At 44.1% G+C, this 230,686-nt stretch carries 198 protein-coding genes (2 of these 198 cut by a window edge); 148 read left to right on the forward strand and 50 right to left on the reverse strand.

The window, feature by feature from the left end; translation table 11 throughout:
- Positions 1–784, reverse strand: partial view of a GAF domain-containing sensor histidine kinase gene (locus V6668_RS14475; RefSeq protein ID WP_338708768.1) — the 5' portion only. It extends 449 nt beyond the left edge of the window; the window shows 784 of its 1,233 coding nt (coding positions 1–784); its start codon is at positions 782–784; its stop codon lies beyond the left edge, outside the window.
- Between the two features lie 163 nt (positions 785–947).
- Here V6668_RS14475 and V6668_RS14480 point away from each other — a divergent pair, with 163 nt between their 5' ends.
- The 5 genes from V6668_RS14480 to V6668_RS14500 all read left to right on the forward strand — a co-directional run bounded on the left by V6668_RS14480 (position 948) and on the right by V6668_RS14500 (position 7,127).
- The gene (locus tag V6668_RS14480) at positions 948–1,256 is read left to right on the forward strand and encodes a hypothetical protein (RefSeq protein ID WP_036608134.1); all 309 of its coding nucleotides are present in this window, start codon (positions 948–950) and stop codon (positions 1,254–1,256) included.
- 191 nt (positions 1,257–1,447) lie between these two features.
- The gene (locus tag V6668_RS14485) at positions 1,448–2,014 is read left to right on the forward strand and encodes an alpha/beta fold hydrolase (protein ID WP_422395281.1); all 567 of its coding nucleotides are present in this window, start codon (positions 1,448–1,450) and stop codon (positions 2,012–2,014) included.
- A 192-nt stretch (positions 2,015–2,206) separates the two neighbouring features.
- Positions 2,207–3,205 (forward strand): AraC family transcriptional regulator, encoded by a 999-nt coding sequence (locus tag V6668_RS14490; RefSeq protein WP_338708770.1) that lies wholly within the window; start codon positions 2,207–2,209, stop codon positions 3,203–3,205.
- A gap of 130 nt (positions 3,206–3,335) precedes the next feature.
- The gene (locus V6668_RS14495; RefSeq protein WP_076317951.1) at positions 3,336–4,130 is read left to right on the forward strand and encodes an SDR family NAD(P)-dependent oxidoreductase; all 795 of its coding nucleotides are present in this window, start codon (positions 3,336–3,338) and stop codon (positions 4,128–4,130) included.
- Between the two features lie 186 nt (positions 4,131–4,316).
- Positions 4,317–7,127: a glycoside hydrolase family 2 TIM barrel-domain containing protein gene (locus V6668_RS14500; protein ID WP_338708771.1), complete on the forward strand. Its 2,811-nt coding sequence runs from the start codon at positions 4,317–4,319 to the stop codon at positions 7,125–7,127.
- A gap of 106 nt (positions 7,128–7,233) precedes the next feature.
- On the opposite strand, the gene V6668_RS14505 is transcribed toward V6668_RS14500, so the two are convergent.
- Both V6668_RS14505 and V6668_RS14510 read right to left on the reverse strand, forming a co-directional pair.
- Positions 7,234–8,604: a sugar phosphate nucleotidyltransferase gene (locus V6668_RS14505; RefSeq protein WP_076317949.1), complete on the reverse strand. Its 1,371-nt coding sequence runs from the start codon at positions 8,602–8,604 to the stop codon at positions 7,234–7,236.
- A gap of 17 nt (positions 8,605–8,621) precedes the next feature.
- Positions 8,622–9,431, reverse strand: a complete 810-nt coding sequence (locus tag V6668_RS14510) for a DUF6492 family protein (protein ID WP_047842887.1) — start codon at positions 9,429–9,431, stop codon at positions 8,622–8,624.
- A gap of 202 nt (positions 9,432–9,633) precedes the next feature.
- Between V6668_RS14510 and V6668_RS14515 the strand changes: the two genes are divergently transcribed.
- From V6668_RS14515 to V6668_RS14535, 5 genes are all read left to right on the forward strand, one after another.
- Positions 9,634–10,398: a YheC/YheD family protein gene (locus V6668_RS14515; RefSeq protein WP_047842888.1), complete on the forward strand. Its 765-nt coding sequence runs from the start codon at positions 9,634–9,636 to the stop codon at positions 10,396–10,398.
- Positions 10,399–10,595: 197 nt separating this feature from the next.
- Complete coding sequence (locus V6668_RS14520) at positions 10,596–11,336, forward strand: LytTR family DNA-binding domain-containing protein (RefSeq protein WP_338708772.1); 741 nt, start codon at positions 10,596–10,598, stop codon at positions 11,334–11,336.
- A gap of 1 nt (position 11,337) precedes the next feature.
- Positions 11,338–12,636, forward strand: a complete 1,299-nt coding sequence (locus V6668_RS14525) for a GHKL domain-containing protein (protein WP_338708773.1) — start codon at positions 11,338–11,340, stop codon at positions 12,634–12,636.
- A 110-nt stretch (positions 12,637–12,746) separates the two neighbouring features.
- Positions 12,747–14,798 (forward strand): serine hydrolase domain-containing protein, encoded by a 2,052-nt coding sequence (locus V6668_RS14530; RefSeq protein WP_338708774.1) that lies wholly within the window; start codon positions 12,747–12,749, stop codon positions 14,796–14,798.
- Positions 14,799–14,988: 190 nt separating this feature from the next.
- A complete protein-coding gene (locus V6668_RS14535) occupies positions 14,989–16,392 on the forward strand; it encodes a PQQ-binding-like beta-propeller repeat protein (RefSeq protein WP_338708775.1) in 1,404 nt (467 codons plus the stop codon).
- A gap of 83 nt (positions 16,393–16,475) precedes the next feature.
- Here V6668_RS14535 and V6668_RS14540 read toward each other — a convergent pair whose 3' ends face one another.
- On the reverse strand, positions 16,476–16,634 hold the full coding sequence (locus V6668_RS14540) for a hypothetical protein (protein WP_179086463.1): 159 nt from the start codon (positions 16,632–16,634) through the stop codon (positions 16,476–16,478).
- A gap of 183 nt (positions 16,635–16,817) precedes the next feature.
- Between V6668_RS14540 and V6668_RS14545 the strand changes: the two genes are divergently transcribed.
- The 4 genes from V6668_RS14545 (at position 16,818) to V6668_RS14560 (ending at position 20,558) form a co-directional block, all read left to right on the forward strand.
- Positions 16,818–17,471 carry a hypothetical protein gene (locus tag V6668_RS14545; protein ID WP_084650171.1) on the forward strand — a complete coding sequence of 218 codons (654 nt, stop codon included), beginning with the start codon at positions 16,818–16,820 and terminating at the stop codon, positions 17,469–17,471.
- Positions 17,472–17,639: 168 nt separating this feature from the next.
- Positions 17,640–18,620, forward strand: coding sequence for an SDR family NAD(P)-dependent oxidoreductase (locus V6668_RS14550; RefSeq protein ID WP_036670846.1), 981 nt, complete (start codon positions 17,640–17,642; stop codon positions 18,618–18,620).
- Between the two features lie 190 nt (positions 18,621–18,810).
- The gene (gene murB / locus V6668_RS14555; protein WP_370511408.1) at positions 18,811–19,719 is read left to right on the forward strand and encodes a UDP-N-acetylmuramate dehydrogenase; all 909 of its coding nucleotides are present in this window, start codon (positions 18,811–18,813) and stop codon (positions 19,717–19,719) included.
- A 224-nt stretch (positions 19,720–19,943) separates the two neighbouring features.
- Positions 19,944–20,558 carry a hypothetical protein gene (locus V6668_RS14560; RefSeq protein WP_338708776.1) on the forward strand — a complete coding sequence of 205 codons (615 nt, stop codon included), beginning with the start codon at positions 19,944–19,946 and terminating at the stop codon, positions 20,556–20,558.
- A gap of 93 nt (positions 20,559–20,651) precedes the next feature.
- Here the strand turns inward: V6668_RS14560 and V6668_RS14565 are convergent, their stop codons facing one another.
- On the reverse strand, positions 20,652–21,437 hold the full coding sequence (locus V6668_RS14565) for a DUF817 domain-containing protein (protein ID WP_100526184.1): 786 nt from the start codon (positions 21,435–21,437) through the stop codon (positions 20,652–20,654).
- A gap of 266 nt (positions 21,438–21,703) precedes the next feature.
- Here V6668_RS14565 and V6668_RS14570 point away from each other — a divergent pair, with 266 nt between their 5' ends.
- The 7 genes from V6668_RS14570 (at position 21,704) to V6668_RS14600 (ending at position 27,140) form a co-directional block, all read left to right on the forward strand.
- Positions 21,704–22,048 (forward strand): YojF family protein, encoded by a 345-nt coding sequence (locus V6668_RS14570; protein ID WP_017688572.1) that lies wholly within the window; start codon positions 21,704–21,706, stop codon positions 22,046–22,048.
- A gap of 23 nt (positions 22,049–22,071) precedes the next feature.
- Complete coding sequence (bshB2, locus tag V6668_RS14575) at positions 22,072–22,746, forward strand: bacillithiol biosynthesis deacetylase BshB2 (RefSeq protein ID WP_338708777.1); 675 nt, start codon at positions 22,072–22,074, stop codon at positions 22,744–22,746.
- A gap of 317 nt (positions 22,747–23,063) precedes the next feature.
- Positions 23,064–24,452: a right-handed parallel beta-helix repeat-containing protein gene (locus V6668_RS14580; RefSeq protein ID WP_338708778.1), complete on the forward strand. Its 1,389-nt coding sequence runs from the start codon at positions 23,064–23,066 to the stop codon at positions 24,450–24,452.
- On the forward strand, positions 24,449–25,030 hold the full coding sequence (locus V6668_RS14585) for a nitrous oxide reductase accessory protein NosL (RefSeq protein WP_051449728.1): 582 nt from the start codon (positions 24,449–24,451) through the stop codon (positions 25,028–25,030). The genes V6668_RS14580 and V6668_RS14585 overlap by 4 nt, the downstream gene beginning before the upstream one ends.
- 28 nt (positions 25,031–25,058) lie before the next feature.
- Complete coding sequence (locus V6668_RS14590; RefSeq protein WP_338708950.1) at positions 25,059–25,880, forward strand: ABC transporter permease; 822 nt, start codon at positions 25,059–25,061, stop codon at positions 25,878–25,880.
- Positions 25,873–26,586: an ABC transporter ATP-binding protein gene (locus tag V6668_RS14595; RefSeq protein ID WP_036670852.1), complete on the forward strand. Its 714-nt coding sequence runs from the start codon at positions 25,873–25,875 to the stop codon at positions 26,584–26,586. The genes V6668_RS14590 and V6668_RS14595 overlap by 8 nt, the downstream gene beginning before the upstream one ends.
- A gap of 2 nt (positions 26,587–26,588) precedes the next feature.
- Positions 26,589–27,140: a TlpA family protein disulfide reductase gene (locus V6668_RS14600; RefSeq protein WP_338708951.1), complete on the forward strand. Its 552-nt coding sequence runs from the start codon at positions 26,589–26,591 to the stop codon at positions 27,138–27,140.
- A 187-nt stretch (positions 27,141–27,327) separates the two neighbouring features.
- Here the strand turns inward: V6668_RS14600 and metE are convergent, their stop codons facing one another.
- Complete coding sequence (gene metE, locus V6668_RS14605) at positions 27,328–29,622, reverse strand: 5-methyltetrahydropteroyltriglutamate--homocysteine S-methyltransferase (protein ID WP_338708779.1); 2,295 nt, start codon at positions 29,620–29,622, stop codon at positions 27,328–27,330.
- Between the two features lie 200 nt (positions 29,623–29,822).
- Here metE and V6668_RS14610 point away from each other — a divergent pair, with 200 nt between their 5' ends.
- Positions 29,823–30,482: a hypothetical protein gene (locus V6668_RS14610; protein WP_338708780.1), complete on the forward strand. Its 660-nt coding sequence runs from the start codon at positions 29,823–29,825 to the stop codon at positions 30,480–30,482.
- Between the two features lie 116 nt (positions 30,483–30,598).
- Here V6668_RS14610 and V6668_RS14615 read toward each other — a convergent pair whose 3' ends face one another.
- Positions 30,599–31,264: an MBL fold metallo-hydrolase gene (locus V6668_RS14615; protein ID WP_338708781.1), complete on the reverse strand. Its 666-nt coding sequence runs from the start codon at positions 31,262–31,264 to the stop codon at positions 30,599–30,601.
- Between the two features lie 218 nt (positions 31,265–31,482).
- On the opposite strand from V6668_RS14615, the gene V6668_RS14620 reads away from it, so the two are divergent.
- Positions 31,483–31,953, forward strand: a complete 471-nt coding sequence (locus V6668_RS14620; protein WP_338708782.1) for a GNAT family N-acetyltransferase — start codon at positions 31,483–31,485, stop codon at positions 31,951–31,953.
- Positions 31,954–32,054: 101 nt separating this feature from the next.
- Here the strand turns inward: V6668_RS14620 and V6668_RS14625 are convergent, their stop codons facing one another.
- Positions 32,055–32,420, reverse strand: coding sequence for a winged helix-turn-helix transcriptional regulator (locus tag V6668_RS14625; protein ID WP_036608870.1), 366 nt, complete (start codon positions 32,418–32,420; stop codon positions 32,055–32,057).
- A 105-nt stretch (positions 32,421–32,525) separates the two neighbouring features.
- Between V6668_RS14625 and V6668_RS14630 the strand changes: the two genes are divergently transcribed.
- Both V6668_RS14630 and V6668_RS14635 read left to right on the forward strand, forming a co-directional pair.
- The gene (locus tag V6668_RS14630) at positions 32,526–33,383 is read left to right on the forward strand and encodes an arginase family protein (RefSeq protein ID WP_338708783.1); all 858 of its coding nucleotides are present in this window, start codon (positions 32,526–32,528) and stop codon (positions 33,381–33,383) included.
- Between the two features lie 144 nt (positions 33,384–33,527).
- Positions 33,528–34,706 (forward strand): MFS transporter, encoded by a 1,179-nt coding sequence (locus tag V6668_RS14635; RefSeq protein ID WP_338708784.1) that lies wholly within the window; start codon positions 33,528–33,530, stop codon positions 34,704–34,706.
- 87 nt (positions 34,707–34,793) lie between these two features.
- Here the strand turns inward: V6668_RS14635 and V6668_RS14640 are convergent, their stop codons facing one another.
- Positions 34,794–35,606, reverse strand: a complete 813-nt coding sequence (locus tag V6668_RS14640; RefSeq protein ID WP_036608062.1) for an undecaprenyl-diphosphate phosphatase — start codon at positions 35,604–35,606, stop codon at positions 34,794–34,796.
- Between the two features lie 241 nt (positions 35,607–35,847).
- Here V6668_RS14640 and V6668_RS14645 point away from each other — a divergent pair, with 241 nt between their 5' ends.
- The 5 genes from V6668_RS14645 (at position 35,848) to V6668_RS14665 (ending at position 39,771) form a co-directional block, all read left to right on the forward strand.
- Complete coding sequence (locus tag V6668_RS14645; protein ID WP_338708785.1) at positions 35,848–36,846, forward strand: ABC transporter substrate-binding protein; 999 nt, start codon at positions 35,848–35,850, stop codon at positions 36,844–36,846.
- 186 nt (positions 36,847–37,032) lie between these two features.
- Positions 37,033–37,458 (forward strand): MarR family winged helix-turn-helix transcriptional regulator, encoded by a 426-nt coding sequence (locus V6668_RS14650; protein WP_091016387.1) that lies wholly within the window; start codon positions 37,033–37,035, stop codon positions 37,456–37,458.
- A 137-nt stretch (positions 37,459–37,595) separates the two neighbouring features.
- On the forward strand, positions 37,596–38,240 hold the full coding sequence (locus V6668_RS14655) for an SDR family oxidoreductase (RefSeq protein WP_338708786.1): 645 nt from the start codon (positions 37,596–37,598) through the stop codon (positions 38,238–38,240).
- Positions 38,241–38,291: 51 nt separating this feature from the next.
- Entirely contained in the window at positions 38,292–38,636 is a 345-nt protein-coding gene (locus tag V6668_RS14660; protein ID WP_338708787.1) for a rhodanese-like domain-containing protein, read from the forward strand.
- 112 nt (positions 38,637–38,748) lie between these two features.
- Complete coding sequence (locus tag V6668_RS14665) at positions 38,749–39,771, forward strand: NADH:flavin oxidoreductase/NADH oxidase (protein WP_338708788.1); 1,023 nt, start codon at positions 38,749–38,751, stop codon at positions 39,769–39,771.
- Positions 39,772–39,894: 123 nt separating this feature from the next.
- On the opposite strand, the gene V6668_RS14670 is transcribed toward V6668_RS14665, so the two are convergent.
- The gene (locus V6668_RS14670) at positions 39,895–40,818 is read right to left on the reverse strand and encodes an AraC family transcriptional regulator (RefSeq protein ID WP_100526197.1); all 924 of its coding nucleotides are present in this window, start codon (positions 40,816–40,818) and stop codon (positions 39,895–39,897) included.
- 289 nt (positions 40,819–41,107) lie between these two features.
- Between V6668_RS14670 and V6668_RS14675 the strand changes: the two genes are divergently transcribed.
- Entirely contained in the window at positions 41,108–41,686 is a 579-nt protein-coding gene (locus V6668_RS14675; RefSeq protein ID WP_047842905.1) for a TetR/AcrR family transcriptional regulator, read from the forward strand.
- Positions 41,687–41,784: 98 nt separating this feature from the next.
- Here the strand turns inward: V6668_RS14675 and V6668_RS14680 are convergent, their stop codons facing one another.
- The gene (locus V6668_RS14680; protein WP_422395261.1) at positions 41,785–42,198 is read right to left on the reverse strand and encodes a MerR family transcriptional regulator; all 414 of its coding nucleotides are present in this window, start codon (positions 42,196–42,198) and stop codon (positions 41,785–41,787) included.
- A gap of 191 nt (positions 42,199–42,389) precedes the next feature.
- Here V6668_RS14680 and V6668_RS14685 point away from each other — a divergent pair, with 191 nt between their 5' ends.
- The 3 genes from V6668_RS14685 (at position 42,390) to V6668_RS14695 (ending at position 44,590) form a co-directional block, all read left to right on the forward strand.
- The gene (locus tag V6668_RS14685; RefSeq protein WP_047842906.1) at positions 42,390–43,430 is read left to right on the forward strand and encodes an NAD(P)-dependent alcohol dehydrogenase; all 1,041 of its coding nucleotides are present in this window, start codon (positions 42,390–42,392) and stop codon (positions 43,428–43,430) included.
- Positions 43,431–43,616: 186 nt separating this feature from the next.
- Entirely contained in the window at positions 43,617–44,090 is a 474-nt protein-coding gene (locus tag V6668_RS14690; protein WP_338708790.1) for an HIT family protein, read from the forward strand.
- Between the two features lie 128 nt (positions 44,091–44,218).
- Positions 44,219–44,590, forward strand: a complete 372-nt coding sequence (locus V6668_RS14695) for an iron chaperone (RefSeq protein ID WP_047842909.1) — start codon at positions 44,219–44,221, stop codon at positions 44,588–44,590.
- A gap of 75 nt (positions 44,591–44,665) precedes the next feature.
- Here V6668_RS14695 and V6668_RS14700 read toward each other — a convergent pair whose 3' ends face one another.
- The 3 genes from V6668_RS14700 to V6668_RS14710 all read right to left on the reverse strand — a co-directional run bounded on the left by V6668_RS14700 (position 44,666) and on the right by V6668_RS14710 (position 47,220).
- A complete protein-coding gene (locus V6668_RS14700) occupies positions 44,666–45,646 on the reverse strand; it encodes an aldo/keto reductase (protein WP_036608033.1) in 981 nt (326 codons plus the stop codon).
- Between the two features lie 231 nt (positions 45,647–45,877).
- Entirely contained in the window at positions 45,878–46,756 is an 879-nt protein-coding gene (locus V6668_RS14705; RefSeq protein ID WP_074095023.1) for an SDR family oxidoreductase, read from the reverse strand.
- A 146-nt stretch (positions 46,757–46,902) separates the two neighbouring features.
- A complete protein-coding gene (locus tag V6668_RS14710) occupies positions 46,903–47,220 on the reverse strand; it encodes a winged helix-turn-helix transcriptional regulator (RefSeq protein WP_017688544.1) in 318 nt (105 codons plus the stop codon).
- Between the two features lie 361 nt (positions 47,221–47,581).
- Here V6668_RS14710 and helD point away from each other — a divergent pair, with 361 nt between their 5' ends.
- Positions 47,582–49,996, forward strand: a complete 2,415-nt coding sequence (helD, locus tag V6668_RS14715; protein ID WP_338708791.1) for an RNA polymerase recycling motor HelD — start codon at positions 47,582–47,584, stop codon at positions 49,994–49,996.
- A gap of 226 nt (positions 49,997–50,222) precedes the next feature.
- Positions 50,223–50,927 (forward strand): SDR family oxidoreductase, encoded by a 705-nt coding sequence (locus V6668_RS14720; RefSeq protein ID WP_047842912.1) that lies wholly within the window; start codon positions 50,223–50,225, stop codon positions 50,925–50,927.
- 117 nt (positions 50,928–51,044) lie between these two features.
- On the opposite strand, the gene V6668_RS14725 is transcribed toward V6668_RS14720, so the two are convergent.
- The 3 genes from V6668_RS14725 to V6668_RS14735 all read right to left on the reverse strand — a co-directional run bounded on the left by V6668_RS14725 (position 51,045) and on the right by V6668_RS14735 (position 54,131).
- Positions 51,045–51,875: a carbohydrate ABC transporter permease gene (locus V6668_RS14725; protein ID WP_017688542.1), complete on the reverse strand. Its 831-nt coding sequence runs from the start codon at positions 51,873–51,875 to the stop codon at positions 51,045–51,047.
- Position 51,876: 1 nt separating this feature from the next.
- Entirely contained in the window at positions 51,877–52,749 is an 873-nt protein-coding gene (locus V6668_RS14730; RefSeq protein ID WP_062834362.1) for a carbohydrate ABC transporter permease, read from the reverse strand.
- Positions 52,750–52,817: 68 nt separating this feature from the next.
- Entirely contained in the window at positions 52,818–54,131 is a 1,314-nt protein-coding gene (locus V6668_RS14735) for an ABC transporter substrate-binding protein (RefSeq protein WP_338708792.1), read from the reverse strand.
- A 206-nt stretch (positions 54,132–54,337) separates the two neighbouring features.
- Here V6668_RS14735 and V6668_RS14740 point away from each other — a divergent pair, with 206 nt between their 5' ends.
- The 3 genes from V6668_RS14740 (at position 54,338) to V6668_RS14750 (ending at position 59,872) form a co-directional block, all read left to right on the forward strand.
- Entirely contained in the window at positions 54,338–56,101 is a 1,764-nt protein-coding gene (locus V6668_RS14740; protein ID WP_338708793.1) for a sensor histidine kinase, read from the forward strand.
- Between the two features lie 16 nt (positions 56,102–56,117).
- The gene (locus V6668_RS14745; RefSeq protein ID WP_338708794.1) at positions 56,118–57,644 is read left to right on the forward strand and encodes a response regulator; all 1,527 of its coding nucleotides are present in this window, start codon (positions 56,118–56,120) and stop codon (positions 57,642–57,644) included.
- A 242-nt stretch (positions 57,645–57,886) separates the two neighbouring features.
- Positions 57,887–59,872, forward strand: a complete 1,986-nt coding sequence (locus tag V6668_RS14750) for a methyl-accepting chemotaxis protein (protein WP_338708795.1) — start codon at positions 57,887–57,889, stop codon at positions 59,870–59,872.
- Between the two features lie 94 nt (positions 59,873–59,966).
- Here the strand turns inward: V6668_RS14750 and V6668_RS14755 are convergent, their stop codons facing one another.
- On the reverse strand, positions 59,967–60,839 hold the full coding sequence (locus V6668_RS14755; RefSeq protein WP_338708796.1) for an AraC family transcriptional regulator: 873 nt from the start codon (positions 60,837–60,839) through the stop codon (positions 59,967–59,969).
- A gap of 245 nt (positions 60,840–61,084) precedes the next feature.
- Between V6668_RS14755 and V6668_RS14760 the strand changes: the two genes are divergently transcribed.
- Both V6668_RS14760 and V6668_RS14765 read left to right on the forward strand, forming a co-directional pair.
- Complete coding sequence (locus V6668_RS14760; protein WP_076253016.1) at positions 61,085–62,284, forward strand: MFS transporter; 1,200 nt, start codon at positions 61,085–61,087, stop codon at positions 62,282–62,284.
- Between the two features lie 215 nt (positions 62,285–62,499).
- Positions 62,500–63,255 (forward strand): gamma-glutamyl-gamma-aminobutyrate hydrolase family protein, encoded by a 756-nt coding sequence (locus V6668_RS14765; RefSeq protein ID WP_338708797.1) that lies wholly within the window; start codon positions 62,500–62,502, stop codon positions 63,253–63,255.
- 109 nt (positions 63,256–63,364) lie between these two features.
- Here the strand turns inward: V6668_RS14765 and V6668_RS14770 are convergent, their stop codons facing one another.
- Together V6668_RS14770 and V6668_RS14775 are read right to left on the reverse strand one after the other, a co-directional pair.
- Entirely contained in the window at positions 63,365–65,689 is a 2,325-nt protein-coding gene (locus V6668_RS14770) for an MMPL family transporter (protein ID WP_338708798.1), read from the reverse strand.
- 19 nt (positions 65,690–65,708) lie between these two features.
- Complete coding sequence (locus tag V6668_RS14775; RefSeq protein WP_338708799.1) at positions 65,709–66,341, reverse strand: TetR/AcrR family transcriptional regulator; 633 nt, start codon at positions 66,339–66,341, stop codon at positions 65,709–65,711.
- A gap of 251 nt (positions 66,342–66,592) precedes the next feature.
- Between V6668_RS14775 and V6668_RS14780 the strand changes: the two genes are divergently transcribed.
- From V6668_RS14780 to nspC, 4 genes are all read left to right on the forward strand, one after another.
- Entirely contained in the window at positions 66,593–67,486 is an 894-nt protein-coding gene (locus V6668_RS14780; RefSeq protein WP_338708800.1) for a TetR/AcrR family transcriptional regulator, read from the forward strand.
- Between the two features lie 215 nt (positions 67,487–67,701).
- Complete coding sequence (locus V6668_RS14785; protein ID WP_338708801.1) at positions 67,702–68,961, forward strand: cytochrome P450; 1,260 nt, start codon at positions 67,702–67,704, stop codon at positions 68,959–68,961.
- Between the two features lie 940 nt (positions 68,962–69,901).
- Positions 69,902–71,140, forward strand: coding sequence for a saccharopine dehydrogenase family protein (locus tag V6668_RS14790; RefSeq protein ID WP_036616010.1), 1,239 nt, complete (start codon positions 69,902–69,904; stop codon positions 71,138–71,140).
- A gap of 1 nt (position 71,141) precedes the next feature.
- Positions 71,142–72,269, forward strand: a complete 1,128-nt coding sequence (nspC, locus tag V6668_RS14795) for a carboxynorspermidine decarboxylase (RefSeq protein ID WP_100526213.1) — start codon at positions 71,142–71,144, stop codon at positions 72,267–72,269.
- A gap of 185 nt (positions 72,270–72,454) precedes the next feature.
- On the opposite strand, the gene V6668_RS14800 is transcribed toward nspC, so the two are convergent.
- Positions 72,455–73,228 (reverse strand): SDR family NAD(P)-dependent oxidoreductase, encoded by a 774-nt coding sequence (locus tag V6668_RS14800; protein WP_338708802.1) that lies wholly within the window; start codon positions 73,226–73,228, stop codon positions 72,455–72,457.
- A 111-nt stretch (positions 73,229–73,339) separates the two neighbouring features.
- On the opposite strand from V6668_RS14800, the gene V6668_RS14805 reads away from it, so the two are divergent.
- From V6668_RS14805 to V6668_RS14835, 7 genes are all read left to right on the forward strand, one after another.
- Complete coding sequence (locus V6668_RS14805; RefSeq protein WP_338708803.1) at positions 73,340–73,696, forward strand: MerR family transcriptional regulator; 357 nt, start codon at positions 73,340–73,342, stop codon at positions 73,694–73,696.
- 90 nt (positions 73,697–73,786) lie between these two features.
- Positions 73,787–74,659 carry a YitT family protein gene (locus V6668_RS14810; protein WP_017688526.1) on the forward strand — a complete coding sequence of 291 codons (873 nt, stop codon included), beginning with the start codon at positions 73,787–73,789 and terminating at the stop codon, positions 74,657–74,659.
- A 251-nt stretch (positions 74,660–74,910) separates the two neighbouring features.
- Positions 74,911–75,252 carry a multidrug efflux SMR transporter gene (locus V6668_RS14815; protein ID WP_338708804.1) on the forward strand — a complete coding sequence of 114 codons (342 nt, stop codon included), beginning with the start codon at positions 74,911–74,913 and terminating at the stop codon, positions 75,250–75,252.
- A 2-nt stretch (positions 75,253–75,254) separates the two neighbouring features.
- On the forward strand, positions 75,255–75,569 hold the full coding sequence (locus tag V6668_RS14820) for a multidrug efflux SMR transporter (RefSeq protein ID WP_338708805.1): 315 nt from the start codon (positions 75,255–75,257) through the stop codon (positions 75,567–75,569).
- Between the two features lie 138 nt (positions 75,570–75,707).
- On the forward strand, positions 75,708–75,902 hold the full coding sequence (locus tag V6668_RS14825; protein WP_017688524.1) for a hypothetical protein: 195 nt from the start codon (positions 75,708–75,710) through the stop codon (positions 75,900–75,902).
- A 169-nt stretch (positions 75,903–76,071) separates the two neighbouring features.
- Complete coding sequence (locus V6668_RS14830; RefSeq protein ID WP_338708952.1) at positions 76,072–78,054, forward strand: AraC family transcriptional regulator; 1,983 nt, start codon at positions 76,072–76,074, stop codon at positions 78,052–78,054.
- 31 nt (positions 78,055–78,085) lie between these two features.
- The gene (locus tag V6668_RS14835; RefSeq protein WP_338708806.1) at positions 78,086–78,676 is read left to right on the forward strand and encodes a nitroreductase; all 591 of its coding nucleotides are present in this window, start codon (positions 78,086–78,088) and stop codon (positions 78,674–78,676) included.
- Between the two features lie 106 nt (positions 78,677–78,782).
- Here the strand turns inward: V6668_RS14835 and V6668_RS14840 are convergent, their stop codons facing one another.
- Positions 78,783–79,190 (reverse strand): MerR family transcriptional regulator, encoded by a 408-nt coding sequence (locus V6668_RS14840; protein WP_036615998.1) that lies wholly within the window; start codon positions 79,188–79,190, stop codon positions 78,783–78,785.
- Between the two features lie 148 nt (positions 79,191–79,338).
- Between V6668_RS14840 and V6668_RS14845 the strand changes: the two genes are divergently transcribed.
- From V6668_RS14845 to V6668_RS14855, 3 genes are all read left to right on the forward strand, one after another.
- Positions 79,339–80,193, forward strand: a complete 855-nt coding sequence (locus tag V6668_RS14845) for an aldo/keto reductase (RefSeq protein WP_036615995.1) — start codon at positions 79,339–79,341, stop codon at positions 80,191–80,193.
- A gap of 257 nt (positions 80,194–80,450) precedes the next feature.
- Positions 80,451–81,584, forward strand: coding sequence for a serine hydrolase domain-containing protein (locus V6668_RS14850; RefSeq protein ID WP_338708807.1), 1,134 nt, complete (start codon positions 80,451–80,453; stop codon positions 81,582–81,584).
- A gap of 295 nt (positions 81,585–81,879) precedes the next feature.
- Positions 81,880–83,022: a DUF4309 domain-containing protein gene (locus V6668_RS14855; RefSeq protein WP_338708808.1), complete on the forward strand. Its 1,143-nt coding sequence runs from the start codon at positions 81,880–81,882 to the stop codon at positions 83,020–83,022.
- Positions 83,023–83,120: 98 nt separating this feature from the next.
- On the opposite strand, the gene V6668_RS14860 is transcribed toward V6668_RS14855, so the two are convergent.
- On the reverse strand, positions 83,121–84,089 hold the full coding sequence (locus V6668_RS14860) for a DMT family transporter (RefSeq protein WP_338708809.1): 969 nt from the start codon (positions 84,087–84,089) through the stop codon (positions 83,121–83,123).
- A gap of 160 nt (positions 84,090–84,249) precedes the next feature.
- Complete coding sequence (locus V6668_RS14865; protein ID WP_422395262.1) at positions 84,250–84,729, reverse strand: TetR/AcrR family transcriptional regulator; 480 nt, start codon at positions 84,727–84,729, stop codon at positions 84,250–84,252.
- Positions 84,730–85,010: 281 nt separating this feature from the next.
- Between V6668_RS14865 and V6668_RS14870 the strand changes: the two genes are divergently transcribed.
- The 10 genes from V6668_RS14870 to glyA all read left to right on the forward strand — a co-directional run bounded on the left by V6668_RS14870 (position 85,011) and on the right by glyA (position 94,965).
- Positions 85,011–85,418 (forward strand): cupin domain-containing protein, encoded by a 408-nt coding sequence (locus V6668_RS14870; protein WP_076253026.1) that lies wholly within the window; start codon positions 85,011–85,013, stop codon positions 85,416–85,418.
- A 307-nt stretch (positions 85,419–85,725) separates the two neighbouring features.
- Positions 85,726–86,715: a LacI family DNA-binding transcriptional regulator gene (locus V6668_RS14875; RefSeq protein WP_338708811.1), complete on the forward strand. Its 990-nt coding sequence runs from the start codon at positions 85,726–85,728 to the stop codon at positions 86,713–86,715.
- Positions 86,708–87,586, forward strand: coding sequence for a ribokinase (gene rbsK / locus V6668_RS14880; protein WP_338708812.1), 879 nt, complete (start codon positions 86,708–86,710; stop codon positions 87,584–87,586). The genes V6668_RS14875 and rbsK overlap by 8 nt, the downstream gene beginning before the upstream one ends.
- On the forward strand, positions 87,586–87,987 hold the full coding sequence (rbsD, locus tag V6668_RS14885) for a D-ribose pyranase (protein ID WP_017688515.1): 402 nt from the start codon (positions 87,586–87,588) through the stop codon (positions 87,985–87,987). Before rbsK ends, rbsD begins: the two co-directional genes overlap by 1 nt.
- A gap of 14 nt (positions 87,988–88,001) precedes the next feature.
- Positions 88,002–89,483 (forward strand): sugar ABC transporter ATP-binding protein, encoded by a 1,482-nt coding sequence (locus tag V6668_RS14890; protein ID WP_338708813.1) that lies wholly within the window; start codon positions 88,002–88,004, stop codon positions 89,481–89,483.
- Positions 89,484–89,493: 10 nt separating this feature from the next.
- On the forward strand, positions 89,494–90,456 hold the full coding sequence (locus V6668_RS14895; protein WP_397387004.1) for an ABC transporter permease subunit: 963 nt from the start codon (positions 89,494–89,496) through the stop codon (positions 90,454–90,456).
- 14 nt (positions 90,457–90,470) lie between these two features.
- Positions 90,471–91,403, forward strand: coding sequence for a ribose ABC transporter substrate-binding protein RbsB (gene rbsB, locus V6668_RS14900; protein ID WP_338708814.1), 933 nt, complete (start codon positions 90,471–90,473; stop codon positions 91,401–91,403).
- A gap of 323 nt (positions 91,404–91,726) precedes the next feature.
- Positions 91,727–92,470 carry a YggS family pyridoxal phosphate-dependent enzyme gene (locus tag V6668_RS14905; protein ID WP_076212076.1) on the forward strand — a complete coding sequence of 248 codons (744 nt, stop codon included), beginning with the start codon at positions 91,727–91,729 and terminating at the stop codon, positions 92,468–92,470.
- Positions 92,471–92,489: 19 nt separating this feature from the next.
- A complete protein-coding gene (locus tag V6668_RS14910) occupies positions 92,490–93,695 on the forward strand; it encodes a benzoate/H(+) symporter BenE family transporter (RefSeq protein ID WP_315371799.1) in 1,206 nt (401 codons plus the stop codon).
- A gap of 25 nt (positions 93,696–93,720) precedes the next feature.
- Positions 93,721–94,965: a serine hydroxymethyltransferase gene (gene glyA, locus V6668_RS14915; RefSeq protein WP_338708815.1), complete on the forward strand. Its 1,245-nt coding sequence runs from the start codon at positions 93,721–93,723 to the stop codon at positions 94,963–94,965.
- Positions 94,966–95,061: 96 nt separating this feature from the next.
- Here glyA and V6668_RS14920 read toward each other — a convergent pair whose 3' ends face one another.
- Both V6668_RS14920 and V6668_RS14925 read right to left on the reverse strand, forming a co-directional pair.
- Positions 95,062–95,682 carry an SDR family oxidoreductase gene (locus V6668_RS14920; RefSeq protein ID WP_338708816.1) on the reverse strand — a complete coding sequence of 207 codons (621 nt, stop codon included), beginning with the start codon at positions 95,680–95,682 and terminating at the stop codon, positions 95,062–95,064.
- A 45-nt stretch (positions 95,683–95,727) separates the two neighbouring features.
- A complete protein-coding gene (locus V6668_RS14925; RefSeq protein WP_338708817.1) occupies positions 95,728–97,158 on the reverse strand; it encodes a PLP-dependent aminotransferase family protein in 1,431 nt (476 codons plus the stop codon).
- A gap of 285 nt (positions 97,159–97,443) precedes the next feature.
- Between V6668_RS14925 and V6668_RS14930 the strand changes: the two genes are divergently transcribed.
- From V6668_RS14930 to V6668_RS14945, 4 genes are all read left to right on the forward strand, one after another.
- Positions 97,444–99,549: a serine hydrolase domain-containing protein gene (locus V6668_RS14930; protein ID WP_338708818.1), complete on the forward strand. Its 2,106-nt coding sequence runs from the start codon at positions 97,444–97,446 to the stop codon at positions 99,547–99,549.
- A gap of 343 nt (positions 99,550–99,892) precedes the next feature.
- Positions 99,893–101,338, forward strand: a complete 1,446-nt coding sequence (locus tag V6668_RS14935) for an amino acid ABC transporter substrate-binding protein/permease (RefSeq protein ID WP_338708819.1) — start codon at positions 99,893–99,895, stop codon at positions 101,336–101,338.
- A complete protein-coding gene (locus V6668_RS14940; RefSeq protein WP_036615952.1) occupies positions 101,331–102,059 on the forward strand; it encodes an amino acid ABC transporter ATP-binding protein in 729 nt (242 codons plus the stop codon). Before V6668_RS14935 ends, V6668_RS14940 begins: the two co-directional genes overlap by 8 nt.
- Positions 102,060–102,180: 121 nt before the next feature.
- Entirely contained in the window at positions 102,181–102,537 is a 357-nt protein-coding gene (locus tag V6668_RS14945) for a hypothetical protein (RefSeq protein ID WP_338708820.1), read from the forward strand.
- A 58-nt stretch (positions 102,538–102,595) separates the two neighbouring features.
- On the opposite strand, the gene V6668_RS14950 is transcribed toward V6668_RS14945, so the two are convergent.
- From V6668_RS14950 to V6668_RS14965, 4 genes are all read right to left on the reverse strand, one after another.
- Positions 102,596–103,876, reverse strand: coding sequence for a glycoside hydrolase family 27 protein (locus V6668_RS14950; protein WP_338708821.1), 1,281 nt, complete (start codon positions 103,874–103,876; stop codon positions 102,596–102,598).
- A gap of 108 nt (positions 103,877–103,984) precedes the next feature.
- Positions 103,985–104,866 carry an AraC family transcriptional regulator gene (locus V6668_RS14955; protein ID WP_338708822.1) on the reverse strand — a complete coding sequence of 294 codons (882 nt, stop codon included), beginning with the start codon at positions 104,864–104,866 and terminating at the stop codon, positions 103,985–103,987.
- A gap of 34 nt (positions 104,867–104,900) precedes the next feature.
- On the reverse strand, positions 104,901–105,701 hold the full coding sequence (locus V6668_RS14960) for a GNAT family N-acetyltransferase (RefSeq protein WP_338708823.1): 801 nt from the start codon (positions 105,699–105,701) through the stop codon (positions 104,901–104,903).
- 125 nt (positions 105,702–105,826) lie between these two features.
- The gene (locus V6668_RS14965; protein ID WP_338708824.1) at positions 105,827–106,438 is read right to left on the reverse strand and encodes a TetR/AcrR family transcriptional regulator; all 612 of its coding nucleotides are present in this window, start codon (positions 106,436–106,438) and stop codon (positions 105,827–105,829) included.
- A 138-nt stretch (positions 106,439–106,576) separates the two neighbouring features.
- Between V6668_RS14965 and V6668_RS14970 the strand changes: the two genes are divergently transcribed.
- From V6668_RS14970 to V6668_RS14990, 5 genes are all read left to right on the forward strand, one after another.
- Positions 106,577–107,338, forward strand: coding sequence for an alpha/beta fold hydrolase (locus V6668_RS14970; protein WP_338708825.1), 762 nt, complete (start codon positions 106,577–106,579; stop codon positions 107,336–107,338).
- A gap of 220 nt (positions 107,339–107,558) precedes the next feature.
- Positions 107,559–108,032 carry an IS200/IS605 family transposase gene (tnpA, locus tag V6668_RS14975; RefSeq protein ID WP_338708826.1) on the forward strand — a complete coding sequence of 158 codons (474 nt, stop codon included), beginning with the start codon at positions 107,559–107,561 and terminating at the stop codon, positions 108,030–108,032.
- 329 nt (positions 108,033–108,361) lie between these two features.
- On the forward strand, positions 108,362–108,796 hold the full coding sequence (locus V6668_RS14980; protein WP_338708827.1) for a ribonuclease domain-containing protein: 435 nt from the start codon (positions 108,362–108,364) through the stop codon (positions 108,794–108,796).
- 14 nt (positions 108,797–108,810) lie between these two features.
- The gene (locus V6668_RS14985) at positions 108,811–109,086 is read left to right on the forward strand and encodes a barstar family protein (protein WP_036615935.1); all 276 of its coding nucleotides are present in this window, start codon (positions 108,811–108,813) and stop codon (positions 109,084–109,086) included.
- A gap of 275 nt (positions 109,087–109,361) precedes the next feature.
- Positions 109,362–111,056: an ABC transporter substrate-binding protein gene (locus V6668_RS14990; RefSeq protein WP_338708828.1), complete on the forward strand. Its 1,695-nt coding sequence runs from the start codon at positions 109,362–109,364 to the stop codon at positions 111,054–111,056.
- Between the two features lie 121 nt (positions 111,057–111,177).
- On the opposite strand, the gene V6668_RS14995 is transcribed toward V6668_RS14990, so the two are convergent.
- On the reverse strand, positions 111,178–112,047 hold the full coding sequence (locus V6668_RS14995) for an AraC family transcriptional regulator (protein WP_307412814.1): 870 nt from the start codon (positions 112,045–112,047) through the stop codon (positions 111,178–111,180).
- Between the two features lie 163 nt (positions 112,048–112,210).
- Between V6668_RS14995 and V6668_RS15000 the strand changes: the two genes are divergently transcribed.
- The 5 genes from V6668_RS15000 to V6668_RS15020 all read left to right on the forward strand — a co-directional run bounded on the left by V6668_RS15000 (position 112,211) and on the right by V6668_RS15020 (position 120,521).
- The gene (locus V6668_RS15000) at positions 112,211–113,728 is read left to right on the forward strand and encodes a glycoside hydrolase family 43 protein (RefSeq protein ID WP_338708829.1); all 1,518 of its coding nucleotides are present in this window, start codon (positions 112,211–112,213) and stop codon (positions 113,726–113,728) included.
- Positions 113,729–113,735: 7 nt separating this feature from the next.
- Positions 113,736–115,286 carry a glycoside hydrolase 43 family protein gene (locus V6668_RS15005; protein ID WP_338708830.1) on the forward strand — a complete coding sequence of 517 codons (1,551 nt, stop codon included), beginning with the start codon at positions 113,736–113,738 and terminating at the stop codon, positions 115,284–115,286.
- Between the two features lie 124 nt (positions 115,287–115,410).
- Positions 115,411–117,096, forward strand: a complete 1,686-nt coding sequence (locus V6668_RS15010; protein WP_338708831.1) for an extracellular solute-binding protein — start codon at positions 115,411–115,413, stop codon at positions 117,094–117,096.
- Positions 117,097–117,144: 48 nt separating this feature from the next.
- Positions 117,145–118,911: a sensor histidine kinase gene (locus tag V6668_RS15015; RefSeq protein ID WP_422395282.1), complete on the forward strand. Its 1,767-nt coding sequence runs from the start codon at positions 117,145–117,147 to the stop codon at positions 118,909–118,911.
- Entirely contained in the window at positions 118,896–120,521 is a 1,626-nt protein-coding gene (locus V6668_RS15020) for a response regulator (protein ID WP_127548518.1), read from the forward strand. Before V6668_RS15015 ends, V6668_RS15020 begins: the two co-directional genes overlap by 16 nt.
- Positions 120,522–120,645: 124 nt before the next feature.
- Here the strand turns inward: V6668_RS15020 and V6668_RS15025 are convergent, their stop codons facing one another.
- Complete coding sequence (locus V6668_RS15025) at positions 120,646–121,413, reverse strand: helix-turn-helix domain-containing protein (RefSeq protein WP_047842955.1); 768 nt, start codon at positions 121,411–121,413, stop codon at positions 120,646–120,648.
- A gap of 274 nt (positions 121,414–121,687) precedes the next feature.
- Here V6668_RS15025 and V6668_RS15030 point away from each other — a divergent pair, with 274 nt between their 5' ends.
- The 15 genes from V6668_RS15030 (at position 121,688) to V6668_RS15100 (ending at position 142,852) form a co-directional block, all read left to right on the forward strand.
- Positions 121,688–123,043 carry an extracellular solute-binding protein gene (locus V6668_RS15030; protein ID WP_076317898.1) on the forward strand — a complete coding sequence of 452 codons (1,356 nt, stop codon included), beginning with the start codon at positions 121,688–121,690 and terminating at the stop codon, positions 123,041–123,043.
- A 105-nt stretch (positions 123,044–123,148) separates the two neighbouring features.
- Positions 123,149–126,046 carry an extracellular solute-binding protein gene (locus V6668_RS15035; protein WP_338708833.1) on the forward strand — a complete coding sequence of 966 codons (2,898 nt, stop codon included), beginning with the start codon at positions 123,149–123,151 and terminating at the stop codon, positions 126,044–126,046.
- A 19-nt stretch (positions 126,047–126,065) separates the two neighbouring features.
- Positions 126,066–127,022, forward strand: a complete 957-nt coding sequence (locus V6668_RS15040) for a carbohydrate ABC transporter permease (protein ID WP_036615906.1) — start codon at positions 126,066–126,068, stop codon at positions 127,020–127,022.
- Between the two features lie 2 nt (positions 127,023–127,024).
- A complete protein-coding gene (locus tag V6668_RS15045; RefSeq protein ID WP_026081082.1) occupies positions 127,025–127,900 on the forward strand; it encodes a carbohydrate ABC transporter permease in 876 nt (291 codons plus the stop codon).
- A gap of 15 nt (positions 127,901–127,915) precedes the next feature.
- Positions 127,916–129,379: an NHL repeat-containing protein gene (locus V6668_RS15050; protein ID WP_036670947.1), complete on the forward strand. Its 1,464-nt coding sequence runs from the start codon at positions 127,916–127,918 to the stop codon at positions 129,377–129,379.
- The gene (locus tag V6668_RS15055; protein ID WP_036670948.1) at positions 129,363–129,998 is read left to right on the forward strand and encodes a YIP1 family protein; all 636 of its coding nucleotides are present in this window, start codon (positions 129,363–129,365) and stop codon (positions 129,996–129,998) included. Before V6668_RS15050 ends, V6668_RS15055 begins: the two co-directional genes overlap by 17 nt.
- Before the next feature lie 17 nt (positions 129,999–130,015).
- Positions 130,016–132,592 (forward strand): DUF5696 domain-containing protein, encoded by a 2,577-nt coding sequence (locus tag V6668_RS15060; protein WP_338708834.1) that lies wholly within the window; start codon positions 130,016–130,018, stop codon positions 132,590–132,592.
- Positions 132,593–132,645: 53 nt separating this feature from the next.
- Entirely contained in the window at positions 132,646–133,491 is an 846-nt protein-coding gene (locus V6668_RS15065) for a sugar ABC transporter permease (RefSeq protein ID WP_338708835.1), read from the forward strand.
- A gap of 17 nt (positions 133,492–133,508) precedes the next feature.
- Entirely contained in the window at positions 133,509–134,456 is a 948-nt protein-coding gene (locus V6668_RS15070; protein ID WP_338708836.1) for a carbohydrate ABC transporter permease, read from the forward strand.
- A gap of 58 nt (positions 134,457–134,514) precedes the next feature.
- Positions 134,515–134,679: a hypothetical protein gene (locus tag V6668_RS15075; RefSeq protein ID WP_338708837.1), complete on the forward strand. Its 165-nt coding sequence runs from the start codon at positions 134,515–134,517 to the stop codon at positions 134,677–134,679.
- 54 nt (positions 134,680–134,733) lie between these two features.
- Complete coding sequence (locus tag V6668_RS15080; protein WP_047842959.1) at positions 134,734–136,440, forward strand: RICIN domain-containing protein; 1,707 nt, start codon at positions 134,734–134,736, stop codon at positions 136,438–136,440.
- A gap of 294 nt (positions 136,441–136,734) precedes the next feature.
- On the forward strand, positions 136,735–139,086 hold the full coding sequence (locus V6668_RS15085; RefSeq protein WP_338708838.1) for a helix-turn-helix domain-containing protein: 2,352 nt from the start codon (positions 136,735–136,737) through the stop codon (positions 139,084–139,086).
- 275 nt (positions 139,087–139,361) lie between these two features.
- The gene (locus V6668_RS15090; protein WP_036671100.1) at positions 139,362–140,216 is read left to right on the forward strand and encodes an ABC transporter permease; all 855 of its coding nucleotides are present in this window, start codon (positions 139,362–139,364) and stop codon (positions 140,214–140,216) included.
- Positions 140,217–140,243: 27 nt separating this feature from the next.
- A complete protein-coding gene (locus V6668_RS15095) occupies positions 140,244–141,173 on the forward strand; it encodes a carbohydrate ABC transporter permease (RefSeq protein WP_036615892.1) in 930 nt (309 codons plus the stop codon).
- A gap of 20 nt (positions 141,174–141,193) precedes the next feature.
- The gene (locus V6668_RS15100) at positions 141,194–142,852 is read left to right on the forward strand and encodes an ABC transporter substrate-binding protein (protein ID WP_100526248.1); all 1,659 of its coding nucleotides are present in this window, start codon (positions 141,194–141,196) and stop codon (positions 142,850–142,852) included.
- 224 nt (positions 142,853–143,076) lie between these two features.
- On the opposite strand, the gene V6668_RS15105 is transcribed toward V6668_RS15100, so the two are convergent.
- Positions 143,077–144,219 carry a glycosyl hydrolase family 8 gene (locus V6668_RS15105; protein ID WP_338708839.1) on the reverse strand — a complete coding sequence of 381 codons (1,143 nt, stop codon included), beginning with the start codon at positions 144,217–144,219 and terminating at the stop codon, positions 143,077–143,079.
- 287 nt (positions 144,220–144,506) lie between these two features.
- Here V6668_RS15105 and V6668_RS15110 point away from each other — a divergent pair, with 287 nt between their 5' ends.
- The 13 genes from V6668_RS15110 to V6668_RS15170 all read left to right on the forward strand — a co-directional run bounded on the left by V6668_RS15110 (position 144,507) and on the right by V6668_RS15170 (position 159,117).
- On the forward strand, positions 144,507–145,790 hold the full coding sequence (locus V6668_RS15110) for an SGNH/GDSL hydrolase family protein (RefSeq protein ID WP_338708840.1): 1,284 nt from the start codon (positions 144,507–144,509) through the stop codon (positions 145,788–145,790).
- A 41-nt stretch (positions 145,791–145,831) separates the two neighbouring features.
- A complete protein-coding gene (locus tag V6668_RS15115) occupies positions 145,832–146,605 on the forward strand; it encodes an alpha/beta hydrolase (RefSeq protein ID WP_338708841.1) in 774 nt (257 codons plus the stop codon).
- 71 nt (positions 146,606–146,676) lie between these two features.
- Positions 146,677–147,312 (forward strand): glycoside hydrolase family 11 protein, encoded by a 636-nt coding sequence (locus tag V6668_RS15120; RefSeq protein WP_047842966.1) that lies wholly within the window; start codon positions 146,677–146,679, stop codon positions 147,310–147,312.
- 133 nt (positions 147,313–147,445) lie between these two features.
- Positions 147,446–148,285, forward strand: a complete 840-nt coding sequence (locus V6668_RS15125) for a formylglycine-generating enzyme family protein (RefSeq protein ID WP_338708842.1) — start codon at positions 147,446–147,448, stop codon at positions 148,283–148,285.
- Between the two features lie 350 nt (positions 148,286–148,635).
- Complete coding sequence (locus tag V6668_RS15130; protein WP_338708843.1) at positions 148,636–149,751, forward strand: response regulator transcription factor; 1,116 nt, start codon at positions 148,636–148,638, stop codon at positions 149,749–149,751.
- Positions 149,752–149,773: 22 nt separating this feature from the next.
- The gene (locus V6668_RS15135; RefSeq protein ID WP_338708844.1) at positions 149,774–151,537 is read left to right on the forward strand and encodes a sensor histidine kinase; all 1,764 of its coding nucleotides are present in this window, start codon (positions 149,774–149,776) and stop codon (positions 151,535–151,537) included.
- Between the two features lie 13 nt (positions 151,538–151,550).
- Positions 151,551–153,092, forward strand: a complete 1,542-nt coding sequence (locus V6668_RS15140) for a response regulator (protein ID WP_051447405.1) — start codon at positions 151,551–151,553, stop codon at positions 153,090–153,092.
- A 139-nt stretch (positions 153,093–153,231) separates the two neighbouring features.
- Positions 153,232–154,887, forward strand: a complete 1,656-nt coding sequence (locus tag V6668_RS15145; RefSeq protein WP_036671131.1) for an extracellular solute-binding protein — start codon at positions 153,232–153,234, stop codon at positions 154,885–154,887.
- A gap of 112 nt (positions 154,888–154,999) precedes the next feature.
- A complete protein-coding gene (locus V6668_RS15150) occupies positions 155,000–155,965 on the forward strand; it encodes an ABC transporter permease (RefSeq protein WP_036615861.1) in 966 nt (321 codons plus the stop codon).
- A 12-nt stretch (positions 155,966–155,977) separates the two neighbouring features.
- Positions 155,978–156,880 carry a carbohydrate ABC transporter permease gene (locus V6668_RS15155; protein ID WP_017688457.1) on the forward strand — a complete coding sequence of 301 codons (903 nt, stop codon included), beginning with the start codon at positions 155,978–155,980 and terminating at the stop codon, positions 156,878–156,880.
- A gap of 282 nt (positions 156,881–157,162) precedes the next feature.
- Complete coding sequence (locus V6668_RS15160) at positions 157,163–157,537, forward strand: response regulator transcription factor (RefSeq protein WP_036615858.1); 375 nt, start codon at positions 157,163–157,165, stop codon at positions 157,535–157,537.
- On the forward strand, positions 157,527–158,162 hold the full coding sequence (locus V6668_RS15165) for a chemotaxis protein CheC (protein ID WP_036615855.1): 636 nt from the start codon (positions 157,527–157,529) through the stop codon (positions 158,160–158,162). Before V6668_RS15160 ends, V6668_RS15165 begins: the two co-directional genes overlap by 11 nt.
- Positions 158,155–159,117 (forward strand): sensor domain-containing diguanylate cyclase, encoded by a 963-nt coding sequence (locus V6668_RS15170; RefSeq protein ID WP_036615852.1) that lies wholly within the window; start codon positions 158,155–158,157, stop codon positions 159,115–159,117. Before V6668_RS15165 ends, V6668_RS15170 begins: the two co-directional genes overlap by 8 nt.
- Before the next feature lie 739 nt (positions 159,118–159,856).
- Here the strand turns inward: V6668_RS15170 and V6668_RS15175 are convergent.
- Positions 159,857–160,084 carry a hypothetical protein gene (locus V6668_RS15175; RefSeq protein ID WP_338708845.1) on the reverse strand — a complete coding sequence of 76 codons (228 nt, stop codon included), beginning with the start codon at positions 160,082–160,084 and terminating at the stop codon, positions 159,857–159,859.
- A gap of 265 nt (positions 160,085–160,349) precedes the next feature.
- Between V6668_RS15175 and V6668_RS15180 the strand changes: the two genes are divergently transcribed.
- Positions 160,350–161,147, forward strand: a complete 798-nt coding sequence (locus tag V6668_RS15180; protein WP_036615847.1) for a hypothetical protein — start codon at positions 160,350–160,352, stop codon at positions 161,145–161,147.
- A gap of 72 nt (positions 161,148–161,219) precedes the next feature.
- On the opposite strand, the gene V6668_RS15185 is transcribed toward V6668_RS15180, so the two are convergent.
- Positions 161,220–161,564 carry a winged helix-turn-helix transcriptional regulator gene (locus tag V6668_RS15185; protein WP_074095086.1) on the reverse strand — a complete coding sequence of 115 codons (345 nt, stop codon included), beginning with the start codon at positions 161,562–161,564 and terminating at the stop codon, positions 161,220–161,222.
- Between the two features lie 266 nt (positions 161,565–161,830).
- On the opposite strand from V6668_RS15185, the gene V6668_RS15190 reads away from it, so the two are divergent.
- The 5 genes from V6668_RS15190 (at position 161,831) to V6668_RS15210 (ending at position 168,284) form a co-directional block, all read left to right on the forward strand.
- Positions 161,831–162,934 (forward strand): Gfo/Idh/MocA family oxidoreductase, encoded by a 1,104-nt coding sequence (locus V6668_RS15190; RefSeq protein ID WP_338708846.1) that lies wholly within the window; start codon positions 161,831–161,833, stop codon positions 162,932–162,934.
- Positions 162,935–163,048: 114 nt separating this feature from the next.
- Positions 163,049–164,395, forward strand: coding sequence for an NtaA/DmoA family FMN-dependent monooxygenase (locus V6668_RS15195; protein WP_338708847.1), 1,347 nt, complete (start codon positions 163,049–163,051; stop codon positions 164,393–164,395).
- A gap of 14 nt (positions 164,396–164,409) precedes the next feature.
- Positions 164,410–165,150, forward strand: coding sequence for an oxygen-insensitive NADPH nitroreductase (nfsA, locus tag V6668_RS15200; protein WP_338708848.1), 741 nt, complete (start codon positions 164,410–164,412; stop codon positions 165,148–165,150).
- A 138-nt stretch (positions 165,151–165,288) separates the two neighbouring features.
- Positions 165,289–165,714 (forward strand): MarR family winged helix-turn-helix transcriptional regulator, encoded by a 426-nt coding sequence (locus V6668_RS15205; RefSeq protein WP_036671145.1) that lies wholly within the window; start codon positions 165,289–165,291, stop codon positions 165,712–165,714.
- 251 nt (positions 165,715–165,965) lie between these two features.
- Entirely contained in the window at positions 165,966–168,284 is a 2,319-nt protein-coding gene (locus V6668_RS15210) for a glycoside hydrolase family 95 protein (protein WP_338708849.1), read from the forward strand.
- Between the two features lie 119 nt (positions 168,285–168,403).
- Here the strand turns inward: V6668_RS15210 and V6668_RS15215 are convergent, their stop codons facing one another.
- Positions 168,404–169,255: an AraC family transcriptional regulator gene (locus V6668_RS15215; protein WP_100526271.1), complete on the reverse strand. Its 852-nt coding sequence runs from the start codon at positions 169,253–169,255 to the stop codon at positions 168,404–168,406.
- 159 nt (positions 169,256–169,414) lie between these two features.
- Between V6668_RS15215 and V6668_RS15220 the strand changes: the two genes are divergently transcribed.
- The 8 genes from V6668_RS15220 to V6668_RS15255 all read left to right on the forward strand — a co-directional run bounded on the left by V6668_RS15220 (position 169,415) and on the right by V6668_RS15255 (position 182,720).
- Positions 169,415–171,397 carry a hypothetical protein gene (locus V6668_RS15220; protein ID WP_338708850.1) on the forward strand — a complete coding sequence of 661 codons (1,983 nt, stop codon included), beginning with the start codon at positions 169,415–169,417 and terminating at the stop codon, positions 171,395–171,397.
- 101 nt (positions 171,398–171,498) lie between these two features.
- The gene (locus V6668_RS15225; protein ID WP_338708851.1) at positions 171,499–173,085 is read left to right on the forward strand and encodes a response regulator; all 1,587 of its coding nucleotides are present in this window, start codon (positions 171,499–171,501) and stop codon (positions 173,083–173,085) included.
- Positions 173,067–174,806: a sensor histidine kinase gene (locus V6668_RS15230; RefSeq protein ID WP_036615824.1), complete on the forward strand. Its 1,740-nt coding sequence runs from the start codon at positions 173,067–173,069 to the stop codon at positions 174,804–174,806. Before V6668_RS15225 ends, V6668_RS15230 begins: the two co-directional genes overlap by 19 nt.
- A gap of 121 nt (positions 174,807–174,927) precedes the next feature.
- Positions 174,928–176,589: an ABC transporter substrate-binding protein gene (locus tag V6668_RS15235; RefSeq protein WP_036615821.1), complete on the forward strand. Its 1,662-nt coding sequence runs from the start codon at positions 174,928–174,930 to the stop codon at positions 176,587–176,589.
- A gap of 42 nt (positions 176,590–176,631) precedes the next feature.
- The gene (locus V6668_RS15240) at positions 176,632–178,308 is read left to right on the forward strand and encodes an ABC transporter substrate-binding protein (protein ID WP_338708852.1); all 1,677 of its coding nucleotides are present in this window, start codon (positions 176,632–176,634) and stop codon (positions 178,306–178,308) included.
- A 147-nt stretch (positions 178,309–178,455) separates the two neighbouring features.
- Positions 178,456–179,427, forward strand: a complete 972-nt coding sequence (locus tag V6668_RS15245; RefSeq protein ID WP_338708853.1) for an ABC transporter permease — start codon at positions 178,456–178,458, stop codon at positions 179,425–179,427.
- 15 nt (positions 179,428–179,442) lie between these two features.
- Positions 179,443–180,363, forward strand: a complete 921-nt coding sequence (locus V6668_RS15250) for a carbohydrate ABC transporter permease (protein ID WP_036615816.1) — start codon at positions 179,443–179,445, stop codon at positions 180,361–180,363.
- A 95-nt stretch (positions 180,364–180,458) separates the two neighbouring features.
- Positions 180,459–182,720, forward strand: a complete 2,262-nt coding sequence (locus V6668_RS15255) for a glycoside hydrolase family 3 N-terminal domain-containing protein (protein WP_338708854.1) — start codon at positions 180,459–180,461, stop codon at positions 182,718–182,720.
- A 92-nt stretch (positions 182,721–182,812) separates the two neighbouring features.
- Here the strand turns inward: V6668_RS15255 and V6668_RS15260 are convergent, their stop codons facing one another.
- Both V6668_RS15260 and V6668_RS15265 read right to left on the reverse strand, forming a co-directional pair.
- A complete protein-coding gene (locus tag V6668_RS15260; protein WP_338708855.1) occupies positions 182,813–183,457 on the reverse strand; it encodes a TetR/AcrR family transcriptional regulator in 645 nt (214 codons plus the stop codon).
- Positions 183,450–184,652 carry an MFS transporter gene (locus V6668_RS15265; RefSeq protein ID WP_101313780.1) on the reverse strand — a complete coding sequence of 401 codons (1,203 nt, stop codon included), beginning with the start codon at positions 184,650–184,652 and terminating at the stop codon, positions 183,450–183,452. The genes V6668_RS15260 and V6668_RS15265 overlap by 8 nt, the downstream gene beginning before the upstream one ends.
- 137 nt (positions 184,653–184,789) lie before the next feature.
- Here V6668_RS15265 and V6668_RS15270 point away from each other — a divergent pair, with 137 nt between their 5' ends.
- From V6668_RS15270 to V6668_RS15310, 9 genes are all read left to right on the forward strand, one after another.
- A complete protein-coding gene (locus tag V6668_RS15270; protein WP_127548556.1) occupies positions 184,790–185,209 on the forward strand; it encodes a DUF3237 domain-containing protein in 420 nt (139 codons plus the stop codon).
- A gap of 240 nt (positions 185,210–185,449) precedes the next feature.
- Positions 185,450–187,030: a histidine-type phosphatase gene (locus V6668_RS15275; RefSeq protein WP_338708856.1), complete on the forward strand. Its 1,581-nt coding sequence runs from the start codon at positions 185,450–185,452 to the stop codon at positions 187,028–187,030.
- 185 nt (positions 187,031–187,215) lie between these two features.
- Positions 187,216–187,707 (forward strand): RNA polymerase sigma factor, encoded by a 492-nt coding sequence (locus V6668_RS15280; RefSeq protein ID WP_036615805.1) that lies wholly within the window; start codon positions 187,216–187,218, stop codon positions 187,705–187,707.
- Entirely contained in the window at positions 187,707–188,681 is a 975-nt protein-coding gene (locus V6668_RS15285; RefSeq protein ID WP_338708857.1) for a hypothetical protein, read from the forward strand. Before V6668_RS15280 ends, V6668_RS15285 begins: the two co-directional genes overlap by 1 nt.
- Before the next feature lie 198 nt (positions 188,682–188,879).
- A complete protein-coding gene (locus V6668_RS15290; RefSeq protein WP_338708858.1) occupies positions 188,880–189,635 on the forward strand; it encodes a carboxymuconolactone decarboxylase family protein in 756 nt (251 codons plus the stop codon).
- Positions 189,636–189,763: 128 nt separating this feature from the next.
- Entirely contained in the window at positions 189,764–190,645 is an 882-nt protein-coding gene (locus V6668_RS15295; protein ID WP_338708859.1) for a LysR family transcriptional regulator, read from the forward strand.
- A gap of 178 nt (positions 190,646–190,823) precedes the next feature.
- Complete coding sequence (locus V6668_RS15300) at positions 190,824–192,713, forward strand: beta-glucoside-specific PTS transporter subunit IIABC (RefSeq protein ID WP_338708860.1); 1,890 nt, start codon at positions 190,824–190,826, stop codon at positions 192,711–192,713.
- Between the two features lie 28 nt (positions 192,714–192,741).
- On the forward strand, positions 192,742–194,166 hold the full coding sequence (locus V6668_RS15305; RefSeq protein WP_036671179.1) for a 6-phospho-beta-glucosidase: 1,425 nt from the start codon (positions 192,742–192,744) through the stop codon (positions 194,164–194,166).
- Positions 194,167–194,297: 131 nt separating this feature from the next.
- Positions 194,298–195,488 carry an MFS transporter gene (locus V6668_RS15310; RefSeq protein WP_338708861.1) on the forward strand — a complete coding sequence of 397 codons (1,191 nt, stop codon included), beginning with the start codon at positions 194,298–194,300 and terminating at the stop codon, positions 195,486–195,488.
- A gap of 59 nt (positions 195,489–195,547) precedes the next feature.
- Here the strand turns inward: V6668_RS15310 and V6668_RS15315 are convergent, their stop codons facing one another.
- Positions 195,548–196,114 (reverse strand): GNAT family N-acetyltransferase, encoded by a 567-nt coding sequence (locus tag V6668_RS15315; protein WP_338708862.1) that lies wholly within the window; start codon positions 196,112–196,114, stop codon positions 195,548–195,550.
- Between the two features lie 30 nt (positions 196,115–196,144).
- Positions 196,145–197,020, reverse strand: a complete 876-nt coding sequence (locus V6668_RS15320) for a LysR family transcriptional regulator (protein ID WP_100526306.1) — start codon at positions 197,018–197,020, stop codon at positions 196,145–196,147.
- Between the two features lie 109 nt (positions 197,021–197,129).
- Between V6668_RS15320 and V6668_RS15325 the strand changes: the two genes are divergently transcribed.
- The 6 genes from V6668_RS15325 (at position 197,130) to V6668_RS15350 (ending at position 205,645) form a co-directional block, all read left to right on the forward strand.
- Positions 197,130–198,521, forward strand: a complete 1,392-nt coding sequence (locus tag V6668_RS15325; protein WP_338708863.1) for an MFS transporter — start codon at positions 197,130–197,132, stop codon at positions 198,519–198,521.
- A 394-nt stretch (positions 198,522–198,915) separates the two neighbouring features.
- A complete protein-coding gene (locus tag V6668_RS15330) occupies positions 198,916–200,280 on the forward strand; it encodes a cytochrome ubiquinol oxidase subunit I (protein ID WP_036615789.1) in 1,365 nt (454 codons plus the stop codon).
- Positions 200,280–201,293: a cytochrome d ubiquinol oxidase subunit II gene (locus tag V6668_RS15335; RefSeq protein WP_179086461.1), complete on the forward strand. Its 1,014-nt coding sequence runs from the start codon at positions 200,280–200,282 to the stop codon at positions 201,291–201,293. Before V6668_RS15330 ends, V6668_RS15335 begins: the two co-directional genes overlap by 1 nt.
- Before the next feature lie 14 nt (positions 201,294–201,307).
- Complete coding sequence (cydD, locus tag V6668_RS15340; RefSeq protein WP_100526287.1) at positions 201,308–203,131, forward strand: thiol reductant ABC exporter subunit CydD; 1,824 nt, start codon at positions 201,308–201,310, stop codon at positions 203,129–203,131.
- Positions 203,128–204,855 carry a thiol reductant ABC exporter subunit CydC gene (cydC, locus tag V6668_RS15345; RefSeq protein WP_100526288.1) on the forward strand — a complete coding sequence of 576 codons (1,728 nt, stop codon included), beginning with the start codon at positions 203,128–203,130 and terminating at the stop codon, positions 204,853–204,855. Before cydD ends, cydC begins: the two co-directional genes overlap by 4 nt.
- A 166-nt stretch (positions 204,856–205,021) precedes the next feature.
- Positions 205,022–205,645: a hypothetical protein gene (locus V6668_RS15350; RefSeq protein ID WP_100526289.1), complete on the forward strand. Its 624-nt coding sequence runs from the start codon at positions 205,022–205,024 to the stop codon at positions 205,643–205,645.
- Positions 205,646–205,866: 221 nt separating this feature from the next.
- Here the strand turns inward: V6668_RS15350 and V6668_RS15355 are convergent, their stop codons facing one another.
- Positions 205,867–206,142, reverse strand: a complete 276-nt coding sequence (locus V6668_RS15355; RefSeq protein ID WP_100526290.1) for a hypothetical protein — start codon at positions 206,140–206,142, stop codon at positions 205,867–205,869.
- Between the two features lie 187 nt (positions 206,143–206,329).
- Here V6668_RS15355 and V6668_RS15360 point away from each other — a divergent pair, with 187 nt between their 5' ends.
- Positions 206,330–207,946, forward strand: coding sequence for a helix-turn-helix domain-containing protein (locus V6668_RS15360; protein WP_076253076.1), 1,617 nt, complete (start codon positions 206,330–206,332; stop codon positions 207,944–207,946).
- A gap of 28 nt (positions 207,947–207,974) precedes the next feature.
- Entirely contained in the window at positions 207,975–209,720 is a 1,746-nt protein-coding gene (locus tag V6668_RS15365) for a sensor histidine kinase (protein ID WP_338708864.1), read from the forward strand.
- Between the two features lie 105 nt (positions 209,721–209,825).
- Here V6668_RS15365 and V6668_RS15370 read toward each other — a convergent pair whose 3' ends face one another.
- The 4 genes from V6668_RS15370 to V6668_RS15385 form a co-directional block, all read right to left on the reverse strand.
- Complete coding sequence (locus V6668_RS15370) at positions 209,826–210,716, reverse strand: carbohydrate ABC transporter permease (RefSeq protein WP_036671192.1); 891 nt, start codon at positions 210,714–210,716, stop codon at positions 209,826–209,828.
- An 18-nt stretch (positions 210,717–210,734) separates the two neighbouring features.
- Positions 210,735–211,625 carry an ABC transporter permease gene (locus tag V6668_RS15375; protein WP_076253078.1) on the reverse strand — a complete coding sequence of 297 codons (891 nt, stop codon included), beginning with the start codon at positions 211,623–211,625 and terminating at the stop codon, positions 210,735–210,737.
- A 90-nt stretch (positions 211,626–211,715) separates the two neighbouring features.
- Positions 211,716–213,320: an extracellular solute-binding protein gene (locus V6668_RS15380; protein WP_076327571.1), complete on the reverse strand. Its 1,605-nt coding sequence runs from the start codon at positions 213,318–213,320 to the stop codon at positions 211,716–211,718.
- Between the two features lie 186 nt (positions 213,321–213,506).
- Positions 213,507–214,517: an alpha/beta fold hydrolase gene (locus V6668_RS15385; RefSeq protein WP_338708865.1), complete on the reverse strand. Its 1,011-nt coding sequence runs from the start codon at positions 214,515–214,517 to the stop codon at positions 213,507–213,509.
- A 124-nt stretch (positions 214,518–214,641) separates the two neighbouring features.
- Here V6668_RS15385 and V6668_RS15390 point away from each other — a divergent pair, with 124 nt between their 5' ends.
- Both V6668_RS15390 and V6668_RS15395 read left to right on the forward strand, forming a co-directional pair.
- On the forward strand, positions 214,642–215,526 hold the full coding sequence (locus V6668_RS15390) for a LysR family transcriptional regulator (RefSeq protein WP_338708866.1): 885 nt from the start codon (positions 214,642–214,644) through the stop codon (positions 215,524–215,526).
- Positions 215,527–215,568: 42 nt separating this feature from the next.
- A complete protein-coding gene (locus V6668_RS15395; RefSeq protein WP_338708867.1) occupies positions 215,569–216,102 on the forward strand; it encodes an NUDIX domain-containing protein in 534 nt (177 codons plus the stop codon).
- 162 nt (positions 216,103–216,264) lie between these two features.
- Here V6668_RS15395 and V6668_RS15400 read toward each other — a convergent pair whose 3' ends face one another.
- On the reverse strand, positions 216,265–216,612 hold the full coding sequence (locus V6668_RS15400) for a helix-turn-helix domain-containing protein (protein ID WP_338708868.1): 348 nt from the start codon (positions 216,610–216,612) through the stop codon (positions 216,265–216,267).
- A gap of 134 nt (positions 216,613–216,746) precedes the next feature.
- Between V6668_RS15400 and V6668_RS15405 the strand changes: the two genes are divergently transcribed.
- The gene (locus V6668_RS15405) at positions 216,747–217,661 is read left to right on the forward strand and encodes a DsbA family protein (RefSeq protein WP_338708869.1); all 915 of its coding nucleotides are present in this window, start codon (positions 216,747–216,749) and stop codon (positions 217,659–217,661) included.
- 116 nt (positions 217,662–217,777) lie between these two features.
- Entirely contained in the window at positions 217,778–218,359 is a 582-nt protein-coding gene (locus V6668_RS15410; protein WP_338708870.1) for a hypothetical protein, read from the forward strand.
- A gap of 606 nt (positions 218,360–218,965) precedes the next feature.
- Here the strand turns inward: V6668_RS15410 and V6668_RS15415 are convergent.
- On the reverse strand, positions 218,966–220,459 hold the full coding sequence (locus V6668_RS15415; RefSeq protein WP_338708953.1) for an alpha-N-arabinofuranosidase: 1,494 nt from the start codon (positions 220,457–220,459) through the stop codon (positions 218,966–218,968).
- A 223-nt stretch (positions 220,460–220,682) separates the two neighbouring features.
- Between V6668_RS15415 and V6668_RS15420 the strand changes: the two genes are divergently transcribed.
- Both V6668_RS15420 and V6668_RS15425 read left to right on the forward strand, forming a co-directional pair.
- A complete protein-coding gene (locus tag V6668_RS15420; RefSeq protein WP_100527840.1) occupies positions 220,683–221,600 on the forward strand; it encodes an ArsR/SmtB family transcription factor in 918 nt (305 codons plus the stop codon).
- A gap of 140 nt (positions 221,601–221,740) precedes the next feature.
- Complete coding sequence (locus V6668_RS15425) at positions 221,741–222,856, forward strand: phosphotransferase enzyme family protein (protein WP_338708871.1); 1,116 nt, start codon at positions 221,741–221,743, stop codon at positions 222,854–222,856.
- A 98-nt stretch (positions 222,857–222,954) separates the two neighbouring features.
- Here V6668_RS15425 and V6668_RS15430 read toward each other — a convergent pair whose 3' ends face one another.
- Positions 222,955–223,785, reverse strand: coding sequence for an AraC family transcriptional regulator (locus V6668_RS15430; protein WP_338708872.1), 831 nt, complete (start codon positions 223,783–223,785; stop codon positions 222,955–222,957).
- Positions 223,786–223,982: 197 nt separating this feature from the next.
- On the opposite strand from V6668_RS15430, the gene V6668_RS15435 reads away from it, so the two are divergent.
- Positions 223,983–225,389, forward strand: a complete 1,407-nt coding sequence (locus V6668_RS15435) for a glycoside hydrolase family 4 (protein WP_100527842.1) — start codon at positions 223,983–223,985, stop codon at positions 225,387–225,389.
- A gap of 87 nt (positions 225,390–225,476) precedes the next feature.
- Here the strand turns inward: V6668_RS15435 and V6668_RS15440 are convergent, their stop codons facing one another.
- Positions 225,477–226,364 carry a LysR family transcriptional regulator gene (locus V6668_RS15440; RefSeq protein WP_100527843.1) on the reverse strand — a complete coding sequence of 296 codons (888 nt, stop codon included), beginning with the start codon at positions 226,362–226,364 and terminating at the stop codon, positions 225,477–225,479.
- Positions 226,365–226,747: 383 nt separating this feature from the next.
- Between V6668_RS15440 and V6668_RS15445 the strand changes: the two genes are divergently transcribed.
- From V6668_RS15445 to V6668_RS15455, 3 genes are all read left to right on the forward strand, one after another.
- Positions 226,748–227,494, forward strand: a complete 747-nt coding sequence (locus V6668_RS15445; protein ID WP_100527844.1) for an acetoacetate decarboxylase — start codon at positions 226,748–226,750, stop codon at positions 227,492–227,494.
- Between the two features lie 14 nt (positions 227,495–227,508).
- Positions 227,509–228,543, forward strand: coding sequence for a 2-dehydropantoate 2-reductase (locus V6668_RS15450; protein WP_338708873.1), 1,035 nt, complete (start codon positions 227,509–227,511; stop codon positions 228,541–228,543).
- 224 nt (positions 228,544–228,767) lie between these two features.
- Entirely contained in the window at positions 228,768–229,385 is a 618-nt protein-coding gene (locus V6668_RS15455; RefSeq protein WP_338708874.1) for a hypothetical protein, read from the forward strand.
- Between the two features lie 42 nt (positions 229,386–229,427).
- On the opposite strand, the gene V6668_RS15460 is transcribed toward V6668_RS15455, so the two are convergent.
- Positions 229,428–230,686 carry the 3' portion of an AraC family transcriptional regulator gene (locus V6668_RS15460; protein ID WP_338706016.1) on the reverse strand. Its footprint extends 460 nt past the window's final position, so 1,259 of the gene's 1,719 nt are visible here — the last part of the coding sequence; its start codon lies off the right edge, out of view — the gene reads right to left on this strand; the stop codon is at positions 229,428–229,430.

The raw sequence follows: 230,686 nt of genomic DNA on the forward strand, positions 1-230,686 counted from the left end.
ATTGTAATACATGTTCAACTGTTTCAGTGACACTATAGGGCTTGATCTCCAGAGAGATCGCACCAGCTTCTGCTTTGGAGTAGTCCAGAATCTGATCCATCATCGACAGAAGGCTGGCGCCACTTGACTCAATGACATTAACATATAACGATTGATCCTCACTTAGCCTGGTCGATTGCAACAGATTGGCCATTGCAAGAACACCATTCATTGGCGTCCGGATTTCATGGCTGAGAACGGCCAGCAAATTTTTCTTTTCTTCAAGCACTTTTGCAGCGGTCTCTTCCGCCTGTTTTAATTGTTGCAGAGTTGTTTCCATCTCAAGAAGACTCGTGAAAAAGGAAGACAAGGAGAGAAGCAGATCCACGTCCTTTTGTTGATAGGAATAGAAATCCTGATCAAATGAGCAAAGGGAGCCGTAAATTTCTCCGTTCTCATTATGTATAGGCACACCGACAAATGAACACCCACCTACGAATTCGGTTGCGTCCATATGTCTGGTTAATGGATGTGTTAGATTATTATTGATTACTAACGGGCCTTGGGAATGTTCAGTCACAAGTGCACAGTATGACTCGGCGTTATCAACGACCAGCCCCTCACCCAGAATGAGTTTGTCACGATTATATACGTTCAGAACCTTGGTGGATAGATGATCCAACTGGGCAATACAAAACGTGTTTGCAGGAATTAACCTGCTTGCCGTGTCCATAACGTTTGCAGCCGAATCATATAATTTATGTGAGACAATGGATAGTACATCAATGAATTCTGTTTTTAACATATTGATTTGACTCCTCCTGATTGTAGAAATTCGTTGTGCACTGTATTCAGTATATATGAATTTGAAGAATCGATCATGTATGGTTTTGACAGTGGAAGACGGAAATGAGAAAATATAATGCTGTGTAACATGTATATATTAATAAAGTTTTGGAGGCAAATCAATGAATCAGCGTTTTCGAATTACCCGATCCATGCAAGATAGTAATGCCGAACAATCCATCTCGCTGGAAGAGTGCAAACTCTACTTCGAATCCCAACCCGATTTTACCTATTCACCGGTTCTTAACATTGTAGGAGCAGAGAGCACCATGACCATTGAGGGGGACTTTTTTATGTGGGACCTTGAGGGTGCACAGATTGCTTTTCGTTTGTACATGGGGGATCTGTATGTAGCTATTTCTAACGAAGCTATTGTACCCAAAATGATTGAGATTGCAACAGATCTACGTGCAGATATCGTTGAAGGATAAGAAGTAGAGAACTAGAGTTTAATAAAATGTAATGATGTTAGTTGTAGTATACTTTAAACATCCCTGTAAAAATGAGACTAAAGATTCATTTATATTCCATATGTTAGATTGTAATATATGGAATATAAAACATTTTACAGGAGGGTAATGAAGTGAAAAAGACCAAATTAATACTTGTTGTATTCCTGAGCATGATCCTTGCCTTATCCATAACTGGAATAGGATCGAGTTCAAAGGCTTCTGCAGCTACGGCACGTACACCCATTGTATTGGTACATGGATTGACCGGTTCAGATAGCAATTTTACAGCAATTGAGAGTTATTTGCGTAGCCAAGGGTGGACAAGAGACGAATTATTCGCGATTGACCTTCCTAGCAAACAAGGAAACCAGCTGTTGAACTCCGCAGCAATTAGTCGATTCGTAGATGATGTTCTACGCCAAACGGGTCATACAAAAGTCAATATTATAGCTCATAGCATGGGTGGAGCTAATAGTCTCTATTACATACTTAACCGTGGAGGCGCTTCCAAAGTGGATAAGTTAATTACCCTTGGCGGGGCTAATCGATTGACCACAACGACAGCTCCGAGTGGAATAAAGGTGACTTCGATCTATTCCACCAGTGACACGATTGTGTCCCCGGCACTTTCCCGTTTGAACGGGGCGAACAACGTTTCGGTTTCCCTCGTATCCCATATTGGTCTGCTGTTTAACTCACGAGTGAATGCCCTGATCAAAACTGCGTTGAATGAGTAGCTGAACATACAAAATGTGCATTCTTTCATAATATACTGAATGATTGACTTGAACACGACTGACCATTCATGGGCAGTCGTGTTTTCGTATTACCCGGAAATGGCTCACTGAGGTAAGATTCAAAAATAGGTGCATCCGTTCTATAATTAGAAATCAGAATAAAAATGAAACAAGTTAAAGGAGTCTGCATACATGCAACCTCAACCGAATGATCGGATTAAAGTTCATCCAGGCTTTTGGGCTGGATTACATCAATTAGGGATTGGTGCTGACGACATCGCTCGCACAGCACAACTATCTCTTGAGACAATAAATAAACCTGTAGTGACCCGATCTCAATACTTCGCAATCTGGCAGGCCTACTCTGATCTCAATGGGGACACCGCCGAGGGCATCATCAAACTTGCAACCGGATATGAAATATCGAAGTATCCTCCGCCTGTACTGGCGATGTACCATGCTCGTGATTATCGAGATGCGTTGAATCGCATGGTGCGTTACAAGCAAATGTGTCCTCCCGAGAGTTTGCAGATTACCGAAGCAGGGGAGGAATGGTTCATTGAACTCGAATGGTTACATAAGGAGCAACAAGGTCCGCCATTGCTGGTTGGTATTACGCTGGCATTTCTGATCGAACTTGGACGGAGGAGCACAGGACAACCTTTGACTGCCAAAAGGGTTGAGTTCTCCCAACCGATGGGTGACGTAGCCACCCTTGAGGCTTACTTCGGCTGCCGAGTTGATACGAATTCTAACCATAATCGGCTGACGCTGGAACGGAAAGATCTGAGTCTTCCATTTCTATCGTATAACGAGGAGTTACTGGAGATTCTGACCCCGGCACTGGATCGGTCGCTGGACGAACAAGAGAGCAATCGTTCCATTACTGAAGTGGTCAAATGGATTATGAAACGCAGCCTCACAGGAAAGCGCCCTGACATCCAGACGGTCGCCAAAGAGCTTCGCATGAGTGAACGTACCTTGCAGCGGCGACTGACGGAGGAGAACACAAACTTCAAGCAATTATTAACCGAGGCCAGACGTGAGCAGGCCCGAGAGTACCTTGCAGATCCTTCACTCGATATCAAAGAAGTGGCATTTCTGGTTGGATATGAAGATCAGAATTCATTCTATCGTGCTTTCAAGACCTGGGAAGGGGATACACCTTCAAATTGGCGTGTAAGGCAATAATTCTGGCGTAAAGTGCTAGTTACTAGGCCCCTCAGACTGCGTAATATTATATCTACCCGGTGTATGAAGCTGTTGGCAATTTTCAAGAAATAGCTGCCGGATAGTTGTAATCAAGAAGGAGAAATGCAGGATGGATATGGGACTAAAAGAGAAAACAGCCTTAGTTACAGGATCAACAAAAGGAATCGGTAAAGCGATTGCTATAGAACTCGCTCGAGAAGGTGTTCATGTTCTGATTAATGGACGTAATGATGAAGAGGTGGAACAAACCGTTCGTGAAATCAAGTCTACTTTTCCGGAGACCTCTCCGCAAAAGGCTACCGCTGATCTTGTGGATCTGGCGCAACGCGAAGCTTTATTCGAGAAATTTCCTGAAGTTGATATATTAATCAATAACATGGGTATATATGAAATCATGAGTTATGAAGACATAAATGATGAAGTGTGGGAGAAATATTTCCGTACTAATGTACTTGCTGCCAATGGCTTGTCTCAATTTTATTTACCTAAAATGGTGAAGAACAATGACGGACGTATTATTTTCATTGCAAGTGAAGAAGCCCTTATGCCTTCAGGCCAGATGCCTCAGTATTGCATGACCAAGTCAATGCTGCTGTCATTATCCAAAAGTTTGTCCAAACTGACAGCAGGGAGCGAGGTTACGATCAATACGATCCTGCCAGGTCCAACACTGTCCGAAAACGTACAAGAAATCATTGAGGGCATATACCCTGATGAGGCACTGACTTTTGAGGAAAAAGAGAAAGACTTTATGAAGAGTAATCTGCCACAGTCCGAATTACAGCGATTCATCAAGCCAAGTGAAATAGGCAGACTCGCTGCATTTGTATGCAGCCCATATGCTTCAGCCTTCAGAGGCTCTCCCATCCGGATGGACGGGGGCATGGTTCCCACCATATTTTAAAATTGTTCAGGATACAGGATATGTATCCATAAGATGTCGCCAGCATTGGCGGCTTTTTTATTTGTAAATGATCTATGCGAGGGCGTCAATCGAGTTTATAATACAGGTATGTTTTTCGAAAACGATTTCTGTTCATTGGAAGCGATTACTTTTATCGATTATATGAATCTAAAAGGGGACACTATCATGATAGAAGCAATAAATCTGGAAGGCATATGGAAACTCCAACTTGATGAACATAAGGTGGAACGTGGTCTGAATTTCTCAGACGTTATTACATTGCCAAATACTACATCTCATGCGGCCAAGGGCAAGAAAAACGAGAATGTGTTAATCGGTGCGCTGACGGATGAGTACTTATTCGAGGGTTATGCCTGGTTTTCACGAGAGATTGAAATTCCCGAACACTTGGCTGGCAAACGTTGTTTCTTGCATCTGGAACGAACAAGAGTTACCACAGTCTGGATTGATGGGGTGGAATGGGGAAAGCAAAACAGTCTGAACACACCTCACCGTTACGAGATTGAGGCAGGGTTAACCGCTGGGACTCATACAATTACGATTCGTGTGGACAATACCAATTATCCAACCAAAGGGGGTCACCTTACATCCGAAGACACACAGACGAATTGGAACGGCATCACCGGGAAATTGGAACTTCAATTTTTCGAGCGTGTTTTCCTGGATAATGTTCAGGTCTATCCCGATCTTGCGACTCGATCTTTCGAGATCAAGGCAGCACTTGTTGGTGACCTGCAAGAAGCACGAATCGTGGTTTCGGCTGTTGCAGTCAGTGCAGATCCGGTGTATACGACCGAGGAACAGATTTTCGCCCCGGATTCGCAGGAAATCCAGCTGACGTACAAGATTGGTGAAGATGCGATGTTATGGAGTGATGATGAACCTAACCTGTACCAACTTCATATTCATCTGCAAGATCAGGACGGCGAAGTGCTGGATTCCACCGAAGTATGGACGGGATTACGGGAATTCCGGGCTGCTGGAGACAAATTCACCATTAATGGTCGAAAAACGTTTCTTCGAGGCAAACATGACGGGCTGATCTTTCCGCTCACGGGATACGCGCCAACAGATGTGGATGAATGGGTTCGTATTCTCGCTATCTCCAAGTCCTACGGTATCAATCACTACCGTTTTCATACCTGTTGTCCTCCGGAGGCTGCTTTTATTGCAGCGGATCTGCTCGGCATCTACATGGAGCCTGAGCTTCCGTTCTGGGGAACGATTACGGATGAATCTTCGGATGGGCATAATCAAGCCGAGCAGGATTACTTGATTAGCGAAGGATTTGCGATGCTGCGTGCTTTTGGTAATCATCCTTCGTTTGTCATGATGTCGATGGGGAATGAACTATGGGGAAGCAAGGACAGATTGAATTCGATCCTGAAGGCATACAAAGCATATGATCATCGTCATCTATACACCGAAGGTTCGAATAACTTTCAGTTTGTGCCGGACATTCTGGAGGAAAGTGAATTCTTCTGCGGGGTTCGTTTCTCCAAAGAGCGCCTGTTCAGAGGTTCATATGCGATGTGTGATGCTCCGCTCGGTCACGTGCAGACCGACCTGCCAAATACATTGAAAGATTACGATTCAAACATTGTACCTGAGCAAGGCAGCGATGCTGACCCTTCTGGTCAGACTGGGGACAAAGAGATTCAGATTCAGTATGGGACAGGTTCCAAAACAGTGCAGGCCGAAGCTGGAAGTGACCAACTTGTCTCACACGTACCAATCATCTCGCATGAAATTGGACAGTACGCCACGTTTCCTAATTTCGAGGAGATCAACAAGTATACGGGTTCTCTCAAAGCCAAGAATTTCGAAGTGTTTCGGGAGCGTCTGAATGCCAAAGGACTGGGACATCTGGCGGAAGCATACTTCAGAGCCTCTGGTAAACTCGCGGTCGCATGTTACAAGGAAGAACTGGAAGCTGCTTTTCGTTCGCAGCAACTAGCCGGGTTCCAGCTGCTGGATCTCCAGGATTTCAGTGGTCAGGGAACAGCGCTGGTGGGTGTACTGGACGCATTCATGGATTCCAAAGGCATGATTACACCTGAGGAGTGGAGAACGTTTTGTTCCGACGCTGTGTTGTTGGCGAGATTCCCCAAATATAATTATCAAGCGGGTGAATTGTTCGAAGCACGCATTGAACTAAGTTACTTCCGCAGACAGGCATTGGACGGACGTCATCTGAAGTGGGAGCTACATGGTGAGGATTCCACCCTTACAGAAGGGAAAGCAGACCTGCCAGCGACCCATGGAGAACACTATGTGAATGTCGCGGATCTCAGCATTCGCATTCCTGAAGTCTCCAATATGACCAAAGTGGAACTTAGACTGTCTATTCCGGGTACGGATATCCGTAAGTCTTACTACCTGTGGATCTACCCGAGTCAGGAGGAAGTGGACCTGAGCGGTTTGAATCTATTTACCGAACTCTCGGAACAGGCGTTGGCGCTGCTTGAGCAGGGCGAGGATATTTTACTTTTCCCGAATCCCAATCAGCTTCAACACGCGATCCAAGGTTTCTATAGCACCGATTTCTGGTCTTACCCTATGTTCCGATCCATCTCGGAGAATATGAAAAGAGAAGTTCCTGTGGGCACAATGGGCTTGTTAATTCAACAGGATCATCCGGCCTTCGAACATTTTGTCTCAGAGGAGCACTCAACTTATCCGTGGTGGAGCATCGTGTCCGAGTCGTCATCGATCATCTTGGATGAGTTGGATAAAGACTTGAATCCGATCGTGCAGACCATTGATAATTTTGAGCGAAACCACAAGCTCGGCCTGTTGATGGAGTGTCGGGTCCGGAAGGGGAGAGTGCTGATGGGAGCGCTGAATCTGGAGCGTCTGATGACTACATTGGAGGGCAGACAGCTGTTATACAGCTTCCAGCATTATGTACAAAGTTCCGCTTACCAGCCAGTTGCACGTCTGGAAGTAGAGGAACTTCGCAAGTTGTTTAACTAAGATGTTGGGAGAAGAAGTGTCAGGTTTCCCTTAATTATGCCAATGAGCCCCTTCCGCGTATGGAAGGGGCTATAAGACATGCAGATTGAATCGGTTCATTCTCTCATTATGCGTTAAATGAACCTGCACTTTTTAGGATTACATTCCAATCTTCTTCAAAAAGTATGTTGTCTTTCTCCTCTGTTACTCCGATCCGGACCTCAAGGATCACCATCCTGGTTTCAGCCAGAATAGAAAAGAGACTCTCCTTGGTAATCACGAACTGATTGCCCATACTCACTTGCATGACCTTTCCGTTGACAAGCACTTGCCCACTGCCTGCAAGCACGGTCCATGCTCTACACCCAGTTCTATGCCAGTTCAACCCGATATGTTTGCCCGGTAGAACCGTTATGTTTAATGTGGTTACAGTTGTATTCTCATCGTCTAACGAACTCTCAATGACACGATAACTGCCCCAGGTTGCTTCACCATACATCGGTTTTAATGGCAAGTTACCCAATTGAGCTTTAATTTCATTTGAATTATTTTTGTTGGCAATGAGAATGCCATCCGGACTTGCGGCAGCGATAATACCTGGCACGCCAATGACTTGGATGGGGTAGGGAAGCTCGTTAATAATATAGGAATCGGAGGAAGAACCCGAGATTCCACCGTGTCCGATTACATGGGTATCTAACTGTGCGCACAGCGTATCCCAGCTTCCGATATCCTGCCATACTCCCTTATAAGGCAGGACTACGGCCCGCTGTGCCTTTTCTGCAACATGCTTGTCAAAACTGCGTTCAGGTAACGCTTCATACAGGGACGACAATTGATCATAATGAACCGGAAGCCCCATTTTTTTAATATGGGATATCATAAACGCGACGGTGAACGCGTACACACCGCAGTTCCATAGTGCCCCACGTTGTAGCAGCGTTTCAGCAATGGTGGCTTCAGGTTTTTCTATAAATTGTGTTATGGGCGCATAAGCATTACGTTCTTCCCCACCCGGCAGGATGTATCCATACTGTTCTGAAGCATGTGTAGGCCTTGTCCCAATTAAAGCGATTTCGGCTTGAGAATGTTTCAATATGTCCGGCAGTAATTGGAAGTTGCTGAAAAAATCTTCACCTGCGAACACATCAGCTGGCGCGATACAGATCACATCGTCATCTTTGGCCATTCGGAAGGATTGCAGATATAACGTCGCTAAGGCCGCCGCAGTAAAAGTGCCTCGTTTATAAGGTTCCCCAATGACTGGGATTTTGCCTTGAGTATGTCGTGCCGTAATATTAGCCTGATCTTGATGTGAAATAATGAGTGTTGAATCCGTTAGGGATGAACTGTCAAGCTGGCGGCATACTCTGCTGATCATGGATTCCCTACCTCCAGCGGGTGATGGAAGTATATCTATGAACAGCTTGGAGCGAAGCTCATTGGATAACGGCCAGAGCCTTTTGCCAGAGCCGCCGCACAGCATTACGATATGCATGGGCTTCCTCCTTAAGCTCAGGGAGCTTTACTATAGATTTTCCGTTTATGAAAGGAAAGAGAACGATATTTAAGAGCCAGATTGCGGATTTGTTGCTCTTTTAACGAAGAAGCGTTCACATTCAGACTTTTATTCTTGGAACTTCTAAGGACCATGCTGCCTGGGTTTTTCGTATACATAAAATTGGCATACGTTTCATACTCGGAGAAACCAAACTGCTTTTTCTTATTGATATTGGAGATGATGGCTTTGTACCATGGCAGTTTATGAACCGCTTCAATTTTCTGTTTTAAGGCAGCGAGTTTCGATTTGTCGAACAGCATATAATGGGTGACAAAAGAGCGGGGACGCGGAGCTTTCATGCCTAACAACTTGCGGTAGGTATTGAAATATTCCGGCTGGCTCCAGTCACGGCAGTAAAAGACTGTTTTGCCTTCTACAAGAAATGAATGAGGTTTAATCAGTACGGTATCTGCATCCATGACTAGAAAGTACTTTGCCTTCACAATGGAATCTCCGTTCATTTTGAGCAACTGCTGATATAACCAGCCTGACCGATTCCATCGGGAGGACTGGTAGTGTATGTCGTTTTTGGTTATAGGCAGAACGGATCGCTCATTAACAAAAATGCAGTTTTTAAGGGAACAAAGTTTTCTGATCTTGGTGCTGACCGGAGAAACAATATATATGCTTCCAATGGGATGTTTTACATAACGGCGAATGTTATCGATGACGAGGGGAAGGGTAGCCAAATCTTTCTCGATCGCTGGTATAAGAACATCAATCTTAGGCGCATTATTCAACCGGATTCCAGGCTGGACGGACATCTACTCATCTCCTTGCACAAATCGTGATGACTCATTATATGGTATGTGTGCAAAAGTGTTTTGGTCAGGGCATGTGCAAATATACATTTTTACGAATAGGGGCTTTTGTTGAGGGTTCCTTTATCGGTATTACATATAATGCTTGCAGGATCTTGATCAAACAGCAGGCTTTGATGCGGTTGCTGAAGGGAGAGTTTACGACATGGGAGTTGATAAGTTGCAGCCGTTAAGAAGCAAGTGGTTAAAAACAAAATTGATCATTAATAATGAATTAATTAAACCGTTTATCCCCGACACACAGAAATATAACAAAACGAATCTGAAATCCATGATCAGCAAATATGGGATGGTCTATGTCAAACCCGAGAGAGGTACTTTCGGGATGGGTGTTATTAAGGCCGAGATGGAAAGTCATCAACATTTTGTCTATCAGATCGAGCAAAAACGCCTGACGTTTGACAGCTTTGAATCGTTTTATAACAGTCTGACTCGTCTGGTGAATAAAAGAAGTTATCTGATTCAGAGAGGAATCCATCTGCTTAAGCACAATAACAGACGTTTTGACATTCGAGTCATGATACAGCTAAGCCCGACCAAACATTGGGAAGCTACCGGAATCATCGGGCGACTGGGTCATCCAAAGAAAATCGTAACCAATTATCATAGTGGTGGTACACCGATGGATATTCACAAGCTGCTAAAATCACATGCATCCACAAAACGCAGGAATGAACTGGTTCAAGAGATGAATGAGCTTAGCCTGCGCATAGCTCGTCATATGAAAAAAAAGTACCCGCATCTTAAGCAAATCGGTGTGGATATCGGCCTTGACCATAGTCTGAAACCCTGGATTATTGAAGTAAATGTCAAACCTGACCCATATATATTCAATCAATTAAAGGACAAGACGATGTATCGCAAGGTAATACGGTATTACCGTCATGCTGTGCCCAAAAAAACAAAATAACAGACTGGACTTTTCATAGGAATGCTGGAGAAGGTTACAAGCTCAAGAGTCGCCAATGTGGCGACTTTTTTTGTTGATCTGCGTTTTAGGGTCGGAATAATGCCTTTCATCCCCATTCGACTCCGAAACCTATGCTAAAATAGTATATTCGAGAGTGAAATTCAGAGTCGATGTCGATGAAAGGCGGATGTTCCCCCATGTTCAATATTGCAATCTGTGATGATGAGGAGCAGCAACGAGAACGTGTGAAATCCATGCTGGTCTCCTTATCTCTAAAAACCAATTTTGATTTTCAAATTAGCCTATTCACATCTGGTGAACAATTGCTCTCACACTACAGAGAGGTTGGGGATACATTCAATATTCTCATCTTGGATGTGGAGATGGGCGGAATGAACGGGATTCAGACCGCTAAAGAGATCAGGAACATGAAGTTTCTGGATGTACAGATTATGTTTCTGACCAGTTACCCGGAATATATGGTGGAGAGCTTTGATGTCATCACCTTTCAATATCTGATCAAGCCAATCCAGCCGCAAGTTTTCGAGGAAAAGATGATTAAGCTGTGTCGATATTTTCAGGCATTGGACAAAAAGTATGTACTAATCAAATCAGACTATGATGAACTGCTGCTGAAATATGATGATATTCTCTGGATTGAGGTCGTCAAAAGTTTAACGATCAAGAACAAGTTGAATTTTGTGACACAGGAAAATGTACATGAGACCAAAGGCATTTTATCCAGCTACGCTACAGGTTTGAAAGACCATGGTTTCTTGCAGATTCATCGCTCGATTATCATCAACCTGATGCATGTTCAGAAGTTTTCCGGTACCCAGGTCGTTATGTTGAATGGAACGGAACTGCCCATAGGTCGATCCAAGGTCAAAGAAATCAAGGATGCTTACACCAAATATATGATCATGAGGATTCAATGATATGGGTACCTATATGATCTTTTCCATCATTTTTGTGACCTTACTTATGGCATTTCAGGCGAATTTTTATTTTGATTCTGTGTTGGGCAAGTCCAGGCGTAAGCCGCGCAGAGCGATCTATTTCATGGTATTTGTCATGTTGGGTTATTTTTATTTGGTCTCTTCCTTCTCTGATATCGTTTCTACTGCTGTTGCTCTGCTGTTAATCTTCAGTCTGGCACAGTCCTATGAGGTGGAGTTCAAAATCAAGCTTGTTTTTACCATCCTGTATGCGGTTCTGATTACAATGGCAAATACGATAGCTGTATATATTCTCGGAGTTTTGGAATCCACAGAATTCATCTCATGGGAACAGTTCAACGGAGAAAACCACTGGATTCTCTCCAAAGTGATGCTGGTTGGTTGCAGTATCATGTTCATTGTTATTCAAATTGTGCGTCTAGTGGCCAAACGCAGAAGTTTTGCCGTGCATTATCGTTATTATTTGCTGTTTCTCATCGTACCCATTATTACGATCTATCAGATCAATGTGGCCTCCATATATAGTGAAAAAAACATATTCTACGTCTTTTCCGTACTAGGCTCTCTATTTCTCAACGTGTTCATTGTTTATGTATTCGATAATATGGTGGAAAAGGTACAGCTTGCGCATGAAAATACCCAGTTACAGCGTCAGATGGACTACCAGGATGCCAACTATGAGAAGACCGTTCACAGTTTCAAAAACATTAAATCCATCATCCATGATATCAATCAGCAATTTCTGTATATTGATGAATGTATCCAGCGTAACGAACTGGCAGCGGCAGGTGACCATATCAAGTCAACATTAAATACCATTGAAGGTGCGTACCAGCGGGTGAACTCCGGTAATCTGGTCATTGATGCACTCGTTACAAATACCTTGGCTATGGGGCAGGCAAACGGGATCAAAATCGACACCAAAGTCCAGCTCCACTCGCAACATATCCAGATCGATCGATATGATCTGTGTGTGGTGCTTGGTAACATGCTTGATAACGCAATTGAGGCCTCCAAGAAAGTTAGACAGGCCGAAGATCGATACATCCTCATTGCCATTCACTCCACATCATCTACACTGGTCATCCAGATTATGAATCATGTGGAGCAACCAATCGTTGACTTGAAAAGTGACAAGCCCAATCCGGAGTACCATGGGATCGGTCTAACCAATATATCGCGAATGTGCGAGAAATATGGTGGACATATGAGTATTGAGCATCAGCATCGGAAATTTAACAACATGGTCGTGCTTCCGTTCCACACCGACAACCCCTGAACCTGCCGTTCAGGGGTTGTTTTTTTCCATTCAGGGTCCGTTTTCGTTTGATCAGTCTCTTCCCGGATATGATGAATTCATTCATAAGAACATTTGAGGGAGGACATAGGATGAAGAAACTAATTAGTCTTTTATGTACAGCGGTGCTTGTAATTACACCGCTGGCAGATGTCAGAGCAGAGGCGAATAACAGCGGTACGATTGAGGCACGGGCGGAGCAGATCGCCAAGGAGATGGTGCAAAACTACGGTGTCACCAGTGTGCAATATGCGATCATGGATGAAGGGGAATATATTTTATCAGATAGTGTCGGATTGCACGAGAAGGCATCACAGAAGCCAATAGACAAGGATAGCATGTATGGCATAGGCTCGGTTAGCAAAATGGTTGTTACGGCAGCCGCCATGAAGCTGGTTGATTCCGGTAAAATAGATCTGGATGAGCCGCTTACTTCGTATATCAAGGACTTTAAAATGGCAGATGCGCGCTATACTCAAATCACACCGCGCATGTTGATGAATCATTCATCCGGTCTTTACGGTACACATTATGGAAACAGCATGTTGTTTGAAGATAATGACACCCGCAATCATGATGAGTTATTGCTCAAACTTCAGTCCGAAAAACTGAAATCCAAACCTGGTGCATACTCCGTCTACGCCAATGACGGTTTTCAATTGCTTGAAATCCTGGTTGAACGGGTGAGTGGATTAAGCTACAGCGAATATATCGCCAAGTTCATCAGCGAGCCGTTGAAGTTGGAATCAACGAAGACACCACTAGATTCCTTTGACAGAGCGCAATTATCCGAAACCTATTGGCCTACACTTGAGATGAAGATGCCTACCGAAAATGCAAACATTATCGGCACAGGCGGAGTGTACTCTACCGCAGAAGAATTGAGTCAATTCGGAGAGGTTTTAATGGGGAACAGACCGGATATTCTGTCCGAATCTGCTGTGAAGGCCATGCAATCTCATGAATATCGTAAGGGCATATGGGTATCTGATGAGCAAAATACGATCAATTATGGCTTGGGATGGGATTCGGTTGATCTTGCACCTTTCAGCGATTATGGGGTTACCGCGCTTGCCAAAGGCGGGGATACCATGTTGTACCATGCCGTGTTAATCACTATACCCGAACATGATATTTCAATGGCGGTTCTATCATCTGGCGGATCTTCCATCTACAATCAGATGTTTGCCAGCAAAGTGCTGCTGGAAGTTCTGGCGGATCAAGGCATCATTGACAAGGTTAAACCCGATCAGACCTTCTCGTCACCCGACAAAGTGAAGATGCCAACAGAATTAAGCGCGTACTCCGGTCTCTATGGTACGGTAGGAGAGACATTGGATATAACGATTAAGGATGGTGAGATGCAACTGCCAGCCTTGTTGGGTGGAATTATTCCAGAGCAGAAATATGTGTACACAGGCGACAAACATTTTACAAGTGCGGATGGCAGTGTGAAAGCTAGTTTTGTGAAGGAACGTAATGACAAGGTATATGTTAAAGTTCAGGGTATGATTACGTTACCCGGCATAGGCCAAACGGTAATGAACACGTATGATTATCAAAAACTGGATCATAATGCGCTTGACGCAGCAACGAAAGAGAAATGGACAGCTCGTGACGGCTCGAAATATTACGCGTTGGATGAAAAAATAACGTCGATCTTTTATCTGCTTCCATCGATGCTGATCAAGAACCTGTCTGTTGATGCCGGACATGGTTACGCCAATGGCACGCAAATCATGGATGCCAATCATGCAGAGAATATCGCCGAGATTCCTGTAATGAACGGAAGAGACGCGTTTGATCTGCAATTTTACACAAAGAATGGCGCCGAGATTTTGCTCCAGGATGGGCAGGAATACATTGCCGAGGAGGCGATTACTCCAATCTTTGGTGGAAAAAAAGGAGTTACGACTATTCCGGCAAACGGTCAAGCCCGGTGGTATGCGATCGACGCCCGATCGGGTAACAAATCCATCACGGTGGATTCTCCCAAGACCGGAGGTTATGCAGTGTATAATGATAAAGGGGAAATGGTTGACTTCTCTGTAGCAACCAATCAGGAATCGACGAAACTCCCGAAAAGTGGTTTTATCGTTTTTGGTGGGGACTCCGGTGATGTATTCCAGATTCAACTAAAGTAAAGTAGAAACTTCATTAATGAGTCACGTTCGCAACTTATCTCCGAAAAAATACAGTTATCAAGAAGTCGCCTAGTAGCGGCTTTTTTGATATTTTCTTTGAATAATTTAACAATCCGGTAACTATTTGGACCCATCACACGTTATGTTTATGTAGTTATATCTCAGGATTTTAATAACAGGAGGATTTACCATGGTCAATATACATAAACGTCAAATGAATAAGGAATGGAAAAGAAAAGCAGGAAAACCCATCATTGCAGGCATTACTGCCGGAATGTTGATGGTTCACGGCGTTATCGGCGTGTTGCCATCGCAGGCACATGCTGAAGCATCGGATGTATCCATCCGTAACTGGTATTCGTATCAACGAATCACTGTACCTGAACTGAAACCTTCTTGGACAGCGAAAGTAGATAACTATCTGAATATGAACGAGACTTATGTTGGAGTTAATGCGATCGCAGAAGAAGGAAAAGTATTCACGTTTGCTGGATCGAAGCTGATTGCACTTGATGCGACAACAGGTAAACGGTTGTGGACTTACGGCAAAGAACTGACTCCTTATATTACCTATCAAAGCGGGATTCTCTACGGACTGACCATTGATCACAAGCCATATGCCTTGAATGCGAAGACAGGCAAAGCAAAATGGCAGTCAGGTACATCCACCTGGATTGATACGTATAACCGTACGGAAGCTCTGATTCCAACGGTGGATACCCTCTACGTGATTAAGGGGAGTACAACGTTTGCACTGGATATCCAGTCAGGCAAACTGCGCTGGGAAGCAGATGAACCATTAGGTGAAGGTAATGGTACTGAGTATCTGAGAGAATCTAATGGTGTGGTGCTGAGAACCTTTTTTGTCCAAGGGGCACTTACATCCTTACAGCTTAATGCATATGACAAGAAAACGGGCAAGAAGCTATGGGGTCATTTTGGTCAGGGGGAAGCTATTCAGATCAAAGACGGTCTTGTATACTCAGCGGACTACTATTCTTCGATTTTGGAAAATGACGAGTCTTCACCAGAACGTAAATGGAAAGTGAATGTGTACAATCTGAAGACCGGTGTGTTAAAAGGAAGTCAGGAGTATAAGTGGACCATGCCGGGGGATCCACCGTATGTGAATGGGTATGGAGGGATATTTTCCAATAAAGACAAACTATACATTCTACAAGGGGATGCGATAGCGGAGTATCCGTTGACCTCAAGCAATCCGGGAACCGCACCACTTCGAACTTTTCACCGTCCTTACGGCGAAAATATGATATGGCTTGGCGTTACACAGGAAAGGTTGATCTTCAAAAACGGTTACACGGGAGAACTTACAGGCATCAAGCTGGCTAATGGTCAGGAGGTTCAGTGGCATGGTGATGCCCCCGTTTCTCAGATTGATGTTTACGGCAAAGGGATGTATCGAGCACAACGTAACGGCACACTGCTTGTCCTCAACATGATGTCGGGTCAGTCGGTCTTCCGCGTCTCCACCGGTGGAGATCTGCATAACACGACGTTAAAGACAAACGGAATGATCATCATCCAAACCGAAGGCAAACTTCTCGGCGTTAAGCTGCCAGCATCGCTGAAATAAGTGATTTACCTGCATATGCCGCTAAACGAAAATCATGTGAGAAGACCGGATCATGGCATAGCTGCCCATAATCCGGTCTTTTTTTATTTTTGCGCATAAAACACCGCAAAGTCCAAGTATTTGTACATGCAATCTGCCACGCGAAACCCCGCTTCCTCCAACCACACCAATTGATCCTCCAGCGTGGCATTGATATCCACCTTGCGTCTTTCTATTGAAGCCGAGATGGCTTCCTCAGACAAACCACTTTGATGAATCGCTTCTAACCAGCGCTGACGGTCATAGGTGTCCGTATCGGGGGTTCTTCCCTGACCCTAGGGAAATAGCGATTATGGATAAACTCATAGGTTGGACCTATGGATTCCGAGTCTCTGCCATGGGTAATAACATGTAAGCGCAGAATATAGACAGGGGGAATGAACCTGATGTTTCAACCACGTTTTATTATGATGAGTATCTCCTTAATCGTTATAGTTCTAACACTTGCAGCTTGCTCTGGTAGTAATGAACCTTTGCCTAGCCCTCAACCATCAATGCCAGTAGGTGAACCTGCTCCAGCACCTTCAACAGAAAATGAACAACCATCTGAAACAGAAGAAGCAAATGAAACGGAGCGTCCACTGACCGCAAGTTTTGAAATGTTGACCGCAGATGGCAATCAATCACTAGAGGCGACCTTGCAACAAGGAGAAGGATTTTCCTTGTACGTATTCGAGAAATTCACATTTGATGCTGCTCAAGGCCGTCTGTCACTGACTAGTAACGCTGACTATTATGTGGATATTGAACCACTGCCTTCGGATTATAATCTGGCAGAACTGGAGACAGCAGGTAAAGAAGAATTAGTAAAAGCCGGTAAGGTATCTGATTATAGTGGAGAACTGGTAGAACACCCGCTTGGTCATGCCAAGCTTTATCTTCAGGCCTCTGGTGAAGAAGGCATTAGCGATTATATGGTCTGGAAATCAGAAGAAGAGGAAGCATTTCTATTCCGTCTTCATAATCCAAAAGGAGAAGAGGCCTCTGATTTCGCCAGTCCGGTCCTTGTTTCGTTATCCACCGTTCAGGGTGATTCGTAACGTGGATGACTATAATCATTTCAACGAAAGTCGCCAACTGGCGGCTTTTTTACGTTTACAGATTGTACGGAGAAGTTGCAGGTGATGTATTCACTTCCATTTGACTTAGAGTACGCTCTAGGGTGTAGACTTTGAAGAAGTAGAAATATTACTAAGGAGATGAACAGAATGACACAGGAAAATAATACTAGAACTTTACAACATAAAATGGACTCTGGCTTCAACCATAATAGTACAGCGGAGGATGTATTGAGGGAACTGGACTTGTCAGGACAGCTTGCTATTGTAACGGGTGGATATTCCGGCCTGGGGTTGGAGACGACACGTGCGCTTGTGAAAGCGGGAGCCCGTGTAGTGGTGACTGCGCGTCGTCCAGCGGTTGCGAAGGAAGCACTTTCGGGTCTGGAAGGTGTTGAAATAGATGAATTGGACCTTGCTGATTTATCCAGCGTTCGTGCTTTTGCCGAGCGGTTTCTGGCGAGTGATCGGAACATTGACATGCTGATTCTTAATGCGGGCATCATGGCTTGCCCGGAGACGCGGGTTGGTCCTGGCTGGGAAGCTCAATTTGCAACCAATCATCTGGGCCACTTTGCCCTGACTAATCTGTTATGGCCTGCACTCGCAAGTCAGGGGGGAGCACGTGTTGTTTCCTTGGCATCAGCGGGACATCATTTCTCACCGATTCGTTGGGATGACATCCAATTTGAACATGGCTATGAGAAATTCCCTGCATATGGACAGTCCAAAACAGCAACAATTTTATTCAGCGTTGAGCTGGATCGTCGAGGTGCAGAGCACGGCGTACGGGCTTTCTCAGTTCATCCAGGCGGAATTATGACACCACTACAGCGTCATATGCCAAAAGAGGAAATGATTGCTCTGGGCTGGATTGATGAATCTGGACAAGTGGCCAACCCTGCGTTCAAAACACCTGAGCAGGGGGCAGCGACGCAAGTCTGGGCAGCAACTTCTCCTCAACTTGAGGGAAAAGGCGGTGTCTACTGTGAGGATTGTGACATCAGTGAAATGGCTCCAGAGGATGGAGGTTTCTATGGGGTCAAGAAGTATGCCATCGACCCTGAGCAAGCTATTCGTTTATGGGAGCTATCAGCCAAGCTGACTCAAACAGACATAGAACTCTCATAATCATAATCATGTAGTTGTGGCAACAGAGCAACAGCTCGCTTCCATGCAGGAACTCACGAAAAGTTCAAAATCTAAAGAGAATGTGATTAATTATAATGAAAACAACATAATTTCAAACAAAATCTCCTATTTAGCATATAATAAAGAAGGAGCATCTCATTTTCGCGATGGTGCAATCATTTCTTTATGAATTCAGGGAGAGAAAATCATGAATATTTTTGAGCATCAGATACCTTTGGAAAAAGTGAAATTCAATGAACCACTAAAAAATCACACGTTTATTAAAATAGGTGGCAACGCAGATATTCTCATCCATCCAACAACGATAGACGAAATCACTAAAATCGTGGAAATTGCCAACTTACATCAGTTACCTCTGACGGTCATTGGAAAAGGCTCAAACGTCATTATTAAAGACGGGGGCATCCGGGGAGTAACGATTTCTCTTAGCCACTTCGATCAAATTAAAGTGAATGAGGACAGCATGATTGCGCAAAGCGGCGTAGATATCATTGATGTATCCAGACTTGCTTTGGAGCATAGCTTGACCGGTTTGGAGTTTGCTTGTGGTATTCCCGGCAGCACGGGGGGCGCACTTTACATGAATGCGGGTGCTTATGGCGGTCAGATCGCCGATGTTGTTGAACGTGCGACTGTGATCACCAAAGACGGCGCAGTGTTGGAAATCCCGCGAGAAGAGATGAAGTTTGGTTATCGAAATAGTCTCTTCAAGATGGATCACTATATCATACTGGAGGCCGAATTCGGGCTCAAAAAAGGAAACAAGGAAGATATTGCAAGCAAAATGAAGGAATTAACGTTCCTGAGAGAATCCAAGCAGCCGCTTGAATTCCCCTCTTGTGGAAGTGTATTTAAACGACCCGAGGGACATTTTGCCGGTAAACTGATCCAGGATTGTAACTTGCAGGGCACTCGCATCGGAGGTGCTGAAATCTCCATGAAGCATGCAGGTTTTATCGTAAATGTGGATCACGCTACTGCCCAGGATTATATGGATCTGATCCAATTTATTCAGAAGAAAGTATATGATACGTTCCAAGTTGAATTGGAAACCGAAGTAATCTTTCTGGGAGAATAGGTTCGATGAATGACTTGAAAGGTCGCCAATGGCGGCCTTTTTTGATTGTCCGAATTATACTTAACAAGAACTCATATGCTAATTATGGTAATATAAGAGTGATTATATTTAATATTTCATCGTTATCATAAGGAGTGTACATGGAGATAATCAAGCGTAACAGGAGAATTCTGCTAATCACTGCAATGGTAATTTTACTATCGCCCCTGTCAATCTTGGCATATATGTATATGAATGAACGAGCTGGCGGGCTAGCCGATCAACGGATATCCAAAGTTTGGGGATTGAATGAACCTATACATATTCCTATAGCGAACAGTCCTCAAGGGGCCGTTCAAGAATTTAGAGGTGAATCTTATACCTCCCAATTCATTCATCAGGAGGCTGTGGACGGGGGCATGATTTTGTTTACGCACAAAAAGGGTCGGGAAAACAACAGTAATCTTCAGATGGAGTATACCCGCAAGAACATTTTCGGATGGAAATGGGTATGGGGTGGAGGATATTCCATTAATGAATCAGTTGAATCCAAGTTTGCGTTGAATTATATGAGCATACCGAAATTGGAAAAAATATCGGCCCCGTTTCCGATGTTATTTGGTGACATTATAGACTCCACTATCAAACGTGTAACTGTTGAAATCAAGCAAAATGGAAAGCCCGCCACTTTCGATGTGAAGCTGGTTGATGCAGGTGAGAACCAACAAATCTGGTACGCATTCCTGCCTTCATCAGCGAATCCTCCTTATACGATCAAAGCATACGATGAAAAGGAGAGCCTCTTAATCAACAAAGACATTGAAGAGGCAGATGGCTTTGGCTCATTATTTATTGAATAATCTCAAATAGAACTCCAGTAAAAAACAGCGGCATTCGAAGACTTTAGGTACGAGTCTAAGATTGTTGCTGTTTTACGGTTAGAGAATAAATAGTTACCTGGACTTTGAATCATCTGCGGTTCGATTGGCCTTCACATATTTGAGCTGCGCAACGATGATGACACTGATGATGACCAGCAGGAACCACGAACTAATTTTGCTAAAGCTAACCAGTTGCCAGGCATCATGCTGATCAGGATATTTCCAGGCATTGAAAAATGTAGCGACGTTCTCAGCAGTCCAAATGAAGAATCCGACAATGATAAAAGCAAGCGATAAGGGCATTCGATAGGTCGTTGCTCGTACCCGGTAAATAATCCAGGTTTTCCAGAAGACAATAAATACAAGCGCCGTCAGCCACCAGCGAAAATCGGGCATAAAATGATGAGTGAAAAAGTTAATATAGATGGCTGCTCCGAGCAGCATCGAAGGTGCAAAACCAGGCCATCCGGTCATGTCCATCCGCAGTCTTCGCCACACCTGACACATAAAACTGGCTACACTTGCATACATGAATCCACTATAAAGAGGGACACCCAGGATTTTGCTGTATGCTTGCTCAGGGTATGACCATGATCCCATCCATACTTTATAGATTTCTAGCACCAGGCCAATAATGTGAAATACACAGATGACCTTGATTTCATCCTTGGTTTCCAAGCCGCTTCGATACATCAGGTACTGCACAGCAAGCAATACGAGCAGAATGGCATCATATCGATGAAGGAAAGGAATAGGAATTACGCTGGACAGGGCCAGTGTTCCAAAGATCGCTACGGGAAATATGCAGCTCATGGCCTGATGATAGCCAAAATGAAGTAGTTGTATTAGAGATTTCAAGTCGAGTTAAACTCCTTTCCAAACATGTTGGAGCAAGATTCATTTAAAATTTAAGGTTCTTCATCACGGGCGTTTTTGCCTACACTTCATAATATAGATATGATCCATGAATAAAAAGAGAAAAAACCACGCAAATCTGTTCTTGTTTTCAAACTTGAATCATCATGAGAACGCTCTATAATAGGCGACAGGGTCACTCCATGTATATTCTCTTCTGGTTATGTTAAAATGAAGTTCGTACAATTACATTAGACAAGGAGGCCGCTATGCAACCAATTAAACCTCAAGATATTCAGCTCCGGATCAATAATCTTGCTGATCAGGACTTATACGTACATCTAGAACTTACGTCAGGTGCTTACGCACAACACATGGACAGTACAAAACATCCAGCATCGGCATTCATTACTAATGCGGCCATACGATATACGCAGGGGTCCATTTCAGGTACAGGTCCATACCGTGTTGGTCTGAAAACAACGCAGGGATGGCTTTACGCTGAAGGACTTACACATATTGATGAGCAGGAACAAGAAAGACTGATTCTCGCCGGTCACGACAGCCAGGGTAAACTAGTTGTGGCGTTACAATTAAGCCGAGAAATGTTCTGATGAAAGCGGAGGATTGAATAACCATGAATACTACACACAACGAGCATGAGCGCATCTTGGTGGTATATCCACATCCAGATGATGAAGCTTTCTCTGTATCGGGAACGTTAGCCAAATACATAGATGGCGGTGCCCATGTAACCTATGCTTGTCTAACACTTGGCGAGATGGGGCGCAATATGGGGATTCCTCCATTTGCCAACCGAGTGACGTTGCCTGCCATCCGTAAACAGGAACTCATTGAAGCTTCTGAAGCGATTGGTATTCAGGACCTGAGAATGCTGGGTTTCCACGATAAAATGCTGGAGTTCGAAGACCCACAGTTACTGGAAGATACCATCATGTCGCTACTTAAAGAGTTGAACCCTACGCTGGTCATTACGTTCTATCCGGGTTACAGTGTTCATCCCGATCATGATGCAACGGGAGCCGCTGTTATACGTACAATCACTAAACTTCCTGTGGATGAACGTCCGATTGTTCACTGCGTTGCGTTCGCTAATAATCAGGAACAGTACATTGGCAAACCGGATGTATTTGTTGACGTATCCGAATTTTTGGATCGAAAAATGGCGTCCATTCGTGCCCATCGTTCACAATTCCAGGCAGCAGAGCTTGTAGGGAATCGTGAGCTGAATAATGAAGAAATCAAGAAACGTTTTGGCAGAGAAACATTTTGGACCTATCCATTTGAATAATATATTACTTAGAAGTCGCCTATATGGCGGCTTTTTTTGATTTACATCACAATATCGACACAAAAATGTTGCGTCTATAGCCTAATTGAGCTATATGGAATAAATATCATTTTAAGTACACTATGATCAGGATTGTGATAACGCTTCATTTATTACGTTGCTTCAATGGATGAGGAACATGGAGAGTTGATTTTAAGTGGAATGGAGGGATGGTGTGTACAACCAACGTATATTTTGGACTAATGTAAGACCCGTTGAATACATTGCCACAGCAATAAGCAACTGTAACAAGAAGCCGGAATTGCGCGGTTTGAATCATGAGTAATCCTTGGGCAGGCTTGGGTGCATTCAACAGTTGTAAGAAGAGTCGGGTTACAGGTTTAATTTTTCTAATCGGAATGATGATGCTCCTGCTATCCCTTCCGCACGGTGCAGTCATGGCCTCTTCCGGACATCGTGAGCTCATTCCCCTTCAGCCTATGATTGACCGTTCTGCACCTGGAGAAGTCATTGAACTTGCATCAGGTCGTTATTCTGGACCCGTGACGATTGACAAAAACATCACCATTCAGGGTGATCCTACGGTCATAGTTGTTAATACGGAAGCCACCTCTACGATAATGATTCACTCGGATGGGGTGAAACTGAGCGGTTTTACAATTGAACATGATACGAATGAACAGACTGCAGCGATTCAGGTTGAAGGGAAAAACAGTGAAATCACAGATCTGCACATTGAGACCCAAGGGTATGGGATGATCATCCGGAATTCGAGTCAGGCAACGATTCAGCGGAACAACATTACGTGGGCCGGGTCTGATTCTGCTTCCAGTGGCCAGAAGGGCAATGGCATTGATCTGTACAACTCCCATGATAGCTTCATTGAAGCCAATGAGATCATCGGCATGAGGGATGGAATCTATCTGGAGAACAGTCGCAAGTCTACTGTGCAAAATAACAGGCTGTTACATACAAGGTACGGCATCCACTGTATGTACATTGACGGCTCTTCTGTCATGGACAATACCGGAGAGGAGAACATGACAGGTGCCATGATTATGGGCGTCAAGAATACGGTCATATCGGGCAATTCTTTTCGCAAACAGAGTACCAATGTTCACTCCCAAGGGATTTTGTTGTATGACGTGCATCAATCCTCAATTCACAACAATGTGGTGGAGGGTAATCGTGTCGGCATGAATATAGCAGAGTCATCGGGCAATGAGATCCATGGCAATGCGGTGCTTCGGAATTTTGTTGGCATACAGCTTGTTCTGGCAGAAGCTAATGAGTTTACACGCAACCAATTGGTGTCTAATGTCATTGAAGCTTCGGCACTGGATAGCCCGAATAATGTCCTGATGGAGAACTACTGGGACTCTTTTCAGGGGCTCGATCTGAATCGGGATGGGATCAGTGAAATCTCCTATGCAATTAATCCTTTTTATGAGCAACTGGTCAGTCGAAATTCAGCCTATCAGCTCTTTTTCCAATCACCGGGTATGGTCTTTCTGAGTGAGTTGTTTACAGAAGGCAGAGAACAATGGACTACCGACAAATCGCCACGAATGAGCATGGATACGGAATCTGATCTGCACATGTCAGTAGAAAGTGCTACAGATTCCAATGTGGTGTGGTTGTTCGGGTTAATTCTGTTGGGTATGGCAACTTTTATAATCATCTATATGGGGGTATTACGAAAATGAACAAAAGTTTGAACAGAAGATGGTCCATGGTTATGGTACTTATGTTTGGCATGGTGCTGTTAACCGCTTGCGGAACAAAATACGCGGCATTGCCGATCAATGAAGACGTGGATATCTGTGCGATCTGTAAAATGCAGGTGAAGGACGATGCATATGCAACACAGCTCACTACGAAAGACGGCCAAAATTACAAGTTCGATGACATCGGTTGCATGAACCAGTGGAAAACAGAAAATGGCACAGATAACATCGGCATGGACTATGTACGTGATTACAATGACAAGGAATGGATTGAATACAGCAAAGCCACGTATGTATACGACGCTTCATTGCGTACGCCTATGGCCTATGGAATTCTTAACTTTAAGGACAAGCCCTCGGCTGAAGCTTTCATTGCAGAGCAAGGTGTTGGAACCATTATGACCGCTGAGGATCTTGCCTCTCATGACTGGAAACAGAACACAGAGAATATGGACATGATGGGTGAACATGGGCATGATGAGCACGGACATGGTGAAGAAGGAGACGGTAATGAGATGCATCAGGAAGGTGAGATGAAAGAAGAGTCAGGCCACTAAGTATGACAATAGAAAATGGTGATCAATGATGTCAGATATGATACAGATTGCAAGACGAGAAGTGAAAATGGGATTTCGCAATCCTTGGGCGTATTCGTTTCTGATCCTTTTTTGTACCTTTAGCTTAAGCTTGTTACTTCTGAATTCGCAGAATCTGGTCGAAGGGTATTCGGGCACCACAGGTTCCATGTTGAATCTCATTCTCTACCTCTTACCATTAATGACACTGTTCCTCGGTTCCTTCTCACTAACATCCGAAAAGGAAGACGGTAGCTGGCAGCTGCTGTCCACGTATCCCATCGGCACGATGTCTTTTATTGTTGGGAAGTATCTTGGGCTGTCGATTGTTTTAATTACCATTGTTGCATTTGGATACGGCCTGATGGGGGTCATTAGCGGAGTAATCGGGAATCCACTGGATGCCGTGACATATCTTCTTTTTCTGGTATTTTCCTGTGGACTGGTGTTGTTATTCCTGACGTTGGCGCTATTTATCGGTTCGTTGTCGCGCAATCGGTGGCAGGCTTTAACCATATCCGTGACCGTATGGTTCTTCGCTGTCATTGGATGGCCGACGTTATTGCTCTCTGTGCTGGGACTGATGCCTTATCTATGGGTGAAACCTCTGCTGATTATGCTAACACTCATCAATCCGGCCGAGCTGGTGCGATTGTTTGTAGTCATCAAACTGGGAGGCGGCTCCATTCTTGGACCAGAATATTATCGATGGGTGGAGTGGGTGCAGCAACCAAGTGGCAGTTGGATCTTCATCGGGATATGCCTATTCTGGATTGCCTTCTCTGTCCTGGCGGTATATGCGATCTGGGAGAGGGGGCGTTCTCATGGATAAGGTGGGACTCGAAGTGATGGGATTGTGCAAATCCATTAAAAAGCAACCAATTGTTGAGGATATCTCCTTTCGCATTACTTCAGGCCAAGTGCTTGCCCTCTGTGGAGGGAATGGTGCAGGAAAGAGCACGGTGCTGCGTATGATCGCAGGAATTCTTCGGCCTACCTCCGGTGAGGTTGCGGTGAACAATGTGCGATGGTTGAAGGAGCGCAAGCGTTATTCAGAGCAGATTGGATATATGCCGGACGATTATCAATTTAATCAAGGACTGAGTGCGGAGGAAATGCTTCTGTTCTGGGCTTCTCTGAGGAAAGTTCCCAAGGAGAGAGTACAGGAAGTACTGACCATGGTAGGTTTGGAGGATCAAAAGAAAAACCGGGTTACGACCTTCTCCAAAGGCATGCGCCAACGTGTGTTATTCGCCCAGGCTGTGCTGTCGAAACCTCCACTGCTCATCATGGATGAGCCAACGAATGGATTGGACCCATTCTGGATGCAGGAATTAACTCAGCTGCTCAAGGGCATCAAACAGGAAGGCCACATGGTCGTGTTCTCGACCCATCAGCTGGAGATCGCAGACGACATTGCGGATCAGGTGATATTCATGAATCATGGACGTAATGTTGGAGAGGGCTCTACTCACGACTTTTGTGATCAATTCGGTTCGCTCCATGCAGCATTCCATCAAAGTCTTGGTTTAAAGTGAAGGTGAGTTTATTGCAGAAAAAAAGTTTTAAAAGCAGACGTACACTTACAATTTTGATTGGTGTGATCGCATTGTTAGTTGGTACATGGGCTATTTTCGAAAATGTATCGACACCCGAATCTCAGCGAGGTAACGCCATTGAAGCTGGTGCCGTGGCCCCTGAGTTCACAGCGGTTAATTCAGCAGGCGAACAGGTCAGCCTGTCCGATTATCGGGGCAAAGCCGTGATGATTAACTTTTGGGCTTCATGGTGCACACCTTGTGTAAGGGAGATGCCGATTGTTCACCAGATTGCTCAGGACTATCAGAATGACGTGGAAACCCTGTTTGTTAACGTGGGGGAATCGAAGGGCACGATTCGTGAGTTTATGGATAAGCAGGCGTTTGATTTCCCGGTGATCATTGATGTGACGGGCAACATATCAGGTATGTATCGTATAACGGGTTTGCCCGCAACAATGGTTATTGATAAGGATGGGGAGTTCCGTCACATACTGCTCGGTGAACTGACCGAAGATACACCATTGCAGCAATGGCTGAAAGATAGTATCTAGTTGTAAGCGTTGGATGGTGAGAAAAGGGGCAGGAACGCCAGAGATTGTCATGTTACAAGTGAAATGAATTTACGTTAAAAGTAACTACAAAATATAACTACAAAAAGTAACCATATAAAAAGCCGGACACCCATTTAACGAAGGGGTGTCCGGCTTTACTTTTGAAGTTATCCTGCTTCGCAGCCGATTACAATACAGCAGCTGAAGCGTGATTGTTACGAGCGATTCTGGTTGCGTCAACCATGTTACGCAGAGAAGCTACCGTTTCTTCCTGTCCACGGGTTTTTAATCCGCAGTCCGGGTTAATCCAGAACAGCTTCGGATCAAGAACACGCAGGGCACGTTCAATCATGCTGCTCATTTCATCCACACTTGGAACACGTGGACTATGGATATCATATACGCCAAGACCGATACCGAGCTCATACGTATTTTCTTCAAAACTATGAATCAGTTCACCGTGACTACGGGATGTCTCAATGGAGATAACATCTGCATCCATAGCTTCAATGGAATCAATCATGTCATGGAATTCGCAATAGCACATATGTGTATGGATTTGCGTCGTTTCGTGCACTGTGCATGTAGAGATACGGAACGCTTTGACCGCCCAAGCCAGGTAATCGGCTTGTTCATTTTCTTTCAGCGGAAGCCCTTCACGAACAGCCGGCTCGTCAACCTGGATCATGCCAATGCCTGCCTGTTCAAGTGCCTCGACTTCCTGTCTCAACGCATACGCCAATTGATAAGCAATCTGCTCACGAGCAATGTCTTCGCGTACGAATGACCAGTTCATGATGGTAATCGGGCCAGTCAGCATGCCTTTAACAGGGCGCTCTGTCTGCGATTGGGCATATTTCGTTTCTTCCACTGTCATTTCACCCGTAAATGCAACATCACCGAAGATAATAGGTGGCTTCACGCAACGGGAACCATATGATTGTACCCAGCCAAACTGTGTAAAGGCAAAACCTGCAAGTTTCTCGCCAAAGAATTCAACCATGTCGGTACGCTCAAACTCACCATGCACCAGTACGTCAATTCCGATCTCTTCCTGAATCTTAATCCAGATATCAATCTGCTCCCGGATGAAGGCAGCATACTGCTCGTTGTTCAATTCGCCTTTACGCCACAACTGACGTGCTTTTCTGACTTCAGCAGATTGTGGGAAACTACCAATCGTTGTTGTCGGGAAGAGTGGCAATTGCCATTTGGCCTGTTGGGCTTCATGACGCTCTGCAAAAGGACGGGAGCGCTCCGGCTGTTGAACACTGATGGAAGCAACGGCTTTCTGTACAGCGGTACGGTTCCGATCTTCGGATTGCTGAAGCGCCTGAAGTGGAAGCTCTGCTTCGTCTATTTTGGCGGTAATCTCTGCACTTGGTGAAGATAAGGCTGTAGTCAAAAGAACAATCTCATCCAGCTTTTCATCTGCAAATGCAAGTGCATTCTTCAGTTCAGATGTAAGTTTTGCCTCACGGTCTGTCGTTACCGGCACATGAAGCAGGCTGCAAGATGATTGCACGATGATACGTTCAGGTGTCACGAACTCAGTTAATTCATTCAGCAAATTCAGTTTTGTTTGAAGGGAAGCTTTCCAGATCCCACGTCCATCAATAATACCTGCTCCGAGCACTTTGTCTGCCGGGAAACCGGATGTCCGAATAGATTGTGTGTTACCAGAGAGTCCGTGTACAAAATCAAGTCCTACACCTTGAACTGGCAGTGCAACAATATCGTTGTAGTTTTCGACAGATTCAAAGTACGTTTGCAGCATGATATTCAGACCTGGAACGGCTGCTGCAAATGTTTTATATATTTTATTCAGACGCTGTACGTCTTCATCGCTTAATTTGGTTACCAGAATAGGTTCGTCGACCTGCACCCACTGAACGCCTTCGCTCGCAAGTTCTTGAAGCAATTGAGTGTAAAGTGGAAGCAAGCGGTCCAACCAAGCGTCTGTCTCGGATTTATCATAGCCTTTGGAGAGCTTCAGGAAGGTTAACGGTCCAACGATAACCGGCTTGCTTTCAATGCCGAGTTTTTCTTTTGCTTCACGATAAGCGAGAAGTGGTTTGTTCTCCGTCAGAGTTGGGGAAGCCCCGTCCAGTTCAGGTACAATGTAGTGATAGTTCGTGTTGAACCATTTGGTCATTTCACTTGCTGCGGCATCTTTCGTTCCTCGTGCAATGCCATAATATACGGACAATGGAACGGAACCACCATCATAAGCAAATCGTTTAGGGATAATGCCAAACATCACAGCTGTATCCAGGATATGATCATAATAGCTAAAGTCATTCACCGGAATGATGTCGATGCCTTTTGCTTGTTGCTTGCGCAAATGATCGATGCGGATCTCTTGCAAACGTGCGTGAAATTCTGTTTCCTCCAGCTTGCCTGCCCAGAACGCTTCCAACGCTTTCTTCCATTCCCGATCAGCACCAATACGCGGATATCCCAATACACTACTTTTTGTCATCGTTTAAAACCCCTCTGCTTTTATGTTACACAAAATTTATCACAGATCCGGAGTTATAATGTAATTCCATTAAATTATACCTAGTTATAGCCTGAGGCTATATCCAAAGGCGTGTTCAGCATGAAGTATAGAACTTGAAGAAGTCATTACGTTTGAAATAGACATCACTAATGTTACAATGGTGAACTATGTTCATACGAATGATTGAAAGGAAGGCGGTACGCATGAATCTGTATCATATCCAGTCGACTGTGCACGGAATCAACAGAGTAGCATCATTTCTGGAGGATAATTACATTGGAATCGCCTGGTCAGGTACAGGGGATCTGGAGCATACCCCTCCGGAGCTATGGAAGGAACAGTTGGTTCAACACTACCCCTTGGATGAAGCAGAATTGGCGAGCACACTCGCGACATTACATATGTTTGGTAACCTCATGCAGGATGGAGATTATATATTAATTAGCGATGATGAATGGACGTATGTTGGGGATATCGGGGATTATTATTACGACGATTCCGCTGGTTCTGAAGAGGACTTGATCTGTCACCGTCGCGGAGTTACATGGTTGGGTCGTATTCCTCTCGCGGAGCTGAATGACAAAGTGCAGGCACTGCAAAATGATTCAGCCATCCTTGCGAAGTTTGAGTATCCCATATCACAAGCACAGCTGGATCGAGGTCTTGCAGTCAGCATAACAGCCGAAGCAACGAACTCTCTCTCAACAGGGGTAGATGAAGCCACGATTCAAACAGCTCTCCAGGTGCTGAGAGAAGCGTTACACAGTGAAGAAGAAGAGCTGCGAATTCGTGCTGCTACAGCCATTTTGCAGTATGCCAAACAATTAATAAACCCATAACTATATAAATTGAACTAAACATTTACACAAAACGGAGAGGACAGAAAGAACCTGTAGAAGCGGAGCGTTCGCCTACAAGCTTTCTGCAAGAAGCTACATCGGTAGCATACTATTCGTTAGTTCATTTTATATAGCTCTGAGATCTGTTCATTTACATTCCTATGAGTTAGTCCTCCGTGATAACAAACCACAGATGTAATGTCGAGTTCGATATACTTTTTCAAAGAGATTCGAGCAGTCTCTGTATCCAGCGTAGTAGGTTCATGAATGCCTCCAAGCATGCCGTCTACACTGTACATTGAATCTCCGGCGATGAGCGTCTTGCTGTCCATCAAATATAGACTGATATGACCTGGCGTATGACCAGGTGTATGAATAACGCGAATTCCGCCGCAAAACGACAGTTCCTGACCATCAGTCACCGTTTCATTTACTTTGCCCATTGGAGGATGCTCAAGGTGACCATCTTTGAGAAGAGGGAGCTGTCCCTCAATATATGGCTTATCCAGCTCATGCGCATATATCTTAACTTGTGAGCCACACTCTTTCAAAATCTCGGGAAGACAGCCGATATGGTCCACATCCTGATGCGTCAAAATCACTGCCTTAAGTTGGTTGATCGGCACGCCTGCCTTTTCGAGTGCAATACGCAAATCGTCATATTGTCCAGGGAATCCGGTATCAATTAACACAACCATTTCTTCATCCCATATCAGAACAGGGTGAATTATATTCCCCTCAAAATCAAGCTGTAGCATCGCTATTCCCTTTGAAATTTCCATAATATCAGACCTCCAAGAATTTAAATTCATATACATCGTTGCTCTTTATATTTCTTATGTAAACGAATAAAGACGGCAATAAGATACGTTCGGGTATTTATAGGGTGTACTTATAGAAATATTCAATGAATGGGGGAATTGACGCTTGCTGTTGGGAATGATAATTTAGATATATCATTTAAACCAATAAGTCCAATAAGATAAAGGGGGTATGTGGGATGACATATATCGTGCATGCAGCAGCTGAAGATATTCGGAGCGAGGATTCGCTACTATTGATCAAGGAACTGAGTGAAGAACTCGGTTTGTTATATGGCGGTGATGGAACGGCGGGATTTCAACTGTCAGACGTTGAGGTGCCACGTGCGGCTTTTATCGTTGCCAGGATCGACGGGTATCCGGTCGGTTGCGGAGCACTTAGACCCCTTGATGATACATCTGTAGAGGTTAAACGCATGTATACACGCAGTGGTTACCGCCGTAAGGGAATTGCCCAGGCTATATTGGCCGAGGCAGAGCGTCTTGCGAACGAACTTGGTTATACGAATCTGAAACTGCAAACAGGTCCCTTGCAACCAGAAGCTGCAGCGCTGTATGAGCGTGTAGGGTATTATCGAATTCCTGTTTTCAGTGGAAATTGGGACAGAGTGTTGGCCTACCAGAAAGATCTGATACACGAAAAAGTATAATTCTACGAATATAAAAGTAAAAAGTCGCCGATTGGCGACTTTTTGCATTTTACATACTGCATTTACTCCAATTATCTCATCTGAAATATAGACAAAAGCGTTCAATCCGTTGCGCTATTATTGATCGAAGGTTCTTGATGTTGGACACCCCATTCGCATAGTCCTTCCAAAACGGGCAATAACGTTTCAGCTTTGGCTGTCAGACGGTACTCGACTTTAGGAGGGACTTGGGGATACTCTTTCCGTTCGACCATACCATCTGCTTCTAATTCTTTGAGTTGTGAACTCAGCGTTTTATACGTGATAGCGCCGATCTGTCTTTTTAGTTCATTGAAACGGACAGGTGGGTTTTCTGCCAGAAGATACAAAATCACCATTTTCCATTTACCACCAATAACAGACAACGTATATCCAAAAGGGGTATCTTGAATGTTTTTAACTTTACCGTGGTATTCAGCCATACTCATCATTTACACTATCCTTCCGGGTAGTACCTATCATAAAAGACCGTACTATTTATTTGTTTGGGCTCAGTTTATACTAACCTTACTTTGAAGTAAAGGAGATTTACGATGACTCAAAAAACAATACGTCTGCTTATGCCACAATGGCAAGGTGGAGATAATCCTAACTACTCTTTTGGAGCGGAGCTGCTTGCATGGCTTGCACCTGACAATGATCAACCTCTCATTCATGTTCCTGTTGAGGCTTATGATGGAACATCTCTGGTAAGCGAGAACGGGATAAAAGGCAGAACACATCTACTTCAGCAATTGCAGGCTGCCCAGCATATTATTCAAGCTCACCAGCCCGATCGCATTGTCATGTTTGGCGGTGACTGTTTGGTTGAACAAGCCCCGTTTGCTTATTTAAATGCACGATATGGCGGAGAACTGGGTTTGATATGGATTGATGCACATGGTGATCTGGTTAGATACGAGGGCTATGACAACGGTCATACTTTACCGCTCGGAAACCTTCTTGGGGAAGGCGATCCGGAGTTTGCCAAACATGTGAGTGTCCCCTTGAAGCCCGAACATGTCTTCATGGCCGGGTTGACAACCCCCACGGAACAGGAAACCGAACTGATTCAAAGATTGGGTATCCGAACGGCTGGAACTGAAGAATTAACCCATGGCATGGATTCGATTAAGAAGTGGATTAAAGAGACTGGTATCAAACATCTGGCAATTCATCTTGATCTGGATGTGCTTGATCCCAACATGTTCCGCTCATTGTTATTCGCCAAACCAGGGGAACCTTATGTGTTTTCATCAGCGGGAACCATGCAAATACCTCACTTGCTTCATCTGATCAAAGAACTGTCTGAAGAAACAGATGTAGTTGGATTAGGGATAACTGAGCATATGCCGTGGGATGCCATTAACTTGAAGAATTTGCTTGGAGAAATACCTATCCTGAACCAGTGATATAGGTAATAAGTCGCCAGAATATATCAGAATACTGATATAAGGAGTCAAAATATAGGAAGATTACAGATAGAAATATCAATATTATTATATGGGTGGTTCGACGAGAATCAGAAATTAAACAAACTGAGGAGAGACACCCAGATGGTCACGTTATTGTTAATCATTATTTATCTCGCATTTATAGGGCTGGGATTACCGGATGCTTTACTTGGCAGTGCCTGGTCCGTTATGAAAAACGATATACATGCGACAACAGAAATGGCTGGTTACATATCGCTAATCATTTCATTTAGTACAGTAGTGTCCAGTCTAACGGCCAGCCGATTGTTACACCGGTTCGGAACGGGTAAAGTCACAGTATTCAGTATCCTCTCAACAACGATCGCGCTGTTGGGATTCTCATTTTCTGAGAATTTTGTGTTTTTACTGATTCTGGCGATCCCTCTCGGCTTAGGTGCAGGTTCGGTGGATGCGGCACTAAGTAATTATGTAGCATTGCATTTCAAGGCCAAGCATATGAACTGGTTGCATTGTTTCTGGGGAATTGGCGCAGTGACAGGCCCACTCGTTATGGCATATTGGCTGAATCAAGCAAACAACTGGCGTGCAGGATACGTTACTGTAGCGTTGATTTTGCTTGGGATCGTGGTGGTCTTATTATCAACTTTGTCTCTATGGAAGATTTTTGAGAAGGGAAGAGTAGAGGGTTCAGGCGATGAGAAGAAACGCGTAAGCAACCGTGAGGCCATACGTATCCCCGGCGTGAAAATGTCGATGATTGCGATGCTCTGTTACAACGGTTCCGAAACTGCTGCCGGTCTGTGGATGGCTTCTTTCTTCATTGTTAGCAAAGGAGTTTCTCCAGGCACTGCCGCAGCACTATCCTCTCTATTTTTCATTGGCATTATCTTGGGACGTGTAATCTCAGGTTTTCTTTCGACTCATGTATCCAGCAAAAATCTCATCAGATATGGTGGAATCGTCGGATGCTTCGGATTAGTTATCCTGGTTATGCCGATTCCTTACTGGATTGCCGCAGGGGCTTTATTTATCGTGGGATTGGGCGGAGCACCGATCTATCCGAGTATTGTTCATGCGACACCGGAACGCTTCGGTGAGAAGGCATCTCCAAGTGTAATTGGACTTGAAATGGCCAGCGCCTATACAGGTTCAACACTCATCCCGTTAGGTATGGGACTTATAGCCAGCCAATGGGGAATGTCAATGGTACCCCTGATCCTGCTGATTCTGTTCAGTGTTATGTTCGCGGCTACAGAGCTGGTTAACAGAAGCAACAAGCCTACGCGCCTGACCGTCTAGCTCTTGCTATAGGTCATTAAGGTTCTGCCACTATACAACAAAGGAACAACCATCGCTGGTTGTTCCTTTTGGTGTGTGGACTATTTTTTATAAGAAGATCAGTAACAATGTTCCTGCAGCAAAACAGTAATACGAAAAGTATTTCAGATTGCCTTTGGCCATAATGCCCATAAACCATCTCATGGAGAAATACGTGACAAAGAGTGTCGTGATGAATGCGATCAGATAAGGGATAGCCAGTTGTGATCGATTCGGATCATTGGCAATGTCGGATACCCCCATGATAAGTCCGCCAATACTGATGGGAATGTACAGCATAAAGGAGAACTTCAAAGCTGTTTCCTGTTTCATGCCAACAGCGATGGACGCAATTACAGTTGCCCCTGAGCGGCTAATCCCCGGAATAAGAGCGACCGCCTGAGCCAGACCTACCAACAATGCATCTTTCGTAGACAGATCACCGTCTTGCTTGCGACCACGAAGATTACGAATAAGCCACAAGGCAACCCCGGTGATTAATAGCGCGATGGAAACGGTATATACGGATGAGAAGATTTCTTCAATCCGGTCCTTGAACAGGACTGCAACGACAGCAGCAGGGATCGTACCAATAATTATGTATAAGCAAAACATGAAGTCTGCTCGATATTCTTCTTTACGAGTACGCAGGTAACCTAATGCACCAATAATCAACTTTTTGATATCTTCCCGGAAAATAAAAATAATAGCGATAAGTGATGCTGTGTTTGTTAAAATCTCAAATGACAATCCATTCTGCTTGATGCCCATAAGTTTCTGGGCGATGATCAGATGACCGCTTGAGGAGACGGGGATTGGCTCCGTCGCACCTTGAACAATACCTAAAAACAAATACTTTAACCACAATATAATCTCTTCCATGTTTTCCTCCTTGATTACGTTTCATTGGCTTTTCAAAACTCTCTTTTTTAATAAAAAGTGAATGGTTTACTCTATTGATGATAGCTGTTTAACTTGGTGACTTGCAAGTTAGAGTTCATAGAGGGGGTGAAATAAACATAGCTTGTCAAATCCTGCAGAGCATGATATCGTTGATAACGATTATCAATATCAACGAAAAGGTGGGTTTATTTTGCGTAAACAGATAAAATCAATATGGATCATGATGGCACTTATCTTGCTGATTGTACTTAGTGCATGTGGTCAGTCTGCTACGACCAATAGTACAACCGGGGACAGTACGAATGCGGCTGCGGAGACAGAAACCAAGACGAACTCGGATTCAGCTTCTCCCGCTGAATCAACGGCAACTGCCGAAGAGGAACTTGTTACATATCAATCGGATGCAGGCGAAGTACAGGTACCGAAGAATCCTAAGCGCATTATTGATTTGACATCATTTTCGACAGGCTACTTTGTTGCTCTGGATGCACCGGTAGTCGGCGCTTTATCAGGAGCGATGGACAACAAATATATCAAGGATCAACTTGCAGCGGCGGGCACAAGTGATCTGGGTCAAGAGCCTACACCAGAGAAACTAATCAGTTTAAAACCTGACTTATTTATCGTGTACACTGGAACAGAGGGCATCGACAAGCTGGAGCAGATTGCGCCTGTTGTACAGATTGCATATGGTAAGCGAAATTTCAAGGATCTAATGCTTGAAATGGGTAAGCTCACCAATAGAGAAGACGCAGCGAAAGCTTGGAATGCTAAATGGGAAGCGAAGATCAACGAACTGAAGCCCAAGGTTCAGGAAGCTGTAGGAGATCGTACCGTTTCCATACTGAATCCATACGCCAAAGGATTATTTGTATTTGGTCATAACTATGGTCGAGGCGGTGAAATTATTTACGGGGAGTTTGATCTCAAGGCACCGGCCAAGGCCCAAGCTGAAGCGATTGACAGCGGAACTGGATGGGCTTCGATCTCCATGGAACTATTACCGGAGTATGCGGGGGATATCATCTTCACCAGCCCGTGGTCGGGAGACACAACCGATCCAAAGATCGTATATGATAATACATTGTGGAAAAAATTGCCTGCGGTGAAGGCGAATCATGTGTTCCAGCTTGATCCGACTTCAGACTCGTACAACGATCCGTTAACGTTGGAAGGTCAGCTACAATTTATTTCCGATAGCCTGCTTACCGCGAAGTAAGATTAGACTGCATAAATGGTAATACTGGAGCATTTCCAAATGTCGTTACAAGACGGGGAAATGCTCTTCTTATATGCTTAGGATGTTATACACGTCGATCTTGGATGGATTTTGACCAATGTAATTAAGCTTGATACAATAGGATAACAGCTGATGAACATTAAATATCAAGTGGGGTGATCTAGATTGCAGCAAAAGAGTGAACGTTTGAATGTTTGGTTGGCTTTCTCTAACATTCATACCCATCTGAACGAGAAGCTGGAACAAGCTCTGCTTCAACAATATGACTTATCTTTGAAGGAATTTTATGTGTTAAACTTCATATATAATGCGGAGGGTAAGGAATTACGCCTACAGCAACTTCAAGATCTGGTGGGGTTGAGCCAAAGTGCTACTTCCAGGCTCGTCGTTAGGATGGAAGCCAAAGACTGTGGGGCTCTGGAAAGACATGCATGTGAAGATGACCGGCGTGGCATTTACACTCGAATTACGGAGCTTGGAGAGAATAAATACAAGAAAGCACTTCAAACGTTTAATCAGGTCTTGCAAACTGAATTGGAACAGGATGGATTTGAGACTCGATTAGAGAACCTCACTAAAGAATTGTTCTAAGGCTAGGGTGAATATAGGGTAATGTAGTCATTTACCCTATAAGAAGACTTGACACTCATTAATATATCCGTTAAATTAAATGCATGCGCATGAATTTAATATGGATGCGGTGATTTTGTATAAAGGAGGTATTGAACATGAAGGTCTTCGTTGTAGGATCAAATGGACAGATTGGTCAACAGCTTATTCATCTTTTGAAGAATAGTGAAGAACACATCGTTCTTGCCATGGTACGAAAACAAGAACAGGTAGATTCATTTGCAGCACAGGGTGTGGAAACGGTGCTTGCCGACTTGGAAGGTACGGTTGACTCACTTGTAGCTGCTGTAACGGGTTGTGATGCCATTGTATTTGCAGCTGGTTCTGGCGGTACAACGGGATATGATAAAACACTCCTGATTGATCTGGATGGTGCCGGGAAAACCATTGAAGCGGCTCAAAAAGCGGGTATTGATCGATTTATCATGGTGAGTGCGATCCAAGCCAATAATCGTGAGAACTGGCATGATAACATCCTTCCATATTATGCAGCGAAACACTATGCTGATAGATTGTTAGAGATCAGTGGATTAACATATACCATTATACGTCCAGGGATTCTAATGAATGAACCTGGAACAGGTAAAGTTACTGCTGCTGAGAATATCACAACCGGTAACATTGCTCGTGAAGATGTAGCTCATGTGATTTTGGCCAGTTTGAGTGAGAAGAATACCTACAAGCGTTCATTTGATCTAATCGCTGGTGAGGATACAATATCTGAGGCATTGAGTGGGCTTTGATCCAAAACAAAATTTTCGACGATATCTGATGAGTTAAGAGAGGGCTATACAATGATTATGTTGATGCTTTTGACCTTCATATTAGGTATCTTCATCGTTGTACGTCAATTTTGGCCAGTGCGCAATCTTGAATATATAGATTATCAAGTATTTCTTAGACAAGAGCGTGATTTTCGGCAGTATAAAGTGATTGATATTCGAGATGCGACGGATTATATGGCTAATCCTACTCCGGATACGATTAACATCTCGTTGGGACGCCTTGCTTTCACATGGGAAAAATACCTTCTTCGAGAAGATAACGTAATTATAATGTCACCTGGTATGCTTCAATCCAAAAAGGCTGTTCGTATTTTGCGAAAGCATGGATTTGAATGTCTTTATGTGATGAGGTAAAAGATATATGTGAGTTCTAAATCATACGGAGTTATTAATTGTAGGCATTAATTCGATGCTTGCGCATGCATTTTTATTATTCATGATTCATGAAAAGGGGAGTTTTATTTTGATGACAGATTTGTTTAGTCCATATTCTTTTAAAAGCCTAGAGCTTAAAAACCGTGTCGTAATGGCTCCAATGTGCCAATATTCAGTTGAGCGAAAAGATGGTATTGCAACAGATTGGCATTATATGCACTACGTTAGTCGTGCCGTGGGAGGAACAGGTCTCATTATCATTGAAATGACAGATGTGGAGCCGGATGGCCGGATCTCAGATTATGATCTTGGACTATGGTCTGATGAACAGATCCCGGCTCTGAAGCGGATCGTCGATGCGTGTCACAGTTATGGTGCCAAGGTTGGTATCCAGATTGCTCATGCGGGCCGAAAAGCAGAAGATGCTGAAGTTCCAGTAGCTCCGTCCGCGATCGCCTTTGATGAGAATTCCAAGCAACCTAGAGCGCTCACAACGGATGAAGTTAAAGGAATGGTAGAAAAATTCCGGAGTGCTATAGCTCGTGCTGTAAAAGCGGGATTTGATGCAATTGAGATTCATGGTGCACATGGTTACTTGATTCATCAATTCCATTCTCCACTAACAAACAAGCGAGAAGACGAATATGGTCAAGATTTAACGCTATTCGGCCGGGAGATCATTCAGGCTGCAAAGGCAGAGATGCCCGAGGATATGCCCTTGATGATGCGTATTTCAGCCAAAGAATACGTCGAAGGTGGCTATGGCATTAACGAAAGTTCCGAGTTTGCCAAGGCATATAAAGAGGCAGGCGTTGACGTATTTGACATCTCATCTGGTGGAGAGGGACCTATTGGTGCATCGGGCAGACCAGGAACTCACGCAGCTTATCAAGTACCTCTCGCTAAAGCAATCAAAGAAGCTCTTGATGTGCCTGTGATTGCTGTTGGAAGGCTGGATGACCCGAAATTGGCAAATGCAGTCATCGGAAATGAAGAAGCTGATCTCGTTGCAGTCGGAAGAGGGCTGTTAAGAAATCCTTACTGGGCCTTGGAAGCTGCGTCTGCTTTGCGCAAGACAACGGACGTTCCAAAACAATATACAACTGGTTTTTAATGTAACGATTAAAGATCTTCATTAATCCTTGCATAAGAGAAGGACTCCGACTGTCAAAACAGAAGGAGTCCTTTTTGAGGTTAAACTAGACGAGGTAAAGGAACGATACTAGCCAGTAACCAGTCAAGAGATGGTACTGGTCTCATCGGTTTTACTTCGCAGGCGTTTAATATCTTCTCTGGGTGGGAATCCGAACATGCGAGAATATTCACGACTGAATTGGGAAGGGCTCTCATAACCTACCTGAAATGCTACATCTGCTGCATCGGTGGACTTGGATAATAACAAGCGGCGCGCTTCTTGCAGCCTCAATTGTTTTTGAAACTGAATCGGACTCATGGCAGTCACTTCTTTAAAGTGTCTGTGTAGCGAGGCAGTACTCATATTTGCCAAATCCGCCAATTCCTCAACCCGAAAATTCCGCTCAGAATGATTCATAATATATTCAATAACGTCTCTGATTCGATAGGTATGGCTGCCCTCCATGGTAGCTTGTTCCAGGGCATTCCCATGTGGGCCTTTCAGAACTTTATAGAGAATTTCCTTTTTGAACAAAGGAGCGAGCAGCGGGATATCTTCTGAATGATCCTCCAACAAACGGGCTAACCTGAAGACTGCATCCAGCAGAGACGGCTCAGCTTGGCTGACAAACATGGCACGTCTCGTTGTTTTCCGCGGTCTTGCTGGGAAATCGGAATGGTTCAATACCTCCAGAATCTCACTGGATGTGAATTCAAGTTTCAGGGCCAGATAGGGAGCCTCAGACGAGGCTTGAATTACTTGTCCACTAACCGGCAAGTCAACGGTTGCCACGATATAACTTCCTGGACCATACCGGAAACGATCCTGTCCCAGCAGGACCTCTTTCTCACCCTGAACGATAATGCAAAAGGATGGTTCATTCACTCTAAATATAGGTTCAGTAACAACCGATTCACGGATTAGAAATAATGAAGGGATTGCCGTAGGATGTACCCCATCCTTGTCAGAATAACGATCAATGAGTGTGGCTAATTCGTTTTGTTGTTCATGTATTTGATCAGACATGCAAAGTTCTCCTTTTTTCCTCACAACATAATAATCACATTCTATCTTATATTGACCGAAGGCGGTAGAAAACGGATAGGAATAGGCAAACATTTGATGTGAATGGATAAGACATTCTGATTGCTGGTTACATAATCACAAGTACACAGGTCATGATATACAACAAGTACAGAAGATATACACTTACGGTTCAGCTAATACATGATCAGATGAGAATGAGAAGGGTATCTGCATCTTTTATTTACTGATCGTTCCCGATGTGTTAGATTGATTTTGGGAGGGAAGTCGAATGGCTAGAAGTAAAGAGTTTGAAGTGAATGAAGTATTGGATAAAGCAATGAAGATCTTCTGGGAACAAGGTTACGAGAAAACGTCGATGAGTGACCTGGTTGAGCATATGGGAATTCATCGCAGAAGTATATATGATACATTTGACGACAAACATTCGCTGTTTTTGCAGGCAATGGATCGTTACAGAGGTAAGGTCAGCACCACATTACTTGCAGAAATCAAGGCATCCAAGACGGCAGTGGAAGCACTGCATAAAATCTTCGAAGTTATGATCAGTGAAGCAGAGGATACGCCATCGGGATGCTTGATCGTGAACTCCGCCGTAGAGCTTGGTACACGCGATCCGGACGTGGATACACGATCTCTTGATTCATTTAATGAAGCAGAGCAAATGTTTGAGCAAATCATTCAATGGGGGCAGCGGGAGGGAGAATTCTCTTCTGATCATGATGCGAAGGAAATGGCAGAGTACCTGCACAATATTTCTGTCGGCATCAGAGCCATGGCAAGAACCTCGACGGAAAAAGAAAAACTAAACCGTATTATCCATGTAACGATGAAACTTTTGGAAAAATGATGAGTAGAGACATACCCAAAAAAGTAGCTTGAAATCCGTTAGAGGACTTCAAGCTACTTTTTTGTGCGCTAATTTTAGAAAATAGAAAGTATGAACCATTAATTGGTGATGGCATTTTCCATCGGTTTAATTTTGTGAATCTCTTCGGTCCCAGCCTCCAAAGCTGTTTCGTAGTAGGAGCGTTTGTGCTCGATGACTTCCATGGTTCTTCTTAGTTCCTCCATTTGTGCTTCCACAATAGCTTTTCGCTCCGTAAACATGTCATATCTTTGCTTCAGCGAGGAGTCCCCCTCAGAGCACCATTCAATAAAGTCCTTAATGTCTTTAATAGGCATGCCGGTCATCTTCAGACATTGGATGATCTTTAAAAAGTCAATGTCGGAGTCTTTGAACAAACGTGTTCCACTCGTGGTACGTTCCACAAAAGGCATGAGTCCTTCCTTGTCGTAGTAACGCAATGTATATACCGTAAGGTCTAATTTTTTGGCAACTTCACCGATTGAATAGGTCATTTTCATAAAATTCCTTTCTACTGGGGGTAGACTTCGAGTTAACTCTAGGATGATCCGAGTGAATTCTACCATGTTGGATTACTGGATGTCAAAGTACGTTGGAGATAAAAAAATAAGATAAACATTTGACCTAGAGTTAACTAGAGGGAGTAAGATTATTTTGAACTTTAAATTACTAGGAGGTTATCCCATTGATTATAGCTAAAGCCAGAGCCGTTGACGGACCAGACCAACAATTCAGAAGTGCTGAAATTAAACGACGTGATCTGGATACTAATGATGTATTAATTGAGATTAAATATGCTGGTATCTGCCATTCTGACATCCATACTGCCCACGGTGAATGGGGCCCTGTGAATTATCCACTTGTTCCTGGACACGAGATTGCCGGGATTGTAACCGATGTAGGAACAGGGGTCTCCAAATATAAAGTCGGTGATCGAGTAGGAGTCGGATGTATGGTTGACTCTTGTGGCGAGTGTGATAACTGCCGCAAAGGTGAAGAGCAATACTGTCTCAAAGGAAATATTCCTACTTACGCTGGTGTAGACAAATACGGTGAGCCTACGCAAGGTGGATATTCAACTCACATTGTTGTCGTAGAGGATTTCATCGTGCGCATCCCTGATAACATTGCACTTGATGCTGCTGCACCTTTGCTGTGTGCCGGTATTACGACGTATTCACCACTTCATCACTGGGGAGCTGGCCCAGGTAAGAAGGTTGCCGTTGTAGGTATGGGTGGTCTAGGTCATATGGCTGTCAAAATTGCACATGCGATGGGTGCGGAAGTAACGGTTCTCTCCCAATCCTTGAGCAAAAAAGAAGATGGACTGCAATTTGGTGCAGATCACTACTTTGCCACCAGCGAGCCGGAAACATTCGAGAAACTTGCAGGCACATTTGATCTGATGATTAACACGGTAAGTGCGAATATTGACATTAACGCTTATTTCTCACTGCTCACACTGGATGGTACACTCGTGAACGTGGGTGCTCCTGCAGAGCCTTTAGCTGTTAACGTATTCTCACTCATCGGCCATCGCCGTTCATTCGCGGGTTCCATGATTGGTGGCATTCGTGAGACACAGGAAATGCTTGATTTCTGTGCAGAACATGATATTGCACCTAACATTGAGGTCATCTCCGCCGATCAGATTGACGAAGCATACAAACGTGTACTGGCTTCCGACGTGAAATATCGCTTTGTTATTGATATCAGCACCATGTAATTGTGAAGTGTGCAATAGTGATAGTTAAAGATAGTAGAAAGCAGCCGCCGCCAAGGTCAGCTGCTTTTTGCTTTTCAGTTTGTTAATTGCTGATCATTCTACAACCCGTGCTCTTTTCGCAACGAACAGAAGATACCTGCGTCTAATAACTAGTGAAGTAAACATGAAGGGAGTGGAATGAGAAAGATGACAGTATCATTTTCACATCAGCCGGAAGGGTACGAATGTCCATTTTGTCGTATTTGGGGTATCGAGCGACCTGATCAGGGAACAAAACAAAGGGATATCATCTATCAAAATAAAAAGGTAACGGCATTTATAGCGGGCAAATGGTGGCCAAACAATAAAGGACATGTTCTTATTGTTCCGAATCAACATTTCGAGAACATCTTTGAACTCCCTGCGGATTACGCTGTTGAAATTCACCGTGCGGCTCAGCTTACAGCATTTGCAATGAAAAGTACATATGAATGTGATGGGATTTCGACACGGCAACATAATGAACCTGCTGGCAATCAAGACGTGTGGCATTATCATCTCCATGTTTACCCTAGATACGTGAATGATCAACTTTATGTGACAAATGGTTCTCCGTCCGATCCAGATGAACGCGCTTTTTATGCTGATCAGTTGCGATCTTGGATAAAAGAAAACATTTAAAGTCTAGCAGGCTGCTCATTTTTTGTTGAGTTATCGGCAGATAAGGGTTTTTGAATTTGATATTCATGATAGAATAAGATTGAATTGGACAATATAAGTAGTAGATTTCTTGTTATAGGGGGAAACTAATGGAGACCTTTGCAGAATTTATAGCACGCATCGATAACCCGGAACACCAGGCACGAACGGAAGAAGTTTTGAACTGGGTCACTGAAAAATTCCCGAATTTAAAACAAAAAATAGCCTGGAATCAACCGATGTTTACCGACCATGAGACCTTTATTATTGGCTTTAGTGTATCCAAGCAACACTTGGCTGTTGCTCCCGAGAAGGCAGGAATTAATCGTTTTTCGGAAGAGATCACACAGGCGGGTTATGATCACACCAAAGAGTTGGTGCGGATGAAGTGGAAACAGGAGATTGATTTTTCGTTACTTGAGAGAATGATTGAGTTCAATATAGCGGATAAGGCAGAATGTTCAACATTCTGGCGTAAATAAATCGCGATATAAAAAGAAGACCCCCAACTTCCGGATGCGGAAAGAGGAGGTCTTCTGTACTTTAAGCTTAAGCGATTATTGAGCACCTACTACGGGGTGAGGTACATAAGGCTCTTCAAGGAATGAGACGTCTTCTGAGGTCAACTTAACGGAAAGAGCACCTACAGCATCTTCCAGATGCGATATTTTGGTGGCACCGATAATTGGAGCCGCTACAGTGTCTTTTTGCAGCAACCACGCAAGTGCAATGTGTGTACGAGGGACACCGTATTTTTCTGCAATGGATGCAACTCGTTCAACAACAAGCCGATCCGCATCACTTGTCGCATTGTACTTGGATTTCTGAATTTTGTCTGTCTCGGATCGCAGTGTTGATACGGACCAGTCACGGGTTAACCTGCCTGAAGCAAGAGGACTGTAGGGAGTCACACCAATCTTTTCTTCCTTGCATAAAGGCAACATTTCTCGTTCCTCTTCACGGTAGATGAGATTCAGGTGGTTTTGCATGGAGACAAACTTGGTCCAACCATTTTTCTCTGCTACATGTAATGCTTTTTGGAACTGCCATGCAAACATGGCCGAAGCGCCAATATATCTCACTTTACCGGACTTCACCACATCATGTAAGGCTTCCATGGTTTCTTCAATAGGCGTATTGTAGTCCCAACGATGGATGATATACAGATCCACATAATCGGTTTCCAATCGTTTCAGGCTTTTATCAATCTCACTCAGGATGGCTTTTCTGGAAAGACCAGAACCGTTGGGTCCTTGATGCATTTGTCCGTGTACTTTGGTAGCAATGACAACCTCATCCCGATTTGCATAATCTTTTAACGCCCGACCAAGATACTCCTCGCTTGTACCCAGAGAGTATACATTCGCTGTATCGAAGAAATTAATGCCTAGATCCAGCGCTTTCTTTATCACCGGGCGAGAATTTTCTTCATTCAGTACCCATTCATGAACCCATTTACTGGCATCCCCAAATCCCATACATCCTAGGCAAAATCGAGATACGTCCAAGCCTGTATTACCAAGTTTCGTATATTCCATGTCATGTTCAAATCCTTTCTAATGTTTATTATTGCCACCTGTAGGGTGATCTATATACACATTATTATGTCATAACGAAGGGAACAACCTGTACCACATTTCTATCAAAGTTTTGCCTAATCCTATCAGAATCTCTGAATTTGAATCAGTTGAGCCCATTAAAGTTCTCATATAAAAAGAACAAGCCACTCGTTTCTCCGTTGGAGATTCAAATGGCTTGTTCATAAAATATTATTTAATCATTGTTTGATGAATCCAATCGCTTATTTTGGTTAATTTAAGATTGGCTTTGATATTATCATCTAACTCTTCATACCGTGGAAGAAGATCTGTATGCCCATCAATCCATTGGTACAATCCTTTAAGACCTGCTGCTGTCTCACTTCCCAACAAAGGCTGAATCGCTGCTTCAAAATGATCAAAAGGAAGAGACATGAAGCTGATCTTTTCACCTAATACAGCACTGAATTGTTCCGCTAATTGTGTACCTGTCAGGGCTTCTAATCCGGGGGCTGGGATAATGCTTCCTGCCAATTCCGAATGAGTCAAGGCATAATAGTGGAATTGAGCTGCATCGTTTAAGCTAATCCAGGAGATCGGCTTGTCTGCTGGTACCGGGTAGGCCAAAACGCCATTGTTCAGTATTCCGGGAATCAGGAAGTTTTCCAAGTATACAATGGGTTCCACAATGATATATGGAAGACCACTTTGCTGCAATTCGTGGATAACTTCACGTTTCAATTCAATTCCTTTGGAATGGGTGATAGGGTCAGGAACATAGGTACCTGTGTTAACTACAATCAATTTAACGTTTGCCTGTATAGCAGCATCAATTGCATTTTTAGTATATTGTCTGATCTTATCCGGATTGAACTCCACCGGCAGGTTCAGGAAGACTTTACTTACACCTTCATGCGCCGTATGGAGCTGTTCCACATCTGATAGATCCCCGATGAAAGCTTCAATGTTTTGTTCCTTCAGTGTGTTGGCTGTTGCCTCATTTCGAGTAATCGTGCGAACTTCACAACCGTGTTGAACGAGTAATTGAGCGACAGCGCCGCCTTGGGAGCCCGATGCTCCATATACTAAAAATCGATCATTCTGTGTCATAGTGGTCAATAACTTCCTTTCAATATGTGATTGGAATGAATGAGTTAACACTCAGCATTGACCTCAGCATAACGGATTTAGAATAGGAGCGTAAGTACGCACATTAATGATATAAAGTATCCATTGGGATACTATGGGAAGGCGTTTTACATATGTTTCGATCCCCAATCGCCTAGCTGAAACAAGATCGAAGTCAGGCTTTGTCCTTTTTCTGTAAGGGAATATTCGACTTTAGGCGGAACTACAGGGTGGGTAACACGGTTTATTAAACCAGCTTCTTCAAGTTCTCGTAATTGCCTGGTTAACGTGCGATGCGTGATGGGGTCCAGCATTTTCTGTAATTCATTGAATCGAATTGTTGAATGGCGGATGAGCCGATTTATAATTAATAACTTCCATTTCCCACCAATCATATTGACTGCAAACTCAACAGGACACCGGTCCTCCACAGGTTCTATATTCATATTTATGTATACCTCCCAAAAGCATCAACTCATGTTTTGTTCATTTTATCGAATTTATAAAGGGGTGTATAGCTTACAGCGCATTCAGGATATGAACCGTGCCCAGGACACAAAAAAAGATGCCCCTAGTGTAGCTCGAGGGACACCTTATATAATATAAATTATTGTTCAACTCAGACAGAACGAAAAAAAGCATTGAACGTGAAAAAAGGCCATGATATAATCTATAGCGCAATTGACAGTTATATTGAATGTAAAGGATGAATCATTATTTCTCCTAATTTAATTTTACATCCGACATTCCGATTTGTCAATGCTCTTTTTTTGGCCCTAATAAATGGAAAAGGGAGTGGACTCATTCATGGATAAAACAGTGGAATGGAAGTTGGAAGAGGAAAGACTAGTGCAGGTGAGGAACAAGCTTCAGGCACGACTCGACGAGTTAGAACCGAAGGTTGCCGGACTGCATGAACAGGCTGCCGAAATTCGTAAACGGTTCTGGGAAGAAGTGACGATTAATACCGGTTCGTACACGGATTTTGAAGATGCATTCTATACCATTAATCAGCAGTCGAGAGTGTTGGCCGAGAGGGAGCGCGGGCACAAGCTGTTAACACAACAATGGAAAAATACAAAGAGACTGCTTCCAACGCCGTATTTTGGCCGTTTCGACTATAAGGAAAAAGGCATGACATTGACTGAACAGATCTACATCGGCGTATCATCCTTCATGGATGAAGATGGTTTGAACTTTCTAATCTATGACTGGCGTACGCCAATTGCAAGTCTGTACTATGATCACTCTCCCGGGCTAGCAAGTTATGACACACCTTCAGGACGAATCGAAGGAAAGATGGAGCTCAAGCGTCAATTCCAGATTCAACATGGGCAACTTCATAGCATGTTTGATTCAACTGAGACGATTGGTGACGAATTGTTGCAGCAAGTGCTCGCCAAGGGTGCAGACTCACAAATGAAGAGCATTGTAGCAACAATCCAGAAGGAACAAAACGCCATCATCCGTGATGACCGAAGCCGAATGCTTATCGTTCAGGGGGCAGCTGGCAGTGGTAAGACGTCGGCTGCGTTACAGCGAGTCGCTTACTTACTATATAAACACCGCCAGACCGTCAAAGCAGATCAGATTGTGCTTTTCTCGCCGAATCCGATGTTTACCAGTTATATCTCGACCGTACTCCCGGAACTTGGCGAAGAGAACATGCAGCAGACAACTTTTCAGGAATATCTGAATTATTGGCTGGATTCCTCCATCCGACCAGAGGATGCCTTTGATCAGATTGAATATGTGCTGACAGCTCAGAATGTTCCGGGATATGAAGCTCGTATGGAGGCGATCAAGTACAAAGCTTCCGAGACATTCCTGCAAGTGCTCCAAAACTACGGTAAGTGGTTAGGAAGAGAGGGGATGCGGTTTAACGGCATTCAATTTCGGGGACGTGAATTCATCAGTTCAGACCAAATCAAGACTCAATTCTACAGTTTGGATCAAAATCTTACCTTGTCCAACCGCATTCTTCTTTTGCAGGAATGGTTGCTGAGAGAACTTGTTTCGCTGGAACGTCTGGAACGGGAAGCAGACTGGGTTCAGGAGGAGTTGAATTATCTGGACACAGATGATTATATGGAAGCTTTCCGCATGTTGCACAAAGAAAAGCCTGTGTTTGATGTGGCGGAAAAATATGCAGCCCGTGAGAACGGAAATAACAAGGCAGTGCAAGATGAGGGTGCCTTTAACTTTGGAGTGCGGGAAGAGGAGTTGCTTCGTCAGAAATTGGTGAAAGACATGTTTAAACCTTTAAGAAAGAGTGTGCGGAAATTTCAGTTCGTGGATGTGAAAGGGATATACGAACAACTATTTGTAGATGAGACCGCTTATCGGGAACAAACGAATGGGGCAATCCCCCCACAGCACTGGCCTGAGATTTGTAAACAGACCAAGGCAATGATCCTTCAGAACAAGCTGTTCCATGAGGATGCTACTCCGTATTTATATGTAAAAGAGATGATCGAAGGCGTCCGGACGAACACAGAGATTCGTTATGTCTTTGTCGATGAAGGCCAGGATTATTCGGCGTTTCAATACGAATATCTCAAGAAACTGTTTCCTCGTTCCCGCATGACGGTGCTGGGGGATTTCGGGCAAGCGATCTTTATGCAGGCTACGGATTTGGCAGCATCCAACTCGCCACTGGTTCACCTATATGGAGAAGGCGAAACTACTTTGATACGGCTCGTACGCAGTTATCGTTCAACCAAAGAGATTGTTGAATTCACGAGACAGATGTTACCAGGGGGAGAAGAGATTAGACCGTTTGAAAGGGGAGATCAGAAGCCTCTTTTAACAGGATTGAAGGACGAAAAGATGCGTGGTGCGCAGATTCTCGCAGACATCGCCGCGCTTAAGGCGGAGGGGTTTGATTCCATCGCTGTGATTACAAAGACCGCGGCTGAAAGCCGTGACGCCTATGAAAGGTTGCAAAGTCAAGGCGGCGAAGGGTTGCAGCTCATAACAAAGGACACACAGATTTTCGAAAAAGGAATCATGGTTATTCCTGTGTATCTCGCCAAAGGCGTTGAGTTCGATGCTGTCCTGGTCTATGATGCTTCACCCGTTGCTTACAGCCAAGAATATGATCGCAAGCTTCTGTATACGGCCTGCACACGAGCGATGCACCGACTTCATCTATATACAGTGAGTGACTGGTCACCATTTGTGCAGGCGTTACCTGCGAATCTATATGACATAAGAACGTAATTCATAAGTAAAGTAAATCCATCTTAAATGAAGGACCATAGAAAGATGCTCGGAGCCTTATTTCAAAGGTTATCGGGCATCTTCTTTTACTAAAGACATGAATCATAAAAGTTATTCTTTACTGATCGTTCCCGATGTGATAGATTGATATTGGGAGTTATGAGAATGATCATTCCCATAACAGCTCGAAAATGAATACATTCTCAATGAGAGGGAGTAATAATAAATGAATATTTCCAAACAAGTTGCTATTGTAAGTGGGGCTAATCGAGGGTTGGGCAAGGAGCTTGCTCTTGAACTGCTGGCGAGGGGAACCAAAGTGTATGCTGGGGCACGAAACCCTGAATCCATTGATCTGCCCGGGGCTATTCCACTACAACTCGATATTACGGATCCACAATCTGTCATGGCTGCAGCTGAGATAGCTAGTGATGTAACCCTTCTAATCAATAATGCCGGTTCCGCTACGGGTGCTTCTCTGCTCACGGGTGAGCTGAACGATATTCACTTGGAATTCAATACACATGTATTCGGTACGCTTTCAATGATTCGTGCGTTTGCACCGGTAATAGAGAAGAATGGGGGAGGTTCGATACTGAATATCCTGTCTGCTCTATCTTGGCTCAGCCTTGGTAATTCAGGAGCATATTCAGCTGCAAAGTCCGCTCAGTGGGGAATTACGAATGCATTACGTCTCGAATTAGCCCCTAAGAACGTTAGCGTTGCCGGATTGCACGTGGCGTTCATGGATACGGATATGACGGCAGGTATCGATGCACCAAAAACGAGCCCAACGGATATTGCCAAAATTGCAATAGATTCCATTGAAGCGGATCTCTACGAAATTATTGCTGATGATACTAGTCGGAATGTACAACAGGGTCTTGCTGGTGGTGTTGCTGCCCTTTACCCGCAATTGTTTCAAAAATAGAGAGGTGTAGATACATTACTCGCTATAAATAAAACAACCCCCGCCAGATCTGGTGGGGGTTAAGTCTGTCATGAATTCTCTAATTCCATTCCTTCAAGAACGGTGAGAATATGAGGTTTAACCTTTAACTGCACCGGCAGTAAGGCCGCTGACAATATATTTTTGCCCGAATAGATACAGGATGAATACAGGCAGGGAAGTAAGCACGAGATTGGCGAAGATCAGGTTCCAGTCCCGGCTATATTTGCCGTAGAAATTGTAGATCGACAGTGGCATCGTCCATGTGGAACTGTCTGTCAGGAAGTACACCGGAATTGTAATGTCATTCCAGACGGACATGAACACCATGATGGCTACCGTTGCGTTAACGGGCAGAATGAGCGGTGTGACGATGCGGAAGAACACCCCGAACACACTTGCTCCTTCCAGAAATGCCACTTCGTCCAGCGCTCGTGGAATGGTTTTGATGAATCCACTATACAAGAATACACTGAAAGCTGTATTTAACGCGGCGTAGATCAGGATAACACTTGTGATGCTGCCGTAGAATCCCAATCCCTGTACAACCCGTATGGTCGTAATAATTGACATTGGCGCAATCAGTCCCATGAAGAAATACATGTAGATCGTGCCGGATAGTTTGGTTTCCCGACGTGCCAGAATGAATGCCGCTGCCGAAGAAGCGACGATATTAATGATGGAAGATACGCCAGTAATCAAAATGCTGTTGAAGAACGCTCGCGACAGACCACCTTCCTGGAAGACACGAACATAGTTCGAGAACTGCCATGTTTCCGGAAAACTCAGGGAGAAGCTAAGCACTTCGGCGCTGGTTTTGAAAGAACCAAAGATCAGAATGACAAGCGGCAACAGAACGATAAGAGAGGCCAGAATCAGGAAACCTTCCACGATATAGTTGCGGATGGCGAGTTTGCGTGTATAGCCCATGTTATTCCGTAACCTCCTTACGCCGCATGAAGATCAATAGCGGTATAGCGATAATGGTAACGACCACGAACAGAAGGGTGTTGACCGCGGTACCAAGTCCCCAGTTGCCTTCGCCGAAAGATCTCAGAATGATTGTACCTACCACCTGTGAAGCGTTACCCGGGCCACCACCGGTCATGACATATACTTCGGAGAATACTTTGAGTCCACCGATCAATGTCAGCATCAGGTTAATGTTAATCGCGGGCAGCAAGAGTGGAAGTGTGATTTTGAAAAAACTTCTCCACGAACTTGCGCCATCAATCTTGGCTGCCTCGTAATACTCTTGAGAAATGGACTGCAGGCCCGCCAGATAGATGGCCATCTGGAACCCGGCACTCTGCCAGATCGAGACGATGGCAATCGTCCAGATCACAATCGATGGGTTAGTAAGCCAAGCTTGGCTTAACGAATGTAATCCTACGGATTCCAACAAATTGTTGATTGTACCTTCGGTACGCAACATGGGAGTGAACAGAATGCTGATCACAAGGATGCTGAGAATAGAAGGGGAGTAGAAGATCGCGCGTAGCAGGTTCTTTGTTCTTAGTCGCATGTTAAGTCCTACGGCCAGCAATAGGCCGATGACATTTTTGCCAACGACGGTGACAATCGCAAATATTGCCGTGTTTTTCAGCGCCAGAATAAGCGTTTTGTCCGAGAAAATTTTCTCGAAATTATCCCACCCGATGAACTTCAGCTCCAGCCGATCCAGCCGCCAATCCGTGAATGAATAATAGAAAGCGGCGAGAGCAGGCACAACGAAAAAGATGGAGTAGATAATCAGTGCGGGAAATATCATGTAATACGAGTACAGATTTTTAGTCCTTTTCATGTCTCACACTCCGTTATAGCCAGGCAGCATAACGGTCGATCCTGTTATGCTGCCTTATATTTCACTCTTTAGAAACCTTCTACACCTTTATCCTGCATCAGCTGACTGAACTTCTCATCCCAGGATTTCAGTACTTCTTCCGGTGACAATCCGCCTGCAAATTGATCCTGCAATAATCGGTACAGTTCGCTGCGATCAACCAGCATGTATGCATCCGTTGTCAGCACGGTTTTCCTCGGCGTAATATAATTGTCTACAATATCCTGTTTGTAGGCTGGAAGTTCCGGTGTAGTAACGTCACTGAAATTGGATACGTATCCTTTGGAGTCGACGATCTGTTGCGCGACATCCTTGGAAGCGATATAGTCCAGGAACTGTTTGGCTTCATCCAGATGTTTGGATTTCTTCGGAATGAACAGTTGTCCGCCCAGTGGACTTGCACCCAGACTGGCATTATCCGACGATGGAATCGGGAATACGCCCAGTTCCATATTTGGATCTTGCTCGGCCACGCCTTCAATTAACCAATCGCCCATAAACATCATGGCCACTTCCTTGTTCAGGAATTTACCTACGGCCATGTCATAGCTGTCGCTAAGCACATCCGTGTTGGTGTAACCTTTGGTGTATATTTCATATTGTTGTTCCAGGAATGTTTTGAATTCCGGAATATCAGACCATTTTTTCTTGTTGCTGTTCAAGTCATCAAAAAACGTAGGTTCATTTTTGGCTACAAAATCGGCAAAAGCTGCAGCAGGCCAGATGTTGGCAGCCCAGGCATCTTTGTAAGGCATGAATACAGGCGTAATGCCACTTGCTTTGATTTTTTCACAGATTGCCAGGAATTCTTCGTAGTTGGTTGGAATCGACAATCCGAGTTCTTCAAAGATTTGTTTGTTATAAACGACCCCTTGCATCCCTGTATCTTGACTGACATGGAAGCTGTAGAGATGGCCACCAGAAGAGAGGACGTCTTTGTTCACAATTCTGCTCGCCCAAGGCTCGTTATCCAGAATCTCGAAGTTACGTTCAAGGTTCAGGTCTGTGACTGCGCTCGCCAGATTGTACTGAATAATGTCAGGCGTTTCATCTACAGCCAGTTTGGTTTGCAGTACAGTTGTCGTTTGTTCCGCTGGAATCAGCTGCAAATTAACGCGAATGTTCGTTTGTTTTTCGAATGCATCAAGAATGTCCTGCTGGATGAAGGCAGAGTCCTGAGAACTTTTAGAGATTGCCAGCTCCAATGTGACTTTGCCACTCTTGCTGTCCCCGCCAGCAGCTGTGCCGGAATCCGTACCTCCTGATCCACAAGCGGTTAACGAGACCGTTAATAAACTGGCCAGAATAATAGAAAACGCCTTTTTTCTTTTTATTGTTTTCAATGCAAATCCCCCTCTGAAACGTTTAGTGAATCCGTTTACAAGTCCGATTATAGATTCTTTTCTCTCCCCGGTACATGTCTGTGCTTGAACGTTGATGTGTAAAATCCTGAACTTGAAATCGCTATCATTTCATGAAATACCGTGATAGAGTAGACATGAATATAAGGGATTTCACATCATGTCAGAACAGGAGGGCATCTCTGAGAATGGCAAAGCTCATACATAAAGCAACTCAATTCAGTTTGCAGACAAAGGTGTTTTTTACATTTCTGGCTCTGCTTTTGTTTGTGTTGGGCTGTTTTATCGTGTATGTAAATGTGATCGTTGTCCGCCCGCTCAAACTGAAAACAGAGCAGGATACGCTCGTTACAGCTACGAAGGTAAGAGAGCAAGTTGATCTATACGTAGAACAACAGAACCAGATGTCGCAGCGAATATTATCCAGCAAAAATATATTTGTAGCCATGGACAAGAGCTCCTCAGCTCATAGTAACTATGAAAGACTGAAGCAAATTCGGATCATCAAAGACATCATGTTTCAGGCCATCGGGCCGAGCATGAATATCAAGGACATGTCCATCTACGACAATCACGGGGTTCTCCTGACATCATATCTGGGTTCGGGTAATCCTCCCGCAATCCTGAACACCATGATGGAGAGTAGTCAGGTCGGACGAGATTGGACGGAAAGTGGTTTTGTTCTGCTGCGTCAAGACGATACGATCTCATTTGTGCGCACGATCAATGATCAGAACGGCAAGGTGTACGGTTATCTTAGCATCCAGATGGAACAGGCCTATATACAGAACCTAACAGAGGGTATTACCGCTGGCGAAGTCTATATTCTGAATGAACAAGGCGAGCAGATGACAGGTTCGGAAGCGGGTGTGACATTTACCAATTGGACAAAGCCTGCATCAGACGAGGGACTGGATGTGGACAAAAACGACAATTATATCACGCATTCCACTTCACCCAGTACAGGCTGGATCACGTATATCATAACGCCCAAAAAATCTGTTCTAGGCTCGATCCATTCGGTTCAGACGATGTCCATTCTGCTGATTACAGCACTGATGCTGGTTTCATTTGTGTATATCTTCCTGTCGACACGTAACCTGCTGCTGCCTATCCGTAAGCTACGCGGTCAGATCTGGCGCATGAACTACAGCAATATGAATCTGAAAGTGGATGAAACGCCGAAGAATAACGATCTCTTATTACTTAACGAAGCCTTTCAGGATCTGATGGAGAGGCTGCAGCAATCCATTGACCGGGAAAAATCGGCGCTTCATGAAGAAGTAAAGGCGCGTAATTCGGCGCTGCAAGCCCAGATTGCACCTCATTTTATTCATAATGTCTTATACCTGATCAGTATTGCCGCCCAAGAGGGGAAGACCAAAGTTGTATCGGATATGTGCAAACATCTTTCAGACAGTCTGCGTTATATTGTCTCTTCACCATACGCGCATGTGACTTTGGCTGAGGAGCTTCAACATACGAGACATTATCTGTCCCTTGTACAACAAAAGTACGAAGAGGACCTGGAGTGGGACATCTGTGCAGACGAGCTGGCGAACGAAATCCGATTGCCACGGTTGGTCATTCAGCCGTTTGTGGAAAACTGCATTGAACATGCCTTTGCCAACACCGCGCCGCCTTGGCGTATCCAGATTACCGTGAAGCAATATAACGGATTATGGGCTTTGGAGATCAAAGATAACGGAGAGGGCTTTCCACCGGATAAGATCCAGGAGATTTTAGCCAATATTCAGGCATCGGGTTCCGGAATGAACCAGACTGCTGATCGTGGAACAGCCCTTGGTAACATGGGGATTATCAATAGTGTCAATCGACTCAAACTAATGTATAACAACCGGCTTTTTATTAATATATTTAACAATCATGCGGAAGAGCAACATGGAGCAACGATTCAAATCATCGGCTCACTGACGAGAGATTTTTACTAGCAAGGGGGTATAGGCGATGTATAACGTTATGATCGTTGAGGATAGCAAACCGATATTACGTAATATTAAAATGCTCTTGGAAACGCTGAGCTTCCCGATTCGTGTAACTGCTACGGCAACAAATGGAGAGGAAGCCTTGGCGGCGATAAAGCAGTCACCGATTGATCTGCTGTTGACCGATATACGAATGCCGAAAATGGACGGACTGTCCCTGATTGAGCAAGCCAAAATTGCCAACCCGGATCTGAAGGTCATCTTGATTAGCGGTTATAGCGATTTTGAATACACAAGAAAAGCATTGAACCTGCAAGTGTTTGACTATTTGTTAAAACCTGTCGAGCGAGAGGCGCTTGAAGAAGTCATGAGTCGGGTAATTGACCAACTTGATCAACAGATGTCCAAGGAACTGCTGGATTTGCAGGAAATCATTCATCCCCAGTGTGAGACTACGCCCAAACAAGGGGAGGAGTTTCCGCCTTTATTCAGCCAGATGATGATCATTATGAGCAAACAGCCTTTTACCGCAGGGCATGAACGATGGGTGCAGGTGGAACTTGAGGGTTTAGTGCAGGATTTTTTTGCATTCCATCCTTGTCGTGTTTACTCCAGTCAAACTTCATATCAATTTATCGCTTTTGTCAACAAGAGTGCACTTGAGGTGTACTCTTCCGTACATGAATGTCTTGAGTCGTTGCGACGGCATTTGGTTGCGCATGACATCGATGCGATCATTGGAGGACAACTTCTATTCACTGAGTCTGGTAATCTGCCTGAGCTCTATCACCGCATGTTGTCGATTTTGTCTGAGCAGCAACGGTTGAAACAAGGAATAGTGTTGGATACCGGGAATCCGGTGTCGATGGCCAGATCCGAGACAGGCTGTCTGGATCCGGTGCAGGAATCTGCTTTTGTACAGATGATACAGGCTCGGCAGAAAGAACGGTTTGCTCTTAAATTATCCGAATTACTGAATCGATGGGCAGAGGAAAATGTACATATGACCGAGGTGGAGCGGTTTATTGGATTGATTGTAGACACGTTTGCTCATCTGTACGAGGAACAGGGGTCGGGCATGAGATTGGGTCTGGAGCTTCGGTCAAGACAATTCGCCCAGGCACAGTCCTATGCCGATTTTTGCCGGGAACTGGCGGAATGGACGGGACAGTGCTTCGATATGCTGCAATCCCACGTTCGAAAAAGCAAGGCGATCCTGTTTGAACAGATTGACGATTACGTAAAACTAAATAAATACTCTCAATTATCTATCAACGACATTGCCATGAAGTTTCACGTTAGCCCGTCGTACGTCAGCAGAGTGATCAAAAATGCAACACAAATTACGTTTGTCCAGTATTACACCCGGCTTCGCATTCAGGAGGCCTGCAGACTGATGGAAAGTCAACCCGACATGAAGTTTAAGGAGGTTTCCGATTTACTTTCATTTAGCGACCAGCACTATTTCTCGAAGGTGTTCAAAGAGTATACGGGGCTAAGTCCTACGGATTATAAACAACAGATGTCTGGTATAAAGACCCAATCATAGTTAACAAACCCTTTTTATTTGTGCTATAATACTAACAAATACGGCTTGTTACTGAATTCATTCAGGCAATACCTATGTATATACATGCTCAAAGTTTCTTTGGGTGTGCATATATATGGGTTTTTTTGCGTTTACTGGCCGATTAGTTCTACCAAAAATGAATAAAGAGAGGAAGATTGAACTTGAAAAAGGAAAGTGAAAAAAGGTCATTTTATAAGAAAGGAGGAGCCGTTTTACGATTAATGAGTACTCGACTCATTGCAGCTTTCCTTGCGGTACTTATTATCCCCACTGCACTTATCGGATATTTCTCGTATCATAGTGCCAAAGATCAAGTACAACAAAAAATGACAGATCCCCTCAATACAATATTAACGATGACAGGACAGCATATTAACAATCTGGTGGGGGAAAAAGCAGCATTATTGAGTTATATCGACAGTATGTATGGTTCCGCTCCCAGTCAGGCGAACAACGAAGCGGTACAAGTAGGAATCGACCAATTAGCTGATACATATCCTGATATTCTTGCCATAACCGTAGGCAACGACCAAGGCAGTAATATATCTTCTCCAGCAATTGAGGATGCAACATATGATCCACGTAGCACAGATTGGTATTCTAATGGTGAAAGTAAGAATGGATCACTCTATTTTTCGAGTATTATGAAAGATCCGGTATCCGGGAAGATTTATGTAGAGATTTCAAAAGCTCTGTCAAATGAACAAGGTGTAGCAAGTATTAAACTTGATCTGGAGCCATTAGCAAAAGCGTTATCATATGTGGATGTCGGAGGTAATGGAAGTCTGATTGTAGTGGACTCCAATCGAACGATTGCAGCTTGGTCCGGTGCGATTGCAAAAGGTGGAGGAGGAGAGCTCGGCGGAGCACTCATCGAGGGAATTCCAGTCCATCCAAATACGGCTTCAAATTCCGATGAACCGATGGCATTTTCTCAATTTGTCAGAACGGATCTGGCGTATGATCTGGAGGTATATAACGGTGTTAATGCTTTGACGGGTTGGAATGTCATTGCTTTGATGGGCCATGAAGATTTTATCGCCGCAGCGAAACCCATTATGGTATCGAGTCTAACGGTCATTGTTATATCTGTATTGATTGCCGGTGTAATTATTTTCTTCATTCTGAGATCTTTTATTGTACCTATGCAAAAACTGCGAAAGGCAACCCGCAGCGTAAGCGAAGGGAATCTGTCTGAACGAGTGAATCTGAAAACCGAAAACGAATTTGGTATATTGGCAAATGATTTTGACCAAATGACCATCTCCCTTCAATCAGTGGTTGCTGAACTTCACCAGACGTCATCGTTGTTAAGTCACTCTTCCCAGATGATTCAGGAAAGTACAGAACAAACCACCCAATCGGTTCAACATGTGGCTGAAACCATGCAACAGACTGCGGAATCAGCTATCGTTGGAGCGGAGAATTCGGAACAAACCGCGAATGCCGTAGAAGAGATGGCGAGAGGCATCAGTTCAATTGCAGAATCTGCGAGCGCGATTGTGGATTCGGCTGAAGAGACGGAGCGCGCTGTTGCTAATGGTGGGAAAACGATAAACCAGGTCGGAGAACAAATGGGACATATTCTCGGAGCTGTTGAAGAAACCTCGGCATTGATTAATGAGCTGTCCAGTCTCTCCGCCGAAGCCAATCGAATGAATGAAGCGATTGCGGATATCTCTCGGCAAACCAATCTTCTATCACTGAATGCCTCTATTGAAGCATCAAGAGCAGGAGAACACGGCAAAGGTTTTGCTGTCGTTGCAGGCGAGGTACGAACGTTATCGATGCAATCCAAACAAAGTGCGGACGAGATTGGCGCTACCATTGGCAAAATGCTTGATTTGATTGCGAAATCCACGTCTCTTATGAATGATAAAGTTCGTAATCAAGTCGGTGAAGGTATGCGGATCAGCCAAGAAGCTTCAGCAACCATATCGAACATTGAACAGTATACAACACATATCGTGGATCAAATTCAGGATATTTCCGCTGTCTCAGAACAGTTGTCAGCCAGTACGGAAGAAGTGTCGGCTACCGTTGCCGCGATGAGTCATATCTCTAAAGTGTCGGCTGATAGTGCTCAGACAACTTCAGCAGCAGCCCAAGAACAAATGGCGGCAATGCAGGAGATATCGGCATCATCTGCACAGCTCTCCAAAACAGCTGAGAACATGCAAGAATTGGTTCGCCGCTTTAAGCTTTAGAGTAGAAGTAAGTAAATGTGTAAAGAAATATGTAAAGAGACATGTAAAGCACCAGGCGCTCCCCTAATGGAGCGCCTTTCTGCATGTAGTACGATTAGTAAGAATGTGACACCTCATCCCCGAACATATCCTTTTGATTCTTTTTTCGGAAATTTCGTGGTGATTCACCAACCGTTTTGGTAAATAAAATTGTAAAGTAATTGGGGTTATCGTAACCGACCAGTTTGGCAATTTCCCATATTTTTTTGTTGGTTGAGACTAATAATCGGGTGGCTTCACCCATTCTTCGTTGAATCAGGTAATGATAAGGAGAAGTGCCATAGTGATTTTTATACATATGAATTAAATAATAAAAATCGATATGAAATTGATCTGCCAATTCTTTGAGCTTAATGTTTTGCCGATAGTTGGTATCCAAATAGTCTTTAATGCTCTCAGCGAGGGTATTGCTCTCAACGCTCTCCCCACTAGGAAGCTGTTGACGGGACTGCCGGTCGATGATCAGAAGTATTGCTTTCAGGACATGCCCAGAGATCGACTCGTATCCATGTTCCCGGATTGAAAATTCATTGAAGAGAGTCTGCATTAACGAATGGAGCTCATCGGAATATCGGTTGGCTCGAATGATCGGATTGTTAGAGGGAGGGATGACCCAATCCTCAAGGGTCTGGGTGCCTTCTGCAAAACGAAAGCCGCAATAAAAGGTGGATAACGGGAATTCAGGATTGGACTTCTCCTCGTGAAGAGTACCCTTGTTATAAATGAGCATGTCCCCTTTTTGGGCCCAGTGTTTGGTACCGTCAATGGTGAACAATCCTTTGCCTTCAGTTACGTAGATAATCTCATGCAGATCGTCATGTTTATGCGTCGGAAAGCTCCAATGGGGATTGTCGGCCAGTTTTCCTACATAAATAATGGTGCAATCTCGATTTGGATGCCGTTGGCCGAATTCGTGGTGTGTATTCATCTATGTCTTCCCTTCAGAATCTGTAATGAAAGTCTGTGTTGAAATGACAACATATATAATGTTTTGCAATAAAACCACAACAACCTTGATTGTCGCCATGGTATATCTGACAGTACAATTTCACTATCCAAAATGTACTATATATCGAAAGTGAAGGGATGGGAAAGCAGAAAATACATGAATTAATGATCGTAGACAGAATTGAAGCGCTTGCAACAATAGAAAGGATTAGTGAGTATTGATTTATGACTAGAAATAGAGAGAACCTACTTATTTTAACGCTTACGCTTGTTAGCTTTGTACTGGGAACAACCGAGTATGTTATCGTGGGTGTGTTGAAGGAAATTGAAAGTTACATGAAAGTATCACTTGCTGCCGCGGGTATGCTTGTCTCCGGTTTTGCGATTGCATACGCAGTGGGTACACCATTTGCTGTGGCTTTCTTGGCCAAAATATCCAGAAGAAGTTCCATATTGATCGGATTTGCAATCGTGTTAGCATTAAATCTATTGACCGTGTTCTCAACAACGTTCTCTTCTCTGATGGCCATTCGCATCGTGTCGGCCGTTGCTTGTGGACTTACAATATCGCTTTCGATCTCGATCGTAAGCGACGCAGTGAACCGGGAGCGAAGAGGGGAAGCTATCGCCTGGATTTTGGGCGGATTTTCAATCGCTAATGTGCTAGGTGTTCCGCTCGGTACATTTATCGGACAACATCTAAGCTGGTCCATGACGTTTGTTGTTACAGCATGCATAGGGGTTGTGCCGCTGGTGTTCATGTTCCGTATTCTGCCACGCCAAACAACAACGATTGCAGGTTCGTTCAGTGATCAGATGTCTCTCTTTTTAAAACCACGGATATTGCTGGCCTGTCTGATCCCTGTACTCGGAAACAGCTGTATTTTCGTCGTTTTTACTTACATTACGCCACTCCTGAGTGAGACGATGGGTGTGCCAGTACAATGGATTAGTGCCATACTCCTGATCTATGGAGCCTGTAGCATCCTGAGTAACTGGATTGGTGCCAAAATAGCCAAGGGTGACTTCCTGCCCAAGCTCAAGCGACTTTTCGTCATCCAAGCCATCCTGTTCCTTGGCATGAGTTTTACCGTTTCTAATGTGTGGATGGGCTTGGCGTTTCTGTTCCTGATTGGATGTCTGTCATCCTCCATGAGCGCGGCATCCCAGTTATATTTGTTTGATGTGTCAGGATCGATCGCGCCGGGGTCCAAAGCATTTGCATCTACACTCCTGCCTGTGGCGGCCAATGTGGGTATAGCGCTAGGCTCTGGTGTCGGGGGAATTGCCGTTAATATGGGTGGTCTCCAGTGGGTGCCTCCAGTTGCTGTGATGCTTGCCTTGCTGGCTTTTGTCGTTACCCTGATATGCCAGCGTTCCATCCAAGTGAATTCAGACGAAGCAACCACTGTAAAAGCAGCTTAGATGAGATGCTGTCTAGACTAAACGCATGAATGCGTATATATGGTATATGAACTACAAACAAAGTCGCTGTTATACGGCTTTGTTTGTTTTTTTAGTTTTCCAGCATTCCGGATGTAACGGGTTCGTAGATGATAGAGGTAGGATAATGCAATAATTCAGTGAATTTATATATGAAGAGATCTGATAAAATGAATGAAAAGCTTGGAGGTAATGCCATGAAAAAGCCGATGATCGGTGTTCTGCCTTTGTATGATACAGACAAAAAAAGTTACTGGATGCTTCCAGATTATATGAACGCCATAGAAGGAGCAGGTGGGATTCCACTTATGCTACCTTTGACAACGGATATCGAGATCATAGCAACGCTGGCTAATCAGTTCGATGGGTTCCTGTTCACCGGGGGACATGATCTCAATCCTGAGCTGTATCATGAGCATGCAGAGGTTACCTGTGGAGAGTTGTGTATTGAACGCGATATGATGGAGTCGATATTATTACAAAAGGTAATTGAGCTTGATAAACCTACCTTTGGCATATGCCGTGGACTGCAGCTATTTAACGTTATGTTGGGTGGAACTTTATATCAAGACATTCCCACTAGCCTTCAACTTCATGGGAACAAGATCGTTAATCATAAGCAAAGTCCGCCGTATACGGATCTTGTACATGATGTACATATTGAGAAAAATAATATCCTATACGATATTTTGCAAACCGATACGATAAAAGTGAACAGCTACCACCATCAGGGAATCAAAATGTTATCGGATAAGTTAACTGCTGTGGCCGTCGCTGAAGATGGACTCGTTGAATCCGTGGTCATGCCAAACCGCTCGTTTGTTTTGGCTGTGCAGTGGCATCCAGAGTACAGCTATAAAGTAGATGACTACAGTCAGAAGTTATTTGCGGCGTTTGTTAATGCTGCTAAATCCCCACGCTATACTATCCATATTGAAGACATCACCGCATAAAATGTGAAAAAGAAAAAAAGACCTCCTGTTTATAAAAACAGAGGAGGTCTTTGTATTGGTGAATATAGTTGTAAAAGTAATCATGGTATCTACCGTTCTATTGGCAGGATTATTTTAATCCAGACTTCGTGTTGGCATGCTCTTCAGCATTCAGGGAAGCAATCAGCTTCTCGCCTTCAACATCCAGGTTTGGCAGAATGCGATCCAGCCATTTTGGAAGTGCCCAAGCTTTGTCTCCGAAAATAGCCATGATGGCAGGGACCAAGCCCATACGGATGATGAAAGCATCAATCAGAATGCCTACCGCCAAAGTGAAACCAATCTGTTTGATCATGACATCGTCAGTGAATATAAATCCTGCAAATACAGAGACCATAATCACTGCTGCGGCAACAACCACGCGACTTACCTGATTGTACCCATGAACGACGGATTCGGTCCCGCGATGACCATGCACATAGGATTCCCGCATGGAGCTCACAAGGAAGACTTGATAGTCCATCGCCAGGCCATACAGGATACCTGTTACGATGATCGGCATAAAGCTCAGCAGCGGGCCACCGGTATCGAAACCAAAGAGCGAATGCAACCAGCCCCATTGGAATACAGCAGTGGTGATCCCGAATGTAGCCAGGATACTAAGCAGGAAACCGATGGTGGCTTTAATTGGAACGATAATCGAACGGAATACGAGTAACAGGATGATCAGCGAGAGCAGGATGATGATGCCTACATAAATAGGGAACACCTGCGCCAGTTTGGCGGACATATCGATGTTAACAGCTGTGAGTCCAGTAACTCCGAGTTTCACATCATAGGTCTGTGCGATGCTGGAATCAGCCGCGCGTAGATCAGTGACCAGTGTTTTAGTGAGATTATCGTTAGGACCCGTTTTTGGAATGAGACTAAAGATAGCCAAATCTTCTGTCATCCCAAGTGGTGTGACTTGTGCAACGTTATTCTGACCTTGAAGTTCCATCACCAGACCGCCCAAGAGTTGCGGTGTAACTTTTGCGGAAGACTGATTAGGCTCTGCGACCAGAATAAGGGGTCCGTTGAATCCATCTCCGAAGCCTTCGGAGATGGCATCATAACTTTGTCTTGCAGTTGTATCCAGATTCGCTGAGGAAGCGCCGGGGATACCCATTTCCATTTTGGTGATCGGCGTCGCGGCAAAACCAAGAATGACGATGATGGCGATAATGGTAGCCCAACGATTTTTGATAACGAATTTCACCCATCTGTTCGCGACTCCGTGGTTAGTGGCTTTAGGATGTTTCGCGCTTTTCTCACGAGCTTTGGCGGAACAGATGCGTTCTCCTACCAATCCCAGTAAAGCCGGCAACAGGGTTAAAGCAACAAATACGTTGATGAGCACGGTGGCAGCTGCGACTAAAGCCATCGTAGACAAGAATGTAAGACCGATGACAAGCATACCGCACAGTGCAATAATGACGGTTAATCCGGCAAAAAATACTGCGCTACCCGATGTACCAATGGCTCTGGCCGTTGCTTCTTTTGCGCTCAAGCCTTGATCAATGATCATTCGACGCTGGCGATTAACAATGAAGAGCGCATAGTCGATTCCAACAGCCAATCCAACCATTAGAGCTAGAACGGAAGTGACACTAGGCATTTCGATGAATTTGGAGATGGAGAACGCACCACCAACTCCAATGGCAACTCCTAGGAGTGCAGTGATCAGAGGCAGACCTGCTGCAACAACGGAGCCAAGGGTGATCAGCAATACAATGACAGCAATGACCAGTCCAACAATCTCTGCCGAGCCGACTCCAATCGATACCGTTTTGAGCGTTTCGCCCGGCAACACCTTAATATTGGTTCCTTGCTCTACCGTCATAATGGACTGAATAACGGAATCAAATACATCCTGTGTTATGGCAGACTGTTCAATTGTAAATTGGAACTGGAACAGTGCAATGCTGCCGTCCGAAGAGATCAGCATTCCAGGTACAGGAACACCATCCACCATCAAAGGTCCATAGGGAGGAGGCGTGGTTGTTGCGGATTGCGCCATATCAGTAGCCTGAGCATTCTGAGCCATCTCCGCCTGAGCACCCGAATTACCCGCTTCAGCTGCATAGTCCGCAGGGTTAATGACTTTGTCTAATCCGTAAACTTCATTAACACCTTTCATCATGGCCGCCAAACGTTCAGGCGTATCCAAACGCTCGTTGTCTGGAGCTTTGAAGACAACACTTCCTTGACCGCCGGAGGCGGCAGGCAGTTCTTTTGCCAATTGATCCAGAACCTTCTGTGACTCTGTGCCTTCAATCTTCATTTCGGAACTGATGTGAATACCATTGATGCTGATCATGGAGATGACAATTCCCAGAATTAAAACCCAGCCAATGATGAAATAGGCAGGTTTGCTAAAAGCGGTTTTCCCCACTCTGTATAATAATGTAGACATTTCTCTATTTTACACTCCTCTATGATGAATGTGGATGGTTGGCATGTTCAAATCCTGCCCGTAAATGATTAAACGTGGTTTCCAAAAATTGATCGAATGTTAAAACACCGGGCTTGGTATCTTCAGTAATGACTTGTCCGGGCAGTAACACATTGAGTCTTCCATCAATTAATGGCAGTATTGTTCCATATAGTGCGTTGATCAAAAGATAAGTATAGATCTCGTCATACTTCCCGTTAGATAAGTCTAATAAGGTATCTTGTGCCTGCGTCTGCATCCGGTGCATGGCTCCAAGGTAATGCGGTTCAAGCACGGGATAGGTCTGGGATAGCGATAGTAGCTGATGAAGTCTTCCTATTAGTTCTGTTGTAAGCTGCATCTTGATCAGATTATACAGTACGTCAAGCAAGGAGACGTTGTCGGGCAATTCGGTAAGTAACTCTTCGAGTTCCGTTGTATTCTGGACAGATATTGCGCCTCTGGCTACTGCCTCTTCCTTACATGTGAAGTAGTTTGCAAATGTTCTGCGGGAACAACCCACCTGATGCACGATATCTTCAACCGTAAAGCCATCAAGCCCATGTTCAAGGGTAAGTTCAAATGCTGCACTAGCAAGTGCTTTTTCAGTTGCTTCTTTCTTCAAATGTCTCAAGTTTCGTTTGATCATTATTCTCCGCTTATGCGTTCACCTCCAACACCAATGACTATGGTTTAATTCTTTTAAGAAGAGCACACATACTGAATATGCACTTTGTGAGGTTTATCATAACAAACAAGTTGCTCATTGTGCAAATTTACTCATTGTGCAATTATTTTATATGACAGCTATACTGCGAATCAATGCTTCAACTCCTGAGGAATGAATGTTAAAATCAATAGAAAAACTTGGGGCGATAACGAGATATGAGTAGTCGTAAACAAAGTTTATTGGAAACAGCACTTGCACTATTTTTAGAGCATAGTTATGCAAATACAACAATTCAGATGATCCTGGATCAATCGGGTGTATCCAAAGGCACATTCTACAAATTCTTCAGTTCCAAAGAAGACTGTTTATATTCAATTATTGATCAGCGTATGCAAGAGGATGTTTTCATTCGTAAAGAGCTTGAACAAAATCACTATACATCGGATTATGACCTGCTCGTAGATCAGATTGCGATTCCTATGTCTGTACCTAATAAAGAGCGAGTATGGGAATTATATTGGACGGGTTTTTATTCCGGGGAGATCAACTCAGCCAAACTGGCTACAGTTCACCTAAAATGGCTGTCCACACGCTTGATTCAGGTTTACGGGAACGATATTAGCTTATATGCCAACGAAGGGGCCATATTGTGCTACGGCATATTACATCAGATTGCCAACACATCAAGAAGTCTAAATACGCCAAAACCGGTATGGAGCGAAGTGGTTCCCAAAGTATTAACGTACATTGAAGTGATCCTAAGAACAATGCATCAGAGAAATGAACATATTTTCGACTTTCAGTCTCTCTATTTCCTGAATGCCGATGAGCGTAACCATGATATGGGTCTGGACATCGATAATATATTGATCGAATTGGATGAGTTCAACAACCGTGTACAAAAATCCAAGGAATCTGCATCATTCAAGCAACTTTCGAAGGGGCTTTTAGCGCTATTACAAGATCAAGAGGATTTAAATATTCCTGTAATCGAAGTGGTGCTTCAAGCGTTTCACAAAGAGTACAAATCCAGTGCGTTTCAATCTGAAGCCAATAGACTGACTGAAGCCTGTTGGTGGTATTTGGAACTGGTGAAGCAACGTAATTAATATGGGGGTTGGCTCGTAGCCGACCTCTTTTTTTGCTTTTTTATGTCTGTGGTTATTATTAATGTACTATTAGTATATTAATTATTTGTTGTTATAACAGATGTTTTTACTGTTCAAACTATTAGATTTGAAATTAAATATACGAGTAGTATATAATCGGAATGAACATATATTTCCATAGATTTGAATAACTTCACTTCGAAAGGAAGATTTATATGAATAACTCGAATAACCAGACATCAGAAAAAGTAGAATTTAATTTGTTTAGCGAAGAAAATAGTAAAGATCCATTTGCCATGTTTGCACAGATGCGTGCCAAAGGTTCCGTTGTCCCTATTCCTAATCCAATGGGTGGAGCAGGGCAAACCTGGATTGTAACTCGGATGGACGTCGCCATGGAAGTGCTGAAAGATCACTCTCGATTTACGGTAGATATGAACTCTATTGATAGTGGCAATGATATTCGAAAGAATCTCTCAGGTGAGCTTGGTTCATCGGAACCCCAGACCTTTTTTACCGGAAAGTCGATGCTCTTTGTTGATGAACCGGATCACCGAAGACTGCGTAGCCTGGTTTCCAAAGCGTTCACGCCAAGATATATGGAAAGCCTGCGTCCACGCGTCCAGGAAATTGCCGATGAGTTGATTGACCAATTCGAAGGAATAGGAGAGATGGATCTTGTAAAAGACTATGCCTATCCTTTCCCAATCAACGTTATTTCCGAGATGTTGGGTATACCTCAGGAAGACCGACCTCAGATCCATGTATGGTCTGAAGCCATTGCCAAAGGTCTTGGTTTTGGTAAACAGGACCCTGCCGTAGCGCAGCACTTGCGATCATTCGCAGAGTACACCTCACAACTTGTGGCGAACAAACGAGTAGAACCTTCAGATGACCTCATCAGTCAATTGATTGCGATTGAGGAAGAGGGGGATCGACTGAATGAAGATGAATTAATATCCATGATCACGTTATTGATATTTGCCGGACATGAGACAACTTCCAATCTGATTGCAACTGGTTCTTATCTTCTTCTGACCCATCCCGAACAACTGGAACAACTGAAACAAGATCTGAACCTGGTTCCTTCTGCGGTGGAGGAGTTGTTACGATATAACGGACCCGCGACTTCCTCAGGTCCTCGTTATGCAACACAGGACACGGAGCTGGATGGACAATTGATTCAAAAGGGAGATGTTGTGATTCCCCTTCTGAAATCAGCGAATCGGGACGAGCAGCAGTTCACTGACCCCGAAGAGTTGGATATCGAACGCAAAATAAAACGGCATTTGGCCTTTGGACACGGCATTCATATGTGTCTTGGCGCTCCGCTTGCTCGTGTAGAAGGGGACGTGGCGTTTACTACGCTTTTACGTCGGCTACCGGATATTCAGCTCAGTATTCCTCAGGAAGAGATTCATTGGCACTCTGCTTTGTCATCACAGGGATTGGCAGCATTGCCCGTAAAATTTTAATAGATAAACTTAGTGTAACCCATTGGAGTATGACGAATTTTCGTCATACTCTTTATTTGTATAGATGATAGAATGGAATGAACAAGAAACATATTAATGGATTGAACACTGCTTAATGTAAAAGATAAAGTGGGATACATAATTTTTGTGGTGGAGGTAAACCTTATGAATAAAGATGAACAATTCATGCATAAAGCCATTGAGATTGCTCTGCAAGCTCGCAAAGAAGGAAACGAACAATTTGGCCCATGATCTATTAGCGGAAATTGCTGGCGGCAACATCATGATCTCGTGTGAAGAAGTATTCGACAAAAGTCCTCAAAAGCCTGAAGTAACAGGGAAATTACTTAACACAGAAGGCTTAAAAGTTTTCGAAGGATATCAATTTCATTCCAACGCGTAATCAGATCAAAAAATTAATTTTAAATTATTGCTTGATTTTTTTTTCGACGTCTGATAGTGTAAGACCTGTGATTTTGGGAAGTTAATTTATCAATATGAATTAGAGCTTTCCAGCAGATAATTTTGACCACTTCACCAGGAAGTTAAGGCCATACGGACAGCCGGGTCAAACGCCGATTGGCAACTTATGTTGCTTTATTGATTGAGTTCAAAGCTCAAATTTTATAAGTTGGTTACTTTACAACCAGTGCAATTGCACATCAACTTGTGAAACGGTCAATAAGAGTGGTAAAGGCGAATTATTTGCTATATAGACTCTGATCCAATATTGATATACATGAAGAAGCTTTCCGCCAAAGGAGTTCTTGTGAACTTTTTTGGTCATGGAGACTTCACGTCTTTTTTATGATGTATATCGATAAGCAAGTGTGATGATGCGCGATTGCGAGCATTTTTCACCTTGCTTTTTTTGTTGTCTTGTTGTCACCGTATTAAACCAATTTTTAAAAAAATACATATTGGGATAGGAGAATGTAAAATGGGAAAAGCACTAATCATCGGCGCCGGCGGCGTTGCTTCCGTGGCAGTACACAAATGCGTTCAAAACAGCGAAGTTTTTGAGGAAATCTGCATCGCGAGTCGTACAAAATCAAAATGTGATGAACTCAAAGCCAAGCTGGACGGCGGAAAAACAAAAATTACAACAGCACAAGTTGATGCTGACAATGTTGACGAACTGATCGCTCTGATCAACGAAGTTAAACCGGATATCGTTATGAACCTCGCTTTGCCGTATCAAGATCTGACAATCATGGATGCTTGTCTTGCAACTAAAACAAATTACATGGACACAGCTAACTATGAGCCACATGATACAGCGAAGTTTGAATACAGCTGGCAATGGGATTACAAAGAGCGTTTTGAACAAGCAGGCATCACTGCATTGCTCGGTAGTGGATTTGACCCAGGTGTGACTGGCGTATTCTCCGCTTATGCCCTGAAGCACTACTTTGACGAAATTGAGTACATCGACATTCTGGACTGCAATGGCGGCGACCATGGCTATCCGTTCGCAACCAACTTCAACCCTGAGATCAACATTCGCGAAGTATCTGCGAACGGAAAATATTGGGAAAATGGTGAATGGATCGAAACGAAGCCGATGGAAATCAAACGTGTCTACGACTTCAAAGAAGTGGGCGAGAAAGACATGTACCTGTTGTATCATGAGGAACTGGAATCTTTGGCAAAAAACATGCCAGGTCTGAAACGTATCCGTTTCTTCATGACATTTGGTCAAAGCTACCTGACTCACTTGAAAGCTCTTGAAAATGTAGGCATGACTTCAATCGAGCCTATTGAATATGAAGGTAAACAAATTATTCCACTGCAATTCCTGAAAGCAGTACTGCCTGATCCAGCATCCCTTGGACCACGTACTGTAGGTAAAACAAACATCGGTTGTATTTTCAAAGGTAAAAAAGACGGCAAAGACAAAACATATTATGTTTACAATATCTGTGATCACCAAGAGTGTTATAAAGAAGTGGGTTCCCAAGCGATCTCTTACACAACAGGCGTTCCAGCAATGATCGGTGCAGCAATGGTCATGACAGGCAAATGGAACAAACCAGGCGTATATAATGTAGAAGAGTTCAACCCGGATCCATTCATGGAAGAGTTGAACAAATGGGGCCTCCCATGGGTAGAAGACTTCAACCCGGTACTCGTTGATGAGCTGCCAGAAGAAGTTAAAGAATCGGAGCTTGTTCGCTAAAATGCGGTTCGAGCAATTACCGACACCATGTTTTGTTGTTGACGAGGCGCTTATTGAGAAAAACCTGAAAATCTTGAACGGTGTTATGCAGCGTACAGGTGCCAAAATCGTGCTGGCTCAAAAAGCATTCTCCATGACTGCGATGTATCCGCTGATTGGAGAATACCTGAGCGGTGCAACGGCAAGCGGTTTGTATGAAGCGCGTCTGGGCCATGAGGAAATGGGCAAAGAGAATCATGTCTTTGCTCCAGCATACCGCGCAGAAGAGATCGACGAGATTATCTCCATCTGCGACCACATTATTTTCAACTCATTTTCACAGCTTGCAAAATTCAAGGATAAGGCGCTTCAAGCTGGCCGTAAGGTCGGCTTGCGCGTCAACCCTGAATGCTCCACCCAAGAAGGACATGAGATCTACGATCCGTGTTCTCCGGGTTCGCGTTTTGGCGCGAAACTGGAGGATTTCGATGCAGACCTGTTGGAAGGTGTCTCTGGACTGCACTTCCACACACTCTGTCAGCAAAACTCCGACGATCTGGAGACTACGCTGAATGCTGTTGTCGAGAAGTTCGGACAATGGTTGCCACAAATGGAATGGATTAACTTCGGCGGTGGGCACCATATCACACGTGAAGATTATGATATTCCAAGACTGGAAGCATGCATCAAACGTATGCAGAACGATTATGGCCTGGAAGTATATCTGGAGCCGGGAGAAGCTGTTGCGCTGAACGCGGGTTATCTGGTGACCTCTGTGCTGGACTTCCATAAAAATGGTATGGACATCGCTATTCTGGATACTTCAGCTACGTGTCATATGCCGGATGTGCTGGAAATGCCATATCGCCCGCCGCTGATCGGTTCGGGAGAAGTGGGCGAGAAGGCTCATCTGTATCGCCTAGGTGGACAGACCTGTCTATCCGGTGACGTGATTGGGGATTATTCATTCGATCAGCCTTTGCAAGAAGGTGACCGTCTGGTATTCGAGGACATGGCGATTTACTCCATGGTGAAAACCAATACGTTTAATGGCATGCCGCTTCCAGCGATTGCAGTCAAAAGAAAAGACGGCGATTGCGAAGTTGTTCGCGAATTCGGATATCAGGATTTCAAAATGAGGCTGGCATAATTACTTCATTTTATAGTAAGTATTAATATAGAATTGAAAATAAATACAAAGAAGGGAACCTGGAGACAGGTTCCCTTTTTAACGTTAACTGAAGTTTAACGATTAGATTCAATGATGTTTATCAGTGGGGTTAGGTGAATGTTTACCGGTATTAAGCCGACTTAGCTTCGACTTCAGTTTTTGGGTTAATTTTGTGGTTTCGAGGATGCTCTCGCAGCGTATGGAAAGATCGGTTCTCTTAGTTCGAAGTCATACGTCAACCCATCCACAATGCCGACTACACTTTCACTGTCATACAACTCTAGCAAAAATCCAGCCATTTGTTCCGCCGTATGGAACTTGGGAACTCTGCCTTCATATTCAAACTCGTCTACATTAAAGGAATGTTTCGCAAACTCAGTCTCGGTTGCAGCCGGTGCGAGAACTTTGGCTTGCATCGCTGCGTTCTTACCTTTTAACTCTTGCGCAAGTCCTTCGGTAAAGGCACTTACATAGAACTTGGTTGCGCAGTAGGTTACTGCATCGGCTACAATCGTATATCCACCACCAGAGGAGATATTAATGATCTGTGTGCCATCAACATCTGCATAATCACGTACATACAGGGAAGAAAGAATCGTAAGAGCTTCTATATTTAGATGAAGCATCTGTTCAATCTTGGGCAGATGTTGTTCGCCCACGGAAGCAAAATTTCCGAATCCGGCGTTGTTAATCCACGTCTCAATGGAGTAAGACTGAAGACTCTCATAGAATTCATGCACATTAGCGGCAATCGACAGATCCACTGTACGAATGACAACATCCAGATCAGGATTGATTTCAGCTACTTTTGCTTTTAACTTGTCCAATTCATCGGTTCTGCGTGCTGCCAGAATCATATTTTTGCCACGAGCTGCAAAAGCTAAAGCCGCTTCATATCCAATGCCTGAACTGGCACCGGTAATCACTGTATATTTCATGGGAATTCCTCCTGGATCTGATTTCATTTTTTATTGTGATGTGACCACGAGTTGATTATACTGATTAGAGCTTACTCTAAGTCAAGCGGGAAAATGGAGGGGAGGTTAACCATGCATACCATTGGTGAAGTTGCAGAATTACTCCATATCAGTGCACATACGTTGCGTTATTATGAGAAGGAACAGATTGTAACTCCTCTCCGAGATGCCAGTGGAGACAGGCGGTACAACGAGTCACACCTGAAGTGGCTGCAATTTGTAATTAAATTAAAAGAGACTCAGATGCCCATTGCTACCATTAAGAAGTATGCGTCCTTGTTTCAGGAAGGGGAGCATACGGCGGCGGATCGTTTGAAGCTGCTGGAGGAGCATAAAGAGTCGATTCAAAAACAGATGCACATACTTAACACAGCAGATAAGATGCTTGAGCATAAAATTTCGTCGTATCGGGCGCTCATCGGACAATGAAGTAACACACACAAATGACGATCTATTGCCAAAACAGTGATTTTTATTATAGACTGTTTTTTATCGGTTGTTCATCAAGGGGGAAATGCAATGCATCAAAACAGAAAACAAAAGTCAAACAAGTTAAAGATCCTCTCCAAAGTATTATTGATTATCATTGGGGGATTTATAACGGCATATGGCCTGGAAGCCATATTGATCCCGAATAATGTCTCAGATGGTGGTGTCACAGGTCTGAGTATCGTAGGATCACAGCTGTTCGGATTACCACTGGGGATGCTCATCGGGATTATTAACATTCCATTTGTGTGGCTCGGGTACAAGCAAATCGGAAAAAGCTTTGCGTTATATTCGATCATCGGTATTGCTTCACTTGCAATCAGCACCAGTCTGATGCACCATATACCAACCATCATTGAAGGTGATACCTTGCTTGTTACGGTTGTCGGCGGGATTATCATCGGTTTTGGTATGGGACTTGCATTACGTAATGGCGGGGCATTGGATGGCATAGATATGTTGGCTGTACTCCTTTCGCGAAAAGTACCTTTTGGAACCAGTGATCTCATCCTGTTCCTCAACATGTTTGTATTTATTGTCGTTTCTACCGTGTTTGGTCTGCAAGGCGCGATCTTGTCAGGACTTGCGTATTTTATTGCTTCTAAAGTAATACATATTGTTGAAGAGGGCTTGAGCGGCTCCAAAACGTTTAAAATTATTACGAATCAACCTGAGATTATGGTTGAAACCATTCGGGACCGTTTAGGCCGTGGAGCAACGTATACCGAGGCTTACGGTGGCTACTCTAATGAGCAATTCAAGGAAATTACTTGTGTCATTAACCGGATGGAAGAGAGTAAAATTAAAGATATCATTCACGAAATTGACCCAACTGCTTTTGTAGTCGTATATGATGTTGCTGAAGTCAGAGGTGGTAATTTCAAAAAGAAAGATATTCACTGATTCCGAAAAACAAAATTAACTTATACGTAGTTGGTCAACCAGGAACTTCTGGTTGGCTTTTTTTGTATGTTCACAGCGTAACTTGGAGTTTTAACAGGCGGATTTTCTTATTAGTTTGATACGAATATTTAAATTTGCAATTAAAATAAAGATGGTTTATTATTATATCAAATGATACAAATTACTATCATTATTGAATGTGAATGTTGATTACAAAACAACAACATGAATGCAGAAGAGGAGAATGTTTTATGGCGTGGTTATTCCTTATTTTTGGAGGGATTTTAGAGGTAGGTTGGGCATTAGGTTTGTCATTCTCCGATGGTTTTTCGAAAATCGAGATCGTAATCCCCACGGTTATGTTAATGATTGGCAGCTTTTACTTCTTTGCAAAATCCACTAAAGTACTTCCTGTATCAACGGCTTATGCGGTGTTTACCGGACTTGGTTCATTTGGAACCGCAATTGTGGGAATGATTTTTTTGGGGGACTCCGTAAGTGCAATCAAAATCGTGCTGGTCATGATATTAATCAGTTGCATCATCGGTCTGAAATTTGTTTCCAATGAACCTAAACCAAAGGCAGGTGTATAGATATGAGTTGGTTTTTCTTGATCTTAGCTGGTTTATTTGAAGTTGGCGGTGTAATATTTCTGAAACTTTCAGATGGATTCACCAAATTGAAACATACATTGATGTTCGCTATGTTTCTGGCATTAAGTTTCATTTTTCTTTCCCTGTCTTTGAGAGAGATCCCAATCAGCATTGGTTATGGAATCTGGACAGGTATTGGGGCATCGGGCAGTGTACTATTAGGGATGTATGTATTCAAAGAGCCCAAAAATGCAAAGAAATTGGCTATCGTTAGTGGGATTATCGTCAGTATTGTAGGATTGAAACTAGTCTCTTAACTGGATAAATTAGCTGTACTAACAACGGAACGATATCCATCTCATCTATATTCATGCATAAGTACAGCTCTCTTATGGAAAACTTCTGTAGTACGAATTAAATTGCATGACTTCAAGTATGTATGGGAGGTTAGCATAGTGACAAAGCAGGACCCGCAAGAGCTTTTGAAGCAAAAACACGAGCTGGATGAGCAAAAAAGACAGTTCACTAATTTTTCGCGAAATATTTCAGGTCATGGTGAGGTTGAAGCTGGTCAAGAGTTCAGTGTTGACCGGGTACCAGATGATCAAAACCGTATGAAATCGGTTGAGAACAGACGCGGCGAAGTCTAAAACGTTACAACCTAAGCTGATCCTTTATTGGATCGGCTTATTCGTGCGTAGCATTTTATCGAATAGGAAGATATATGTTGTAGTTGAGAATGATTATCGATAGAATGGAGAAAAGTGAAAATATCAGCTGATTTTGCTGATGTTTTGCTAACTTAATGGGTTGTGGAAGGTGAAGGAAGAGATGCACGTAGAAGAGCATGTGAAGTTATGGAATCTGGCCTCAATTAAAATATGGGAAGTGCGTCACGTCGTCGTGCGCGCTGGCGAACCCATCCATGCCTATCGATTTCCAATTAGCGGTTTTATATATACAGTTCGCGGCAATGCAACGATTACGCTGGATGACACGATGTACGCGATCGATCAGATGCAAGTCTTACATGGAGGCAAGGGGGTATGGATGAATATCTCCCTGAACGAGGATTCATTCGAATTTTATTTGATGTTTTATCGGGCTAATTTGTCGTTATCCAATACTCGTGAGAATCAAGCTCTGCTCAGGCAACATGTCCCGTTTCACGTGCAATATGCTTTCGCCCCAAGCTATCCCATTGACTTATATGATAAAGTCCAAAGAATAGAGCAACATTGGGAACGGACGGATGCGTTCTCGAAATTTCAGGTAAAGACGTTATTTTATCAATTTATTAATGAATTAATGAGACAGTTAAGTGCACAAGGAATTGAGACTGCCAAGCCTGATCTGGTAGCTCAAGCCGTTCGTTATCTTCAAGAGAACTACATGTTGCCCGTTATGGTCGATCCGCTCGCAGAACTTCTGGACTGCAGTGCAGGGCATCTGTCGAGAACGTTCAAGAAAGAGACAGGCAGCAGTCTGATTACCTATTTAACTCGGATACGGATGTACAAAGCCAAGGAGCTGCTGTTGCACACAGATGCATCTCTTCAGAAGATTGCTGAGGCAATCGGCATTCCGGATGTGATCTATTTTAATCGTTTATTTAAAAAGTATGTTGGCCTTTCACCAGGTCGGTTCAAACAAAAATGTATCGCCTTGCCAACCGGTCAGAATAATGCTATCCAAGAATCAGAATTGTCCATTGTCAGTCCCATGCATCGCGGTTATGATCCTATTGATGATGATTATTATTATCAATACAACTCAAAAGGAGAATCACTTACATCTATGAGATCGAGAAAACCCGTTGCATTGCTTTTGATGCTCAGCCTTACATTATTAATATCAGCCTGTTCCCCTTCTCAGGGCAGTTCAGCAACAAGCAGTAATGGAACAAGCGGTAACAATGCTCCAACCACCGAAGTCGCGCAATCCACCGAATCAGCAGTACAGGAGCGTGTTGTTAAACATCCTTGGGGAGAAACTGTCATCAAAGGTGATCCTCAGCATATTATTTCGTTGTTCCCGGCTGCAACTGACTATTTGTTAGCACTCGGTATTGTACCCCAGGCAGCATCCAGTAATGAGGAGGGGAGTGATCAGTTTCCTACCTACCTGTCCGATCAACTACAAGGAAAAGAAAATCTGGGCTGGCAGGTTGATCCCAACTACGAAAGCATATTGGCGGCAGAGCCAGACCTGATTATCGGTCAGGATTTCATGAGTGATGCCTATGACAGCCTCAGCAAAATTGCCCCTACCTTGCTGGCAGAGAAGCTGCAGGACGAGCAAGGTATTATTCGTATGAAGACAAGCCTGTTACATATGGGAGATATGTTAGGGAAGACGGATCAGGCCAAACAGGTCATTGAAGAATACGAAAAGAAAGCTGCAGAAGCCCGTGAGAAAATCAAGCAATCCATCGGAGACGAGACCGTGATGTTCCTGCGTTTATCCGATAAAGAAGTGCGTTATTACAGTAAAAGAAACTATGAGGTTCTGTACGACGATCTAGGCCTGACACCTCCTGTATCCATACCTGACCCGACAGATTCAATGAAAGTAATCTCCATGGAGTCGTTACCATCGATTAATCCCGATCATATTTTCCTGTTGTCATCAGACGAGAATGAAACGACAGAATTGCAAAAAACAGCAGTGTGGAAAAGCCTGAATGCTGTTAAAAACAACAATGTCTACATCGTTGACTACGGCTTGTGGTTCCAAGGTCCGGGAGGACCCATTGGACAGAGCAAGATTATCGACGAAGCGGTAAATTTCCTTACCCAATAAATAAGGAAACTAGACAGGAGGATTAATGCATATGGAAACGTCCGTCGTAGAGAAGCTCATTCGTGAACGAAGAACCATTCGTCAGTTCAATGGCAAACCGCTGGCGAAAGAAACGATCATGCACTTGCTGGAAGCGGCCGTGTGGGCACCTGTTCATTCCCGTAAAGAGCCATGGCGCTTCATATTATTTGTAGAAGAAGGTCGGAAGCAATTTGCTGATGCGGTGCTACATACGTTTTCCAAAGATGAGCGGGAGCGCTGGACAGAGAAGTTGCAAAAGGACTATTGCGAATCTATCCAAGCCCATCTGCTGGTTGTGATTGAGGCTGATCCGAGACAACGGGTATGGGAAGATGCTGTGGGGGCTAGTGCTGCCCTTATTCAAAATATTCAACTCCTGGCATGGGAGCAGGATATCGGCGTAGTGTGGAAGACAAATGAATATAATTTTGACCCTGATTTCTACGCCAAGACAGGTGTAAAAGCAGGGGAGAGAATTGTTGGCACACTTCATCTGGGGTACTTTGATCAGGATAAGATTCCCAAGCCTCGTCCTCGTACTCCAGCAGAAGAGTTATTGACCTGTGTCTCGGTGGCAGGAGAAGACGCGCAACAGCATTAGTTGCCATTAGTAACGTACTATCAGATGTTCAAAAATTCATAGAATATTTCTCACCAAGCCGCTAAATTAGCGGCTTTTTTGGCGATCTTTGAATTTTGCGTAACAGTCAGGCTTTCATTTTGTTCCAATGTCCCGGATTGGTATCATCTGGGATGATTAAGTTAATAATATCCTGATAATGGTCTGCTTTATTGATCATATATTGGACTCGTTGTTGGGCTTCTTCCAACTGAGCAAACGCGGCTTCCTTCTGCCGTAAAATGATCTCATAGCGCTTTTGTATGGTTGAGTTCCCCTCAAGGCAGAGATCCACATAAGCTTTAATTTGTTCCACAGACATACCGCACTGTTTTAGATATTTTACACCCGTAAGCCAGTTTACGGATTCTTCGTCAAAAAGACGGTTATTGTTTTTGTCGCGTTGCAGATTTGGAACGAGCCCTTTATCTGTATAGAAACGAACCGTATGTTCGGAAAGGTCGAGCAGTTTGGCGACTTCTTTGACGTTATACATGACGAAACTCCTTATGTCTTCAAGTATGGAATGAAAAATGATAGAAAAAGATTGACTTCGAGTTACTCGAAGGTGATACCCTAAGTATAGTTTAAGGTTATTAGACTGTAAATCTCAAAAAATTATAACTAACAAGGAGTGTCACTCGATGGAATATGTTACGTTGAATAACGGAGTTCAGATGCCTATTTTGGGATATGGTGTGTACCAGATTGCTGATCAGGAAGAATGCGAGAAATGTGTGCTTGATGCAATCAGCGTTGGGTATCGTTCTATTGATACAGCACAAGCCTACCGTAACGAAGAAGCCGTGGGCCGCGCTATTCAAAAAAGCGGAGTACCTCGAGATGAATTTTTCATCACGACCAAGGTATGGATTTCAAATGCAGGGTATGAAAAAGCCAAAGCATCCATAGAGGAATCTCTGCGGAAACTCCAACTGGAATATCTGGACCTGGTCCTGATCCATCAACCGTTTAATGACTATTATGGAACATATCGAGCTATGGAAGAGTTATATAAAGCGGGGAAAATCAAAGCTATCGGAGTAAGCAATTTCTATCCGGACCGATATATCGATCTTGTTCAGTTCAGCGAAGTCGTACCGGCAATTAATCAAGTTGAAACCCATGTGTTCAATCAGCAGACAGAGGCACATGAGATCATGAAAAAATATAATACGCAGATTGAATCCTGGGGACCATTCGCGGAAGGCAAAAATGACTTATTCACGAATGCGACGTTGCATGAAGTAGGTCAAAAATACAACAAATCGACGGCCCAAGTCGCTCTGCGTTTCTTGATTCAAAGAGGAGTGGTTGTTATTCCGAAAACGGTCAACAAAAATAGAATGGAAGAGAACTTCAATGTATTTGATTTTGAATTGACCTTGGAGGATATGGAAAAGGTAGCAGCACTGGATACAGGAACAAGCTCCTTTTTCTCACATTATGATCCTCAAACCGTAGAATTCTTGACTGACTATGGCAAGAAAGGACTGTAATCCAACTTATTCAATATCGTGCTCATTGTAGACGAACTTATGAAATTACAACAAGCCAGACAGATCATCTGTCTGGCTTGTTGTATTACAGGAAGAGAATCTCAGTTAACCAGCTGTTCCTGTTACGATCATTGAAGCAATATAGATGGTAGTCAATCGTTGTAAAAGGTCGTATATTAATAATATGTCGATTGTGGGAGGGAACATGTACCACATCGCAAAATGATAAACGATTTTACATAGAAGGACGGGAAAAAATGGACTTTAAACCGCTTGCTTCATTTATTGACCGCATTACATCCTGGCGTGTACCGTGGGCAGAGGTGCTGGTGATGCATCGAAATGATACCGTTTTCCATTATCGTAATGGATACGCCAATCTGGAAGAGAAAACACCTATCGGTGATGGAGCGATCTTCAATCTATACTCCATGACCAAAATTATGACTTGCGTGGCAGGGCTGCAACTGGTGGAGAAAGGGGCAATGCTGTTAAGCGATCCCTTATCTGATTATCTGCCAGAGTACGCTGAGATGACGGTTAAGAAAACGATGCCGAACGGGGAGATCCGACTGGAAAAGGCGACAAGAGCCATTACAGTACGTGATTTGTTCACCATGACTGCCGGGTTCTCGTATGACGTTGGTTGTCCAAGCATTCAAGAAGCTGTAAAAAGCACCGATGGAACATTGCCAACACGTGACTTCGCGAGAGCGCTTGCGAAAGAACCGTTGCTGTTTGAACCAGGGACACACTGGAATTACAGCATGTGCCATGATGTGTTAGGAGCCTTGGTGGAAGTGGTAAGTGGCAAACGCTTTGGTACGTATCTGCGGGACGAAATCACAGGACCCCTTGGCATGAACGATACAGCGTTTAATCTGAACGATGAGCAGCAGACACGTCTGATTCCACAGTATGCTTACAATGATGAGCTTGAAAAGGCTGTACGTTTGGACGGCAATGGATTCCGTGTGGGTACGGAGCTGGAAAGCGGCGGTGCAGGGTTACTATCAACCGTTAGCGATTATGCACGTTTACTGAACGCGCTTACTGGGCATGGTACGAGTCCCGAAGGCGTGCGCATTCTGTCACAAGCTTCAGTGGAACTGATGCGAACGGACCACCTGAACGAGATGACTCGTGCTGATTATTCCTGGGATCATATGTATGGATACGGCTATGGACTGGGTGTTCGCACACATATCTCCAAAGCAGCAAGCGGCTCACTGAGTCCAATTGGCGAATTTGGATGGAGCGGCGCTGCTGGTTGTATGGCTATTATTGATCCGGATTCAGAGCTTACAGTTATGTATGCACAGCACCTGCTGAACAGTCAGGAGCCATACGTTCAACGACGCCTACGTAATGTGGTTTACTCCTGTCTATAAATCATATCGTATTCGAAGTTACTCGAAGAGCCGCTAAATAGCGGCTTTTTTATGTTATATGGATCGAAATCTATTAATTAGATTGTTATTTCTTTATTAGAAAGGGTATGTTATCATTCTTAGGAAAATAGTACTAGTAGGAGGATATGCTTATTGAACATGAACCTAAATTAATTACATAGTTTGATCAAGATTACACGCTAGCAAGTACCTGTTTGAATGTTGAGATTGTGAACGATTCATAATTAGAAAAGAGCTACTAGATTTTTATTTTTTACTCAAAGGAGAGTCAACAATGATACACCCTAAGCACCAATCAAAATGGGCTTCTCTGGCCCTACTAACTTTAATCGGCTATGTTCTGAGTGCATTGCTTCTGCTACCACCCAATGCCGCTGCCAAAGGAGAGCAAATCTCCGCCAAACAGCTCGAAAGTATGAGCCGGCTTTCATTTACGCTTCGTGATGCCAAACAAACGGCTTACACCGTTTATATTTTCGCTTATGATGAACAGAAGAGAACGCTGACCGAAGAAAATGGTTGGACCAACAATAAAAAAGGCGACAAGAGTTATTCAGGAACGTATCGTGCAGCCTTGCTGAAAAAAGGTGCAGCATACGGAACTGTTCAGGCAGCAAAACTGGATCTGAGTACGATTATTTTGCCTCAAACCTGGAACTTTGTTGTGAAGAGCAAAGAGGCCAGTACACCAGACATGCTGATGATCACCGATTGGGGAACTTCAAATATGAATGAAGTCAAAACGTATATAGTTCGTTCCGGTGAACTGCGTCGTGTAACGTATGTAGAGAACAATGGGAAAAAAATGGGAGACTCGTTCTACGCCATCAGGGATGGTGGGATACGTACTCTTTCAGGTGCTCGAGTACAATTTAAAAATTACAACAATATTCATTTTGTCTATGAATTCGATACATTTAAGTTGAATGTGAATAAATTGGAAATGCGGTTGGAAGATACGCGTAACCTTCTTTCAAGAGATTGGCCGAACTCGGGTGTTGGCGATCGCGCTTACCTGAAAAGCCTGAAGGAAGCCGCTTTAAAGGGTGTGTTGCCAGGCCGGACGGACATCAAGATTGGTATGACGCTTCAAGCAATGCAAAAAAAATTGGGGAAACCCAATTCTCGTTCAAACGGGGAATGGGGAGCGTACTATTATTATTCTAAATTCGGCATCGGGTTTGATTCATACATGCACGAGCTTAGCAAGAAATCACGTATTGCGGTTATCCAGCTTTACAATGAAAAGCAGTATCTCTCACCATGGAATGTGAAACGATGGATGGGAAAACCCACCTCGGAATATTATAATGAAGTTGTGGGTGGTTATGAGATGGAATATGAGCTGGGTAAGCACACTATAGTTTTTAATTATTTGGAAGAAGAAGACTTAATTGACTTTACGAATATATATTAAGGTATAACATAGCGAGAACTGAACGTATTCGTATGAACTTACAAAAAAAGCCGCTGATTAGCGGCTTTTTTTGTTATCCATGGAAGTGGACGCGTAGTCTATTTCATTGGAGTGTTATTAGAGCTCTGCACAGAACGTACACGATTGACTAAATAAATGCCGACTGACACGAACAGTAATGCGACCAGATTTTTCAGTTCTAGAATCGTTTCCCCCAGGAATAACGCTGATAATAAAGCTCCAAATACAGGGATTAGGAAGTTATAGACAGACACTCTTCCGACCTTGTTGTACTTGAGAAGCATATTCCATAGACAAAATGCGACAGATGACAGCAAAGCCAGGTAGATTAAGTTACTGGTGGATTCCAAGGTGAAATGGGTGACACGACCGCCGAGTGATAGACCTAACAGCGTAAGTACCAGTCCCCCGACGAATAAGCTGACACCTGTTATGATCAGAACATCGATGGTGGCGGTGAGACGTTTTGCGTAAAGGGCCGTAACAGAAAAAACAAGTGCTGCTATAATAACGAACCCTTCGCCTGTGAATGAAAAGGAAAAAGCAAGCAGATCCGTATGGAAGTTTACGATGATTACACCAACGAATCCGAGCAAGCAACCAACGATCTTATTTCTGCTTAATTTGTCGTTTTTATAGATGAAATGGGCTAGAACAACACTAAAAAAGGTTGTAGTTGCGTTCATAATGGAGCCTTTGACACCCGTCGTATTGGCTACGCCGACGTAGAAAAACATATATTGCAAACCCGTTTGCAATATACCTAGCATGATGAGGCTAGTCCACTGCGGCTTGGACAATTGGAGCTTGTCTTTTCTAACGATACGAGACAGGAGCAAGAGCAGCAAGCCCGCCAGTGTAAACCGGTATCCGGCAAATACATACTTGGAAGCAATATCTTCCGGCAGAATGTTAAACGCGATATATCCAAGTTTGATGGATGGGTACGCACTTCCCCATAACAAGCAACACAGGCTTGCCACGAGCATGACAAAAATGGGATCACTAAATTTACTCGGTTTCTCAAGGGTATTTCTCTCTATCACTTTCGATCTTCTCCTCACATTTCATGTACATATGTATGTATGAATCTATTAATATCCTCACTGACCATATCACATATCGCTAATGTTTGTAATGATAATTAATAAACTGCTCCTCGGCTGGTAAGATTATAAAGAAGGAACGGTTCATGAGGAGTCTATGTTATAGATTCCTTTCTAATAAAATCCCAACTTGTTCTGCGACAATATGAGGTTGCCGGGGTAATCCATTGGTGAAATAGGATTCCACGATACCCACGATTGCTGTACCAAAGAACGTGAGAATCACTTCTTTTGTTAGTCCTTTATTTTTCCCCTCCGTTACATTCACCTCATCCTCCAGTTCTTCAATGACGAGAGCAAGGAAGCGATTGCGGAAAAAAGGGGCTCCTTTACTCAGTAACATAGCCGAGAAAAATGAATAGTGAACTTCAAAATAGTCGAACCAAAGTACATTGCTTTCTATAAAATCCAGATCGGATGCTTCCTTGCACAATCTTCTTAGTTCATCGATATGTTCTTCAATTAATTTATCCAGCAAGTCAAATTTGTCCGAATAGTGATGGTATATCGTTCTGCGGCCGACATTTGCATTATCAGAGATATCTTGCATCGTAATGGTATCAAAAGGTTTCTCGTTCATGAGTTTGATAAAAGCGGATTTGATCGCTTCCTGAGACTTAAGTATTCTTCGATCTGTGATAGAAACGATAGTAATCACCATTCTTTCCAAAGAGTAATTGCACAAATGTTGTCTTCTTGCGCCATAAGGCACAGATCGAGTTCATTTGATCCTTGCAGAGGCAGTGCAATTACTTTATATTATACACGAATGTGCGATATCGCACGTATGTGTGTAATCATATTTAGGTCAACATAGGAGCAGGACGGATTAATCAATAAGATCACATTGGAGGAAATGAAATGGCTAAACATGAAGAAGTTAAAGATGGAGTGATATTCCCGGTAGGAGAAAAAAACGAAGCATTTTCCCAATATTTCATAGGGCAAAGTTATCTCCAATCCTTGGTTGCTGATCCCAAAGTGAATGTGGGTGTTGGGAATGTTACGTTTGAACCGGGATGCAGAAATAACTGGCATATCCATCGCGGTGGATTTCAGCTGTTGTTAGTGACTGGTGGGGAAGGTTGGTATCAGGAAGAAGGAAAACCTGCTCAATTCCTCAAAGCCGGCGATGTTATTGTGACTCATGATGGTGTGAAACACTGGCATGGGGCCGCTAAAGATAGTTGGTTTGAACACATTGCGATCACTGCAGGTACACCGGAATGGTTGGAACCTGTTACAGATGAAGTTTATGGGGAGTTATAAAATAAACGCTATGAATTGATTTATTCGAAAATGGTACTATCTAATTTGTTAATTAAAGGCTAATTAAGTTCAGGAGATTGCTGATTCTTATGTTGATCTGTTGCCATCACTCTCCGTTTTAATCGAGTGATGGCTCTTTACATCTATGAAGTATCAATCTCCTGGCAGGAAGAAACCATGATATAGATGAATTCTAGTGCACTTTATGTATACTTGGAGAAATTTCCAGAATGAAAACGCTTGTCAAATTAAAAATAATATGATAATTTAATGTCTGTAACCGGTTACACATAGAGGAGAGCAACTTATGACAACAATTAAAGACGTAGCTCAACTGGCTGGCGTATCTGTTGCCACCGTATCCAGAGTCATTAATGATAGAGGTTATGTTCATGCGGACACACGCAAGAAAGTGGAAAATGCTGTGAAGGCGCTTAACTTTTCACCAAATGAAGTGGCCCGCTCATTATATAAACGCAAGTCCAAACTGATTGGCCTGTTGTTGCCGGATATTACGAACCCTTATTTCCCGCAGTTAGCCCGCGGCGTAGAGGACCGGATGCAGGAGCAGGATTACAGACTGATATTTGGAAATAGTGATGAGGATGAACGGAAGGAGCAGGATTACATCCAGACGTTTATCCAGAACAACGTGGTTGGTGTGATCTCTTCAACGAACTACCCTCATTCTTCGATATATGAAAAACTGAAGATTCCCGTTGTGTTTCTGGACAGAACTTCACTGGATCGTCCATCCGTGTATGCGGACGGTAGGGAAGGTGGAAGACTAGCTGCAAGGGAGATTATCAAACGCGGCAGTCGCCGGATCACAGTTATGCAGGGACCGTCACAGATCAGACCCGCTCAGGATCGTTTTGAAGGGGCGATTGAAATCATCCGTGATGCTGAGTTAGACTACCGGGTAATCCAGACGACCTCATTTTCATTTAATGAGGCAAGTGTATGGGCTGAAGAATTATTCAGGAAGTATGCGGACACAGACGGGGTCATTGCCAGCAATGACATCGCAGCCATGGCAGTACTGCATGAGGCATCACGAATCGGAAGAAAGGTTCCTGATGACGTACAAGTGATTGGTTTCGATGATATTCCGATGAGCAGCCTGTTATCGCCGGCATTGTCCACCATCCGTCAGCCAGCATACGAGATGGGAAGAGAAGCGGCGGGATTACTTATCCAGCTTGTGGAACAAGCTGCAATAGAGAATAAAAACATACAGTTGCCCGTGAGTTTCATCGAACGGGGCACTACGAGAAAGGTGAGATCAGATGGCTAAAATATGTGTAATTGGAAGCAGTTCAATGGATCTGGTTGTTACTTCGTCAAGACGGCCGGGGGCGGGTGAAACCGTTCTTGGCGATAGCTTCAAAACGGTCCCTGGAGGTAAGGGAGCCAATCAGGCTGTTGCTGCTGCACGATTGGGTGCCGATGTTGCGATGATCGGCCGGGTAGGCGACGATGCTTTTGGCAAAGATATTTTAGAGAACTTTAGAGCAAATGCTGTAAATACGCAAAATGTGAAACCGGTTACACATTTAGAAAGTGGAACGGCTCATATCATTCTGTCAGAAGGTGATAATAGTATCGTAGTGGTTGAAGCAGCGAATCGGGAAGTCACTCCTGCATATGTCGATGAAGCAGCTGAAGTGATCCGCGATGCAGATATCGTATTAATTCAGCAGGAAATTCCGGAGGAAACGGTTGTGCATGTGAGTGCATTGTGTGCAGAATTCGGAACACCGCTACTGCTTAATCCCGCTCCGGCGAGAACATTGCCGCAAGAAGTGATCGACAATGCCGCATATATCACGCCGAACGAGCATGAAGCCGAGATTTTGTTTCAGGGCATGAGTCCGGCACAGGCATTACGTCAGTATCCAAACAAGTTGTTCATCACGGAGGGCAGTAAAGGTGTACGGTACTTTGATGGCACTGAGGAAATTCTAGTCCCAACTTATAAAGTTGAGGCTGTTGATACTACGGGGGCAGGGGATACGTTCAACGCCGCATTTGCAGTTGCTTTGGCTGAAGGAAAAGCGTTGCAAGAGAGTATACGCTTCGCCAATCGGGCTGCATCGTTGTCCGTCACCAAGTTCGGAGCGCAGGGCGGCATGCCGACGCGTGATGAAGTAGAGGAGAGCTTGTAATGAAAAGAAATGGCATGTTGAATAGTCACATTTCCAAGATTTTGTCTGATCTGGGCCATACGGACATGATTGCGATTGCGGATGCAGGTCTGCCGGTACCGGACGGGGTACTCAAAATTGATCTGGCCCTCAAACTGGGAACACCAAGTTTTCGCGAAGTGGTGGAAGCGATCGCTGAAGATATGGTCATTGAGAAAGTCATTGTGGCTGAAGAGATTTGCGAAGGCAATCCGGTAGCCATGCAATTCATCACAGAGAAATTCGGGGTAGAAGCAATCGATGCTTCCGTCAGCCACGAACAATTCAAAGCATTAACACGGCAGGTGAAAGCTGTTATCCGCACAGGTGAAGCCACACCCTATGCCAATTGCATTTTACAATCGGGAGTCCATTTCGGTTAAAAGGAGGTTGCGTAATGCACATTCAGATGCAAGACATTCATAAAGCGTTTGGAACGAATCAGGTGCTGAGCGGAGTGGATTTTGAACTAAAAGATGGTGAAGTTCATGCCCTGATGGGGGAGAATGGAGCCGGCAAATCCACACTGATGAATATCCTGATTGGTCTTCATCAGCGTGATCAGGGAACCATCAGCATAGACGGAGAAGAAAACTATTTTGCAAGTCCGAAGGAAGCCGAGAAACTGGGTATCACATTCATACATCAGGAACTGAATGTATGGCCTGAAATGACGGTGCTGGATAACCTCTTTATTGGTAAGGAAATGACATCATCATTCGGATTGCTCAACACAAGACAAATGAAAGCGCTTGCCAAAGAACAGTTCGCCAAGCTTTCCGTAGACATACCACTGGAACGTCCTGTGGGAGAGTGCTCTGTCGGGCAACAACAGATGATCGAGATTGCCAAAGCGCTAATGACAGATGCCAAAGTCATCATTATGGATGAGCCAACAGCAGCACTTACGGAGCGTGAGATCCAGAAGCTGTTTGGTGTAATCAGCTCGCTGAAGAAGGAAGGCGTATCCATCGTCTATATTTCTCACCGAATGGAGGAGATATTCACGATCTGTGACCGGATTACCATCATGCGTGACGGAAGAACGGTAGACACACAAGCTATTCCGCAGACAAGCTTTGATGAAGTGGTGCGGAAAATGGTAGGTCGTGAACTTACCGAGCGTTATCCTGTCCGGAATCCTTCTTATGGTGAAGTTGTCCTCGAAGTAAGGAATGCAAGTAGCAAAGGTCTATTCGAGAATATTAACTTCACCGTGAGAGCGGGGGAAATACTCGGTTTCTCAGGACTCATGGGTTCTGGACGAACAGAGATCATGAGAACCATCTTTGGTTTGGATACGTTGGATAGCGGTGAAATCTTCATCCGCGGCAAAAAAGCGAACATTCGTAAACCGGCAGATGCAGTGAAACATGGAATCGGGTTTATTACAGAAGACCGCAAAGATGAGGGGCTGGTGTTAGACTTTTCTATTCGAGAAAATATGGCGTTGACGAATCTGTTCAGTTTCTCAAACAAAGGTTTCATTTCAGCTTCGAAAGAACAAGACTTCGTAGATACATTGATCAAACGTCTACAGATCAAAACACAATCCTCCGAAACGGCAGCAAGGAATCTATCCGGGGGTAACCAGCAAAAGGTGGTTATCGCGAAATGGGTTGGTATCGGTCCAAGCGTACTTATCCTGGATGAACCTACCCGCGGAGTGGATGTTGGAGCGAAGCGCGAAATCTATGAATTGATGAATGAACTGACAGACCGCGGTGTTGCAATCATCATGGTATCGTCGGAGCTACCTGAAGTGCTTGGCATGAGCGACCGAATCGCAGTTGTGCATGAAGGACACATCAGTGGCGAGGTTGCAAGGGAAGTAGCAACACAAGAACACATTATGACATTGGCCACAGGGGGACAGTGATATGACAACAATGCAGGAAAACAAAACGGCTAAAAGCGGCTTCCGTTTCTCAAGTGTGATACAAAAATTAGGACCGCTGCTCGGTTTAATCATTCTTATTCTCATCGTATCGGTGTTGAATCCAAGTTTCTTGGAACCGCTTAATATCTTAAATTTATTGCGTCAAGTCTCGATTAATGCGCTGATTGCTTTCGGTATGACGTTTGTTATCCTGACGGGTGGAATCGATTTGTCGGTCGGCTCGATCCTGGCTTTATCCAGTGCTTTTGTGGCAAATATGATGTTGTCTGGTCTCGATCCGATCTTGTCCATCATTATTGGTGTAGCACTTGGTGGTGTCATGGGTATGGTGAACGGACTAATGATTACCAAAGGTAAAATGGCTCCGTTTATCGCTACATTGGCAACCATGACGATATTCAGAGGACTGACATTGGTGTACACCAATGGTAATCCAATTACAGGACTCGGGGATAACCTGTTGTTCCAACTGTTTGGCCGCGGTTACCTGCTGGGCATTCCGGTACCTGCAATCACGATGCTGATTACCTTCATGATTCTGTGGATTGTTTTGCATAAAACGGCTTTTGGTCGTAAAACGTACGCCATCGGCGGTAATGAGAAAGCTTCCATTATCTCGGGTATCAAAGTTAATCGCGTGAAAATTATGATCTACTCCCTGACAGGTATGCTCGCTGCTCTGGCAGGTGCAATTCTGACATCGCGTTTGAATTCAGCGCAACCAACGGCAGGTACATCCTACGAGCTGGATGCAATCGCAGCAGTTGTATTGGGTGGTACAAGTCTTGCTGGAGGACGCGGACGCATCGTTGGTACACTGATCGGTGTTCTGATTATCGGCGTGTTGAATAATGGATTGAACTTGCTTGAAGTAAACTCATTTTATCAAATGGTTGTAAAAGGTATCGTCATTGCCATTGCTGTCCTGCTGGACCGCAAGAAAACAGCATAAGGAGAGAAGCGAATATGAAAAAGTGGACTGTAACACTCATAAGTATGCTGATGATCATCGTTCTGGCCGGGTGCTCTCTGGAGCCACCGGAATGGGCGAAACCTAACCCAAACAAAAGTAACGGACAGAAGAAAATAGGTTTGTCGATATCTACACTAAACAATCCATTCTTTGTATCACTGAAGGACGGGGTAATGGCTGAAGCCAAAAAACAGGGAATACAGGTCATCGTGGTGGATGCGCAGAACGATTCGGCGAAACAAACCAATGATGTGGATGATCTCATTCAGCAAGGTGTTAGTGCACTTCTGATTAACCCCGCGGACTCTGCAGCGATCTCCACAGCGGTTCAATCCGCTAATAGTGTGGGCATTCCTGTGATCACGCTGGATCGCTCCGCAGATAAAGGCGAAGTGGCGGCACTAGTGGCATCTGATAACGTTAAAGGTGGACGCATGGCAGCTGATTATTTTGTGGAACAATTGGGTGAGGGAGCAAAAGTCATTGAACTTGAGGGTGTGCCTGGTGCTTCCGCAACAAGAGAACGGGGTAAAGGTTTCCATGAAGTGGCTGACAAGCAACTTGATGTGGTTTCCAAACAATCTGCTGATTTCGATCGCTCCAAAGGATTAAATGTCATGGAGAACTTGCTACAAGGTAATCCAGACGTACAAGCGGTATTTGCCCATAATGACGAGATGGCACTTGGTGCAATTGAAGCGATTCAAAGCTCAGGTAAAGACATTCCGGTCATCGGATTTGATGGTAATGATGATGCAATCAAATCCATTCAGGATGGGAAATTGACGGCAACAGTCGCTCAGCAGCCTATACTGATTGGCCAACTGGCGTTGCAAGCAGCTCTGGATGTGCTCAGTGGCAAGCAGGTGGAGTCATCGATTCCCGCTGAATTGAAGCTGGTAACGAAGGAAAATGTGAATGAGTAAATCATCATAAAACATGTATCTTCTTGGACATGAACATAGAACTAAACCAAGCCGCTAATTTAGCGGCTTTTTTCATTTTGGAAGAAGCGTGGGGGCATCACATCAATCAGATTATTGACTTTTAAAAGCATATTAAAGGAACCCCAATTGAATTAATGTCTACTTTGTCGTTTTGGACTGTTCCAAAATAGCATTTTTGGATATGTATATCCAATCCATGCGTTGCTATACTAGCATGACGTTCCACACAGTCTTCACAATACATAAGGAGGAGCTAATCTCATTGATTCAATCCTGTTCGGAATAGAAAGAAGGTGGCTGACATGAAACATCTAGTAGAAGAAAATCTTCAAGCTGTAAGACAGCAAATGGCATTGGCCTGCCAGGCTTCAGGTCGCAACATAGAGGACATCAAGTTGTTGCTCGCGACCAAAACGGTACCGCTAGAGAAATTACAAATAGCTATTCAAGCAGGTGAGGTCCTATTTGGAGAAAACAAAGCTCAAGAACTCCGAGACAAATTCCCACTCATGGAACAAAGCAAGCAGGTGGAATGGCATTTTATCGGACATCTGCAAACAAATAAAGTAAAGGACGTAGTTAAATATGTTACTCTCATCCATTCCGTAGATCGTCTAAAACTGGGTCAAGCGTTACATAACCAGCTTCTCAAAGAGAATAAGACCTTAGACATTCTTGTGCAAATTAATACGTCCTACGAAGAAAGTAAATTTGGTGCCTCTCCAGAAACAGCCGTTGAGCTTGTAGAACAGTTGTCTCAATTCGAGACATTAAACGTGAAAGGTCTAATGACCATTGGAAAACTGAATGCGACAAACGAAGAAACACGACATTGTTTTCGATTGTTAAACCAGATCCGTACACAGATTAAAGAGAAAAATATTCCACGCGTAGAAATGGATATTTTATCGATGGGTATGTCTGGTGACTTCCAAGTCGCCATTGAAGAAGGAGCTACAATGATACGTGTAGGGACAAGTGTATTTGGTCAACGCTATTTACCGGACGAGTATTACTGGAATGAAAACACACGCATCGATGATTAAGTGAGAGGTAGTGTTAAATATGAAGACAGCATCCCCTTCGTTACGCGGCCGTGATTTGATATCTCCGGTGATCGCCGCTTTAATATCCGTAATTGTTAATTACGGGGGTACGTTTATCCTTGTTTTTCAAGCTGCAAAAGTGGCTGGTTTAAGCCCGGAAATGACCGCTTCCTGGATTTGGTCCATCTCGATTGGGGTAGGCGTAACGGGAATTTGGCTCAGTTATCGATATAAGGAACCGATTATTACAGCCTGGTCTACACCGGGTGTGGCGTTTCTCGTTTCAGCATTAGCGGTAACCCCTTATCCAGAAGCTATTGGCGCTTACATGATTTCAGCAGTCGGATTTATTATTTTAGGTTTGTCAGGCATGTTTGAACGTTTCGTTCGACTTATTCCCCCAGGCATCGCTTCCGGATTGTTAGCCGGTATTTTACTACAGTTTGGTATTTCGGCCTTTGGAGGGGCGAAGGTAGATCCTTTGCTTGTGATTGTACTGTTTGCAGGCTATATCGTGCTAAGAAGGTTTACTTCCCGTTACGCCATTGTTGGCATATTGGCAATCGGTTTGATTTATTTGATATGCATGGGGAAAACAGACTTCAGTACAATCCAATTGGCTGTAGCATCGCCTGTATTTGTTGTTCCAGCGTTTTCGTTAAACGCCTTACTTGGCGTTGCCTTACCGCTGTTCATTATTACCTTGACGGGGCAGTATATGCCCGGAATGCTTGTTTTGCGTAATGATGGATTCAAGACAAGTGCCAATCCTATTTTAGCTGTAACAGGTTTGGGTTCGCTTCTTGCAGCCCCATTCGGATCACATGCTTTTAATGTGGCAGCTATTACAGCAGCGATTTGTACAGGAAAGGATGCACATGAGGATTCAACCAAACGTTATATTGCAGGTATTGTTTGTGGTGTTTTTTATATTTTTGTCGGCATTTTTGGCGTAACATTGGCTGCTCTGTTTTTGATTCTTCCTGCTACCTTTATTGCAACATTAGCGGGATTAGCCTTACTTGGAACGATCGGTGGCAGTCTTGCCAATGCATTAACGGACCCTAAGGGACGTGAAACTGCATTGATTACGTTTTTGGCGACAGCAGCGAATGTGACTTTGCTTGGTGTGGGTGGTGCATTTTGGGGACTGTTTGCAGGAATGATGGCACATCTACTGATGAATAGTAAATTTCCCAAAAAACAACTTGGAACGAATAAATAACCGTAATATGGAGAGGAAGATGTTCATGAAACATTTGGAGAAGCAAGATAAAGTAATAGGAATGGCTGTCCAGCAAGAGCTTGGAAGGCAGCGGGATAAGATAGAACTGATTGCATCAGAGAATTTTGTAAGTCAAGCTGTGATGGAAGCAACAGGTTCGGTATTGACCAATAAATATGCGGAGGGGTATCCGGGCAGAAGATATTATGGCGGGTGTGAGCATGTCGATACAGTCGAAGAGATAGCAAATAGCCGCCTTAAAGCACTTTTTGGCGCTGAACATGCGAATGTGCAGCCTCACTCCGGTTCTCAGGCCAACATGGCAGTATATTTTGCCTCGGTTGAGATTGGGGACACAATCCTTGGCATGAATCTATCCCAGGGTGGTCATCTAACACACGGAAGTACTGTTAATTTTTCAGGTAGGTTTTACAATTTTGTTCCATATGGTGTCGATGCACAGACGGGCCGCATTGACTTTGACGAAGTACGTAAACTTGCTTATAAGTATCGTCCAAGCATGATTGTTGCAGGTGGAAGTGCATACCCGCGGACCATTGAGTTTGAATTATTTGCCCAGATTGCCGCCGAAGTGGGAGCTCTTTTCTTTGTAGATATGGCGCATATAGCAGGAATTGTTGCGGCAGGTTTGCATCCTAACCCGGTACCACATGCCCATTTTGTTTCAACCACCACACACAAGACCTTACGAGGACCACGAGGGGGAGCCATTTTGTGCCGGGAGTCCTGGGCAAAGGCGATCGACAAAGCTGTATTCCCGGGGACTCAGGGCGGGCCATTCATGCACGTTATCGCGGGGAAAGCGGTGGCATTAGGCGAGGCATTGCAAACCGAGTTCACAACATATATTGAAGGTGTTCTGAATAACTCCAACGTATTGGCAGAAACTTTAATGAATGAAGGACTTACCCTTGTATCGGGAGGAACAGATAATCATATCGTGTTGGTTGACTTACGAACTATGGGCCTTACAGGCAAAGAAGCCGAAGCTTTACTGGATGAAGTAGGGATTACGGCGAATAAAAATGCAATTCCTCACGATACGGCAAGTCCTTTGGTTACAAGCGGTATTCGTTTTGGAACTCCGGCTATGACTTCAAGAGGGCTTGGAGCCAGGGAAATGAAAGAAATTGCTCAGCTGATAGGGCTTGCTTTTAAAAATCCAAAGAACTCGGATGTGAAAAATCAAATATTAGGTAGTGTCCGTGAAATCACTTCGCAATTTTCTCTATATGAAGGACTTAAATAGCTCAACAGCAGACACAAATAGAGCCTGTAATTGTTCCTAATGGATAACAATTGCAGGCTCGTAATGTGCTTGTTTATATTGAAACTTAATACAGCCCTAGTAGGCTATACCTACACGAGACTGTACATACTCATCAGACATTAATTGCTGATAAGCAAACTCCGCAGTATCGATTACAGATATAGAAGTTCCACCGTCAGGCAAATAGTCGCGCTCAACCCGGTACTTACCAAGAGATTCTCCATCAAATAAGTAGGTAGGACACACGATGGTCCATTCTAACTCTGAAGCCTTGAGAATGTTGTACATCTCCAGATGCTCTTCAGCTGCTCGCGTGGACTTACGTTTGGACTCAGGGGATTGAAAACGAAGCAAGCCAGAATCCGTTCGACTTTCCAATATTCCTGCGGTACCAATGGTAATGATTCTTTTGATACGCTCCTGAGCCATAGCCTCAACAATATGTCCCATGGATTGCGATAATGTAGTCGTTCCATCGGTACTTAAGGAACTAACAACGAGATCCACACCCTGTATGGCGTGATGAATATCCTCTTTGACTAGAGCGTTTCCTTGATGCAGAATGAAATTGTCATCGTTGATTTGTACCTTATCCGGGCTTCTAACCAGTGCAGTTACATGATGATTGGAACGTAGGGCATTGGAGACGAAATGACTTCCAACCCGTCCGGTGGCTCCTAACACTAAAATTTTCATTACAAAAAACATCCTTTCGAATCCGATTGGAGAGCATGTTCTCCATCATAATACAATCTTTGCAAGCCGATGTATGCCTTCCTCAATCTGCTCCTCATCCACTTTCGCAAAACCTAATATCCATCCTTTTCGATGACTCTCCAAGCAATATTTACTAAGCGGATACACTCGTACACCTTGATCAAGGGCAGCATTCGTCAGCACTTCTTCGTCAAATGACGTTTCAGATTCTAGAAGCATATGTAATCCCGTTTCCACACCACTTAATGTAAATCGCGAGCCTAGCCCAGAAGCAACAATGGCTTTGGTCATGACTTCGTGTCTGCGTCGATATATGTTCCGAACTCTTCTCATATGGCGCATAAAATGACCACGCTCAATAAAATGAGTTAGCGTTAATTGTTCCATAATCGGCAGATGACGATAGGTTAATTCATGAACTTGGGTAAGGCGATTGATGGCTATTTTGGGGCCGATGATAGCGGATAGTCGAATGCCAGGTGCAACCATTTTAGAAAAACTCATCATATAAAGCGTATTCTGAGGTTGCTGACTAAATATAGTTGGAAGTGGATCTCCACGGTACCTAAATTCGCTATCGTAGTCATCCTCAACAATCCAATATCGATGATGAGCTGCCAAGTGCATCAATTGTTGCCTGCGTGGCTCCGACATAATAACACCAACGGCGCATTGATGAGAAGGTGTGACAAATACGAGTTTCGTCTGTGGGTGAATATGATCTACACATAATCCATACTCATCAACCGGAACGGGATCGACTTGCATCCGGCGGTATTTCATCGCCATCCAAGCGGCAGGGAAGCCGGGATCTTCAACCGAAACTCTGTCTCCCTCACTTAAGAGAGCCTGGGCAATTAAATCAATGCTATGTTGTGCACCTGAGGTTAACAAGATTTGATCAACATCGATATGAATGCCTCGTTCAAGTGACAAATAACGTTGAATCTGCTCTCTTAACGCCAATAACCCTCTGGCATCACCATAAGCCCAAAGATCCAGATTGGGTTCAGTAGAAGCTTGTAAAAAAGATTGCCTCCAGGCTTTTGTGAAACTTTCATCCAGATAAGGCTCGTGGGGATTAAAATCAATTTCTATTTTGCGATTGTCTCTATTGCCAAACCAACTATGCAGATGACCAATCGATTCGTTTAGTGTAGGCAGATCGGGCGGAATAGGCCCTTGCATCGTGACGCCTTCTGATGAACGAGGTGCATATGTCCAATCACTAACTCTTGTCCCGGCTCGTCGGGAGGTTATCGTATACCCTCGACTGAATAATTCCTCGTACACAATCTGTATGGTTGAGCGTGAAACACCAATTAATTGAGCAAGTTCGCGTGAGGGGAGTAGCAATTCGCCTGGTTGCCATTTCCCGGTTGTGATATTATGAATCGCTTGATCCAAAAGTTGCTGCCAGATCGGGCGTTGGTCATTCCGATTAACTTTTAGCATTGCTTCAACTCCATTACTCATGCTGAATTATGGATTGCATTTATTCATGTATTTAGCCATGTTATTGGCACTCCATTGATTGATATACCATTATAGCAAAAGTTTAATTTGCAAACAAAACAAAGCTGGACTAAAGCGATTTTTACCGTGTGTTCAACTTATTTCGGTCGGTCCTGCTTGGTTCATACTCGATTCATATTCAAGCCACAGACAGTTCATCATCTTCGGTTACACTACGGGAGTACGAACACAGAGATTCCCAATCCATAGACTAGACAGGAGAAGATGAGATTGACACGAAAGAAACGAACGTCTATCGCCGCCATAACTTTGGTGTTTGCAATGATGTCCCCAATGTCGGCCATGGCCACACCCGCTACCAGTAACGGTAGTAGTTCTACGTATGATCTAACTAAAAAGGCAGTAAGTGCAAAGGCCAAGGTACTCACTGAATCATACGCTACGACAAGTGTGCAGTACGCACTGATGGATGAGGGTGAGATTGTGATCTCCGGTCAGGCAGGCAAAAGCGACCTGAAAAACAACATCCCGCTTTCTTCAGATACCATGTATGGTATTGGTTCAACCAGCAAAATGATGCTCACAACCGCCGTAATGAAGCTAGTGGACCAGGGCAAGATCAATCTTGATGAGCCTGTCGTGAAGTATATTCCGGACTTTAAAATGAAAGACAAGCGTTACCAACAGATTACACCACGCATGTTACTGAATCATTCATCCGGACTTCTAGGAACGTCAAGTAACAGTGCAATACTGTTTGGAGATAATGATACCTATGCACATGATACGTTACTGGAACAATTGGCGACGCAACATCTGAAGGCCGATCCTGGCGCATACTCGGTGTATAGTAATGACGGTTTTACATTAGCTGAAATTCTGGTTGAGCGGGTCAGCGGCAAGGACTTCACAACTTTCATGCACCGGTACATAACTGAACCCCTTGGTATGGAGCATACCAAAACACCGCAGGATATTGTGGACTTCAGCCAGATGGCAGCAACATATGCCCCTTCGGATGAGGAGCAACTCCCATTAGAGACTACAAATATGATTGCCTCGGGAGGCATCTATTCCACCGCTGAAGATCTGATTCAGTTCTCGAAAATCTTTACAGGTGAGGTTGAAGGTGTTCTTTCGGAGGAATCCGTAGAGGCCATGGAGCAAGAAGAATACAAGAGAGGCATGTGGCCGGAAGAAGGCGATTCTTCTATTGGTTACGGCCTGGGCTGGGACAGCGTGAACCTGTTTCCTTTTAATGATTACGGCATCCAGGCAGTAAGCAAAGGTGGCAATACAATAACCTATCATTCCTCATTGATTGTACTTCCGGAGTATAATATGGCTGCTGCCGTAACCTCTTCGGGTGGTCATAGTTCAACGGATCAATTGCTGGCAACTGAGCTGTTGCTTAGTGCGCTTGAGGAGAAGAATATCATTCCAGAGCGTAAGCCGGAGAAGTCACATGATACACCGATGAAAACAACCATGCCGAAGGAACTTACACAGCACACAGGCATGTACGCGGGTGGGGCAAACATGTTAATGAAGCTGGACGTAAAAGATGATGGGCAATTAACGCTATCTAATCTGTCGTCTCCTAACAGTTCTGATCAGACCTATACGTACACCGCTGATGGATCATTTGTTAATGATGCGGCTACGGAAAAGCTGAAGTTCGTTCAGGAAGTCAACGGGAACACATATTTGTGGTCTCACTCGTATCAGTCTGTTCCTGGGCTTGGGCAAGTTGCTTCCTCTGAATATAAGGCAGAAAAGCTTGAAACCAATGAATTGTCGGAAGAAGTAAAGGCCGCATGGCAGAAACGGGAAGGCAAAGCCTACGTGTTGGTCAATGAAAAATACACATCAACACTGTACAACGCAGCGATGCCGATGATTCCCATTCATACTTTTAATGAGCTGCCGGGTTATGTCTACACGAATAAAATCGTTGGAGCTAACCAAGCTGTGAACCAATTGCAAATTCCTGGATTGGCGGGCCGTGACACGATGGAGTTTAATTTCTATGAGGAAAATGGCGTGGAATATGTTACAGCTGGAGGCAACGTTTATGCTGCTCAAGACGTCATCAAACCGATCTATGCAGGAAAACAATCGAAGACAACGATTCAGGCGAATGGTCATGCCACATGGTATTCGATTCCAGCATCAGCTGCAGGTAAAGAAATGAAGGTCAAGATGTCTGCAAACAGCGCATTTGCTGTATATAACCAAGCTGGCATAGGCATTAATCATACAGTGGTCAGTGGACAAAACGAAATTGTGTTGCCTGAGAACGGAACTATTGTATTCGCGGGTGAAGCTGGTTCGAAGTTCGAGATTGTATTGACAACCAGAGCAAATTAATAGATTATAAAAAACTGTACAATAAAAAGTCGCGGAAATCGCGGCTTTTTTGAGTTTTAAATTTTAAATAATACGTTTTAAAGTAAATGTAACTTTTTTCAGATTCACAATGTAATATTGGGTTTCGCGAAGCTTACTTAAAGGGTAAGTATTAAAAGGACTTTTACTGGTTGGAAAAAAATGATGGAGGAAAATGTTGCAAGTGGAAAGGCAAAGCATTGATTGTTAATATACAGTAAATAATAACAATCAAATGGGCAGAAGATCGACAATAAGCATAACCGTAATACCGATTCCAAAGAAAATAATGATTATTCGGACATTACCGAGACGGGGAGGACACATGAAAACAACGAAGATCTCATTTTTTATACTTTCACTGATGCTGCTCCTGGTGAGCGGTCTATCAGGATGGGTAGGGAACGCTGCCGCAGCGTCCGATTCCGGTAAAACCTATGTTATCGGAACTGATGTCACATTTGCTCCATTCGAATATGAAGATGAGAATGGTGATTTTGTTGGTATCGACATGGATTTGCTGGATGCCATCGCCAAAGATCAAAATTTCAAGTATCAAATCAAATCCCTGGGATTTAACGCAGCTGTACAGGCACTTGAGGCGAATCAAGTCGATGGTGTGATCGCAGGGATGAGTATTACGGATGAGCGAAAAGCGAAATTTGATTTTTCAGAGCCATATTATGATTCAGGCGTTGTTATGGGGATTAGTTCCAATAATGATACCATTAAAAGTTACGAAGATCTTCGTGGTAAAAAGGTCGCTGTAAAAACGGGAACAGAAGGGTACAGCTTTGCTGAGTCCATCGCCTCAAAATATGGCTTTACCGTTGTCCCATTCGATGAATCATATCAAATGTATGATGATGTAAAGACCGGTAACTCGGTGGCCTGTTTTGAAGATGAACCCGTTCTAAGATATGGGGTAAAGCAGAATAATGGTTTGAAAATCGTTACCGCCAAAGAAGACGGAGCTTCCTACGGATTTGCGGTAAGTAAGGGTAAAAATCAGGAACTTCTGGAGATGTTTAATGCTGGTCTTGTGAATATCAAAGCAAACGGTGAGTACAAGCGCATTATCGAAGAATATGTTGGAGAGAATTCCCAAGTCGCAAATCTGGGGCGTTGGGAGTTAATACAGAAATCTCTTCCTGCACTTTTTAAAGGTCTGGGAAAAACACTTTTATACACGATTGTATCCCTGTTATTTGCGTTTATCATCGGTCTGATTTTCGGATTCATGAAGGTGGGACAGAACAAATTCCTTCGTGGTGTTGCCACTGTATTTGTAGATATCTTCCGCGGTATTCCGCTGATTGTCCTGGCATTCTTTATCTATTTCGGGATTCCACAGGCGATGGGCTTCACGATGCCATTGTTCCTGGCGGCTATTCTGACACTTAGTCTGAATGCAGGGGCGTACGTAACCGAGATTATCCGAGGCGGGATTCAATCGATTGATCGTGGTCAGATGGAGGCAGCTCGTTCATTGGGACTTCCTTATCGCAAAGCGATGATAAAGATTGTCATTCCGCAGGCAGTGCGGGTTATGATTCCTTCCTTCATTAACCAGATGGTTATCACGTTGAAGGATACGTCAATCTTGTCCGTTATTGGTCTCGTAGAGTTGACACAATCGGGTAAAATCGTTATTGCAAGAACGTTCTCCTCTTTTGACATATGGTTAACGGTTGCGGTTATGTACCTGATTGTCATTATCACATTGACCAAAATTGCTGATTATCTGGAGGTGAAGGTTCGTCGTGGCTAAAATAAAAGTTGAAGGTTTGAAAAAAAGTTTCGGCTCGAATCAGGTCCTCAAGGGAATTGATGTGGCGGTCAACGAAGGAGAAGTTGTCTGTGTCATCGGGCCTTCCGGTTCGGGAAAAAGTACCTTCTTGCGCTGCATTAACCAATTAGATGTGATTACGGCAGGCCGGGTTATCGTGGATGATCAGGACCTGAATGACCCTAAAACCAACCTGAACAAAGCTCGCGAAAATATTGGCATGGTATTTCAACATTTTAACTTGTTCCCTCATTTTAGTGTGCTTAAAAACATCATGTTTGCGCCCAGAGAACTCGGGATATTAAATGCACAGCAGGCTCGTGATACAGCACTCAAATTACTTGAGCGTGTGGGTCTGTCTGATAAAGCAGAGAGTTTCCCAACACAACTGTCAGGTGGACAAAAACAACGTGTAGCTATCGCTCGTGCGCTTGCTATGAATCCGGATGTTATGTTATTTGATGAACCGACGTCGGCGCTTGACCCTGAGATGGTAGGAGAAGTCCTCGGTGTTATGAAGGACCTCGCGAGCGAAGGCATGACGATGATGATTGTTACCCATGAGATGGGTTTTGCCCGTGAAGTAGCTGATCGTGTGATCTTCATGGACGGTGGTTATATTGTCGAGCAGGGCACTCCTGAAGAGATATTTGGAAATCCGAAGAATGAACGGACGATCAGCTTTTTGGAAAAGGTACTCTAGCACTGAATCGAGAATGAATACATTGAAAGTCGCTATTTTAGCGGCTTTTTTTGTTATATTTATGAGGTGATTTAATAGAAAGACCGAACAAACTAAGCCAAGAAAGTGAGGTCTATACTCTATGGAAAACGTGTCACAAGAAGATCAACTGCAATCCATTAAAGCCTTTCAATCAACCATCCGCAAATCGGAAAATGCCTTAGTGAATATGACTGAGAAAAGGAATAACACAACATTGTTACAGAAACGTCTCCAAGCTTTATACATCGGCCTAGCACTGTTGGAAAAGGTATGGAATCAGAAATCTCATCCCTACACGGAGGAAGATATCGCAGAAGCTCGTCTTGTCTTGATGGGATTGTTCCCATCTCTAGAGGGCATGTATGCCAATTCCAAAGAAGGTAGCCCACAAAAGACTCTTCTAGAAAGAAGGATTAAAGCATTTCATCTGGCCGTTCAAGCCATGGATACATACTGATGAAATGAGAGAGAGGTCTGTCTAATGAACGACAGACCTCTCTTTTTCTTTTGCAAGCTTAGGAAAACCGATAGAGACGCACACCGTGCGCAGGTACAGTAGTAACTAAGGAATTCTCCGTAAATTCGGCTGCTTCTCGGCTCCACAATTCGGTACCTTCGGTAATGCTGGACAGTCCCACCTCATCAATGGACAGATCCACAGGTAGAGCATTCTCACCGATGTTGAACACAGCGACGTAAGAGGAACCATCCGTATGCTGGGCAGTCCACACAATAAGATCTTCTTTACGTAAGGCTTCTCTGGCTCCGTAACTCTCGCGATGCATTCGCAGAACCTCACGATTAGTTAGCAGGGATAGTGTCCAGTCATCGTTATCTCGCAGTTCACCACCAAAGATGAGCGGGGAACGGAAGATGCTCCACAGTGACATCATCGTCAACTGCTCGTCAGGTGTGAACCGAGTCCAGCGATCTGCTCCACCACCGTCTACAGAACGGATACCGATATGACCCAAAGGCAACATATCACAGTCTGGCCAGCAGTCTGCTTTGGGAACGCCTTGCCACGTCCGGCAGCGGTCGAACATATCCAATAACAGTGGCCAGAGGTCCCAGAAGTCGTCCGTGACACGCCACATGTTGGCATGATCAGCCAAGAATTCTGAGTATTCCACCGGAGCAGGGCCAGGAGAGAGACTTAGTACCATGGGCCGACCGGATCGCTCAATCGCTTTGGATATCATTTCGATCTCAGGTTGATGGGTGTCATAGAGCCTTGAAGCAGCGATATCGTCAACCTTCACCAAGTCAACGCCCCATTGTGCATACAGTTCAAAAAGCGAATCGTAGTAGGCTTGTGCGCCTTCTTTTGAGCTATCAACACCATACATATCCGTATTCCAGGGACAGATGGAGTTCGGATGAGCAATATCGCGCGCAGTGGCGGTTGTTCCCAGGATCGGAGTCCCAGCATGTGCAGCTTGACGTGGGATACCGCGCATGATGTGAATGCCAAATTGCAGCCCCAGACTATGAACGTAGTCGGCTAATGGCTTGAATCCCTGTCCACCTGCAGCGGAGGGAAACCGATTCTCGGCAGGCATAAGCCGCGAATATTCATCCATGATGAGTGGAACGAACGGACGATATTGCGAAGAATTGGCCAAAGGCTCGTACCATTGAATGTCGACCGTAATATAGCTCCAGCCGAAGTCTTTAAGATGTTCTGCCATGTACTCGGCGTTGCCACGAATTTCGTCTTCCGTAACGGCTGCGCCGTAACAATCCCAGCTGTTCCAGCCAAGCGGTGGAGTTGATGCTGCAAGTGTATGATTCATGGGAATGCTCCTTTATGGATTAATTATTGCTCTCGCTCACTTCATCATAATAAAGGATTTTATTAATATCTACAGTAATGTTGAGTCTCGAATAGCAAAATATTGCGGTTAGTCGAAGAACAATTTACGGTACACAAGGCTTTCTCCGCCACTACGAAATTCACCTGGCGTAACGCCTGTTATGCTGCGAAAGGCTTTGATAAAATAACTTCCGCTGGAATACCCGACTTGCTCGGCGATGACTTCAATGCTAAGAGAAGTTCCGCGCAGCAGTTCCATTGCTTTCTCGGTACGTACACGGGTTAGATAAACACCTGGCGTCAAGCCCGTACTGGAGGAAAAGCGACGTATAAAGTGATATTTGGAAAGGGAAACATGCTCCGCTAGGTGATCGATACTGATCATCTTGGAGTAGTTGTTTTCTATGTATTCAACGGCTATTTGAATGTTTTCAGACCAATTCTCCCTGTTGTGCAATGTTGTTTTCTGTAATCGAGTCAATTCTGTCATGAACTGATATACGCTGGATGATGCGATCAGAGGATCAGTGATTCTGCCTGCCGCCGCATCAGTCACGATCATCCGCAACAGTCGGATGGGTGTACAATCAGCGGGAAGATAGGGAACTTCTCCCGCTTCACGAAGAAATTTTCTCCAATGGGGCAGAATAAGAGTGGGCCTGAACAGCAGGAACAGAAACTCCCAAGGTTCTTTTGATGCTGAATGGTAGTAATAGCGATGTGGCCCTGGAATTTCTGCCAAAAAAGCTTGTCCTGCGGTAACATGATGAATGCGATTATTCGACTCAAATACACCTTCACCCGAGACTGTATATTGGAATAACAGAAGAGGCCCGTCCGAACGTTCGAGTCCATCCCAATGATAAGAAGGATCGGTTATTGAATCACATCCAGCCGCATACAGTACACACAGTTGGAGCTCCTTGTCTTCCGCGAATCGAAACCCATAGGTTCCTCTAGGGATATTCATGTAAGCTCTCCTTGTTGCCCTGAATTTTGCACATTTATGCATTATACCAATACATTGGTTGCTCCTCGATCTTATCAAAACAAAGCTTGTTTGCCATATGTAATGATTCAATATTATCGGCGTGACAGCACCAGTTCGGTACTAATCCTTTGTTTATACACTCTTGAATGAACCGAACGCCGACAGCTGTAGCCAATCCCTGCATCTTATGTTCCTCAAGTGTGATGATATCGATCTCCGCATAACCACCACCTACATATGGGGAAGAGCAGACGCTAACAATTTCACTATCTCGAGTAATAAAATGCGCAATACCATTAGCAATAAAGTGCGGTACAGAGTCCCATACAATTGAATAGTAGGAGTAAAAATCCTTAATGTACTTCGTTGCAATGGATGGATTTAATTCTACGAGTTTAAAGTGTTTACCTAAAGTGAGAGTATCTCCTTGGTATCTCTCGGTAAACTTCATCTTATTGAACGAAAAATATGTGCGTTTGATTTTCTTTGCGTTCGGTAATTCATAGTTATCAAGTAAATCGATCCAATCTTCCGAAAATAGTGCCAGTGCATAAAAATCTATTATATGATTCTTTTTGTTTATTAAAAATCGAATGACGTCATCATTAAATTTTGGATTGCTAGCCGTCCCCAGTAGACAGTAAAAACCACCACAGCTTGTGATCAGGGCTGAGGTTATGTTGTGCTTGTTGTTTACGTATACAGTTCCTTGTTGTTTTTGCTCAAGTACGGAATACACAAATACAGCTTTATTCTTGATCTCTATGAGAAGAGGAAGTATCAAGTGAACCTCTTGCCATGTTAGAATTTCCAAAACTACACCTTCCTTTGCGCTTATCATGCTTATATAAGGTAGAATTTCTCGTCTCGAGCAGAATGGATAAAGCGATTGACCAATTAAAGATGTAAACTAACTACTAATACATAATCAGTTCAGTTTTACTGCGCTCCGCGAATGAAAATATTTACTAGCTTCTGGCCCAATGAAAGATTGGAACCATATTTATGCAGGTTATCTTCCCGGTTACCCATTAACATCAATGTCGAGAAAGTCTCTGCGAGGAAAAATGGATCGTCCGTTCGCAGTCTGTTTTCATCCATTGCCCGTTGGAAATGGGAGGCTAACACTTCATGAATCTGATGCTCCGCGTTGCGTATATCCTGAATTTGAGCTGGTTCAAGAAAAGGCTCAGCTTCTCTGAGCATGGTTTCAATCTCCGCATGTGGATTTCCCAGTCTGGCCTCTGCCAGACGCACAAGCCCCGACTCCAGATTCTCGGCTTGATCAAGGATATGCGAGGTTAACCGGCTCACATTCTGTAACATCGTTGTAAAGGCAATCTTAAAAAGCTCGGGTTTGCTGGTGAAATGATAATAAATGGTTGGTTTTGACACGCTACATGTTTTGCCAATTTGCTGAAGCGTGACTGTTTCGTAGCCATACTCCATGAATAACTGTGAAGCGGTTTGAATAATGGTTTGCTGAATTGAGATATCATCGTTGCCATGTTTGGGTCTTCCAGGCAATCGTTTAGGTGATTTTTCTGTCATTAGACTTCCCTCCATGAATATTTTATGACAAATAACGATAGTAAGCAAAATCATCTTGTAATTATACTTACCGGTAAGTATAATTATGAAGAGTTAAATAAGACATATCATTATCCTCATACTAAGGTGGTTTTAAGGTTGAAAACAGCACAACGTACTAACAAATGGAAAAAAATAATCATGTGGACCATCTTGTCCATCGTTATCATCGTGGCCGGCGTTTACGTATATCTCAATTCGGTTACGTATAGTCCTTCTGAGCGAGCTGAAACGGCGATGACAAGTGATGCTCAGGTTAATGTCGCCAAGCTTAAGGACGGTTACCGATTTGAACCCGTGGGTACAGAGATAACCAAACCGAATATTATTTTTTATCCAGGTGGTCTGGTTGAACCTGAAAGTTATTCTCCACTTGCCAGAGAAATGGCAGAACAGGGTCACCGCGTATATATCGCGAACATGCCAATAAACTTGGCGATTTTCGGTCAAAACAAGGCTGATTCCTTTATCGAGGAACATCCTGACGAAGCGTTTGTTATTGGTGGCCATTCGTTGGGAGGGTCATTTGCAGCACGGTATGCTGCGGAGCACAAGGAGAAGTTGGAAGGCGTCTTTTTCTTGGCTTCTTATGCAGACGAAGGGGGTAGTTTGAAGAATACGGACTTGTCTATCTTACAGATTACAGGCTCGGACGACGGAGTACTTAACTGGGAAGAATGGGAGAACTCCAAAACAAATCTTCCGGAAAAAACGACATATGTGAGTATTGAGGGTGGAAATCACGGTCAATTTGGCTCATACGGCATGCAAAAAGGGGACAATCAGCCTGCTATTGCGGAAGAACAGCAGTTGGAAGAGGTTGTAGCAGCATTAGGGAACTGGATAGATAAATTAAAATAATATAATATAATAAATTAATGTGTTGAACGGTAATGATCCGTGGTACGATTAAAGTCGCTATTTTAGCGGCTTTTTTTGTTATGGCTTTAGCCAGTTGAGTGCGTGTAACGCGCGAAACAAAAAACCACCCGCTATGCGGGTGGAGGAATCGAGGGTTTGACCACTAAGACCATTCCGATAAAATTGAGATGTTCAGGCTCAAAGAAAGGAATGGTCTTAGATGGCAAACAAGAGCTATAGCCTAGCTCACACAAAGTGGATGTGCAAATACCACATTGTATTCACCCCGAAGTATAGACGGAAAGAAATCTATAATCAAGTGAGAAAAGACTTAATCGAAATTTTTAGACGTCTATGTAAGTACAAGGGAGTAGAAATTATAGAAGGTCATATGATGCCCGATCATGTTCATATGTTGGTAGCGATTCCACCGAAAATAGCTGTCTCCACGTTCATGGGATATCTAAAGGGAAAAAGTTCGCTAATGATATTCGAGAAGCATGCCCAGCTCAAGTATAAATACGGCAATCGAAAGTTTTGGGCAGAAGGGTACTATGTGAGTACAGTGGGTCTAAATGAAGCAACGGTAAGAAAATATATTCATGAACAAGAAGCACATGATCAAGCGTTAGATAAGCTGAGTGTAAAAGAATACGAAGATCCATTCAGCAGTAATCGGAGCAAAAAGAAGTAAAACCAGTTTAACTGGTGAGTGAAAGTGACAAACAACACTGAGCCTGAACAGCCCTGCTGTCAGGCTAGCGTCTTTAGGCGCAGTTTGGCAACAGGGGGTTATACCCCAAGAGCAAACCACCCGTTGGACGGGTGGTCCTGATTGTTGAAGGATACGAGTATGCCTCAATGGAGCAGGGTTAACTGCTTTTATGGATTGAATTTCAACTCCATAATAGGCTTATAGAATTGCTTTAATTACCACAAATCGTTAACATTAGAAGCATTGTCATCGAATTAGCACCAAAACGGGAGACAGCAAGAGCAAGAACATCAAAAGGAGAAAAGATTATGTTTTTCAGAAAATTTGCTTACATGTTAGTGATCATCCTCGCTGCATTATTGTTCTCGGGTTGTACATCAGAGTCTGTACTTGATCTTGGATCACCTCAAGTTTCGGAGGATATGGGATTTGATGAGGTTGCCGACTATATCTCGGAGCACAATGAACTCCCACCAAATTACATTACCAAGAAAGAGGCCAGAGAACTGGGCTGGGAACCAAGTGAAGGTAACCTGCGAGAAGTTGCTCCAGGCAAAAGCATTGGCGGCGACGTGTTCGGAAACCGGGAAGGACTACTTCCCAAGAAAAAAGGCCGCATATGGTACGAAGCCGATATAAATTACTCAGGAGGACGGCGCGGAAGCGACCGAATTCTATACTCGAATGACGGTCTAATCTACCAGACGACAGATCATTACAAGTCATTTGAACAGTTAAAATAAACGGAGGAAATGATATGAGCATCATTCAGATTAACGGAAACGACTTTCACAGCAAGGAAGAGCTTCATCAAATTTTGCAGAACCAGCTTGAGTTAGACGAGAGCTATGGAGGCAATTTGGACGCTCTATGGGATGTCTTGACTGGGGCTGTAAGCATGCCGATTACTTTTCAATGGATTGGGTTCGAGAAAAGTAAAGAAATTCTTGGAGATTACGCTGATCAAGTCATGGAATTGTTGCGGGAAGTTGAAGCAGAAATCCAAGGATTTACGTTGGAGTTATATTATTGAAAAGCTGGTTTGGCTTTATGAGGCGATGGGCAACCATCGCTTTTTTGGTCTTCACATTTTTACTGAGACTTATGTCTAGATCATGCTATTTTCATGGCTTAATAATCAAGGTTGGGGTGATTAGACTTCCTTATACTTTAAACATGGAATAGGGTAGGCAGGGTTGTAGTCGTTTACTAACGGTTGAATATGTAAGCGTGTACTATTTCAAAGTGAACCATCGTAATGTCTGGATTGGTTATTACGACTAACATCATTTAGGGGGCAGAAAAATAATGAGAGCCGTATCAAAAGTGCTAGGAGCATGTCTCGTAACAAGTGTTGTGTTAGTTTCCGCCGGTTGCGGAAATGCTGGAGAGAATTCCGAATCAAATACGAGTGACACCAACAGCCCGATCACATTTACCTTCTTCGGCGCAGATGCAAGTCCCAACTGGAACAAAATGCAGGATGCGGTAGGGAAGAAAATTACGGAAGAAACCGGTGTAAGCATTGATGCTGAATTCGATATTTCGAGCGGAGGCGGAAACGACCGTATTTCTTTGATGGCTGCAAGCGGTGATTATCCGGATTTGATTTTCCCCAAAGGGAACTTGACCAGACTCGTTGATGCCGGGGCAATGATTGATCTGACGGATCTGATCGAAGAACACGCCCCCAACTTGAAAAAGATCTACGGTGAGCACTTCAATCGGTTGAAATACAGCAATGACGATCCTTCAATCTATTGGATTCCAACGAATGGTGCGATCGATCAGGTCAGCTTTGATGCGACGAATGGTACCGCCATTCAACATCGTGTAGTCAAGGAACTTGGGTATCCTGAGATCAAAACCTTAAACGATTTCGAAAAAGTGCTACGTGAATATTACGAGAAACATCCGACCACAGATGATGGCCAACCCACAATTCCGCTGACGCTTAGTGCAGATGGATGGCGGCGAATGATCACTGTTACTGATCCCGCTGTCATGTCTACTGGAGGACCTGGAGATGGTGAATATTTCATCAATCCGGACACCTACGAAGCCGTTCTGCATTACAAACGTCCCGAGGAGAAGGAATATTTCCGGTGGTTGAACAAGATGTACAATGAAGGCTTGCTGGACAAGGACAGTTTTGTTCAGAAGGATGACCAGTATAAGTCCAAAATCGCCAGTGGTCGCGTGTTATCCTTGCTTGATCCAAGCTGGGGATTCAGTGATGCGGAAAATGCTTTGAAAAGTGCAGGAAAAGACGATATGACCTACGGTTTCTATCCGGTCACGCTAGATGACAGTTTTCAGCGGAAAGACTTCCAAAATATCGGCTTTGATGGTTATGGCATTGGCATAACAGTCGATTGTGAAGATCCTGTCCGTGCCATCAAATTTTTGGATTGGATGTCTTCTGAAGAAGGCCAAGTATTGAGAAACTGGGGCGTTGAAGGTGAGCAATATAACGTGGAAGACGGTGTTCGCACCATTCCAGCCGATGTACAGGAACGTAAAAACAAAGACAATAACACATTCACCAAAGAAACTGGAGTAGGCTTGTATTACATTTTTGGTGCTCACTACGGGGATGGCGTCAAAGATTCAACGGATAACTACTATACAACGAATTATCCTGAACAGATACAGCAAAGTTATTCTGATGAGGAAAAAGAAGCTTTGAAAGGTTATGGCATCACTACATGGAAGGACTTGTTCCCTTCCGAAGAGGAGTTTCCGGTGAAAGAGTGGGGCGCTGCTTATAATATGCCGATTCCTTCGGATAGCGGGGATTATAACGTTGTGTACCAGAAAACGCAGGATATTATTCAGAAACGGATCGCCGAAGCGATTACATCCTCTCCAAGTGCCTTTGAAGGCATATATGACAATATGATTACCGAACTTGATAATGCAGGTGCAGTAGCCATGGAACAGCAGTATACGGAGTGGATTAAAGATCGCGTTCGATTGTGGACGGGTAAAGAGATCAATTAACTTGCGGATATAATCAAAGTAATGCACTGTTTGCAGATCCGAAGTATATCAAGAACTAAAAGAACATCGAGCCATGCAGGATGGCTTGATGTTTTTTAGTTTACATTAAATGAGCTCATCATTATCTTGGCAGTGATTCCATTGCATCACGTCTTTGTTTGATATATCTACCGGGGGAGATGCCGACCATTTTGGTAAAACTGCGAATGAAATTGGCATAGTCACTAAAGCCCGATTGAAAGCATGCATCCGTAATACTCATTCCTTCTGACAGGTGGAATTTGGCCCGTTCAATACGACGACCCAAAATGTAGGAACGGATGGTCAATCCAGTATGCTTTTTGAACTGGCGGCTGATATAAGTACTGTTCATGTAGAACACTTCGGCAAGTTTGCGAAGTGTTATGTCTTGATTCAGATGTGTTTCAATATAATCCATGGTTTCACGAACCAGTTCAGGCATAATGTCATTGGGAACAAAGGAATTGTTATGAAACCAGACGTTAATCATGACCAACAATTGGGCTACGGCTGCATTTATTTTGATATCGGTGCCATAAGCATCGGAAGCAAGCAATCCTTCCAGTTCGTTTGTACATTGCAGCATCTGCTTCAAGTTATCGTCGTCTAGATGTACGATGTTGCCTGTTCCTTTGGGGCGATGGTCAAAACATGACGATAGATTGGTTGATGGTGTGGAAAGCTGAAATAGATATGTTTTTTTGAGATTGATTGTAATTCGTTCATACTCAGATTCATCCAGAATAAAGGCTCGGTGCATCTCCTCGGGTGACATCACAAGCAGATCACCAGGCTGTACATGGTAACATCGATTATCTACATAAAAGTGAACGTTTCCACGAAGAAACAGGTAGATTTCGTATGCATTATGGCGATGATAGATCGTTTCCAGCTTATACTTCGTTACGCTGTGCAGATATAAGAGCTCAGGCTGGATGGGATCATAAAAACACTCAGAGGATCCACTCATGAAGTACCTCCCGTCATTTCACGCAATAAATAGAGCGGTTAACGCAATGAAATTGTACTCAGCTTACCTTAAAATGTAATCATCCTATCATGATACCTTTTGTATTGCAAACGCTTTCTCGTAAAAAGACACAACTAAAAACGATTATAGGGGGATTCTTTTGATGAATCATCATTCTACACCACAAGCTGGTGAGCAAAAGCAAGACCAAGCTGCCAATCTGGAGCGTATTCCAGGGGAGATTGGAAAGCTTCGTCCCAACGGTAACCCTTTGGTGGCCCACAAATTTGGAGCCGATCCCTATGCTTTAGTATTTAACAATCGAGTCTACTTATATATGACTAGTGATAAGCTGGAATATGATAAGGACGGTCTTCCTCAGAAAAACAGCTACAGTTCAATCAACCGGATTACGGTCATTTCATCGGATGACTTAATCAACTGGACCGATCATGGAGAGATCAGAGTTGCTGGTCCTCAAGGCGCAGCAACATGGGCTTCGCAATCCTGGGCCCCGGCAGCTGCTCATCGAATCTTGGATGGCAAGGACTGTTTCTTTCTTTATTTCGCCAACAATGCCAGTGGAATAGGTGTACTGTCTGCACCAACACCTGTAGGTCCGTGGATAGACCCTATAGGAAAAGCACTTATTACAAGAGAGACTCCGGGAGTGGAGGAAGTAACCTGGCTATTCGATCCGGCTGTCATTGTAGATGATGATCATCAGGCCTACATCTATTTCGGTGGTGGTATTCCACAGGGGAAAGCAGAAAGACCGGATACCGCAAGAGTGATGCGATTGGGAGACGATATGATCAGCGTTGTTGGCAAAGCGAAGGTTATTCAGGCGCCTTATATGTTTGAAGATTCAGGGATACATAAATATAATAATAGTTACTACTTTACGTATTGTTCCAATTTTATTGAGGGTGATCGGCCAGATGACAGCCCACCACCTGGTGAGATTGCATATATGACCAGTGTTCAGCCAATGGGGCCATGGACATATCAGGGTACGCTACTCCAGAATCCAGGACACTTTTTTGATATTGGCGGCAACAATCACCATGCTATATTTCAACTATCGGATCAATGGTACATTGCCTATCATGCCCAGACATTATGCCAAGCCATGGATATTCCCGAAGGTTACCGTTCAACGCATCTGAATCGAGTCGAACATGATGAGGCCACGGGTAAGATCAAGAAGGTACATGCCGATTATCAGGGCGTAGATCAAATCAAATGCTTCGATCCTTATGGGCGGGTAAGCGGTTCAACGATTGGATGGAGTAGCGGAGTATCAACAGAGCAATATCTTGACTCTGGTGAGATGTCTGCATCAGATTCGAATATGATTTCCGCTAAACTGCAAAATGACAGCTGGATAGCTATATCGAAGGTGGACTTTGAAAGTGAAGGACCCACAACCTTCACAGCCACGATTGCGAATCAAGGAACCGAAGGTACGTTAGAACTTCGACTTGATCGTACAGACGGACTGTTAATTGGAGAAATCATTGTTCCACCTGCAACCGAATCTCTTCAATGGATGGAACTAACAACTAATGTTACGGGTGCGAAAGGTGTGCAAGACTTGTATATTAAGCTTAAAAGTTCAACAGACAGCCCAACCATCCTTTTAAGAGAATGGAAGTTTAATAGACAAAATGAGGTGTAATTAAAGCATGTATCCGAATCCGATTATTTGGGCCGATTACCCGGATCTTGATGTTATTCGTGTAGATGACACATATTATATGGTCAGTACAACCATGCATATGATGCCGGGATGTGTCATCCTGCGTTCATATGATCTGATCCATTGGGAAGTAGCCACATATGTATACGACACATTGGACGATACACCTGCACAACGGCTGGTGGATGGTCATCACGTTTATAGTAAAGGCATGTGGGCTGCATCACTCCGCTATCATCAAGGAATGTTCTATGTGATCTTTGTTGCGAATGATACCCGTAAGACATACTTGTATACGTCGACCTCCATCTCGGGAGTATGGAAGAAACAGATCGTGGAAGGGTTCTACCATGATTGCTCCTTATTTTTTGACGATGATGAACGAGCATATCTCGTGTACGGTAATACCGAGATCTATCTGACCGAATTAAGCTCTGATCTGTCCGGGCCCAGACCTGGTGGAGTGCATCGCTTGATTGTAAAAGACGAGCAGCCTCATCACCTTGGTTATGAAGGAGCACATTTTTACAAGATCAATGGTAAATATATTGTGTTCCTGATTCATATCACGAAAGCTTCCGGACGTAGAACACAGGCGTTTTATATGGCAGACTCTCTGGAAGATGTCTTCACTGGTGGAGAAGTATTTAATGACGATATGGATTATTTCAATTCAGGTGTTGCTCAGGGCGGTATCGTGGATACGCCGGATGGAGACTGGTATGCAATGCTGTTTCAGGATCATGGGGCTGTTGGCCGGGTTCCTGTTTTGGTTCCGCTACACTTTGATCAAGGTATACCGGTCTTTGCAAGCAAAGCGCCGAAGCAGATTGATATCCCGAGCACGAGACCAGAGCACCGTTATAACCCGTTAGTGGGTAGCGACAGTTTCAATTATGAACCCGAGGAAGATGGAAGCATCCGCCTCCGTGATTTTTGGCAATGGAATCATACACCTAATCATGAACTTTGGTCCGTGACAGAGAAATCGGGGGTGTATCGTGTTCGAACGGGACAGATCAGCCCAAATCTGACGTTTGCGGTCAACACACTAACCCAGCGTTCAATGGGGCCCGCTTGCGAAGCAATAGTTACGCTTGACGGCAGTCGGCTGAATGATGGGGATTATGCCGGGTTGTGCTTTCTGATCGGTTCGTACGGTATGATCGCTCTTACGAAGCAGGATAGCAAGTTTTACTTGGTCATGCATGCCAGAGATAGTGAGGATTCCACCATATTTGGCAATCTGATCGACCAGAAGCCAGCCACTGAACATGAACGTATCCCGGTATCAGATCCAGTAGTTAAACTAAAAGCATTCGGAAATTTTGAGAACAATCTGGATGAGTGCTCGTTTGCCTATTTCGATGGGGGTGAATGGAAAGATATAGGGATTGTCCACAAAATGATATATAAACTGGATCATTTTATGGGTTGTCGAACGGGGTTGTTTGTATATTCAACTGAAATAGCTGGAGGAACAGCTGACTTTTCGAATTTTGAATATCGTATGATTAATCCTGATGAGAAACAATAAAGATACGAAAAGCCGCCCAATGGCGGCTTTTCGTATTCAATGAGTACAAGTTGTTGTACAATGATATGGATTAAAGTTGACAGAGAGAAGAGAGTTGTTCAAACCGAACTGGGGGCATGTCGTCATGTATAAGAGATGTCTGGACATAACAAGATGGACCTTCATTCTGTTCCTTGCTGTATCCATACCAGCAGGTCATACCGAAGGTAATACCAAACAACATCATCCGCAGAAAGATGGGCAGCAGATTCAACTTCCCGCTACGTTTGAGAGGTATTCTCCTCCCATCGTGGTCTCTTTTGTCAGGGAAACGGGAGATGACCTTGAGCGCATGATTAGTCAGTTACCTGGTGAGACGATACTGGATAATCGCTGGACTCGTTTGTACGAGAAAGAGCTAGGTATTCAAATTCACTATGACTGGACTGCTAAGGGAGATGTATACAATCAGAAGTTGGGTGTATCCCTTGCTGCAGGACGTTTTCCAGACGTGGTGAAAGTTAATCCATATCAACTTAGACAACTGAGCAACGCTGGAATGATCGAAGATTTAACGCATGTGTACCAAGAGTATGCTTCCCCACTTACAAAGAGTATATTGGAGGCGGAGGGAAGAGGCGCATTTGATGCGGCAACCATTGATGGCAAACTCATGGCTATTCCCGAATCATCTTCCTCCATTGAGACAGCGCAGTACCTGTGGATTAGAACCGATTGGTTGGAGCAACTGGGGCTACGGCCGCCTGAAACGATGGAAGAGCTTCTCCAGGTTTCGAAAGCGTTTACAGAGGAGGACCCCGACGGGAACGGAGAGCATGATACGTACGGACTTGCGCTAACGAACCATCTATGGGATCCAGTTATGGGAGCTGCAGGGTTCATGTCCGGCTACGGTGCCTACCCTAATATATGGGTTAAAGATGCAGAAGGAAACCTCACTTATGGAGGTATACAGCCTGAAGTTCGGGAGGCTCTGAAAGTACTGCAAACGTTGTATCGTGAAGGCCAACTTGATCCGGATTTTGGTTATAAAAGTGGAAACAAGGCGTTTCGTCTAGTTCAAGATGGAAAAATAGGGATGCTTTACGGCGAACAGTGGACATCCTTTATGCTTCAGAGCACCCGTGATAAAGATACAGATATAGATGTAGAATGGCAGGCATATCCCATTGTTGCCAAGTCGGACCGGAGCCTGTTCGTACCGCTACGTTCCAACACTGGGCAATACTTTGCTGTAAAAAAGGGATTCTCTAATCCGGAAGTTGTTGTAAAGCTCATGAATCTGCATCTGGACATCAACTGGGGGGATCAGGCACAGTATGAAACATACTACAATGACGACTCCCGAGCTGTGTGGATGCTTTCACCGGTAACTCCTTTTCCCGGTAATAAAAATATAGATGCATACAAACAAATTCGTGATGCCAGAAGTACAGGAGACTTCTCGGCTCTGCAGAATGAAGCTCTCGCCATTCACAAACGCATTGTGGCCTATGAATTGGAAGATGTAGAGAGCGGCTGGGGTTGGAAACAAACCTATGGGCCTTCGGGTGCTTTTAGCATTGCAGATTCTTACGAGAAGAACGGCCAACTTCTCTATGATCAATTCACGGGCGGAATTACGGATACAATGGTTGATCGACAAATTATTCTTCGGGATCTTCAGCTTGAAGCCTATATGAACATTATTCTAGGCAGGTCGATAGATGAGTTTGATCAATTCGTTGAGAACTGGCGCAAGCTGGGGGGAGATCAGATCACATCGGAGGTTAACGCGTGGTTTCGCGCCAGCAAGCCAAAGGAGCGCTAATGTTCACTTTATTCTTACAAGGAACCCACTCAGCCTTTGGCATTGGAGGTGAATGTATTGATCAAGATCCCTGCTAAATCATGGTTTAACAGTATATTTGCGCGATTAATAATCACTTATCTGGTATTTGTACTCCCCCTTATTCTTCTTGGCGTGTATCTGTATCATTGGAGTTATGACAATGCAAGTCAGGAAATATCGTTGTCAACGGAAAGACGGTTGAACCAATATGTGGTGGAATTGAACAGAGAGATAGAATGGATGGAATTACAGCAGTTTGATATCGTTGAGGATCGAAAACTCAATCGTCTGGCCATTCTCTGGGACATGATGGATCAGGTTGAGCGGCGTGATACATTAAATTACCTGACTGAACGACTCGCTTCATTCAAGAACAGCACTGCTTATATCAAAAACGTTCATGTACATATCCCTTCTGTTGGCAAGAGTATATCCGCGATCCAAGGCATCGATGATTTCGATAAAAGTTCTTACCTATATTTCAGTTCAGGCATGCAAGGAAAAGGTACACGTTTCACGGTGAAAGAGGACGCCTTGAACTTAAGTGCTGTCAGATTGACAGGCACGAGAGGAGAACCCCCGCTTTTTGTCATTCAAGTGGAGCTGGATACATACCATTTTCAGAATGAACTCACACGGCTTAATTTGTACCCGGAGAGTTCAACTTTTCTGATTGAGGACAAAACGGGGCATGCCATCACAGATAAACATCAAGCTAATGTTATTCTCGCGAATTACCGTGAGCACAGTGTAAAGGGTACACTTGATGGCTTTCGGATGAAGGTGGGGGACACCATGTACCATGTTAGTCAGTTGCATATGGACTCCCTGGGCTTATCCGTAGCTACATATCTCCCCGAGGCAATTGTTACCAAGCCACTTAGCAAGTTCTATCATTGGGCTTGGCTGTTTGCAATTACATCATTTGTTGCCATCACGGCGTATCTCTATTCAAGTTACAAGTTGATTCATATCCCGTTGCTGTTGTTGGTGAAAAGATTCAAAAAAATGGAGGGAGGCATGCTTGATGTCCCCATTGCGCATAACCGAAAGGATGAATTTGGCTTCCTCTACACCCGTTTCAATCTAATGATTGAAAATCTTCAATCCCTTATCGATCGAGATTTTAAGAAAACACTGATGATGCAGCGGGCCGAGTTGAAACAGCTCCAATCGCAGATTAATCCTCATTTTCTGTACAATAGCTTCTTTATTCTGAATTCACTGGCAAGGACAGGAGAAACCGAACGTATTGAGCAATTCACGAACATGCTTGGAGAGTATTTCAGGTTCATTACCCGGAATGAAACAGATCATGTGAAGTTGAAAGTGGAAGTTGAGCATTCACGAATCTATACAGAGATTCAACAATTACGATTCTCCAGACGAATCAAAGTTGATTTTGGGCCACTACCTGCTGAGATGGAACATATTAAAGTTCCCAGACTCATTATTCAACCTATTATTGAGAATGCCTACGAACACAGCCTTGAAAAGAATACGGACTCCGGTCTTCTAATTATTGGGTTTAATATGGAAGGTTCATATGCCGAGATCACCGTAGAGGATAATGGTAATGAGTTGGAAGAGCAACACATTCAAACTCTTCAACAACGCTTGCATAAGGACGGAGGTACAGACGAAATGACTGCGTTAATAAATATTCATCGACGTCTGGTCCTGACGTATGGAGAAGGAAGTGGGCTTTTTCTATCCAGAAGTGAACTACAAGGGTTAAAAGTCACAATTCGAATCCAGTGGAAAGAGGGGGAAAACGAATGTATCGACTTTTGATTGTAGATGACGAGGAGATTATTACGGATAGTCTCTATGAAACGTTCGCCAGACATATACCCGAACAGCTTGATGTATGTAAGGCCTACTCTGCAACAGAAGCATTGTCCTGGATGCAACGTTCGAGAATTGACATTGTTCTAACGGACATCCGTATGCCGGGTATGAGTGGGTTGGAACTGACAGAGCGGATTCAAGCCAGTTGGCCGAATTGTCGCGTCATTTTTCTGACAGGACATAGCGATTTTGATTATGCATATCAAGCTTTTCAGATGGCTAATGTGCGTTATTTGCTCAAAACGGAAGGTTATGACAAGGTGATGTCTGTTGTAGAAGATGTGATGGAAGAGATCCGGCAAAGTCACAGCATGGTTGAGTTGTTGGAACATTCTCATAAAGTTAATTCGCAGCTTGCACTGATACAGCAAAAAGAGTATTTACGGAAGTTACTTCAAGACTGTACAGCGGTTATAGATTCTACTATGCATATGCAGGACGAATTATCCAAACGAGATATAAGATTACAGATCAACTCGCCTGTTTATCTAATACTGGGTCGGTTCAATAATCTGCCAGAAAAAGGTTCGGACCTCACACAAGTTCAAGAATCTGTGCGCATTATCGGCTCTTCTCTGATGAATGAACGTACAGTGTGCGCAAGTGTAACGGACCATTATGGGGATACGATCTGGCTGCTTCAGCCGAAGCAGGAGGAAGAGATGACAAATGATAAACTTGTGCGATTTCTAGAAGGTACACTGGAACTGGTACAGGAAGCATGCATGGTCTCACTCGGCGTATCCATTGCTTTTTCATTAAGTAGTCGCAGTTGCAATTGGTCCGAGTTAACCAAACAATATGAACGTCTGAGATTACTCCAGTGGATGAAAATTGGGGATGGTGTATCCATGGTACTCACGGACCATCGTAATGATCTCTCATCTGATGTACCCAAAGAATCCATGCGGATCTCAAACCGGATCGAGATTATGTCAGGATATTTGGAAACGGGACGAATTCAGCCATTTTACGATATATTTGAGGAGCTTGCAGGAGAACTGATGCAACAGGATATTACGATGGAACGTGCCATGGAGACATACTACAATCTGGCCTTATTATTGCATTCAACGATCAATCGTTGGGGTCTTCAACAGAAGATCCCGGATCAAAGAAGCTTGCTGCACTTAGGGGAGTATACCTGCATGAAGGATGCAGTACAATTTCTATATCGTGCTGCTGATGAATTAGTCCGCTACAAAAGATCAAATGAACAGGAACGCGCTAACGTTGTCATTCATTCCTTATGCAGTTACGTCAAGGAGAACCTGGAGAAAGATCTCTCTCTGGTGAGACTGGCAGAACTCCATCATTTTAATCCATCCTATCTGTCGCGATTCTTTAAGCAGGAAATGGGAATAAACGTGTCAGAGTTCATTGACGACTGCCGAATACGGAAAGCCAAAGAATTGCTTCAGAACACAAATCTTATGGTGCGTGAGGTCGCACTTCAAGTGGGGTACGAGGCTGCCCATTCATTTACCCGACTTTTTAAGAAAATAACGGGAATGACTCCCCAAGAATACCGGGAATCCCTTTTGGTACGTTAACGGTGAATACTCTGGAATTGACCAAACCCAAACAACCACAAAAAAACGCAGGAAGTAGAATACATCCTGCGTTTTTTTGTGGTTATTATCTAATTGATAAACAAACCGATTCGGCGATTTACCTTTAGGCCGTGTGGATTTTTTGTCTTCTATAAGCATTGGGACTCGATCCGGCATACGCTTTGAACTTTTTATAGAACCAATCAATATCCTTATAACCTACCTCAATAGCAATCTCATATATTCGCAGATTCGTGGAAGACAACAACTGCTGTGCCTTTTCCATACGTTGCTGGAGCATATAATCATTGAAAGACATCTTCTCTTCCAGCTTAAACTTCTGTCCAAGGTACGCACAGTTAAAATGAAGCATGTCAGAGATCTTCTTCAGCGTGATTTCATCACTCAGATGATCCCGTACATAGGCCTTAACGATACGAATAACATGACTGGAGTGCATGGGTTTACCGTTCATTTGAACGGGTGTTTTGAAGAACGACGACGTTTTGTGTGCCGGGTCGGTTTCAAGGTGGGATCTAAGTCCATGCAGACTGTTAAGTAAAGAAGAAGGACTAACAGGATACGGGAGATAATCATTTACCTGATACGTCAGGGCTTTGCGTACGAACCTGAAGTGATCTCTTCCACCCATCAGGAGGATAGGTATCTGACTTTTTTTTCGAATGTCGTTGCATAACCAGAGCCCCGCGGTATCAAACCTCTCTGTATGTACCATAACAAGGGAAAAGTCTCGTTCTGACAATGCGGTCAAAGCCTCGGCCGATGAGAACACACAATTTGCGATAGTATATTGAGCTTTGCTCCGTAGCAACATCTGTTGCAACTCTCCGCACAAACGACGGCTGAAATCCACAAGTAAAATATCATACATGAAGCAATACCTCACCTTCTGCTGAATTGTAATGCGCTAGATTAACTGAAATTTGACTTAATTTCATTATGGTAATAAAAGAAAGCGCATACAATGTGCATATTTTTGTAGACAGTGCATTTCTTTACCAATTAAAACCTATAATGCACTTTGCTCGTGCAAAATTACGCAAATCTATATTCAGCCCGGGTAAACATCTGTATTTCGGCAGGTTGTTTGCGCTTTCATTTGAACGATACACTGTGATAGCAAACGACAATCAGGGGGGAAGACGATGAGAAAACACAAGTTCATGCTACTGAGCCTGGTATTTGCGGTCTTGTTGGTGATTGCTGCATGCAGTTCTGCACCTACCGCTCAACCCGAGCCGGAAAAGACAACACCACAGGAGGAACAAAAACCCGCGGAAACCGAGCCAAAGAATGAAAATTCCACGCCAGAAATGGACTTTGACATGGGCGGCAGAACCATCAAGGTTGTTGCTTGGTGGGACATGGAAATACAGGGGAACAACCCGGACAATATTCAACGCCTTGAGAATCTCGAAGCGCTGAAGAAAAAACACAACTTTAATATTGAATATGTTTCCATCGATTTTGGTGAATATCAGGAAAAAGTAGTTGCTTCCCTGATGGCCGGTGAACCGCTTGGCGATCTGGTGAGACTGGGCAAAAACTATGCCATTCCGGCATTGACCAAACAGGATCTGTTATGGCCGGTGGATGATTATATTAAAAACGACAAGGTATTTAATCAGAAAACAACCAAAGAATACATGCAGTATGAAGGCAAAGGTTACGGCTTTACCGAGGACCAGTCCTCGTTTATCAACGGAATTTTCTATAATCGCACACTCATGCAAGAGCTCGGCTTGAAGCCACTTCAGGAGTATGTGGATGCCGATGAATGGAACTGGGATACGTTCATCAGTGTTGCCAAGCAAGCGAACAAGGATAGAAACAATGATGGCAAGCTGGACACTTGGGGACTCGCTCAAACGGGCTTGCTGGAACCGATTCTGTATTCCAACGAGGCTTCTCTGACCAAAGAGGATAAGCAGAACCTGGAAGATCCAAAAACAAAAGAAGCGTTGAACTTCCTGTCCAAACTGGCTACCGAGAAGGTCGGCAGAGCTTCTGAGGGCGGCGATTGGACAGAGCCATCCACGTTCTTCCGTCAAGGCAACACCTTGATGTATTCAGGTGCCATGTACGAAGTCGAAGGTATTATGACGGATATGCAGGACTACGATATTGGTTTTGTACCGTTTCCAAAAGGTCCAAGTGCAACAGCATATCACTCCGGTGAGTCACGTTACCAAGCTATAACGATTCCAAAAGCGGTAGAGAATCCGGAACAACTGATGTACATCTGGGAGAAAATTAATGAGATCGAATCGATCTATGAGTATCCGGGACAATCCACACTGGAGACACATCTGACCGATGAAGCAGATATCAACAACGCCAGAGAGGTTGCGGAAGGTATGTTGGTTCTCGACCATAACACATTCCCGTCCTTGCCGTTCTGGGATTTTGACGGGGAACTCAAAGAAGGGGTATCCGTATCTACGCTGATCGAGAAATACAAGGCTCCTTTCCAGGCTGCGATTGATGAGGTTTACAAATAAGTATCACGTTACACGGGCAGAACGCACCAGTGAAGGTGCGGTCTGTCCGGGTTAGTCAATCGTTCAGTTCTCTCAACGCTTACAGGAAAGGGGATACATTCAAACATGCGGTCACGTAAGAAAAAGGGACTAATCCTGGTGCTTGTCCTGGCCTTGGTGCTCTCCATATGGACACTATATCCATCGCGGGATCGTAATCCGGGAACGGTACATGCGCTTGAGGACTTTGAGGCGGTATCGGGAACCGAGGATTCATTCAGTTATGAGCATTATCTGACTGCTCATGACAATACGGCCAAACCGGATGAAATTGTACGCATCGAAGGCGAATCTTATGTTCAGGCAGAGGATGGGGAATTTGAGGTTGTGCAAGGGTACGCCGGATTAGACGGAAATGCCGTAATTACGCCGGAAACTGGAACCATTCGCTGGGATGTTCCCGTTCAAGTGAGCGGTTTGTACAACATTCGCATTCACTATTATCCCGTAGAAGGCAAAAGCTCCGGGATCGAACGCAGGCTTGAGCTTAATGGTAAGGTCCCGTTCAGAGGGGCCGATATTCTTCTGTTTGACAGGGTATGGGGGAATCGCGAGGACAACGTCCGGCAGGACGATCGTGGCAACGAGCTTAGACCAAGACAAGTGGAACAGCCCGAATGGCAGCTGACTTCCTTCAAGGACAGCGCAGGGTACTTTGAGGAACCGTTTCAGTTTTATTTTGAAAAAGGCAGTCAGAAGTTATCGCTCACTTCATTAAGAGAAAGCATGGCGATCGATTATATTGAGCTATATCAAGAAAGCGAAGTTCCTTCCTATGCAGAGCTGGAGCAAACCTATGCCTCACTCGGCTTGAAACAATCGGCTCCTGTCATGCTGAAAGTTCAGGGGGAGGAAGCTGTTAGCAAATCATCTCCTACACTGGCACCAATCTCGGACCGATCAAGTCCTTCACTCGAGCCTTATAATGTATCGAAAATTCGGATGAACGCCATCGGGGGCATTAACTGGAAACTGCCGGGCGAATGGATTGAATGGGAAATTGACGTGCCTGAAGACGGACTGTATCAACTGGCGCTTAAGGTGAAACAGGATCAATTGCGTGGCATCTATGCCACCCGCAGTCTGACGATTAACGGCGAAGTTCCGTTTAAGGAAATGAAACGCATTCGATTTAACTACAGCCCGGCCTGGCAAACTCAGGTGTTGGGTTCGGGAGAGGATCAGCCATATCAGTTTCATCTTGAAAAAGGGAAACACCGAATCCGAATGACGGTTACACTTGGCGACATCGCTCCGCTGCTGCGGACCGTGGAATCCAGCGTGCTGGAACTGAATGAGATGTATCGCAAAATATTAATGATTACCTCCAACAGTCCAGACCCACTGCGGGATTACCAACTGGAACGGCGTATTCCGGAGATGACGGACGTGTTTGAACGACAAGCTGACACCTTGCGCTCTGTTGCAGATTACCTGGAAAAGGCCACGGGTGAGCAAAGTGACAAAGTGGCCGTACTTCACGCCATGGTATTGCAGCTTGAAGATATGGCGGCCAGACCAGAGACGGTTCCCAAACGGCTGGATACGTTCAAAATTAACGTAGGTGGTCTCGGCACATGGATTCTATCGGTACGTGAACAGCCGATTACGTTGGATTACCTTGTCGTATCTCCGCCGGGTGAATCGTTGCCAAAAGCGGAAGCGAGCACCGTCCAGCAGGTGAAGCACGAACTGGGCGCATATGTTGCCTCGTATACCGAAGATTACGACAGTATTGGTAACGTAGAACAAAAGAAGGATGCCATCACCGTATGGATCACGACTGGACGAGATCAGGCCCAAGTACTGAAAGGCATGATCGACGATTCGTTTACCCCGGATACGGATGTGTCCGTGCAGTTACGTCTCGTTCCGCCTAATATTTTGCTGCCCGCAACACTCTCGGGGGAAGGACCGGATGTAGCTATGCAGATGGGCGAAGACATTCCGGTGAACTATGCGATGAGGAATGCAACAGCGGATCTGAGTCAGTTCCCCGATTTCGAGGAAATTTCGGGCAGGTTCCGTGAAAGCGGATTGACGCCTTACCGATACAACGACGGGGTATATGCCCTTCCGGAGCAACAGCATTTTCCAATGCTCTTTTACCGCAAAGATATTCTGAATGAACTGGGCCTCGAACCGCCAAAAACGTGGCAAGACGTATATAACGCCATCGCCGTGCTGCAGAAGCATAACATGGAGTTTTATCTGCCGATTGAGGATACGCTGAACAATGCCAACCTGGTTCCGAATTCAACCTTTGCGATGTTGTTATATCAGAATGACGGAACGTTCTACACCGAAGACCAGAAGAAAAGTGCACTGGATTCAGAGATTTCAATGGACGCGTTCAAACGTTGGACGCAATTTTATACCAATTACAAGTTTCCGCTCAAAGCCGATTTTCCGAACCGCTTCCGTACCGGGGAAATGCCGATCGGAATTGCTGATTACACCACGTATAACATGCTGACAGTTATGGCTCCGGAAATCCGCAATCTCTGGGACTTTACGATTGTTCCGGGTACACAGCTTCCGGATGGGTCCATACGGCATGAAGTGGCCAGCGCTACGAGCGCGGTGATGATGCTCGAAAATGCTGACAACAAGGAAGCGGCGTGGAAGTTCATGAAGTGGTGGACTGCTGAGCAGACCCAGATTGAATACGGGAGAGAAATGGAAGGTCTTATGGGAGCGGCTGCCCGTTACCCGACGGCCAATATCGAAGCCTTGAAGCAATTGCCTTGGCCTGTGAAGGATTATCAAAATCTCGAGAAACAATGGGAATGGGTACAGGGAATCCCGCAGCTTCCTGGAGGTTATTTCACGGGACGACATCTGGACAACGCCTTCCGTAAGGTGGTCAATGCAAATGAAAATCCGCGTGAAGCCTTATCGGATTATGTCTTGTACATTGATGATGAAATAGAGTTGAAACGCAAAGAATTTAATCTGAAATAGAGGAAAGGGAGGGTAACGGTTGCAAGCTAAAACTACCAAGACAGCCGCCGCTCCTGCCGTCCATACCCGCCAGGTCGGCTGGTGGTCCCTATTGAAGCGGGATCTGTATCTCAGCAGGCATTATTACGTATTGATGGCACCGTTTATGCTGATTTTTTTCATGTTTACTGTCATTCCGGTCGGCATTTCACTCGGGCTCAGCTTTTTTCACTTCAATATGCTGGAGCTGCCGCGATTTGTCGGCTGGCAGAACTATTCCCGGCTTTTCCTGAACGATGACGTATTTCTGATCGCGCTCAAAAACACGCTGCTTTTTGCCGTAATTACAGGCCCTCTCAGTTATATAGCCTGCTTTTTGTTTGCGTGGATCATCAATGAGCTGTCTCCTAAAATTCGGGCGGTCATGACGCTGGTTTTCTATGCCCCATCCATATCGGGCAACGTCTTTTTCATCTGGCTGATCATCTTCTCGGGTGACAGCTACGGGTATATGAACGGATTCCTGATGCGCCTTGGCGTCGTACTGGAACCGATCCAATGGCTTGCAGACGAGAAGTATGTACTGGCAATCGTCATTATTGTACAGCTGTGGCTGAGCCTGGGAACCAGCTTCCTGGCCTTTATTGCAGGACTGCAAACCATTGATCGTTCTCTGGTTGAAGCAGGAACCGTAGACGGGATCAAAAATCGCTGGCAGGAGCTCTGGTACATCACCTTGCCTTCGATGAGACCGCAGCTGATGTTTGGTGCGGTAATGCAGATTACCGCTTCCTTCGCCGTAGCTGAGATCTCCATCGCACTGGCAGGTTTCCCGAGCGTAAACTATGCGGCACACACAGTTGTCACACATCTGATGGACTTCGGAACCATTCGTTTCGAGATGGGCTATGCCTCGGCCATCGCAACGGTTCTGTTTGCCCTGATGCTGGGTACAAACGTTTTCACGCAAAAAATGCTTAGAAAGATAGGTGAATGACGATGACCAGCAAAGTACGTGCCGTGTTTGGCATGCCAAAAAGGCTTAATCGGTCATTTACCGTCAGCCTGATGTTATTTGCATTGCTGGGCGTGTTCGGCTCCTTTATGGTGCTTCCGCTCATCTATGCTGTCAACAATGCATTCAAGCCGCTGGATGAGCTGTTTATTTTCCCGCCGCGCTTCTGGGTGAACAATCCGACAACGGAGAATTTTGCCGATCTGATCAATCTCATGGGCAATTCGTGGGTGCCGTTATCCCGCTATATTGCCAACACTTTGCTCATTACGATACTTGGCACAGCGGGGCATATCCTGCTTGCATCTGCAGCAGCTTATCCGCTGGCGAAATATCGTTTTCCGGGTTCCAAAGTGTTGTTCACCATTGTCATTCTGTCCCTGATGTTCTCGCCGCATGTTACGGCGATTCCGAACTACATGGTCATGTCCTGGCTTGGCTGGATTAACACTCATGCGTCCATTATTGTGCCATCACTTGCGTTCTCACTGGGACTTTTCCTGATGAAACAGTTCATGGAGCAGATTCCCGATGCTTTGCTGGAGGCAGCCAAAATCGACGGAGCCAATGAATACCGGATATTCTGGAGCATCGTGATGCCCAATGTGAAGCCGGCATGGCTCACGCTCATGATCCTGCAGTTTCCAGCGTTATGGGGAACGGATGGCGGGAGTTTCATTTACAGTGAAAATCTCAAAACGCTGCATTATGCGCTCAGTCAGATTGTGCAGGGAGGGATTGCAAGAGCTGGTGTAGGTGCGGCTGTTGCTTTGCTGCTGATGATCGTACCGATCACTCTGTTTATCATCTCTCAGAGCAGTGTTATGCAGACGATGGCCACTTCGGGCATGAAAGAGTAGAAAGGAGGCAGCGAGGTGCGGAGAAGCACATGGAAAAAACGTAAATCGATCATCATGGGCATGATCTGCCTCCTGTTGTTCGTTCAAGAGGCGCCCTACGTGAATGCAGACGGTAAAACGGATGCGTATCATTATTCCTTCTGGGGTGACGCAGTTCCTTCACCGGCGGCATATGAGGCAACAACCATTATCACCGGCAAGAAGCTGAACACAACTCCTATGAAAGAGCCAAGTGACATGCATGTTACCGCCAATCAGCACGTCTTTGTGCTCGATTCGGGCAATGGCCGCATCATTGAGATGGATCGCAACTTCAAGCTGGTACGGACGATTGATTCATTTGAGCAGGAAGGCAAGGAAGATCATTTTAAAAATCCACAGGGATTGTACGTCACGGAAAAAGGCCATCTGCTGGTCGCTGATTCGGATAATCACCGGGTGGTGCATCTGGATGAACAGGGGAAGCTGGTCAAGATCGTGTCTGAACCAAAATCGGATCTGTTAAAAGCAGACTTCCAGTTTAAACCGATGCGGATTGTTATGGACAAAGGGGAGCGTATCTACGTCATGGCCGAAGGCGTATTTGATGGATTCATGGAGTTCAGCGCCGATGGTACGTTCTCTTCCTTCATTGGAGCGAACAGAGTTCAGGTGGACCCGGTGGAGTATCTGTGGAAACGGTTTGCAACACGGGAGCAGCGGAGCCAGATGGTGATGTTCACTCCAACGGAATTTACCAATCTGGATATGGATGAAGAGGGCTTCATCTACGCCACTAGCGGGGATCGCGGCAAAGATCCGGTCAAGAAGCTGAATGCCCAGGGTACAGACATTTTGCGCAGAGAAGGCTATCAGACTCCGCAGGGTGATTTGCTGTATACCCAAGAAGCAGGGCCATCCCGCCTGATTGATGTGGATGTGGGTGACAGTGACATGTATTCCGTACTGGATTCCAGCAAGGGCCGAATCTTTACCTACAATGGAGACGGATATCTGCTCCATATTTATGGGGGCATCGGGAACCGGCTGGGCCAATTTAATACACCTGTTGCCCTGGAACGCGCGGGAGACCGGATGTTAGTTCTGGATAAAGCGTTGGGTGAAATCACCGTCTTTCAAACAACTGAATACGGACGTACACTCCACGAAGCGGTGCGCAGCTACTATAACGGTGATGAAGATCAATCTTCGGTGCTGTTTGCCCAAGCTGCTGAGATGAACGCTAACTTGGAATATGCGTATGCGGGAATTGGCAAAGCATTGCTTCGTCAGAAGGAATACGCCGAGTCTGCGAAATATTTCAAGCGCAGCATGGAGCCCAAAGGATATTCCAAAGCTTTTCTTTTGTACCGCAAAGAGCTGATGCGTGAGCATTTTTCATGGATGATGTCCGGTATATTCCTGGCTGTCGCTGCGATTGTCACCGTCATCATCGTTCGCAGGCAGAAAAGGAGGACTACGAATGCAGGCATCAAGTAAGCAACTATACCAGTACCCGCTGCATCTGATTTTTCATCCGTTTGACGGATACTGGGAATTGAAGTATGAACGGAACCAGAGAAACTCACTGCTGATTGCTTTCATGATCCTGGTGCTTCTGGTCATCACCAAAATTTTGCATGCCCAGTACAGCGGTTTTCTCATTAATCTCAGTAATCCAAAGTACCTGAACAGTCTGCTCGAAATGTTATATGTCATTATACCGGTACTGTTTTGGTGTGTGGCTAACTGGTCGTTAACCACATTGATGGACGGGGAAGGCAAGTTCTCCGAGATTTTCATGTCAACGTGTTTTGCACTGGTACCGTTGTTACTCATTCATTTTCCATGGATCTGGCTGAGTCTTGTGATCTCTGCGCAGGAAACTGCCTTTTATTATTTCTCCAATGCACTCGCCGTTGCATGGACTGTATATCTGTTATTTGTGGGGAATATGACGGTTCATCAGTACACACCAGCCAAAACGGTGCTCACGATGCTGCTGACACTTGTAGCGATGGCGTTTATGGCATTTCTGTGCCTGTTATTCTTCAGTCTTGTACAGCAGATTGTATCGTTTGTCGTAACCATCTATCAGGAATTAGTGCTTCGGGGCTAAGGGAGGAGGAATTTGTTATGAATTATACCGTAGCCAAAAAAATAACAGGAATGCTGCTCGCGGGCAGTCTGCTTCTGGGCGGTTGTCAATTCTCGCCAACACCGCTCGCTCACGAGACAGTGACTGCCGCAGATTCGACGGACTTTCCCTCCCTGCCTCCCGGAGAGAAACTGAAATCATCGTTCAGCGATGTCCGCCTTCCCGGCATGGTAGGCATTGCGCAGAATGCTGTGCTGCAATTGTTCATTAACGAAGAGACTGCCGAGATTGCAGTGATTCACACGCAGAGCGGCCAGATCTGGCGCAGCAATCCTGCAGATCGTGAGCAGGATGGGGTTGCAGCCGGGATAAATAAAGACCTATTGTCATCACAAACGAAGCTCAGCTTCTTCAACAGCCTCGGACAGAGCAGCACCGTGAATTCCTTCACGGATAGTGTTGCACACAAGCAGATAAGCTACGAGGTGCTGCCAAGCGGCGTGCGGGTCCACTACCAGTTTGGAAGCACTGAGCGATCCATAGAAGACTTGCCGATGAAGATCAGCAAGGAGCGATTTGAACAAAGGCTGCTTGCACAGCTAGACAAGGCCGGGCAACGGGCCTTGAAGGTCGGCTATGCGGAAGACAAGGATGAAGGCGCTTACGTCCGGATTGATAAGGCGATGCAAGGATTGCAATTGTCCCGGGCCTTGAAGGCTTTTGACACAGCCGGTTACACATCGGAGGATCTGGCTCAGGATCATGCCGAGTTTGGCATTGAAGAGGAACGAAGTGGACCACGGCTGTTTATGCTGACGATGGAATACGAGCTGGATGGAGAGGATCTGCTTGTACGTGTTCCGTCCTCAGGCATTCATTTTCCGGAGGAATATCCGATCAACAGCATATCTGTAATGGATTATTTCGGGGCTGGGGGTTCAGAAGAAGAGGGATCCATACTGGTGCCGGACGGTTCGGGAGCGCTGATCCATTTTAACAATGGCAAGCTGCAGTATCCTGCCTATCAACAAGATATATACGGACCGGATATGACCATGAAACTACGGGAAGCAAGTTCGAATGAAGCCAGAGCCAGGTTGCCGGTATTTGGACTGATTCGGAAAGAGGGAGCTTTCCTGGGCATTATTGAACAAGGGGATGCCGTTGCAGTTGTGAATGCCGATATCAGCGGCAAACTGAACAGTTACAACAACGTATATCCCAGCTTCTATGTGGTGAACAAGAGCGATGTGACGCTTCAGGCAAGTGATATGGTTCGTACACTTCCGAAATTCCAGAAGAAACCGACCGCGTCCGACTTCGTCGTTCGATATGCTTTTGTGGGGGCGGATAAGGCCTCGTACTCAGGGCTTGCATCTCTCTATCGGGATTATCTGATGCAAAGCGGCGGGCTTCCCGAGCTGAATGCCAGCAAGGAGCAGAGTAACGTTCCCTTTTATCTGCAACTGTTCGGCGGCATGACAACAAGGCAGCATATGCTGGGCATACCGTATGATTCAACGGAGGCTTTGACCACGTTTGATGAAGCCAAAAACATTCTCTCCGCCTTGACGGAGAAGAAGGTATCCAATATTCAAGTACGCTATGCGGGATGGCTTAACGGTGGACTTCATCATCGACTGCCGGATTCCATCCAAGTAGATGGCGCGGTAGGCGGGAAAAAGGGATTGCGGGATTTCAGCGCATACACACAAGAAGCGGGCATCGGCTTCTATCCCGATATCGCTCTGCTGAATGTGCAATCCAAAAAAGGGTTTAAACCGTCCAAGGAAGCTTCACGCACATTAACTCAGGAACCGGCGGTCTTGTATCCGATGAACCAGGCCATCCAGCGGCGGGACCGGGATCGTTCACCATCCTATGTGCTTTCGCCCAACATGCTGGAGGACGTGACGGCAGACATGTTAGATGAGCTGAGGTCCCTTCAAAAGGATGGACTCTCACTAAGCCTGAATGATCTGGCAGCTCAGTTAAACAGCGATATGAATCCGAAAAAGCTGGTGGACCGAACACAAGCGCTTGGCTCCGTGAAGAAGGTACTTGAACAGATCGGGCAGCAGGCTGGCTCGCTTGTTGCTGAAGGCGGGAATGCTTATGCCCTGCCGTATGTAACTGGTCTGACAGATGCGCCGATGACCAGCAGTCGTTTCAAGCTGGAGGATGAAGAGATTCCGTTCTATCAGCTCGTTGTACACGGCAGCATCGGTTATACTGGGACCCCATACAATCTCTCCACATATACCAATGCAAGGCAATATGTGCTGAAGCTGATTGAATATGGAGCCAGTCCTTACTTTGCATGGTTCAATGCGCCAAACCATGTTGTGAAAGAAACGGATTATGATGATCTCTACGCGGCGAATTATGAACAATGGATCGATCTGGCTGCCGAGATCTACAACGAGGTGAACCAGGTGAACCAGCCGTTTGCCGGACGTTCCATGATGTCCCATGAATCCCTGGAGGAGGGCGTCTTCCGGACAACATATGAAGGTGGCGGGTTCGTAATCGTCAATTATAACGACTTCCCTGTAAAAGTTGACAACGATACAGTGGAAGCCCAAAGCTATGTGACTGGTGGTGAGCAGCTCTGAAGACGCTCCTGAAATGGAAATGGGGAAGTCGTACGTATGCTCAGCAGAAAGCCATGTGGGGCGTAATCTACGTGCTTCCCTGGCTCATTGGTTTTGTGTTGTTTTTCTTCATTCCGCTGTTAGCCTCTCTGCGATACAGCATGAGTACAATTCAGGCTAACGCGGAAGGCATAGCGATTCAGTTCAACGGTGTTGCCAATTACATTCAGGCGATGACCGTCAATACAAGCTTTAATCGTGCGTTAATTGAGGCGATCACAGACGTGCTCATCAACGTACCGCTTATCGTTATATTCAGTCTGTTCCTTGCCGTCATCCTGAATCAGAAGTTCAGGGGCCGGGCTGTAGCGCGGTCGATCTTTTTCCTGCCCGTTATTCTGGCATCGGGAGTGATTATGACACTGGAGAGCACCAGCCTGATTGAAGCGGTTAATCAGAGTAGCACAGGTGGAAGCTCACTCGGGACATTTGAACTCGAAAATCTGATGGTTAACGCCGGAGTGAGCGATTGGATCGTTACGTATCTGAGCAGCGCCGTAGATCGGATCTATCAGATCGTCAGTCAATCCGGTGTACAGATTTTGATCTTTTTGGCAGGGATCCAGACGATTTCCCCTCAACTGTATGAGGCTTCGAAGATGGAAGGGGCAACGGGTTATGAAGCCTTTTGGAAAATTACGTTCCCAATGGTCAGCCCGCTTATTTTTGTCAATGCGATCTATACAATCATTGACTCGTTTGCCAATAACGCCATGACGGAACTGATTCGGGATACCGGCTTCGTCAAATTTGACTTTGGATTAAGTTCTGCCATGGCATGGGTCTACTTTCTGGCCATTGCCATCATTCTGGTTATCGTAAACATCATTTTCTCGAAGCGAGTCTTCTATCAAGATTAGAAAGGAGGGTGTCCCACGTGACAACATCACGATTATTATCGCTGGAGCATTGGAAAGGCTGGCTGTGGGCCATGATCCGATTCGTTCTGATTACCGGGCTTTCCTTCGTTATCCTGTTTCCCATATTTCAGAAGGTTTCCACATCCATCAAAGCTAAAGGTGATCTGTATTCGGCAGTGGTGGTGTGGATTCCACAGAACTTCTCCATCGACAATTTCAAAGAGGCGATACGCGTAATGGATTACTGGGCAACGCTGTTTAATACGTTTGCCCTGTCTGCAACGACTACACTGCTGACTACAGCATCCTGTGCACTTGCAGGATACGGATTCGCCAGACTGAAATTCAAGGGAAGCAACTGGCTGTTTGCTGGTGTAATTCTGACGATTCTTGTACCGCCAACGACCATTCTCATTCCGGTATACCTGAATCTGAAAAGCTTTGATCTCATGGGGCTTATGACGCTTATAGCCGGCAAACCTGTTAATTTGCTTAATACCTATTGGCCGTTTATTCTGACGGCGATTACGGCCAATTCACTTAAGGCCGGCTTGTACATCTTTATCTTCCGGCAATTCTTCAGAGGTATTCCGAAGGAAGTGGAGGAGGCGGCCTATGTGGACGGCGCGGGCATCGGACGAACATTTTCAAGAATCATGCTGCCCAATGCCATTCCGTCCATGGTAACAGTCATGCTGTTTTCCTTCGTATGGCAGTGGAACGACAGCTTTTATACGACGACTTATCTGACTTCAAGTAAAGTCATGTCGACTCAGTTATCGTCCCTTCCGTATAATCTGGCCCAGCAGGTTACTGACGGTGCAGCTTCCCAGGCCGATCCGTTCTATTTGAGCATGATCCAAGATACAGGAATTCTTCTTGCCATTCTGCCTTTGATCATCATCTATTTGTTTGTGCAACGATATTTCGTAGAGAGTGTAGAGCGTACGGGAATCGTCGGTTAAGTTAAGTTCTTCTGTACGTTTGGAGTGGGATCAGACTGGAAGAGGGAGGAGGAACTTCATGCAACATTCCATCTGTGAAAAGGGGGCATGTAACGATCTCATGAACGTCTGCTCACAGCAGAACCGCGATCCTTCCCTGCGCAGGATCCCCCTGCTGGTGTGGAACGGGCTGCGGGAGCGGGCGCCGACCCTGAGCGATCTGTTTGATTCAGAGATACTCTGACGGAGCATACCTCGCATTATTGCAAGGCAATATATCAGATCAGGAGGAATTAAAGTGAAGAAGTTCATGACATCTTGTAAACTTGTACTCATTCTGGCTTTATTGATCACAATTGCTCCATGGGGAGGCAGCCGTGCCGAAGCATGGGTGGGCATGCCGATGGGCAAGCTGCACGTAAACGGCAAAAACCTGGTGAACAGCAACAACCAGCCTGTGCTACTGAACGGTTGGCATCAACCCTCAGGTGCCTACTGGACATATCAGGACAGCAATTATTATCTCAATCTGCACGGCAATAACCGTCATGCAGCTACACTGGCTTATCTGAAAGACATTACCGATACTTTTGCTGACACCAGCGCGAAGTACGGAAGCAATCATGGCTGGAATATGAATCAGGTGCGTCTGTTCATCGATCGTCAGGACATGGGAGATGTGGCTGCTGGTACATATAACTTTGCCGGTGTGCAGACCGTTACGCAAAATGTAATTATTCCGTACATTCAATATGCCAAAACAAAAGGTGTCTATGTTGTCCTGGGACTGGACTTCACACTGAAGGATGATCAGGCAACAACACCTGCCAACCTGCAAAAATTCAACGAAATCTGGGGTTATCTCGCTTCACGCCCGGAGATCAAAAGTGCAGACAACGTTCACTTCGAACTGATCAACGAACCGGTGAAATCCTATGCCAATGGACATTGGGGTGGATACAACGGGGAAAATGACTTTGTGGATCACTGGAATGACTTGCGTAATTTCCAAAATTCCATGATTTCAACAATTCGTAGCAAAGGTGCGGACAACGTCATCTGGGCGGCAGGTCTGGGATACAACCAATTTTACAGCTTGACGGCAAGCCATCCATTGACTGATCCGCTCAATAACTATGGATATGCGGTTCACTGGTACCCTGGTTATGGCGCATATGACAACTTCTCTATCCTGCAAGACCAGTGGAATACCAACGTGAAGGCAGCTGCTGACAAATATCCGATTAATATTACCGAGGTAACCTGGTTCAAAAACAAACCTGGCGATTCGGCCTATTGGAACTTGTTTAATGGTAGCAATGAAGGTTTTGGCACCAATACCAAAACGATTTTCAACGCATCAGGTAATGTCAGCATTGCAGCTCATATGAACGGATTCATTCTAAGTGAAGGACCACGAAGCTCCTTTGCCGACCCAACGGCTGGACTGAAATGGGATGGAGATGCTTCACGGAGTGCCATGGGACGATTCCTGTTCAACTGGTACCATGAACGTGCTCAGACTTACCCGGGCAGTGGACAAGGCGGCGGACCGACAACGGGTCTTGTATCCGGTGCAACTTATAAAATCGTAGCCCGGCATTCCAACAAAGTTGTTGATGTTCCTGGTGGTCAAAATGAAAATAATCTTCAGCTCCAGCAGTGGAGTGATCTGGGCGGTAACCCTCAGAAGTGGGTTCTGACCTCGATCGGCAGCGGCAACTATACACTGACAAGTGTGAACTCACCGGACAAAGTCATCGATATTCGCAACGGTACCCTCACCAATGGGGAAGCGGTTCAACTCATGAGCAATCTGAACACAACCGCTCAGCATTTTAAGGTCAACGATCTTGGTAACGGGTACTGGAGTATCATCAACGTGAACAGCAATAAAGCGATTGAAGTGGCAAACGCTTCCACTTCGGATGGAGCCTTGCTGCAGCAGAACACCTACACAGGTGCTACAAACCAACAATGGAAATTTGTTGCCGTTAGCAATTAATAAGCACAACATTAAACAAAAACCTCCTCAAGTCATTCCATGTCTTGGGGAGGTTTTTTGCGTTTATTTTTGATACTTTGTGATGGATGTCATGCGAAGGTAAAATACAACTATATTTGTGCGCTAACCCGCAGACCAACAATTATTTTCATGCAAGCATTGTACGCTACAGTATGTAAATGTACCATAAGGAAGAAGTTGTACCTTCACCAGGAAGAAATGCCCGGTGTATCATTGAACAGCTACCTTAACACAGAGAAATGTAAGCGCTCGATAAAAAAAGGGAGGGTACATATGCAGCTCCTATGGTCCAAATTTTCACCCGTGTTCCGCCGATTCCTCATTTCGTATCTTGTCATTCTGATGATTCCTCAAATTGCGGGATATGCCTCTTACCGAGCTTCTATTGAAGCGGCCCGTTCCAGTTCCATTGAAAACAGCTTGAAGTCGCTGAGTCTCGGGAAAGAGATCATTGAGCGTAACCTTCTTCAAGTTGAAGCCTTTACCAGGCAGCTTGCCGTCAATCCCGATTTGCAAAATTTAATTGCTGGCCCAAAGCCGCATGATCTCTACAATGTCTACGGTATGAACCGTATGCAGCGGAGCCTCTCCATGTACAGCAGTACCAATGATTACTTGTCCCATTTCTTCATTCACATTCCGAACTACAATGCCATCATCACACCAAGAACTGTGTATTATCGTCCAGAGCATTATTATGCTGCCAATCAGCTGGACGGTATGTCGTTTGAACAATGGCATGACCAAATTCTCAAACAACCACACTTTAATGAAATCATACCGCTTCGAAACTATAAACGTGAAATACTCGGCACTGTGCTTGCAGACGTTCCCGCCATTACGTTTCTGCAATCTCTGCCTTTGAACAGCTTCAACAAACCGCAAGCGACGATTGGTGTCATGATTGATCAGGATCAGATGGCCAGCCTTACTCAAAATATTGTGGATCAATATGGCGGCTGGACTCTCGTCACTGATGCGGAAGGACAGATCATTTTCTCCCATGGCATTGAACAAGCCGAAGCCGAGCAAATGGCACAGAGTCGCCAGAGAGAAGATAACGCTGCGGAAACGGAGCTGAACGTGCAGAATGTACAGCCTGGAAGTGATGGTCGGCTGCTGATATCGATGCAGTCCAGTCAAAATGGATGGAATTACATGGCAGGGATTCCGGAGAAAGCACTCATGACAAAAGCGGACCAAATCAAACAAGTCACGCTGGTCTTTACTTTGGCAACCATTGCCTTGGGACTGTTATTCGGGCTGGTTCTGGCCTATCGGAATAGTGCACCCGTATACAGATTGTTGGCCTCTTTTCGGGAACAAATCACCGATTCCCCAGGCAGACGGGGCAATGAATATGATTTTTTGGCAAGCCATATTAACAATCTCATTGCTAATAATGACTCACTTAAAAACGCCATGAATGAGCAGATTCCGTTATTGAGAGACGGTTTTATCAAACGTTTGTTAACGGGAGAAGTCTATACCTCACTTGAGTTGGAGGTTATCTCATCCCAGGCGCACATTTCTCTTCATAGCAGCAAGGGCTTGGCAGGCTTAGTGAAGGTAAACGGATATGCCAATCCGGACAGTGAAGAAACGATCCATGAACTGGGTGTCGCAAGGCTGCTCATCAAACAGGTACTTACAGAGTGGAATGCGCAGCTGCTGATCACGGATTGGGGAACAGACCAGATCGCTTTTGCCTGTCCATTGGATGAGAACCAACTGAATGAAACTATAGGGAGATGTGAAAAAGAGCTGAACACCTTGATGGAAGTGATCTACCGGGAGCATCGGATATCCACAACAATTGGCACAGGTGGAGCTTACGAGGTCTGGAATGATGCAGGGCGTTCCTTTGACGAAGCCAAACAAGCTCTGGATTATGCCATTCATATGGGAACAGATCATCTGGTGAGATTTGAAGATACGATGAAGGAAAATGAAATGTTCTACTATCCGATTGAGTCTGAACAGCGCCTGCTGAACACAATCAAAGTCGGGGAGCCTGAAGAGGCGGTACGTATTCTGGAGCAATTGTTTCTTCGTAATTTAGAGGAGCGGGAACTGTCCTACGAGATGACACAGCAGTTCATCATGGAGCTGAAGGGGACTTTTCTGAAGCTGGACGAACCAAAATTCAAGTTGGATGCCTCCCTGCTGGAGGAATATAAAACCCGGGTGACATCCATTCAGATGACAGAAACGATTACTTCGCTGCGTGCAAAGTTCAAACGGTTAACGGAAGACATCTGCGGTGATTTCCAGAGAAGAAGAGCAGGAGCACATGCGGATACTGTAAGCGAAATGATTTGTTTTATCCAACAACATTATGGGGATGCAAACTTGACGATCTATCGGATTGCCGAGCACATGAGCAAGTCCGAGAAGTTTATATCCCAACTGTTCAAAGAACATACGGGAGAGAATCTTTCCGATTATGTAGAACGGGTACGCATTGATGCTGCCTCGAACTTGTTGCACTCCACTGGTCAGACCATTGACGAGATTGCGGAGGCCACCGGGTATAACAGTGCACATTCATTCCGCCGAGCTTTCAAGCGGGTACGCGGCATTTCTCCGAGTGTATTTCGGAAAATGGACGTTCATAGCGGTTAATGTAGGCTGTTTCTCGGGAACTATATTCGCTTTTTGTACTTTCTCAGCGTAACTGTACCTTTACGCATCCCCAGCGCAATCTTATGATTACTCAAAAAGTAAGCGCTACCAAGTTGGGCTGAAGTTCAGCACAATTTGGAGCCAAGAATGGGGGGATGATTCTGAGAACCACAATGACCAGTGAATCAAAGTCCGTGAAGAAACCAAGTAAAGCGTTTGCCTTGAAGCAAGCATTATCCAGAAGCTGGAGGCGACATTGGCAGCTATATCTGCTGATCCTGCCACCGATTGCTTACTTTATTATTTTCAAGTATGTACCCATGGTGAATGCGGTCCTGGCATTTAAAGATTACAACGTCATCAAGGGGATCTGGGGCAGTCCATGGGCCGGAACCAAATATTTCGAATTACTTTTTAAAAATCCGGCGTTTGTCATGCTGATCAAGAACACACTCTACATTTCGTTTTACAGCCTGATCGTTGGTTTCCCGATTCCTATATTACTGGCGCTCGCGCTGAACGAAATCAAAAACATACGATTCAAAAAAACAGTACAAATGGTGACATATGCTCCATATTTCATCTCTACTGTTGTTATGGTCTCCATCATTATGCTCTTTCTGTCTCCTAGGCTGGGTATTGTCAACACGATTGCAGGTGCCCTTGGTTTCGAAGCGGTGAATTTTCTCGGTGAGCCCGGACTGTTTCGATCCATCTACGTATTCTCCGATGTGTGGCAGGGAATGGGGTACTCGGCTGTGATCTATCTGGCTGCTCTGGCAGGTGTTGATCCATCCCTGTATGAAGCCGCCAAAGTGGACGGAGCCAACCGAATACAGAAAATCATTAATGTTGATCTGCCTGGACTACTTCCGGCAGCCGTCATCATTCTGATCTTGAGTGTAGGTAATATCATGGCTGTTGGGTTCGAAAAAATATATTTGCTGCAAAATCCGCTCAACCTGTCTGCTTCGGAGATCATCTCCACGTATGTCTATAAAATAGGATTGCTGAATGCCAATTACAGCTTCGCTACTGCGGTTGGCCTGTTCAACTCGGTGATTAACCTGATTCTGTTATTAATCGTAAACGCGGTCGCCAAGCGACTGTCCAATACAAGCTTATGGTAACGGGAGCGAAAGGAGGAGAATCAACCCATGCCTAACACACAGACAAATGCAGGTCGTTCGCGGATCAAGAGCAGCAGCACGATTCGTGAATCCTGGGGAGACCGCGTATTTATAACGGTTGTTTACTTCATGTTGACAGTGGTGCTGATTGCCGTGCTGTATCCCTTGATATATATTGTGAGTTCTTCGCTCAGCAGCCCTGCTGCCGTCTCCTCGGGAAAAGTCTGGTTGTGGCCCATTGACCTGACGTTTGACGGTTACAAGTCTGTATTGCGGAATGATCAAGTCCTTACCGGTTATGCCAATTCCCTTTTTTATACAGCCTGCGGCACCTTCATCAGCGTGGCACTGACCATTATGATTGCTTATCCATTATCCAAAAAAACGTTTGTTGGTCGCAGCTCGTTAATGATGTTTATTACCTTCACCATGTTGTTCTCAGGCGGTTTGATCCCTACCTATCTGGTGGTCAAAACCATGGGACTGATTGATACCCGTTGGGCGTTGCTGATTCCCAATGCCGTCTGGGTATGGCAAGTCATCATTGCCCGTACCTTTTTTCAGAATTCGATACCGGAAGAATTGTCCGAAGCAGCAGACATCGATGGCTGCAGTGACATCCGGTTTATCTTCAGTATTATCCTGCCACTCGCCAAACCGATTATCGCCGTGTTGTCACTTATGTACGCTGTCGGTCAGTGGAATGCATACTTTGACGCCCTCATCTATCTGAAATCACAGTCGCTCTATCCGCTACAGCTGATATTACGCAGCATTCTTATTCTGAACAGCAGTACGGGGAGCATGGATGCATCGGAAATGATCAAACAGCAGCAGATGGCTGAACTCATGAAGTACTCGTTAATTGTGATGGCCAGCTTGCCGGTGCTAATCATCTATCCTTTTGTTCAACGGTATTTCGTGCAAGGTATGCTGATTGGCTCAGTTAAAGGATAAGTTCATTTTTTCTATTATTCATGAAGGAGAGGATTATATTGAAAAAAGCGGGATTCATCATTCTTGCCTGTATGCTGTTTACCTCGTTGGTACTTGCCGGATGTTCAAGCTCTGATAAGGGGAACGGGGAAGGCAGCGATCCGTCAGGCAAGACGGCCATTAATGTGTTTGCTCACCAGGGTTCGGATACCAACCTGTCCACTAACAAATTCACGAAGAAAATGGAAGAGAAGTTTGATATTCAGTTCAACTGGACTACGGTTCCATTCGACGGTGCAGCGGAGAAAAGACAGATTTCACTGGCTTCCGGTGATTATCCGGACTTGTATCTGCTCATCCCTTGGGTAGATCGTTTCTCCCAGACAGACTTGTTGAAGTTTGGTCAGCAGGGGGTTATTTTGCCGCTGAATGATCTGATTGAGGAGCATGCTCCCAATATTAAAAAAGTACTTGAGAGCAATGACTATTATCGGGCCATGAACACTGCTCCTGACGGAAATATCTATGGTCTGACGGGTCTGAATGAATGTTTTCACTGTTCATACCCCAACAAGATGTGGGTCAACACCAAATGGATGGAACAACTAGGCCTGACCGAACCCACGACGACAGAAGAATTTAAGGAAATGCTTCGGGCATTTAAAACGAAAGACCCGAACGGGAACGGTAAAGCCGACGAAGTACCGCTAAGCGGTTCGACTGAAAATTTCGGTGTGCACATTATTCCGTACTTGATGAACGGTTTTATCTATGACGACGATCGGAATTATCTCATTGTCAATCAGGGGAAAGTGGAGACCGTAGTGAACAAACCGGAGTGGAAAGAAGGGCTTGCCTATATTAAATCCCTGTACGATGAAGGGTTGATTGATCCAGGGGCATTTACCCAAAACGTCGGGGCCTTCAAAAAAATTGGAGATAACGCTGATGCACAGCTTCTCGGTGCGGGAGCAGCGATGCATCCATCATTATTCGTAACCACTGCCGAAGGTTCTCCTTACGGGAATGATTACAATCCCATCCCTCCATTGAAGGGACCCCATGCTGCTTATGCTACGTACAACTATCCGATTGATCCCGGAGCGTCTTTTGTACTGACAAACAAAGCCAGTGAGGAAACACAGATCGCGGCCATAAAGCTGCTGGATTATCTCTATACCCAGGAAGGAACCATGGCATCATATCTGGGAGAAGAGGGCGTAAGCTGGCGCAAACCACAAGAAGGAGAAGTGGCGCTCAATGATCAGATTGAGCCGTTATACAAAGCCATTCCGCTTCCTTCTGGAGAAGAACCTCGTAATGACAGTTGGGCTGCATTGAGTCAGTACAATCATTATCAGGCATACCGGGACTCCGAAGTACAGGGGACAGACATCTATGCCAATGATGGTGGTGAGCGACGTCTCTATGAGGCGACATTGTTAATGGAGGGCAAGGAACCAAAAGAGATTTTCCCTCATTGGGCATTGTGGGTAGATCCGTCCCAAGCTGATGAAGCCAGCATGATGCAGACCAATCTCAAGGATTACATCGATCAGAACGCCCTGCAATTTATTACTGGCGCCAAAAGTCTGGATAAGGATTGGGATGAATATGTGAAAGGCCTGGAGGGACTGAACATTAATCGATATCTGGAGATTATGCAGTCTTCCTATGATACTTCTTCCGTTTCCAAATAATTAAAGTATCTGAATCATACAGAGCGGGAAAAGTTACTGCCTGTATTTGCACAACCAAACGCGTTCCCGGTTCGCAGTCAACATATGCGAGCCGGGAACGTTTTTTATTGATATAGATTAAATCGTAATATCATTGCATCCTTCTTAAAATTCAGTGATTGGACCTGTGCTGCAAGCCAAACGTTCACAGGGCAGGTTCAACAGCTCGTGCACATTCCCTTAGTTTAGTACATGCGATATCTTCCGCTTAGAGCGAGCATGCTGAAAAAATACAGGCAATTGTCGTAATAACGTCGCTCTCCCTGACGCAAAGGTGTGTTCCAGAACTTGCGAACGAATGTGTCAGCATGTGGACCTTCCGCAGCCAGTGAAGCCATGGCATTGGTAGCCAGCAAACCTACAGGATGCAGTGAAGGTTCGTCGAAAGGTTCACCTTCTATTGTATAACGACGATAATCGGACATTTCAATATCACTGAAGAAGGATTGAATCCGATTGGATTGTTCGATCTGCCAGTGATCCCTGCGGAACCATTCCCAGTCCAGCGCTATATTTGCAGCAACACGGTAGGCATCACTGTAAAAATGTCTGAAATCACCATGCGGCTGTATTGGAGCCGGAGAGCCGTCATAGTTCGCATATTCAGGTGATAATCCGGTTACGGGATGGCAGGCTGTATGAAGGTAAGCACGACTAGCGGCCGCCGCTTCTTTCCAGAAGCGCTGATCTTCTTCATCCGCATATTTCGCGAATAGCTCATAAAAATGAGGCAGATGGTAGGATGGGTCGCTAAACGGTGTTTCTGGTATGAATTTGATCAGTTTTGTTTCCGGGTCCCACATGGGATCGCCTTCGCCGTCTTCGCCTTGATGTATACATGCACGAAGGATTTTGCGGGCTTGTGCCTTGTAATCATAAGGTTCAGCCCCATCGCCCCAGCGGTTGGATGCAAAAAAAAGCGCCATGGCAAAAAACTCCTCACCATCAGGAGCAGGACCTTGTGAGAGTCGGGTTCCGTCAGGCTTGCAATGCCAGGCAAAATAATCTTTATAACGTCCCGCTTTATGTTGCATAAACGTGTGTGAGAAATTCCAGAGTCGATCAAATTCCTCCTTTTTGTCCATCTGAACAGCCATCATCATGCCATAGGACATGCCTTCGGAGCGAACATCGAGATTACCGGTGTCCAGCAAATAACCCTTATCCTCACCCATAGGGTAATATATTCGAGTATTGTCATCGCCATAAAACAGCTCGTTCCATGTTTCTTCCAATCTGTTCGTGATCTCATTCTCATCGTAGCCTAGCTTCAAGAACAGATTTGTATATGTACCCGTATCCCACGCGCCTTGACCCGTGATATTCATGAGTATCCTCCTTCATCAATGCGGTTTTTCAAAATTATAACATGGAAATAGTATACAAATTAAAGCGTTTACATGAAAAATTATAGGTGTTCTGATCTGCTTGTCATTGTACTCAAATTAAAATGATATATTGGTTAAAATCCTATACTTTGTCAGGTTGTTGTAAAATTATGTAAGGGATACACTTTGGGAGAAGGATCACATCTGATCTAATAATACAAGCTGTGATTCTTTAAAAGTTATTTGAGGATGGTCAGAATCTAACCGGAAGGATGTGATGATGATTTATGCTCCAGGATTCAGGAGATGCAGGTGAAAACACGGAATTCACTGCACCGCGCGATCCAGTTGGAGTGACAGCGTCGGCAGTCAAGCCCGCAATTGATTTTGAGTCACCTAGATATCGCGACATGATTGGCCGATCTCTTCTGAACAAAGGAAATAATGTCAGATTAAAACGAGCCATTGAGAAGGCAAAAAACGGCGAACCTGTCGTTATCGCTTATATTGGAGGCTCCATTACCCATGGTGCTGGTGCAGTACCTATTCATCTCCAAAGTTACGCTTATCGGTCTTATGAGTCGTTCAAGTTTATGTTTGCGCTTTCAAAAGATAGTCCGATTCATCTGATTAAAGCAGGTGTGGGTGGAACTCCTTCAGAACTGGGGATTGTACGTTATGATCGTGATGTGCTGAGGGGAGGTGCCGTTCAGCCGGATATTGTCATAATCGAATTCGCAGTCAATGACGCAGATGATGAAACCCAAGGTAAATCTTACGAGAGTCTGGTACTCAAAGCACTTACTGCCGATAACAAGCCAGCGGTCATCTTGTTATTCAGTGTATTCGAAAATGACTGGAATCTACAGGATCGTCTCGCTCCGGTAGGCTGGCATTATGATCTGCCAATGGTAAGTGTGAAAGATGCTGTCGTAGAACAGTTCAACAAGACAAAAGGTGAAGGCAACGTTATTTCCAAAAAGCAATTTTTCCATGATATATATCATCCAACTAACATAGGGCATCGAATTATGGCCGATTGTTTGGAATATTTGTTCGACGTGACGAATCGTTCTGAGTGGGATGAGAAAGATCATCATATTGAAAAAGCTCCGCTAATTGGAAATGAATTTGTTAATGTGAAGCTGTTGGATCGGAAAAACGGCAATCACATTGCCCGAATCGATGCAGGCTCTTTTTGTAAAACAGACACGGATCTGCAGATGGCTGAGATGGATGCTCATGACTATGGTACACCTCAGTTCCCCAACAACTGGATGCGTACAGGAGAGGGAAAAGAGGATCAGAGTAGCTTTCGGATAAGTTTGCAGTGCAAACGCCTCATTCTGATCTTCAAGGATTCTGGTAACGATGAATTCGGAACTGCACATATCAAGGTAGATGGGGTATTTGTCCAAAAAGTCGATCCGCGTCAAGTGAACTGGACCCATTGCCATGCCACACTTCTGCTTAACGAAGAGCATGTGGGGGAGCACTCCATCGAGATCGAAATGGCGGAAGGCCATGAACATAAATGCTTCACTATTCTGGGTTTTGGCTATGTGGATTAACTGAAGACTGATAGTCACTCATATGTTCGGAGGAAAAGAGAATGGAATTGATCTCACCAGCAGTAACGGGATATGACCAGTATCGGGAGAATATACCACGTGGAGTCATGGAGACGGTAGAGTATCCTTCCACCACGGTTGGCAATTCCCGTAAAGCGATGGTGTACACCCCACCAGAATTTTCTTCGACAACGATGTATCCTGTACTTTTTCTTTTGCATGGTATTGGTGGAGACGAAACCGAATGGCATACTCATGGTTCTCCGCAAATTATTCTCGATAATCTGTACAGCGATAATTTGCTTGAACCGATGGTTATTGTTTTCCCTAACGGTCGCGCTATGTCGAATGACCGAGCCGAAGGAGACCTGTTTGAACCTGAGAAAATCAAAGCATTTAAACGGTTCGAATCCGATCTGCTCAACGATATGATACCTTACATGGAGTCGAACTACCCTTTGCATAAAAGCCGGGATAAAAGGGCGATTGCTGGTTTATCCATGGGTGGAGGTCAATCCTTAAATATCGGATTAAGTAATCTAGACCATTTTGCATGGATCGGTGCTTTCTCCGCAGCCCCAAATACCAGAAGTCCGGAGCTGCTTGTCCCTGATCTTTCGAAAGCGCCTTCATTACTCTCGCTGTTATGGATCTCTTGCGGTGAACAGGACAATCTTATAGAGATTAGTCTTGGGGTTCACCAATATTTGACGCAACACGGAGTACCTCATATTTGGCATGAGGAAAGTGGAGGACATGATTGGCCCGTGTGGAAGAACGATCTGTATTTGTTTTCGCAACGTCTTTTCAAGTGAATTTGCTGAAGAACATTCATATCGGATTGTAGCATCAACCAAATCTATTAAAATATCAGGAGGTATAATCTATGTTTAAATTTAGCAAAAAATTGTTAACCGTTGTTCTCGCATCTGCCATGAGTTTTGGTGTCTTCGCAGCCACATCGAGCGCAGCAACAGATTATTGGCAAAATTGGACAGATGGTGGAGGAACGGTCAACGCCGTGAATGGATCGGGCGGGAATTACAGCGTGAATTGGCAAAATACCGGGAACTTTGTTGTCGGGAAAGGGTGGACATACGGTACGCCTAATCGAGTGGTCAATTATAATGCCGGCGTATTCTCTCCTTCAGGTAACGGCTATCTCACCTTCTATGGTTGGACTAGAAACGCTCTAATTGAATATTACGTGGTGGATAGCTGGGGAACGTATCGTCCTACCGGAACGTATAAGGGCTCGATGACTAGTGATGGCGGCACATATGACATCTATACAACGATGAGATACAATGCACCTTCCATTGATGGTACTCAGACTTTCCCTCAGTATTGGAGTGTTAGACAGACCAAGAAACCAATCGGAGTCAATTCTACCATCACGTTCAGTAATCATGTGAATGCATGGGCGAGCAAAGGGATGTACTTAGGCAACAGCTGGTCCTATCAGGTGATGGCAACGGAAGGTTATCAAAGTAGCGGAAGCGCAAACGTGACGGTTTGGTAAAAATGATGTGATGCAGTTCAACTTCTGCACCTGCATTTGAAATTCAATTTTCCGGTAGCGTTGAGTAACGTTATTCTCCAGACTAACGGACCTCGACGTTGCCGGATTTAAGCTAGTAAAGGAGAATAATTGAATGAAGAAGCTGGTATGGTTAACTTTAATCGCTATAGTTGTTAGTCTAAGTGCTTGTTCAGCAAGTAATACGAAATTAAGCGATGACTTGGTATTCGTCGAAGGAGGAGCCTTCAAGAGCAGTAAGCCGAGTCAGATCGATAGGAATGAAACGCTGGATTCCTTCTATATTGGCAAATACGAAGTAACTCAAAAAGAATGGATGGAGGTTATGGGGGAAAACCCTTCTGGCTTCAAGGGAGATGACCTGCCTGTTGAAATGGTCAGCTGGTATGACGCAGTGCAATACTGTAATCAAAAAAGTATAAAAGAAAACCTGAAACCTTATTACAATATAGATAAAGACAACCAGGACACGAATAATCACAATGAAAATGACACTATAAAATGGAATGTAACGATCAACGAGGACGCCAACGGTTACCGTTTACCCACAGAGGCAGAATGGGAATACGCTGCAAGCGGAGGTCAAAAGAGCTTAAATTACACATACAGCGGAAGTAACAATCCTGATGAAGTTGCTTGGTACTGGGTAAATGCCGGCGAGAACATTCTGACGGGTGACTGGAGCTGGCCCGCTATTGAGAGCAATCGTAATCAAACCAAAAAAGTCGGAACTCAGAAGGCGAATGAGTTAGGAATCTATGATATGTCTGGGAATGTGAGAGAATGGTGCTGGGACTGGTACAGCGATTCGGAGAGTCCAAATCAAACTTGGCGAGTTGTGAAAGGCGGAGGCTGGATCGGCGGTGTCAATAACAATGAAATATCATTTCGAGGCAAATTTGATGCAAATGGTTTTGGTCCCGATCAAGGATTCCGTATTGTACGTGGAGAATGAAAAATCTTTCTACTGACAATAGATTACTTCTGAGCTAAACCTATACTTTGTCGGGTGAAAACCTATAGTTTAACAGGTTGTTGTACAAAAATGTAAGCGTTACACTTGAATTGTTAACCCGGCGCTTCGCTACAATCGGAGCGTTCTTATAGTACGGTCCGATGGAACCATGTTCTATGTTATTGATAAATGACGATGAGACTGGTAGAAATTTTGTTCTCCAAAGTTGTGCGAGCAGACAACAATCCTGCTGTTGTTCTGCTGTTTAGCGTTTTCAGAACAACTGGAATCTACCTATTGATATAGATAAAATACATGCAGCTGATCAAGGACAAAAGTGAGGTGAGCTAATGTACAAGGTCATTGTCGCGGATGATGAGCCGTTTATGCTAGAAGGATGGAGAACAATGATTGACTGGCGAGCTTGTGGATATGAACTCTGCGGAACGGCAACAGATGGGGAGGAAGCACTTGCTTTATTCAACTCGGTTGAACCGGATCTTGTCGTCACGGATATTCAAATGCCTGTTATGGATGGTCTTGGTTTGATTCACACCTTGCGAGAAGATCTCGCCTATACCTCTAAAATTGTTATCGTTACAGGATACTCCGATTTTAATTACGCGAAGCAAGCCATACGGTATCAGGTCGATCAGTACGTGCTTAAACCTCTTGTTGCCGAGGAGATTCATCAAATCCTTATGGACATGATTGAACCTCTGGACAAACGCAGAAATGAGCAAAAACAGCAAAATGGAGTCATGGTTACAGATGAAGCCTATGAGAATCATCTTAATGAATATCTAATAAGCGAAGAATATGATTTAGAGCAAATGATGAACATCTCCAAAGAGATCTTGGCGTTGATTGAAGCAGAAAATACGTATTCTATCGATATTGCAGTGAGTGCACTGTTAGAGAAAAGTGAGAAAGCAGAGGTTTCGTTGGAATGGATACATCATGTCATCCGATATATCCATGGGGAGTTGCTACGTAAATATGGAAAAAGAGAGGGTTGCAGAGAAATACTATGTGAAAAAGATTGGCATGAGGCTGCGAGTTGGTCTTCCGGCACATTGCAAGACCTGTGTGTTCGACTGTCCAAGCAACTTTCCCAGTCTGAATTGAACCAAAAGACGGGTACGGGAGGGCTTGTTGCAGAAGCAGTGAATGAATTGAAGCAACACTATCGAAGTAAAATTAAATTACAAGATGTAGCTAATCGTATTCACGTGAATTCTGCCTACCTGGGTCAACAGTTCAAGCGGGAGATGGGGGTCAGTTTCAGTGACTATGTGCACCAGCTTCGTGTTGAGGAGGCCCGTAAACTCCTGCGACGTACCAATATGAAGATCACTGACATTGCATTCAGGCTAGGATATCATGATGCTGAATATTTCACCCAAAAATTCAGAGCGCATACAGGGGAGCTTCCGTCAGTCTATAAAAACAAAAACCAAGGGTGATTATATGCGTCATAAATTCTGGATGTTCAGTAAGGTTAATGATATTCCTCTCCGATCCAAATTTCTGCTTATTTATGTACTTAGTATTCTCCTTCCTGTAATAACGATTAATATCTTCTTTTATGAACGAACCTCTGCGGATATCAAGATTAGAGAACAGGAAAATCTGCGTAAATCCATCGACAGGGCTGCGGGGGAACTGCTAGGCATGATTGATGAGAGCGTTGCCCTGAGCCGAATTATTGCAGCAGACGATTCGCTCTATGAGGCACTGGATCGGACCTATCACTCCCCCGTGGATTATTACAACGTCTACCATGCATTCCTGCGAGATAAATTAACACGGTACATGTCAGCGAATATTCTGGAGGTGCGTATCTATACGGATAACGATACCATTCAGACGGGTAGTCATTATATCGTGATGAAAGACAAGAATGTACTCCCTGGATTGAAACAGCTGAAATCCACCAGTGGAGGCATTCTTGTCGTTGATTATATTGAGCCATCCGGATTTAACGCGGGAAGAAGAATCAGTGTGATTGGCAAAATGGATACCTATACTTCCTATGCTAATTACAACAAGTATTCCAAGATTGATCTGGAACTTAGCCGGGTGTACAGCATTTTAAATCGTGAATCAGACAGTCTTCAGCTGCGACTGGTGGACAGCAACAATCGAACTGTCGTTTCAAGTGGGGAGTTCAGCGAAACCGACTTATCCCCCCTTGATAATGAATCAATGCTCAAGGAATCTGGAGATTCTGCTTACACGCTCGAAAAATCGTTGGGGAATCTAGCCTACCTAAAGGGTTGGAAATTGATTGGAGTTGCCGAAACGCGTCACCTTGACCACCTTTTGCAAGAAGCCTTTAAATCAATTCTGGGGTTGCTCGCATTAAGTATCGTGGTCCCCTCTGTATTGATCTACATTATTTTGCGTTCCTACCACTATCGGATTCGCAAGTTATCCAGACATATGGAGAAGGTTCGTAACGAACGATTCGATCTGATTGAAATTCACGAAGGCCGCGACGAAATTGGCGGGCTTATTCGTACATTTAACATCATGATTGGTAAAATTCATACGCTGATTAATGACGTATATAAACTGGAAATCCGCCAAAAAGATCTGGAGCTGGATCAAGTGAGGACTGAATTGTCCATGCTCCAGAGTCAGATGAATCCCCATTTTTTATTTAACACATTGAATGCCTTGCTAGTCGTTAGTACAAAGAATGGATATACGGAAGTAATTGAGATTATTAAAAGTCTGTCCAAGCTGATGAGACAGTTGCTCAGTCATTCTGACAATCTGATTCCTTTGCAAGAAGAGCTGCAATTTACGAATCTTTATCTCCAGATTGAGAAGTTTCGCTTTGGAGAGCTGTTTGATTACACCTTCGAGGTTGATCCTGATGCTGCTTCGTTGCTCATTCCCAGAATGAGTATTCAACCGCTCGTCGAAAATGCCTGCAAACACGGCTTGCAGGCGCGAAAAAATGGAAGACAGATCAAGATAACGGCGAGTCGAAACGCTTCTGAACTGGTTATTCAGGTGATCGATAATGGAATCGGTATGGATGCAGGGAGATTAACCGAGCTCCTGCGAGATATTCGTTCTGAAAGACCCAGGAACGGCGAGCATGTAGGACTCCGCAATGTCTACCGCAGGTTGGAACTCTTTTATGAAGGAAATGCGATATTTGATCTAAGCAGTGTACCTGGAAAGGAAACCATTGCAGGGTACCGTATACCGATCTCCAAGCTGGAACAGAGGAAATAGGAGGTAAACTCTCATGTATAAAGTATTGTTAGTCGATGATGAACCTTATGCCATTGAAGGGTTACAGCTTCTGATCAATTGGGAAAAGTATGGTTTCGAAATCAGAGGCGTGTGCGCCAACGGTGAGGAAGCCATTCGGATGATGGAACAAGATCGACCTGATCTCGTGGTGACAGACATTCGTATGCCTGTGATGAATGGGCTGGAACTTGTAGAAGAAGCACGACGATTGGAACATGAGTCTGTGCTGTTTGTCATCACGAGTGGATACAGTGACTTTAATTATGCCAGACAAGCTATTCGATTAGGTGTCTCCAACTATCTAACCAAACCGGTTGACAGTACAGAAGCAGAGGATATGTTGGTCCGTCTCCGTATGCAATTGCAGGAGCGTGAAACCCAGGAGCGTATAAGGGAACATGCAAACGAGCAAAGGATCAAAGCGTTTTTGTCCGCACTGATTAAGGATAAGCAAAATATATCGGAGGAGGAGATGTCAGAGATACGTCCTCGTTTAAACAAGTCCCATTGGGCATACCTGCGGATAGCCTTTCAGGGAGATATTCAGGAAGTCTGTTCAGTAGTCGAACAAACGGCTGAAGAAACAACTTGCTGTTATGTGATAGACAGAACAAGAGACTCATTGGGGCTTGTATGGGGGGAGGAAACGAATAATAGAAATGAGACGTTTGAAGCAATTAAAGCTTTTACCCAGCGTTTGATGAATAATATGCAACATAACGGCTGCGGAGATATTCATATCGCGGTTGGATTAACGGTCAACAAACTGGAGCATTTATCTGAATCCTTCCGCTCCGCTCAGGAAGTTGGGCGTTATTTGTTTTTTAATCAAGAGCGTCTTTTGTTTGCCGAAGATATTCAGCTGGAGAATTGGCAGTTTGATCCGGAAACGCTGTCAGAGGTGGACCATATTTGCGATTTGCTTGAAAACGGTTCTGTGGAGGAACTCTCGTCTGCGATTCGGAGTGCTTTTGAACTGTTTGTACAGATGAAGGCTGCGCCAGAGATTGTACATATTTTCTCTACCCATATTATATTCCGCGGATTGTCCCTGTGCAGAGAATTAGGAGGAGAACCTAATGCTCTAATGAACGAATTGGCGAGCGGAATTCTGGAGAAGGGCCATCGAAATATAGAAGAGGTTGCTAACAATCTGGAACATTTCTGTTTACAATGCAAGTCAGCACTGGCAATTTTCCGGGAGAGGCAAATGGGTGGCATCCAGGCGACGGTTGCTGAATATGTGCAGATGCATTACAGGGAGACATTTACGATCCAGGAGCTCGCAGAACGATTCTACGTGAATCCTGTCCATTTAGGGCAATCCTTTTTGCGAAAGTATGGTAAGGGTGTAATCGAGGTAGTACATGATCTAAGAATGGAAGAAGCGAAGCGTCTGCTCCAGCAGACGAATCAAACATCCAGTGCGATTGCGGAGCAAGTAGGGTACCGCAGTTACCAGCATTTTCTCAGACACTTCGAAAAACGAACAGCCATGAAACCAGTAGAATACAGGCAAAAGTATGCGAATTGATCCATGAAAAAGAAGAACCCCTCCTGAATAAGACCTACAATTACAGGGGGGTAGACCTTAAATGTATATATTTTGTAACCGCATACATTTCTTCATACTAAAAACAGTAAGACATACCACTTCCAAGGAGGGCAAGTACATGGGGGGACTTAAGAAAAAGAAGCTTTGGGGTTCCGTATCACTCGTTCTGGCTTTGAGTTTGGCACTGGCAGGATGCAGCGGTGACAATGAGAAAGCGACTACAAAGGATGGGAAAGAGGTACTGAACATCTCGGCCTTTATCGGAACGCCAAATCAGGCGCCAGCTAAAGATAACCGAATCTACAAGAAGATTCAGGATGAACTCGGCGTTAATCTTGAGATGGAGTTTCTAGTAGGTGATCTTCAACAGAAGTTGGGCGTTATGATTGCCGGGGGTGATTTCCCGGATCTGATCACAGCAGACACCAAGTTGGTCTCAGCGGGTGCGGTTATTCCGCTCGAAGATCTCATTGAAGAGCATGCACCTAATCTGAAGAAACATTTCGGTAAAGACTGGAACCGGATGAAAGATTCCAGTGACGGACATATTTACTGGTTGCCTAACTATGGAGTGTATACAGGAGAGTTCATTAGTAACTATTATTCTGGTCCTGCATTCTGGATCCAAAAGTCCATACTGAAGGATGCCGGGTACCCAACTCCTAAAACGTTGGATGATTTCACAAAGTTGGTCCGTGATTATGCAGCCAAGAATCCAACTATTGATGGTCAACCAACGATTGGTTTCACTACATTGGCTTCAGACTGGCGGACGTTCCCTTTGCTTAACCCACCTGAACATCTTACGGGTCACCCCAACGACGGGGGCGTAGTCGTAGATGATAGTGGAGTCGCAACCGTTTTTGCCGACAAAGATATCTCCAAACGGTATTATAAGGAACTAAACAATCTGTACAACGAGGGATTGCTGGATAAAGAAGCCTTTGTTCAGAACTACGATCAATATCTGGCCAAAATTTCTTCGGGACGTGTGCTTAGTATGTTCGACCAGCACTGGAATTTCCAAGCCGGCGAAGACCCACTCGTAGCACAGGGGAAAATTGGCCAGACATACGTAGGCTTCCCGCTTGTCTATGATACAAGTATCACAGATCATTATCTGGATCGTCCGGTCATTAACTTGAACAATGGTTTTGGTATCAGTAAAGATGCCGAAGACCCTGTCGCACTCATCAAATTCCTCGATAAGCTTATGGACGAGAAGTACCAGAAGCTCTTGTCATGGGGTGAAGAGGGTGTAGACTATCAAGTGAATGAAGAGGGAAGATTCTATCGTACACCAGAGCAACGGACAGAGCAGGATGATCCAGCATGGAGATTGGTTAACAAAGCTGAAGGTTTCTACGCTGCTGCACCGAAGCTTGAAGGAACATTTGAAGATGGCAATGCAATTGGAGCGATCAACCAACCTGAGGAATTCTATGACAACCTCAAACCGGAAGATAAAGAACTTCTGGATGCATACGGCTTCAAAACGTGGAGTGACTTCTTCTCTCCTGCACCAGAAAATCCAGTGTACTATCCAGCATGGCAGGTCGATCTGAAAGAAGGCTCTGATGCTGCGGTAGCGAACAAACAAATGACAGACACTTCATTGAAATTCTTGCCTAAAGCAATCATGTCAAAACCGAATGAGTTCGATAACATTTGGACTGAATATGTAGACGCTTACAAGAAGATCGATGTTAAATCCTATGAAGATCGAATTAATGATCAACTGAAATGGAGAATCGAGAACTGGTCTGTTAAATAAAAAAATGCGGCAATGATTCTCTCGGAAGGTATCAACCAAAGGATTACTCAGGCGAGTGCCTTCCGGGGACATCATCCTTAAAGTCGCTGCAAGCCAATAGGAGGAGTGAAAGATGGCGAACACGCCTGGAGCCATACCAGAGCAAACCACCAGTACAGTCGTTCCCAAAGCACCACTGTTAAAACGATTGCGCGGACAAAGACAACTCATGTTCATGTCATTGCCCATCGTTGCGTACATTCTCGTATTCTCGTATTATCCCATTTGGGGCTGGGTTATGGCCTTTCAGAATTACAGTCCTGCGAAGAGTTTCACGCAGCAGGAATGGGTCGGGCTCAAACACTTTAAGTTTTTGTTAACAGACGATGCATTTCTTAACGTGCTTCGTAATACCATTGCGATGAGCGTCATCAATATGGTGCTCGGATTTGCGACAGCAATTATATTTGCCATTTTACTTAATGAGATCAAACATAAGTTATATAAACGAACCATTCAAACAATATCGTATTTACCTCACTTTCTCTCATGGATTATTGTGACAGGTATCGTAGCAAGTTCACTATCTGTAGATGGTGGGATTGTGAATGTGGTACTCATGAAGCTGCATATCATTCAAGAACCTATCATGTGGCTTAGCGTTCCGGAATACTTCTGGGGCATTGTAGGCGCATCCCATGTATGGAAAGAAGTTGGCTGGAATGCCATTATTTATTTGGCGGCCATCACGTCTATCGATCCTTCCCTCTATGAAGCGGCAGAGATTGATGGTGCGAACCGATATAAGAAAATGCTGTATGTGACCTTACCCGGAATCAAATCCATTGTTATCATTTTGCTGATCATGAATATGGGCTGGATTTTGGAAGCTGGATTCGAGGTTCAGTATCTGTTAGGTAATGGTGTGGTTGTCGACTGGTCACAGACGATAGATATATTTGTCCTGAAATACGGACTACAGATCGGGAATTATTCTTTGGCTACTGCGGCAGGTATCTTCAAAACAGTAGTTAGTATCACGCTGATCTTTGCGGCGAATTCAATTTCCAAACGGCTCGGGGAAGACCGATTAATATAAGGGGGACTAGAGATGGGAATCAATAAATCTCGGCTTGAACCGATTGTCTTCCATACGTTAAATGGTATACTGATGATCGCAATCGCGATTGTTACCCTGTATCCGTTTGTGAATACACTCGCCGTATCTTTCAATGCCGGTAATGACACCATCCGGGGTGGGATTTATCTGTGGCCTCGGGTATGGACAGATCAAAACTACAGAGCAGTATTTGCAGGAGGGACCATCTTCAGCGCCTTTGGTATATCTGTGGCGAGAACGGTTTTGGGAACAGTTTTAAGTCTATTCTTAACCTCCATGCTGGCTTACACACTAAGCCGAAAAGATTATATATTACGAAAGCCCATTACCATTACAGTTGTTCTTACGATGTATTTTAGTGCAGGTCTTATTCCAACTTACTTCCTAATGAAAGATTTGCATTTGTTAAACAACTTCCTGGTGTACATTATTCCTGGGCTGATCAGTGCATTTAATATGATTGTTATTCGAACCTATATCCAGACACTACCCGAGGGATTGATCGAATCCGCCAAAATTGATGGTGCTGGAGATTTCAGAACATTCATTTCCATTATTCTACCGCTGTGCCAACCGGTTCTCGCTACTGTTGCACTGTTCATTGCAGTCGGTCAATGGAATTCTTGGTTTGATACGTTTCTGTATGCATCTTCCAAACAAAACCTGAGCACGCTGCAATATGAGTTGATGAAACTATTATCATCTTCTATGAATTCCAACAGCAGTGCAGCCGTTGCCAATGGTGCAGATCTTGGTGCTGCGCGTAACATGGTCACACCTGTATCTATTCGGGCAGCGATTACGATTGTTGCCGCATTACCCATCTTAGTTGTATATCCATTTTTGCAGAAGTATTTCGTTCATGGCTTGCAGCTTGGAGGGGTAAAAGAGTAAACTTAATGCAGTTCCAGATAACCGATCAAAAACGGTCACTAGGTGACCGTTTTTTTATGTTTTTTAAACGGCGGACCTTAGTATGTCAATTGCACACGAATCGAACTTATTCAATAATGTTGTTGACAATTAAATTAAAGTTACTATAATTTATATTTACTTGATTCACCAGTCAGTCTCTTTTCAGGGTGCCACTGCGCGCGAAAGCCCTATATCAAGAACTGTCCACAGCGCCTGACCATCCCGAGCTCTTACCATTTTATCAAGGAGACTGAAGAGAAAATGAAAGTATTAATCGTGGAAGACTCCATTTTCGTACAGAAATTACTTACAAAGCTGATTGTTGATCATATTCCAGAATGCGAGATTCAGATTGCTAACAATGGAGAGCAAGGATACAACCTATTCAAGGAATTTCAACCTGATTTTATAACCACCGACCTGCTGATGCCTGGTTTGAACGGACAAGAAATGCTTCGAATGATTCGAGAAACGGATAGCAATGTCAAAATTATTATCTTATCTGCAGATATTCAGAAGACAACTAGGGATGAAGTTGAAATGTTAGGCATTTCTGGTTTTTTGAATAAACCGTTAACCGCAGAGAAGGCAACTACCATGATTCAACTGATTCAGGCGGCCTATCATGCTGAATGATTTACAGAAGGATTTGCTTACTGAACTAGTGAACGTTTACGTGGGACAAGCGGCTAACATGTTGTCAGAGATTGTAGACAAGCGTATCGTTTTGAATATTCCGGAAGTGGAACTAATCTCCATATCCGATGTTGATCCTGGAGATCGAAGATACAATATTTTCTTTAGTGAAGGTCACCTGTTTAGGTCATCTTTACAGTTTGGATACGAATTTCAGGGAAAAGCATTTCTGATGTTTCCTGTTGAGCAGGCTAAAGTATTGGCAAACATCTGTCTTGGAGAACTGGGTGAGAGCGTTATATCGAACGATCCGAACCTGATGGACACGGATTTGGACGTTTTGAAGGAAGTTAGCAATGTCCTGCTTAACGCCATTATTGGAGAATTCGGTAACTTCCTGGAGATCAAACTGGAATACGTCCTGCCTGATATTGAACTGATCTATGTCACCAATTCCGATCAACAAATATTGCTTCAGAATGAAGTTTATGTCCTGGTTTTACATACCTCGTTTTTACTTGCCGATACGGATGTGACAGGTATCATTGTCATAGCACTGAGTATGAACTCCATATCGAGCCTGCTGGCCAAAATGGACGCTTTGTTGGAGGCGGGCAATGGATAATCTTATTTCACAAGCTTTGAACAAAGCCCATATGGGAATAATGATCGTGGACAGGCATTTAAAAATTGTTGTGTGGAATGCCTGGTTGGAGCGCTTTACTGGCAAGAATGTAGAAGAGGTAGTAGGCTTGAATCTGCTTGAGATCTGCCCACGGTTTAAGTCGAACATGTATTTAAATATTTTGCAAAATGCGCTGTATCATGGACAGAGCAGATTTTGCTCAAGCGCTTTACATAAGGCGTTCATTCTTCCTAATGAAGGAGAGGATGAACAATTATTCAGACAAAATATGCATGTTGAACCGCTCTATCATGAAGATCGGAGTTACGCCCTTATTCAGATTACTGACATGACTAACACCAATACCAGGGTATATAAACTTAAAAATCTGATCAAAGAACTGGAGACGGAGTACGCCAAAATCAAAATCTCCGAGAAAATCAGCAAGCATTTGTCTTTGCATGATCCACTTACCGGTCTGCCTAATCGTCTTGCTTATAATGACCGTCTTGCCTGGGCCATCAGTAATGCCAAAAGAAACCATAACAAACTAGCCGTCATGTTTGTGGATGCTGATGGGTTTAAACAAGTGAATGATACATATGGACACCATGTTGGCGATCAAGTGTTGCTGGAAATGGCAAAGCGATTAAGTGAAACAATTCCAAGTGCGGACACTGTAGCTCGGCTTGGCGGGGACGAATTCATCATTTTAAGCCATCTGAAAGATGATCACGATGCTGAAGTCATCGCCAAAAGATTGGAAGCTGCATTCAGTACCCATTTCAAAATTGCCGGAAACTATATCAACCTTTCGATGAGTATTGGTATCAGCCTATTTCCCAAGCATGGACAGGAGCCTTCCGAACTTCTGAGACATGCGGATGGAGCTATGTACAAGATTAAAAAGAATGGCAAGAATGGTTACGGAATTTATGAACCTGAAAATGCTTAAGAAATCTAAAAATGTCTTTTAATAAAGTTGCTATAATAGCAACTTTATTTGTCTATACAATTAACATAAGAAAAAATACATTTTTTCTATGAATAATATTTTTTTACATATGAAGATGAGAGAGTAGTTATTGAGTAATGTAGTAATCATTCAGCCAGTAATACTTATAAAGGAGTGTGCATATTGAATGTAATAGATGGGTCGATAATCGTACTTTTGCTGTTCAGTTTCTAATTCTATTACTGTACGGAATGCCGATTATCTTAATCATAGTGGGGTATTTCATATTTAAAGGGTACAAGAAGCGCAGGGGTGTGAAGACGAACGATAAGTCGGTGGCTCCTGATGGTCAGCAAGCTACTATTAAACCATAGATTAATGTTGATACCACGATATTGAGCGGGACCAGAGTAAGGCCCGATTGAGAGCCGCTATATTAGCGGCTTTTTTGGATTTTAAATAAGAAGAAGTCTGAAAGAGGCGATAGTCAGAACAGTACCAAAAGCAAGGAGAAAAACGCCTCTAAACTTGATGCCCATCATATCGTATTCATGAAGTTCATCCTTCGTACGATTAAAAGGCCATGAATTAGGTCGTCTCAGTGCTCTAACCCCAAAGAATAAACCAATCATTCCAAGCAACAGAAAGAAAAAGAAGAAAAACATATCATCCCCCCTTTAACAAAGATAAGTAATATGGAAACCTATTGATTTGCCTATGCTGGCTGAGAATACATACTTTATGAAGGGTTACGTGGTTTGAACATTTTGTAGAAGATCAAACTGTATACATACGCCATAACCATAGGTTTAAAATACGAAGCGTAAGACCAGATGATGTACCATCTATTAAAATACCACACTTTTCCGTAATCTTTGGCGATCCACTCTACAATAGTCAATATGAGAGCTGATACAACTGCTACTAACCATGGATGTGCTCGATGCCTGTTAATATAATATATCATAAGACATCCAGCCATAAGGAAGAGACCCACATCGAATGGCAGAGCTGAAAAGGAGCGATTCGTGAATTACGGAGCAAGGTGTCAAAAATATGTCTTTGATGTTAAGGCAAGAAAACTAGCGAATCTATTTCAAAAAAACTGGAACAGTGCTATGATATAAAAGGAAAATAAATCTAATTATTACAATAAATTTAATATATTTACAGAGAGGGATTAAAGATTGAAACTATAATCCAAATATTTTTTATTATGAGGAGGAGAAACTATGAATAAGAGAAAAACGAAGAAAGTTAGTACGGTAATGATTTGTATTCTATCGTTATTTTTGGCATCTTCAACAGTCCTGGCTAATACTGCATCTTCACCGTATAGTACACCCAAAATTAAGGGACACACGTACACTTTCACATCTGAAGTATGGACTCGAAATTTCACTACAGGTACGACTGCTGAAGCCGTTGCATCAGTGAAGGCTTCAGCAAGTGTTCCAAATGGATATATGGGAGCTATGGCTAGATTGTACACATCTGGCGGAAGCTTAACAGCTTCAAGTTCCATGACATATAATACGTCGAAAACCTCTAGTTTTTTTGTCTACTCTCCAAGAATAACGACTAAAACGACGTATTATGCTCAGAACGTTGGTGAATTCTATAATGGGAATGGATACACTCGTTATACTGGATACAAATCGCCAAACTTAAAGTTATCGAACGTAAATTCATCAAATGTTTTATTTGAAAACAACACTGAAACATCGGAAACGATTCACGAATTATTGCTTCAAACTAAATATGATGTCAATTCACAGGGCGATACCTATGGCTCAGCATTATCTGAACCAATCATTGGGGTTGAACCCGATTTGATTGCTGCAATTGGCACCAATGGAATCGAGGGTTATCTAAAAGCTGAAGATCTTACACCTAAAATCACTACCATCGAAGAAGCCTTGGCACAAACACAAGTGAATGGTACTGTTCGAACGATTCATTTGTATGATGTAGAAGGAGACAATATTATTGGAGAATTTGATGTAGTTACTGATTATAAAGTAGAATAGAAATTTTTCAGAGTAAAAGAGCCGCTAAATTGCGGCTTTTTTGGGTTAAGCTATCCATTTCAATTAAGTTGCTTAGCCGTATTCTTTTCCAAAGTCCTCCATCTTTTCAAGGATCGGTAGTAACTTCATTCCCTTGTCTGTTAACGAATACTCAACTCGCGGAGGAACTTCCGGATATACATCACGTTGAATAACACCATCATTCTCCAACTCTTTAAGCTGCTTTGTGAGGGAGCCTTGAGACAAATCTCCAAGGAATTTTTTGATATCCGTATATCGACGTGTTTCGTCTTTCAGGTACCATAAGATAAAATATTTCCAACGCCCAGAAAGGACATTCTGAGTAAAAGCTATGGCGTACATGTCACTTTTTCCATCTATAAACTCTTGTTCAAATCCTTCGTTGCAAACTCTCATTCATATCACTCCTGATCCAAAGGTACAAAAAGATGTACTATGTTCATTTAAATTGCCCTCTTTGCTAATAAAACAAATACACCTATGATGGTGTCAACACCAAAACAATTTCAGTTTACCTAAAGTGTGAAAGAATAATTAATGTTATCTCGATTGAATAGTTAGCAAGCTAAATAAATATATCATACAAATGAGTGACTGATAAGGGCTGGAGACAAACCGATATTCGATCATACTGTAAATTTTAACAAGGGAGATGTTTAACAATGAGTAAAAAAATTCGTACAGGTATCATAGGGGCATCCATTAATAACGGGTGGGCGAGTGGAACACATATTCCAGCTATTCAGCATTTGGATGAGTTCGAGCTTACAGCGGTTGGGACAAGTAATATGGTGAGTGCAAAGGCAAGCGCAGAAGCTTTCAATGCAGATCACGGCTTTGATAATATGGAGGAGTTGGCTCAGCATCCTGATGTGGATATGGTCGTTGTCAGTATTAATGTCAAGGAACATTATAACGCCGTTAAAGCCGTCGTGCCTGCTGGCAAACCAATCTATTGTGAATGGCCACTGGGGTCGAATACAGAGGAAGCGCTTGAAATGCAGGAATGGATAACGTCCGCACAACTGCCAAATGCGATTGGATTACAGGCTAGACAAGCCCCGGCCGTTCAATATGTAAAAGATATATTGGCAGAAGGTTATGTCGGTAAAGTGTTGTCTGCCAACCTGAAGATCTCCATTGATGGCATGGGTGGCGTTGGTGATAAGTCGAGTGCGTACTTGTTTGATCGGAAAGTTGGAGGGAACTTGCTGACCATTGTAGGTGGACATAATCTGGATGCCTTCACTTTCATGCTTGGGGACTTTACAGAATTGTCTGCCACCACAGCTCAACAGTTTCCAGAAGTTGAATTGGTAGATATTCAGAAAGTCATCAAGAAAACAACGGATGATCAGATCATGATTACAGGAAGATTGACTAATGATGCAGCAGCCAGCGTTCATATTCAAGGTGGAGTTAAACATCAGACAGGACTCACACTTGAAATTTTCGGAGACAATGGCACGATTGTGCTGAGCGCCCCGGCATCCATTCAATTCGGATCACACCAATTACGCGGTGCAGGATCTACGGACAACGAGCTTTGTGAACTACCCATTCCCGATGCCTATTACTCGGCTCCACATTCTTTATATAACGACTCCGGAATTGTTCTGAACATGGCTCAGGCTTATCGTAAGTTTGCCAAAGATATTCAAGAAGGTACTACCTTAGCACCTAATTTCGCGGATGCGGTGAAACTACATCAGTTACTGGATGCCGTCGAGAAATCAGCCCAGACCGGTGAACGTCAATATCTATAACCCTCACTCAACGGAACAAAATCCGATCCATCCAGATACTTAGCATGCTAAATATATTCACGCTATAGTAAGGGCACAAATATCTGTGCCTGTCCAGAACGAAGGAGAAACGTTATGAAAAAAAGAAGTGAAATGCAACTGGCTTTACAGATGGTTTCGGGTTATGGAGCCGAATTTAGCGCATGGAGAATGCCTGGCACGGATCCTGCAGCTTACACCAATATGGATAGTTATGTAGAACGGGCTAAATTAGCTGAACAAGGAAAATTTCAAATGATTTTCATCGCTGACACTCCAGGCTTATCCAATAATTTAGGCCCACAGACACCTATGTTTCCTATGGACCCCATGTTGGCACTGATGGCAGTAGCAAGAGAGACACAACACATCGGGCTTGTGGCTACCCTCTCTACAACATTTAATTATCCCTACAACATTGCACGTCAGTTCAAAGCACTGGATGTTATCAGTCATGGACGTGTGGGATGGAATGCAGTTACCACATCCGATCCCCTAGCGGCTGCTAATTTCGATGCCAGGGTTGAAAATCGCCAAGAGCGCTATGACAAGGCACATGAAAGCATACAAATTGTTCAGGCCTTGTGGGGGAGTTGGGAACCAGACGCTTGGACGTTAGATGTAGAAGGAGGGGAATTTGCTGATATGGACAAAATCCAGCCTATTAACCTTCAGGGTCAATATTATGCATCTCGTGGTCCTTTGCCCATTCCGCCCTCTGAGCAAGGGCAGCCAGTGATTTTCCAGGCAGGGGGAGGAGGTGAAGGATTAGAATTAGCTGGGAAATATGCTTCGGGAGTGTACGCCAATCCTTATGATATTACGTCTGCCCGTGAACACAGACAAGCCATAAGGCAAAGTGCTGCCCGTTTTGGTCGAAACCCCGATGATATCAAAATGTTTGCTGGTTTTATGTTTTCTCTGGCTTCAACGGAGGAAGAAGCTCTGGATCGTCGGAAACAGCTTATGAGCTTTAATCCCCAGGAAATCCCTAGCAGGGTAAGTTACCTCGGCTCCATGGTTGGTTTACCCTTATCGGTAAACTCCGTAGATATAGATCAACCTTTAGCGCCAGACTTGTTGAAAAATGCATATGCCAACCCCATGGACCCACGTTCTCCGAGAGCCTTAAAGTTATTAAAAAAAGGACTCTCTGTAAGGGATGTTCTCGCTCACGGGGTCATCAACTATCATCCGGTTGTTGCAGGCACCCCGACACAGGTTGCTGACTTCTTGGAAGAATGGTTTTTGGCTGAAGCATGTGACGGATTCTCAGTCGTGCCCGATGTATCTTTTGATGGCGTTGCAGATTTTGTGAATCAGGTAGTACCTATCTTGCAGGAACGCGGTTTGTTTCATAAGGAATATGAAGGAAAAACACTACGCGAGAATATGGGCGTTCCTTACGAATACGGATTGCAGGAACATGGGATCAACGAATAAAGGAGAGGTTTTTAATGAATAACACACTCGAATTGCTTCATAACCATACATCGTTTCGTTCTTACACATCTCAACCCCTAACTGAGGAACAAATAGATGCAATATTTCAGGCAGCAAATCAAACTTCATCGTTCAGTCTTCTGCAGGCGGTATCCATTATACGCATCACAGATCCAGTACTTCGAAAAAAACTCAGACATCTGTGTGTCGATCAACCCTATATTGAAGAAGCGGCCGAATTCTGGATCTTCTGTGCAGATTTTAACCGAAATCATGAAATCGCTCCGGATGTGGATATTGAATATATTGAATTTCTGTTGATTGGTTCTTTCGATGCTGGCCTGATGGCACAAAATGCGTTAACCGCGGCTGAATCGCTGGGACTTGGCGGAGTGTTCATTGGTGCGGTCAGAGCTAATATTAGCGAACTATCTGACGTATTGAATTTACCTAAATATGTTATCCCTCTGGTGGGGTTATGTATCGGTAATCCAGCTGGAGATAAGCCGGAACTGAAACCTCGACTCCCTCAATCCATGGTATTGCTTGATAATCAATACCAACCAATGGATCAAGAGAAATTAGCAATCTATGATGAGACCATGCTGAAGTATTATGAAAATCGTCCGACGAGAGCCCCTTTCACCGTAAAAAAAGTAAAAGGATGGAGTGACCATATCCAGGATCACCTCGAGAGAAGTATTCAACCGCAAATGATGGCCTATTTGAACAAGCAAGGTTTTGCCAAAAAATAAGGACTAAACCAATCTTTCGGGTGAAACTTGGATAGGAAAAGGCCCTTAAAGACGACACTAAGGTGAATTGACACCTGTATATCTCCATGATACATTTAGTCTGCTAAATATAATTCGAATGTTAGGGAGGGATCGTTCATGACAGATACAGTAGATTGTGAAATTCGACAGTCTTTAGATCGAATTTCCTCCCAAATGCGTCGAAATTATAGTGAATCTCTTCGGGAACTTAATCTCTATGTAGGACAAGATAATCTGTTGTATCGGCTGTGGTTGGGTGATGGGGTAACCCAGATGCAACTAAGTGAACATATGAAATGCGAACCACCAACGGTTACAAACATGGTCAAATCACTGGAGCAGAACGGATTTATATATCGCAAGCGTGATGTACAGGATGCAAGGATCATGCGTATCTTTCTAACCGATAAGGGCAAAGAATTAGAAAAACCAGTTGAGCATAAATGGAGAGAGCAGCAAGAGAAACTACTTCAATCCATTTCTTCGGAAGATCGGCTGATATTGAGGCAATTCATGCAACAAATGGAGCGAAATATCTTATAACTTATGCCAAGATTCACGTAAGCTAAATAAATGAACGAAACAGAGCCGCTATTATAGCGGCTTTTTTTATTGCCAATAGATATGCTTACTTGTCCAGAACAAAGAATTTGTACTGGGATAAGATTGTGATAATTCAAGTTAATTTTGTTCATTTAGTTGCTTAAGAGATTACAGTACACTGAAAGAACATACAAACGGAACACACTAAACATGAAAAATGTGAGGAATTATAATTCGTTGGAGGTTTTAACGTGAAGACCAAAAATATCTGGTTTAATCAACCTGCTGGAACATGGGAAGAGGCATTACCTATCGGAAATGGAACTCTTGGAGGCATGATTTTTGGAAAAACACAGATCGAGAGAATTCAGCTTAATGAAGATAGTCTGTGGTATGGTGGTCCGATGCAGCGGAATAATCCTCAAGCACTTGAATCTTTATCTCAGATCAGAAGCCTGATTTTTGACGGTAAGATTAGGGAAGCAGAAGAACTCGCAGCAGATACTCTGGTAGGTGTTCCTGACGGGCAAAGGCATTATGAGCCATTAGGGGACTTCTATATCGCTATGGATCACAGTGAACATGAATTAAATGGATATCAAAGACATCTCGATCTGGAACAAGGCAAGGTAAACGTGCATTATACCGCAGATCAATCCATTTACAGCCGTGATTATTTTGCTAGCTACCCAGATCAAGTGCTCGTTGTTCATCTCAAATCTAGCGTGCCTGGAAAGTTATCTTTCTCCACTGTTTTTGGCAGGGGAGCTGTTCTGGAATCAACATCCTATTCAGATATTCTTAAGCATCCTGTTGGTTTCCAATCCTATCTGGACCGGATCGAGAAGCGTGGAACGAATAACTTGATCATTCGGGGAAGAAGTGGGGGAGAAGAAGGAATCCGATTTTGTTGTGCGATTCGCCTTATATCTGAAGGGGGGCAGGTTCATTATTCAAGCGGTCAGCTTTCTCTGAAGAATGGTAATTCAGCGACTATTCTAATCACGGCTTGCACGGATTTCCGAGTACCCAAGGAACAACTCGAAGTGGAGTGCCTCCGAAGAATTGAGGCCGCTTCAACAAAACCATATAGCGAACTGCTCGCCAATCATGTCTCGGACTATCAATCCTTATTCGAAAAGATGGATATACATCTCGAAGATGAAAATAAAGATGTGATATGTTCCGAACTTCCAATCGATCAGCGCCTTGAACGGCTTAGAGCTGGTAAGCATGATCCGGAACTGATGAGTCTATACTTTCAATTTGGGCGCTATCTGCTTATCTCAAGTAGTCGTCCAGGTTCTTTACCGGCAAATCTTCAAGGGATATGGAATAAAGACATGCTTCCTGTATGGGATAGCAAATATACGATTAATATTAATACACAGATGAACTACTGGCCTGCAGAAAGCTGCAATCTGTCTGAATGTCACGTTCCATTATTTGATTTTATAGATCGACTGCAAGTCCGGGGAAAGGAAACCGCTAGAACCATGTATGGATGCAAAGGGTTCGTTGCTCATCACAATTCGGATATCTGGGCAGACGCTGCTCCGCAGGATGTATGCATGACATCGACCTTTTGGACTATGGGAGGAGCATGGCTTTCATTACATCTATGGGACCACTACGAATACAATAAGGATGTTCAATTTCTCAAAAAAGTTTACGCCACGATGAAAGATGCGGCTATGTTTATTCTGGATTATCTAATAGAGGATCCTACCGGCAATTGGGTGATATGTCCTTCGTCCTCACCGGAAAATCGCTATATATTAGATAATGGAGAGTCGGGGGCTTTATGTTTTGGTGCTTCAATGGACAATCAGATTATTAGAGAAATCTTCACGCGTTGCATTGAAAGTACCCGAATATTGCAAGAGGATCAGGAATTTGGAGAATTACTCCGTGGTGCTTTAACCAAAATACCGGAGACCTCCATTGGCAAACATGGCCAGATCCAAGAGTGGAGTAACGATTATGATGAATTGGAACCTGGTCACAGACATATTTCCCATTTATTCGCTTTGCATCCTGGAACGCAAATTACGTTGCAATCAACACCTGACCTGGCCAAGGCAGCTCGTGTAACACTCGACAGAAGACTGGAACACGGTGGTGGACACACAGGATGGAGCCGGGCGTGGATTCTCAACATGTGGGCACGATTAGAGGAGTCGGAACTTGCACACGATAACATCGTGGAACTTCTACGTTCCTCCACGTTACCCAATCTGTTTTGTGACCATCCTCCATTTCAAATTGATGGGAACTTTGGAGGTACTGCAGGGATAGCAGAGATGCTTCTTCAGAGTCATAACGAAGTAATCAGATTGTTACCTGCTTTGCCATCAGCTTGGCCAAAAGGATATATTCGTGGTATTCGGGCTCGTGGCGGATTTGAAATAGATCTGGAATGGAATAATGGTCGTCTATTCAATACCAGAATTCGCTCTATTGCAGAATCAAGAGTAACCGTATCCTATCTGGACCAAAAGATAGAATTAACCTTTCCTGGCCCCAATTCAATAATTGAACTAAGAGGATACGACTGGAATAACAAATAAGAACTTACTGATTACCTGAGCGAATGCCGGCTGACAAAACTGCCGGTCTTCGCTCTTTTTTTTGGCTGAGATAATATAAGATATAGGCAAGAGTTGGCGTGTTTTGCTTAATGCAATGTTTAAAGAAGACTTCCATATTTAACAAATTTACCAGGTGAAGTGCCTACCTGCTTGGTGAAGCTGCGAATAAAATTGGCATAATCTCCAAAACCGGATTGATAACAGGCCTCTGTAATACTTAAACCTTCGATTAAATAAGATTTCGACAGCTCTATACGGCGACTAAGAATGTATGCTCGAATCGTGAGTCCGGTATGCTTTTTGAATTGCCGACTAATATAGCTGCTATTCGTGAACATAGCCTCTGACAATTGTTCGAGCGTCAGTTGCCTCGTCAGATTACATTCAATGTAATCCATCGTGTTTCGAACTAGTTCAGGCATAATATCCGTTGCAACAAAATCCGTATTTTGAAAAGTTAGATTTGTTAGAAGGAGTAACTGTGTAATCAAAATATTCCCCAGAATATCCGCTCCATAGTCACTTGATGAGAGATACTGTTCAAGCTCGTCAGCTAATTGTAGCACTCGTTGAAGTTCGTCCTCTTCAAGATGTACGATGTTACCCTTACCCTTGGGACGGTAGTCGAAACATGCGGATAAGTTGGTGCTTGAAGTAGACAAGCGGTTCAGATATGACTTTTTCAGATTTATGGTAATTCTCTCATATTCGTTTTTGTCCAAGGCAAAGGAACGGTGCATCTCCTCCGGGTTAAGAACGAGCAGATCTCCACGTTGCAAATGGTAACAACGGTTCTCAATATAGAAATTCACATTGCCACGAAGAAACAAGTAGAGTTCATATGCATTATGTCGATGATAAAACGTTCCCATATTATACGTGGTGGTGCGATGAAGGTACAACAGCTCATTCTGGATTGGATCAAACAGGTATTCTGAAGTCTCATTCATATCAGATATATGACCTCCTTGTCGTTTCGCGCAATAAATATAGCAGTTTGTGCAATGAAATTGCAGACGTGAACCTATAAAATGTAACCATCCTAGCATGATGGATACATAATTGCAAGCGTTTCCACTCAGGTGTGTACAACGCGATTGGAGGAAAAGATGGATCTGATTTTCACGGCTAGAAGTAAAGTGCAGGACACCGTAGAATACACGGCACTGGACAAGCATGCTCTCAAAGCTAGCGTAAAAGTAACAAGCGGGAACGGCAGTGCAGAAGACCCATGGCAAGCCGACATTCAGATTTACAACGAGGGCCAGAATGCCTGGGTAGGGGTTATTCATGTGGAAATGCCGTTGGACAAACAGAATCCGAGGTTTTTTTTACCTGCATTTATGTATGGCCGCAACCGGGGCGAAGCACCTCAGAATGTTCCAAATGAGTTCCCCAGGCTAAGGGAGGGCAGTCCTTCTCGTCCTTCATCACCCTGGTGGATGGTAAGAAGTGATCGTCTGTCTCATCCAGCTGCACTTATCTATGATGAAGGTCGGATTGTTGGTCTAAGCGCAAGTCCCTACTGGATCAATACAGGAAACCAGAAGCAGCAATGGTATCCAGGAATGGAAGGAAACTTTGTGCAATATGGGGGATTCACATGTTCTATTAAAAAGGGTACGGTCGGATATACGTTGGGATATGAGAATGCTCCGTTGTTATTTATCAAATCCAGACTTGTCCATGAGCGAGCTGCCCTTGGAGAAAACTGTTTTGAACTTGCGGCAGGTGAATCGATTGGGCTCACACTTGAACTATATAACTACGAGTCTGAATCAGAACTGGGCATCAATCCAGCACTGGAAACAATCTATAAGAGGTATCACGAAAAACCAGGAGAAGGAAGTGACACTCAGACAACGGTAACGGATTTGTCCAATGCCATCTATGAGTATGCCTGGCTTCCGGAGGATCGTCATTACTCTACATTTGTATATGAAGATGCTGCTGAAACCGGTGGCTACCGATACAACAAAATTATCTCAATCAGTTGGACAAATGGTATGACCATCGCTGCACCAATGCTTATGGCCGCACTGCGCCTGAATAATGAGCCCATGCGACAGCAGGCGTTATCCTGCATTACCAATATTATCGAGAATGCCATGAATCCCGAATCCGGACTTCCGTATGACGCCTATCAGGATGGGATATGGAGTGTTAAAGGCTGGTGGTTCGACGGCATGCGTACCCCAGGACATTCCTCTTACCTTGTAGCTCAAGCGATGTTCTACATTCTGAAAAGTTACGATTATGAGAAGCGCATTCGAAATGTGAGTCATGATGATTGGCTTGCTTACGTCAAGCAAGTACTTGATCGTCTGGAGTGCACGAAAAATACGGATGGAGAATATCCCACCATTTTGTCAGAGCGGACCGGAGCAGGTCTTGAATATGATGCCTTTAGTGGGGTCTGGTGTCTTGCTGCCAAGGCATATTACTGTTGGTTAACCCATGATGAATCTTCTCTGGATGAGCTCAGACGCAGTGAAGCCCACTATTACAACACCTATGTGCAACACATGGAATGTTACGGCGCTCCACTGGATGCGGACAAGGCAGTGGATTCGGAAGGCATTCTGGCTTACATCAAAGCTGTTCGGTTTCTGCACGTGTTGACCGGTGACGAGCTGTATCTAGATCACATGAGAGATGCGATCAGTTATGAATTCAGCTTCAAATTTTGTTACAACTCACCTATTAAGATTCCTCCACTCAGTACATTAGGCTGGTCCAGTTCTGGGGGAAGTGTTACTTCAGTAGCTAATCCGCATATTCACCCCATGTCCAGCAATCTAGTGGATGAGCTGTTGTATTATGTTGGACAGCGGGAAGAGAATTATGTTCGTCAACGTATGATGGACACCATCGGGTGGGGTTGTCAGACCTATAATCGTTATGATCAAGAATTCGGCTATGGCAAAAAAGGATGGATGTCTGAACGCTTCTGTCATTCGGAAGGACTGGTCACTGAAAAATATGCGGATGGTACACCAGCCAGCACCTGGTTTTGCCTGATGCCATGGGCCAGTGGATCGATCATTGAAGGCCTCGTTGGCGACTATTGGGATTATGCACGACATGAATGAATGTATTATGCAATAACTACAACAGTCACCATATTAGATTCCGCCGATAGGGAGACACGCTACCGGCGGTTTATTTTCGTTGGAGGAAAGGGGACACACGGATGTTAAAAGTATTACTGGTAGATGACGAGATGTATATACGAAAGGGGCTGTATGAACTCATAAATTGGATGGATCTTAATATGGAGATTATCGGAGAGGCAGAGAACGGTGTAGAAGCATTAAATCTGATTGAATGCCTGCAACCAGACGTGATTATAACAGATATCCGTATGCCAATCCTGGATGGACTGGAACTGATACGTGCCGTAGAGAAAATGCCACATCTCGAACCTGTGTTCATTATCATCAGTGGTTATCATGACTTCAAATATGCACAGCAGGCAATCAGGTACGGTGTTCATGACTATATCCTGAAGCCTATTGATGATGAAGAACTGACGGCGACGTTGCAGAAGTCAGCTAATCTGATTTGCAATAAAAGAAAACATATTCTTTTGACTGAGGGACAGGCCAGTAACATCATGCTGGAGGATGTGATCAAAGGCCATGTACAGAAGGAGGATGAACATCGATATGCCGAGATGCTTGGGATCAATCGTAACTCTAGTCTGCTCATGACTTTGATTGAACTTCAGACCGGATTAGATGCAATTAAAATTACGATTGAACAGCTACGTGAAGCAGTACATTCTCTGGAGAGTAATTTATGCAAAATGTTCATCAGTGAGCAACAACGCGGCATGTTTGCTTTATTACTGTTGTGGCCTGATCATCATCAAGGAGGCTCGGCGTTACAGGATAACCTGCATAATATTCATATAACACTGAGCAAAAGGTTCAACCTGGATATCGGTCTTTACGCAGGAACACTCGTCAAAGAAATTGGTGATGTCACACAATCCCTTATGGCGGCTGAAGAAGCAGCCAAGCATAAATATGCTGAAACTGGTGGTGTCGTACGTTATACGGAGATCAAGGACAAACCACTGTTTGTTTTCAATGTATACCAGGACGAGGTGGATCAATTAATTCTGAGCCTGGAAGAGGGGAATAGGTCAGCGTATCACAAGATTGTAGAAGAGAAATTTAAATTGTTTCATATGAATCGATTTTCTTCTCAGGCTGTATCGGGTTCTCTTTTGCGTTATATAACGGGTATTCTCGCTGTGGTCCATGAAATGGGTGGTAATGATGAAGGGTTGCAGCAGCTGAAGGAGCTCGCACAACAAAGTCATGAAGGTTGGAATTTACGACTATTGAAGAATGCATTTCTCATCGCGTTGGAGGAAGCCGAGGATTATGTCTCTCATTTACGAATGGAGCGATCCAAAGGAGATATCAGCAAGATCAAACGATATATTGATGCAAATTATACCGAGAACATCAATCTCAAAAGCATTGCTGCGCTCTTCTACATGAATCCCGTTTATCTAGGGCGATTATTCCGCAAAAGTTACAATCAATACTTCAATGACTATCTGCTGAACCTGCGGATTCAAGAGGCGAAGAAGTTACTGCGCCAAACGGATCTGAGAATGTACGAGGTCGCTGCACGCGTAGGATTTCAGAATGCGGATTATTTTGTAACCCAGTTTGAGAAATTAGTTAAGTTATCACCTACAGAGTATCGCAATCTCCTTATGGCAAATGAGCAGCGAGGTGCACAATGCCAAGATGGAACCTGAATTACATGAAGCTTCGAGATAAGCTACTGCTTATGTATGTCTTATCTGTGTTTATTCCCATCGTTGTTACCAATGTGGTGTTCTACAATGTCACATCCGCCAATATTCGTAGTCAGAAAACTCGTGATGCTGGCATGGCCTTGAACAATCTGAAGAACGACCTGCGGGTAACCATTGATCAGGGCGTCGGTCTCTCTTATTCGTTATATACTGACCCTGTATTCAACGACACCATCTCCCGTTCATTTCAAAGTCATTTTGAGTACATTGACGCTTATAATTCCTATCTAAAAGGGCAATTCTCCGGGCAAATGAATCAGGGGATTCGCTGGTATCAAGTGTATACCGATAATTCTACCATTTTATCTTCCGGTTATATTGATCGTTTAACTGACGATGTCCGCAACTCGGACTGGTACGTTCAATTTCAGGCATACTCCGCCCCTTATCCGGCATTGATCTCATCGGATCAGATGTTAAGTCTGGTTCAAAGGCTCGACAATCTGGACACTGGGGGGAGAGAGCAGTTACTTAAAATTGACCTGAATATGGATATGATCAAGCAGTATTTTCACAACAGCGGATTTGATGGAAAAGTGTATCTTCTTGATCCGGGGGGACACATCCAATTTTCAAATGATCCTACAGCAGAAGAAGCTCAGATAGGGAAACGTTACAGCGAGATCCAGTTTCCAAACAAAATGATTCCCTTTGAGATTACGTATACAGGTATTAACTATCTGGAAGGGTGGTCCCTGCATGGAGTGATGGATGAAGAAATTGTGTTGAAGGAGGTGCGGAAGTCCCGTTCCTTCGTCGTATGGCTGGCTTGCATTAATTTTGTCCTGCCTTCTATTATCATCGCGGCGATGTCCAGATCCATCCATGTCAGGCTGGTGCGTATTCTAAAACATATGAAAAAAGTAAAAACACAGAATTTCCAGACGATTCCGCCTGAAGATGCAAGAGATGAAATAGGTCAACTCACGATGGAATTTAATCGAATGACCGAGACGATCCATAACCTGATTCATGAGGTATATCTCGCCGACATCCAAAAGAAAGACCTGGAGTTGAAGCAGCAGGAAGCACAACTTCATGCGCTCCATAGTCAGATCAACCCACATTTTTTGTTTAATACGCTGGAGTCGGTACGTATGCGGAGCCTCATCAAAGGTGAGAAAGAGACTGCCAAAATCGTGCATAACATGGCCAAGATGTTCCGCAAGTCGATTAGTTGGAATCAGAATGATGTGACAGTGAAGGAAGAATTGGAACTCATCGAGAGTTTTTTGCAAATTCAGAAATACCGCTTTGGAGAAAAACTCCAATATACCATTGAGGCAGATCCTGCGGTACTGATGTACCGAATCCCCAAGATGGTTATCCTTCCCTTTGTTGAGAATGCAAGTATTCATGGAATTGAGTCATCTCCGGGTGTAGGCATCATTCAACTCTTTGTTTCAATGGAAAATGAACAGCTCCATATCAGACTAACGGATAACGGTATAGGGATGTCACAAGCAAAATTAGAAGAGTTGTTAAGTTACCTGGATCAAAACACCGATATGGGAGAGCATGTTGGCATGAAAAATGCGTATAGTCGCTTAAAACTTTGTTATAAAAATCACTTTACATTCGACATCCAGACATGGGAAGGAGAAGGTACGCGTATCCAAATTAAGCTTCCACTTGATCCATCAGCCATGCCAGGCGACTAAATACGAGGGATATACTTTTCAAAGTAGGAGGTACACTTTCATGGGTAACTTTGAAAGCGCTATCTTGATATATTGAGAAGGCTTAAAGACACAAACAATACTTTAAGGGGGCATTTGCTACATGTTTAGAAAAAAAAACATTATAACAGGTCTGGCCATTTTACTGGCTGTAACCCTGGCAGGTTGTAATAAAGCCAGCCCGGAAGCCTCCTATCCTGACAGTAATGACAACACCCCGGTCACCTTTAAATATTTCACGTTTGGCGGTGGCAAGAAGGACATTCTGGCAAGCAGCACGACCATTGGCAAGAAGCTACAGGAGCAAACAGGCGTTGACTGGAAGATGGAATATCTGGTGGGCGACGGTGCAACCAAGGCAGGTGTAATGATTGCGAGTGGGGATTACCCCGACATCATCGACTCCAGTGGTGAAATGGCCAAATTGATGGATGCAGGATCTTTTATCCCGCTGGATGAACTGATCGATCAATATGGGCCTAACATCAAGCGGGTATACGGGTCTTATATGGACAAATTCAGACAGGAGGATGGAAAGATATACTTCTTGCCATACACTGCCAACATCGGTTATGTGTCAGAGCCTAATTTTCAGACCGGCTTTTATATTCAGCGTGCTGTGTTAAAAGAGTTTAACTATCCCAAGATCAAAACGCTGGACGAATATTTTGACTTGATTGAGCAATACAAGCAAAAGCATCCGCAGATCGATGGAAAAGAAACCATCGGCTTCGCCACACTTGCTGGTGAATCGGGCAGCTTTTTCACCCTGCTAAATCCGGCTATGCATCTGGCAGGTTATCCAAACGATGGCAGTGTGATGGTGGATATGCAGAGTCATGAAGCCAAACTGGTAGCCGGATCTGATTATCAGAAACAATGGATTCAGAAGCTGAGCGAGGTTAACGCACAGGGGATGTTTGATCCAGAATCCTTCACAATGAACCAGGATCAGTATCTCGCCAAGTTGACGTCCGGTCGGGTGCTGGGATATTTCAGTTACTCCTGGCAAGTTGGAGACGCAACGAACAACCTCAAGAAGGCTGGTATTGACGATAAACGATACGTATCTCTACCGATCGTATTTGATGACAGTGTCAAAGACCAGTATGTGGACCCGCCAGGTTTTGTGAACAACTACGGTGTCGGAATTACCGTAAATGCCAAAGATCCTGTGCGAATTATTAAATATTTTGATAATTTGCTCAAGGAAGAAAACCAGATTCTGGTTCAATGGGGTGTTGAGAACGAGACGTATAGTGTGAATGATGAGGGTCGCTTTTACTTTGAAAATGATGACCAACGCAAGGCACATGAAGATCCGGAATTAAGTCGTAAATTCGGCTTTGACTATTTTAATTACAGCTGGCCTCGTTACGGCAATAACTCCGTGCTGGAGGATGGCAACGCCTATGGACCGGGCAACCAACCAGAAGTGGCTACCTTTAGTTACACGGACGGTGACAAGCTGTTGTTAGAGAAATATGGTGTGGAGACATTCACAGAACTATTCAGCACACCGGATGAGCGTCCTTGGTCTCCTGCTTGGTCTATTGCACTGGAGCAGGGCTCTCCTGAACAGATTTTTATCACCAAGGCAGAAGACCTCCAGAAGAAATATTTACCCAAAATGATTATGGATTCGCCTTCCACTTTCGAGAACACATGGAATGAATATATGAGTCAATTGAATCAACTCGACAAGAAAACATACGAAGCTACGATAACACAGGCAGTTAAGGATCGTGTAGCTGGCAAATGGTGAGTGTAATCCACGAGAGAAAACACGGAACGGGGGAATATTCACATGTTAAAACCAAAATTTAGAACAGCGGGTTTAGCTGTATTACTAACAGCTTTGCTGGCTGGGTGCAGTCAAAACAGTTCGTCATCAGCGCCTTCAGCCACAGGTGATGATGAGAACAGTCCAGTCACGTTCTCGTATTACATGTTCTCTCCAGGCAAGAAGGATGTTCTGGCAAGCGAAACTACCATCGGTAAAGCGTTGCAAGAGCAGACGGGTGTGGACTGGAAGATGGAATATCTGGTAGGTGATAGTGCTACAAAAGCCGGTGTCATGATTGCCAGTGGAGACTATCCTGATGTCATTAGCTCCAGTGGTGAGATGTCCAAGTTACTGGATGCAGGTGCCTATATTCCGCTGGATGATCTAATTGAGGAATACGGTCCTAATATCAAAAGGGTGTATGGACCATATTTCGATAAAATGAAAAATGCCGAAGATGGAAAAATCTATGCCCTGCCTTATACGGCTAATCAGGGTGAGTATTCAGGTAGCCCAAATGTGGGCGGAGGAGCTTTCTGGATTCAACGATCTGTGCTCAAAGAGTTTGATTATCCCAAGATCACTACACTGGATGAATATTTTGATCTAATTCAGGATTATAAGGAAAAACATCCAACTGTCGACGGTGCAGACACAATCGGATTTGTGTCACTTGCGGGTGTGGCTAATAACTTCTTCACACTGCAAAATCCAGCGATGCATCTTGCCGGTTATCCGAACGATGGCAGTGTCATGGTCGACATGACTACCCATGAGGCAAAAGTTGTCGCCGGAACAGATGCCCAGAAAAAATGGATTCAGAAGTTGAATGAAATCAATGCTCAAGGCATGCTTGATCCGGAATCCTTTACGATGAACAAAGACCAGTATTTGGCCAAGCTGACTTCGGGTCGTGTGTTAGGATACTTCAATTATGGCTGGCAGATTGGGGATGCATCGAAAAACTTGCTCTCTGCAGGCATTGATGAGAAGCGCTACGCTCCACTTCCGATTGTGTTTGATGAAGGAATCAAGGATCAGTATGTGGATCCTCCCGGCTTTGTCAACAACTATGCAACAGGTATCTCGGTGAATGCCAAAGACCCTGTTCGTATCATCAAATATTTCGATAATTTGCTGAAGGAAGAGAATCAGGTTCTGGTGCAATGGGGAATCAAGGATGAGACGTACAGTGTGGATGAAAAGGGCAGATTCTATTATGTAAATGAAGATCAACGCAAGGCTCATGATGATCTGGAGCTCAGCCGTAAATTCGGGTTCACCTACTTTGGGACAGACTGGCCGAAATATGGCGGTGAATCTACACTAACCGATGGTAACGCTTATAGCCCTGGCAACCAGCCGGAAGTGGCCGCTGCATCTTACACCGAGGGAGATAAGAAATTCCTTGAAGCCTACGGTATCCAAACCTTTAGTGAATTGTTTAACAAACCGGAAGAGCGGCCTTGGTTCCCGGCATGGTCCATCGCATTGGAGCAAGGATCACCTGAACAGATCTTCACGACCAAATCGGATGATTTGCAACGTAAATACTTGCCGGAAATGATCTTGGGAGCACCATCGAATTTTGATAAATTGTGGGATGCCTACATGGCTGAACTGAACAAATTGGATAAAGCTGGTTATGAAGCGACCATTACCAAAGTTGTGAAGGATCGTGTTGCAGGAGAATGGTAATACGAACACTTTAAGTGCGTGTTCAATAAGACCGGTTTTCAACAACCTCTTTAAAACAAACTGTTACATGCGCAGGAGAAGACGAAAGAGCATAAACTCCGGCTTCTCCTCGCATGAATAACAGCACAGGAAAGGAGCAGGTTCACCGTGGAGAAACCTAATGTCTCCCTTAACTCGACGCCTCCGGCCTCGAGTCCGAAGGGAACCAGAGCACACTCGTTCTTTAAGCGACTTGTGCAACAACGAACGCTTGCCTGGATGTGTATTCCTTTTGTCATCTGGGCTTTTATCTTCAAGTACCTGCCGTTATGGGGATGGACCATGGCTTTTCAGAATTTCAAACCGGCAAGGTCCTTCTCGGATCAGCAATGGGTAGGTTGGCAACATTTTAGTACGTTATTTGAAGACAATACCTTCTACCGGGTGCTGCGAAATACACTCGTTATGAGTTCCATTAAACTGGTGTTGGGATTTGTGACAGCAATTACGCTGGCTCTCTTGTTGAATGAGCTGAAAAATGTCATATTTAAACGTTTTGTGCAAACCGTCAGTTATCTGCCTCACTTTATCTCGTGGGTTGTTGCTTCCAGCATTGTATTAACAGTCCTGTCACCAGACGGAATTATCAATCTGCTGCTGATGAAGCTTCACCTGATTGACAGTCCGGTACTATGGATGGGGAAAGGAGAATACTTCTGGGGTATTCTGGGGGCAACTGAGGTCTGGAAAGATGTCGGTTGGAACACCATTATCTATCTGGCAGCAATTACGGCAATTGATCCGGCGCAATATGAGGCTGCCGAGATTGATGGAGCCAGTCGCTTCAAACGGATGTTATATATCACCCTGCCTGGCTTGAAACCGGTTATTGTGATCTTGTTGATCATGAACATGGGAAGTATTCTTGAATCCGGATTCGAACCGCAATATCTGCTGGGTAACGGGATGAATATGGACTATTCGGAGAATCTGGACATCTTTGTACTCAAATATGGATTAGGGATGGGGAACTTTTCCTTAGGTACAGCAGCTGGCATATTCAAAACGGTGGTCAGCTTCATCTTCCTTTTCTCAGCGAACTATATAGCGAAAAAAATGGGAGAGAGCAGACTATTCTAAAAGGAGGCCTATGCCATGCGTAAAGGAAACACATCCCGCTTGCGGAATAGCAGCACCGGGGATCGAGCGTTTGACACTTTTAACATCATCTTCATGGTATGTTTGATGATTGTGACGATTTATCCCTTTGTTAATATGATTGCCGTATCCTTCAATAATGCAAACGATGCCATTCGGGGTGGAATATATCTATGGCCTCGTGTATGGACACTGGACAACTACAAATACATTTTTGGCGAATCCGATATTTATCACGCAACTCTGATCTCGGCGCTGCGTACGATCATTGGAACCGTGGTGTCCGTCTTCTGTACAGCCATGCTCGCGTATACGGTTAGTCGTCAGGAATTTGTGCTTCGCAAGTTTGTTACGATGTTTTTTGTATTCACCATGTATTTCAGCGGGGGGTTGATCCCCGGTTATCTGCTGATTCGAGACCTTGGATTGATCGGTTCCTTCTGGGTATATATCATTCCGGGTGTAATCGGTGTCTTCAATATGATCGTCATCCGTTCATTTATTGAGGGTCTTCCTGAAGGCATTCTGGAGTCAGCCCGTATTGACGGGGCAGGGGAGTTCACGACATTTATCCGCGTTGTCCTGCCGCTAACGATTCCCGCAATGGCAACCGTATCACTCTTTGTAGCTGTGGGACAATGGAATTCCTGGTTCGATGTATTCCTGTACAACTCTTCCAATAAAGAATTAAGCACATTGCAATACGAATTGATGAAGATTCTGCAAACTTCGACGACCTCAGCGACTTCATCAGCAAGTGATGCTTATCAGTCTGCCGAAAGCAATGCAACGGCGGTCACACCAACCTCGATTCGAGCGACCATGACCATTATTGCAAGTGTTCCTATTCTGATGGTGTATCCGTTCTTACAGAAATACTTTGTACAGGGCATGACGATTGGCGGTGTAAAGGGTTAGTCATGACCTGAATAATTTCATAGAAGTATGAAAACGCAACAAACTATACCGTAGTAACGTCTATTCATCCATAGAATACAACAGGAGTGAAACAAATGCATGTAAAATGGATGACGATTATTGGTGCCGTTGTTGGCTCTATGCTTATAGGGGTGGGAACGGCAGCTGCGGAAGAAACGTTTGTTGATCTAAAGTATTCAAAGTGGGCAGAGGATGGCATCACGTATATGGCGAAACGGGGAACAGTAGCCGGATACGGCAATGGGATCTTCAAGCCAGAGGCACTTGTGACAAGGGCACAAGCTGTCACTTTTATGGTGCGCGAGCTCTATTCAGATCAGCTTCAAAGAGCAGTGGAAGGCACAACTTATTCCGATGTTCCAACTACACATCCTTTCCATCGAGAAATCATGATAGCTGCTAAAAATGGACTTGCAAGTGGTTTTCCTAACGGAACTTTCCATCCGGACGCACCACTTAGCCGCGCAGAGACTGCGGCCTTCCTTACACGGGCATATGCACTCGTGGAAGGTAAGAACGCCGCAAAATGGACAGACACGGACAGGCATTGGGCAGCAGCACCCATTCTTATTATGAGTTCAAACGGCTTGGTCGGCGGTTATTCAGATGCCACCTTCCGTCCGAATCAAGCTGTCACGCGTGCTGAATATGCCGTATTTATGGCGAGAGTAATTCGCTTCGAACGTGAAGCGGCCATTCGGACACAAGATTGGGACAAACTGATATCCTATATGACGGTAAGCGAGCAAGTTGGTCAGATGCTTATGCCCGACATTAGGCAATGGAATGGTAAAGCGACAACGACCGTTAATGAGGGGCTGAAACGCACGATCCATGATCAGGACTTGGGCGGACTTATTCTTTTTGACAAAAATATTGTAGACGTGACGCAGCTTACAACGTTCACACATGATATACAAAGAGAAGCAGGTGATATTCCTCTATTTCTTAGCATCGACCAAGAAGGAGGCGTTATTAAGCGAATACCAGGCGGTACGAACCTGCCAGGTCAAATGGCGCTTGGCGCAACTGGAGATGCAACACTAGCCGAAGCAGCTGGTCAGCTGACAGGGGAGGAGCTGAAGGCACTGGGACTGCAGATTAATTTTGCGCCAGTGCTGGACATCAACAGCAATCCAGATAACCCCATCATTGGTATACGGTCGTTTGGCTCGGATGCGGATTTGGTGACACGGCTTGGTCTGGCAACAATAAAAGGGCTACAGCAATCAGGGGTGATGGCGGCAGTTAAGCATTTTCCGGGACATGGAGATACAACGGTAGATTCCCATCTTGGTATGCCTGTGCTTGCCCATAACCGAGAACGGCTTGATGCGGTCGAATTAAAACCGTTTCGGGCTGCGATTGAAAATGGGGTAGAGATGATTATGACCGCGCATATTGCTTTCCCTGCCATAGACAACGAACATGTCACTTCGCTCAAGGACGGTGAACGTGTGCCGATTCCTGCCACCTTATCGAAAAAGGTACTGACAGGACTTCTTCGCGGAGAGCTTGGATATGAAGGTCTCATTGTGTCCGATGCCTTTACCATGAATGCAATTGCAGAGCATTTTGGGGAGAATCAATCGGTGGAACGCGCCGTTTCCGCAGGTGTTGATATCATCCTTATGCCAAAAGATTCAGCAGCGGCCCATCAAACGCTGGTGAACGCGGTGAACAAAGGAACGATTAAGGATGAAACCATACATGCATCTGTGAAACGAATCTTGAAGATGAAAGCGAAATATGGTTTGTTTGAAGACAGTCAAACTCTTGCCCAAAAGCTAACTAAGCTTAAAGGTATCATCGGATCGAAGGCACACCGAGCAGTGGAGCAGACAATCGCAGAGCGAGCGGTCACTGTACTCAGCAGTCGCGAAGGTGTGCTTCCTGATCCAATTAAACAAGGCGACCGGGTTGTTATTGTTGCAGCCGAGCAGGAACAGGCGAAACAGCTTGAAAAACAACTGTTGCAAGCCGCTAATAACCTGTCGTTAAAGACTGAAATATCACTTGTTGGTCAAGGCAAAATGAATGAAACGCTCCAGGCAATTGGCAAGGCGAATTATGTCATTCTTGCTTCTTACCAATTCCGTAACGTGGCCAGCCAGTTCGGTTGGAGTGAGTATCAAACCTTGATTAATGCGATGAACAAGAGTAGTCAGCGATACACGCTGATTTCACTCGGTAACCCATACGAGATGATCTATTTGCAGAACGTGCGCTCGGGGATTGCTGTATATGGGAAGCAGGAACCCAATACGTCTGCCGGGATCAAAGTATTGCTTGGTCAACTGAAAGCTGTAGGACAGTTGCCCGTACTAACGGATTAACGCTTAATTAATGAAGCAAAAAAACGGATTCCAGCATACGGAATCCGTTTTTTATTTCAAACTTTTGTTTTATCGATCCATCTACCAAACCATCACTCGGGTATTTCCTCGCTACAAACAAAATGAAGCAGCATCTTCACAAATTGCTCCGTCATCCGCATATCCAATGAATTATCATGAGCAGCACGAATAGTTACCATGCGCTGGAGCATGCCCATCATCGTTGTGAAGATAAACTGAGCCAGATCTAACGGAGGGGATGGATTCTTAATACTCCCGTCAACAACGCCTTGGGATAAAGCGCCCATCAGGAAATGTTTTTCTTTCCCGTTCTGGTTGAACTTATCATACTCTTCTCTTAATTCAGGACTAAAATCATACATCTCATAGTTGATATCAAATAATTGAATAAACCGGATGTAGTCTGGATGATCCTGGGCATAAACAACCCATGCATTCAACATGACCTTGAGTTGTTCTCGTCCATTCAAGTCCTTCGTTGATGCACAGCTAACCTCATCCGTTAAATGTTCGATCAGTTGCATCTGAATGGCTAAAAGAAGCTCATCCATAGACTGAAAATGTTTATAAAAGGTCACTCTACTAAGTTCAGCTTTTGTACATACATCCTTAATCTTCACCTGGAGCAATCCATATTTCAAAAAAAGCTCCTTACCTGCTGCAATCAAATCATCACGATGTTTATTTCCCAATTGTTGATGCCAGTTTTCATTCACTTGTATACAATTGTCCTTTCTTCGAACGAAATGCGTTCAAGGTCAGTCCGAGAGAAGCGAGTAGCATAATTGCACCAAAAATATACGGGAAGTTTATGTTTTTGTCAAACAATAGCCCTGCGATCAGCGGGCCAATCACCGTTCCGAGACTGGAAAATGTAGTATTCAAACCCGATGCATAACCTTGCCGATCTCCTGCATTTTTGGATATTAACGTGCTGACCGAAGGCCGCAAAAACGAATTAAAGGCAAAGAATAAGGCAGAAGCGAACAGCAGAAAAACTAGGTTGACCTTAATTAACATTAACAATAAAGCTATGGGTGTGACTATTAAGGAGAGACGGATCAACTTAACTTCACCGATTCTCTGTACGAACCAATCTAAAAGCCAGATCTGCACAACGATACCGATAATCGCGCCCAAAGTAATAATGATGGAGATTGTTGCAGCGTCGAATCCGTATTTTTGCTCTGCAAAAAGCGCGAATACTGTCTCATAACTCATGAGACCAAAGGTCATGACAAGCAACACAATCAAGTATTTGAAATAGGGGACTTTAAAAGAACTCCAGATTTTCTTGCCCAAGTGATCTCCTTTTTGAAGACGGATGGAGACCGTTCTTTTCTCCGGGGGAAGTGTCTCAGGCAATAGCAACGTCATTAGGGCCGCAATCAGTCCCAGCCCCGCTGCGAAGAAATAGGGCATGCGAATGCCCATCTCGGCGATGAGACCGCCCAGACCAGGTCCCAGAACCATCCCCAAGTTCATAGCTGCGCCGAAATAGCCCATACCTTTTGCACGTGTCTCTGGCGTTGTAATATCGGCGACATATGCGAGGTTGGCAGGAACCATTAAACCGAGACTTATTCCACCGATAAACCGTGCGACATAGAGGAACGGCAATGACGTCGACAGCGCAAATATGATATCTGAAATGACAGACAGAAACATACCTGCGATGATCAACTTTTTGCGTCCAAATCGATCAGACAGTTGTCCCCCGAGAGGGGAAAAGAAGAATTGAGCGGCACCGAAGGCTGCAACTAAAAATCCTGCTACTGTGCCTCCCGCATGAAAAAGCTTCAAATACTCCGGCAATATGGGGATAAGCATCCCTTGCCCCAATAAAGCGATAAACAGATTTAACATCAGAATGAACAGTGGAAAGCGAACTGATTTTGGTAATGTACTCATGTACGTCATTAACCCCTTCATTTACAACTTGTTAACCTTTACATTATGTAAACCATTTTAAATGATTTAAAGGAAATATGTAAATCTTTTTTTTAGTGAGTAGAGTTATAATTGAATTCATATGGAGGTGGGAACACGTGAAATTAGAGGAATTGTTTACGGTACATGTGAACATCGAAGAATCATTTGATTTGCAGAATAGCGAAGATGATTCGGTTGTCATGATTACTTTTACAGGCAGCGTAACCGGAAAGTACTTTGAGGGAATTGTGTTGGGTGGAGGAGTAGATACGCAGATCATCGGGAAGAATGGTGGTCCGCATACGCTATCGGCAAGATACATGCTCCAAGGAACCGACAACGCAGGCCATTCCTGCAAAATTTATATCGAAAATAACGGAAATATTGATAAAACGCTGAAAACTGCTTTATTTCGTACTTCCCCCAAAATGATTACAGACAGCAAAGCCTTATCCTTCTTGAACCGTGAGGCACTTATTGGAGAAGGTCATCCGACGGAGTCAGGGATAGATATAAAAATATATAGGGCGCTATGATAGTGCGAGACATGTGATAACTATTTTGTTCATGTGTCTCGGAGCAAGATAGCCGGTTATGCAGATCGAGAGTCGCTAAGGAGCGGCTCCTTTTGTCGTATGAGACTTTACGTCAATATTTATATGTACTCTTTTACAATTAATTAACATAGGATGGATACGGCGCAGACACTTCTCACCTATAGTATGATGAGCGAAAATAAACCAATATCAGGCGGAATAAGGAGAAAACTATTCATTATGATGATCAAAAAAATCGGGATTTCAGTAGCATCACTCGCCATCTTAACGTCCGTAAGTGTGTTTGACGTCTATGGTGCAGGCTCCAAACGCATGATCGAAGTTTCTGAACAATCGGCTAATGTGGTTGTGAACGGACAAAGGGTGGAAGGCGAATCATTTCTCTACAATGGGGTCACTTATGTACCTGCAAGAGCGATTGGTGAAGCCTTGGGGCAAGAGGTAGACTGGGATAACAACACCCAATCGGTGTTTGTTGGACAAAAAATGGATGATCAGCAGGGATACCGCGGTACCAAAACGCCATATCCTTTTAAGGAAACAAGTTACACAAAAGCTCCTATTGGATATGAACCCATATTTATTAACTACATAGGGAGACATGGTTCCAGACATCTATCCAGTTCCAAGTACGACAAGACGTTATTTGAACTGCTCGACATCGCTGAAAAGGACGGGCAGATCACTAATCTGGGCAAAGAGCTGAAGAAGGAAATTGGCAATCTGATGAAGGTTGAAAAAGATCATTATGGATTGTTATCCACTACGGGTGGGGAAGAATTGAAAGGAATAGGGGCCAGAGTTGGGCAGAATTTCAAAGAACTTTTTACATCGGATAAAAAAGTGATTGCACAAGCAACCTTCAAAGATCGAACGCCGCAGAGCAGAGATCAGTTTATTGACGGGTTAAAGGAAAGCTTGGGAGATAACAAGGTAGACATTCTGGCTTCAGCTTTTGAAGAAGGGAAAGACCCCTATCTACGGCCCTACGACCTAGCGACAAAGTATAATGAGTACGTAGAAGATGGAGACTGGGTTAAGTTATACGAGGATTATGTCACACAGAGCACTGGAACGCGTTATGCAAAAGAGGTCCTTCTGCAATTTTTCTCTGAAGACTTTTATCAACGGCTGAACGCTGGAGAGTTTGAACTGAAAGATGAGAAGGGAAAAGTGAAGCTCAGCAACCCAACCGAGGCTGCTTCTAATCTATATGAACTCTACATCATTTCTTCGAATATTAAAGGAGAAGGTGACTTCGAATTCGGGCGGTATTTCACGGCTAATCAGTTAAAATGGTACGAGAGCATTGACAATATCAATGATTTCTATGAAAAAGGTCCATCTTTAACCTCAACGGATCTGCCGCAAAATATCATTGCACCTCTGGTCAAAGAGTTGATCGTGTCTACCGACCAGTCCATTCAGCAGAAAGACACGGCTGGTATATTTCGTTTTGCTCACGCAGAAACCATCATTCCACTATCTTCATTCCTAGATATCGCCGGAGCTAATGTGAGTATCGACAAACCGCAGGACGTGACCCAAAACTGGAATGGCTCGGTTATCTCACCAATGGGAGCAAATATTCAATGGATTCTTTATTCCAATGGTAAGGATGTTCTCGTGAAAATGCTTAGAAATGAAGAAGAGATCGCGTTCCCGATTGAAACAAAGACCTATCCGTACTATAAATGGGAAGATGTAAAAGCATATTACCAAAACAAACTGCAGAAGGTAGGCGTAAGCTTGGACAGCAGTTTGGAAGACAACATTGAGCTTTTACAGAAGAAATTCTAATCGGTGAAACGATATGCATTTTATATGAAAATAAAGACGAAGATGAAGAAAGCAACTCCTCTCCATGGGGCTGCTTTCTTTTTTTGCATTTTGAATGAAATGGACCAGTAAAAAAATCCTAAAACAAAATGTGACCAAATGCCGTCCGTAAGAGTGTTAGAGGTATAAAGGAGGGCATACCAACCATGCAGCGATCAGTGCCCCAGCTGGGCGATCATGTGATGAAAGTCTATGAGACATACGCGGATACGCTGTTCCGGATTGCCATGGTGCACCTCGGCAGACGAGAAGACGCGGAGGAAGCCACTCAGGATACCTTCATCAAACTAATAGAAAAAGCCCCTACGTTCAACGATGCGGAGCATCAAAAAGCATGGTTGATTCGGGTCATCACCAATCATTGCAAATCCTTATTAGGCAGAGGCTGGCGCAAACGGGAGGTCAAGCTGGAGGGAGTCGATCCTCTTACAACAGACAACCCTGAAGATCACGCGCTGATCGAACTTGTGCTGTCACTGCCCGTCAAGTATAGATCGGTGGTTCATCTGTATTATTACGAAGATTATCCGATCCGAGAAATCAGCGAGATCCTGGAGATTAGCGAATCAGCAGTGAAAATGAGATTGAAACGAGGAAGACAGCTGTTAAAACTGGAGCTGGAAGGAGAGGAACTGTAATGAACGAAGAACAATTCAAACAAAACTATAAGAAAGCGGTGGATCATATGAAAACAAACGAACAAATGAAAAAACGGGTAGAGCAATCCTTAAACACGCAACATCAGGGACCAAAACGTCAACGTAAACCATTATACATTGCAGCAAGTGTTGTTATCGCTGCTAGCATTGGATTGGCTGCGCCAAGTGTATGGCAACAATTCAATGGACCAGCCACACCAACACAACAGGTGGCAGCGGTGACTCCAGGCGCGTCGTTTGACCCGATCGTGATTCCGAAGATGGAGTTGCCGAGTTCACAGGGCAAAGGCGCGATGGCTGATATGATGCAACTGGTTGTATATGGAGGAAGCGTATATACACAGTCCCCAACATTGCTTGAAGGTGCAAATGCACTCAGCCTGCGGGGGGATAAACTGGGTACCACCACTGGCGGCATTGATGAGCTGAGCGGCCAGGATAAATATACGGAGCTTGCTTCCAACATTGGCGAAGCGGACATCTATGCGGTCAATGGCTACGACAAGGATTTCCGCATCATGTCTTACACCGAGATCGATGGTCAGGTGTATGCTCAGTTATTCGACAAGAACAACGGGATCACCATTGGTACTGGTGCCGACCTGATCGGCAAGCTTCATCTCGAAGGCAACATCGCCTCGGCGCAATGGGAGACGTTTAATAGCTGGAACAATGGATTGCAGCAGCTTCAACCGTTAGCAGCGGATGAAGCACTGGACAGCTTTATCTCATCGCTAAATGCTGCCAAACCGATCGCAACGAGCCCGGAGTTGGAAGAGAACCTCTACGGGAAGGAAGATCGCAAGATCATCTATCTCACGCTGGAAGACAAAACGCAGGTCCCACTGGTTCTGTTTGGTGAAGAAGCTCTGGTTCGTTATGGTAATGTTCCGGCATTCCTGGAAGTGGAGAAAGGCGCGTTCCAATCATTCTGGGACAGCTTGGGCGAGTAAGGCGAAGACAGTAACATGGCTGCACCAAGAAGAGCGAACAGGGCACGCAAGTGCTTTGTTCGCTTTTTTCATCAACAAACAATCATTTGATAGGATTAGGCAATAAAATGATATGAATAGGATATGGATTCTTTCCTCTTTCAATGTAAAATGGGTACACCTAGTTTTAACTAAAAAGAAACAGGAGGTTAGATGAATATGAATCGAATCGAAAAAAGCCAGGAAACATATAAAAGGCTATTCGGCGAGGGAGTTCCAGCGGCATATGCTACAGATCCTGAATTTCAGGACATATTAAGTCGCTTCATATTTGGTGAAATTTTTGATCAAGGTACTCTTGACGATAAGCAACGTGAGCTTATTACTTTGGTCGTACTGGCTACTAATCAAACGTTGCCACAGCTCAAAGCACATACTCGTGCAGCGCTAAATGTTGGGTTGACTCCAACGGAGATCCAAGAAGCAATCTATCAATGCGCACCTTATTTGGGATTCCCCAAAACCTTAAATGCCATATCGGAAATGAATGAAGTGTTCAAAGAGCGAAATGTTGCACTGCCTCTTGAAAGTCAAAAACGGGTTGAAGAAGATAATCGCTTTGACAAAGGATTTGGTATTCAAAAAGAGATTTTTGGCGATATTATTGAGAAAAACCGGGAAAATGCCCCGTCAAATCAGAAGCATATCCAGGACTATCTTTCAGCATTTTGCTTTGGTGACTTCTATACCCGCGGTGGTCTGGATCTGAAAACACGAGAGCTGCTTACTCTTTGTATACTAAGTGCACTCGGAGGTGCGGATAGTCAAGTCAAAGCACACGTTCAGGGTAACATCAATGTTGGCAATAATAAAGAAACCATGATCACCGCTCTAACTCACTGCCTTCCCTACATGGGATTTCCTCGAACACTAAATGCTTTAGCCTGCGTTAATGAGATCATTCCAGAGAAATAATCTTCTTTATTTGAAGCAACAGACAGTTGATTATCCCAATCAACTGTCTTCTTCTGGTTAACAGGAAGGTATAGTAAAGAAATGAATGATTCAGTAGACACTTAAATGAACGTAAATCAGGAGGAATTATGGAGTTAAGAGTACTTCGATATTTTTTGACAGTAGCTCGAGTAGAAAATATCACACATGCTGCAACGATCTTACATGTGACACAGCCAACGTTAAGCAGACAGTTGGCTGATCTGGAAAAAAATTTAGAAACTCAATTGTTTATACGCGGGAAAAGTAAAATAACACTTACAGATGCAGGCATGCTTCTACGTCAAAGAGCAGAAGAAATTCTCACACTTGCGGATAAAACAGAGAAAGAGTTTAAAGATCAGAACAACCTGGTTGGAGGAACCATATCGATCGGGAGTGTTGAATCATTAACGTCCAATGTTATTTTACAATTATTAAAAGACTTCAATATGGAGTATCCGCAGGTTAAATATCACATCTATAGTGGAACGGGGGATGATATAAAGGAGCGAATCGATAAAGGACTGCTCGATGTGGGCATTTTGTTAGAGCCCATTCACATTGAGAAATACGATTTCATCAGACTGCCCCAGAAGGAACGCTGGGGAGTCCTTATGAAGACCTCATCACCTCTTGCCCAGAAAGAATATGTCACTTCAACCGATTTAGCCGGAGTGCCTCTGCTCATATCCAGCCGATCTGTCGTACAGAATGAGATTGCAAGCTGGTTTGCCGATGAGTATGCACATTTAAACTTTGTTGCGACCTATAATTTAATATCTAACATACTTAACCTCGTAGAGGAGGGGTTAGGGACGGCCATCTGTATTGAGGGTGCGCTTGCAATGAAGCAGTCTGACACATTATGCTTTCGATCTTTTCAACCGGAACTTCAGTTTCCAACAGTGATTGTCTGGAAAAAACATAAGGTATTCAGTCAAACGGAGGTACGTTTTTTGGAACATATCAGGCATGCCTTTCAGGCATAATAAAGTATGAATTATAGGTATTGGCTATAGCTGTTTATCAGATGATATTTTAAAGGTGTAATGAATGCAGCCTTTATGTATTTCAGATAAATAGCTTTTTTTATTGCAAAGAGAAGTTATTTAGAGCGCTTTTGGTCTCATTCATTTAGATGGCAACAACAAGAGGGGGCATTATTGGATGAGCAAGAAATACGAGAAGTTGGCTCAAGATATTGTAGAGAAAGTGGGCGGTAGTGAGAATGTATCCACTCTGACTCACTGTATGACTAGGCTTAGATTTGCACTGAATGATACTAATAAAGCAGATCAAAAAGCGCTTAAATCGTTTGACGGTGTTATTGATGCGGTTGAGAGCGGCGGACAATTTCAAGTCGTCATCGGCACACATGTTGAAGGCGTTTACAAAGAAGTGATCAAGCATCTTCAACCTAACGCGAGTTCATCGGGTGAACCAACTGATGTTAAGAAAGTTAGTATTTTGGGGAAATTAATCGATTTCGTCTCGGGGACATTTAGTCCGATTGTCCCTGCTATAGCTGGGGCTGGTATGATCAAGGCATTACTCGCTCTACTTATTTTGTTCAACTGGATTTCAAAAGATTCCCAAACCTACTATGTCGTAAGTCTTATGTCAGATGCTATTTTCTACTTTTTACCATTCTTGCTGGCGTTTTCAGCTGCAAACAAACTAAAATGCAGTCCCGTCTTAGCACTCGTTTTAGCCGGTGTTTTACTCCATCCCAACTTGACACAATTGCGTTTGGATGGGTCTGACGTAAGTGTTTTTGGAATCCCGCTAACTCTTGTATCTTATAGTTCTTCTGTAGTTCCAATTCTCTTAATAGTTTGGTCACAATCATATATTGAATCGTTGTTTAAAAGGATCATTCCGAATGCAGTGAAAGTTATTTTTGTTCCCATGTGCACTATTTTAGTAACGGGAATTCTTGCCTTAACCGTGTTGGGACCACTGGGGTCATTTTTCGGAACGTATTTAGCGATGGGCTTTGACTTCTTGGCCGCACATGGTAGCTGGCTGGTTATTTTCCTGGTTGCAACCTTCTGGCCAATACTGGTTATGTTTGGGCTGCACCATAATATTGTGCCTCTATCCATTGCTCAAATCACCACATCAGGTTATGAGAATATCCTCGGTCCTGGGGCGATGATCAATTGTATAGGTCAAGGTGTTGCGGCATTAGTTGTAGGGATGAGAACCAAGGATAAAGCATTAAAACAAATTTCTGCTTCCAGTGGGATCACAGCGTTGATGGGCATCACGGAACCAGCTCTTTACGGCGTAAACTTACCGAAGAGATACCCACTTGTCGCGGGTATGATTGGAGCTGCCAGTGGGGGACTCTTTGCAGGGCTAATGGATGTTTCTCGTTACGCAACAGGCGCTTCAGGAATCCCGGCGATTCCTCTGTACATTGGTGAAAATATCTGGAATCTATATAACATTTTGATCGCACTTGTTATAACAACTGTCGTAACTGCTGTGCTTACCTATTTACTCAGTTTGAAATATGAAAAAGATGCACCTTCACAGAACACTGTTTCAAATGCGAACGAAGTGAGTGGGGTTGCGGATGAAGTCATTACAATTAAAGATTCTGTTATTGCAACGCCACTTAAAGGTCAGCTTATTCAACTTCAGGATGTACAAGATGTAGCGTTTGCCTCAGAGGCAATGGGTAAAGGAATTGCTATTGAACCTAGCGAGGGGAAAGTCATTGCTCCATTTGATGGCATGATTGTATCTCTATTTCCTAAGAAACATGCTATTGGACTATTATCCGATGAAGGAGTCGAAATTCTTATTCATGTCGGCTTAAATACGGTAAAGCTGAACGGAAAATATTTTGAAGCGTTCGTTGAAGAAGGTCAGAGAATTACAAAAGGACAGACCTTGCTGACTTTTGATCTGGACAAAATTAGACAAGAAGGATATGTCACTCAAACGCCCGTCATTGTAACCAATTCGTATAGTTACTCGGATGTGATCGCAGAGACTAGTCCCAAAAATATTGATTTTAACAATACATTGTTGGTTGTCAAAGCTTAACAAAACTACAGGTTAGGAGTGTGTTTTAATGACTTTAAGAAAAGACTTTTTGTGGGGTGGGGCAGTTGCTGCTAACCAATGTGAAGGTGGATATGCAGAAGGCAACAAGGGACTATCCACAGTTGATGTAATCCCGGCAGGGAAAGATCGTGTTCCTGTCATGCGAGGACAGTTAAAAATGTTGGAGTGTGATCAAGAACATTTTTATCCGAGTCATGAGGCTATTGATTTTTATCATCGGTATAAAGAAGACATTGCTTTATTTGCAGAGATGGGCTTTACGTGTTTCCGTTTATCTTTGGCATGGACTCGGATCTACCCTAATGGAGATGACGAGTTACCCAACGAAGAGGGTTTGAAATTCTATGAAAATGTATTTGACGAATGTTTGAAGTATGGCATTGAGCCGTTAGTCACCATTACCCATTTTGATGTCCCTATTCATTTGGTGAAAACTATTGGATCGTGGAGAAGTCGAAAAATGGTGGATTATTATGAGAGACTGTGTGAAACGATCTTCACCCGTTATAAAGATAAAGTGAAGTATTGGCTTACCTTTAATGAAATTAACATGCTGTTGCATCTACCTTTTGGCAGCTCAGGCCTAGTGTTTGAAGAAGGTGAGAATGAGGATGCTGTGAAGTATCAGGCGGCTCATCATCAATTGATCGCAAGTGCAAAAGCAACTGAAATTGCGCGTAGAATTAACCCGGAAATTAAGATTGGCTGTATGTTAGCAGGTGCCAACACTTACCCGTATACATGTGCACCAGATGATGTCTGGAAAGCCATGACAAGAGATCGCGAGCACTACTTCTTCGTCGATGTACAGTCCCGAGGAGAATACCCAAACTATGCCAAGAAAATGTTAGAACGAATGAATATTCATTTAGCCATGGAAGACGGGGACGAGGAATGTTTGAAAAATAATACGGTTGATTTCGTTTCGTTCAGTTATTATGGTTCACGATTAACCAGTGCAGACCCGGAAGTAAACACACAAACGGCAGCTAACCTGTTTCCGACACTGCGCAATCCTCATTTGAAAACGAGTGAATGGGGATGGCAAATCGATCCTGAAGGTCTAAGAATTACAATGAATTCCTTGTATGACCGATATCAAAAGCCACTATTCATCGTTGAAAATGGCTTAGGAGCGATAGATACTCCTGATGAGACGGGATATATTGCGGATGATTATAGAATCGAGTATTTGCGTCAACACATCCAAGCTTTCATAACAGCAGTGGAAGAAGATGGCGTAGAGTTGTTGGGTTACACGTCCTGGGGTTGCATTGATCTAGTAAGCTCAAGTTCGGGAGAGATGAGTAAACGATACGGTTTCATACATGTCGACAAAGATGACGCTGGAAATGGTACGTTGAAACGCAGCAAGAAAAAATCCTTTGAATGGTTCAAAAAAGTTATTCAAAGTAACGGCAAAGAACTCTAATCGACTGAGCAGTAACGCATGAAGTCAGCGACTTATGCGTTACTGCTTTATCCATTTATCGCAGCATCTAGGCTAACTACTGGCCATATGGAGCAAAAACAAACATTAGGAGTTGGTTTTTTATAATATACATGGAGAAGCTTAAAACATATTCTTTATTGTCCGTTGCGTTATTAATTTCTTCAGGTCCAGTGATTGCCGCTAACATTCCTGCAATAACCAATGATTTTCCAGAGATATCGGTAACACACGTAGGATTATTAACGACCATACCTTCATTATTTGTCATTCTTGGTGTGTTAATTGCTAATCGACTTGAACTTCTTATTGGGAAGAAAGCAACTATACTAACTGGATTAGGACTTGTTCTCATTGCGGGAGTATTCCCTGCATTGTATCATGACCTTTTTTCGTTGCTGTTCATTTCTCGCTGTTTGTTTGGGTTAGGTGTAGGTTTATTTAACCGGCTCATCATTCAGATGATCAGTGATATGTATCATAAAAATCCAGGTAAACAAGCAACCGTAATTGGCTTAGAAAGTGCCTTTGAGGGATTAGGAGGCATTTGTCTGACACTACTCGTTGGTCAACTATTGAAAATGGGCTGGCACACATCATTTTATGTCTACGCCCTGGCACTTCCTATTTTCATTGCATTCCTGATTTTCGTTCCTTCTGATAAAAAAGAGCTTAATAGAAGAGAAGAGGTCACCACGAATCCAAGCCACACAAATAATAAAAAAGCCCTTCAAGTCATGATTGGCTATGGTCTCTTATTATTTGTAATAGTAGCTATTTTCATCAATTATAATTTACAGATTACTCCTTTGATTTTGGAAAAAAATATCGGAACTGCGACAAACGGAAGCAACATGATTGCATTTATAGGTTTGGGAGCTTTTGTTGCCGGTTTTTCTTTTGGAAAAGTACACAAATCACTCGGTAACTATATCGTTCCATTATCAATTCTGTTACTTGGAAGCTCGATGTTCGTTACGACGATCTCGCAAAGTATCATGCTTACTACCGTTTGCTCAATGATCATCGGGTTTTCATTCCGCTGTATAATGCCCTATTTATTGCATACTTTTGCACAACAAATCGCCAAAATGGCAAAGTTGGGTACGACCATTGTTCTGATCGCGTATAACTTGGGAGCCACACTTTCACCGTATGAAGGAAGGTTACTTACACAACTATTGCAACTAGAAACAGTACAATCATTAGTTTCGAGTAATGCAATAATCCTATTATGGATTTCAGCAGTTAGTTTGGGAGTAGTAACCCTTCATCGCAAAAAGAAGAATATTCAACAAACATAGAAAACAGGGAACTTCATGATATGGAGTTCCCTTGTTTTAGAGTAAGTTGTATGAACCGTTTAAATAGAATTTTTGTAATACACCAAGTGATCGGTCCATTCATTATTTTCGTGTATAAACCCTGTACGAAGGCATTCGAATTCCATACCAACACTCTCTGCCAGTTTCATGGAAGGGGTGTTATCCACATTAATATGAGCTTCTATGCGGTGGAATTTCAGATGTTCGAATGCAATATGAAGAGCTCCGTTCACTGCTTCTTTCCCATAACCTTTTCGCCAATACTGATTATGGATCGTGTATCCGAAACTTCCCCATTGAAAATGATCCCTTGCCAAGGTAGCAATATCAATCATACCCAGATGTGTACCATCTTGCTTTCTAAATACTCCAAAAACATAAACCGCATCTGTACGCGCTAACTCCTGGTGTCGATCTACCAGATCATGAAACCAATCCAGTGTACATTCACTCATATCCATTTTCCCTTTATCATGGCGGTGTTGGGAGGGATGGCGGTTTTCAAACTCATATAACCAATTTTCATAGTCGTCTTTCTGTAATGGTCGGATGACTAGCCGTTCTGTCTCTGAAGTATGATCAAATTTTTCTGGTTTTAATATCAAAATGACATCTCCTTTGGATTGAATTTATGCTCATGGCATAGCACTGAAATAGTCCATAACCACGCTGCGAAACTCTAAAGCGGCTTTGGAAATATACCTGTTTTTATGCGAAAGTAGAGCGATTTCCCGAACGAGCTGGTGTTCCTCTACCTGAAGATATCTAATGCGCTCATGCGGGTTTCTGGCTGTGCTAGGTATAAACGCGAGACCGATCTCCGCCTCCACAAGGGCGGTTAATCTTGCAGGCTCATCACCTTCATATACATACTTCGGTAGGAAACCAGCGGATTGACATACGGAATCTACCATATCACGAACCCCATACCCTTGCTTCACCCCAACAAACCACTCGTCCTTAAGCTCTGTTAATTGAATGCTGCTTCGGTCTGCATATCGATGACCCATAGGAACAGCGACTACAATCGGATCGTCATATAGTATCTGACATTTGATATCGTCACCTTCAATCGGAGGGGAGGAGAGACAAAAGTCCACCTCGCCCCGATGCAGAAGTCTGGACATGTTTTCTAACGAGACCATTTGCACATGGAACTGAATATCCGGCTTGTTTTTCCGGAATTCCCGCAGTATACCTGGCAATGTGCTCGCCGTAGTCACCGCCAATTGCAGTGTACCCTGATCCGGGTTGGAGAGGTCAGCGATTTCCCGCTTTCCTTGTTCCAATTCAAATAAGGCTTTTTCAGTTCGCTGAAGAAATGTTCTTCCAAAGTCGTTTAGTCGCAGCTTTCTCCCGATTCGATCAAATAAAGGGACTCCAAGGTCGTCCTCTAATCGTTGTATCGTTTTGCTCAGGGAGGATTGCGTGACATGCAGCTTTCCCGCAGCTTCCGTAACATGTTCGCATCGGGCCACCGTCAGGAAATATTTTAGTTGAAGAAGCTCCATTTGCACCATCCCTTCATTCCTTCTAGTTCATCAAATCATAACATATAATGCGTTGGAATAAATGAATACGTTCAAGTAAGATAACAGCAGAAGAGAGAGAGGTGCACCAATGAACGTTCGAAATAAAGGATTGATGTTAGCTGTTGGACTCGGAATTATGTTGAATCCGTTGAATTCCTCCATGATTTCGGTGGCAATCTCCAGGCTACAACAAGTGTATCAACTTAATTTTACAGCCGTTTCGTGGATTATTTTATCATTTTACATTGCCAGTGCAGTCGCTCAACCCGTCATGGGCAAGTGTAGTGATTTGTTTGGCCGCAGGAAGATCTTCCTCATGGGTCTTGTTATTGTTTTTGTATCGTCCATGTTAGCTCCGTGGTCTCCCAGTTTTTCGTGGCTCATCGTATTCCGGATTGTTCAATCAATTGGCACAAGCATGATGGTGGCCGTCGGAATGGCGATTGTCAGAATGAACGTGACTGAAAAACAAGCCTCCGCCTTGTCCACCTTGGCTATATTCCTTTCTGGAGCGGCTGCAATTGGACCTTTTATTGGTGGAGTATTGATTCATTGGTGGGACTGGCACAGCATATTCTTCGTTAATATTCCGTTTGTCTTGGCGAGTTTTTGGTTCGCCTGGAAAACAATCCCGAAGGACGAGCAATCTCCGTCTATCTCTGGTCACATGTCCATTCGGCAATGGCTTGCGTTAATTGACGCACCAGGTATCCTGATGTTTACGGTAGCTTTGGTGACTCTGCTCATCGGTTTACTTTCAGTAAATTCCACAGGAGATATTTCAACATGGCATCTGCTGACAGGGGGGATCGGGTTAATCGCACTCGTCATGTTCTTCCGACATGAATTAAAAGCAGCCACGCCTTTTATCCCTCTGCGAACGTTTGCCTCATATCCGGAGATGACTTGGGTGAATGTGCAATACATGCTGGTGAACATCCTGTTTTACGCACTTTTTTTTGGAGTTCCTACGTATTTGAAGCAGGTACGTCATCTCAACGAAGTTCATACAGGAATGAGCATGCTAGCTTTGGGGTTATGTTCAGTCATTATTGCTCCGATCGCAGGACGCTGGATTGACAGATCAGGATCACGGCCAGCTCTGATCGTATCCGCTTCTTTAATGACATTTGGATCTATATTGATCGTTGTTATGAATGAAACTTCTCCAATCTTCATAATCATTGTTGCTTTAGCTTTATTTGGAATAAGTAATGGCTTAAACGCGGTCGGCATGCAAGCAGCACTGTTTAAAAGCACACCGAAAGAAATGATCGGAGTGGCATCGGGTATTTTTAATACATCACGCTACCTGGGGACCATTTTATCGTCGTTATTGATTGGAATTGTTATGGGGGATACATTCAATGTGACAGGATTTCAGAAGCTTGGAATCATCCTTACGGTATTAGCTGCATCACTGATCATCATGAGCGTACGTCGCGAGGCAGGTGCGGTGAGTCCGGAGAAAGTAAAATAGAGAATCTTCTGTGCAATAACACGTTTACACCCAATGAATCAATAGCTCCATTGGGTGTATTTTTTGATTTTCACCAAGTTGTCAGAAAGAGTTGATCCTTTCTTGAACGTTTAGGGTAGAACACGTGTCTTTGATTGAATTAGGTAAAAATAAAGATATAATAATTTTGATTAATAGGCTTGGTTAGTACTTTAAGTGCATTAATATCAGATTTTAATAGGCATCCAATGCTTGTTATTATCGGGGGCCTACAGGAGTAAACGCATTATAGGTGTGGCAAGATATCGTCATACCTAACTTTGTGAAATTTTTCGCAACTCTGCATTGAGCTTGGCCAAATCTGATATTGAATGTTTCTAAATTGAACAGAGTTTGAAAGGAGGCAACACAAAGAATGGCTATTGATACGGTTTTATGGAGCAGGCTAGTGACTGGTTTGACGCTCGGGTTCCACGTGATTTTTGCAACGCTTGGTGTCGGCGTACCTTTGATGATTGCTATTGCAGAGTTCATCGGCATTCGGAAGAAGGATCACCATTACATACTTATGGCAAAGAGGTGGTCCAGAGGGTTTGTCATTTCTGTGGCTGTTGGTGTTGTGACAGGTACAGCGATATCACTGCAGTTGGCCCTGGTATGGCCGAATTTTATGAAGCTGGCCGGGAATGTCATTGCACTGCCACTATTTATGGAAGTATTTGCATTCTTTTTTGAAGCAATATTCCTGGGCATTTATCTGTACACGTGGGATCGGTTCAAAAATCCGTATATCCACTGGTTGCTGACTATTCCGATTGTCGCCGGGGCAGGCATGTCTGCTGTTTTTATTACAACAGTGAACGGATTCATGAACCAGCCTGAAGGTTTTGTCATGGAAGCAGGTCAATTCATGGCAGTGAACCCCGTGCAAGCGATGCTGAATACAGCGACGTTCTCCAAAGTGTTCCATGTATTAAGCTCGGCTTATCTGACAGGAGCTGCTCTGTTAGCAGGAATAGCAGCCTTTGCGATGCTGAGAAAAGGAGTGTCGGCCTACCACAAAAAAGGCTTGAATCTCATGATGGCCGTTGTGCTGGTATTCAGTTTGTTAAATTCTTTAGCTGGAGATGTGTCTGCCAAGTTTTTGGCTGAGCATCAGCCGGAGAAGCTCGCAGCTGCCGAGTGGCATTTCGAGACGGAAAGCGGCGCGGATTTGATTTTTTTGGGATGGCTGAATGCAGAACATGAAATTATAGGCGCTCTTCATTTGCCGAAACTGCTCAGTTTCCTTGCCTTTGGAGACTTTAACGCCGAGGTAACCGGGCTGAACGAATTTCCACCAGATGAACACCCGCCCTTACTTGTGCATTATTTGTTTGATCTAATGGCTGGTATTGGATTCGCTCTGCTTGCTATATCAAGTCTGTACTTCCTGTTTGTATTCTGGAAGAAACGTAATCAGTTTAACAAGTGGATGCTTCGTATGGTTGCACTGAGTGCACCGCTTGCTTTTCTGGCCGTTGAGATGGGTTGGTTCTATGCAGAGATCGGGCGGCAACCATGGATCATCCGAGGTTATATGCGGGTAGAAGAGGCCGCTACTTCTTCACCAAGTGTGAGAATTTTATTTTTCGTCTTCTTGCTTCTCTACATCCTGCTAGGCGTTATGTGTGTCGTCGTACTGAGACGGTTGTTCAATAACAATCCTGCTGAACTCGAGATGGAGAAATGGTTGAAGGAGAAGCATGATCAATCAGCCAAGAAAGGGGATCAGGCCTGATGAGTTATGAATTAATTGGTATTTCGGTACTCTGGCTGTTCTTGTACGGCTATCTTATTGTAGCTTCCATTGATTTTGGAGCAGGTTTCTTTGCCTTTTATGCACGCCTGACAAAGCAGGATCATCTGATTAATCGTCTGATCTCCCGTTATCTATCACCTGTCTGGGAGATCACCAATGTATTCTTTGTCTTTTTCTATATTGGCATCGTTGGATTTTTCCCGGACACGGCCTATTATTATGGCTCAGCGCTGCTTGTTCCAGGAAGTATTGCCGTCATTTTACTTGCCATTCGTGGGTCGTTCTATGCTTTCGAAAATTATGGTTCCAAAAAAAGTATCGTGTATTTGTTCTTATATGGAGCTACAGGGTTGCTTATTCCAGCGTCATTGTCAGTGGCACTGACCCTTTCTGAAGGTGGCTTTATTTTGAAGCAGGGAGATACCGTTTCCCTGGATTACTGGGCACTATTTACGAATCCATTATCGTGGAGCATCGTTGGACTGGCCATCGTGTCGGTATTGTTCATTAGCGGGTCATTTCTCACATTTTACGCTTCTCGGGCAGAGGATCATTCGGCATTGAAGCTCATGCGGAACTATGCTTTGTTCTGGAGCACACCGACCATTATTCTCGCGCTGACTGCATTTATATATTTGGGTCAACACAATGAGCGTCATTTTCAAAATATGATGGATTTATGGTGGCTGCTGGCGCTTTCTGTTGCGTTTTTCATGATTGCCATGTGGCTGTTATATAACGGACGGCGTTATGGTTTAGCTTTTATATGCATCATGCTGCAATTTCTCACAGCCTTTTTCGCTTACGGGATTGGGCAATATCCTTACATTCTCGATCCATACATCACCATTCAGAGTAGCGCCACATCACCTGCAATGGGCTTTGCACTCGTCGTTGTGTTTATCGGTGGTCTGTGCTTGTTAATTCCTTCTCTAATCCTGGTCTTCAAACTGTTCCTGTTTGATGCGGATTATGTGAAAGGGAAAAAATAAAGGAGGAGCGTTCAATGAAGAGGAGAGGCAAGTCCAATCTGATCTCGCAGCAAATGTCTTTACAACGAAAAAACAGACTTCTCCTTGCCATCATTTCGCTGGCCCTTGGTGTAGCTATTATAAGCCAGGCCACCTTGGTGGCTGAAGCAGTCCAGCGAATCTTTGTAGAGAAAGCTTCCTTTTCATCAGTGATCCTGTTACTTGTCCTATTATTGGCTGTTATGGCCGCACGTTCACTGTTGTCGTATGGTAATGGGAAAGTGGGCTTGCATATGGCAGCACGCGCCAAGACAAATATGCGAGCATCTGTGTTGCAGAACCTGACCCGCGCTTCCATGCCTTCAACCCTGAGTGGACAGACGGGAGGAAAGGTCAGTGTTGCTTTGGATGCTGTGGATGAGGCCGACAGTTATTTCAGTCAGTACATGCCGCGTATGATGGAAGCTGCGATGATCCCGATTCTGATTCTGGTTGTTACGTTTACGCAGCACTCTAACACAGGCTGGATTATGCTGTTTACGGCACCGTTTATCCCGCTGTTCATGATCTTGGTTGGGCTCAAGACAAAGAACAAATCAGAAGAAAAATACGCGCAACTGGCTGAGTTTTCCGGTACGTTTCTGGATTCGCTTCAAGGGCTGGTTACGTTAAAAATATTCGGACGGGCTAAACGTCAGCAGCAGGAAATTGAACGTAGCAGTCTGGGATATCGTGATGCCACCATGGGCATTTTGAAAATTGCATTTACAAATACGTTTATGCTGGAATCGATCGTGATGTTAAGCATTGGTATTGTCGCGCTTGAACTGGCTATTCAATTACTGGTTTTCAAATCGATGAGCTTCCACACGGCCTTTCTTGTGTTGTTACTCGTTCCCGAGTTTTACAGTCTGTTGAAGAATACAGGAACGGCTTTTCACAGCGGGCGAACCAGTATGGGGGCCATTCGCAAGGTGGAACAGATGCTCGCGGACACTAGTGTCAAGAGCACACAAACGAAGCCTGAAGAAGGACCGGATCAAAGCGAATTAACCGATGTCGATGCAATTACAAAGACGGAAGAGCTTCGTACAGCTCGTGCCGAGTTGATAACAATGCCACCAACCATTGAACTGAACGATGTCCGATTCCAGTACACACCTGATTCCTTTGGACTTGAGACAGGACAGATCTCGATTGGACCGGGAGAACAGATTGCTATTGTAGGCAAAAGCGGCTCAGGTAAAACCACGTTGCTTCATCTCATTGCCGGTTTACTGAAACCAGATTCGGGAGCGGTTCTGGTTAACGGAAGCCAGCTTTCGCAACATGATGAGGCTGCATGGTTTGAACGTGTTAGCTATATTACACAGCATCCGTATATTTTTGCAGGTACATTTGCCGAAAATATAGCGATTGGCGCGGGTCGGAACGTCTCCAGAGCTGAAATTGAGCAGGCGGCAGAGGAAGCAGGACTTGCTGGCGTTGTTGCTCAATTGGAGCAGGGCTTGGACACATTTGTTGGTGAAGGTGGCCGGGGGCTGTCTGGTGGGGAAAAGCAGCGACTTGCTTTGGCACGTGCTTTTCTGAAGCGACCAGCTGTTATTTTGTTCGATGAACCCACCGTAGGACTGGATCTACACACCGAGCGGGTATTGCAACAATCCATTGCGGCATTAGCGAAAACGGCAACGATGATTACGGTGGCACACCGTTTATATACAATTCAACATGCGGACAACATTTTGTTTATGGATAGTGGGGTATTGGTGGATTCAGGACACCATGAAGCACTTCTGGCGCGTCTGCCTCAATATGCGGAGATGGTTGATGTACAACGGAAAGGAGGGTTAGCATGAATGAGCTGACGATTCTGTCAAAAGCGATGATTCAGGAGCGCAAGGATATCTTGCTTTCGATATTGGGCGGATTTATCGCCGGCATAGCAGGGGTAGCTCTCTTTTCCGCGAGTGGTTATATGATATCGCAAACGGTATTTGCGCCACCGCTGTACACCTTAATTGTACTCACTTCCATGGTCAAACTGCTTGGTTTCCTTCGAGCGGCAAGTCGCTACGGGGAACGCTTGTATTCGCACAGGGCAACATTCTCCATGCTGAGCCGTTTGCGGACGTCCTTTTTTGCCAAACTGATCCCGGTAACGCCAGGTATATTGAACAAAAACCGAAGCGGGGATCTGCTTGCGCGGATCGTGGGTGATGTGGAAAGCTTGCAAAATTACTTTTTGCGGGTCGCGTATCCACCCATCATGGTCGTTATGGTGTTTTTGGCTACCATGCTGTTCACTTCGGCCTTTTCGATCTGGATTGCGTGTTTGTTAGTACTAGGTATGCTGATTACGGCATTTGTTGTACCAGGTATTGTCTTGTTAGGTCAGCGAAAAATACACGGACGTGTCCGCCAGCAACGGGCCTTGCTGTCCACGGAAGTGACCGAAGTGTTGTATGGTTTCAGGGATTTGAAAGTATACGGCCAATTGGAACAGCGTGAGCAACAGCTTCAGCAGGCTTCCGCTGCATTGGCAACGGAGCAGAAACAAGCCGCTTCGCACCTGTTGCGCGGGCAGTCTATGCACGTTTTTGTGACGTATCTTGTTACATGGGGAGTGCTGGCACTGAGCGCCTTTTTAATTGTGAATGGAGCGTTTGCAGGTGTATTCCTCGCCATGCTGATCCTGGCCACGCAGACCGTGTTCGAAGAAGCTGCCGCAATGGCTATATTGCCTCTATATAAGCAGGACAGCGAACACGCCGCTCAGCGACTGGCGGAAACGGTGCCAACCTCCGATGTGCAACCTGTACAGCCAAGCGGTGAAATTTCAGCCGATCAGGCGGTTTCGATTGACCTATCCGGTGTTAACTTCCAATATGAAGGGGAATGGAGACCGGCGCTGAGGGAGCTATCTCTACAACTTGCAGCAGGCTCCAAAACAGCGATTGTCGGGCCGAGCGGGTCAGGCAAGTCAACGATTATTGATTTGTTACTCAAGTTGCGCGCACCAACGTCTGGCGATATACGATTAAACGATGTTTCGGTGAAGGAACTGAATGAAGAGAGCATTTGGCAAGGGACGAATGTCGTGTTGCAGCAAAGCCACTTCTTCCGGGGAACCATCCGGGACAACCTGTTGCTGAATGGAGAAGAACATTCGGATGAACAACTGTCGGCTGTGCTGGATAAAGTCCAACTGCCGAATAAGTTGTTGACCGACATGGTCTATGAAAAAGGGGAGAACCTGTCGGATGGTGAGAAGCAGCGGCTGGCTCTCGCACGGGCCATGCTGCGCAAAGGACGGTTATGGCTTCTGGACGAACCGACGTCTTCACTGGATTACGTCACAGAACAACGTGTATTGCAGCATCTTCTTGCACAAGCTGCCGAAGATACACTTCTCCTGATCTGCCATCGGCTGACTGGATTGGAAGAGATGGATCGGATTGTGGTCATGGACCAAGGCAAGATTGTAGAATCAGGTTCTTTCTCCGAGCTGATGGAGCAAAAAGGCTATTTTTATGAAATGAAACAAATTGAACGACAAATGATTGGAGACGCCCGGGCGTAAGAATCTAGTCTATTGAGTAGACAATACTGTCGATTGTCGTTAATGAAGAAAACTTCAATAAATCAATTTTTATAAATTTAACTAAACCCCAAAGGATGCGGTGGATATACTCCTTGGGGTTTGTTTTGATATAATAGTTTTTTTATGTCTATAAAGGAGATGGAAGATGGGAAAATATAAGTGGGATATTGTTTTTTATTTGGCCGTATTTTTATTTGTTGTGTACATGAAGATGAATGACCAATCTCTGTTTTGGATACTTGGAGTTGTTCTCACCGCTACTCTGATCATGTTTACCATTCGTATTTTTTATCCTCTGGGTTGGGAAACACGCATGGAGCGCGTGGAGGCTTTTCTACGCAGACAGGAGAATAACCCAAAGATTTATATCTATTACGCTCTTGCAAACAGACTTGATGATGAATTGGAACACACAATAGAGCGCATCAGAAATGAGGACACCAATAAAAGGACACAAGCAGTATATAATGCAGCTTACGGCTCCTATCGCAACGACTTGGTAGCTGTTCGTACTGCGGTGCAGAATATGCGTAGATCGGATTATCGTACATATTATGAAACGTATTTGCTTATGGAAGAAGGAAGAAGTGAGCAGGCGAGGGAACACTTGAAATCCATTAACAAGGTCTGGATGAGATCTTCGCTTCTTGCAGCGATCGAACTAAAAGCGGGACAACGCGAAACTGCGATTCAGCTATTACAGGAAGCAATGCAGGCTGTCAGAGGTGTCCATCGTTATATGATATTTAAGGAATCAGAGAGATACTAAACGGTGAACAACAATCTTTCTTGGCATATAGTACAACTGACACGGATAAAAGCTTGTTCCACATAGGAGCAAGCTTTTATCTTTTGTCTTAAAGGAAGGACAGGAAGGACAAGAGTATACTGAGGCGCTAAAATGTTCGGCATAGCGGAGAACACCCGAATTAAAATGCTTTCCAACCAGTTAGCCTATATGAGGAAAATCTTAAAGTCTTTTAAACGCTTTTACATAACAGCAGATGATTCAGCCGTTTTATTTTTCTTCGCAAGCGGCTTTTTCCTTAGTGTCCTATCATACAGATACGGTTTTCCGTGATAATCCCGTGCATGCTTTTGTTTCTGCTTTTTATGTATATCAACCTTGATCTCCAGATTGGCAACGTTATTCTGGAATTCAGAAGCAACTCGTTTGCACCATTTCAATCCACTTTCTTCAGATGCACTGAAATGAACACGTAATAGATATCCGTTCACCGTTAATTCAAACTTGTATAAATTCATGATATGTATCCTTTCCAGACGGGCATGTTATGTTACACCAAATATGATAATCTGATTATAACAGGAACGTATGTTCTGTAAAAGTGTTATTTATGATACCCGCAATTCAATAAGGTTCGCTAGACATCTTTGCAACAGTTCGTTTAATGGTAAAATATCTAAAAATGGTTCATGTTGGGGGATACGCATGTATAAACTGATGATCGTAGATGATGAATTGCTCATGCGGGTTGGAATTCGTTCCATGCTGAATTGGGAAGAGTATAATTTCTATGTTGTTGGAGAGGCAGGAAATGGAAAAGAGGCATTAAGCCTTGCGCTTGAAGTGATGCCTGATCTAATTATTACAGATATTAAAATGCCGATTATGGATGGGCTACAACTTATACAAGAGGCCTCCTGCGTACTGAAAACCTGTAAGTATGTCATCCTGAGTAATTTTGACGAATTTCATTATGTGAAAGAGGCGCTAAAACTTGGCGCTTCAGATTACTTGATTAAAAGTGAGATCACCGAATCCTCCCTTATTGACCTCCTGAGCACGGTTGGACAGAAACTGCAAAGTGAACATGTTCACCCAACCAACACACCCTCTATAACACAGGACTATTCCAAGAGCCTAAGATATCTAAAGGATAGTTTCTTCCAAGATATTGTAAGCGGATTCATTAGTGAGGAGGATATCGTCACCAAAGCGGAAGAACTGCATTTTCGTATACGTTCGGACCAGTTGGTTGTCATGAAGTTCATCGTGAACTATTACGAGGATGCAAAGCGGAAATATGTAGAGAAGGGGGAAAAGCTGCTCCGATTTTCGATTCTTAATATTATGGAAGAGATCATTCCATCGAAGTGGGAGAAAGAGATTTTTGTTGAAAGTTCCTCAGAATATTGGGTGATCGTCAATGTACTTCCTGAGAGCCAATCTGTACACGCCGACTTAAATAAACTATGTAATAAATTGCTGTCTTCGATCAAGGATTTTATGAATCTATCACTCACGGCTGGGGTAAGTAGAATGACTTCCGGATTCCTTCACATCAGGAAGGCCTGCCAAGAGGCAGAAACGGCTCTACAACAGAGTTTCTTCACAGGAAGCAACCAGGTGTTGTATTACGATGATATGGTTCAATCCCCAGATCGACATGAAGTTAAGGGGGCTTTAAGCCCGCAACAAGAACGAGATTTGTTGAAGTTATGGGTAAGCAAAGACAACAAAAAGGCGGAAGAGTTCCTTGAAGGAATCCGATCCAATCTGGAACAGCTACGAGCGGATGAGAATAGCATTCGCAAGCAATATATCATGGTAATGGAAACGATACATTCTCATCTATCCCGAGCTACGGAAAGAGGTGCACCTTCTTTAACAGAAAAATCACCCTATGAAATCGTTCTAAAGGGGGAGTATTGGGAGGATATCCACCAAGATATGCTTGCTCATATTGCGTATTACTTCCAAACCGATTCCCAAATCAAACAGGAAAGCACTTACACCGATCTCGCCACTGAATTGATCGACAAGTATTATGCGGAAGATATCTCACTGCAAAGTATCGCTAGCCAAATTAGTGTGAATCCGTCGTATCTCAGCCGTGTGTTCAAACAGGAACGAGGAGAGAACTTTATTACGTACTTGACCCGAGTTCGAATTGAACATGCCAAGGCGTATCTATTGAGCAGAGGAATGAGAGTGTATGAAATCGCAGAAAAGGTGGGTTACCATAATTACACGTACTTCAGTAAGATTTTCAAAAAATCGGTAGGTGTCACTCCTGAGGAATATCGAGAATTACAGCAGGGATGAATGTAATCGGTGAATAGAGGTGCAGCATATGAAGCATGTTCGGCCCTTCCGAATCAAGTACAAAATTATGGTGATCTGTATGACGGTCATTATCCTTCCGGTATTGGTGATGACAATCAACTCGTATTACTCCTCAGAGCGTTTATTGGCACAGAACTATACAACGTTGCTAAACGATCTGGCCAAACAGACGAATATTCGCATTGATGAGTTCCTCAAGGAGATTGAGAAAATTTCGCTGCTCGCCAGCAATGGGCTTAGTGACAATCTGTCTGCGACTCATGAGGGGAGTTTTCCGATCCAGGATTTCCTGCGAGAGGGTGATGAACAACATGAGATTGCCGCATACAATATTCTGATGAATTACATCATGATGAAAGATCGCGTATTCTCCATCTACCTTTACAATATGAACGGGGGGCAAGACCTTTTTGTCAGTCCACATCAACCCATTGATCCAAACTTCAAAGTAGCAAACGAATTGTGGTTTAAAAAGTTCATGCATGATAAGGATCGAACCATTACCCTCACAACGCGAATCGACGAGCAATTGGAGAATAAAATACTGGCAGTGTCACACGCTCGCAAAATTCATGATGTGACTAGTGGAAAACTGCTTGGCGTGATTGTTGTCAGCATTGATATCAAATTCATTGAAATCGTCAACCGCAACTTGCAGGAAGGGCTGCGCTCCAGATTCATGATTGTTGATGAGGATGACAAGATCGTATATAACGTGAATGAACGATTAATCGGGACACTGTTCCGGGACAACGTTCGTCCGCCTGAAGCACTAAATGTCGTGGTGACCAGTCCCCTAAGTCAGCAAAAATGGACAACTTACTTATATATGCCTTTGGATGAGTTGACTGCTGATGGCAAAATATTGGGCCGTAATCTGGTGACGCTTGCCATCGTCATTGTTCTTTTTGCTGCCGTCATATCCATCTTTTTATCTCACGTGATCACAACTCCCATTAAAAAACTGCTACGGAATATTTCTCTAGTCGAGAAAGGTCAGTTTGAACAAGTTGAACCTATTGGATCAAGAGATGAGATTGGACATTTATCCATTCGATTCAACAGAATGTCACACGAATTGAAGCGGTTGGTCGAACGGATGCAGCAGGAAGAAATAGAGAAAGCCAAGGCCGAGATGCGTGCGCTCCATGATCAGATCAAGCCTCATTTTCTGTATAACACCCTTGGGTCGGTTAAATGGATTGCCTCGATGCAGCAGGCAGACAAAATCGTGGAAATGACCGATGCACTAATCTCGATGCTTCGCTATGCAACAAAATCCGATGGAACCCTCGTAACCATTCGTGAGGAACTTGATAATATAACGAATTACGTAACGATCCAGAATGTCAGGTACTACGATTGTATTCAGATGAGATACGAGATTGAGGATAGACTGCTAAATTATCGCATGCCCAAAATGATTCTACAGCCCATTGTGGAGAATGCAATATTTCATGGACTCGCTGAACTCGAAGAAGACGGAATCATCACCATTCGGATTCAATCACAGCTGGATGAAGTTGTGATCCAAGTCTGCGATAATGGCGTCGGTATGGATCATCATACGATGCAGAATTTAATGGAAGAGAAATCCGGTGAAGGTACGGGAACGAATGGGATTGGATTGCATAATGTGCAGCGGCGGATTCAACTTCATTTTGGGAAATCCTATGGAATACAGGTGGAGAGTAAAATAGGTGAAGGTACCATTTTCTCCATTCTGCTGCCTGCCATCATAGAAGCCAAATAGTCATTCATGTTTCCACTTAAGCATCTCATAATACGGTACAGCGATCATAAAAATAAGTTTAGATATAAACAAAGGGCTCGCAGTATGAACTGCAAGCCCTTTTGTTCACCCTTTGACGCTACCTAACACCAAACCTTTGGTGAAATATTTCTGCAAGAATGGGTACACGAGTAAAATCGGAATGGCACCCAGGAACATCTGAGCGGCGCGCCCCGTTCTGGCGTTCATCATGGACAACAGCTGCGTATAATCTGACCCAGATTTCAGCATGATTTGCTCAAAACTTTGCAGGAGGGTCTGGAGATAACTTTGTAATGGATAATTGTCTGGATTGTTCATATAGATAATGCCATCGAACCATGAATTCCAGTGGGCAACGATACTGAACAACCCAACCGTAGCGAGAGCGGGCTTGAGAAGTGGGAGTAGAATACGAAGTAATACCTGTACAGGCCCAGCACCATCGATAATTGCTGATTCTTCAATCTCCTCGGGCAGCCCCCGAATGAAATTCATGAGGATAATCATACTGAATACGGGGAGGGCCCCAGGCAGGATCAGAGACCATATGGAATCGATCAGTCCCATTTTGACGACTACCAGATAGGTTGGAATTAGACCTCCACTGAATAACATGGTTATTATGAAAAATCCCATATAGATATTACGCCCCATCAATTTTTGTTTGGATTTGGAGAGGGGATAAGCCGTGAGTACGATCAGAACCAGATTCACCACCGTTCCGATAACGGTTCGTTGAATGGCTACCCAGAGAGAGGAGAAAAATGATCCTCCAGTTAATGCAAATTCATAGGCTTTTGTCGTAAATTCCACAGGCCAGAACGTAACACTCCCCGCAGATACAGCCGCGCTGCTGCTGAATGAAACAGCCAGCAGGTTGATAAACGGCAGGATACATAGGAGAGAGATTAGAAGCAGTATGGTGTAGTTTAAGATAAGAAACACACGTCTGCTCATACTTTTATCATAGATCATAATGTAAGTTCCTCCTTCTTAGAAGATACGATAGCCAGCCACTCTGTAAGCCAGGATGTACGATACAGCAACGAGAACACTGGAAATGATCGATTTAAATAACCCGACAGCGGTACCAATTGAATACTGTGCTTGTTGAATTCCTAAACGGTAGACATAGGTATCAATAATATCACCCGTCTGATAGACAACAGGGGAGTAGAGATTATAGATTTGGTCAAAGCCAGCATTGAGTACGTTCCCAAGTGAAAGTACGGTCATTAAAACAATGGTTGGCATGAGTAGAGGCAACGTAATGTAGATGGTTTGTTTCCACCGTTTCGCTCCGTCGATCACCGCGGCTTCGTAAAGTCCCGGATCAATACTGGTCAGGGCTGCCAAATAAACAACCGTGCCAAACCCGAAACCTTTCCATATGTCACTCACAATCATCGTCCAAGGAAAAATAGAGGGTGTGCCAAGAAAGGAGATCGGTGCAATCCCAAATACACTTAGAAATGTATTGATAATGCCGTCGGAGCTAAGGATATCCAGCATGATGCCAGCCATAATGACCCAAGAGAGGAAGTTCGGAATGTAGACAAGGGTTTGAAATGTACGTTTGATTCCACTGTGTAGTACCTCGTTAAGCAGTAATGCAAAAATTACGGGTACGATTATACCACCGATAATCTTAAAGACAGACATGTACAATGTATTCCAGATCGTTCTTACGAAGTTCGGCTGATTAAATATGTGGGTAAAGTTATCCCATCCTACCCATGGCGAGTTGAATCCGAGGCCCGGATTGTACTTCTGAAATGCAATAATAAGTCCGTAGAAAGGGATATAACAAAAGATGAAGACCAAGACCAGGCTTGGAATTAACATGAGATGGTAAGCACGCTGCTGCTGCCATTTTCTCAGCATTCGTATTCCTCCGTTCCTTGTACGCCAAATGTAATCGCTATCAAATAAAGGGGAGGGATGACCCTCATCCCCTCTTTGTGACAAACGAGATTATTTCTTCCCGTAGGCTTCATTAACTGCCTGAGTTGCGTCATCGCCCCCGGCTGCACGCCAATTCTGGACAATAACATCGAAATAATCGATACTTTCGCTACCCATAATGATCTTGGTGAAGCCTTCGGTCAGGATATCATCCAAGGTTGTTCCGTAGCTTGAAAGTATTTCTGGCGTAACACCCCATAAGGCCGTCTTTGTATAGTTCTCGCTGTCCAGTACTTTCTTGGCAAGACCATACGCATTCTTTGGAGCCCCTTGTTGCAAATAATCACCAACTGCTCCTGGGGTTGCATTCTCCATGAATTCCACACTGTTGTTATATTTTTGCCACATACCCGAAGTTGTGAGTCCACTGGTATCCTTGGATTGAAGGGCAGCGGAGACCGCCTCAAATTGCTCGTAATCGGAATTCGGATTAAGTACACGGAACGCTCCAACAACATGGGCAATATCGTTGTCCAGCAAGGCGGATAACGTTTCTGTGGATTCCTTGCCATTGCCTTCATCCACAATATAAGCGTAGTCGTTCAAAATTTTGATCACTTCTTCAGGGCTCTTAAATCCCTTTTTCATAACGATATAATTGTTGTTGGCGAAGAAAATGGATTGTTTGGCTTCTTTTCCATCAACGGTAGGGATGATATAAGGGTAGAAGATAGCGTCCTTACCCAGATTGGATACTGTGTCGACACCCGGATTATAACCCCACCATTGGTAATAAGGTTGCATTCCCACTTTGCCGGCTACAATATCCGCGTTCATCGCATTAAAGTCTTTGATTGCAAATTCCGGATCAATAATGCCTCGCTTGTACCATTCTGACCACTCAGCCAGCGCATTTTTCATCTCAGGCTGCACGGAGCCGTACACGAGTTTTCCAGTGCTATCCTCCATCCACATATCCGGATGCGCATTCCATGCAATGGCCAGCAGGTTGAGGTAATCCAACGATTGGTCTACCGCTATACCATAACCGCCGTGTTTCTCCATGAATTTTAGTGCGATATTTTTGATGTCTTCCACAGATTTCGGATCTTGGACTCCCAATTCTTCTTTCCAGTCGTTCCGAATCCAGATGAAGTCTGGTTGTTCAATTAATCCCCAGTGCATCTGTGGTATCCCGTATAGCTTACCGTCCTTCTTTCCAGATTCGTAACTGTCTGCATCTGCTTCCATGTAACCTTTGAGACGATCTGAAGCGTGTTGATCAAAGACCTCGGAAAGGTCCATGACCATATCTGCTTCGACTAACTGTCTCAGTTGTGATGGATTAACTCTGAATACGTCAGGAAGATCGTTCGATGCGATAGCCAAATTGAGTTTTGTATCGTACTCATCGCTGACCCAGTCTGTTTTGACGTTGATATTAAACTTCTCTTTGTATCGCTTAATCCATACATTGTTGGTGATATCGTCGCCCTTTGGATATTTTGCTGAAGTGTATTCTGATGTTACGGTGTGAATGGTTGTCGTTCCAGCCTCGTTGGAATCCGTGTCCGTCGTTGAACCTTTATCGGCACCGCTTCCATTGCTACAGGCTGCGAGTAATAAGGTTGACATGCACACAGACAAGACTAAGGCTTTCGTTTTCTTGTTCATTTCTTTTCCCCCTTATCAGTCATATTTCAATAACGCTTACTTGAAAATATTCTAAACGAGAAAGGGGGAACGGGATATAAAGGTTATTGACGAGAACCGGTATCTTTTTTTACTTTTGAGTTGTAGCTGAGAAAAGATTAATGAGCTTTGTGCACTTTTTTTACTTTGTACTCCTTCTTTTTTTACTCATGACTCCAAAAATTGCTTTAGATGATGATCGATAACGAGTGAATCCTCTTCGTTTGCTCCGATTCCAAAGCAGTGTCCCCACTTGGACTCTATAGGTTGATACACCGCGTTTGGCATATGCTGAGCATCATACGCACTATCTTCAGGCGTGAAAAACAAGTCACTTGATCCTGGCATAACGAGTGCAGGAGAAGTGATCTTGCTTAACGCCTGTTCGAAGTTGCCGTCATCTACGGGATTATCGCTAATGTCTCCATAGATTCCTGTACGCAACATGGTAATCAAGTCGTTAGCATCGAAGGGAAGAAATACCTGATCCCAGTAATCTTCTACATAAGATTTCAAGGAGTCGTACCCCTCAGATTGATACAATTTCTCCAAATAGTATGCCTGCGAAAACCCCCATGGAGCATAAGCTCTTCCCATCGCTGCGAGACCGGCAACCGGAGGGCGCTCATATCTACCATTTTTATAATTCGAATCTGCCTGTAACGCCGCGATCATTGCTTCGAATACCAACTGTGTATGGGGTCTGCTCTTAGCTGTTCCGCCAAAGGGGGCAATACGTTCGACCATCTCAGGATAACTAGTTCCCCATTGATAAACCTGCATGGCTCCTAGAGACCAGCCCACAACAAGTTTGATTTTGGAGATACCGAATTTTTGAGTGATGAGTTTTTGTTGGGCATGCACATTGTCATACATGGAGATGATAGGGAAGTTGTTCTTATCATATGGGGCAGGGGTATTACTTGGAGAAGACGATAACCCGTTACCTAACATATTGGGCACAACGATAAAATAACGACTGGGGTCCAGTGCTTTGTCTGTTCCAATTAACCATTCATTATCTGTGTGAATTCCAGCAAACCATGTTGGGACAACAATAACATTGTCCTTTGCCGCATTTAAGTTTCCATAGGTCTTGTAAGCGATAAAGGCTTGAGGGAGCTGTTGTCCCGATTGAAGTAATGTATCTCCAAGGTTATATGTTTCATAATTGTTCATAGATTGATTCTCCTTATAAAATAGTAATAACTTGATTTCACTCTACATTACGTCTATTATCAATTCAACGAAACGTTATCGAACATATCATTCATTTATTTTGAACTTAGGAGGTACCTGACTCATGGAAATACGCCAGCTAAAAACCTTTTGGACACTTGCATCGACCTGCAGCTTTAGTCAAACTGCTGAATTATTGAGCTATGTACCGTCTACCATAACCATGCAAATCAAATCGCTGGAAGAAGAGCTCGGGGTGAAATTGCTGGATCGATTAGGCAAAAAGGTTGTGTTAACGGATGCTGGCCAACAGTTTCTGCCGTATGCCACTAAGATATTAAACGATGTAGAGGAAGCAAAGTGCATATCCAGTCAGCACGGAGAATTGGCGGGAACGGTTGTGATCGGAGCAGACGAAGTGCTGTGTGCATATCTTCTTCCAGCCTTGTTCAAACGCTTCCGAGCGGACTATCCTGGTGTGCGGTTATTGTTCCGCCCCTTGTCTGGGCAAGAGCTTAAATCAAGTCTGAGAGAAGGGCATGCCGATGTCGTTTTTGTATTGGATGAGCCTATTAATTCCAGAGACCTTCACTCAGAGTTTTTAAAGGATGAGACCTTTCAAATGGTGGTTTCTCCCGATCATATGTTAGCATCGCGTTCCGAGTTGGTCATTGATGACTTCCACAAACAGCATTTTTTGCTGACCGAAAAGAACTGTTCGTATCGCACTTATTTTGACCAATCCATAACGAAGAAAGGTGCAGATGCTCTGACAGAGCTGGAGTTTCATAGTGTAGAAGCCATTAAACAATGTGTTGCGGCTGGTCTAGGGATCGCTTTATTACCTGAAATGGCTTTGAAGAAAGAGTTGAGCGATGGGGAAGTGGTTGCTCTGCCGTGGAATTTATCAGATGTATCCTTTTCTGCGCAAATGCTCTGGCATCGGGAAAAATGGATCTCTCCGTCCATGGCTGCTTTCATGGAGGTCGCCAAGAGTGAGTTGATTTGATTGTTCAGAATTTGTTTAGATGTATGTGTTAAACTATTCTTCATGGAGATCGTGATGTTAAATGGAATCAACCTTCAACAACATGATACAGATATATATGGGGGATTAGCAATGGAGAGAAAGATTAGAAATTCTGCAAAAGCATTGATCATTAAAGACGGGAGAATGCTTGCAATGAAGCAGGATGATAATGATGAAGTCATCTACATTCTGCCTGGTGGGAGCCAGAATGCAGGTGAAACCCTGACGGATGCTGTGAAGCGTGAAGTTGCGGAAGAAATCGGAATAGATGTAGAACCGTTATCACTGGAATTTGTCATTGAAGGTGTATATGGTGAAGCTCTTCATCGTGTAGATTTTGTTTTTTTATGCGAGTACATAGGTTTGATGGACCAAGATAGTTCTATTCTGCCAAGTGACGAAAATCAGGTGGAATTTGAATGGCTTGAAATTAAAAATATATACGAACTACCTTTATTTCCTTCAAAATTACGAAAGCAGATCATTAGATTGGTTGATGGAGAAAAAACGGTTATGTATTTAGGAAATGAGGAAGATGACGACCTGAATAGTTAGATGTGCACACGTCGTAAACAAGCGGCCGTCTTGTATTTATAAAGGAAAGGCTATTTCAAAGGACATGATGGTCCAGTGAAATAGCCTTTTTGTCGTTGAACAAAGTGTACAGAGCGATTCAAAAATGAACATCTATGATAAGGGGTTACACTAGGCCAGGAGTTATAGTTCTTGTTGCTTCACGCCTGCTGTCATATTTTTCTGACCCCATATTACCATGGATTCAATTAAAGGAACCAATTCCTTGCCTGATTCTGTGAGCGAATACTCCACTCTCGGTGGCACCTCGTTATATTGCTCCCGATGCACGATGCCGGAATGAATCAAATCTTTCAAACAGTTCGTTAACATCGTTCCGGTAATGCCAGGCAGTCTTCTTTTTAATTCATTGTAACGTATACAGTCATTTTCACTGAGGATTGCCAGGATCGGAAGATTCCACTTGCCTCCAATGACCTGAAATGCATAAGTCGCTGGACATAACTGATCGAAATTAAAGTCGTATTTCACTTGATACCCTCCAATAGTATACTTTTTGATACTAAGTCAGAAAAAGAATCGTACTTGTTCAGAAGATTGTAGACATTATAATCAAACTAACACAAGAAAATCAATTCATAAGACAATATAAAGGCGGGATAAACGTGAGTAACGAATCAATGATGTGTGATCTGGAAACAGGCGTATGTGGTGTGAATGAGGAAGAGGCGATGCAAGAAATCAATCTGAATCATGTTGAGAAAAGGATAACTCTATATTACGCAACAGATCCGATCTGCTCTCACTGCTGGGCGCTTGAGCCTGTGCTTCATCGGTTTATTGAGGAATACGGCCATTATTTTACGCTACAAATCAAAATGGGTGGGCTACTGGCTAACTGGAATGGTTTCTCGGATGGCGCTAACGGGATTCAGAAACCTTCGGACGTTGCAGCGCATTGGAAGGAAGTGGGTGAACATTCACGCATGCCCATCGACGGTTCCTTATGGCATGATAATCCAATACTTTCTTCCTATCCGCCATCTCGCGTATTTAAGGTCATTCAGAGTACACACCCTGGGAAAGAGCAGGACTTTTTAAGACGTGCGCGTGAAGCCGTATTTGTATTTAATCGAAATATTGGAGAAGATGATGTGCTGACGGATATCGTCAATCAACTGGGTTTAAATGGTAAAGAAGTGGTTGAGGCGGCTGCACAGCAATCTGCACAAGAGTTATTAGAGGAAGACTTTGAGAGTGTGGCTAGTTTGGGAGTTAGAGGTTTCCCATCCATTATCATTGTGAATGAAGAGAACCAGGGTATGAAAATTGTCGGAGCGCGTTCTCTTGAAACATATGTGCAAGCACTTCAGGAGGTGCTTGGTGGTGATCTGAAACCCAAACAGATAACCTCGTTGGAGCAGAAAATCAATGAGGGACACCTTCTTTTTTCTAAAGAAATGGAGGTTATGTACAATCTCGAAAAGACTGATATTGAATCATATGTGAAATCTGAATTGGCAGAGCACACATATCGTATGGGTCATATTTTGAATGAGATGTATATTGAGCATATCTGAGACAGGAGCCGTGTTAGAATCTTCCTGCTTTTGGCACACGGATGTGTTATTCGCACAGGCAAGTCGTCCACCCATTGCGTAGACTGAAGTAGATCAAGTCAAGTGAGGTGAATTCCATGGCTAAGACCAATGAAATACACGTCCGGGTGAAACGGCTGAAGGATCGCCCAGTCTGCGTGACTCTTCATAATGGCGAGACGTACGTCGGGTACATCTCTGGCGTTAACAGCGAAGGCGTAGTGCTTACCGGGGGAGGAAAGCTTACTCAGGCCGCAATCACAGCACCCTCATCTGAAGGCAGTGCTCGCAAAACCAAACCTAAAGCAGGGGCTACGAGAAAAACAGCATCCTCTCGAAAACGTAAACGGGTGAACAGCACTCGTAAGTCACAGGTACGATCCCGGTCGATGTCTCGTTCATCGTCTCGGTCAGCTCAGGTATCCTCTTTCATGCCTATGCTAGGCTCGTTGTTAGGTGGCTTCGGCGGAGTTGGCGGTGCAGGCTCAATTGGAGGTATGTTAGGCGGGGGTATGCGGTTGTTTGGCATGATCCAGCGGTTTACACCTGTGGTTAAAATGGGGTATGGCATGATTAAGCAGATTCAGCCATTTATGGGGGCAGTTCAAGGGCTGATGACTCCAGCAAGCCAAGCAGCTCAGGCTGAAACCGAAGTTGAAGAGGAAGCACAACAAGGATAATACTTGAAATGAAAATCGTGAAATAGAACACAACCTTCGTTGCATTTGGGAAGGAAGGATTGCTAGTATGTTGGGTGATCTGATCTCTTTCTGATCTGTTCTGTTCCTTATCTTCTCCGCTAGATGCTTAACTGCAAGCTGCTCTCCGTACGGCAAACGGAGGGTGGCTTATTTGCTTATGCTGTAAATGGGGTTCGAACCAGCTCGATTTCGCATGCTTGCTCAACGCTAACGAACCTCAGAAACCTTATTCGGGTCAATATCAAGCCATTAAAATGCTAACGAACATGACAAATCCTATTCGCTGCAAAATGTAGGAGATAGTATGAAAAAGGGGGCTGATTCTGCAACATAGCTTCTCCTGTGTTCGTTAGAATTAAAATTCGCCCGAAACGGGTTAAATAAGACTCCCTGTGTTCGTTAAATTCGTTCGTTGCGAGGAATAAAAAATGAGGTTTCAAATACGCGCCACACTTCTAACTTTGGAACTATGTAGTTGGGCCGTTTGCCATCATACAGCAAAAAGCACCGCGCGCAGGGAGCTACACGCGGTGCGAAAAACAATGCTGATGTTGCAGAGTAGGAGAAAACTCTATCCCGCTCTTATTAAGCCTGTTTGGTTTCGAGGCGAATCACGTTCCATGATGCTTTGTTCAAGACTGCTTGCACTTTACCTTGGTCAACCGTTGTATATCCGCCGTTGTGAGGAACAACGTTACGTGGGTTTTCTTTGGTATTGGTGGCTTTCAAGTCGTTGTTCTCCAATACGATATGCTCCACAAATGTGGTTTCGCCGAAGGAACGCAGATCCACATTCAGTTCCAACTTCTCATCCAGATGTCTGTTCACCGCAAAGATTGTGATCGTGCCGTTCTCTTCATCATGCACACTGATCGCTTCGAGATAAGGCACATCTGTAAAGTCTTTGGAATCATATTTAGGTGAAGTTGTGATGGATCGCAACACCGTACCACGACCGAAGTTGGATGCGTGCATGAACGGGAAATACGTCGTCTGGAACCAGATTGCTCCGTTATTTTCCGTCATGATTGGTGCAATGGTGTTAATCAACTGAGCAAGGCAAGCCATTTTTACACGGTCGGCGTGCTTGAGTATGGTAATCAGATAACAGCCCACAGCTAGTGCATCTTCATGTGTATACACATCTTCAAACTCTGGAGGCGCAATCTGCCACCGTTCTTCCATACGGCTTGTGCCGATGGATTTCCAGACATTCCATTCATCCAGAGACAGCATTAATTTCTTTTTGCTGCGTTTCTTGGCTTGTACAAAATCACAGATCGAAGCCACACTATCAATAAATTGATCCAGATCAAGCGATGTCGCCAGGAAGTCATACGTGTTGTCTTTATTGTTGTTGTAGTACTGATGCAGGGACAAGTAGTCCACATTTTCATAGGTGAGATCAAGCACGGTTGCTTCCCAATCTGCAAATGTACTCATGTCACGGCTGGAACTTCCGCAAGCCACAAGCTCAATTTCCGGGTCTACCCATTTCATCGCTTTAGCGGTCTCATTGGCAATACGGCCATATTCATATGCAGTCATTGCACCAATCTGCCAAGGGCCGTCCATTTCGTTGCCTAGACACCAGGTTTTGAATTTATGCGGGTCCTTGTAACCGTGAGAGATACGCAGATCACTCCAGTATGTGCCAGATGGGTGGTTGCAGTATTCGATCAGGTTTCTGGCCGCATCAATGCCGCGAGTACCCAGATTTACAGCCATCATGACTTCGGTTCCAACCAGTTTGGCCCAATCTGCAAATTCGTTTGTTCCTACCGCATTTGTTTCAATCGTCCACCAAGCGAGTTCAAGTCTGCGTTTACGCTCCGCTACCGGACCAACGCCGTCCTCCCAATTGTAACCGGATACGAAATTGCCGCCCGGATAACGAACGATGGGTACATTCAAAGCCTTGATCGCTTCAATAGCGTCCTGACGGAAACCTTGAGCATCTGCGGTGGGATGACCTGGATCATATATGCCGCCGTATACGGCCCGTCCCAGATGTTCTATAAATGAACCATAGACACGCGGATCTACTTCCGCAATCTGAAAGTCTTTATCAATAAGCATTTTTGATGTAAGCAATGGGAAAACCTCCATAGAATTAATTTTAGGGTTGTAAGAAACTTCATTTCACAATGAGTTCGCATAAAAGCAAAATCAACTCATTGATTTGTTATCTAATGTGTATCATAATGCTATTATGCTGAGCAAGTTTATTTCGCAGGGTTCGCTAAATAACGAATTCTAAATCAATAATTATGGATTCTATAGAGATAGGGAAGTGAAGTTCATGATGCTTGGCACGGATGCCACATCCTTGATCATATATGAGGCGCTCGCCAGCGAGGCCCGTTTAAATATCGTTCGCTTATTATTGCAAAACAGGGAGATGCATATCAATGCGCTTGCCAAAGAGCTGTATCTGAGCAAAGCCATCGTTAGTACACATGTGAGCAAATTGCAGAAAGCGGGCATCGTAGGCAGCCGCATGAAGCGTGAGAACGGTGGAACGTATAAATACTGCTTTATTCTGCAAGAATTTATGACTATCAATCTCTCCCCTGAACCAGTTGATGCTCCTTATCATGAAGTCTCTATTCCGGTTGGTCAGTATACGGATTACGAAGCCTGGCCCACCTGTGGCATTGCAACAACAACGCAGATGATTGGGCATTATGATACCCCGGCCTGCTTCATGGACCCGGATCGGGTCAATGCAGGTATTCTTTGGTTGGCACGAGGTTTTCTGGAATATAAGATTCCCAATTATCTGAATACAGAACAGCGTCTCCAGGAAATTGAAATTTCACTCGAACTCAGTTCGGAAGCACCCCAAGTTAATGAAAACTGGCCTTCCGACATCCGTTTTTCCCTTAATGGTCATCACCTCGGAACCTGGACAAGCCCAGGGGATTTTGGAGATCGGAAGGGCAAACATACACCGTTATGGTGGAAATTGGACGTCAACCAGTATGGTGTACTGAAGGTGCTACGTATTAACGGAGAAGGGACGTTTATGGATAGCCAGCGCATCTCAGATGTGCGTATCCATGATCTGGAGCTGGATTCATCCACTTACTGGACGTTTGGATTAAGACCGGAAGAAGGGGTGCCCGGTCGAGGTGGACTTACGTTGTTCGGGAAAGGGTTTGGCAACTACGATCAGGACATTTTGATACGGTACTATTACGAGGCTGCTGAGTTATAAATTTGGCTAGTAAAATGTGGAATATTAGGATAAGATGTAACCATCTGAACAAAAAGGAGCGTTTTTAAATGTCTAACAAGGTGATTTTGCTTTAGGTTCACAGAAGGATATTTGCGTTACAGAGATTCCTTTTGTGGACATTGCAGTGCGGGAAACCGTCCAAACAATGTTTACTGGAGGAGATTATTATCAATTTTAACGAAGCTGTTAACATCAGCAATACGCATGTATTGGCATTGGTATCCGAGTTGTTTGACCTGGAGGGTTACAACATTCAGCTTATTCCGCCTCATGAGGGTGGACGGAATGTCGTTTACACCTGTGAGCAAGATGGACGTGAATCGCTAATTCTCCGAGTGTCTTTTTTGCCTGACAGAAAGCGTGAAGATTACATTGCCGAACTGGAGTATGTCCGGTATTTATTTGAGCACGGTGCAAGTGTCTCGAATGTAGTCAGCTCGAAAAAGGGCGATCTGTTAGAAGAGGTCACTTATGGTGAGCATACGTTCTTTATCTGTATGTTTGTGAAGGCCACAGGGAAGTTGCTGGTAGAGAACCATTATCAGTACCGGGAAGGCATTCCACTTAGCGAATACTATTATAATAGCGGTAAAGTTCTGGGCAGGATGCATCAACTATCGAAAGGGTACACTCCCGTCCATCGCCGGCATCATTTGATTGACAATTACAGCGGTGAATATATCGATAATCTGGTACCTGAATCATTCCCTCTGCTTAAGGAGAAGATGGTTGAGCTTCTGAATATCTTACAAGGTTTGGATACAAACCAAGAGACATTCGGCATGATCCATTTTGATTATAATGACGGGAATTACTCGATTGATTTTGATACCGGTCAGATCACCGTGTATGATTTTGATAATTCATGCTTCGGTTGGTATATGTATGATCTGGCAGATCTATGGACACATGGCGTCGGCTGGATTCAATTTGAGCCGAATGAGGATAAACGCAAACAGTTCATGGATGACTATTTCCAAACCGCTCTCGCTGGATATACTTCCGAAACCAAGATCGAAGATTCGATGCTGGAGAAGCTGCCTTTATTTATTCAAGTCACTCTCTTGGAGAATATTCTAGGTCAATTTGAGGAAATGCAGCGTGCTGGCGAAGAACCGGAAGCTAACGAAGAACTGCTGTATCTCATTAAATGTCTGGAAGAGGATATACCGTATAAAGGATTTTTCCATGAGATGTATTCCACTGAAGCTCCTTTTGAGTATGAGGGACGCTGAAGGGACCTGTACGTAAACTAAACCCTGAATAACCAAGGATTCATCAAGTGGGGAGGCAGCCGGATCGACCGGTTGCCTCTTTGTTTGTCTGCGGTATGTTATTCAAATTTGGAAGGGGGCACGTTGTAGAATTTTTTGAATGCTTTGGAGAACGTAAAGGGATCGGGATAACCCAGAAATCCGGCAATTTGCTGGATCGTATATTTTTTCTCGTACAGATAGTCTCTGGCCCGGTTCATTTTGATCTGATTGATATACTGCCCCGGTGTAATACCGAGAATTTTTTTGAACAAAGAAATAAAATATTTCTCAGAGACGCCAGCAATATCTGCAAGTTCGTTAACTCGGATGGCACGATGCAGATTTGCATCCACGTATGGGAAGACATTCTGCAGAACTTCCAGACTTCCTTCGATCTTCCTCGGTTTTCGGTCTTTCAGAAACTCACCCTGATACAGCCCTTGCCTATGTAATTCCAAAATTTTGGCGATGACGAGAAGTAGAGAGGCTTTCAAATAAAGTGGACTGGCGGAAGCGCCGCTACTCTGCTTGAATCTTTGATAGGACGAGGTGAACAGTGTTGATTCCTCATGAATTAGATTGCCAAGTACGATGCCCTGGAGCTGAAACTCGCCGAGAATCCGCTTCTGCTCAGCGATGCTGAAATCAAAGTGCATGTATACGAATCGGCACAACTCTCCGGTCGTGGAAGCCGTGTAGGGCATATCCGGATAAAAAAACACGACGTCGCCCGGGTTCGCCATATGCTCGATTCCATCGATGGTAATTAGCACGGAGCCAGCTGTAATGAACCACAGATCATAATCGGAATGAGACTTGTACTCCGTCCAATTACTGTCGTGTGTTTGTTCCAAATAAGAGCTCATGCGAAGTGTGATATACTCCGAAAGTTCGTCGAGTATACTCATATTTACAGTTCCTGTATGCATCTAATCCAACTCATTCCTCTCTACTTTATGACATCCTTCATTTTTGACTATCATAACAAAGGATTTATCTCTTGTTAACTATCGTACGATATGACATGTTTTGAAAACTATCACACATTCCGATTCCAGCCCACTCACCTATAATGAACTTATATCGTTAAAAGGAGGGGTTATTAATGAATGCTACAAGTACTCAGCATCCAAAGGTAGTTGTTATTGGGGCGGGCAGCCTGTTTTTTGGTCGGCAGTCCATCTGGCAGATGGTACACTCCCCATATTTGAATCAGGGAACGCTGGCTTTGGTGGATACGGACGAGGAACGGCTCTCGAAAATGGTGAAATTAGCGGAAATGGTCGCCAAGGAGAACAACGCATCCCTAAAGATTGAGGGTTCAGTGGACCGAAGACAGGTACTACCGGGAGCCGACTTCGTTGTGCTCAGCTTTGCGGAAGAATCGGTGAAATATCGGGGCATTGACTGCCAGGTTTCTCTAAAGTATGGAATTCGTATGTGTTCCGGCGATACAATTGGCCCTGGTGGAATCTTTCGCGCGATGCGGGAACTACCGGTGATCATGGAGTGCGCCAAAGACATAGAGGAGCTGTGTCCAGATGCGTGGGTGATCAATTATATTAACCCGTCTACCGTTCATGGCATCGCATTACATCGATATGCTCCGAAGCTTAAATCGTTTGCGCTGTGCGATAGTCATCATATGCCGCATAAGAAAGCCTATTATGCCGTACGAGCCGGAATCATCAAAAATACAAGCCAGTTTACCGCAGGAATAGACCAGAAATTCGATTTTCGTATCGCAGGTGTCAATCATTTCACTTGGCTGCTCAGAGCCGAGTATGAAGGAATAAATGTGATGCCCACGATCGCAGAAGCCATGCGCAAGCTGGCAGGTGAGGAGAACAACGGCGGTGATCGCGGCGCAAAAGCTCTTTTTAACGATGCGATTACCTATGAACTGTATGATATTTTCGGAATCATTCCCACTTGTACGGCGCATACAAAGGAATACGTTCGGTATTGGCAAGGTCTTGGCAAAACTGCGGACACGATTCCCCCATTATCGATCTGGGAGACAGAGGACAGATATCAGCGTCACGATGAGATGTGGCAGCAGGTGGATGACTTTCTTGCAGGGAACATCCCGATTGCCGATTATATGAGCACCTTCGGACCAGATCATGCGACCGACATCATTGAGAATATGGTAGGGAACTTGGGCAAAAAATTCTTCATCAATACGCTCAATCAAGGCGCGGTAACCAATATGAATAACGATTCATTCCTGGAACTACTGTGCGATGTAGATATGGATGGGGCGAAACCACTCCATGTAGGCGAGATGCCGCGTGGGATAAGAGGGATGCAAGAACTTGTACTGGATACGCATGAGCTTACGGTTGAAGCTGTTCTGGAACAGAGCTACGAGAAGCTGAGAAGGGCGATGCTCACCGACCCGCTCGTGAATTCCATCAGTGACGCGGACAAGATCATCCATGAATTGTTGGAACTGGAGCGTAAGATGATTCCGGATGTTTGGTATAAGGATAGACTGCAGTATAGCTAAGAACGATAACGAACAAAGACCACGTCGGTCCCTTCCATGGGACTAACGTGGTCTTTGTTTTTATCGTTTGTCATGTATCAAGAAATCCTACTCCACTTTAAACAAGCCAGCATGGTCTTCATAGTACGAAGTAATAAAATCACGGAATTCTCTTACAGCAGGAGATAACCATTTTTGTTTGACCCAGGAGAGGCTAATTGGATATCTCGCTGAATCATCAGCAATTTTTACATAACGTAACCCCAGTGCTCTACACACGGAGATCGGAAGTAATGCAACACCCTGATTAAGCCTGATAATTTCAAGCAGGGTATGAGAATCGACCTCAAATGCATGATTGGGCAGAAAACCTGCTTTTTCACAGAGCATGGTGGTAAATCGGCTGTACTCCTTATTATCGGCAAGGGAAATAAAGGGCTCGTTTGCAACAACACTTAGTGAGACGCTTGTCTCTCCGCCGTATGCATGATTCGTGGGTACAACCAGAACAATGTCCTCCTCAACAAGAACAACACTCTCAATCTCCTCATCCTGAATCGGATGTCCCGTAATGCCCAGATGCATGTCGCCTTTCTTCAAACCTGTAATAATTTCACTGCGTGTCCCAATACCCTGATGAAGCTTAGTTTCGGGGGAACCGTTGATATAGTCACTAATGAGACCTGTGAGGAACCGAGTATTCGTAATCGAGATCCTGATCGTATTGGATATTTGCTGTTCCTCCGCTTTAATCTCCATCTCTGCATTTTCAATTTCAATAAAAATCCGGTTTACATGCTTCAATAAAATCTCACCTGAGGAATTCAATTGAATGTTTCTTCCTCTCCTGTGGAATAAGGGGGTACCCAGTTCATCCTCAAGTCTTTTAATCGTTAAGCTTAGGGAAGGTTGAGCAATATTCAATTGTGCAGCTGCTTTGGAGATATGTTCAGTATAGGCAACGGTTTGAAAGTATTTGAGCTGAAGCAATTCCATTCATTCGCACTCCTTATTTATTCTGATAAATATATATAGTACTTATTATGTATTATATTAAATTTAAATATTGATGTAGAATTTTTTTATGAGATACAGATCAAATTTTAAATAACAAAAATGACTATATAAGTTGAACTACTCATTTACACAATAACGGAGAGGACAGAAAAAACCTGAAAAAGCGAAGCGTTCGCCTACAAGCTTTCTGAAAGAAAGCTGCATCGGAAGCATAAGCTATCAACGGATTTTCACCTTTAGAAAAGGGAATCGAAAAATCTGGGGATAACAGCGATTGGAAGGTTGTTCTGTCATCGTAGTGTCAGTGTAAATAATCTTTAGTTCAACTTATATAGAACCAAAACATAAGGTAGGTGTCTTTGATGAAAATCGATGTGAATAACATAGCTAAAAATCTGAATACACCCCTAACAGCTCCGGCATATCCAATGCCACCGTACAAATTCGTGAATCGTGAATATTTGAATATTATTTACCGGACCGATGAAAAAGCGTTGCGGGCAGCCGTACCAGAACCTCTCGAAATTACTGAACCACTGGTTAAATTCGAAGTGATGTGGATGCCAGATGTTTCTGGACTGGGTGCATATACAGAAGCTGGACAAGTTATCCCTGTACAATTCAATGGGGAGGAAGGCGATTATGTGCATTCGATGTACGTAGACAATTTCCCCGCGATTGCGAGTGGTCGAGAGCTCACCGCCTATCCGAAAAAGCTGGGTGCGCCCAAGCTGTATACCGATTCAGATACACTTGTCGGCACACTAGATTATGGAACGCTGCGTGTAGCCACGGCAACGATGGGATATAAACATGTGGAGATGGATAAAGAGTTCGCCAAACGTGAAATATGCCGACCTAATTTTATGATTAAGATTGCTACCGACTATACCGGGAATTTAAGAATATGTGATCTGATCCGTACTCAAATTACGGACATCGAAGTGAAGGAAGCTTGGACAGGACCTGCCCGACTTCAACTGTTCGAACATGCGTTGGCACCTCTTGCAGATCTGCCTGTGTTGGAAGTGGTGTCAGCTTCTCATATCCTTACCAACCTAACCTTAAACGCTGCACAACCTGTATATAGCTACCTGGAAGAAAAATAAGGAGGAAAAATAAAATGAGAATTGCAATTGTAGGCGCGGGATCTTTGGGAACCATCGTAGGTGCATACCTTGCGGATGGTGGACTGGACGTTGAGTTAATTGATGCATATCAAGAACATGTAGATGCTTTAAATCAGACCGGTGCTAAAGTGACGGGTACCACAGAGTTTCAGGCCAAAGTAAAAGCCATTACTCCTGATCAGAAATCAGGACAATATGACCTCGTGTTACTTTTAACCAAACAACTCTACAACGATTCCATCCTTCAGGAATTAATTCCATTCTTGAATGAAGACAGTATGGTGTGTTCCTTGCAGAACGGGATTCCGGAAGAAAAAGTGGCGTCCATCGTGGGTGAAAAACGTGTTATTGCAGGCTCCGTTGAATTCGGCGCTACGTTCATTGAACCAGGTGTATCAAGTCTGACTACCGAGTACACTCAATTTAAGCAGTATGCTTTTCAGATTGGCGAATTAAATGGTGAAATCACCGAACGAATTCAACGTGTGAAATCGGTGTTGGACCTTGTGGGTGGAACTCATATTTCCGATAACCTGGTTGGAACCAAATGGTCCAAATTGCTGATCAACAATGCATTCAGTGGTTTGTCCGCTGCATTGAATGGGGAATACGGAGACATTATTGATCATGAAGCCGGCATTGTGAGTGCAGCTCATATTGCGGACGAGACGATTAAAGTTGCTCGCGCCAATGGGGTTACCTTGGTTAAAATGAATGGATTCGACATCGCTTCACTCGAACTGAACAGCAAAGAAGATATCCCTGAACGGGTGAAAACATTACGTTACGTGATGGAGCCCTCCAGACTGCTCAAAGCAAGCATGCTTCAAGATCTGGAGAAAAACCGCAAAACGGAGATTGATTACATTAACGGAGTTGTTTCAAGCAGGGCAGAAGGTACGGGAATTGCGACACCTTATAATGATTTAGTTGTAAAACTGGTCAAATCTGCTGAAGAAACTCAAACCGTTCCTGATTTTGACACGAACATAAAAGCTTTTGAAAAACTATTAAGTGTTCAAAAATAAATTCAATTATTTCAACTGAAAGTCGCTAATATAGCGGCTTTTTTGTTGTATCAGTAAATCCTGTCAGGTTTAAATTTAAGACGAGGAGACTGTTTTTCGTATTTTTTATTTCCTAACATTATACAAAAAGGGGAATTAATTTTGATATAATATAACTTGCTTGTTATTTTACTATTCGAAGGAGATTCATAATGAGGTACTCTTGGTGGGAATTCACGTTTTATTTGGTTGTATTGATGTTTGTCTTGTTTATGCAAATAAACGAATATCCTCTATTTCTGATTGTGGGGGTTGTAGTCGTTACCATTCTTATCGCCTTTATTAAGCATGTTTTTTATCCTTTAGTATTTGATAAGCGCATAGATCGTTTAGAGTGCTTTTTATCAAAGCAGCAAAATACACCTGGGACATACATTATTTATGTTCTTGCAAACAGACTTGATGATGAGGTAGAACTAGTTATGGAGCAAATTATGCAGAAATATAAGCGAAGAACAACACAAGCACAGTTCAAGGCAGCTTACGGATTATATCGCAAGGATATGTTTGCCATTCGGCAAGCTGTACCTCATATCGGCTTATCGGACTACCGTACATATTACGAAACCATTCTACTCTTGGAAGACGGGAAAAGTGAAGATGCGCGTGAAAGACTTCAATCCATAAAAAAACAGTGGATGCGATCAACATTGCTCGTGGGTATTGAACTCAAAGCAGAAAACCGCGATACCGCTATTCAGCACGCGCATGAAGCACTTAACTCTTCCAGAGGTGTTAATCGTTATGTTTTATATAAGGAATATGAAAGAGTATTACCAGAGGTAGTTGGACACATATCGTAAGATGGTGAAAATCTTTCGAAAAAATAAACCGTGCTTCACGGTTTATTTTTTTTCATTTGCTAGCAGCGGTGTGAGTCCATCCTTAGCAAAAATAGAGGGTAGAATCGTCAATAACCTCTCACGGGTAAGGGGATCATCGTAGTTCCAGCCAGCTTCTACTATATGTACTTTACTGGGTAACAACATGCCAACCAAACTTTGGAGCGGAGAAGGTATATTTACATTCATCTCCTCCTGAGGTATCATCACGAAGTTTCGGTCTCCACCGTATTGTGTGATTTTATTGTGATCAATTTGTATCCAAGGTCTGCCATTAATGATCAGTTGATTTACGGATTCGGTGGGTCGAAAGCCAAGTGATTCATACACGGTAGCGGCAAATCCCGTCTGTCCCATAACATATATGTTCTTACCCAGCAACAGATAGACAGTTGCTCGTTCTCCTGCAATATAATCATCCGCCAATTGTCGCCGTATCCTCCTGACACTTTCCTTATAGCGGTCGATCCACTGTTCAGCCGTTCTGCTTCGGCCGAAAAGATCCGCAATATAACGAAGACGCTCAAAAGTGCTGGTTGATTCGCGATAAACGATGGTAGGGGCAATGGCGTCCAGTCGAGGTAACTGCTGCTCACTATAGTTGCCTAGCAGGATAAGATCAGGCTTCAGCAGGGAGACTTGTTCCGGTGCGCCTTGCAGTCCAATGTCCGGGATCTGAAGCAGTTTGTTCCGATATATGACTTGTGATTTCATTGTAGTTATACCCGCACCGACTGGACGGATACCTATAGCAAGCAACTCACCAAGGGTATTGGTACCTGTGGCCACGATTCGTATAGCCACATCAGGGAGCGAAATCTGCCTGCCGAGGGAATCGGTTATCGTTCTTTGCCTGGTACGTCTTAGTATATTGGCGTATTCCCGTGGAGGGTGTCCTGTGAGCTGATGAAAGCGCCGACTGAAATAATACTCATCCTTAAAACCGACTTGTCTGGATATTTCACGCAAGGTATCGCTAGAACTGGACAATAGCTTTTTGGCATGCTTGACTCTAAGCTCTGCCAGGTAATCGGTCGGCTTCTTGCCAGTAATCACTTTAAACAATTTGCTATATTGCCATCGAACCATGCCGGCTATTTCCGCCAAAAGCTCTACGGTCAGATCCTCGTTGTAGTGCTGCTCCATATAGCTGAGTGTACGCTGTACCGCTTGATCATTTTGCACTGGCGGAGCAGCGCTTTCTAGCTGAGCCATCAGGCTAAGTATCAGTTGCAGCCGGGCCTGAGTAACTGCTGATTTTG

Origin of the sequence: Paenibacillus amylolyticus, assembly GCF_036894225.1 — a bacterium.
Lineage (GTDB): Bacteria > Bacillota > Bacilli > Paenibacillales > Paenibacillaceae > Paenibacillus > Paenibacillus amylolyticus.

Coding starts and splice junctions, on each gene's coding strand:
- V6668_RS14805 (WP_338708803.1), top strand. CDS start 73,340: ATGCATACCATTGGTGAAGTTGCAGAATTACTCCATATCAGTGCACAT.
- V6668_RS15300 (WP_338708860.1), top strand. CDS start 190,824: ATGAGCAAGAAATACGAGAAGTTGGCTCAAGATATTGTAGAGAAAGTG.
- V6668_RS14630 (WP_338708783.1), top strand. CDS start 32,526: ATGACTCAAAAAACAATACGTCTGCTTATGCCACAATGGCAAGGTGGA.
- V6668_RS15295 (WP_338708859.1), top strand. CDS start 189,764: ATGGAGTTAAGAGTACTTCGATATTTTTTGACAGTAGCTCGAGTAGAA.
- nfsA (WP_338708848.1), top strand. CDS start 164,410: ATGAATAACACACTCGAATTGCTTCATAACCATACATCGTTTCGTTCT.
- V6668_RS15110 (WP_338708840.1), top strand. CDS start 144,507: ATGCTCCAGGATTCAGGAGATGCAGGTGAAAACACGGAATTCACTGCA.
- V6668_RS15135 (WP_338708844.1), top strand. CDS start 149,774: ATGTTCAGTAAGGTTAATGATATTCCTCTCCGATCCAAATTTCTGCTT.
- V6668_RS15195 (WP_338708847.1), top strand. CDS start 163,049: ATGAAAAAAAGAAGTGAAATGCAACTGGCTTTACAGATGGTTTCGGGT.
- V6668_RS14850 (WP_338708807.1), top strand. CDS start 80,451: ATGGACTTTAAACCGCTTGCTTCATTTATTGACCGCATTACATCCTGG.
- V6668_RS14560 (WP_338708776.1), top strand. CDS start 19,944: ATGTATATGAATGAACGAGCTGGCGGGCTAGCCGATCAACGGATATCC.
- V6668_RS15180 (WP_036615847.1), top strand. CDS start 160,350: ATGAATAAGAGAAAAACGAAGAAAGTTAGTACGGTAATGATTTGTATT.
- V6668_RS14580 (WP_338708778.1), top strand. CDS start 23,064: ATGAGTAATCCTTGGGCAGGCTTGGGTGCATTCAACAGTTGTAAGAAG.
- V6668_RS14865 (WP_422395262.1), bottom strand. CDS start 84,729: ATGAACGAGAAACCTTTTGATACCATTACGATGCAAGATATCTCTGAT.
- V6668_RS14895 (WP_397387004.1), top strand. CDS start 89,494: ATGCAGGAAAACAAAACGGCTAAAAGCGGCTTCCGTTTCTCAAGTGTG.
- V6668_RS14525 (WP_338708773.1), top strand. CDS start 11,338: ATGGGTACCTATATGATCTTTTCCATCATTTTTGTGACCTTACTTATG.
- V6668_RS15420 (WP_100527840.1), top strand. CDS start 220,683: ATGATGCTTGGCACGGATGCCACATCCTTGATCATATATGAGGCGCTC.
- V6668_RS15225 (WP_338708851.1), top strand. CDS start 171,499: ATGTTAAAAGTATTACTGGTAGATGACGAGATGTATATACGAAAGGGG.
- V6668_RS14980 (WP_338708827.1), top strand. CDS start 108,362: ATGTTTTTCAGAAAATTTGCTTACATGTTAGTGATCATCCTCGCTGCA.
- V6668_RS15170 (WP_036615852.1), top strand. CDS start 158,155: ATGGATAATCTTATTTCACAAGCTTTGAACAAAGCCCATATGGGAATA.
- V6668_RS15440 (WP_100527843.1), bottom strand. CDS start 226,364: ATGGAATTGCTTCAGCTCAAATACTTTCAAACCGTTGCCTATACTGAA.
- V6668_RS14530 (WP_338708774.1), top strand. CDS start 12,747: ATGAAGAAACTAATTAGTCTTTTATGTACAGCGGTGCTTGTAATTACA.
- V6668_RS15165 (WP_036615855.1), top strand. CDS start 157,527: ATGCTGAATGATTTACAGAAGGATTTGCTTACTGAACTAGTGAACGTT.
- V6668_RS14480 (WP_036608134.1), top strand. CDS start 948: ATGAATCAGCGTTTTCGAATTACCCGATCCATGCAAGATAGTAATGCC.
- glyA (WP_338708815.1), top strand. CDS start 93,721: ATGAAACATTTGGAGAAGCAAGATAAAGTAATAGGAATGGCTGTCCAG.
- V6668_RS14485 (WP_422395281.1), top strand. CDS start 1,448: ATGATCCTTGCCTTATCCATAACTGGAATAGGATCGAGTTCAAAGGCT.
- V6668_RS14990 (WP_338708828.1), top strand. CDS start 109,362: ATGAGAGCCGTATCAAAAGTGCTAGGAGCATGTCTCGTAACAAGTGTT.
- V6668_RS15395 (WP_338708867.1), top strand. CDS start 215,569: ATGGAGATCGTGATGTTAAATGGAATCAACCTTCAACAACATGATACA.
- V6668_RS15320 (WP_100526306.1), bottom strand. CDS start 197,020: ATGGAGCTTCTTCAACTAAAATATTTCCTGACGGTGGCCCGATGCGAA.
- V6668_RS15055 (WP_036670948.1), top strand. CDS start 129,363: ATGCAGGCATCAAGTAAGCAACTATACCAGTACCCGCTGCATCTGATT.
- V6668_RS15430 (WP_338708872.1), bottom strand. CDS start 223,785: ATGAGTATACTCGACGAACTTTCGGAGTATATCACACTTCGCATGAGC.
- V6668_RS15120 (WP_047842966.1), top strand. CDS start 146,677: ATGTTTAAATTTAGCAAAAAATTGTTAACCGTTGTTCTCGCATCTGCC.
- V6668_RS15220 (WP_338708850.1), top strand. CDS start 169,415: ATGGATCTGATTTTCACGGCTAGAAGTAAAGTGCAGGACACCGTAGAA.
- V6668_RS14745 (WP_338708794.1), top strand. CDS start 56,118: ATGTATAACGTTATGATCGTTGAGGATAGCAAACCGATATTACGTAAT.
- V6668_RS15045 (WP_026081082.1), top strand. CDS start 127,025: ATGACCAGCAAAGTACGTGCCGTGTTTGGCATGCCAAAAAGGCTTAAT.
- V6668_RS14680 (WP_422395261.1), bottom strand. CDS start 42,198: ATGACCTATTCAATCGGTGAAGTTGCCAAAAAATTAGACCTTACGGTA.
- V6668_RS14920 (WP_338708816.1), bottom strand. CDS start 95,682: ATGAAAATTTTAGTGTTAGGAGCCACCGGACGGGTTGGAAGTCATTTC.
- V6668_RS14610 (WP_338708780.1), top strand. CDS start 29,823: ATGATTGAAAGGAAGGCGGTACGCATGAATCTGTATCATATCCAGTCG.
- V6668_RS14935 (WP_338708819.1), top strand. CDS start 99,893: ATGAAAACAACGAAGATCTCATTTTTTATACTTTCACTGATGCTGCTC.
- V6668_RS15360 (WP_076253076.1), top strand. CDS start 206,330: ATGTATAAACTGATGATCGTAGATGATGAATTGCTCATGCGGGTTGGA.
- V6668_RS14800 (WP_338708802.1), bottom strand. CDS start 73,228: ATGAAATATACAGTGATTACCGGTGCCAGTTCAGGCATTGGATATGAA.
- V6668_RS15095 (WP_036615892.1), top strand. CDS start 140,244: ATGCCTAACACACAGACAAATGCAGGTCGTTCGCGGATCAAGAGCAGC.
- V6668_RS14505 (WP_076317949.1), bottom strand. CDS start 8,604: ATGCATATCGTAATGCTGTGCGGCGGCTCTGGCAAAAGGCTCTGGCCG.
- V6668_RS15435 (WP_100527842.1), top strand. CDS start 223,983: ATGAATGCTACAAGTACTCAGCATCCAAAGGTAGTTGTTATTGGGGCG.
- V6668_RS14875 (WP_338708811.1), top strand. CDS start 85,726: ATGACAACAATTAAAGACGTAGCTCAACTGGCTGGCGTATCTGTTGCC.
- V6668_RS15305 (WP_036671179.1), top strand. CDS start 192,742: ATGACTTTAAGAAAAGACTTTTTGTGGGGTGGGGCAGTTGCTGCTAAC.
- V6668_RS15145 (WP_036671131.1), top strand. CDS start 153,232: ATGGGGGGACTTAAGAAAAAGAAGCTTTGGGGTTCCGTATCACTCGTT.
- V6668_RS14670 (WP_100526197.1), bottom strand. CDS start 40,818: ATGTCTGATCAAATACATGAACAACAAAACGAATTAGCCACACTCATT.
- V6668_RS14785 (WP_338708801.1), top strand. CDS start 67,702: ATGAATAACTCGAATAACCAGACATCAGAAAAAGTAGAATTTAATTTG.
- V6668_RS15025 (WP_047842955.1), bottom strand. CDS start 121,413: ATGTATGATATTTTACTTGTGGATTTCAGCCGTCGTTTGTGCGGAGAG.
- V6668_RS14730 (WP_062834362.1), bottom strand. CDS start 52,749: ATGAAAAGGACTAAAAATCTGTACTCGTATTACATGATATTTCCCGCA.
- V6668_RS14725 (WP_017688542.1), bottom strand. CDS start 51,875: ATGGGCTATACACGCAAACTCGCCATCCGCAACTATATCGTGGAAGGT.
- V6668_RS15030 (WP_076317898.1), top strand. CDS start 121,688: ATGAGAAAACACAAGTTCATGCTACTGAGCCTGGTATTTGCGGTCTTG.
- V6668_RS15160 (WP_036615858.1), top strand. CDS start 157,163: ATGAAAGTATTAATCGTGGAAGACTCCATTTTCGTACAGAAATTACTT.
- V6668_RS15140 (WP_051447405.1), top strand. CDS start 151,551: ATGTATAAAGTATTGTTAGTCGATGATGAACCTTATGCCATTGAAGGG.
- V6668_RS14985 (WP_036615935.1), top strand. CDS start 108,811: ATGAGCATCATTCAGATTAACGGAAACGACTTTCACAGCAAGGAAGAG.
- V6668_RS14760 (WP_076253016.1), top strand. CDS start 61,085: ATGACTAGAAATAGAGAGAACCTACTTATTTTAACGCTTACGCTTGTT.
- V6668_RS14995 (WP_307412814.1), bottom strand. CDS start 112,047: ATGAGTGGATCCTCTGAGTGTTTTTATGATCCCATCCAGCCTGAGCTC.
- V6668_RS15150 (WP_036615861.1), top strand. CDS start 155,000: ATGGCGAACACGCCTGGAGCCATACCAGAGCAAACCACCAGTACAGTC.
- V6668_RS14590 (WP_338708950.1), top strand. CDS start 25,059: ATGTCAGATATGATACAGATTGCAAGACGAGAAGTGAAAATGGGATTT.
- V6668_RS15325 (WP_338708863.1), top strand. CDS start 197,130: ATGAACGTTCGAAATAAAGGATTGATGTTAGCTGTTGGACTCGGAATT.
- V6668_RS15265 (WP_101313780.1), bottom strand. CDS start 184,652: ATGAGTACATTACCAAAATCAGTTCGCTTTCCACTGTTCATTCTGATG.
- nspC (WP_100526213.1), top strand. CDS start 71,142: ATGCGGTTCGAGCAATTACCGACACCATGTTTTGTTGTTGACGAGGCG.
- V6668_RS15370 (WP_036671192.1), bottom strand. CDS start 210,716: ATGATCTATGATAAAAGTATGAGCAGACGTGTGTTTCTTATCTTAAAC.
- V6668_RS14585 (WP_051449728.1), top strand. CDS start 24,449: ATGAACAAAAGTTTGAACAGAAGATGGTCCATGGTTATGGTACTTATG.
- V6668_RS15285 (WP_338708857.1), top strand. CDS start 187,707: ATGAACGAAGAACAATTCAAACAAAACTATAAGAAAGCGGTGGATCAT.
- V6668_RS14815 (WP_338708804.1), top strand. CDS start 74,911: ATGGCGTGGTTATTCCTTATTTTTGGAGGGATTTTAGAGGTAGGTTGG.
- V6668_RS15415 (WP_338708953.1), bottom strand. CDS start 220,459: ATGCTTATTGATAAAGACTTTCAGATTGCGGAAGTAGATCCGCGTGTC.
- V6668_RS15105 (WP_338708839.1), bottom strand. CDS start 144,219: ATGAATATCACGGGTCAAGGCGCGTGGGATACGGGTACATATACAAAT.
- V6668_RS15380 (WP_076327571.1), bottom strand. CDS start 213,320: ATGAACAAGAAAACGAAAGCCTTAGTCTTGTCTGTGTGCATGTCAACC.
- V6668_RS15250 (WP_036615816.1), top strand. CDS start 179,443: ATGCGTAAAGGAAACACATCCCGCTTGCGGAATAGCAGCACCGGGGAT.
- V6668_RS15290 (WP_338708858.1), top strand. CDS start 188,880: ATGAATCGAATCGAAAAAAGCCAGGAAACATATAAAAGGCTATTCGGC.
- V6668_RS14695 (WP_047842909.1), top strand. CDS start 44,219: ATGGAGACCTTTGCAGAATTTATAGCACGCATCGATAACCCGGAACAC.
- metE (WP_338708779.1), bottom strand. CDS start 29,622: ATGACAAAAAGTAGTGTATTGGGATATCCGCGTATTGGTGCTGATCGG.
- V6668_RS15060 (WP_338708834.1), top strand. CDS start 130,016: ATGAATTATACCGTAGCCAAAAAAATAACAGGAATGCTGCTCGCGGGC.
- tnpA (WP_338708826.1), top strand. CDS start 107,559: ATGGCAAACAAGAGCTATAGCCTAGCTCACACAAAGTGGATGTGCAAA.
- V6668_RS14700 (WP_036608033.1), bottom strand. CDS start 45,646: ATGGAATATACGAAACTTGGTAATACAGGCTTGGACGTATCTCGATTT.
- V6668_RS14950 (WP_338708821.1), bottom strand. CDS start 103,876: ATGAATCATACACTTGCAGCATCAACTCCACCGCTTGGCTGGAACAGC.
- V6668_RS14820 (WP_338708805.1), top strand. CDS start 75,255: ATGAGTTGGTTTTTCTTGATCTTAGCTGGTTTATTTGAAGTTGGCGGT.
- rbsB (WP_338708814.1), top strand. CDS start 90,471: ATGAAAAAGTGGACTGTAACACTCATAAGTATGCTGATGATCATCGTT.
- V6668_RS15190 (WP_338708846.1), top strand. CDS start 161,831: ATGAGTAAAAAAATTCGTACAGGTATCATAGGGGCATCCATTAATAAC.
- rbsK (WP_338708812.1), top strand. CDS start 86,708: ATGGCTAAAATATGTGTAATTGGAAGCAGTTCAATGGATCTGGTTGTT.
- V6668_RS14595 (WP_036670852.1), top strand. CDS start 25,873: ATGGATAAGGTGGGACTCGAAGTGATGGGATTGTGCAAATCCATTAAA.
- V6668_RS14845 (WP_036615995.1), top strand. CDS start 79,339: ATGGAATATGTTACGTTGAATAACGGAGTTCAGATGCCTATTTTGGGA.
- V6668_RS14870 (WP_076253026.1), top strand. CDS start 85,011: ATGGCTAAACATGAAGAAGTTAAAGATGGAGTGATATTCCCGGTAGGA.
- V6668_RS14545 (WP_084650171.1), top strand. CDS start 16,818: ATGTTTCAACCACGTTTTATTATGATGAGTATCTCCTTAATCGTTATA.
- V6668_RS14550 (WP_036670846.1), top strand. CDS start 17,640: ATGACACAGGAAAATAATACTAGAACTTTACAACATAAAATGGACTCT.
- V6668_RS15230 (WP_036615824.1), top strand. CDS start 173,067: ATGCCAAGATGGAACCTGAATTACATGAAGCTTCGAGATAAGCTACTG.
- V6668_RS15350 (WP_100526289.1), top strand. CDS start 205,022: ATGGGAAAATATAAGTGGGATATTGTTTTTTATTTGGCCGTATTTTTA.
- V6668_RS14500 (WP_338708771.1), top strand. CDS start 4,317: ATGATAGAAGCAATAAATCTGGAAGGCATATGGAAACTCCAACTTGAT.
- V6668_RS14515 (WP_047842888.1), top strand. CDS start 9,634: ATGGGAGTTGATAAGTTGCAGCCGTTAAGAAGCAAGTGGTTAAAAACA.
- V6668_RS14665 (WP_338708788.1), top strand. CDS start 38,749: ATGACAGATTTGTTTAGTCCATATTCTTTTAAAAGCCTAGAGCTTAAA.
- V6668_RS15335 (WP_179086461.1), top strand. CDS start 200,280: ATGAGTTATGAATTAATTGGTATTTCGGTACTCTGGCTGTTCTTGTAC.
- V6668_RS14520 (WP_338708772.1), top strand. CDS start 10,596: ATGTTCAATATTGCAATCTGTGATGATGAGGAGCAGCAACGAGAACGT.
- V6668_RS15240 (WP_338708852.1), top strand. CDS start 176,632: ATGTTAAAACCAAAATTTAGAACAGCGGGTTTAGCTGTATTACTAACA.
- V6668_RS15155 (WP_017688457.1), top strand. CDS start 155,978: ATGGGAATCAATAAATCTCGGCTTGAACCGATTGTCTTCCATACGTTA.
- cydD (WP_100526287.1), top strand. CDS start 201,308: ATGAAGAGGAGAGGCAAGTCCAATCTGATCTCGCAGCAAATGTCTTTA.
- V6668_RS15000 (WP_338708829.1), top strand. CDS start 112,211: ATGAATCATCATTCTACACCACAAGCTGGTGAGCAAAAGCAAGACCAA.
- V6668_RS14855 (WP_338708808.1), top strand. CDS start 81,880: ATGATACACCCTAAGCACCAATCAAAATGGGCTTCTCTGGCCCTACTA.
- V6668_RS14810 (WP_017688526.1), top strand. CDS start 73,787: ATGCATCAAAACAGAAAACAAAAGTCAAACAAGTTAAAGATCCTCTCC.
- V6668_RS15310 (WP_338708861.1), top strand. CDS start 194,298: ATGGAGAAGCTTAAAACATATTCTTTATTGTCCGTTGCGTTATTAATT.
- V6668_RS15075 (WP_338708837.1), top strand. CDS start 134,515: ATGCAACATTCCATCTGTGAAAAGGGGGCATGTAACGATCTCATGAAC.
- V6668_RS14835 (WP_338708806.1), top strand. CDS start 78,086: ATGGAAACGTCCGTCGTAGAGAAGCTCATTCGTGAACGAAGAACCATT.
- V6668_RS14615 (WP_338708781.1), bottom strand. CDS start 31,264: ATGGAAATTTCAAAGGGAATAGCGATGCTACAGCTTGATTTTGAGGGG.
- V6668_RS14690 (WP_338708790.1), top strand. CDS start 43,617: ATGACAGTATCATTTTCACATCAGCCGGAAGGGTACGAATGTCCATTT.
- V6668_RS15020 (WP_127548518.1), top strand. CDS start 118,896: ATGTATCGACTTTTGATTGTAGATGACGAGGAGATTATTACGGATAGT.
- V6668_RS15125 (WP_338708842.1), top strand. CDS start 147,446: ATGAAGAAGCTGGTATGGTTAACTTTAATCGCTATAGTTGTTAGTCTA.
- cydC (WP_100526288.1), top strand. CDS start 203,128: ATGAATGAGCTGACGATTCTGTCAAAAGCGATGATTCAGGAGCGCAAG.
- V6668_RS15215 (WP_100526271.1), bottom strand. CDS start 169,255: ATGAATGAGACTTCAGAATACCTGTTTGATCCAATCCAGAATGAGCTG.
- V6668_RS14910 (WP_315371799.1), top strand. CDS start 92,490: ATGAAGACAGCATCCCCTTCGTTACGCGGCCGTGATTTGATATCTCCG.
- bshB2 (WP_338708777.1), top strand. CDS start 22,072: ATGAATACTACACACAACGAGCATGAGCGCATCTTGGTGGTATATCCA.
- V6668_RS15185 (WP_074095086.1), bottom strand. CDS start 161,564: ATGAGAGTTTGCAACGAAGGATTTGAACAAGAGTTTATAGATGGAAAA.
- V6668_RS14640 (WP_036608062.1), bottom strand. CDS start 35,606: ATGGAAGAGATTATATTGTGGTTAAAGTATTTGTTTTTAGGTATTGTT.
- V6668_RS15355 (WP_100526290.1), bottom strand. CDS start 206,142: ATGAATTTATACAAGTTTGAATTAACGGTGAACGGATATCTATTACGT.
- V6668_RS14490 (WP_338708770.1), top strand. CDS start 2,207: ATGCAACCTCAACCGAATGATCGGATTAAAGTTCATCCAGGCTTTTGG.
- V6668_RS14705 (WP_074095023.1), bottom strand. CDS start 46,756: ATGACACAGAATGATCGATTTTTAGTATATGGAGCATCGGGCTCCCAA.
- V6668_RS15385 (WP_338708865.1), bottom strand. CDS start 214,517: ATGAACAATTATGAAACATATAACCTTGGAGATACATTACTTCAATCG.
- V6668_RS14740 (WP_338708793.1), top strand. CDS start 54,338: ATGGCAAAGCTCATACATAAAGCAACTCAATTCAGTTTGCAGACAAAG.
- V6668_RS14625 (WP_036608870.1), bottom strand. CDS start 32,420: ATGAGTATGGCTGAATACCACGGTAAAGTTAAAAACATTCAAGATACC.
- V6668_RS14655 (WP_338708786.1), top strand. CDS start 37,596: ATGAAGGTCTTCGTTGTAGGATCAAATGGACAGATTGGTCAACAGCTT.
- V6668_RS14570 (WP_017688572.1), top strand. CDS start 21,704: ATGCAACCAATTAAACCTCAAGATATTCAGCTCCGGATCAATAATCTT.
- V6668_RS15255 (WP_338708854.1), top strand. CDS start 180,459: ATGCATGTAAAATGGATGACGATTATTGGTGCCGTTGTTGGCTCTATG.
- V6668_RS15010 (WP_338708831.1), top strand. CDS start 115,411: ATGTATAAGAGATGTCTGGACATAACAAGATGGACCTTCATTCTGTTC.
- V6668_RS15205 (WP_036671145.1), top strand. CDS start 165,289: ATGACAGATACAGTAGATTGTGAAATTCGACAGTCTTTAGATCGAATT.
- V6668_RS15365 (WP_338708864.1), top strand. CDS start 207,975: ATGAAGCATGTTCGGCCCTTCCGAATCAAGTACAAAATTATGGTGATC.
- V6668_RS14905 (WP_076212076.1), top strand. CDS start 91,727: ATGAAACATCTAGTAGAAGAAAATCTTCAAGCTGTAAGACAGCAAATG.
- V6668_RS14510 (WP_047842887.1), bottom strand. CDS start 9,431: ATGTCCGTCCAGCCTGGAATCCGGTTGAATAATGCGCCTAAGATTGAT.
- V6668_RS15450 (WP_338708873.1), top strand. CDS start 227,509: ATGAGAATTGCAATTGTAGGCGCGGGATCTTTGGGAACCATCGTAGGT.
- V6668_RS14755 (WP_338708796.1), bottom strand. CDS start 60,839: ATGAATACACACCACGAATTCGGCCAACGGCATCCAAATCGAGATTGC.
- rbsD (WP_017688515.1), top strand. CDS start 87,586: ATGAAAAGAAATGGCATGTTGAATAGTCACATTTCCAAGATTTTGTCT.
- V6668_RS15445 (WP_100527844.1), top strand. CDS start 226,748: ATGAAAATCGATGTGAATAACATAGCTAAAAATCTGAATACACCCCTA.
- V6668_RS15130 (WP_338708843.1), top strand. CDS start 148,636: ATGTACAAGGTCATTGTCGCGGATGATGAGCCGTTTATGCTAGAAGGA.
- V6668_RS15175 (WP_338708845.1), bottom strand. CDS start 160,084: ATGATATATTATATTAACAGGCATCGAGCACATCCATGGTTAGTAGCA.
- V6668_RS14645 (WP_338708785.1), top strand. CDS start 35,848: ATGATGGCACTTATCTTGCTGATTGTACTTAGTGCATGTGGTCAGTCT.
- V6668_RS15035 (WP_338708833.1), top strand. CDS start 123,149: ATGCGGTCACGTAAGAAAAAGGGACTAATCCTGGTGCTTGTCCTGGCC.
- V6668_RS14675 (WP_047842905.1), top strand. CDS start 41,108: ATGGCTAGAAGTAAAGAGTTTGAAGTGAATGAAGTATTGGATAAAGCA.
- V6668_RS15275 (WP_338708856.1), top strand. CDS start 185,450: ATGATGATCAAAAAAATCGGGATTTCAGTAGCATCACTCGCCATCTTA.
- V6668_RS14765 (WP_338708797.1), top strand. CDS start 62,500: ATGAAAAAGCCGATGATCGGTGTTCTGCCTTTGTATGATACAGACAAA.
- V6668_RS15390 (WP_338708866.1), top strand. CDS start 214,642: ATGGAAATACGCCAGCTAAAAACCTTTTGGACACTTGCATCGACCTGC.
- V6668_RS15330 (WP_036615789.1), top strand. CDS start 198,916: ATGGCTATTGATACGGTTTTATGGAGCAGGCTAGTGACTGGTTTGACG.
- V6668_RS15235 (WP_036615821.1), top strand. CDS start 174,928: ATGTTTAGAAAAAAAAACATTATAACAGGTCTGGCCATTTTACTGGCT.
- V6668_RS15005 (WP_338708830.1), top strand. CDS start 113,736: ATGTATCCGAATCCGATTATTTGGGCCGATTACCCGGATCTTGATGTT.
- V6668_RS14890 (WP_338708813.1), top strand. CDS start 88,002: ATGCACATTCAGATGCAAGACATTCATAAAGCGTTTGGAACGAATCAG.
- V6668_RS14780 (WP_338708800.1), top strand. CDS start 66,593: ATGAGTAGTCGTAAACAAAGTTTATTGGAAACAGCACTTGCACTATTT.
- V6668_RS14620 (WP_338708782.1), top strand. CDS start 31,483: ATGACATATATCGTGCATGCAGCAGCTGAAGATATTCGGAGCGAGGAT.
- V6668_RS14535 (WP_338708775.1), top strand. CDS start 14,989: ATGGTCAATATACATAAACGTCAAATGAATAAGGAATGGAAAAGAAAA.
- V6668_RS14770 (WP_338708798.1), bottom strand. CDS start 65,689: ATGTCTACATTATTATACAGAGTGGGGAAAACCGCTTTTAGCAAACCT.
- V6668_RS14965 (WP_338708824.1), bottom strand. CDS start 106,438: ATGACAGAAAAATCACCTAAACGATTGCCTGGAAGACCCAAACATGGC.
- V6668_RS15085 (WP_338708838.1), top strand. CDS start 136,735: ATGCAGCTCCTATGGTCCAAATTTTCACCCGTGTTCCGCCGATTCCTC.
- V6668_RS14635 (WP_338708784.1), top strand. CDS start 33,528: ATGGTCACGTTATTGTTAATCATTATTTATCTCGCATTTATAGGGCTG.
- V6668_RS15280 (WP_036615805.1), top strand. CDS start 187,216: ATGCAGCGATCAGTGCCCCAGCTGGGCGATCATGTGATGAAAGTCTAT.
- V6668_RS14710 (WP_017688544.1), bottom strand. CDS start 47,220: ATGAATATAGAACCTGTGGAGGACCGGTGTCCTGTTGAGTTTGCAGTC.
- V6668_RS14495 (WP_076317951.1), top strand. CDS start 3,336: ATGGATATGGGACTAAAAGAGAAAACAGCCTTAGTTACAGGATCAACA.
- V6668_RS15410 (WP_338708870.1), top strand. CDS start 217,778: ATGGCTAAGACCAATGAAATACACGTCCGGGTGAAACGGCTGAAGGAT.
- V6668_RS15100 (WP_100526248.1), top strand. CDS start 141,194: ATGAAGGAGAGGATTATATTGAAAAAAGCGGGATTCATCATTCTTGCC.
- V6668_RS14660 (WP_338708787.1), top strand. CDS start 38,292: ATGATTATGTTGATGCTTTTGACCTTCATATTAGGTATCTTCATCGTT.
- helD (WP_338708791.1), top strand. CDS start 47,582: ATGGATAAAACAGTGGAATGGAAGTTGGAAGAGGAAAGACTAGTGCAG.
- V6668_RS14750 (WP_338708795.1), top strand. CDS start 57,887: ATGAGTACTCGACTCATTGCAGCTTTCCTTGCGGTACTTATTATCCCC.
- V6668_RS14720 (WP_047842912.1), top strand. CDS start 50,223: ATGAATATTTCCAAACAAGTTGCTATTGTAAGTGGGGCTAATCGAGGG.
- V6668_RS14955 (WP_338708822.1), bottom strand. CDS start 104,866: ATGAATATCCCTAGAGGAACCTATGGGTTTCGATTCGCGGAAGACAAG.
- V6668_RS15375 (WP_076253078.1), bottom strand. CDS start 211,625: ATGCTGAGAAAATGGCAGCAGCAGCGTGCTTACCATCTCATGTTAATT.
- V6668_RS15065 (WP_338708835.1), top strand. CDS start 132,646: ATGTGGGGCGTAATCTACGTGCTTCCCTGGCTCATTGGTTTTGTGTTG.
- V6668_RS14930 (WP_338708818.1), top strand. CDS start 97,444: ATGAGATTGACACGAAAGAAACGAACGTCTATCGCCGCCATAACTTTG.
- V6668_RS14925 (WP_338708817.1), bottom strand. CDS start 97,158: ATGCTAAAAGTTAATCGGAATGACCAACGCCCGATCTGGCAGCAACTT.
- V6668_RS14840 (WP_036615998.1), bottom strand. CDS start 79,190: ATGTATAACGTCAAAGAAGTCGCCAAACTGCTCGACCTTTCCGAACAT.
- V6668_RS15115 (WP_338708841.1), top strand. CDS start 145,832: ATGGAATTGATCTCACCAGCAGTAACGGGATATGACCAGTATCGGGAG.
- V6668_RS14945 (WP_338708820.1), top strand. CDS start 102,181: ATGGAAAACGTGTCACAAGAAGATCAACTGCAATCCATTAAAGCCTTT.
- V6668_RS14790 (WP_036616010.1), top strand. CDS start 69,902: ATGGGAAAAGCACTAATCATCGGCGCCGGCGGCGTTGCTTCCGTGGCA.